Here is a 173,906-nt window from a genome sequence, read left to right on the forward strand (position 1 = left end):
GCCGAGGACAATCTTATCTTCGACTGGGAGATCGGCGATGCCAAGGCGACCGACGCGGCGATCCAGGCGGCGGCCCATGTCACCCGCATGAAGATCGTCAACAACCGGCTGGTTCCCAACGCCATGGAGCCGCGCGCGGCCCTTGGCCATTACGACAAGGCCGAGGACCATTTCACCTGCTGGACGACGTCGCAGAACCCGCATGTCGCGCGGCTGGTGATGAGCGCCTTCTACAATGTCGCGCCGGAAAACAAGCTGCGCGTCATTGCGCCCGATGTCGGCGGCGGCTTCGGCTCGAAGATCTACATCTATCCCGAAGAGATCGTCTGCCTTTGGGCGTCGAAGAAGACCGGCGTGCCGGTCAAATGGGTTGCCGACCGTACCGAAAGCTTTCTCACCGACGCGCATGGCCGCGACCATGTCTCGACAGTCGAAATGGCGTTCGACAAGAACAACCGGATCACCGGCTTCAAGGTAGACACCATCGCCAATCTCGGCGCCTACATGTCGCTGTTCTCGTCTTGCGTGCCGACCTATCTCTACGCGACGCTGCTGTCGGGCCAGTACAACATCCCGACGATCCACGCCAATGTGCGCACCGTCTACACCAACACGGCACCCGTCGACGCCTATCGCGGGGCAGGGCGGCCGGAAGCCACGTATCTGCTCGAACGGACAATGGAGACGGCCGCGCGTGAACTTGGGGTCTCGCCGGCGGAGTTGCGGCGCATCAATTTCATCACCGAGTTTCCGCACCAGACGCCGGTCATCATGAATTATGACGCCGGCGATTACGGCGCTTCGCTCGATGCGGCGACACAGGCGTCCGACTATGCCGGCTTTGCCAAGCGCAAAGCGGCGGCCGCCAGCCAGGGCAGACTGCGCGGCATCGGCATGAGCTGCTATATCGAGGCCTGCGGCATCGCGCCGTCGGCGGCGGTCGGTTCGCTCGGCGCCGGCGTCGGTCTGTGGGAATCGGCCGAAGTGCGGGTCAATGCCGTCGGCACGATCGAGGTGCTGACCGGCTCGCACAGCCATGGCCAGGGCCATGAGACGACCTTCGCGCAACTCGTCAACCAGCGTTTTGGCGTGCCACTGGACTCGGTCTCGATCGTCCATGGAGATACCGACAAGGTGCAGATGGGTATGGGCACCTACGGCTCGCGCTCGGGCGCGGTCGGCATGTCGGCAATTGCCAAGGCGCTCGACAAGGTCGAGGCCAAGGCCAAGAAAATCGCCGCCCATCTGCTCGAGGCCGACGAGGGCGACATCGTCATCGAGAATGGCGAGGTCAAGGTTGCCGGCACCGACAAGAGCCTGCCCTGGTTCCAGGTGGCGCTTGCCGCCTACACCGCTCACAATCTGCCGGCAGGCATGGAGCCGGGACTGAAGGAAACAGCCTTCTACGATCCGGCGAACTTCACTTTCCCGGCGGGCTGCTACATCTGCGAGGTCGAGATCGATCCGGAAACCGGCACGACCGAGATCGTCCAGTTCGTCGCGGCGGACGATTTCGGCAACATCATCAACCCGATGATCGTCGAGGGTCAGGTGCATGGCGGCATCGCCCAGGGTATCGGCCAGGCGCTGCTGGAAGGCGCGCACTATGACGATAGCGGGCAGCTGCTGACGGCGAGCTACATGGACTACACCATGCCGCGCGCGGACGACTTGCCGTCATTCAAGGTGTCGACCTCGAACACGCCGTGTCCGAGCAATCCGCTCGGCATCAAGGGCTGTGGCGAGGCCGGCGCCATCGGCTCGCCGCCGGCGGTCATCAACGCCATCACCGACGCTTTGGGGATTGTGGACATCGCCATGCCGGCCTCGCCGTCGACGGTGTGGGCGGCGATTAGGGCGAAGAAATGAGTGAGTAGGGAGTAGTGAGTAGGGAATGGGCATTACCGGAGATGACAGCGTCCCTATTCCCTACTCCCTACTCACTACTGCCTAACCACTTCAGGGGAGGATCCCATGTACGCAGTCAACTACCACCGCGCCGCCTCGGTCGCCGACGCCGCCAAGCTGGTGAAGAGCGGCGACGCCAGGCTTTTGTCAGGCGGCATGACGCTGATCCCGGCGATGAAGACGCGGCTCGCCGCACCCTCCGACCTGATCGACCTGTCGCGGATCAAGGAACTGCAAGGCGTCAAGGTGTCGGGCAAGACCGTCACCATCGGCGCCGCCACAACCCATTACGACGTCGCCAATGACGAGAAGCTGCGGAAGGCCTGTCCGGCGCTTGCGCACCTTGCGTCGCTGATTGGCGATCCGGCGGTGCGCCACAAGGGCACGATCGGCGGCTCGGCCGCCAACAACGACCCAGCCGCCGATTATCCGGCGGCGCTCTTGGCGCTGGGCGCCACCATCGTCACCAACAAGCGCGAGATTTCAGCCGCGAAATTCTTCACCGGCCTGTTCGAAACGGCGCTGAAAGAAGGCGAGATCATCACCGCGGTGAGTTTTACCGCGCCGGCCAAGGCTGCTTACGAAAAATTCCGCAACCCGGCCTCGCGCTATGCGATCGTCGGCGTGTTCGTGGCAAAGGGCAAGGACGGGGTCAGCGTTGCCGTTACCGGCGCCGGCGATGACGGTGTGTTCCGCTCGAAGGAGATCGAAGCAGCACTGGCGAAGAATTTTGCCGCATCGGCGCTCGACGGCGTGAAAGTGCCGGCGAAGAATTTGATGACCGACCTCCACGCTTCGGCCGAATACCGCGCCAATTTGATCGCCGTGATGGCCAAGCGCGCGGTGAACGCCGCCAACGGTTGAACAGTGCCAATTCGAGACGGGAAGGGGCCATTGCGGCCCCTTTCTTTTTTGCGATCACAAACGTTGGCGCCAACACGCGCCAATCTCAAAGCTTCGCACTTGCACAAAGTTATCCCGCACTGCAATATAAACCGGGCGGGAATACGAGGCGAATCCGTGGCGCAGCGATGCGCGCTGCATCGGTTCTTGAGTGCGAAGGACGGGCATGGCCGACATCTCCGCAGCGTCTGTTGCCCTGCCGCGGGCCACAGCCGACAAAGCAGCTAGAGCAAGACTGGCCTATCTCGATGGCTGGCGCGGGCTTTCGATCGCACTGGTGCTGATCGGCCATTTCTTCCCCGTTCCCGGGATCAATCTCGGCGTGCTCGGCGTCGAGTTCTTCTTCGTGCTCTCAGGCCGGCTGATGGGCGAGATACTGTTCATCGAACGCTTCCCGCTGAAAAAATTCTTCAAGCGCCGCTTTTCGCGCATCTATCCCGCGCTTTTGGTGTTCGTGATATCAGCCATGATCGGGCTCTCCGGCACCTTTATCGCCTTCAAATGGAAGGCGGCGCTGACCGCGCTGACATTCACCTACAACTATGCCGGAATTCTCATCACCCGCGCCGGCGCGCTCGACCACATCTGGTCGCTATGCGTGGAAGAGCATGCCTACATCATCCTGGCGCTGATCAGCGTGGTGGTGACCGGGCGGGGTAATGTCGTTCGGCTGCTGGTGACGCTGTCGCTGCTGGCGATGGCCAATGGCGCCATTTCGTACTGGGTACTCGGCATGGATTACGAGCACAGCTATTGGCGCACCGATGTGCATATCGCCTCGATCCTGCTGTCGGCATCGATCTGCCTGCTCAAGCACGATGATCGGCCGCCGGCATTCCTGAAGAGCCCCTATGTCAGCCTCGTGTCGGCGGCGGCGGCTATATTGCTGTTCCTCGATCCGGTGCCGACGCCGATCCATTACCTACTGGCGGTGCCGTTGCTGGCGCTTGCCGTGAATACGCTGGACACCAGCAACTGGCATCTTACCGGCCTGCTTTCATCCAGGCCGATGGTGATGATCGGGCTATGGTCGTACTCGCTCTATCTCTGGCAACAGCCCTTCTACAAATTCGTCGCCGAGCAGGGCAGTGCGCCGATCCCGATGCTGGCGGCTGTCTTCGCCTGTGCACTATGCAGCTACTATCTGGTCGAGAAGCCCGCGCGGGCCTGGCTGAACCGGAATTGGTGAGGGCTACGGACTCCTAATCTTATGCTGCCGCGACGATCTGCTTGCCGATCATCAGCCAGCGACCCATCAGCCGGCGATCTCCTTGAGGTAGTAGCGCACCGCCTTCTTGCCGCCATGGATCACCGCGTCGCCGACCTCGGCGAAGCCAAGCGCGGCATGGAAGGCGTCCGAAGCCGGATTGGGAGGTTCGGCATTCACCTCGCAGGTGACGATGCTGTGGCCCGCGCGGGCGACTTCCCCGAACAGATCCTCGTAGAGCCGGCGGGCATGGCCGCGGCCGCGCGCTTGCGCCGCGACGACGACGCGGTCGACATAGACGAAGCGTGGATAGCGCTCGCGGAACCAGAGGAAATTCGGGCTCTCGTAGGCCGCATTCTGGTCGAAGGTCATGATGAAGGCTTCGAGCGTGCCGATGCGCCTGACGTAAAACGCTTCGCCAAGCAGGAAGGACAGCCGTTCGGGCTCGAGCCATGACAGTTCGGCGGCGTGCTCATTGTTGAGTGCGAGGATGGCCGCTTCGTCCTGAGGCGAGACACGGCTGATCGGCGACGGCCCAGTCACGGCTTCGCTCATCATGCTCTGGCCGCCGCAATCGTCGCGGCAACCAGCGCCCCATCGGTGACTGTGGTGCGGTATTCGCGGTCGAGATCGCCGCCGCCCATGCCGACTTGCGGGTTGCGGTAGGCCATGGCGCTCGGTACATCCTTGAGCGCGGCGAAGTGCATTTCCGTCAGCCCGGTTGATGCCAGCACCCCGGCGATGTTTTCGGGGTCCAGCGCGCCGCAGCCGAGGATGATGATGCGGCCGTCGGCCTGGCGGACGAGATCCGCCAACAGGCCGGCGCCTTCCACCGCGGTGTCCCTCTGGCCGCTGGTCAGCACGCGGCCGACCTTGCAGCGGATCAGCGCTTCCAGCGCCTCGGCCGGGTCGCGGGTCATGTCGAAGGCGCGGTGGCAGGTGACGGCGAGCGGACCGGCGGCATGGACCAGCGCGCCCATGCGGGTTTCATCGATGGTGCCGTCGGCATCGAGGCAACCGACAACGACGCCGGCGACGCCGAGGTCACGAAGCGCTGCGACATCGGCGAGCATCGAGCCGTATTCGGCCTCGCTGTAGAGGAAATCGCCGCCGCGCGGCCGCACGATGACATGGAAGGGAATTGTCGCGCTCTCGAGTGCGGCGCGCACCGTGCCGAGGCTGGGCGTGATGCCGCCTTCGACCAGGCTGGCGCAGAGCTCGACCCGGTCGGCGCCGGCGGCCTGCGCAGCCAGCAGTCCATCGATGCCTTCGACGCAGATTTCGATCAGGGGGCGAGCATTTCCGACCAAGGGGCGATCCTTTATGATTGCATGACGGCCAGCCCTAGCATCGGCTCGGTTGGTGGGGAAGCCGGAACAGCCAGTCGCTGCTTGGGCCAGCCCGGCAACCCGGCCGATCCGCAATTACTGGCGCAGCACCGTGTTCTTGGCGCCTTGTTCGACCTGGTCGATGACCAGCAGCTTGACCGGGCCGTCGCCGATGTTGGTGGCCTGGTGCCACTGGCCGATCATCTCGATGATGAAATCGCCCGTCTTGTAGGTGTTGCTGTTGCCGGTCTCGACATTCGTCACTTTGAGTGTCCCGGCCTCGACATAGGCGTAGCGGGCAAACGGGTGCTTGTGCACCGGCAGAGTGGCACCGACCGCAATGTCATAGGTTGAAACCAGGACCTGGACATTTTTCTGCGGCAGCACGATCGGCTGGCCGGACGCCGTCTGGCTGCGATCGGCAAGCGGTGTGACGACAACCGGCGGGATGGTACTGTCCAGCGCCCGAGCGGGGTTTGCAGATAGCGCTGCCGCGAACAGCAGCATCGATGCCAGGATCTTTCGCATGGTTCCTCCAGGTTTTACCGCCACCGCGCGGCGCGACGCCAAAGTTCTAACTCTCGTCAGTTACTGGAGACACAACGTCATCCGCCGGTGCCGTCGTCCATCATCGTATTCGTGAGCGCTTCATAGATGTTGCTGCATACCTGAGACCGCGGACAGTGTTTTACGATGAATGCCGGCACGACAGTCAGTGCGGCGGCGATCAGGATTTGCAGGAAGAGAGGAGCAGGCTCGAAGCGTTTGCCAAACAAGGCTCGGCAAGCGAAGTAGAGACTTTGAGCCAGGCACGCCCAGACAAGGACATGCAACAGCGTGCTCGTTGCTCTTGCATAGGGCGTTATGTATCCGTCGGGAAAGCCGACCATGCCAAGGTCGACGAGCCACTGCAGAGCCAGCAGGCAGGACAGGCATGCCCACAGAAAGGGCGCTACGCGGGTAACTAAAATTCTGCTGCGGTCAACGCTCATGTGCAATCGAAGCACAACAGCGCTCGGCCTTCCAGAGCGGCTGCTGCGTGGCTTGGAGTATCGCCTATTTAAGAGTGCGCAGCGTGATGGAGTAGCGGTGACCGGCGACCGGCGGAATGCTGTGCTCCCACTCGTGGCGCGCCGGACCGTCCATGAGATAGAGGGACCTCGGTTCGACCTCGATCGTCTCGCGATCCCATTTGGAGCCGTTTTTGCGGCGCAGCCGAAAGCTGCAGGGCGCCAGCAGCGAGACGCCGGCGACGAGATCGAAATGCGGCTTGTCGCGATGCCAACCTATGCCCGCGCCCGGCGGATACTCGTTGATGAGCACTTGGGCGAATTCCGTGGCCTGCCTGCCGGCAAAATCCGCGACCTTGTCGCGAAGCGGCAGCAGGAATTTCGGGATGGGCGGCGCTTCGACGACCTGGCGCCGGTCGTAGTCATAGCGCCAGCCGAAGCCGGCGACCTGCCGGTTGGCAATATGGCCATGGAAATCGAACGGCTTGAAGGACAGTTCATTGAGGTGACGGACCAGTTCCGCCTCTTCGTCCGTTGTGATCAGGCCCGGCCGGTAGGAAAATCCTTCCGGCAGCGTGTCGGCCGCGCCGAAGAGATCGCCCTGGCTGGCATACGCTGTTGTGCTGGATTTCGTCTGTGCCATCTGACGGAGAGATAGGAAGCCTCGCCGCCTGGGCAAGATTTTCGGCGTTGTGATGCGCCTCCCTGACGGAACCTCCGCATCGTTGCGGCATTACGCATTTTCGAAGCAGGATCTGGGGCGAAGCAAGATTTTGGGACGAAGCAGGATTTTCGACATGCCGTCCACTGCCATCCGCAACACCCATTACGACCCGTCGACGAAAATCCTCTCGGTCTGGTTCGTTCCAAGCGGAGCCCGCTACGACTATGAAGAGGTCGAGCCTGAGACCTATGCGGCGTTCCGGGCCGCCTTCTCGAAAGGGCAATTTTTCAACGAGTTCGTGCGCGACCGCTACCGGTTTCACTTGATTGAAGAAGGGCGTCCGCGAGCAACCGGGTTCTGAAGGTGCGGTGATCCGTATAAGGTCGCGAACCCCAATTGCTTTTCAAATTGACTTGTTTCAACCTGCTTTGTGGGGACGGACAATGCCGTGGTCGAGATGGCCGTAACATTGGGGGAGGCAGCTTTTGAAATGCATATTGATTATACTCGGCGTGGTAGGTGTCCTGTCTTCCGCTGCGTCTGCAAAAGATAATCGACAACACATCGACCCTGCCTATCAAAAAAACATCAACTATCTGGCCGGGCTGTCCGACGCCCAGTTGAAATTGGTCGTAACATGGTCAGCTAACGTCATCGCCGTTACGACGCGATGCCCGGCGCTGCAGCTGACTCCAGACGGAAAATCCAAAATAACGGCGATATACATCTTGTACGATGTGCAAGATAAACACCTGATACCCAATCCCCCCGAATTCAAGAGAGCCATCAGGTTTTATGAAGGCGCTTACCGCACGGCGGCGCAACGCACGGACAGCTGTCGGGCGGAGAAAGCCAAGGACCCGGGAAGCTACCGGTAAATAGTTGTCGGCATGATCGACTAGAAGTGATTTGGCTCGCCGGAACCCCGGCGAAGCGCGAATTCTCTATAGCCCCTTCGCCAAATCGCCGTGAGAACTCACGGCCCGAAAACGCGACCGGACCGCGCGGACGCGCTTCGCCTTGCTGGTGACGCCCCCACCGTCACTTCGCAACCGAGCCCCCGAGAAATGGACCTGGAGGCTTCTAGCGCGGGCATCGATTGTCTGGAAAGGCAACGGCGCTCTGGCTTGGTTGAATTATCGGCCGCCACCGCGGAAATCGTGCGGACGGAAGCCAAACGGCGACTGCATAGCCGCTCATCAAAGCCCTGTTCAACTCCTCAATTCGTGGTAAGGTGATTATACCAGTTAATAACATGACGATCGGCGCGGCCGTCGTTCAAAGCGGGAGTAGGGATAGATGACGACGATTGCGCTGTTCGGTGCCGGCGGCAAAATGGGTTACCGCCTGTCGACCAATTTTCGCGGATCGCCCTACACGGTACGCCATGTCGAGGTCAGCGAGGCCGGCCGCGATCGGCTGAAGACCGGACTGGGCTTCGACGCGGTCAGTGCCGATGCGGCGCTGGACGGGGCGGATATCGTCATCCTGGCCGTTCCCGACACGCATATCGGCAAGGTGGCGGCTGATATCGAGAGCAAGCTCGCGCCTGGCACGATGGTGATAGTGCTCGACGCGGCCGCACCCTTCGCCGGCCATCTGCCCAACCGGCCGGACCTGACCTATTTCGTCACCCATCCCTGTCATCCGCCGATCTTCAACGACGAGACCGACATGGCGGCCAAGAAGGATTATTTTGGCGGCGTCAAGGCCAAGCAGCATATGGTCAGCGCGCTGATGCAGGGGCCGGAAGCGGACTACGCCAAGGGCGAGGCGGTCGCAAAAATCATCTGGGCGCCGGTCATGCGCTCGCACCGTGTCACCGTCGAACAGATGGCGCTGCTGGAGCCCGGTCTATCGGAGACGGTGTGCGCGTCACTGCTTGTCGTCATGAAGGAAGCCGTCGACGAGGTCGTCGCGCGAGGCGTCGACCAACAGGCGGCGCTCGATTTCCTGCTCGGCCACATGAACGTGCTCGGCGCCGTGATTTTCGGCGAGACCAAGGGCGTATTCTCGGATGCCTGCAACAAGGCGATCGAATTCGGCAAGCCGGTGCTGATGCGCGACGACTGGAAGCGGGTGTTCGAGCCGGAAGAGATCGCCGCGAGCATTCGGCGCATTACCTGAGACAGGCCGAGTCGGGGGGCTTGCCGGAGCGCCTCGATGGCTCGACACACCCGCCATGACGCCCAGATGTTTTTGCTCGGTGGGCACACGTCACCTCAATTCATGATTGACTCATCATACCAGTTGGCTTAGCTGTTGATGGCTTGAGCAAGGGTCCGCGGGAAGTACGAAGCCTGGGCGAGTGGAGGGACGGCGGGGGAGCAGCGATCGTTTGGGAAGCCGGCAACGGCATTTCAGCCCGAACCGATCGGCGGCCCGCGCTGCGCGACGAATTCGAATGCAGAGGCCTTGATTGATCAAGGCAATTTTTTAAACGGGAGGACATCATGAAACTCACACGCAGAATGACACTTGCGGCGTTCGCCGGCATGCTGGCGCTTGGCACGGCGGTACCCGCCTATGCGGCCGACCTCATTGCCATCATCACGCCCTCGCACGACAATCCGTTCTTCAAGGCGGAAGCCGTCGGCGCCGAAGCCAAGGCCAAGGAACTCGGCTACGAAGCGCTTGTGCTCGTCCATGACGACGATGCCAACAAGCAGTCCGAATTGATCGACACCGCGATCGGTCGCGGCGCCAAGGCGATCATCCTCGACAATGCCGGCGCCGACGCCACTGTCGCTGCCGTGCAGAAGGCCAAGGACGCGGGCGTGCCGTCGTTCCTGATCGATCGCGAGATCAACGCCACCGGCGTCGCCGTGGCTCAGATCGTCTCCAACAACTACCAGGGCGCCCAGCTCGGCGCGCAGGAGTTCGTCAAGCTGATGGGCGAGAAGGGCAATTTCGTCGAGCTGGTCGGCAAGGAATCCGACACCAATGCCGGCATTCGCTCGAAGGGCTATCATGACGTCATCGACGATTATCCGGATCTGAAGATGGTCGCCCAGCAATCGGCCAACTGGAGCCAGACGGAAGCCTATTCCAAGATGGAATCGATCCTGCAGGCCAACCCGGATATCAAGGGCGTCATCTCCGGCAACGACACCATGGCGATGGGCGCGTATGCGGCGCTGGTTGCGGCGAACCGCAAGGACGTCATCGTCGTTGGCTTCGACGGATCCAACGACGTGCGCGACTCCATCACCGCGGGCGGCATCAAGGCAACCGTCCTGCAGCCGGCCTATGCGCAGGCGCAGATGGCGGTCGAGCAGGCCAACGACTTCATCAAGAACAAGAAGTCGCCGGCCAAGGAAAAGCAGCTGATGGACTGCGTCTTGGTCAATGGTGACAATGCTGCCAAGCTGGAAACGTTTGCGCTGACCAACTGAGCCGGCGTGACATGAATAGCGAGGGGCGACCCAAGGGTCGTCCCTCGTCGCCATTTTCCGTGGGTGCCGACCACCATGCTGAACAACAAACCATCATGCTGAACAACAAGCCGAACTGGCCGATCCTTGTCGTTGCAGTCGGCATCAGCCTGACCGCCTGCAAGATCCTGCCGACGCCCTCGGGGGACAGCGGCAGCGCCGCCGCCTTCAATCCGGACAAGATGGTCGAGGAGATATGGGCGGCGAAGGTCGTGCCTTACCTCCAGCAGAAAGCCGGGCCGTTTGCCGAAGTCCACGCTCTGGCGAAAACCGATCCTGCTTCCGCCGGCGCCAAATATGGCAATCCGAAGAAGCAGGCGAATTCGCCATGGACCTTCGCGGTTCGCGTCGAGGGCAAGATCATCGCCGCCAACACGCAGTCGCGGGCAGCGACCATGGATGTCGATGTCGACGGCGACGGCAAGGCCGATGCGCGGGTACAGATCGGACCGGCGATGCGCGGAACCGCGCTGCGCGACAGCCTCGATTTCATCCAGTTCAACGATTTTACCAACCAGATCGACTTCGCCCAGTTCGGCAAGGCGTTCAACGCCTATGCCGTCAAGGCCGTGCTTGCCAAACTGCCGCGTGACGCCTTGGAGGGCCGGACCGCCAAGGTCCTCGGCGCCTATACGCTCGAAAACGGCCAGGACCTGCCGCTGGTGACGCCGGCGGAGGCAGAAATCGGGCCGAAGCCATGAGCGCTGCGGTTGCTCACGATGTCATCCTGAAACTGGAGGACGTCTGCAAGGTCTATTCCGGCACCGTCGCGGTCAAGCGCGCGAATTTCGAGGTGCGCAAGGGCGCCGTCAATGTGCTGGTCGGCGAAAACGGCGCCGGCAAATCGACGCTGATGAAGATCATCGCCGGCGTCGAACAGCCGACGCTCGGCCGGATCCTCCTGGAAGGGGAGGAGGTCTCCTTCTCGTCATCGGGCGACGCGGTGAACCGCGGCATCGGCATGGTGTTCCAGGAGTTGAACCTGTTTGGCAATATGACCGTCGCCGAGAACATCTTCGCCACGCGCGAGATCACCAACCGGTTCCGCAAGATCGACCGCAAGGAGCAGGAGCGTCGCGCGGCGCAATTTCTCGAACGCCTGCAGGCCGGGATAAGGCCCGACATGCTGGTCGAGGATCTGCGCATCGGCCAGCAGCAGCTGGTCGAGATCGCCAAGGCGGTTTCGCTCGATGCGCGCATCCTGATCATGGACGAGCCGACCTCGGCGCTCAGTGCGGCGGAAGTCGAGATCCTGTTCAAGGTGATCGCCGACCTCAAGGCGCGCGGCGTGGCGATCGTCTACATCTCGCACCGGCTGGAAGAACTGATCCGCATCGGCGACTACATCACCGTGCTGCGCGATGGGCACATCACCGGCCAGGAGGAGATGAAGAACGTCGACACCCGGTGGATCGTGCGGCAGATGATCGGCTCCGACGCCAAGGATTTCGCCAAGGCCGACGGCCATGTTCCTGGCGAAGAGATATTCCGCGCCGAGGACATCTGCCTGCCGCGCGCGACCGGCGGGCTGGCGGTCGATCACGTCTCGCTGTCGCTGCGCGCCGGCGAGATCCTCGGCATATACGGCCTGATGGGCGCCGGGCGGAGCGAGCTGTTCGACTGCATCATGGGCCGCCATGGCCAGGCGACCGGCGCGATCTTCATCGCCGGCAAAAAGGTCAAGGAGCGCGACACGACGCGGCGTATCCGGCGCGGGCTGGCGCTGATCCCCGAAGACCGCCAACGCGAAGGGCTAGTCTCGATCCTGTCCGTCGCGAGCAATCTGACACTGGCCAGCCTGTCGCGTTTTGTCCGCCTGTTTCACATTCGCGGCGGCCACGAGAAGCAGGCGGTGACGCAGATGGTGCGGGAACTGGCGATCAAGGTCGCCGACCCGGCGCAGGAGGTCTCATCGCTGTCGGGCGGCAACCAGCAAAAGGTGGTGATCGGAAAGGCGCTGCTCACCGGGCCGAAGGTGCTGCTGATGGACGAGCCGAGCCGTGGCATCGATGTCGGCGCCAAGGCCGACGTCTTCCGCACCATGCGCAAACTGTCGCGAGACGGGCTCGGCATTCTGTTCGCCACCTCGGATCTCGATGAGGTGATGGCGCTGTCCGATCGCATCGCGGTGATGAGCAATGGAAAACTGACGGGCATGTTCGATCGCGCCGAGGCGACGGAGGCAGCCCTTGTCGCCGCCTCGGCACTTGGCCACGGACCGGCCCCGCACACGGAGAACCCATGACTGACATCCCGGCCAAGGCGGCTGTCTCCTCCGTTTCGAGCGGCTCGCTGCTGCTGACGCTGATGAAGGCGAGGACCTTCATCGCGCTGATCGCCGTCTTGATCTTCTTCTCGATCGCGGCGCCGAATTTCCTGTCGACAGCCAATCTGATCCTGATGTCGAAACATGTGGCGCTGAACGCCTTCCTCGCCATGGGCATGACCTTCGTCATCATCATCGGCGGCATCGATCTCTCAGTCGGCTCGATCGTCGGCCTGTGCGGCATGGTCGCCGGCTACCTCGTGCTCAACGGCATCGACCTGCAATTCGGCTACACCGTCTATTTCAACGTCGTCGAGATCGCGCTGATCACGCTGGCGGTCGGCATATTGATCGGCGCCGTCAACGGACTGCTGATCACCAGGCTGAACGTCGCGCCGTTCATCGCCACGCTCGGCGTGCTCTATGTCGCGCGCGGCCTGGCGTTGCTGTCGTCGGACGGCCGCACCTTCCCCAACCTCGTCGGCAAGCCGGAGCTTGGCACCACCGGGTTTGGTTTCCTCGGCGCCGGGCGGCTGCTCGGCCTGCCGGTGGCGATCTGGATACTGATCGTCGTTGCGCTGGCGGCGGCCTACCTCGCCAAATACACCCCGCTCGGCCGCCACATCTTCGCCGTCGGCGGCAATGAACGGGCGTCGCGAATTTCGGGCGTTCGTGTCAACATGGTGAAAATGTTCGTCTACATGTTCTCCGGCTTCTGCGCGGCGATCGTCGGCCTGATCATCTCGTCCGAACTGATGGCCTCGCACCCGGCAACAGGCGAAAGTTTCGAGCTCAACGCCATTGCGGCGGCGGTGCTCGGCGGCACCTCGATGTCGGGTGGGCGCGGCACGATCGGCGGCACCATTGTCGGCGCCTTCGTCATCGGCATTCTTTCGGACGGGTTGGTGATGATGGGCGTGAGTTCCTTCTGGCAGATGGTGATCAAGGGCCTTGTCATCATCGTCGCCGTCGTCGTCGACCAAGCGCAGCGCCGGCTGCAGAGCCGGGTGACGCTGATGCAGATGGCAAAGGCAGGCTGAGCATGGCGGAGTTGCGGGGAGGGCTCATCGGCTGCGGCTTCTTTGCCATCAACCAGATGCATGCCTGGCGCGACATTGAAGGCGCCGCGATGGTCGCCATTTGCGACCGCGACCCGGAGCGGCTGCGCATCATCGGCGACCAGTTCGGCATTGCGAAGCGCTACACCGACGCGGCAGAGATGTTTGCAAGCGAAAGCCTCGACTTCGTCGATATCGCCACCACCGTTCCCAGCCATCGTCCGCTGGTCGAGATGGCGGCGCTGCACCGTGTGCCGGTGATTTGCCAAAAGCCGTTCGCGCCGACGCTTGCCGACGCCAAGGCGATGGTGAGGGCCTGCGTGGAAGCCGGCGTACCGCTGATGGTGCATGAGAATTTTCGCTGGCAGTCGGCGATCCAGGCGGTGCGTGCCGTGCTCGACAGCGGCGAGATCGGCACGCCGTTCTTCGGGCGCATCTCCTTCCGCTCTGCCTATGACGTGTTTTCCGGCCAGCCCTATCTCGCCAAGGGAAAGCGCTTCATCATCGAGGACCTCGGTATCCACAGTCTCGACATCGCCCGTTTTCTACTGGGCGACGTGTCGACGATCACGACGCGAACCGCGCGCATCAACCCCGGCATCGCGGGCGAAGATGTCGCGACGATGCTGATGGACCACAAGAGCGGGGCGACGTCAGTGGTCGACTGTAGCTACGCGACGAAGCTCGCCACCGAACCGTTTCCCGAAACGCTGATCGAGATCGACGGCAGCGACGGCACGATCCGCTTGGCGCAGGGATATCGGCTCACCGTCACCGGCAGGAGCGGCACGAAGATCACCGACGTTTCGCCGCCCGTACTCGCCTGGGCATCGCGCCCATGGCACAACATCCAGGAGAGCGTCGTCGCCATCCAGCAGCACTGGGTCGACTGCCTGGCAAAGGGAACCGAGCCGGCGACCTCGGGCGCCGACAACCTCAAGACATTCGCGCTGGTCGAGGCGGCCTATCTGGGCGCCGCGAGCCACGAACCTGTCCACCTGGATGGCTTGCTGACATGACAGCCGACGCCTTCCTCCTCTACGGTACGCATGCCGTCGAGGCGGAGCCGGTCAGGCTGAATGCCGGTCTGCTCAGCGCCGACTTTGTCAACGGCAACCTGCGCACCATCCGTTACGGTGGCATCGAAGTGTTGCGCGCCATCGCCTACATCGTGCGCGACCGCGACTGGGGCACCTATGAACCGGCGCTGACGGACCTTGCCGTCGATCAGGACGCCGACAGCTTCTCCGTCAGCTACTCCGCAACTTGCTTAGCGCCGGGCGGAAGCCGGCTAGACTTTCGCGCTACGATCAAGGGCTCCGCCAACGGTAACCTGGTGTTCGACGTCTGCGCGGTCCCTGAAAGCGATTTCGAGACCAACCGTTGCGGTTTCTGCATCCTGCATCCGATCGCCGGCCTCGCCGGCAGTGCGGTGACGGTCGAGCATACCGACGGCAGCGTGGTGGCGACGAAACTGCCGCTGTTGATCGATCCCTGGCAGCCTTTCAAGGATTTGCGCGCGATCACCCATGAGGTCCGGCCGGGCATCACTGCCGAATGCCGGATGGAGGGCGACACTTTCGAGATGGAGGACCAGCGTAACTGGTCGGACGCGTCCTACAAGACCTATGTGCGGCCACTGGCGCTGCCTTGGCCCTATGTGCTGCCGGCCGGCCAAACTGTAAGCCAGACGGTCAGGCTTCGCATCACCGGCGAGGGGGGAATGCCGGCCGCAGCATCTGCCGCCGAACCGGTCAGCGTCGAACTCGGCGAGACCGGGCAGAGGCTGCCGGATCTCGGCGTGATCATCTACCCGGATGAGGTCGAAGCAGCGCTCGCAAATCTTTCGACATTGACCGAGCTCGGCCCGCAGCAACTTGTCTTCCACTACGATCCGACGCGCGGCCACGGTCTCGAAGCATTGCAGTCTTATGCAAGGCTCACCGCCGCCTATCCGGTGCAGACGACGCTGGAATGCGTCGTTGCCTGCGCGGGCGACCTCGATGCCGAGCTGTCAGGCGTTGCCGACATGGTGCGTCAAGCCGGGTTGAAGCTTTCGGCCATTGCCGTCTCGCCTTCGGTTGACCGGCAGTCGACACCGCCGGGCAGTGCGTGGCCGGACTGTCCGCCGCTCGAAGACGTCTATGACGCGGCGCGGCGCGCCTTTCCCGATATCCGGCTTGGTGGCGGCATGTTCAGCTATTTCACCGAGCTCAACCGCAAGCGCGTGCCGGGGGGCCTGCTCGATTTCGTCACCCACTGCACGTGCCCGATCGTGCACGCTGCCGACGATCTCAGCGTCATGCAGTCGCTGGAGGCGCTGCCCTTCATCACCGCGTCGACGCGGGCGATCTTCGGGGCAAAGCCCTACCGCATCGGTCCGTCGACGCTCGCCATGCGCCAGAACCCCTATGGCGGCGCGACCAAGGGCAATCCCGGGGGACAGCGCATCGCCATGGCCGATCGCGACCCTCGTCATGCCGGCCTGTTCGCTGCCGCATGGACGATCGGCTATGCCGCGCGTGTCGCGCCGGCCGGGCTGGAACTGCTCACGCTGTCCGGCTTCGCCGGGCCCTTCGGCGTGCTCGCAGCATCCGGCGAACCCGTCGCGGAAGGATCGCCTCGGCCGATCTTCGATGCCATCAAGGGGCTTTGCGAACTGGCCGGCCTTACGTATGTGGCGACGAAAACGAGCGACGAGACCAAGGTGCTGGCGCTGGCCGGCCGCTCCGCTTCGGGCAAGACCGTGGCGTGGCTGGCGAACCTGACGGCGGACGACGTGACGGTCGACATCTCAGCGCTTGGCCGAGGCCAACTGGTGATGACCCCTTACGCGATCACGCGGATCAGCTGAAATCAGTTGCCGGAGTTCATCACATAAAGCGCGCGCGAGCGCTCGAGGTGCTTGATCATCGCCTTCTCGGCGCCGTCGGCATCCTTCTTCTCGATGCGGCCGATGATCTCTTCATGCTCGGTCAGCGTGAACTGTTCCTTGCCGGTCCAGATCAGCATTTCGGTGTGATATTCCTTCAGCCAACCGAGCATCGCCTCGCTGACGGCGATATAGATCGGGTTGCCTGAAATGGCCGCGATCTGGGTGTGAAACTTCATGTCGGCTGAAATGAAAGCCTCGGAATCGCCGCGAAAGCCACGCTGTTCGGCAATTGTGGCCCGCAGCTGCTCAACGTCCACGGCAGTGGCGTTTTCGGCGGCTTCCCTGACCATACCGCGCTCGAAGAAGATGCGCGCCGTTTTCAGGTGTTCCAACGTGTCCTTCGACGACGACAGGATGATCTTGGCTGCGCCATCGACCTGCTTGATGATCGACTTGGCGGTCAGCTGCAGCACCTTGGCGCGTTCCCCATGCGAGATCGCGACGAGGCCCATATTGCTCAGCGCCTGCATCGCCTCGCGGATCGCGGGACGGCCGACCTCGAAGCGCTCCATCAACTCGCGCTCCGACGGCATGTCGTCGCCCGGCGTCAATTCTCCGCTGGTGATCAGGCGCTTCAGCCGCAAAAACACTTCGTCGGAAAGTTTGCGCCGGACGATCGGCTCCGAACGGTTCATCGTCGCGAATCACTCCCTTGACCTGTGTCTATCTAGCACTGCCACCGCGATTTTCGGAACGCCTGTCTGACCGCTCGACCGTACCCCGCCAGACAGGATATCACTTGCAAAGCTTATGTACTCATTATACCAGGTTTCGACGATCAAGGAACTCTTTTCGAACCCCCTGCGGCCTCAGACAACGAACCATGATCACGTTCACCTACCGCATCGAGACATCAGGCAGCATCGAGAGGCTGGCAGCCAAGATCGCCAGCGACCAGTCGACTGGAACCTTCGTCGCGCTGCCCGGCGAGACCGAGGAACTGAAAGCCCGGGTGGCCGCGCGTGTCCTGGCCATTCGGCACCTGCCGGACGCACTTCGCCCCTCCATTCCCGAGGCCGGTAACGGGCCGTTCAAGCGCGCGGATGTCGACATCGCCTTTCCATTCGATGCCATCGGCCACGACCTGTCGGCTCTGATGACCATTGCCATCGGCGGCGCCTATTCGATCAAGGGCCTGTCCGGCATTCGCGTTGTCGACATGAAGCTGCCGGAGCAATTCCGCGGCGCGCATCCAGGTCCGCAATTCGGCGTCGCCGGCAGCCGCAGGCTGACAGGTGTCACGGATCGGCCGATCATCGGCACCATCGTCAAGCCGGCGCTGGGGCTGCGGCCCCCCGAGACCGCCGCGATGGTGGGCGAGCTGATCGCCGCCGGTGTCGATTTCATCAAGGACGATGAGAAGCTGATGAGCCCAGCCTATTCGCCGCTGGCGGAGCGGGTAAAGGCAATCATGCCGCTGATCCTCGACCACGAGCAGAGGACCGGCAAGAAGGTGATGTATGCCTTCGGCATCTCGCATGCCGACCCGGACGAGATGATGCGCAAACACGATCTGGTGGCCAAGGCCGGCGGCAATTGCGCGGTGGTCAACATCAACTCCGTCGGTTTCGGTGGCCTGGCCTTCTTGAGAAAACGCTCCAGCCTGGTGCTTCACGCTCATCGCAACGGCTGGGACATCCTCACCCGCCATCCCGGCCTCGGTATGAACTTCAAGGTCTGGCAACAGTTCTGGCGGCTGCTCGGCGTCGACCAGTTCCAGATCAACGGCATCCAATCGAAATACTGGGAGCCGGACGCGTCTTTCGTCGAGTCCTTCAAGGCGGTGACGACGCCGATTTTTGCGCCTGAGGATTGCGCCTTGCCTGTGGCGGGCTCCGGCCAATGGGGCGGGCAAGCACCCGAGACCTATGAACGGACCGGCCGGACGGTCGATCTGCTCTATCTGTGCGGCGGCGGCATCGTCAGCCATCCGGATGGACCGGGCGCCGGGGTGCGTGCCGTGCAGCAAGCCTGGCAGGCGGCGGTCGACGGCATTCCGCTGGCGGATTTCGCCTTGAGCCATCCGGAGCTGGCGCGGTCGATCGAAAAATTCGGCGACGGCAAAGCGGCCTGAAGCAATGCAAGACCTGCTTCTCAGCTATTATGGCGACGACCTCACCGGCTCGACCGACGTCATGGAAGCGCTCGAACTCGGCGGCGTGCCGACCGTGCTGTTCATGCGCCAGCCGGACGCGGCCATGCTTGCGCAGTTCAGCCACTGCCGCGCCATTGGATTGGCCGGCACCAGCCGCAGCGAGACGCCACAATGGATGGACACGCATCTGAGCGATGCCTTCGCTTGGCTGAAGACGCTGAATGCCGCGATCTGTCACTACAAGGTCTGCTCGACCTTCGATTCCAGTCCGACGATCGGCAGCATCGGTCGCGCCATCGAGATCGGCCGCTCGGTTTTCGCTCAGGACAGCGTGCCGCTGCTGGTTGGGGCGCCGCAGCTCAAGCGTTACACCGCCTTCGGTCATTTGTTCGCGGCCTATCGTGAAAAGTATTTCCGCATCGACCGCCATCCGGTGATGAGCCGCCACCCGACGACGCCGATGGATGAATCCGACCTGCTGATCCATCTGTCGCGGCAGACGGAGCTCACATCGGGGCTGGTCGATCTCGCGACGTTGCAGTCGGTGTCGCGCTCGGAAGCCTTCGACCGCTTGCTCGCTGAGGGCACCGACATCGTACTTGTCGATGTCGACAGCCTCGAGACGCAGGCGCTTGCCGGCAAGGGGATATGGCGCGCCCGCAAGCCGGGCGGTTCGTTCGTCGTCGGCTCGTCCGGGATCGAATATGCGCTGCTGGCCGAATGGGTGTCGAGTGGGACAGTCAGAGCTGAGCCAGGATTTTCGCCGCCAGGTGCCGCCGACCGGATCGCGGTCGTCTCGGGCAGTTGTTCGCCGACGACCGAACGACAGATCCGGCACGCTTTGACCGACGGCTTCGATGGCATCGAGGTCGATCCCGTCGAACTGATCTCCGAAGCTTCCGGAGATGCGATCGCACGCGCGACGGCAGCCGGTCGCGCCAGTCTGGAAGCCGGGCGCAGCGTCGTTCTCTACACGGCCCTTGGACCCGCGGCCGATAGGGGGGGCGAAATCGACCGCCAGGAAGGCGCCCGCCACAAGCTCGGGCGGGGCCTCGGCGAACTGCTTCGCGCGCTGACCATCGAGCAGAAGTTGCAGCGCGTGGTCGTTGCCGGCGGCGATACGTCGAGCCACGCGCTCGGCCAGATGGGTGTCGATGCGCTGACCGTGCGGATGCCGTTGCCGGCGTCGCCGGGCTCGCCGCTTTGCGTCGCTCACTCGCGCGTCAAGGCGATCGATGGGCTGGAGGTGGCACTCAAGGGCGGGCAGGTTGGAACCGACCGCTATTTCAGCGCCATCCGTGACGGCCTTAGCAGCTGATTACGCGTCGCCTGGCAACGGCGAGATCCATTCATGCCCTCTAACGGCGCCGTAGCGGTTTTTGTCGCGCATGTTGACGTTAAATTCACATAAAGATATGGGTGTTTTGTCCGGGCAAGGTACTTTTGCCATTTATCCGCCTTGCTCTATCGGGGTTGTCGCCATGTGTTTCGCCCTTGCATCAGACTGCAGGATCGCCCTGTAGCAATCGCCAATGCTGAAAGAGGCGGTGATCATGCCCAGCCTGCTCGGAATCGATAACGGCCTCACGGTCACCAAGGCGGTCATCTTCGATGCCGACGGCACGCAATTGTCCGTGGCGCGTCGCCGGGTGCCGCAATCGATGCCCCACGCGCGCTGGGTGGAGCGCGACATGTCAGGCCTGTGGCAAGCAACAGCCGACGCCATCAAGGAGGCGATCGCGCTCTCCGGCAGGCCGGCGGAAGACATCAAGGCGGTGGCGGCGACCGCGCATGGCGATGGTCTCTATCTGCTCGATCATGATCGTCAGCCTTTGGGACCAGGCATCCTGTCGCTCGACAGCCGCGCCGGCGACATTGTCGACAGGTGGTCCGCCGGTACCGTTTTCACCGATGCGCTGGCGACGACGGGCCAGACGCCGCATGTTTCGGCGCCGTCGGCGCTGCTGGCGTGGCTCAAGCAGAACGATCCTGATCGCTATGGCCGCATCGGCCATGTGCTGGCCTGCAAGGACTGGCTGCGCTTTTGCCTGACCGGCACGATCGGGACCGACCGCACGGAGGCCAGCACTTCATTCACGGATTTTCGCACGCAAGCCTATGCGCCTGAAGCGCTGCGCATCTTCGGGTTGGAGGATCTGTTCAACGCGCTGCCGCCGGTGGCGCATTCCGCTGACATCGCCGGTCAAGTCACAGCCGATGCCGCCGAAAGGACCGGCCTTCGCAAGGGAACACCGGTCGCCTGCGGCCTGCACGACGTGGCCGCATCGGCGCTTGGCATGGGCGGCCATGAAGACGGCGTGCTCGCCATCGTCGCCGGCACCTATTCCATCAATGAAGTCGTCTCTTCGCAACCGCGCGTCGACCGGCGTTGGTTCTGCCGCAACGCCATCGACGCGGGCCGTTGGAACAACATGTCGATCTCGCCGGCCTCGACCGCGAACTACGACTGGTTTCTCGACACGTTTTGCCGCGCGGAGCAGGACAGGACGGATGGCGGCTCCCTCCACGAATTGCTGGCGGGAGAGATCGACGCGGCGTTGAAGAAGCCTTCGACCATCCTGTTTCATCCCTATCTGTTCGGCTCTCCCTATGGCGATTTGGCCAGCGGCAGCTTTGTCGGCCTGCATGGCTGGCACAATCGCGGCGACATGCTGAAGGCGGTTCTGGAAGGCATCGCCTTCAATCACCGCACCCATGTCGAGGCTTTGCGCGAAGGCTTTGCTATCAGCGAGATCCGCCTGACCGGCGGCGGCTCGCGTAATCCTGCCTTCGTGCAGATGTTTGCCGACGTGCTGAACGCCCCGGTCACCGTCACCTCGACGGATGAGACCGCGGCCCTCGGTGCCGCGCTTTGCGCAGGTGCCGCGGTCGGGATCTTCGCGACGCCGCAACAGGGCGCCAGGCAGGTCGGGATGACGGAGCGGACGTATCAACCCGTGCCCGCCTCCAGTGCTGTGTTCAATGAGCGGTTTTCGCTCTACTGCCGCATAGCCGAGCAGCTGAAGTCGCATTGGCCTGATATCGAAAGGCTGGCGGGGGTAAACGCATGATCAAGGCCGACGAACGACGCGAAGAGATCGCCGATTATGTGATCAAGCTCGGCCAGGTGCGCATCGATGATCTGGTCGAGCATTTCGGCGTGTCGCGCATGACCATCCACCGGCATATCGACCGGCTGGCGCAGCAGGGCGTGCTGCGCAAGCTGCACGGTGCGGTGACGGTCCAGCCTTCCGGCCTCTACGAGAGCGCTTTCCGCTACCGGGTGACCGTCAATCGAGCCGAGAAGGATGCACTGGCGCGGGCGGCACTGGATTATATCGAGGCCGGCCAGGTGGTGATGCTGGACGATTCATCGACGGCAAACGCGGTCGCGACGCTGCTGCTCGACGTCAAGCCGCTGACCGTCATTTCCAACAGCGTTTCGACGGCGGGCCAATTGATCAATGTGGACGATATCGATTTCATCTGCCTCGGCGGCCAGTATCATCCCACTTACAATGCCTATATCGGCATTGTCTGCGAGAACGCCGTGGCGCAGTTGCGCGCCAATGTGCTGATCTGTTCGGCTTCGGCCGTCACCGGAACCACTGCTTTCATCCAGGATCCGAATGTCGTGCGGGTCAAGCAGGCGATGATGACCGCCTCCGTGAAGCGCATCCTTTTGGTCGACCACGCAAAATTCGACCGGATCGCGCTGCATGTCTTCGACGATCTGACCAGTTTCGACGCCGTGCTGGTGACCGAGGGCCTGGGCGATGCGCAGGCGCAGAGCCTCGAACGGGCGGGGGTGAAGTTGCGCATCGTCAAGACGAAGGCGCCATGAACCCAGCAGATGGAGCCGGGGCGGACAATCCCGCAGGGCGTCTCGCCGCGATGGCCGGGACCGGCGAAGTCGACGTCGTCATTCTTGGCGCCGGCATCAACGGGGCTGGGCTGTTTCGCGATCTGTGCGCGCAAGGTGTCAGCTGCCTGATCGTCGAAAAGGCGGATTTCGGCTCGGGCACCAGTGCCGCGCCGTCGAGGCTCATCCACGGCGGCTTGAAATATCTCGAGACCGGCGAGTTCGGGCTGGTGGCGCAGTCGACGCTCGAACGCAATCTGCTTCTTCAAAACGCGCCGCACTATGTCAGCCCGCTGCCGACCGTCATCCCGATCTTCTCGTGGAGCAAGGGCATGCTCGCGGCGTTGCGAACGCTGTTCGGCTCGACCAGCGCGCCGCGCAGCCGCGGCGCCATACTGATCAAGATCGGCTTGATGATCTACGATTTCTACGGTTCACGAAACCAGGTCATGCCGCGCCACCGCATGGTCGGGCGGCGGCAGGCGCTTGTTGAGATGCCGGCGCTCAATCCGGCGATCGTCGCCACCGGCACCTACTACGACGCCAAGATAAGTCACCCGGAAAGGCTGGTGCTGGAACTGATCCTCGACGGCTTGCAGGCTCACGCGGCGTCTGCCGGTGCCAACTACACGACACTGGCGGCTTCAGCCAATGGCGTGCTCACCTTCCAGCCGGAAAACGGCGCGGCCTTTTCGGTGCGGCCGAAGCTGGTGGTGAACGCCGCCGGTCCGTGGATCGACGACGTCAACGCGCTGCTTGGTGCTCCATCGAAGATGATCGGCGGCACCAAGGGCTCGCATATCCTTTTAAGGCATGACGAACTGGTCAAAAGCCTCGCCGGGCGCATGCTCTATTTCGAGGCCGATGACGGCCGCATCTGCCTGGTCTACGACTATCTCGGCCTGGCGCTGGTCGGCTCGACCGACATCAAGGCCGACAATCCGGACGCGGTCCGCTGCGAACCCGAAGAAGTCGACTATCTGCTCGACAGCGTGCGAACGCTGCTGCCGGGCATGGCGTTCGAGCGCGACCAGATCGTCTACGCCTATAGCGGCATCCGGCCGCTGCCGACGTCTGAAGCAGCGACGCCCGGACTGATCAGCCGCGATCATTCGGCGCCCGTTGCCGAGCCGGACGGCAACAGGCCCTTTGCAGTCATTTCGCTGGTCGGCGGCAAATGGACGACGTTCCGCGGCTTTGCCGAGGAAGTCACTGATACCGTACTCAAGCGCTTGCAGCGCAGCCGCAAGATGTCGACTCAGTCGATGCCGATCGGCGGTGGGCGGGATTTTCCGGCCAATGCCGCCGCGCGCGCGGACTGGCTGGCTGAGGCACAGCAGGCAACGGGCGCCGGGGAAGGGCGCCTTGATCAATTGCTGTCGCGCTACGGGACCAGAGCCGTTGAGATCGCCAGGCACGGGTCGGATGATGAGGGTTGCCTGCCGGACTCCGGCGGCTACGGCAAGGCGGAAATCGACTACATCGCGCGCAACGAGTTCGTCGAACATCTGGCCGATGTCGTTATGCGCCGCAGCACGTTGGCGATAGGCGGCTCGCTGACGAGCCGCGACCTGCAGGAGATTGCCGCGATCGCGGGGCGGGCGTTGGGGTGGAGCACCGAGCGCCTCACGCGGGAGGTCGAAGCCGCTGTTGTCGAGCTCGAAGGCAGGAACCTGATGCGGCTGGACTGATCGCTTGATCGCCGACGCCTAGCTTTTCCTGAGGCAATCCGATCGATTTGCCCTTGTTGCGCCCTGTGCATCAACCTTCCCATTTTGCACCCGGATTGGGATTTGCCGGCGCCTACGGGCTCATGCCGTCACTGGATCCGGTAACACAAATTGACGTTAAATTAACACTACCGTATGGTCATATTGTATGCTTACCTTCTAATAGGCTCGCGTTGGCTGCCGAACGTCGGCTGAGGCAACCATCTGCGGAGGGATTGACAGCGGTGCAAAGGTATGAAAATTTTTGCACACAAAGATAATATTATCACCCTGGGGAGGGGATGGCTTGAATTCCGGCGGAAGCGCAAACCGCGACCATGAATCCAGCCTCGCCACGCGCGCGGCCTGGCTGCACTATGCCGGTGGTCTGACCCAGGCCCAGGTGGCCAAGCGGCTTGGCCTGACCAGCCTCAAGGCGCATAGGCTGATCACCAAGGCCAACCAGGAAGGTCTGGTCAGGGTCTTCATCGACGGCGACGTCGCCGAATGCGTCGACCTGGAACAGCGCCTGATCGCCGCCTATGGGCTCCACTATTGCGAGGTGGTTCCCGATCTCGATCAGGACGAACTGCCGCTCAAGGGGCTGGGCATTGCCGGCGCCCAGTTCCTGAAGCGCGAAATCGATCGCGGCGAAGACATGCTGATCGGCGTCGGCCATGGCCGCACGCTTGCCGCCAGCGTCGAATATCTGACGCGCGCAACTGCTGCTCACATCCGTTTCGTCTCGCTGCTTGGCGGCGTGACGCGCAAATTCGCCGCCAACCCGCACGACGTCATGCATCGCCTGGCAGAGCGGACCGGCGCGCAGGCTTTCGTCATGCCGGTGCCTTTTGTCGCCAATACCGCCGAGGACCGCGAAGTGCTGCTTGGCCAGCGCGGCATCAGCGATGTGTTCGCTCTCGCCAGCCGGTCCGACCTGATGTTCGTCGGAATAGGCACGGCCGAGCGGGAGGCGTCGCTGGTCGCCACCGGCATGATCGAGCCTTCCGAAATCGACGAGGTCAAGCGTGACGGCGGCGTTGGTGAATTGCTGGCGCATTTCTTCGACGACAAGGGGCGTCCGGTCGAAACGGCGCTGTCGGAAAGAATACTGGCGCTTCCGCGCGATCAGTTGAAGGGCCGCAGGATCGTTGCCGTCGCCGGCGGCAAGGTGAAGGTGCGCGCCATCAAGGCAGTACTCGAAAGCCGTTATCTCAGCGGCCTGATCACCGACGAATGCACGGCCCGCGCGCTGGTCGAGCTCGACGATGCAGCCGGGACCGCGAAGCGCTGCGTGAACGGAGGAACTTCGAATGCGTGACAACGGACAATCCGCACCGCTGGTGGTTGCATCATGAGCGCGAAGGCCACCGCCCGGCAAGCTTCGCCCGGCCTGCGCCGGGTGCTTGCCGGCGCTGCGGTTGTGGTTCTGCTCGGCGCCATGGCGCTCGATACCAAGGTGATCAAGATCGGCTCTGCCGGCGATGTTCGCAACGCGGTGTTTTCGGCCGCCGACTACGGCAAGTCTGAATTTCCCAAGGTGCAGGCCGATGTCGAAGCGCGTGCCGCCGACGCCGCAACGGTGGCGACGGCGATCGCCAAGGACAGGGCGACGGCCGAAAAGGAATATGGCGTGCCGGCGGGAGTCGGACCGGTCATCTCGGTCAAGTTCACCGGCGTCGTCGGCGAGGGAAAATCGGGCATCTACAAGGTCGCGGTCGACGGTTTGCCGGACACGTTGACCGTCCGCGTACAGACTGGGCCGGCGATCAACGGCACCGAGCTTCGCGACGCCACCGGCAAGATCACCTTTGGTCAGTTCACCAACCAGATCGAGTATCAGGACGCCGGCTCGGCGCTGAACAACGAGATGAAGAAGGAGGTGCTGGCGAAAGTCGATACCAGTGACTTGACCGGCAAGACAATAGCGGTGGTCGGCGTCTTCAAGCTGGTCAATCCGAAGAGCTGGCTGGTCACGCCGGTGAGGCTGGACGTCAAATGACAATGGCTGCCGGCACAGAACCCGCGACTGGCGATGCCGTGCTTTCGGCGCGCAATGTCGTCATGTCGTATGGCGGCGTCCACGCGCTCAAGGGCGTCAACTTCGACATCCATCGCGGCAAGGTCACCACCCTGTTCGGAGAGAATGGCGCCGGCAAGTCGACGCTGATGAAGATCCTGTCCGGCGTGGTCACGCCGACATCCGGCGACATCGTGCTCGACGGCAATCTCGTCAGCTTTTCCTCGTCTTCGGACGCGCGCGACCGCGGCATTTCGATCATCCACCAGGAGCTCAGCCTGGCGCCGAATCTGAGCGTTCGCGACAACATCTTCATGGGCCGCGAACTGCGCACCAGAACCGGCCTCGACTTCGCCGAGGAGTCGCGCCAAGCGCGGGCGCTGATGGCCGACCTCGAAGAAGACATCGATCCGATGACCCTGGTCGAGGACCTGCGCCTGGGGCAGCAACAGATCGTCGAGATCGCACGCGCGCTGTCGGTCGATTCCCGCATCCTGATCATGGACGAGCCGACCTCCGCACTCAGTGCGACCGAGGTGGAGGTGCTGTTCAAGGTGATCCGCGATCTGACCAGCCGCGGTGTCTCCATCGTCTACATCTCGCATCACCTCGAAGAGGCGCTGCAGATCACCGACTACGCCGTCGTGCTGCGTGACGGGGCGATCACGGCGACGGCCGAGGCCAAGGACATCGACCTCGAATGGATCGTCCGCAACATGGTGGGCGAGAATTTCGATCTCGGCTCGCCGCCGACCGGCCACGAGTTCGGCGCGGTGGCGCTTTCGATCGAGGATGTCAGCGTCACCGACGCTTCGGGTTCAGGCTACGTCGTCGATCATCTGTCGCTGGATGTCAAAGCGGGCGAGATCGTCTGCATCTATGGGCTGATGGGCGCGGGCCGCACGGAATTGCTGGAGGCCGTCGCCGGCCGTGTGCCCATGGCGGGCGGGCGGGCGCTGCTGGAGGGTGAGGACGTTTCGGGGCTGACCATTGCCCAGCGCATCGCCCGAGGTCTGGTTCTGGTCCCCGAGGATCGCCAGCGCGATGGCCTGGTTCAGACCATGACCGTCGGCCGCAATCTGTCGCTTGCCAGCATCGAGGCGTTCGCGAAAGGCCTGTTCCTCTCCCGGCCGAGGGAACGCGCACTGATCGACGATTCGATCCGCAAGGTGACCATCAAGACCGCGGGCGGCAACGCCATGATCGGATCGCTGTCGGGCGGCAACCAGCAGAAGGTCGTCATCGGCAAGATGCTGACGACAGATCCCAAGGTCATCCTTCTCGACGAGCCGAGCCGCGGCATCGATGTCGGCGCCAAGGCCGAAGTCTTTCGCTTGCTCAGCGAGCGCGCCGCGCAAGGCTTGGCGGTCGTCTTCTCGACTTCGGAGGTCAATGAGTGCCTCAGCATCGCCCATCGCATCGTCGTGATGCGGCGCGGCAAGATTTCAGCCGAATTCGGCGCCAACGCCACCAAAGAGCAGATCATGGCCGCCTCCGGCGAAGCCGTGGTCGCCTGACCATAGAATTTCGGAGCCCCGACCCATGAGCGATGTCAGCCAGGCCAGCAAACAGTCCAGCCCCAATGCGGGCGGCGAGGGCTTCGACGTGGCCAAGCTGCTGCTCGAAGGCCGGGCCTTCTTTGCCCTGATCGTCATCATTGTCGTCTTCTCGATCCTGTCGCCCTATTACCTCTCGGTGGCGAATTTCCTGACCATGGCCTCGCATGTCGCCATCTTCGGGATTCTCGCCGTCGGCATGCTGCTGGTCATCCTCAATGGCGGCATCGACCTGTCGGTGGGGTCGACGCTCGGGCTTGCCGGCGTCGTCGCTGGGTTTCTGATGCAGGGCGTGACGCTGACCTGGCTGGGCGTCGTTCTCTACCCGCCGGTCTGGGTGGTCGCGGTGCTGGCCTGCATGCTGGGTGCGGCCGTCGGGCTTATCAACGGCGTGCTGATCGCGCGGTTCAAGGTTCCGGCCTTCGTCGCCACGCTCGGCGTCATGTACATGGCGCGCGGCCTGGCACTGCTGATGACCAGCGGCCTGACCTACAACAATCTCGGCGGCAAGCCGGAGTTGGGCAACACCGGTTTCGATGCTCTCGGCTTCAACCGCCTGTTCGGCGTGCCGACCGGCGTGGTGGTGCTGGCGGTTATCGCGCTGATCGGCAGCATCGTCCTGAACCGCACCGCCTTTGGACGCTGGCTCTACGCCTCGGGCGGCAATGAGCGCGCCGCCGAACTCTCCGGCGTTCCGGTCAAGACCGTGCAGATTTCGGTCTATGTGCTGTCGGGCATCTGCGCCGCCATTGCCGGCCTGATCCTGTCCTCGCAGCTGACCTCGGCCGGGCCGACCGCCGGCACCACCTACGAACTGACGGCCATCGCCGCCGTGGTCATCGGCGGCGCCGCACTCACCGGCGGGCGCGGCAACATTCGCGGCACCTTGCTCGGAGCCTTCGTCATCGGCTTCCTTTCCGATGGTCTGGTGATCATCGGCATCTCATCCTACTGGCAGACAGTGTTCACCGGCGCCGTCATCGTGCTCGCCGTGCTCCTCAATGCCGTTCAGTATCGCCGCCGTAGCAAGCTTCCAGCTTCGACGGGCGGCCAACCGACTTCTCAGAAACGGGGGAAGGCCGAACCGGCCAATCCTGCCCAAGGGAAGACTGCCAGCTGACTGGCAGCAAGACCGCGTAAAATCATTGGAGGAATGTACATGAAAATCGTGCTTAGAAGTTTGCTTGCCGCCGCGATGGTGGTCGGGTTTAGCGCAGCCGCATCGGCCGCGGGCCTGATCTCGATCATCGTCAACGATCCGGCCAACCCCTACTGGCTGACCGAAGGCAACGTCGCCAAGGCCGAAGCCGAAAAGCTTGGCTATACAGCCAACGTCGCCGCCCACAAGGGCGACACCAATACCGAAAGCAATCTGATCGACACCGCCATCACCAACAAGTCGGTGGCGATCATCCTCGACCCGGCCAATGCCGATGGTTCGGTCGGCGCGGTGAAGAAGGCGATTGCCGCCAACATCCCGGTTTTCCTCGTCAATGCCGAGATCAACCAGGAAGGTCTTGCCAAGGGACAGCTCGTCTCCAACAACGCCCAGGGTGCGGCTCTCGGCGCCCAGCAGTGGGTGCAGGCGGTCGGTGAAAAGGGCAAGTATGTCGAACTGCTCGGCGCCCCCTCGGACAACAACGCCGCCACGCGCTCGAACGGCTACGCGACTGTGCTGAGCCAGTATCCGGATCTCGAAAAGGCCGCTTCGCAGGTCGCCAACTGGGATCGTACCCAGGGACACGACAAGATGCAGAGCATGCTGCAGGCCAATCCCGACATCATCGCGGTGATCAGCGGCAACGACGAAATGGCGCTTGGCGCGGTTGCGGCGCTGAAGGAAGCCGGCAAGCTCGCCGGCATCAAGGTCGGCGGCTTTGACGGCTCCCCGGATGCGGTTGCGGCCATCAAGTCCGGCGAACTGCAGTACACCGTGCTTCAGCCGGTGGCCATCTTCTCGGCCAAGGCCGTGCAGCAGGCCGACTCGTTCATCAAGACGGGCGCTACCGGCGCCACCAGCGAGAAGCAACTGTTCGATTGCCTGCTCATCACCAAGGACAATGTGGACAAGTACACCGCACCCTTCGTGCTGTCGGAATAAAAACCTGCTCAGGGGGTGTCCTTCGCGGACACTCCCTGGCTCTTCCATGGCTTCGAGACAACAAAGACTGCTCCTTGTGACTTGCCTTCATAACCATCCGGAACTTGCGGCATGAAAGACCTGCTGATCGGGATCGACGCGGGAACTTCCGTGATCAAATCGGTCGCTTTCGATCTGTCGGGGCGGCAGCTTGCCATGGCGTCGATGACCAACAGTTTTGTCACGCTGGAAGGCGGCGGCGCCGAGCAGGACCTCGATCAGACATGGCGCGACATGGCGCTGACCGTTCGCGAGCTGGCGACGAAAGTTCCCGACCTCGCGCGGCGAACCGCGGCGATCGCGATCACCGGGCAGGGCGACGGCACCTGGCTGATCGATGGTGACGGCTTGCCGGTCGGTCGCGCCTGGCTCTGGCTCGACGCCCGCGCCGGACATCTGGTGGACGAGATGCGCGGCGATCCCCGGGATCGCGCGCGGTTCGAGATCACCGGCACCGGGCTCAACGCCTGCCAGCAGGGCGCTCAGCTCAGCTGGCTGAAGAAAAACAGCCCGGAAATCCTGGAGCGCGCCGCCACTGCCTTTCACTGCAAGGACTGGCTCTATTTCAAGATGACCGGCGAGCGCGCCACCGATCCTTCGGAGGGAACATTCACCTTCGGCGATTTCCGCGCGCGCAGCTATTCCGACGAGGTGCTCGACATTCTGGATCTGACGTCGCACCGCCGCCTGCTGCCCCCCATGCTCGAAGGCACGACCGACCATCATCCGCTTTCTGCGTCGGCAGCAGGCGAGACCGGCCTGCTTGCGGGCACGCCGGTGGTGCTGGGCTACGTCGACATGGTCAGCACCGCGCTCGGCGCCGGCCTCTATGATCCAAGCGGCAATGTCGGCTGCACGGTCATCGGCTCGACCGGCATCCACACACGCCTAGCGCGCACTCCTGATGATGTCGTCCTCAACGACAATGCCTCCGGCTACACGATCGCCATGCCGGTTCCGGGCGCCTATGCGCAGCTGCAATCCAATATGGCGGCGACGCTCAACATCGACTGGCTGCTTGGCCTGGCGCGCGACGTGCTGACCGCCAGCGGCGCAAAACCTTCGCGCGACGAGCTGCTGAAAGCGCTCGATGTCTGGGTCGAAGGATCGGAGCCGGGATCGCTGGTCTATCAGCCCTATATCTCGCTCGCCGGCGAACGCGGACCGTTCGTTGACCCCGACGCACGCGCGGGCTTCATCGGCCTCTCGGTCAAGCACGGTTTTGGCGATCTGGCGCGCGCCGTTCTCGAGGGATTGGCCTTCGCGGCCCGCGATTGCTACCAGGCCATGGGCAGCATGCCCAGCGAGATCCGCCTGTCTGGCGGCGCGGCGCGCAGTCCGTCGCTGCGCCGTATTATCGCCGCGGCAACCCGCGCGCAGGTCAGAACCAGCAGCCGCCAAGAAGCAGGTGCCGCGGGTGCGGCGATGATGGCCGCGGTCGGGCTCGGCTTTTATCGCTCGATGGATGATTGCTGCGCCGAATGGGTGACGCCGCTTCTGGGCGAATGCGACGCCTATGACGAGGCGCTTTCGCAAACCTACGATGCGCTGTTTCCGTCTTTTGTCGCGGCGCGTCAGGCGCTGCATCCGGTGTGGAAATCGATGGCGCACCGCACAGGAGCTAAGTCTTGAGCGATACAACGGATATTGTCGATCTCTTCGTGATCGGCGGTGGCGTCAACGGCGCCGGCATAGCGCGCGATGCCGCGGGTCGCGGGCTGTCGGTCATCCTGTGCGAGAAGGACGATCTGGCGCAAGGCACCAGCTCGCGTTCCGGCAAGCTGGTGCATGGCGGCCTGCGCTATCTCGAATATTACGAGTTCCGGCTGGTGCGCGAAGCGCTGATCGAGCGCGAGGTGCTGCTTGAGGCGGCGCCGCACATCATCTGGCCAATGCGTTTCGTGCTGCCGCACAGCCCCGAGGACCGGCCGGCATGGCTGGTGCGGCTCGGGCTGTTTCTCTACGACCATCTTGGCGGCCGCAAGCGGCTGCCGGGAACGAGGACGCTGAACCTGAGAACCGCGCCGGAAGGGGCGCCGATCAGGGACGAATTCAAGCGTGGCTTCGAATATTCCGACTGCTGGGTCGATGACGCCAGGCTGGTGCTGCTCAATGCGCTCGATGCCAGTCAGCGCGGCGCAAAAGTCTTCACTCGCACGGCCTGTATTGCTGCCAGGCGCGAAGGCGGCCTGTGGTCGATCGACATGCAGGACGGCCGCACCGGTGCTGTGACGAGGGTCCGCGCACGCGGGTTGGTCAACGCGGCCGGGCCATGGGTGAATGACATCGTCAGCCGCGTCGCCGGACAGAATTCCACCCGCAACGTTCGCTTGGTGAAAGGAAGCCATATCGTCGTGCCGAAATTCTGGGAGGGACGGCAGGCCTATCTCATCCAGAACAACGACAAGCGGGTGATCTTCGTCAACCCGTATGAGAACGATCTGGCGCTGATCGGCACCACCGACATTCCTTATGAAGGTCGGCCCGAAGAAGTGGCCGCCGAGGCAAGCGAGATCAATTATCTGATCAAGGTGGTCAATCGCTACTTCAAGCGGCAGCTGACCGCGCAAGACGTGGTCTACAGTTTCTCGGGCGTGCGTCCGCTCTATGACGACAATGCCGACAACCCAAGCGCGGTGACGCGCGACTATATCTTTGAACTCGATGCCCCCAACGGCGGCGCGCCGCTGCTGTCAGTGTTCGGCGGCAAGATCACCACCTTCCGCAAACTGTCCGAACATGCGCTGGAAAAGATCCAGCCGTTCTTTCCGACGATGAAGAAGGCCTGGACTGCCAAGATTCCCTTGCCGGGAGGCGATCTGGCGAATGCGGATTTCGAACAGTTCCTGGGTGATCTGCACGCCGAGTTTTCGTGGCTTAGCCCGTCGCTGGTGAAGCACTATGCCCGAAGCTACGGCACGCGCACGCGCGCCTTGCTGAAAGGGGTAAAAGGCGAAGCCGATCTCGGCCGGCGTTTCGGCCCCGATTTCTATGAGCTCGAAGCTGTCTTCCTGTTCGAGACCGAATGGGCGATGACCGCCGCCGACGTTCTCGAACGCCGGACCAAACACGGGCTGCATATCAATGCGGAAGAGCGGAAAACATTCGAAGACTGGTGCACAAAGACAATGGCGGCGGTGAACTGATGGCCTTCACGCTTTCGCTGAACACCAACCCGCTGGTCAATCGCTTCGCCGATCCCGACGATCTGATCGACGCCATTGCCTATGGCATCGGCATCCGCGACGTGCAGCTGACGCATGAATTCGTCAATCCGGGCTGGCCGGCGGCAACGATTGCCAAGTTCCTGCGCCGGTTCAAGAGCGCCCTGGCGCGGACCGGCGTGCGGATCACTTCGGGTATGACCGGTCCCTATGGTCGGCTCAATCATTTCGGCCATCCGGATGCCGATGTGCGCCGCTATTATGTCGACTGGTTCAAGACCTTTGCCGACATTTCCGCGGCGCTTGGCGCGTCGGGCATGGGCACGCAGTTTGCCATATTCACCTACAAGGATTTTGACGATCCAACCCGGCGCGCGGCGCTTCTCGACATCGCGCTCGAATGCTGGCGCGAAGTGGCCGAGCACGCCAAGGCGGCGGGCCTGACCTACCTTTTCTGGGAACCGATGTCGGTCGGCCGCGAGTTTGGCCACACGATCGAAAGCTGCGTCGAATTGCAGGGCGCCATCGATGCGGCCAAGCTGCCGATCCCGATGCAGATGATGGTCGACATCGACCATGGCGACGTGACCTCGCCCAATCCTGACGACACTGATCCCTATGCCTGGGCGAAAGCGTTCCCGTTGCAATCGCCGATCATCCACATCAAGCAATCGTCGATGAACAAGGGCGGGCACTGGCCGTTCACCGCCGCCTACAACAAGGATGGCCGGATCATCCCGCAGAAGCTGCTCGATGCCGTGCGGGCGGGTGGCGGAACCGACAATGAGATCTGCCTTGAACTTTCCTTCCGGGAGAGGGAACCGGTCGATCATCAAGTTATTGCCATGATCCGCGAGTCGGTGGATTTCTGGGCGCCTTACATCGACAGCGGCCGCAACGATCTCAAGCCTCGCGCCTGACGCAAAACGCCGGCGCACAAGTCGGGAAATACGCATCATCCGAATTCGGATCGAAGGAGAAAAGAATGACCCCATATTGGGTCGGCACCAGCTGGAAGATGAACAAGACGCTGGCGGAGGCGCTGCAGTTCGCCGAGGCATTGGCTGCCTTCGTGCCCGCCTTCGATCCGGCGATACAGCCTTTCGTCATTCCGCCCTTCACCGCGGTGCGGCAGGTCAAGGCGGCGCTCGCCAAAACCCGCGTCAAGGTTGGCGCCCAGAACATGCATTGGGCCGATGCCGGTGCCTGGACGGGCGAGATTTCGCCGGTGATGCTGAGGGATTGCGGGCTCGACCTGATCGAACTAGGCCATAGCGAACGCCGCGAGCATTTTGGTGAGACGGACAGGACCGTAGGACTGAAAACGGCGGCGGCGGTCAGGCACGGCTTTGTGCCGCTGATCTGTGTCGGCGAGACGCTGGCCGAGCGCGAGGGCGGCCGCGCTGATGAAATCCTGACCGCGCAGGTTCTGGGCGCGCTGCAGGGTCTCGCAAACAATGAGTTGTCGGCAGAGATACTCTTTGCCTATGAACCGGTGTGGGCGATCGGCGAGAAAGGCATTCCGGCCAGCGCCGACTATGCCGACAAGCAGCAGGCGCTGATCAAGCAGATCGCAGCAACCCGGTTGCCGACCGCCCCGCTTGTGCTCTACGGCGGCAGCGTCAATCCCGGCAACGCGGCCGAACTGATTGGCCAGCCGCATATCGATGGGCTGTTCATCGGCCGCTCGGCATGGCAAGCGGAAGGCTATATCGACATTCTCAAAAAGGCGGCGGCCGCCATCGCGCGCTGACCACGAAAACGAAGGAGTTAATTGCCATGAAGATCGCACTCGGAGCGGACAGCGCCGGCAAGCCGCTGCTCGATGTCATCGCCAAGCATCTCGCCACCAAGCCAGAACTGCAGGTCGTCGATCTCAGCCAGGCCGGATTCTACGCCGATATTGCCGCTGCGGTCGGCCACGAAATTGTCGACGGCAATTACGACCGCGCCATCCTGTTTTGCGGCACCGGCATCGGCGTCAGCATCTCGGCCAACAAGGTGCCCGGAATCCGTGCCGCGCTAACCCACGACACCTATTCGGCGGAACGCGCTGCGAAATCCAACAATGCCCAGATCATCACCATGGGCGCCCGCGTCATCGGCCCCGAACTGGCAAAATCGATCGCCGATGCGTGGCTGGCCTCCGAATTCGATCCGAACGGCCCTTCTGCCGCCAACGTGCAGGCTGTCGACAAGCTCGACGCGAAGCGCTGAGGATTCGCTCCCGACCTAGCCGGTCAAGGCGATCCGCATCGCCTCGATGACGGTTACGGCGGACGCCGCGCCTGGATCCATATGGCCAAGCGAGCGTTCGCCGAGGCGGGAGGCCCGGCCCTTGGTGGCGATCATCGCCTTGGTCGCCTCCGCGCCGGCCTTTGCCGCCTCGGCTGCAGCCGCGAGGCTGCCGGCCAGCCCCTTGCCGGCGGCCAGTGCCTCGCCCGCAGCCGTCGCGGCCGGCGCCCACGCATCGATCATCGTCTTTTCGCCAGGCTCGGCCTTGCCGCGATCCTGAATGCCTCTGGCCATCGCTTGGAACATAGCGACCGCGTCGGCGTCGTCGAGCGTCGCCTTGCCCTTGACGGCGGCCGCGCCGCGCATGAATGCCGTGGCATAGAGCGGGCCCGAGGAGGCGCCGACGGCGTTGAGGAACGACTTCGCCGCCGTGTTCAGCAAGATGGTCGGATCGGTGGTGCCGTCGTCCAATGCGGCCACCGCATCGCGTGCCGCGGAAAATCCAAGCTCCATCGCAATGCCGTGGTCGGCATCGCCGATCACCCCGTCAAGCGCGCACAACCGATCCCGGTCGGCTGACATAGCGTCGGCGATGGCCGCGAACATCGCGGCAAGGCGGGTGGTGTCGATTGTCGTCATCTCTTGTTCCTTGCCGTTCGCCAAGTTTACCCGGCGCGAAACATGGCGCAGTCGCAAGGGTGGTCGAGCATCGTTTGCAACTCGTCGTCGAGGTGGTGCAGCGTAATCGAAGCGCCGGCCATTTCGAGCGAGGTGCAGTAATTGCCGACCCAGCTTGCGTGAATGGATACACCGATATCGTCAAGCCTCTGCTTCACGCGCCGGTTCATGATGTAGAGTTCCATCAGCGGCGTCGAACCCAGCGAATTGACCAGCACGGCGACCTTCTCGCCGCGTGCCGGCGCCATCTCGGCGAGAATCCTGTCCAGCATTTCGTCAGTGATCTCGTCGGCCGTTTTGAGTTTTCCGCGTGCGATGCCGGGTTCGCCATGGATGCCCATGCCGATCTCCATCTCGTCGGGTCCGATTTCGAAATTCGGCCGGCGGGTTTGCGGCAACGAACAGGGCGCCAATGCGACGCCCATGGTAAAGGTGTGGTCGTTTGCTTTCCCGGCAATGCGTTCGCATTCATCGAAAGACAACATGCGGTCGCAGGCGGCGCCTGCCGCCTTGAAGATGAAGAAGTTCCCTGCGACACCGCGCCGCTTGTGCCTGTCGCCAACGGGCGCGGAAGCGACGTCGTCGGTGCTCAGCACCGTGCGCACCTCGATGTCGTCCATCGCGGCTATCTCGGCCGCCATGTCGAAATTCATGACGTCGCCGGCATAGTTGCCGTACATGAACAGCACACCGGCGCCGCCGCTCGCCGCCTTGGCGCATTCGAGGATCGGGTCGGGCGGCGGAGAGGCGAAGACATTGCCGATCGCCGCCGCGTCGGCCAGCCCCTTGCCGACGAAGCCGAGAAAACTCGGCTCGTGGCCCGAGCCGCCACCAATGACGAGGCCTACCTTGCCTTGGCGCGGTCCATCGCGGGCGATGACCGAGCGCGGGCTTCCGTCAACGGCTTTGAGATGGCGGGGATGCGCAGCCAGGATGCCTTCCAGCATCTCGTCGACGGCCCGATTGCCGTCATTGATGATCTTCTTGGTTTGCACCAACGTCCTCCCGATTTGGTATTTTCATAGATGATACCGGGCGTTATCAGGCTGCCTTCGGGCGAGGGCAGGGGCGCGATGCCCACCAAACTGCCTCGATCGGCTTCGTAGCTGTTACCAGCCGTTCTGGCAGAAGCTAAGCGGACCGAAGTGCGCGGACAATGGCGCTGTAGTGTACAAGATCGCACCACGGCTTAGAAAAGGCGGTGGCTCCCCGGGCCGGATTCGAACCAGCGACCAACCGGTTAACAGCCGGTTGCTCTACCACTGAGCTACCGGGGAATAGAGGCTCTCATGTGAGTGGCGCAGCCTATAGCAAACCCTTTTCGGCTTTGCAAAGAAGCATTTCGCATTTTTTAGCGCATTTTCACCCAATGGTTTCTGGCAATCGCCGGATGACACCACATATGAGCCGTCTTGGGCGCCGTCGGACCTTGGTCGGCGGAACCTGAAAGGCGATTGCAGCCTTTAGCGCATATGGCTTTATCGAAGGCAACCGGATCGACTTTCGACATGACTGCAGCAGACGAAAACCAGGCACCGGCGCGGAAAATCTCGGTGTTCGGGCGCGAGTTCACCATGCCGCGCTCGCGCGGGCTGAGGATCGCCATCGGTATCGTGCTGGTGTTTTTCGGCCTTCTCGGTTTCCTGCCGATTCTCGGCTTCTGGATGATTCCGCTCGGCCTTTTGGTGCTTTCCTACGAATTTGCCGCGGTGCGCCGCCTGCGGCGCCGGTTCGTCGTCTGGTGGGAACGGCGTCGCCGGCCAAATTGAAAGCGATGGCGCGCGGTCCGGTTCAGCGGACGCTTCGCTTCCAGCCCCTCGCAGACCTTCCCCTCGAATATCTCCTTGAGAACGGCAGCCCCTGGTGTCAGCCGCGCGTTTACGGTGAAAGCCAGTTTGCACCCGCTGCGTAAAGCTGCGGGTTCGAGTTTCGCCGGTCGCGCAGCCATGCTTGAGGAGCGGCCAATATGCCGGTGCGCCAAGCGCTGAAACCGCTCGGGAACCACGTTGCGGCGGCTGATGAGGAAAGCGCGCCGGAATGCCGCGCGGACGCTTGACGACCTTTCGCTGCCACCATATTGAGTTCGCTCGCCGGGAGCGATGAGGCCTCGTGGCGGAATGGTTACGCAGAGGACTGCAAATCCTCTACCGAGACTTCTCGTTAACGGAGTGAATAATCCCAGGGGCTTAGCGGCTCCTGGGTTTTTGTTTGTGCCAATTATCCTCGTAAACGGAGAGGTTCCGCTTACGGTGTGCCACCAGATAACGGAGAGAATAGTGGCTCGATCCACCTACATCTACATCCTCTACGACCCCGACAGCCTGTATCCCCACGCCTGCTTCACCGTGAAGCATGAGGCCGTCACCTTCTGGAAGCGCCACCTGTCGTCGGACCCGCGTGTGACAATGGAGCGCACCCGCGACGGACAGCCGATCTACAAATCAGACATTGTGGAGGGCTGGCAATGCACGTCCTGATAGGGGGCACCCCTCTCAAGAGCCTCGGGTGGCAGCGTGACCTGGGCCGCGTCCGCGTCCGCTACCGTCCGCTCGACGTCGAGTACCTGCTGGAGTTCCTTCACGCCCTTGAGGCTGAGACCCGCCTGGAAATCGACCGGCTGACCTATACCGCCCCAGGGCAACTCGAGCTATTTCCTGATCTCTCCGTTATCGGCGAAATCCCGCCAACCGGGAATTATGGACCCATACAGCACATCATAAGCTCCCCACGAAATGAGGCACGATGAACGACGATCTCTACCTCGAAGAACTGCAGCTGGAGGAGGACGCCCGAGGGCTGACCATCCAGAGGTTCCATAAGGAACACCTTAAGGGGACCTTAGAGGAAACCTTTAGTGAGACCTTTCTCGGTTCTCACATCATCAGGAACTATCTCATGCCGTTCACTAGCGGTATCACGAGGTTCCTTGACGACGCCAACAGTGGCCGAGCCGGTAAGAAGACCACAGCCTACAAGCTGATCGGTGAGATCGACCCTGCGCTCTGCGCCTTCCTGGCGCTCAAGGCCATCTTCAACAAGATCGGCGTCTACCACGAGGGCAAGCCCTGCGGTCTCACGTCCCTGGCGATCTACGCCGGGGGCCTGATCCATGACGAGCTTCGCCTCCGCGAGTTCGACGAGGAACACCACAAGTGGTCGCAGCGCATCCACGACGACTTCAACAAGCGCGAACTGCCCCGCCACAAGCGGGAGGAGTACATGCAGAAGGTCTTCTCCAAGGCAAACCTTGAGTGGGCCATCTGGACGAAGTCCGACATGCTCCTCGTCGGTCTGGCGCTGCTGAATGTCTTCAAGGAAGTGACCGGCGACATTGAGGTCGAGACCACCGGCAGCGGGAAGGCCAAGCGCGACGTCGTCAAGGCGTCCCCAGGGCTCCTCCTGACCGTCGAGAAGAACTCGGGCCTCTGCGAGGCGCTGTTTACGACCTACTACCCCACGGTGATCCCGCCGAAGGACTGGTCGGTCGACACGCTCAACGTCGGTGGCTACCACACGCACCACGTCAGCCCGTACCCGTTGGTCAAGGGCTCGAAGAAGGCCTACCGCGAAATCCTCAAGGAACTCGTGGCGACCAATGTCCTCGACCGCGTCCTGGGGGCCGTCAACGCCCTCCAGCGCACCCGCTGGCAGGTGAACGTCCGCGTCCTCGACGCCATCGAGCATGTCTACAACCGGAACATCCCCTGCGGCGGTCTGCCCAGGGCGAACAATCGTAAGCCCGACCCGGCCCCGAGGAACCTCGAAGGCCTGGAGGCTGATCACCCCGCCGTCAAAGAGTACCGTGCGTATTGCTTTGGCATCCACGAACACAACCGCCGAGTGGTCGGTAAGCGCGTCATGGCGGCAAGGTCGTTCCAGATCGCCAGGAAGATGTCGAAGTACGACACGATCTACTTCCCCCACGATCTCGACAGCCGGGGCCGCGCCTATCCGAAGCCATCCGGCCTGAACCCACAAGGACCCGACTATGTCAAAGGGCTGCTTCAGTTTGCGACCGGGAAGCCTCTCGGACGAGATGGTCTCAAATGGTTGGCAATCCACGGCGCTAACTGTTTCGGGAAAGACAAGCTACTTATGCACGAACGGGCTGACTGGGGAAAAGATAATCTTGACCTCGCCCGACGTGTGGCCGCTGACCCAAGGCACAATCTTGAATGGACAAAAAGCGATAACCCTTGCCAGTTTCTAGCATGGTGCTTCGACTGGGCTGAGGCTCACGCAGGGCCGTTCCCTGAGCAGCATGTCAGCAAGCTCCACGTCGACCTCGACGCCACCTGCTCGGGCCTGCAGCACTTCTCTGCAATGCTCCGGGACAAGGTGGGCGGCTTCCACGTCAACATGACCCCGAACCAGCAACGCCAGGACGTCTATGGCGCTGTCGCCAAGGTGACTGAACGCCTCATGCGTGAGGACTTCAGCAGCAACGAGGGCGTCGAGATCAAGGACAAGGAAGGCAAGGTGGTCTCCTCGATCCCCTTCGCGAACCTATCCCGCGCCTGGGTGAACTTCGGCATCGACCGCAGCATCACCAAGCGCCCGGTCATGGTGAAGCCCTACTCAGGGACCCGAACGTCCTGCGGCCAGTATGTGGTCGAGGCGGTCGACGAGAAGATCGGGGAGGGCGCAGCCATGCCGTTCCCCAAGGAAGACCTCTGGACCTTCAAGATGTACGGAGCCGACAAGGTGTGGAAGGCGATCCCCGAGGTCGTCATCGCAGCTGACGGTGCCATGAAGTGGCTGATGACCATGTCGCGGTTGGTTGGGAAGTCCCAGCCGGTCGAGAAGCGGATCGCGTGGAAGACCCCGCTCGGTTTCCCGGTCCATCAGTACAAGTTCGACACCACGTCTCGGAGGGTGAAGACCTTCTTCGACGGCAAGATCATCAAGCCCCGCCTGAGCGAGGACCTTGACACCCTTGACCCTCGGCAGATGGCCAGCAGCGTACCGCCGTCCTTCGTCCACTCTCTCGACGGTTGCCACCTCCAGGCGACCGTAAGCAAGGCTGCAGAGCAAGGCATCACAGACTTCGCCGCTGTCCACGACAGCTTCGGGGTTCACGCATGTGACGTCGAGCGTTTCAGCCTGATCATCAGGGAGGCATTCGTGGAAATGTACGAGACCCACGACGTGCTTTCCGAGTTCTACGAGACGGCTGAGCAGCTGATCTCCGACGAACTCAAGGAGGACATCCCTCCTATACCACCGATGGGCTCCCTTGATCTCAAGGGCATCCTGTCAAATCCATTCTTTTTCTCTTAATCTCTCGGATAACGGAAAGGCTTCGATAATGAAGATCACCCCACGCATGGAAACCATCCGCGCCAACTCGAACTACATCACGGGTTCGGTCCACTACAACCGCCGCGCCTTCGACAAGCACTTCGAGGTGGTCGCCCGGTTGACCGATCGCACCATGGATGACCTTGGCGTCAACATCGGCGGCGAGGTTGTCCTCGACGTCCAGAGCAACCGCCAGGACGCCCTGGCCGCTGTGCGCTTCTTCCGCCACCAGCAGGAGGCCTAATGAACCGCGCCATCCGCTGCCGCGCCTGCGGCGAACGCTTCTACGTCTCGGTCGGTGAAGAAACCGACGCCTGCCAGAACTGCGCAGGGACGCACGACCCGACAGCCCAGCTGATCGCTGACGCCCAGGGCATCGAGAAGGCCACGGCCCGACCGAAGGGCAAGCCGCAGTCGATCAATCCCCGCAACCCAGGTACCCACAAGGACCCCGCTTAATGTTGAACGCCTCCAACTTTTCTCGCAATCTCTCGGTTAACGGAGCCACTCAGTTGGCGGAATTAAAGCCCGAGGGAAACCGGAAAGCACGTCGCCACGCCATGGCTATCGCCCGGCAGGCACGGACCAGTGGCCCCCTCGACGCCTTCAATGAGCGTCAGGCCAACCGCACTCTCCACCCGACGAAGGGCTGGAGGAAGATCAACGCCAAGCGAACCGTCGCCAGCACCATCGTCTCGATGGCCGCTCAGGGCTTCCTCGGTTCCAACCTCGACATGAAGGAGGCCTTTGCCAATGCCTAAGCTGATCGGACAGGACCTCTGGTTCTCAAACATCGAGATCGACGACTACCTCGCCAACCCCAACAACGCCATCGCCCATGTGGACGACCAAGCCGACGTGCTGGCCACCCTGGGTGAGGAGTTGCGCACCGACCTCGTCGGCGCACAGGGGACCCGCGAGGCTCTCTACGACGACGTTCTGGAGGGTGAATACCCCGAGGAACTCTACAGCGAAACCATGGACCTTTGCGACATTGTCGAGGCCGTGGAAAAAGGACACATCATCTATGGCTGATGCCAAGAAAATCACCTTCCCGAAGGCCCCTCTCGTTTACCCGGCGCTCCAGCGTCCCGACACCAAGTTCGACGCCCTCGGCGCGTACAAGGCTGACATCCGGCTCTCGCTGGAGGAGGCCAAGCCGTTCATCGACCGCATCCAGGCGGTGGTAAAGGCGTGGTCGGGTAAGCCCGCCAAGCCCGGCACGAAGAACGCCTTCTACAAGAAGGAAACCGACGACGAGGGCAACGAGACCGGTTTCGTCATCTTCTCGATCCGCGTGAAGAACCGCGTGGGCAAGAAGGACGGCAAGACCTGGGATCGCCGCCCGCTGCTTATCGACGCCAAGAAGACCCCGGTCGACGTCAACCCCTGGGGTGGCACCATCGCCCGTGTCCAGGCCGAGATGTTCGAGTGGGAGTTCGGCGGCGTCAAGGCTGTCTCGCTGCAGCCGGTGGTCGTCCAGATCATCGAGTTGAAGACTGGCCAGGGCCAGGAGCCTCAGCTGGACGACTTCGACGAGGAAGACGGCTTCGCAAGCCACAACACCGACACGTCGGACTTCAACGACGAGAGCGACGGCTCGGCATCCGGTTCCTCCGACGACGAGGCCGGTGACTACTGATCTCAATCGGTACCGTTCCGGTTTAGAACGAGAAGTGGCTCGCCAGTTGAAGCTGGCGGGTCGCTCTTTCGAGTTTGAGACGGTCAAGATCGACTACCTCAAACCCGCGAAAAAGGCGAAGTACAATCCCGACTTCGTCATCAGGAAACGCGACGGCTCCCCGATGTACATCGAGAGCAAGGGTCGGTTCCTCACCGCAGATCGACAGAAACATCTCCTGATCCGCGCACAGTTTCCCGACATCGACATTCGGTTCGTCTTTCAGAGAGCGTCTGAAAAGATCGGGAAGGGCTCTGCCACGACCTACGCCAAGTGGGCCGAGGACAAGGGCTACAAGTGGGCCGACAAGGGGAAAATCCCTAAGGAATGGCTCGAAGAATGAGTGAGGAAAAAGAACGCCCGACGCTGCTCAAGCTGATGGACAAGTACGTCCCGACCGTCACCCGCGACGAGTACACGCGGATGGCGTTCCAGTACGAGAAGCAGCTGTACGACCTCCTGTGGCAGCACCATCAGCTGCACATGCAATACGAGGGGCTCCTCAAGCACCTGGACGAACTGCAGACCGAGTACGCCAAGCACGATGGTCAAGGTGTCGTATGGGCGCGTTACGAGTGACCACGAGATCAACCCGTTCCAGATGGTTCATCACTTCCGCCTCCGCTGGTCACCTGACCCCCGGCAGGCCGTGATCGCCATGCCTGACCAACCTTACGACCGAGATGAGTTCCCAAGGCTCTTTGAAGCCACCATGCGGGAGTTCGAGCGGGGGTTCGTCCAGAGCGTGACCCAGCAAATCAGGGCTGAATACGGCAAGCTCTACTCGCTTTCCCAACGCTAAAAACTCAACCGAATACCACGGTTAACGGAGACAATTCATGTTCAATTCAGTCGCTCGCATCACCAAGGCGCTCAGCAAGATGGTCAGCAAGCTCGAAGCCCACGCGGCCAAGATGCACGAGAAGGGCGAACGCCTGCTCGCTGACATCGAGATCACCACCGCCAAGCATGAGCGCCAACTCGCCGCTGCCCTGGAGGCGCACGAGGCCCACCTGACGAAGCTCGCCACCAAGCGCCTCGACGCTTTCGTGGAGCGCGACAAGGCAACTGCCGTCGCCGCCAAGGTCACCGCCCTGGTCGGATGACGTTCAACGAGTTCACGAACGACAGCCTCCCCTCAGACCTCAAGGTCACCGCGAGGGGAGGCCGGATCACCATCCACCTTCGCACCGCGACTGTCGTCCTGACCCCTGACGGGGCTCGGGCGATGGCTGACGCAATCAATGAGGTCACCGATGCTTGTTTCCCGCGAACGCTGGATAGCCCAGCTGCAGCAATCCCAAAACGTGCCACCGAATGAGTGAGGCACTGCAGACACGACAGCCGTGCGACGACTGCGGCTCTAGCGATGCACTCGCCATCTACCACGACCACACCTTCTGCTTCTCCTGCCAGAAGACGACCAAGACAGACGGGATCGACGACGAACGCCCGGTGGCGCCCAAGGGTCCATCGGACCTCCTGAGGGGCTCCTATACCGGGCTCGGCAAACGCCAGCTGACTGAGGAGACCTGCCGGTTCTGGTCCTACATCATGGCCGACAAGAACGGCACCAAGGTCCAGGCCGCTCAGTACCTCCTCGATGACCGCACGGTGGTCGCGCAGAAGCTCCGGTTCCCCGACAAGAGTTTCCCATGGGTCGGCAACCGCAAGGCCTTCAAGGGGCTCTACGGCCAGTGGCTGTGGCGCAACGGTGGCAAGCAGATCGTGATCACCGAGGGTGAACTCGACGCGCTGTCGGTCTCCCAGGCTCAGAACAACAAGTGGCCGGTGGTCTCACTGGTCGACGGTTCAGGCAGCGCCGAGAAGGGCATCAAGGAAGCCCTCGACTGGCTCAGCACCTTCGAGAAGATCATCCTGTTCTTCGACAATGACGAGCCGGGCCGCGAGGCCGTCAACGCCGTCAAGTCCCTCCTGCCACCCGGCAAGTGCTGGATCACCTGGGCACCCGAGGGCTTCAAGGACGCATCCGACCTACTCCAGGCCGGGAAGTCCGCGAAGATCATCGACTGCATTTGGGGTGCCAAGCAGTACCGCCCCGAGGGCATCGTCAGCGGCCAGAGCGTTCTGGACCGCCTCAAGAACCGGCTCACGGTCCTGGCGCTGCCCTATCCCGCCGATTGGGAGCGCATGAACTGGCGCACGGGCGGCGGCATCCGGTTCGGTGAACTCGACGTTTGGACGTCAGGCACCGGCATGGGCAAGACGACGATCATCAAGGCCCTGCAACACCACTACTTCCACACGACCCCCTACAACCAAGCTCTGATCCACCTTGAGGAGCCGCTGGAGGACACCGGGGACGACCTGATCGCCTACCACGTCGGTAAGCGGTTCCAGATCGACAACCCCGAGTTCAAGGACACACCCGAGTACGCGGCGGCAGCGGAACACCTGTTCCTCGCCACGGACGAGAAGGGCAACGCACGGCTCCAGCTGTACGACGCCTTCGGTGCCCTTGAGGACGGAAGCCTCTACTCCGTCATCCGCTATCAGGCCATCGCGTGTGGCGTGAGGATTTTCTGGCTCGACCACCTCTCGATCCTTGTCAGCGACATGGACCAGGACGGCGACGAGCGGAAGAAGATCGACAGCATCATGCACAACCTCAAGCTCCTGACGGTCGAGTTGGACATCTACATCGGTCTGATCTCGCACCTCAGGAAACCCCCAGGGCAGGGCAAGTCGTTCGAGCAGGGCGCAGTGCCCAGCCTGGACGATCTACGCGGCTCGGGCGGCATCAAGCAGCTGTCCAACGGCGTGTTCGCCATCTCCCGAAACCAGCAGGACGAGAACCCCGCCGCTGCAAACACCTCGACCGTCACGGTGCTTAAGTGCCGCAAGACGGGCCGAACAGGCACCGCGGATTTCTTGCGGTTTGAGGATGACACCGGACGCGTCGTGATCGGCGTCGACCCGGCCACACTCGAACTCAACGACTTCGAGGACGAAACCCCGAAAGACTACTGATGGACCCCTTTGAGCAGGCCGAGAGGCTCGCTCTGGAAGCCACCGACGACCCCGCACTTATCCCCCAATACATCGCAGCAACGAAACACGCCCAGGCGCTCGAAGGAGCCCCTGGCTGGAAAGGACGTACCCGCATGACACAGGCAGAGAAAATCCTCGAACACATCCAGAAGAACGGCTCGATCACCCAGCGCGAGGCCTACCTCGACCACGGCATCCAGAGCTTCCACCGCCGTCTCACCGATCTCAAGGACGCGGGCTACCGCCTCCGTGGTGAGCTTCGGCGCAACAAGGTCACCGGCCAGGAATACACCCGCTACTTCCTGGTGGCCGCGTGAGCCCCGTCGCAAAGGCACTCTTGAGCGTCTTCGACGAGGCGCACGAACGCAAGGTCGTAAGGACCCTGATCAAGGCTTTCGAGATGCAGATGGCGGACAACGTCATCGAACTCATGAATGACCTTGGGGACGCGATACAGCATCGCGACGAAGCCCGAACTGAGCGTGACTTCTACAAGGCGCAGTTCGAGCAGGTTCAGGTGCGCCTCGAAGCCCTGCAGGGCCGCGTATGAGGCGGCTCGACCACACACTGGCGATGATCATGGCGTTTGCCGTAGTCATCCTCACGCTTCTCTTGACCGCCCAGGCGCGGTCGGAGAGCAACTCCCCCGAGATCATCTACACCAAGCAGCACACTGTCGGATACATCGTGAACAGCCCCGGTGGCTACGTCGATGACTTCCTGGCCGTGCGCGAGATACTGCGCAAGCAGAACCTGACCCTCAAGATCGTGGGCGAGTGCGACTCCGCTTGCACCCTGTTCACCGATCTCCCGAAGGCCTGCGTCTACCCGACGACCAAGCTAGGCTTCCACAGGCCCTTCTACCTGGAGGACGGGAAGAAGGTCTTCAACGACGTCTACGACGTTTGGTTCACCAAGCAGTACCCCAAGAAAATCCAAAGCTGGCTCGCCTCTCGCGGCGGTCTGCAGGCTGACCTTGTCTACCTCCAGGGCAAGCAGCTGCTCGACTTGATGCCCCTGTGCGCTGGGGTCCAACTCCCCAAATAACAGGATCCATTTTGGCGATTTACACCTTCGACATTGAGGGTGATGGCCTACTCGACACCATCACCAAGCTCCACTGCCTCTGGCTCAAAGACTTCATCACTGGCGAACGCTTCGACTTCGCTGACCAACCGGGCTACCGCCCCATTGCTGACGGCCTCCGAATGCTCATGGAGGCAGACTTAATAGTCGGTCACAACATCATCAAGTTTGACATCGCAGCCATCCAGAAGCTGTACCCCTGGTTCGTCATCGACGAGACCAAGGTCGTCGACACGGTCGTCGCCTCTCGCATGATCTGGACGAACCTCGTGGACGCCGACATGGCGAACATCAGGGCCAACCGGACAACCCTCACGGCATCCCTGGCTGGCTGGCACTCGCTCGAAGCGTGGGGCCACCGGCTGGGTCTGTGGAAGGGCGACTACTCCAAGAACAAGGCGGCAGAGGTAGCTGGGGAGAGGGGCCTCGACCCCAAGAAGGACGAGAAGGAAATCATGCGTCTCGTGTGGGCCGAGTGGTCCCCTGAGATGCACGAGTATTGCGGCCAGGACGTCGAGATCACCGAGGCCTTCTACCGCAAGGTCCTCTCGAAGAAGCCAAGCCAGCAGGCCATGGAAATCGAGATGGGCGTCTGCTTCATCATCGCTCAGATGGAACGCAACGGCTTCGGCTTCAACGTCGAGAATGCCGAGAAGCTCCTCCACCAGCTGCAGGTCCTCCGCGCCGAACTGGCCGAGAGCCTGCGGTCGATCTTCAAGCCCTGGTACGTCCGCGACGGCAAGCCGTGGACACCCAAGAAGGACAACGCGAAGTTCGGCTACATGGCGGGATGCTCGATCCAAAAGATCAAGCTGAACGTCTTCAACCCGAACAGCAACGACCAGATCGCTGACCGGTTCATCAAGCTCTACGGGTGGAAGCCCATCGAGCTTACCCCGTCAGGGAAGCCCAAGCTCGACGAAACGGTTCTGGAAGACCTCCCGTACCCCGAGGCCAAGGAACTCTACCGCTACAAGATGATCCAGAAACGGATCGGACAGATAGCGGAGGGCGATCAGGCCTGGCTGTCGGCGGTCAAGCCTGACGGCAACGTCTACACCACGACGAACACGGGTGGCACGGTCTCTGGCCGCGCCTCGCACTCGAACTTCAACGTCGGTCAGGTTCCCTCCTGCGACAAGGAGTTCGGACCTGAGTGCCGCGAGTGCTTCGGGCCGACCACGAAGTACCGCAGGTTGGGCTGGAAACAGCTTGGCTGCGACGTGTCCGGTCTGGAACTGCGGATGCTCGGCCACTTCATGTACCGCCACGACGACGGCGAGTACGCGAACGAGGTGGTCAACGGCGACGTCCACACCAAGAACCAGAAGGCCGCTGGGCTCTCGTCACGTTCCATCGCGAAGCGGTGGTTCTACGCGTTCCTATACGGCTCCGGTCTGGCTCTCCTCGGCCTCATCGCAGGTGGCGACGACAAGCTCGGGCGCAAGCTCAAGCGCAACGTCATGAAGGGCCTTCCGGCTCTCAAGGCGCTGATCGAAGGCATCAAGAAGAAGGTCGAGCAGACCAAGTCCCTCAGGGGCCTGGACGGTCGCATCCTGTTCTCCCGCTCACCGCACTCGGCGCTCAACCTGCTGCTCCAATCAGCCGGTGCCGTCATGTGCAAGCTCTGGATCATCGAGTTCGTGAAGCTCCTCAAGGAACACAACCTCTACCAGACGAAGGTCCGCATCATGGCCTGGGTCCACGACGAACTCCAGATGGAGATCGCTCCCGACCTGATCCGTGAGGACGGCACCTCAATCGTCGGGGAACTCTGCGTCAAGGCAATCGAGAAGGCTGGGCAGATGCTCAACCTGCGGGTGCCCCTGACGGGCGAATACAAGATTGGCGACAACTGGAAGGACTGCCACTGATGTCTGAGTTCTACGCTTACGACAAGTTCAACCGCCGACAGCTTCTGACGGCACCGACCGCCGCCAAGGCGATCACCGAGGTTGAAGAAAACTACTACCTGCGTCGGACCACGGTCTGCATCAAGCGGGTCTCTATCAAAACCATCTGGAGTGCTGATGAAGCTGCTGATTGACGGGGACATGATCGTCCACCGGTCGACCGTGGCCGTCGAGAAGGACACACGCTTTCTCGACCGCTACCACATCTTGTTTTCCGACTTCAACGACGCCTGGGGCGTCCTGCAGGGAACCCTTGAGGACCTGACGGACATCGCAGGCACCGACGACATCGAGTTCCACTTCTCGGACCCCGAGGTCAACTGGCGCAAGGAACTCGTCGAGCCAGACTACAAGTCGAACCGCAAGTCCTCCCGCAAGCCGCTGGCCTATTGGGCAGTGGTCGAGGAGATCGAGCGGCTCTACCCGTTCGTTCGCATCCCCACGCTGGAGGCCGACGACACGCTGGGCATCACGCAGTCACGCGCTGAGCCCGGCTCGACTTGCATCTGGTCGCTCGACAAGGACCTCAAGCAGGTGCCTGGGCTCCACCTCCGCGACGACGAGATCATCACGATCTCCCTGGAGGAAGCTGACGCCTTCCACATGTTCCAGACGCTGGCCGGTGATCCGGTTGACGGCTACTCGGGATGCCCTGGCGTTGGCAAAGAGACCGCGCTTAAGGCGCTTCAGGGCGGCACCAAGCTCTGGCCCGAAGAACACACTCTCAAGCGCGGCCCCCGCAAGGGCGAGATCGAGACCCGGTGGGTCGAGGTCCCCGCTGAGAACCCATGGAAGACCGTGCTGTCCCACTACCGGAGAGCCGGGCTCAAGCCTGCTGAGGCGCTGCGCCAAGCACGTCTCGCCAAAATCCTCCGCGCCGAGGATTACGAGAATGGAGTGATCAAACTTTGGGTACCATCCAACCCGCACTCGTGAACTGTCCGGTCTGTCTGACCGACACCCGCTTCCCCTGTGACAACCCACGAGTGGCCGAGGTCACACGCTGCGCCAAGAAGTCCCTGAGGGAAAAGGCTGACGTCCCACAGCGCCAGTCGTTCAACGAGGCTCCGAAGGCACCCGCCTTGGACACTCAGGTCGGCGGCAGTCACTACAAGGACATGCCGATCCAGCCGATGACCTACTCGATGGTCAATGGTCTCGACGCCTGTCAGCACACGATCATCAAGTATGTCTCGCGGTTCCGTGAGAAGGGCGGCATTGAAGACCTGGAAAAGGCCATTCACTGCACAGAACTTCTGATCGAGTTCGAGCGGGAAAAGCTGCAGAAATAAACTAAGGGGGCCTTCGGGTCCCCTTTTTGCATTAGGGACCCATACAGAGATACGAAAGAAGTTTTCGGATGAACCAAATCTTCCAATACGATCAAGACCCTCAAGTTTCCGAGGAACTCCTAAGATTCCTCCAGACCAAGTTCCCGCTCGCGGGCTTCAAGAACGTCAAAGGGATCGAACAACTCTATCGGTACCAGGGAGCGCAAGACGTCATCGACGTCCTCACTGCTGCCGCTCTACGACAATCCCAAGGATAGCCCATGTGCTTCGCTGACACGCCCGAGGTAGCCCCTCCGGCTGCGCCCCCGGAGATGCTGACCCAGTCGGCTCCCGACAAGAAGACGGCTGCAGAGCCCACCAAATCGAACACCCTGGCCATTGGCACCAAGAAGTACCGCAACGAGACCAACATTGGCACGGCGGGACTTGGCACCAAGAAGGCCCCTAGCGGCATCGCCGTCTAACCCCGAGTTTCCCATTGTCCAACATTGACCCCACCAACAACGGTGTGGTCGCGGATGAAGACAGCATTGCCTCGATGTACTCCCGTTTGGAGAGCGAAAGGCAGAACTTTCTCGACCGAGCCAGAGAGAACGCGAAGCTAACCATTCCGTCTCTCATGCCGCCCGAAGGCTACGCCCCAGGCCAGCGGCTCTCGACCCCATTCCAGTCCATCGGTTCCCACGGCGTCAACACGCTGACGGCGAAGCTGGTGATGACCATCCTGCCTGCGAACTCCCCGATGTTTCGGGTGTCGGTCACGGATCAGGTGGTCGAGGAACTGTCCGCTTCAACCATGTTGAGGTCGGGCGTCGAGAAGAAGCTCAATGAGATCGAGCGATCCGTCATGGACGAGATCGAGGGTCTAGGCATCCGCGCCGCACTGGTCGAAGCCATCAAGCAGCTAATCGTTGCTGGCAACGTTCTCCTATACCTGCCCCCCAAGGGCAACCTGCGTGTCTACAAGCTCGACCGCTACGTGGTCCAGCGCGACTACGAAGGCAATCTGCTTCGCACCATCATCAAAGAGACGGTGGCCAAAGAGGTCCTCCCCGAGGACGTCAGGGCACTCGTGTTCAAGCCTTCCGACAACCTCCCATCTGACGCCGCCAAGGTCGAGGAGAAAGAGGTCGACATCTACACGGTGTTCGAGCGCGAAGGCGACCGGATGCACACGTTCCAGACGATCAAGGGCGTCAAGCTCCCGAAGTCTCGTGGTTCGTGGAAGGCCGACAAGACGCCGATCATGCCGCTCCGCTGGAGCTACCTGCATGACGAGCCCTATGGCCGCGCCTACATCGACGAATACATCGGTGATCTGACCGGCGTCGAGAGCCTGTCCCGCTCCATCCGTGAGGGTGCAGCAGCTGCGGCGAAGATGAACCCCATGGTCAATCCTGTGGGCCTCACCCGCGCCCAGGACATCGCCAACGCCGAGAACCTTGAGGTTATCTCGGGTCGCGCCGACGACGTCTCGATGCTCCAGTTCGACAAGCAGGCTGACTTCCAAGTCGCTCAGTCTGTCCTGCAGGACCTGATCAGCCGTCTCACCCACGCCTTCATGATGAACTCGTCCGTCCAGCGTGACGCCGAGCGGGTCACCGCCGAAGAAATTCGGGCCATGGTGTCCGACATCGACACGGTGCTGGGTGGCGTCTACTCGCTGCTCGCCCAGGAACTCCAGCTGCCGCTGGTCATCCGCATCATGGACCGCATGGTCCGCGAGAAGAAGATACCGAACCTTGAGACCATCAAGGGCGCTGACGGCAAGCCCGTCGCCAAGCCCAAGATCGTCACCGGCATTGAAGCTCTCGGTCGCGGCCAGGACTTCAACAAGTACATGACGGCCATGACGCAGATCATCGTGCCGCTCAAGAACGAGTTGGGTCCCGAGATGAACCTGAGGGACTTCGCGGAACGAGCATTCGTCTCCCTGTCCATCGACATCGACGGTCTGTTCAAGACCCCCGAGCAGAAGGCTCAGCAGGCCCAGCAAATGCAGGGCGCTCAGCAGGGCCAGATGGCTCAGCAGATGATGGTCGACGCCGTCAAGGGTGCCACTCCGCACCTCGCTAAGGCCGCTGTCGAAGGCATCGCCAATCAAGACCAAGGACCAGAATAATGTCCACATTCGGTAAAGCGTTCAGCGCTGCACGGAAGGCCGGTAAATCGACCTTCAAGTTCGGCGGTAAGAGCTACACGACCAAGATGGCTGCGGCGACCCCTAAGAAGGGTCCCGTGCCAGGGCCTCGTCCCGACACCAAGACCAAGACCGCATCCGTCGACACCCGCGCCGCTCAGGCCGGGAAGACCGTGTGTGCCCTGGTGAAGCCCAAGGCTGCTCCGAAGACGCCCAGCGTCAAGGACTACCCGGCGAACGCCAGCACCCGCAAGTCGGTCAGCAACGACACCGCTCGGTACAACATGGCCAAGGCTGGCCCTCGGGATACCCCTGGGAAAGCCTTCGCTGGCGTCAAGCCGCTGAGCATTGGCGACCGCATCAAGGGCAGCATCCGCATCGGCCAGTCCGCTGTGGACCGTGGTGCCCGTAGGGACGCCGCAGCTGCAGCCAACAAGGACGCCAAGTCCGCTGTTCAGTCCATGCTCGACGGCATGGGCAAGAAGACCAAACGCAAGTAACCCACACGAACCCCCTGAGGATAAATGACCCAACAGACTGTCACGCTCAACACCGGCGACGAGGGCAACAAAGGCCCCTCCATTGAAGACCAGTACAAGGCCCTCGTTGAGGAAGGCGTAATAGCAGACGACGGGGACATCCCCGGCCAGGAAGCCAAGGCATCGACCGAAAAGGATGCCCCGGCGAAGGACTCGAACGAAGAACGTCCGTCTTGGCTACCCGCGAAGTTTAAGACCGTCGAGGCGTTCCTCAAGTCCCACGAGGAACTCGAGAAGAAGCTCGGCTCAGGCAAGAAGGAGGAGGCTCCCGTTGAGGAAGCAGAAACCCCGAAGCCCCAGGCGAGCGTCGAGGAACGCAAGGCCGCAGAAGATGCGACCAAAAAGGCAGGCCTCGATCTCAGCACCGTGTCCCAGGAGTACCTGGACAAGGGTGGTCTGACGGACGAGACCTATACCAAGCTCGACGCGGCTGGCTATCCGAAGGAGATGGTCGACATCTACATCGAAGGCCTGACCAACCGCCTCAACGTCACGTCCAACGCGGCCTACGATGTTACGGGTGGCCAGGAAGGCTACGGCGAGATGATCGACTGGGCCATTGCCAACCTCACCGAGGACGAGCAGGGCGCATTCGACCGTGCGGTCAACTCCAACAACAAGGCGACGGTCCTCATGGCCGTCAAGGGTCTCAAGGCCACCATGGACGCTGCGGTGAAAGCCAACGCTTCCGAGGAACCGGCTGAGCAGATCAGCAAGGGCGGTAAGACGCCGACGACCACGTATGAGTCCCTGGACGACTACATGGCTGACCTGAACGACCCTCGCTACGACACGAGCGAGACCTTCCGCCGCAAGGTGATGGAGAAGCTCGACCGTTCCAGCATCATGTAAGGCTCACCATGGCGAGAGACTACGACAAAGAGTACGCGGCCTCTCGCCGCCCTGATCGCCGCAAGGACAACATCGAGCGCAAACGCGCCCGTAGGTTGATGATCAAGGAGAAGGGAGCCGCAGCCCTCAAGGGCAAAGAGGTGGATCACATCAAGATGCTCGCCACTGGCGGCTCGAACGCCAGGAGCAACCTGACGATCCTCTCGCGGAAGGCTAACCGCTCCAAGCAGCCAAAACGTAAGTAACGGATAGAACCTCCCCCGCCTCTGTAGGGCCATGGTCACCCAGCGTCTCAAGCGCACCGGGGAGGTCTTCCGGTTTCCCAAGTAGTCATAAGGCATGTCCCCGCTCCTCTTTAGGAGGGCGACCCCCCTTAGATTTCGGCATACGAACTTTGCAAAGTAGTTCCGGACCGCTTCGGCGATAATCCCAAATGAAATCCAGAGTTTCCAAGCGAAATCACCTGTCGAGCCCCGGCTCGCTTTTGACTTCTTACGGAAACATTCTCAAATGGCACAGTCCACTTCTGTTAACGCTGGCATCGTTGCTGGCCCCTCGCATAGCGACAACCTCTACCTCAAGGTCTTCTCGGGTGAAACCATGAAGGTCTTCAACACCCGCACCGTCATGAAGGGCCGTCACCGCGAGCGCACGATCTCCAGCGGCAAGTCCGCTCAGTTCGCCGCCATCGGTCGCGCCGCTGCCGAGTACCACACGCCCGGCAACGTGATCCTGGGCCAGGACATCAACCACGGTGAAAAGGTCATCAGCATCGACGACATGCTGATCTCCTCGACGTTCGTCTCGAACTTCGAAGAAGCCATGAACCACTACGAAACCCGCTCGGAATACGCGTTCCAGATGGGTGAGTCGCTGGCTCAGGCCTACGACCAGCACCTGTTCGCGATTGCCCTCAAGGCCGCGAAGGCTGGTACCGCTGGTGCCGTCGCTGAGATGGGCGTGGCGACCGAAGACAAGATTGGCGCGGCTCCGTCGCTGACCAACGTCGTCGACTCGATCTACGCGGCTGCGACCTACTTCGACGCCACCAACATCCCGGCCAACGAGCGCACCGTCTTCGTGACGCCGTCGCTGTACTGGGACCTGATCCAGGATGGCTCGTTCATCAACCGCGACTTCGGTAACGGTGGTGCGAACCAGAACTCGGGTGGCCAGCTGAAGGTTGCGACCTTTGACGTGGTCCCGACGAACAACCTCGCGAAGAACTTCGGCGTCAACACGCTGGTGGGCAAGCGCGCTGGTGCGGACGTCACCGACTACACCGTCGACGGCACGAAGGCTCTGGCCCTCGTCATGCAGAAGCAGGCCCTCGGCACTGTCAAGCTGATGAACCTCTCCACGGAGAAGGAATACCAGACGAGCCGTCAGGGCACCCTGATGGTCTCGCGTATGGCAGTCGGCCACGGCGTTCTGCGCCCCGAGTGCCTGCGTCTGATCTCGGCGCTCGCCTAATCACTACCGACCCTCGGGTCATCAAGGGAGTCTCCTTCGGGGGGGCTCCCTTTTTTCGTTTCAAAGGATTCCCACATGGTGGCCATCACCCCCAAGACAGAGCTTAGCGCTGTCAACCTCATTCTCCGCAATGCGGGTGAGACCCCAGTGAACTCGCTTTCAGGCGAGCTACCTCTGGAGGCTTCTCAGGCTCGCGAGACCCTGATCGAGGTATCCGAAGACGTCCAGTCCAAAGGCTGGTTCTTCAACACTGAGGTCTTCAAACTTTCCCCCGACAACAACGGAAACATCCTGCTGCCGCCGAACGCCCTGAGCGTTAGGTCCACTGGCGCATCCCGTTCGATCCCGGTCACCACGCGTGGCCGCAAGCTCTACAACATGACGCCCCTGGCATCCGGTGACACCTTCACTGGCGCTATGACCCTCGCCATCGTCTTCGGACTGGACTTCGAGGAACTGCCGTCCGTCGCCCGTCGCTACATCGCCCTCAGGGCCGCTCGGGTCTTTCAGGTCCGTGAGACCGGCGACGAGATGAACGCCCAGGAGGACAACCAAGACGAACAGAAGGCCATGGCCGAACTCCACGCCGAGCAATTGGCAGCGGAGCCGGTGAGCCTGCGCCAGTCCTGGGCAGTCCAAGACGTCGTGTCTCGCATCCCAAGCGGCACGGTTCTCTAAATGTCATTCGTTTCCAGCGCGATCCCCAACCTGATTGGGGGCGTATCCCAACAGCCCCCGGAAATCCGGGCTCTCAACTGCTCGACCGCGCTGACCAACACATGGTCTGATGTGGTCACCGGACTCTCGACGAGGCCCCCGGCGATGTTCCTGGGCAACATTGGTGCGGCTCCTGTACCGGGCTCCACCGTGGCCACCCACGTCATCAACAAGCCGACCGGCGACTACCACGTTGCGATCTACGACGGGTCCGTCAAGGTCGTGAAGACCACCGCCACGGGCACCGTCACGCAGACCGTGATCGTCGAGGGTGGGGCCAACGCCTACCTCGCAGGGGTCACCGACGCTGCCGCCAATTTCGGCTTCGTCACCGTGGCCGACACGACGTTCATCTACAACCGCTCGAAGACCGTCACGAAGACCGTGGGGGCCGAGAGTGGCCTCTCAGGGCGCGTCGACAGTGGCACCGCCCGGTTGAACCCGAACCGCTACGGCACCGCATGGGTGAAGCAGCGTGGTGCTGGCTGGAACAACTACTCGGTCTATTACAACGGGGTCCTCAAGGGGAACCGCAAGACCGACGCCAACACCGCATCGGAAATCGCTGATGCGATCTCGACGAACCTGACGACCAACGGGGTAACCAACAACATCGTCGCTGGCTCGATCATCTCGGTCACGCTCGCCGTCGAAGGCGACTTCATCACCACGAAGGACGACTACGGCGATCAGGCCATGACCGGCTACAACGACTACATCGACGAGTTCACCGATCTCCCGAACATCGACAAGGAGGGCCGACTGGTCCTCGTCAAGGGAGCCATGGAAGACGAGGGTGACGACTACTGGGTCTGGTACCGCAAGGGCCGCTGGGAGGAAACCTACGGGTGGAACCTCTACGAGAAGCCCGACGACACGACCATGCCGGTGATCCTCAAGGACAACAAGGACGGCACGTTCACGCTCAAGTACAACACGTACCTTGGCCGTGAGGTTGGTGACGCGGACAGCAACCCGACGCCGAGCTTCGTAGGCAGCACCATCCGCAGCATGTTCCTCTACAAGGGCCGCATGTGCGTCCTGTCCGACGAGAACTTCATCGCGTCACGCATCAGCAACTTCGAGAACTTCTACCGGCAGACCTGTACGCAGCTGCTCGACGAGGACCCGATTGACATCGCAGCGGCCAACAGCCGTGGCGCTTCCGCGAACTTCGCCAAGGAGTTTGCCGAGGGTCTGCTGATCTTCACCGCGTTCGACCAGTTCCGCATCTCCGCTGACAACGAGGGGCTCTTGTCCCCGAACACCGTCACGATCAAGAAGGTCAACTCCTACAACAACTCCCAGGATGTCGAGCCGAGCTTCATTGGCCCCAACGTCGCCTTCGTGGACGACTACGGGACCCAAGGGTTCGCTTCGATGCGGGAGTACCAGGTGGACAAGACGTTTGGCACCGAGGTTGCCCTGCCGATCACCGACGCCGTGCCCGAGTACGTCCCCACCGGGGTCTACAAGGTCATTGGCTCGTCGACCTACAACAACCTGATGGTGGTCTCCAAGACCGACCGGTCGAAGCTGTGGCTATACAACTACTACTTCAACAGCGACGGCAAGGTGCAATCGAGTTGGCAGGACTGGGCCTATACCGGCTCCGTCTACAGCATCGACTACAGCCGCGATAAGCTGGTGGTAGCGGTGGCCTACAACGGCTTCCTGAACCTCGTGCAGCACATCTTCGACGCTGGCGCGGACACCAAGCTCGACAAGCGCAGCATCCTGCTCGACATGGGCTGTGACGAGACCAAGGTTACCCGAACCCTCTCGGGGGCCGACACCCTTGTGACCCTCCCGTTCACACCAATTCCTGGGGACCTCTCCAAGTTCGCCCTGGTGGTCTCTCCGCAGAACATGGGTTCCGCTCCGAAGGCGCAGACCTACGTCCCGGCCTCCCTGGCTGGTGCCGTACTGACCTTCAAGAACGTGAACCTGACGAACAGCCAGTTCGTGGTCGGCTTCCGCTACGATTTCTCGTGGGCGCTGAGCCCGATCTATCTGCGCGACAAGAACATGGTGGCCATTCAGGACGGCAGGCTGCAGCTGCGGCGCATCTCGATCCTCTACAACTATTCCGGTCCCTTTACGACCAAGTTCACCCCCACCGCCCGACAGACCTACACCTCGACCTTCTCAGGTTTCCGTGTGGGTGCCTCAGGCGACAACATGGGCACTCTCAGCCTTGACAGCGGTGAGTTCCGCGTTGCCGTCAACGGGGCAGGGGAGCTTCTGAACCTCGTGATCACCGGAACGACGCCGTGGCGTGTCCGCTTCTCCACCCTGGAGTGGGACGGCTCGTACCGCGCCAAGAAACGCAGGACGTAACCCCAAATGAACTATGAGATACGGGGGGTCCGAGAGGGTGACCTCCCGTACCTCGCAGAAAACCTGAGGGCCGCTGATGTCCGTGAGCTTATGGCCACGTATGGACACACGCGGTTCCTCTCCGGTCTGCAAAGATCGGTTCACTTGTCGGAGGAGGCCCAGGTTGGGTGTCCTTCCGGCGAACCCCCGGCGATGCTGTGGGGTATCCGTCAATTCACGCCACGCGCAGCCCTGATTTGGGCATGTGGCACACCGGCAATCTTCAAGTTGCCCAAGGCGCTCACTGAGACCACCCGCTCGACCTTCAAAAGATGGTTCGAGGAGCGGCCCTCGGTCGAGTACCTCATGAATTTCACCCACGAGAGCAATACGGCCCACCACAGGTGGCTGAGATTGTGCGGCGCAGAGCTTCTGCCTCCGCTTCCGATGGGTCCTTTGGGCGAGAACTTCGTGCCCTTCACCATTCGGAGAACCAAATACAATGTGTGACCTCGGTCTCGTATTGGGCATCGGGTCTGGCATCGCCAGTGTCGCCGGTCAGGCCTCCGCTGCGTCCAAGAACCAAGCAATGGTGCAGCAGCAGACCAACCTGGAGTACGCCCAGCAGGAACGTGAGTTCGTTGTCGAGAACAACGCGGCTCTCAAGGACGGCTATCAGGCCCAACTGGAGGGCGACCGCGCCAAGTCCACGGCAGTCGCCTCAGGCGCTGGCATGAACGGCAACACGGCAGGCCTCAGGCTGGCCGAACAGTCCCGTCAGCAGGCCCTATCCATCGCTAACGCTCGCGACCGCGCCGACGCCGCCAAGGCCAACTACGTCATGGCAGGCAAGTCCTCGCAGATCGCCGCGCAGAACAAGATCAACACCCAGGCCGTGAACCCGATGACCGCCTTCATGGACATCGCGACATCCGGCATGAGAAACTATGGAGCCTTCCAGTAATGCCAGCTACACAGCAGAGTGCCGTTCCGACCTACAAGGAAACGGCGAACATCCAGACCAAGCAGGTCGACTGGAACACGTTCGATGACCGGTCGACGCCCGGCGCGGCCCTCGCCAGATTGCTCAACGCGGTGCCCCAGGCAGCGCAGAAGCAGGGGGAGATCGCCAACAAGCCGCAGTCCCAAGCTGAGCAGGAACAGCTGGCCTCCCTGGCCTCCATGGGGGCTGAGAAGGACCGCCTGAGGCTCGCCAAGGGCGACAGCGTGTTCGGCCTCCTGACCGGCAAGGAAGGCACCATGGACGCCTACGAGATCAATCGTGGACGCCGTGACGCCGATCTAGCCGCTGGCGCCCTCAGGGACGCCTATGCTCAATCCGGTCTGGCCGACAGCGACGATCCCAAGGCCTTCGCCAAGTTCGTTCAGGACCAGCAGAAGTCCATCTTCGGCAAGCTCCAGGGCTCCGACCAGTCCTACTACCACGGCTATGTCACCCGCATCGGTGGCGTGTTCGAGGAGATGACGAAGTCCCACGCCGGGAACCTCGACCAGTTCATCACCAGCAAGAACAAGATGGCCCTGCAGACCCGCATGGACTCCCGAGTGGCCGTCGAGATGGCGACCAACAAGGAGCGTGGCGCGTTCGGCGCGTTCATGGACAACATCTCGGGCGGCGAGGGCGCTGGCAACTACAACGCCTTCCACAACCACGCAGGCAACCAGCGGGTTCGCTTCACCGACATGACTGTTGGCGAGGTCCTCGACTGGCAGCGACGGGGTGACTGGAGGCACATGGGTGCCGGTAGCTCCGCAGTGGGCAAGTACCAGTTCATCGAAAGCACCCTGAGGGACACCGTGAGGGCCTCGGGTATGTCGCTGGACACCAAGTTCACCCCCGCCGTGCAGGATCAGCTGATCTTCAACCGGCTCGTCCAGACGCGTGGCATGAAGGACTATCTCGACGACAAGATTTCGGCCGAGCAGTTCCTCGACAGCGGTCTCGCGAAGGAGTTCGCCTCCCTCAAGAAGACCAACGGTCGCGGTGAGTACGACGGCGACGGCCTGAACAAGGGTGGCGTCTCGGCTCGTAAGACCCTGGCGGCTCTCATCGAGTTCAAGCAGGCCTACCTGCAGGACCCGGCGAAGGTCATCAAGGCCGACAGCAAGGGCGGCATCAGCCTCGGGACGATCAACGATGACGCGGACAATGACGAGAGTGCCGATGCCGAGTTTGGCGTGGACACTCCGACTGCCAGGTCTGCCCGTGCCGACAGCATCATCAGGCACCTTGAGGCGAACCCTCAGGAGGCCGAGCGCGACGACATCGAAGACTACATGGCAGCGAAGAAGCTCCCCCAGGCTGACCGTGAGCGCGTCCTGCAGACCCGTGACAAGCTCCGCAATGAGAGCCAGCAACGGGCCGACATGGACGAGCAGAAGGCCACTCAGGAGATCGTCGACTTGGCCGACAAGGCTGTTCGAGGCCGCGACACCGAGGCTCTCGCCACGCTGCGCACCAAGAACTACGACGTCTACCAGAAGCTCCTCGATCTACAGACCAAGCCGGTCGACACCGAGTCCCTCGATAACGATGGGTTCCTCAAGACGGCCAACTACGGAAATCCGCGGTTCGGTCAGGACGCCCTGAAAGCCTACGTCGGCGGTCAGATCGACCAGGAGACCTACGCCCAGGCGATGGACCAGTACACCGTCCAGGCCCAGGCCAAGCCCATCCTCTCAATGCCTGCAGTCAAGCCATCCATCGACAAGATGAAGCTGATGCTGCCGGGCGACGAGAACAAGACGATCTTCGACGCCCAGATGGCGGTTGCTATCGATGACCTGATGAAGGCCAACGACGGCAAGCGCCCCTCGCTTCAAGAAATACAAGCAGCCGCTCAGCAGGTTCAGCAGCACATCCTCGCCCTCCACGCACAGGAGGCGCAGGTGCGAACTGGCCGACCTGAGTACGCGAACATAGGAAATCAATAATGGATCAAACCTCCCCTTGGGTCCCTCAGGAAGATGGGACGCAACTCCCATCCGCCCAACTCGCCAAGGCCTACCGCGAGAACCCCGATCAGTTCCCCAACTTCATCGACGACGCAGTAGCTCTCAGCGGGAAGACCCAAGAGGAGGTGCAGGCCATTGTCGACAACCCCTACGCCGCAGGTAACACGTTCGGCGGCTCTGTCCTCGGTCCCATCGCCAAGATGGTCACCATGCCCGACATCCGTAAGGGTGCGGCAGAGGCCGGTGCGGTCGCGGCCAGCAAGCTCGGCTTCGACGGCGCTGCTCAGACCATGCAGGATTACTCCGACAGCGTGAACCCTGAGTTCTCGACTGAGAAGGAGTTCGGTGAAAACATCGCTGAGGTCGCCGGTCAGGCGGCTCCTGCAGCTGGTGGCGCTCTCGCTGCCGGTGGCGTGGTCCCTGCGGCCATCGTGGGCGCTGGCATCTCGACCCTGACGTTCTCCGACGAGGACAACATCCAGAACCTCGCCAACGACTACGTTGATGGTGCGGTGCCGGACTTCCTCGTGGTGAACCCTGAGGACACCCAGGAAGCCAAGACGGCCAAGAACTTCGCCACCAACCTGATTGTCGACCTCGCGACCGCTGGTCTCTCCCACGCCATCGGCGGGGTGTACCGGGCAGTCAAGGGTGTTCCTGACGGGTTCGTCGACATGAACTCGCTCAAGCAGATCGGTGACGCCAACGGTATCCCCCTGAGGGACACCCCAGCCTCTGCCGAGACTGCCCAGACCGTCGTGAAGGACGTGGCTCGCAAGGCCGCTGACGACATCCCGCCTCCGGTGGAGAGCGCAAGCCTTCGCAAGAAGGTCGCCAAGGACGCCATCATCGCGGACATCACGGAGAAGGACTTCGGCAAGCCGATCATCAAGACGGAAGCTGAGGCCGCTCCTATACCGCAGGACGTGGCGACTGATCTCCGTCAGCGTCTCCTGGGCCCCATCAAGGCCCTTGAGGAGCGCGTGGCGCAATACAACACCAAGACCGGTGTGCGCGAGATCGTGGGCGAGGAGCCCGGCCTGAAATACTCGGCTCACGCGGAGCAGGTGGCCTCGGCCATCCACCGCAAGGACACTGACGCGATCATCCGGCTCACCAAGGAGATCGACAAGCTGCCCGCAGCGGCGACCGTCGGTCACGAGTACAAGACCGCTGTCCTGCGCACGGCCCTGGAGGGCGTCGAAGACAACCTCGACGAGATCATCAGGCGCATCCGTGAGGACCCGTCCCTCAAGACCAAGGCAACCTGGAAGTCCCTGTCGGCTGACTACTACCAGTCCAAGAGCGTCCTGGCCGAGATGTACCGAGAGATCGGCACGTCATCGAGCTACGCCTTCCACCTCCGTCAGGGCCGCAGGTTCGACGACCGGACACTCCAGATGTTCGACGAGGCTGAGAAGGAAATGCAGGCCAAGGTCAAGGAAGGCCTGGGCGAGGGGTACCACCTGTTCTCCTCGAAGGCCGAGTTCATCGCGGCCAACGCCTACAAGCTGGAGGAGATGGGTTTCAGCACCCTCGACGTGCTGGACGATCTCTACAAGATGTTCGACGAGTTCGACGCCCAGCGTGCTGGCGTGATCGACAACCTCAACTCCAACCGGCTCGCCCGGCTGAGCAAGAGCGAACGTGAGGCCCTTGAGGGTTCCTTCCTCCGGTACCTGAACGACATGCGGGCCAGCGCCATGCTGGGCCAAGTCTCGACGGCCTCCCTGGAAGCCCTGTCAAACACCATGAACAACGCTCTCCTGCCGATCTCGCAGCACCTCCTCCGAGGTGACGTGAAGCGAGCCTGGAGGGAGTACGCCGGGTACGCCGCTGCCACCGCTCGTGGCTTCAAGGCGATGAAGGATGTCTACGTGACCGGGCGATCCCTGGATCACACCCAGGACCTGTTCGACGGTGCCAACCATGGTGGCGGTAAGGCGATCAAGAAGGACTTCAAGACCCTCGCGGACGACAAGAAGTACGTCCAGTACATGTTCTACCGCATGTGGGACTTCGCGGCGACCCTGGCTCACGCAGCCTCGGAAGGCTCGAAGGTCTGGAGGGCAGCTGGTGTTGCCTACGCGGACGGCTACGATCTCGCCCTCAAGAGCGGCGCGACCCGGCCCAACGCCAAGAAGCTGGCTCGAGACTATGCGGCCAGCATGTTCGACGAGAAGGGTGCGATCTCCAACGCGGCCCTCAAGATCGACGTGGCCTCAACAAGCTGGCAGTCAGCCTTCGACACCCGGTACGGCCTCGGCAAGCTCGCACAGTTCGCGGACAACCTCAGGAACCATCCGAACCCCATCGTCAACGCCTTCGCCCAGGGCTCAATCCCGTTCTGGCGCACCCTGGTGAACATCTCGTCCAACTCGATGCAGACGGTCCAGCCGATCCCGGCCTCGGTCCTGACGCTCCTGGGCAAGACCCGCTGGGGCGCAAAGCTCGTCGGTGGGATGATCAAGGACGAAACCGGCAAGCTGGTGCAGGCTCCTGGCCTCGTGAAGTTCATGTCGGACTTCTCGGGGATCAATGGTCTCGCGGCCAAGCAACGAGCGATCGGTCGGCAGCGCCTCGGGTACCTCACGTTGGGTGCCGGATGGGCTCTCATGGAAAGCGGTCAGATCGACATCACCGGCCCGGCTGGCTACAAAGGCTGGGACGCCAAGATGGCTCAGATGCAGGAGTACCCTGCGTCCTCGATCATCGTTGGTGGCCATGCCGTCGACCTGACACGGCTGCTCCCCTACAGCGCACCCCTGATGCTCCTCGGAGTTCTCAAGGACATGCAGCGGGAGAACGCCCTGCAGATGAAGAACGGCAACTACGTCACCGACAACGACAGCGCCTTCTCCTACGCCACCACCTACGGCTCAGCCCTTGGGTACCTCTCGCTCAACCTCATGTCCGATGCGTCGGGCCTGCGGGGCATTGGGGACCTGTGGGACACCCTGGCCAAGGTTGCGAAGGAAGGGGACCCTCGGGCTCTCCTCACGTTCGCTGAGAACTACGTCAAGGCGTTCACGCCCGGCGCGGTGCGTATGGCTGGCAAGAACCAGGGTGCCGTAACTGGCGACTGGACCCAGGACAGCGCTGAGGGCTTCCTCAACGAGGTACTGGCGTCGGCTGGCTTCCACACCGGCTACACCCGCCTGGACTTCCTGGGGAAACCTGTGGAGGACCCGCTGCGCGGTATGGACCCGCTCAACAGCAAGCCGGTGAAGACGGATGATCCGCTTCGGGCCGAGTACGTTCGCTTGAACAAGCTCGGGGACCTCGGGCTCAGCCTGGATCGACCGGATGGTGTCTTCGACGCCGCCTACTGGAAAGGCCTCGGTGTGCAGCCGAGCAAGCTGGACTGGCTCACGCGTAGTGAAGCTCCGTCCCTGACGAAGATGAAAACGGTCGACGGTGGAAACGCCTGGGACCGCTATCGTGACCTCGTCTACAAGGGCAGGGCCGACAAGGACCTCCTCAAGTCCACCGCCTCGGTTGGCGACCGCATCGACATCGGTAAGGTCCTGATCAAGAAGGGTGAGAACTTTGAGGACACCCTCCGTCGCACCATCGAGAGCCAGGGCTACAAGAGCCTAACGCCTGACGCCCAGGTGAAGGTGTTCAAGACGATCTTCGGTGCCTTCACCAAGAACGCCAAGGACTACCTCAAGCACAACCTCGTGGTCGACCCGACCATCTTCACGGACGACCGCTACGGCGTTCGCCTGCCTTCTCCAGATACCCTCGACGTGACCGAAAAGGTCGCCAAGGGCATCGGCGCTCAGGTCCAACGGACCAGGGGCTCCACGCTGGATGACATCTTCGCAATCAAATAGGGCTACATGGCCAACAGCTACGTGTTCTACCCCAGCGCTACGGGGTCGACGACGGACTATTCGGTTCCCTTCGAGTATCTGTCTCAAACGTTCGTGAAGGCTACAGTGAACGGGGCTTCGGTCCCGTTTACGTTCCTCTCGACTTACATGATCCGGTTCACCACGGCCCCCGTGGGTGCCCTCAAGATTTATCGCCAGACCTCCAAGGCTCCGGTCAACACCTACATCAACGGCTCGATCCTCGTCGACAGCCAGCTGAATGGCTCGTTCCTGCAGTCCCTCCACGTCTCGGAGGAGGTTGCCGACAACGCCATGCAGGTGGCCACTGACGGTTCCTGGGATGCGACCAACCTCAAGCTCAAGAACCTCGCGGCCCCGACCGTGGGCACCGACGCTACCAACAAAACCTACGTCGACACGCGCTTCGACGCCGACAAGGTACAAGTGGATGCCAGCAAGACCGCTGCGGCCAACTCCGCTGCTGCTGCGCTCGCCAGCCAGAACGCTGCGGCCACCTCTGCCACGAATGCAGCCACTTCGAAAACCGGAGCGGACACTGCGAAGGCTGGGGCTGACACGGCGAAGGCTGGTGCGGACACCTCGGCCACCAACGCGGCCACCTCAGCGACCCTCGCGGGTGACTGGGCCTCGAAGGCGCAAGACGTGCCGGTCACCACCGGGAAGTTCTCGGCTCTCCATTGGGCGGCAAAGGCTGCTGCTTCCGCTGCGACAGTCCTCAACGGGCTCGCCGGGTGGATACACGGGGCGACCATCAAGGCAACTCCAGCCGACGCAGACGAGATTGCGATCTCTGACAGCGCAGGAGCCTGGGCGCTCGGTAAGGTGACCGTCGCTTCCATCAGGGCGGGGACGATCCCGGCTCGCCTGGGTACCGTCGCGCAGACCATCACCGACTGGAATAACGCCCTCGACAACGGCTGGTACATGGGCAGCAACGTTGCGAACGCCCCTGACACAAGCTGGTGGCTCGGTAACGTCGAAGCTCACGGCTCTAGCGGGTGGCGCACCCAAACCGTGCATTCGTTCACGGTGGATGGCGCAGCGGACACCAAGGTCTGGCGGCGGGCACAAGACAACGGCACCTGGGGTGCCTGGTACAAGCTCTCGCTTTCACAAGCAGAGCAGGACTCCCGGTTCCTTAGGCTTGCGGCTGACAACGCTCTGTCCGCTGGCGTCACGCAGACTGCCGTCAACGATGGCACCAAGTCGAGCGGCACGTACGCGGTCACGCCGGTTGGTGGCAACTACCGCAAGATCGTCAACGGCGGGGCCTTCACCCTGAGTGCCCCCACGGCGACCGGAAGCTACAACATCGTGATCGACATCACGAACAGCGCCACCGCTGGGGCCGTCACGTTCAGTGGGTTCTCCGCTGGTTTCCCCAAGGGCGACGTCCTGACGACGACCAACGGTGTCAAGTTCAAGCTGCACATCTCGAAGACCGATGTTGGCGTGACTGCGATTCTGGAGTGGGTGCCTTGATCATCCCTCCGTACATCCATCGTGATCCTGACCACTTCGTCACGGACTTTAGCGAGTACACGGTGGGGGCCTTTCCCGCCGACTGGACGCAAAGGTATGGGGTCAACGGAACGCAATTGGTGCAGGCGGTCGCTGGCAGTTTCAGCGGCAAGGCGCTGCGGATCACCAAGGCCAGCACCGTCAAGCAGTTCATGTCGTGGGACACTGTTCCCCTCGTCGCGGACGTGGAAATTCTGCTGCGCCAGCGCAACATCACCGCACCCAGCCTTGCGTTCCCACAAGCCTACATCGGTGCGCGGGCCTTCGGTGCTGCTGGGTCGGAAAGCCTCTACGGCATGGCGATGTTCCAGCACACAAGTTCGCCTACCCTGTACCGGGCGAACATGAACAAGTGGACTGCCGGTGTCTACACCGCCGATGTCATCCCGCCTTACAACGCCCCGGCCCCTAACTGGACCACGGGTGCATGGGTATGGCAGCGGTTCCGCCTGTTGGGCACGACGCTTTCCATAAAGACGTGGCTGGACGGTAACGCGGAGCCGGTCTCTTGGGGTGGCACCGTGGTGAACAGTTCCTTCACGGCGGCTGGGTGGACCGGAATTTACTCAGACAATGTGAACCCAAATACGGAGGTCGACTTCTTCTCCGTCGCTCTCAATGGAAAGACCGCATCGTCGGCAAAAAGGTAAAAATCAATGCTCGCTCTACTGAACGACAACGTCATCAAGACGGAGGTCGCAGAAGGCTCAGGCTTTGCCATCGGCTCCGACTGGGTAATGCCTGCGTATGAGGGGTGGTCCAATGAGGACTACCGGCTCGCCACCATCGTCACCCAAGAGGCCCCCGAGGGCTCCCGTGTCGGCTCCTGGTCACTCCAGCTGCTCGACGGGGTTCCCACGCGGGTCCCTGAAATCCTGCCCCCGCTGACCGAGGCGGAGATTCGTGCGGCCCTGGCCCCGATCACCCCGAGGCAGCTCAGGCTCACCCTCCTGACCATCGGCATCACCGAGGCCCAGGTCGACGCCGCGCTCGTGAATGACCCTGCCGGTCAGATCGAGTGGAAATACGCCACCTACTTCAAGCGGTCCCATCCGCTCGTCGAAGGCCTCGGCGCGATCTTCTCCATCACCCCGGTGCAGATCGACAGTCTGTGGGCCTACGCCCAGGACCTCTAAGTCCCTTACGCCATCCCGAGTTTCCCCTCGGGGTGGCCCTTCGCCCCATCCCAGGCAATCCTGTGACCCCCTCTATCTTCTTCGCAAGTGTCCGCTCGACTGTGTTCGGCGGCTCCCTCACGACTGACCAAGTCAACGGGATCAACCTCATCCTGGCCGAGGCCGACAAGCGTGGCGTGAACACTGAGTTCCTCGCCTACATCCTCGCCACTCCCGCCTGGGAGACGGCCAAGACCATGCAGCCCATCCACGAGCTGGGCAAGCGTTCCTATTTCGACAAGTACGAGCCCGGCACCAAGATCGGCGCTCGCCTTGGCAACACCAAGAAGGGCGACGGCTTCCTATACCGTGGCCGTGGCTACGTGCAGCTGACTGGCCGTGCCAACTACCTCAGAGCCGGAAAGCGCCTGGGCATCGACCTGATCGGTAACCCTGACCTCGCGCTGGACCCTGTGGTCGCCGTTCAGATCCTTTTTGTCGGGATGCTCGACGGCTGGTTCACCGGCAAGGGCCTCAGCGACTATCTCGACGGCATCGACGAGAGTGACGCCGAAGACCTCCGCGAGTTCACCAATGGTCGGCGCATCATCAACGGCACTGACAAGCAGGTCGAGATCGGCAAGATCGCCCTCAAGTTCGAAGCGGCCCTTAGGGCTTCTGGTCGGGCCGAGGGTGGGGCGCCAGCGCCTGCCGAGGTGACCAAGGTGTTGGCTGACGCCCGCATCGTCATCACGCCTCCTGCGCCGCGTGAGGCAACGCCAGAACCCATCACGACCCCCGCTGGTATCAACCAGACCGGAGGGGTCCTCAAGATCATCGTGAAGCTCATCGTCACGCTGCTCCGCATCGTCCTCAAGAAGTAATTCAATGTTCCTCAAAATCGTAAAGTGGTGCGCCTCCCTGTTCACGGGCGGTGCCCTCGGCAACATCCTCGACACCATCGAACACCACATGGATGACGAGACCAAGAAGGAGGAGATCAAGGCAGACGTCACCAAGACCTACGTGCAGGCCCAGGCCAACCTGATGGTCGGGCGCACTTGGTGGTTCCAGCTGTTCTTCGTGATCCCCCTCGGCATGTGGTGGGCCGCTGTCTGCTTCGACAGCATCTGGCACCTCGGCCTCAACGTCGCGAAGCTCCCTGAGCCGCTCGACGACTGGGCGGCTTACATCATCTCGGCCCTGTTCCTGGTCGACGGCACCAAGGCTGTCCTCGGGAGGTGGAAGCGGTGATCAATCAAGTCAACACAGTCGGCCTCGCCGTCTCGGGCGTCACGTCTCCTGTTTGGGTGACGTGGCTCGCCACGATCAACCCGGCACTCGCCGCCATCCTGACCATCCTCGGCATCGTCCTGACGGTCCTCAAGATCATCAGCTTCGTGAACGGAGGCAAGGAATGAGCGCAGCCGCGAAAGACGTCATGGACCTCCTCCATGCCGCCGTCGCAAAGGAACTGACTGACCGCGTCAAGAGCGGTGAGGCCTCCGCAGCTGACATCTCGAACGCCATCAAGTTCCTCAAGGACAATGGCATCGAAGCAGTGATGGGGAAGGGCGGGGCACTCGACAGCCTCGCCCGGCAGTTCCCGACGTTTAATGACGACGACCATGAGGGAGCGGTGAATTGAACCTAGCTCTCCGTCTCCCCATGCACCTGCTGTCGGCGGGTGGCGTGAATGGCCCTGTGCCACTCGCGTTCCCTGCAGCCAACGCGGTCCACGACTTGGATTTCGCTGGCTTCCAGTATTTCGGTGGCGCACAGCCCGAAACCAACTCCTCCTCCGTTGATGGTCGCTTCTTCCGTGGGTACGTCACTGGCGTCAGCCCGAGCTTCTACGAGGAGACGGACGGCTCCCTCCGCACCTTCACGACCACCTCAGCCTGCCGCAGAACGTCTCGCGGTCTGGCGATCAACCACGACCACACGAACATCGTGGTGGCCCCTCGGGACCTGACGAACGTCGCCTGGGTGAAAGGCTCGGGCGTGACGGCGGCGAAGAACCAGACGGGTCGAACCAAAGTCGCCAACTCGGCCTCCCTGCTGACCTTCACGGCTGACGGGACATGCCTCCAGGCGATCTCCTCGACCTCTGTGGCGCGGCGCATGTACGTCGACATCAAGCAGATCACGGGCACCGACCCGCTCGAACTGACGATGGACGGTACCACGTTCACGGCCAAGACGATCAACGCCCCTCGCTACAACGGCATTGGACGCTACTCCCTGCCAGCGCAGACCCTCGCAACCTACTCGGTGGGCTTCAGGGGCAAGGCTGGCAACTCGTACCTGATCGACTTCGCCAACGTCGACGAGAGTGAATACGAGCAGGACCCTGTATCGACCAACGCCAGAGCGTGGCGCGACCGCGCTGCGGCTTACGTCGTGGATGGCTCGCCCCTCGCGATCTTCGCCGATAACGAGACCACCCAGGTCTACTTCTTCGAGTATGCCCAGCGCCGCGACGGTGCCCTGATTGCCTCCGATGGGGACCTCCAGATCAGCAGCAACGCGGCTGGTGTGTATGCCCTCGGCCTCGGCCCAACGGTCAACAAGCCGGGGTTCTCGGACGAGCGCCTTCTTGTCCTCAACCGCGTCATGGCGTGGCGCAGCCCAACGGCCAGTGGCCTCTGCCTCAATGGTGGTCCTGTGGTCACCGGCCCAGGCTTCACGCCAGACGGCTCGCTAACCCACTGGGACCTCGGCACCAACGGCGCAGCGAACCTCCGCATCGACGGCAGGATCACGCGCTTCTTCACGTCGCGCACCATCCCCTCAGTCGCTCAGGCGCGGCTCTGGACCACACTCCCTTAAGGAAACCTCATGATCCTCGTTACCGCTACCCCGACCGCGTTCAAGCGCGGCTATTACGCCTACCATGCGTCGATGACATCTGGCTCGACCGCAGCGACCATCAGCATCAATGGCCTGACCGCTGTCGCCCTGGCGGAACTCGCGAAGTCCGCGAGCGCCTTCGGCTACATCGCACTGCCTGCCTGCACGATCACTGTGACCCTGACCGGGGACGCCAAGCTCGCTCTTGAGCCAGTCGGTCGCGACCACCGGTAAAATCCGCGGTGCCCTGGGGGCCTAAAGCTCCCAGGCGCTCGCCTCGCGCCCACCCCCGAGTTCCCCCTTGTCAACGCAAACCCTGCTGGCTTCGACTTCGATGTCGAGCCCTGATCCTCTACGCGAGGACCTCCGCAATTTCATCTGGCTGATCTGGCAGCACCTGAGGCTCCCGAGCCCCACGCCAACTCAGTACGACATCGCCCAGTTCCTCCAGCACGGCCCGAACAAGATTTGTATCGAGGCCTTCCGTGGCGTCGGCAAGTCCTTCCTGACTGCGGCGTTCGTCCTGTGGTGCCTCTACTGCAACCCCCAGCTTAAGATCATGGTGGTCTCGGCGTCCAAGAACCGCGCCGACAACTTCGTCATCTTCTGCCAGCAGCTGATCCAGACGGTCCCTGAGCTTGCCTTCCTCAAGCCCAAGGCCAACCAGCGCTCCTCCCGCGTCGAGTTCGACGTCGGCCCGGCTGAGCCCGACCAGACCCCAAGCGTGTTCGCGAAGGGCATCGACAGCCAGCTGACCGGTGGTCGCGCCGACATCATCGTCTCGGACGACGTCGAGGTCATGAACAACTCCATGACCGTCGCGGCTCGCGATCTGCTCATCGAGAAGACCCGCGAATACTCGGCTATCTTGAAGCCCCTGGCTCACGCTCGCGTCATCTACCTCGGCACCCCGCAGACCGAGGACTCGATCTACAACAAGCTGCCTGAGACCTTCACGAAGCGCATCTGGCCTTCGCAGGTTCCCACGATCGACGAGATCGCCGGGTACGGCTTAGACTTGGCACCCCGCATCCTGCGCATGTTCCACAACAAGCAGTACGGAATGCCCACGGACCCTGAGCGGTTCGACATGGACGAACTGATCTCCCGCCGCGCCGAGTACGGGGCCGCTGGCTACCAGCTACAGTTCATGCTGAACACCAAGCTCTCCGACGAGGAGCGCTACCCGCTCAAGCTCAAGGACCTGATCATCATGCCGGTGCCCCCGCAGAAGGCACCAGTGGACGTCTTCTGGCTCCCCAATCCCGACAGGGAACTCAAGGACCTCCCGAACCACGGCATGGCTGGCGACCGCCTGTATGCCCCAGGAGGGCACTCCAACGAGTTCCTCGACTACCAGCACCGCGTCATGTCGATCGATCCCTCGGGTCGCGGCAAGGACGAGACGGGCTACGCTGTGGGCCTGCACCTCGCAGGCAACACCTGGGTCCCTGAGGCCGGTGGTCTCCAGGGTGGCTACGACGAGGACACGCTCCTCGCCCTGGTCGGCATCGCCAAGAGGCACCGCATCCAGACCATCGTCATCGAGAGCAACTTCGGTGACGGCATGTTCGCCAAGCTCCTAGAGCCCGTCCTGCTCCGCAAGGGAGTGACGGCTGAGATCGTGGAGGTCCGCTCGACCACCATGAAGGAGCAGCGCATCCTCGACATCCTGGAGCCGGTCATCGGTTCCCATAGGCTGATCGTCGACCCCGACGTGTTCGAGAAGGACGATGCCTCGATCCAGAAGTACGAGAGCCTGATACGCAGCCACAAGTCAGTGTTCCACCAGATGACACACATCTGCCGGGAGAAGGACGCGCTGCGCTTCGACGACCGCGTGGACGCCCTGGCCATGCTGATCGGACACTTCGTCGAGATGATGAACCAGGATGCTGGGAAGATCGTCGCGAGGGAGCATCAGGAATGGATGGAGGCTCAGATCGCCAAGCTCCACCACAGCCCCCTCAACCAGCACTTCGGTGGACAGAGGATGTCCTACGCTGGGAAGAGAATCGTCTAGCCGTTCTCACTCTGTTCTGCTAGCATTAGTTATGCCTACACAGACGATCTAACAGTTCATAGGCGGCGGTGACACCATGACGATCTGGTGTCACCGCAAGGGCTGCGGACACGGTCACGACATCAACTACGTCAAGCTCAGGGATAAGCTTGGGCCAGACCACGGAGCCCTTCACGACGACATCATCCACCTGCTGTTCTGCGTGGAATGCAAAGGCACCGAGATTGGGCTCGTGAGGTCCCCTAGGGGGAATGAAAATAGGAACAGCTACCGCTCTGCGAAGGGAAAGTGATTAGGTTGCTTGCTAGACCTTGCTACTTAGGGCATTCACCTGATCATTACGTTCTATTTTAAAAGCTGGGCCTCACTTAATGATCACGGACCTTTACTCCAAGCGAATGAAGCGTCAACGGGGCGAGATGCCTGACGTATACGAATACGATGTCATTCTCCCGCCGCTGAGAGTTCAAGTCGTTCAGATATTGGAGGAAGCCTACGGAGATGTGCAGGGCACGTATGGGGATGCTTCCATGGAGTGCTATTCCCTTGGAACCAATATCTTACGTAGGGAATACGGGGTGTTTCAGCTGCCCCCCGGTCCTAAACCTTACAATCGAGCGCCGAAGGAAGAATTGATCGATTTTTTCTTGACTACGCGAGACATTGATCGGGTGATCGACGTCATTGAAATCACGTTTCGAATTGTAGAAAGAATTGCTGGTGCGACCAACTATTTGGGGCGCGCCCATGCCAAGCGCTATGCCGACGGTGCCATCGACGAGCTTAATGCCCGTCTGAAAGAACACGGCGTAGGATACCAGTTTGTCGATGGGGAAATCATCCGAGTTGACTCTGAGTTGATCCACGCTGAGGCCGTCAAACCCGCTTTGCGTCTGCTGAATACGAAAAACTATAAAGGCGCGCACGAGGAGTTTGTGACCGCGTATGGGCATTATCGCCACGGAAACATAAAGGAAGCGCTGAACGAATGTAACAAGGCATTCGAAAGCACTATGAAGGCGATCTGCGATAAGCGTGGCTGGACCTTCGGGCCAAACGATACGGCGAGCAAACTAATTGGCGTCCTATACGACCACGGTTTGGTTCCGCCCTATTGGCAAGGGCAACTGCAGTCGCTTCGCTCACTGCTTGAGAGCAGCATCCCGACTGGACGCAATCGGATTAGCGGGCATGGTCAAGGGGCCACTCCGATAGAAGTGCCACCACACTTCGCAGCCTATATGCTACACATGACTGCTTCGACGCTGGTTTTCCTCACAACGTCAGAGGAAGCAATTCCTTGATCACGGTACCGCTAGGTGCGGTGCATTTGATTAGGGACCCATACAGAGGGGAGATACTTCCGTTAACAAAAGTTTCCCCATAAGTTCCCCCCTACTTGGGTTTTCTATCGAACCTTAGTTCTGATCCTCTGCGTGATCCTCGCACCACTGCTTGCACTGGTAGGCGGCCGCTTGGGAATGATCGCTCTGGTCGATGCACTGATTGGTGCAGACCATGATGTGGTTCTCGTAGGTGCCCGCCTGGGACACCTGGGTGGACGCCACGAGGGCGAGAGACAGAATGATGGACCGGATCATGGTTCCTTCCTGACAGACTTGGGTTGAAGGTCGACTGTTAGGTCCAGTCCTGCGGCCTCGTCAAGAGTCCCGGTGTTGCTCTACAACCCCAGAGGGAACCATCGAGACGCCTTTGAGTTGGGGTCTATGGGAGAACTCAGCAAAGCTCAGCAGGAGGCTATCTCGCGCCTCATCCGCAAGTGGGTTAAGTCAGAGACTGTCCGCCGTTACCTTCGCGACTTGCTGAAGCTACCTGTCGAGACAGAGCTGCCCAGTAGACATCGATCCCTGCTCGACGAGATTGATGGAAACCGCAACGGCAGATAGGCCACATTGGAAGACAGCAACCTACCGGATCGTACGAAAAAATCACACGGTGGCTTTCAGCGAAAAAGCTCTTGACAGGGAACCTAAGTAGAAGTTGATTTCCGAATCGTCGCCGGGCCTATGTTGCGGTCCTGGCGAGTAGGGCTTTAACTTCCTCCCTCATGAGGGGATGACGATGGACAGCCAATCGGCGGTGTCGGTTGTCGTTTTGGAGGACGAGGCGCTTATTGCGCTCGATGTTGAACAGTCATTGTGTGATGCCGGCTTCAATGTCTTGGCGGTCCTGTCATCATGCTCCGAGGCTCTTGAGTGGCTGCAATCAAACTCCCCCGATGTAGCCGTCCTCGATATCGAGCTGAATGATGGAAAGTGCGAGACCGTAGCCAGGGTCCTTCACGAGCGAAATATCCCGTTTGTTGTCCATTCGGGAAGCGAGTTCGATCCTAGCTACTGCGACCCCATCTTTCAAAAGGGAGCGTGGGTGTCGAAGCCAGCTGGGGAAGGTGATGTGTCTAATGCAGTGGCGGCTTGTGTCTCCACGGCTACAGGTTAATGGATCTTCCCTGTGGCCTGTTTGTGTGTGCGTTATGCACAGAAAACCTTGGGGGTCCCGCATTGACGAGGCCTACGTTTGTAGGCACATGTAACCAATCCGGTGCGGGAATTTCCGTGCAGGATAAGGGTGCCGGTGGGGAACGCTGAGGTTTGGACACCCAGTGTCCCCCTCCGACTAGCGCAGTGTCGCTACCTCCACCCGGTTGGAATCAAGGCTTCATTGGCGCGGTTTCGACTGCACTATCTCCGGTGTAGGGCTTGCAGTGACTCGCTGACAAGGGTCCTAAGTGCAACAACCACAGGTATTTTGAGTTTTCCCCAAGTTGGCCCGCAGGGCTTGGAAGTCTTTAAATTACCGGCAGGAGCATTCCCTCCTCAGCCGCCGCCTCCCTGAAGGCATCCCGAGCGACCTCGGGTTCCACCTCCAGGGCGAGGGCGTCGATGCACATGTTCACCGCATGGTTCCATAAGGGACCCCTTTGGGGCCACTTGAGTAGCTCCGCAGCTGCCCCCTGGACACTGTTGACATGCAGGGTGATCCCGACCCGCTCGGTACGGACTGGGACCGGTGGGGAGAACCAGAGGGTCACTTGAAGGTCCACAAGGGGCCTCGTGTCAGCTTCTGCTTCATGTCCTGAGACTCCAAGACCGCCATCAGGTCCTCCGCGAACGCCTTGTCCAGATTGTCTGTCTGGACACCCATTAGGTCCGCAGGTTTGCCGGTGGTGCTGTCAACAACCGACCACAGGCCTCCAGGTTCCTCTAAGAGCGTGTAGCGCATGCGGACCTTTTTGCGAAAAATGCGTTTCCCTTTACGTATACACCAGAGACCCCAGTTCCCCCCGTGGCCCCCCTAGAAGACCCGCGATCCGCCCTATACGCGCCATCGCTGGCACAGATCATGGCACAAGCACATGCTAACGCAATGATTTCGTTAGGCTACTCATGGGTCATACCATCCTAGCACCGCCAGATTGCCCGAGTTCCCTAGCGTGGAACGCTGATTCCATCTTGGAACATTCGTTCCCTTCTGTGCCCTCCCACCTTTTTTGCCCCAAGGGAAACCCGAGGGCTCCTCACGTTTACCGGCGCTGACCTGATCGGCTGGCCATACGTTCAACCCGAGACGCATTAGTTACCATTGGTGACCCTTACGTGCGCGTTCTGATCACTGATCTAAGGCGATCCTATACCGTTCGCATGGTTTCACATGGTGCAAATCAGGCTTTGACCTCGACTAACGCATTGATTTGACTCGAGATTTCTTGTGGTTTCATGGTTCTAAAAAGCCTCTCCGATAGCGGAAACGTATCGTTGACGGCAAAGAAAGATCATAACAAAATCAACAACTTATACGATTTATGACTTTTCTTGTTTACCTCCGATAACCGAGAGATTACCTTGAAATCACACCAGAGATTGGTGGCGGCGACGGGGCCTTCGGGGCCTGATGCCGGGAAGGGTGGCCAAGCCGGGCCGCATGTTCTTTGACAATCGAATAGGTCACCTAAGACCATAAACGGGGCGCGGTTGACATGCGATAGGTCAACGGGCGGCAAGCGCAACGTCCTAAGGGGTAGCACCCGATTGCGCTGATCCTTCACCACGACCATCAAGTGGTGGAGCCATACAAACTCAGGGGCTCTCTGGGTTTCTATGGCTTCACGACGGCGAAGCTATGTCTTCACCTCTCCGATAACGGGAACTCTCCGATGTTCAAGTCCAAGACCATTCGCTCAGGCGGCAACGCTAAGACCATCAAGGGCGACAAGTTCGGCCAGTATGAAACGGCCATCATGTACCTAGCGCCAGCATCACAGTCTCTCATGGGCAACGTCTGCCCAATGGCGGGGCAAGCGGGTTGCGAGATGGGTTGTCTCTCCAAGGCTGGCCGCGCTGGCATGTTCTCAAGCATCGTCGAAGCGCGGATTGCCAAGACGCAACGCTACTTCAAGAGCCGCGAGACCTTCATGGCCGATCTGGTCAAGGACATCGCCGCATTCGTTCGCTACTGCGCCAAGAAACAAGTGAAGGCTGCAGTGCGTCTTAACGGCACGAGCGACATCCAGTGGGAAGTGGCGCATCCCTGCAGCCGAGATGGGGTAACCTATACCTCGATCTTCGCGGCCTTCCCTGAGGTGCAGTTCTACGACTACACCAAGATTTACAAGCGGGCCTATCGGTCGCTGCCGAGCAACTACAGCCTGACGCTGTCCTATAGCGAGGCGAACCCGGCCTATGCATCGGCCATCATCAAGACCGCGAACGAGACCGGCGCGAATGTCGCTGTGGTCTACCGCACCAAGCATGGCCGCGATGCAATCGTCGGACAGGCACCATGGATGGCCATTGGTGACGAAGTCCTGACCAGCCGTGAAGTGATCGACGGCGACGAGACCGACATGCGCTTCACTGATCCGCGTGGTGTCATCGTCGGGCTCTACGCCAAGGGTCCCGCCAAGCGCGACAACTCGGGCTTTGTCGTCGGCTGATCTCTCCGTTAGCCGGGTGTCTCCGCTAGGGGCACCCACGTCAACCCAAACCTATACCGCGAGCAATCCCATGGCACCGCAAGACATCACCATGTTTGTCAACCGCGACCGCGCCGAGCGCATCGCCCGTCAGTCCATCAAGAGCGCTGAGCGCTTCCACATCCAGCACGGCGTCGTCCGCTGGGCCGATGGCACCGTCGACCGTGGCTACCGCGTGGCCATCAACGATCTCGAAGGCAAAACCCTGAGGTACCTCTGATGCCCGCAACCGAAACCCTAGTCGCCGCTGTCCTGTGGTCTGGCCTGATCACTGGCTGCGCCGTGTTCTTCATCGCAACCCTGAGGTCACCCAAATGAGCTTTCCAGCACACGCCAACGCCACCGAAAAGCGCATCATCAGCGCCATCATCAAGCGAGCCCTCGCGTTGGGCTTCACCGTCTCCGTCTACGACGGCGAGGAGTGGGCCTTGAAGCGCTCGACGGACTTCGAAGCGATCACCGCCGAGGTCCACGCCACCGACGAGACCACGCTGCGCATGAGGGACGAGACCGGCAACATGGTCGGCTCGATCTACCTCGTCCACGGCAACGAAGACGACGTCATCTGCGACCACACTGACAACGAGCGCACCGCCGCTCTCGTGAAGGGGCTTTAGCCATGACCAAGACCGTAACCATCAACGGATCGTGGGGTTCCCTCACGGTCGACGCCAGCACCGGCAACGTCCTGTCCTACGACGACGGGGGCACCCTGCCTGATCCCGATTGCCCACCGGAGCGGGGCTATACGGATTACGTCCGTGTCGATCTCGACGAGTGGCGCAAGACCTATACCGGCCAAGAGCCTGACTGCCTCGACGTCCTCGACGTGGGCTTCTGGTACCTCGACGACGGCGTGGAGAAATACGAGGGGCCTGAGCAGGACTGGCGCGACGAGTACGAGCGGGGAGGCAACCGATGACCGGAGGCACCCCAATCACCACCGAGGAGCGCGAGGCGCTGCTGGCCTTCAAGGCTGAGTATGGCCGCGAGTGGCGGCAGTACCTGCAGGCCGCATGGCTGTCCTACGCCTACAAGGGCGTCCACATGGCAGGCCGCGACACCGGCATCCTGCGCAGCATCCGAAACGAGCGGGGCTGTCAGTGGCTGGAGAGGGTCAAGCTATGATCGTCTACAACGTCAAGCGCCGCTGGTTCACCATGAAGAACGACGCCGAGGCCTATCGCAAGGCCGAGGGTCTTCCTCCGAGCGGAACCTATACCCTTCGCATCGAGAGCCGCGACGATCTCGCCGCGCTGCTCAACGGCTTGTGCGGCATCGACGGCATTCACCGCTACGTCGAGGTCGTCGAGGAGCCTGTGCCCGAGGAGGTGCTGGCCCGCAACGAAATCACCAATAGCCCACCAGACTGCGTCCCCTTGTTCCTCGTGAAGGAATGGGAGCAGCGAATGAAAGGCGTCTACAAATGAAGAAGTTCCTCGCTCTCGCCCTGGCCCTCACGGTCGCCACACCAGCAGCTGCAGCATTCACGAGCTTCCGGGCTCCTGTGTTCCGCGCTCCAGCTGTCCGCGTGGCACCTCGGGTGACCCCAAGCTACCGCCCGAGCTATCGCCCGGCACCGAGCCCGTCCTCGCCCATGCCCTACGTGGCACCGCTGGTCCTCGCGCCGCTCCTGTTCCACCACAACGGCCAGCAGCAGACGCACCAGAAGGTCGAGCCCAACGAGGGCACCCCGAAGGACGATAGCATCGCGCCCATTGTCGTCATCTTCATCGGCCTGATCATCTTCATGTTCCTGTGTCTCGCCATCATCGCATGACGCAGCGGCTATCGCGAGGTTCCCCCACGATGAACGTCCCAACCTACGTCTGCCAGAGGCTCAACACCTATACCGAGAGGGGCAACAACTGGCTCCTCGGGGTCGAGTACCCTGACGGCGCCAAGACGCTCCTCGGGTTCCACCGCACCCGCAAGGCCTGCAAGACCGTCGCGTCCTTCATGGCTGGCTGGCGCTGCAAGGTTGAGGTCCGCGACAACCCGATCCGTGTCGATGCCTGGAGGATCGAATAGTGCAAATTGTACGACAGCGCGGTACAAAACGTACTTGCGCGGCCAAACCAAATCACCTAGTGTTAGGAGATAATTCCTATGGCTTACAAACTCGTGGCTGCCGCCACCCTTGGGGGACCTATCGTCCTCGCCCTGTGGGCTCTGTTCACCGAATTGAAGGGGAGCAGGCCGTGACCGACACCGACCGCCAAGGCTGGCTCGACCGCTGGCTCGACGACCAATCGTAAGTGTAACCGGAGTAACCTCATGGACAAACAGAAAGTCATCCTGCTGCTCACCGACGCCATCGTGGCTGGCACGATCTCAATCGAGAAGATCGCCAGCGACAAGCCCGATGAGGCTGAGCGAGCCATCAAGAGCGCCTACTACGGGCTCGACAACGCTCTGACGCTGATCCGCCGCGAGATCGTCCGAGAGCCGATCATGATCCCACTTCACAGCGGGTAGACGCCGCACTTCCTGTACCGATTTACCCAGGAGCAGCGAGGGTGGCTCCTGACCCCCCAACAAGAATAACACTTCTCCGGGACTTACCCCAAAATGCGGATTACATTCTACGATGCAGACAACCTCTTCGTTGGCGAGCAACGGGCAGGTACCAATGACCATTGGGACGCTTGTCTGATCGGTCACGCGCTAATTGCCTCGGGGACCTTCCCCGGCGCTGAAGATTTTCAGGTCCACGAGCCCGTCGAGGCTTTCGTGGATTGCTCAAATGCATTACTTACCGCTAACGCGATCTCCCGTTTAGAGGAGGTAATAGCGGCCTAACAGGAAAAGGGGCTACCAATGACCACCGAAGTGTCCGACTTGAAAGCACTAACCGTCATCATGAACGCGCTGAGGCGCTTCAACACACTCGACAGCAAGATGCAGGTGTCCACCATCCTGGCGCTGCTCGAAGTGGCGGTGGCGAACGCTAAACACGAGGACATCTCGGTGCAGGACATCGAGAAGAACGTCGGCATTAAGTCCGGCGCCGCATCCCGCAACGCCTATTATTGGGGCGAAGGCCATCAGGAAATGACCGGTGGCTACGAAATGATCACCATCGGTTTCGGCGAAGATCGCCGGAAGCGCTCACTTGTCCTGACCAACAAGGGCCGAGCGTTCATCGCAGATTTGGTCAGAGGAGTGCAGAGCTATGGCAAGGCAACGGGGTAACCGTTGGCAGGCTGACGTGTTGATAGACGGGGCGCGGAAGCGCGTCTCGTTCAAGACCCAGGCAGAGGCCGAAGAATACGAGACAGCCGTGGCGGGTGGCTTCAAGCCTTCCGCTGCGAACACCCTCCAGGCGTATGTCGACGAGAACTTCTACGACAAGGACCTGTGGCGGGACGCGAAGTCCGCGAAGTACATCCAGGGGAACTGGCGTGTGATCTATCGCTACATCCCGCCCACGACGCCGCTCGACAAGATCGACGAGGCGATGATCGACAAGCTGGTCAACGGTCTACACCGGGACGGCAAGCAGGGTGGCACGATCAACCGCAAGGTTGCGAACATCACCAAGCTCCTCAAGTTCGCCCATCGCAAGAAGGTGATCATGTCGCTCCCGGCGTTCGAGAAGCGCCAGAAGGAGAGCAACGCGAGGGAACTCACGCTGTCCCGCGAGTGGGAGAGGGCCTCGAACCTATACTTCGACCACATCGGCAAGCCGGTAGCGAAGCATTTGTTCAACTTCCTGCTCTACACCGGGTGCCGCATTGGCGAGGCGCTGACCCTCGACCGCAAGCGCGTGACGCCGGGCCGCAGCGTGATCTTCCACCACACGCTGTCCAAGACGTCGTCGACCCGCACGGTGCCGCTCGTCCCCCAGGCTGCAGAAGCATGGGCCGAGGTGTGCAAGCTCACGAACAGCGCCACCCCGTTCGGGGAACTGATGCCCTACTGGACGTTCCGCGACCATTGGGCGGCACTCAAGGCTCACCTCAAGGTCGACGAGGACGAGTTCGTCCCGCACATGCTGCGGCACACCTGCGCCACCCGGCTGGTCATCGCGGGGGTTCCTCTGCCCATGGTCATGAAGTGGCTCGGGCATAAGAGCATCCAGGTCACCATGCGCTACACGAACCTCGTCCCTGACGATCTTGACGTAGCCGCTAAAGCTCTGGCGATGGCAGCGTAATGCCGCAGAAGAAGACAGCTAAGGCCATCCGCCGCCGCATCGATAAGTGGCGAAAGGTCAAGGATAAGGTGGTCGGCACGGTCACAAGCCCAGCCGGTCGCATCGACGGACACGGTGTCAACAAGGATGCCAAGAAGGGCGTATCCTGACCTGTGTCACACTGTGCCACGCTGTGCCAAATCTGTGCCAGCTGTGACAATGCCGCTTGACGTTCCTATACCCTGAACCTATTGGGTTTGCGCGGAACGCAGCGATGGGGCCTCGTGCCAGAGTGGTCATGGAGAGGACTGCAAATCCTTGCACCCCGGTTCGATTCCGGGCGAGGCCTCCAATCGCTTCAACTCCCGCATGCCGGGGGCTTGAGTTCCGGTCGAATGCGCCGCAGTGTCGGCGCGACAAGCGCATTTCAGCGCATTGGCTTTGACGGATTGGTTGGGACATGAGCGCTGATTTCTCCGAACTTCGCGTCAAGATGGTCGACGGCCAGGTCCGCACCACCGATGTGACCGACGCAGCATTGCTCGATGCCATGCTTGCCGTGCCGCGCGAGGCCTTTGTCGGGGCCGGCCAACAGGCTCTCGCCTATATCGACGAGGATATCCGCATCTCCGACGGCGCCGATGGCAGCGGTGCGCGCTACCTCATGGAGCCGTCGCCACTGGCCAAGCTTTTGCAGTTGGCCGAGATCCACGCCGGCGATTCGGTGCTCGATGTCGGCTGCGGCACCGGTTATTCCGCGGCGCTGCTGTCCAGGCTGGCCAAATCCGTCGTGGCGCTGGAAAGCGATACCACACTGGCGGAAGCAGCCAAAGCGGCGCTTTCGGCGCAGGGCTGCGATAACGTCACCGTGGTCACCGGCCCACTGCCGCAAGGTCATGCCGCCAAGGCGCCCTACAATGTGATTCTCATCGGCGGCAGCGTCGAGAAAGTGCCTGCGGCGCTGCTTGACCAGCTTGCCGAAGGCGGCCGGCTGGTGGCTGTGGAAGGGCAGGGCAATGCGGGCGTAGCCCGGCTCTTTTTCAATGCAGGGGGGGTTGTAACCGGAAGACGGGCATTTAATGCGGCAATTAAGCCACTACCCGGATTTGAACGCATTCATGCCTTCGAGTTCTAAGTGATTTTGCCTTGCAGCAAAGACTCTGTCATGTTGGCTTGCGATTGAACAATCGTTGCTGATTGGTTAACCGGGGTTTCGGGAGGCTGTCAGCGGGGGAACGATACATCGACGCGGCGCTGGCCGATCCCTAGGGATGGGCTGGCGTGGCGTGGTTCCCGTGCAAAACGAATGAGGGATATAAAGTGCCGTCCTTAGCCAAGAGTTTGTTTGTTACTGTCCTCATTTCCGCGACAGCGCTTTCGCCGATAGCCGCCTCGGCGGAAACCATTCTCGGCGCGCTTTCCAAGGCCTACCAGAACAATTCCTCGCTGAATTCGGCCCGTGCCGGCGTGCGCGTCACCGATGAGGGCGTGGCGATCGCCAAGTCGGGCTATCGCCCGGTGATCACTGGTTCGGCTGATATCGATTACACCTCCAGGCACCTAAACGGCAGGAACGCGAGCCTGGCATTGACCACCGGCAGCTTCGGCGTTCGGATTGATCAGACGCTGTTCGACGGCTTCCAGACCAAGAACAGGGTCGCGTCGGCCGCTGCACAGGTGAGGGCCTCGGTCGAGGGCCTGCGCAACACCGAAGAGAACACGCTGTTCAACGCGGCGAGCGCCTATATGGACGTGATTCGCGACCGCCAGGTGGCGGTGCTGACCGAACAGAATCTGCAGTTCCTGACCGAGCAGGCGCGCGCGGCACGCTCGCGCTTCGAGGTCGGCGAGGGCACGCGCACCGATGTGGCGCAGGCCGACGCGTCGCGTTCGGCCGCGGTGGCGCAATTGAGTGCTGCCCGTGCGCAGGCTCTGGCCAGTGCGGCAACCTATCATCAGATCGTCGGTGACGAGCCGGGCAAGCTCAAGGCCGCGTCGCCGTTGGCGAAGCTGTTGCCGAGGAGTCTCGAGGCGGCGATCGGCATTGCATCGAACGAGCATCCGGCCATCCTGGCCGCCCTACATTCCGTCGATGCAGCCGGATTTGATGTAAAGACGCAGGAGGGTGCGTTGCTGCCGCAGTTGACTGCCAGTGCCGGCCTTTCCCATGTCTATCAAAATACCGTACCTGGCGCGGGGGATTCGGACGGCGATTCCAATGCCGCCACCGTCGGCGCGACGCTGACCGTTCCGATCTATTCGGGCGGCCGTACCTCCGCACTCGTTCGTCAGTCGAAGGAATCGCTCAGCCAGGCTCGCATCGAGGTGGATGTCAGCCGTGACTCGGTGCGCCAGGCCGTGACCTCGGCATGGACGCAATACATCGCAGCGCGTGAAAGCGTCGACGCTAATCGGCAGGTGATCGCGGCCGCACAGTTGGCGCTCAACGGCGTCATCGAGGAGCGCAATGTCGGACAGCGCACCACGCTCGACGTGTTGAATGCCCAGAACGCCGTCATCTCGGCAAAGATCGACCTCGCCAGCTCCGAGCGCGATGTGGTTGTAGCGAGCTACGCCATCCTGTCGGCCATGGGCCGCCTGTCGGCCGATCGCCTGGCGTTGAATGTGGTGAAGTACAAGCCTGAAGAGCACTACAGAGCCGTCAAGGACAAATGGATCGGGCTGCGTACGCCGGACGGTCGTTGATCGCGACTGAGCGGTTCAAATCCCGCCAAGATTGAAAGTATCGTAGCGCCGCGCTTCCCAAGGATGCGCGGCGTTTGTCTTTTGTAGCCTAAATTGTTGAAATCCGGCGTCTTCCGAGATTGGGGATTCTCGGATGGCGATCCGTCGGCTACGCTGTCGCCATGATTCGTATCCGGCTTTGCCGGACAGGAATCCAGGAACGGGTCACTACAGCGCCGCGCGTCCGATGGATGCGCAAAGGAGGCTGTAGAACTTTGATTTTGCGCCTGATCCTCTTCGAAAATCGAGATCGATTTTCGGGATCATGCGCGGGGGCGGCGGATGTGACGATGGCGACGGCAAGCAGCGCACAGCGCGAACCTTCCATGGAAGAAATACTGGCTTCCATCAGGAGGATCATCGAAGACAGCGACACCGGCCGCAAGGGCGACACCGATGAGTTGCGACAGGACCTTGTGCCGGCCGCCGGGCCTGTTTCGGATGTCGAGGCCTTCCGCAGCGAATTGCACAGCTCGACCGAAAGCAAGAAGCCGGTGACGCTGGCCGAGGTGCAGGCCCAACTGGCCGAGCCGGTGGTTGCGCGGCTGGAGCCGCGCTCCGACCCGTCGCCAGTGAAGCCGGCCATTGCGGCAAATGCCACGACCGCCGCGCCACCCGCGCATGCTCCGATGACATTGGCGGAAGTAAGCGCCAGGATAGCCAGTGAGCCAGCTCCCGCCGTCAGGGCAGAAGCTGCAGTGCGGGCAAAGGCGGAAACCACCGACTCGATCGTCACGGATTGGCGCCGCGAAATCGCGGCCGTTGGCAATCAGGCAAAACCGGCTGACACAGTACGGCGGCCCGAGATCAGGCAGCCGGAGATCAGGCAGCCAGAGACTGAAAATCGGCAGGCAGCAATCGCGGAGGTCGAGGCTTTCGAAGACGATCTCGCTGCCGAGCCGGCTTTCGAGCCTCATCCTTCGCGCAGCGAGCACGCGCGCACGGCCGATACAACTCCGGTTCGGCCGGCGATCGTTTCGGAACATACGGGACGGCAGGTCGCTGCGGCCTTCGGCGAGCTCTCCGACGCCTTTGCCAGCCGCAGCAAGAAGACCTTCGACGAGATGGCCGAGGAGATGCTGCGGCCGATGTTGCAGGACTGGCTGGACAACAACCTGCCGACGCTGGTCGAGCGGCTGGTGCGCGAGGAAATCGAGCGCGTCGCGCGCGGCGCGCAGTAGGCACTACCACAGCCCGTTCCGGATTAAAGCGCCGCCTTCGGGCGGAGCTTTCGCTGCAGGCCAGCTTCCGGCCGATGTCGCGAACACGATCAGGTTACCGTCGGGATCGCTGACGATGAAGGTGCAGGCATGGCCTTCCCGTTGAAATGACCAGGGCCCCGCCTATTTGCGTTGAAGGACTGAGGCAGCCCTCGCGGTTGACTTGGCCAAAACCTTCCGATTTACACCGGGTCAGCAAAACTCCCGACCGCGCGGACCACTTTCCCATGCTTGAAAAGACCTACGACGCCAAGACCGTCGAGCCCAGGATCGCCAAAATCTGGGAAGAGGCGGACGCATTTCGCGCCGGCGCCGGCGCCGAGGAGGGGGCGGAGGCCTTCACCATCGTCATCCCGCCGCCCAACGTCACCGGCTCGCTGCATATGGGCCACGCACTCAACAACACGCTACAGGACATACTCGTGCGCTTCGAGCGCATGCGCGGCAAGAACGTGCTGTGGCAGCCGGGCATGGACCATGCCGGCATCGCCACCCAGATGGTGGTCGAGCGCCAGCTGATGGAGGAGCAGATCCATCGCCGCGATCTCACCCGCGAGCAGTTCATCGAGAAGGTCTGGGAGTGGAAGGCCGAGTCCGGCGGCGCCATCTTCAACCAGCTGAAGCGGCTCGGCGCCTCGGCGGACTGGTCGCGCGAACGTTTTACCATGGATGAAGGCCTGTCCAAGGCCGTGCTCGAAGTATTCGTCAGCCTCTACAAGGAAGGGCTGATCTACAAGGACAAGCGCCTTGTGAACTGGGACCCGAAGCTGTTGACGGCGATCTCCGACCTGGAGGTCGAGCCCCAGGAGATCAACGGCAATCTCTGGCACTTCCGCTATCCGATCGAAGGCGAGACTTTCGATCCGGAAAATTCGGCGACCTTCATTACCGTGGCGACGACACGGCCCGAGACGATGCTTGGCGATACGGCGGTCGCCGTGCACCCGGACGACGAGCGCTACCGGCATCTGGTCGGGAAAAATGTCGTGCTGCCGATCATCGGCCGGAAAATCCCGGTTGTGGCTGACGAGTATTCCGACCCGGAAAAGGGTTCCGGCGCGGTCAAGATCACGCCGGCGCACGACTTCAACGATTTCGAGGTCGGCAAGCGCCACAAGCTGCCGGCGATCAACATCCTGACCATCGAGGCGGCAATAACGCTCAGGGATAATGAGGATTTTCTCGCCGGGCTCGACGTGACGCCGGAGCGTCAGGCTGTCTGGGACGAGCTCGACGGTCTCGACCGTTTCGTCGCGCGCAAGAAAATCGTCGAGCTGATGGAGACCGGCGGCTTCCTCGACAAGATCGAGCCGCACCGCCACGCCGTGCCGCATGGCGACCGCGGCGGCGTGCCGATCGAGCCGTTTCTGACCGAGCAGTGGTATGCAAACGCCGCCGAGCTCGCCAAGCCGGCGATCGCATCGGTGCGTGAAGGCCGTACCAACTTCGTGCCGAAGAACTGGGAAAAGACCTATTTTGACTGGATGGAGAACATTCAGCCCTGGTGTATTTCACGCCAGCTGTGGTGGGGTCATCAGATCCCGGCCTGGTACGGGCCGGACGGCCGCGTCTTCGTCGAGAAGACCGAGGAAGAGGCGCTGGGCGCCGCGATTGAATATTATCTGGCGCTGGAAGGCCCGTGGAAGGCCTGGGTCGAGGACAAGATCGAGACCTTCAAGCCGGGCGAAATCCTGAGCCGCGACGAGGATGTGCTCGACACCTGGTTCTCGTCCGCACTGTGGCCGTTCTCGACACTGGGCTGGCCGGATCACACGCCGGAGCTGAAGACCTATTACCAGACCGACGTGCTGGTGACCGGTTTCGACATCATCTTCTTCTGGGTCGCCCGGATGATGATGATGGGCCTGCATTTCATGCACGAGGAGCCGTTCCACACCGTCTATGTGCATGCGCTGGTGCGCGACAAGAACGGGCAGAAGATGTCGAAGTCGAAAGGCAACGTCATCGATCCGCTCGACCTCATCGACGAGTTTGGCGCCGATGCACTGCGCTTCACGCTGACGGTGATGGCGGCGCAGGGGCGCGACGTGAAGCTCGATCCGGCGCGCATCGCCGGCTACCGCAATTTCGGCACCAAGCTGTGGAACGCGACACGCTTTGCCGAGATGAACGAGGTCGCGCGCAATGACGATTTCTGGCTGAACGACGCCAAGTTGCCGGTCAACCGCTGGATCCTGACCGAATTGACCCGGGCGTCGCACGCGATCACCGAGGGCATCACCTCATACCGCTTCAACGAGGCGGCAGGGGCTGCCTACCGCTTCGTCTGGAACCTGTTTTGCGACTGGTATCTCGAACTGCTCAAGCCGGTTTTCATGGGCACTGACGAGGCGGCCAAAGCCGAAAGCCGCGCCTGCGTCGCCTTCGTGCTCGACGAGATCTACAAGCTGCTTCACCCCATGATGCCGTTCATGACGGAGGAGCTGTGGGCGCAGACGGCAGGTGAGGGCAGGACGCGCGCAACGCTGCTGTGCCACGCCGCCTGGCCGTCGCCCGACTTCGAGGACGCCGATGCAGCCGCCGACATCAACTGGCTGGTCGATCTGGTCTCCGGTATTCGCTCCGTGCGCTCTGAAATGAACGTGCCGCCGGCGGCGATCGCGCCGCTGGTGGTGGTCGGCGCCAGCGCCGAGACTCACCAGAGGCTGGAACGCCATGCGTCCGCCATCAAGCGGCTGGCGCGGGTCGGCGACATCTCGCAGCAGGACGCCGCACCCAAGGGCTCGGCCCAGATCGTGCTCAACGAGGCGACGATCTGCCTGCCGCTCGGCAGCCTGATCGATCTGTCCGCCGAGGCGGCGCGGCTGCAGAAGGAACTGGCCAAGGTGACCGAGGAAATCGCGCGGCTGCACAAGAAGCTGTCGAACGAACGGTTCGTCGCCAGCGCGCCGGAAGAGATCGTCGCGGCCGAGCGCGAAAAACTCGCGGAATACCGTGATCAGCAGGAGAAGCTTTCGGTGGCGTTGACCCGGGTGCGCGACGCCGGTTGACGGCCGGATTCGCGAGACGCTTGCAGCGCTTCGCGAAGGTTCTTTTGCTCGAAAAATAGGCGTTCCGTTGCGTTAATATTGACGTAAACGGAAAGTTTCGACCCCATTGTTGCCATAATGTAACAATGGGGCCGAATGCCAGCAAAATAGCCGGTTTTGGTGCCGTTTTGAGCGGTTTTTTCTGATTTGTTCCCCAGTCTGCCGCCCAAATGGTCATTTTCGAACCTACCGGCCAGGCCGCCACTGTGTTCGAAATGCGGTCCGCAAGAGTGTACATGTACGCTATGTGAATTCATTGTTGCGCCGTTAACCCGAATTGGTTCTAGCTTGACGCACTAGTATTTCGGGGAGGACATCCATGAACAATTTGCGTTTGAAAACACTGCTGGGGGCGGGGTGTTTTTCGCTGGCTTTGATCGGTTCCGCGATGCATCCGGCGCGTGCCGGCGGCCTGGAGCGCGGCGGCTACGATATCGATCTGCTGTTCGATGCCTCGCCGTTCGCGACGGAAGCCGAAGCGACTTATGTGATGCCGGATCGCAAGTACAAGAATGCCCTCGGTCCAGCGAAGCAAGACCTTGGCCTGGGCACTTCGGCCGATGGTGCCGAGGGCTATTGGGTGCCGCGTATCGGAATGAAAGTTCAGGTTGTGCAGGGTGTCGACTGCATGGTCGACTATTCGCAGCCTTGGGGTGCCCACACTGCGCCGGGTGCCGCTTGGAACGGTGCGTTTTCCAATACAGAAACCGATATCAAGAGCAACAACTACGCCGGCACCTGCTCATACAAGTTTGATGCCGGTAAGGGTCAGCTCCGTTTTATCGGTGGCGTGTTCTATCAGGATATCTCGGGCTTCAAGGAAAGCCTAGTGAACCTCCTTCCGGCGTTGACAGGTCGTGTCGACCTGGAGACCAGCGGTTGGGGCTGGCGCGCTGGCGTTGCTTACGAAATCCCCGACATCGCGCTGCGCGCGAGTCTGGTCTACAATTCACAGGTTAAGCTCGACAATATCTCTGGCTCGCTGACTTTGCCGGATGGCTTGGGAGGGACCATCGTCAGGCCCATCTACGGCTCCACGCAGTACATGCCTGATTCCTTGGAGTTGAAATTGCAGTCGGGTATCGCTCCAGGCTGGCTAGCCTTCGGTTCGATCAAGTGGGTGAACTGGAGTGTGCTGCAAAGTGTTCCAATCTGCCCGACCGGCCTCGCTCCCCCAGCGGTGTGTTTCACGAACGGTCCGGGTCAAGTGACGTCGCTCGATCTGATGTATCGTGATGGCTGGACTGTTTCGGGCGGTATTGGTCACAAGTTCAACGATCAGTGGAGTGCTGCCGGTCAGCTAGCTTGGGATAGGGGAACTTCGCATGGCTACGGTGCGCAGACCGACACTTGGACGTTGGGTGGCGGCGTCGCCTATACACCGACCCCAAACGTTGAAGTTCGCTTGGGCGGTGCGGTCGGCGTGCTGACCAGCGGCCATTCCGGCACATTGGCCGGAGAGAATGGTTATGTTGCTGGCGAAGACTCCAGCTATGATTTCGGCAACGATCTGGTCACCGCTATTTCTGGTGGCGTTAAAATTAAGTTCTAAGTCTTTGGAAATAAAAACAAAAGGCCGGGTAGCGCTCGGCCTTTTTGTTTGCGCGGTTAGCGTCAGATCGGATCGGCAAGGGCCAGCGTTGCAAATCCGTCGCATCACTTTCACCTCTCGTAATTGTGACGTTTTGGCAACAGTTCCCGACCAACCCCCGCGCTACAGCCCCGCCCGAAGAAATTGCCCATTTCCCGCCATAAACCCGGCGCACCTCGAATTCGTCTCGGGACACGCGTCAGAAGGCTCGGCGATGAGGCAGGCCGCACCGCCCGCGGCAAGGAAGAGTATGGACGCCAAAGTCATTTCCAAGGCCAAGCTGCCTAGCCGCCATGTGACCGTTGGTCCGGCGCGTGCGCCGCATCGTTCGTATCTCTATGCGATGGGGTTGTCGGCAGCCGAGATCGCGCAGCCGCTGGTCGGCGTTGCTTCCTGCTGGAACGAGGCGGCGCCTTGCAACATCTCGCTGATGCGCCAGGCGCAAGTGGTCAAGAAAGGTGTCGCGGCCGGCAACGGCACGCCGCGCGAATTCTGCACCATCACCGTCACCGACGGCATCGCCATGGGCCACCACGGCATGAAGTCGTCGCTGGTGTCGCGCGATGTCATCGCCGATTCGGTCGAACTCACCATGCGCGGCCATTGCTACGATGCGCTGGTCGGCCTTGCCGGCTGCGACAAGTCGCTGCCCGGCATGATGATGGCCATGGTGCGGCTCAACGTGCCGTCGATCTTCATCTATGGCGGCTCGATCCTGCCGGGCTCCTATCGCGGCCGCCAGATCACTGTGCAGGACGTGTTCGAGGCGGTCGGCCAGCATTCGGTCGGCACGGTCAGCGATGCCGAACTGCTCGAGATCGAGCAGGCGGCGTGTCCGTCCGCCGGCTCCTGCGGGGCCCAGTTCACAGCCAACACCATGGCCACCGTCGCCGAGGCGATCGGCCTGGCGCTGCCGTACTCCTGCGGCGCGCCGGCGCCTTACGAGATGCGCGACCGCTTCAATTTCGCCTCCGGCGAAAAGATCATGGAGCTGATCGCCAAGAACATCCGGCCGCGCGACATCGTCACGCTGAAGGCGCTGGAGAATGCGGCGACCGTGGTCTCGGCCACCGGCGGCTCGACGAATGCGGCTTTGCACCTGCCGGCGATCGCGCATGAGGCAGGCATCAAGTTCGACCTGTTCGACGTTGCCGCGATTTTCGAGAAGACGCCTTACATCGCCGACCTCAAGCCGGGCGGCAAATATGTCGCCAAGGACATGTTCGAGGCCGGCGGCATTCCGCTGTTGATGAAGACGCTGCTCGACCATGGCTATCTGCATGGCGACTGCATGACCGTGACTGGCCGTACTTTGGCCGAAAACATGGAGCATGTTGCCTGGAATGATAGCCAGGATGTGGTCCGTCCCGCCAACCGACCAATCACCCAAACCGGCGGTGTCGTGGGCTTGAAGGGCAACCTTGCCCCCGAAGGCGCGATCGTGAAGGTCGCGGGCATGACGGAGCTGAAATTCTCAGGTCCGGCACGCTGTTTCGATTCGGAAGAGGAATGTTTCGAGGCGGTCACGCACCGCAACTACCGGGAAGGCGAGGTTCTCGTCATCCGTTACGAAGGTCCGCGCGGCGGCCCGGGCATGCGCGAGATGCTGTCGACGACGGCGGCGCTCTACGGCCAGGGCATGGGCGGCAAGGTCGCCCTCATCACCGACGGTCGTTTTTCGGGCGCGACGCGCGGTTTCTGCATCGGCCATGTCGGGCCCGAAGCTGCCGTTGGCGGCCCGATCGGGCTCTTGAAAGACGGCGATGTGATCTCGATCGATGCAACCAAAGGCACGATCGCGGTCGATTTGTCCGAGGCCGAACTGGCAACGCGGGCGAAGGCCTGGAAGGCGCGCACGACCGACTATCAGTCGGGCGCGATCTGGAAATACGCACAGACGGTAGGGCCTGCCCGCGACGGCGCGGTCACCCATCCGGGCGGTGCCAAAGAAACACATTGCTATGCGGATATCTGAGTTGTTGAGGTCGTCTGTCCTTCCGGCACTGGTCGCTGTTGCGATCTTTGGCGCCGTGGGCCAGGCCATGGCCTTCGACGACAAGGTGTTCGACGACAAGACCGGCGTGAAGCCGCAATCGAGCCCATGGGCCGTGTTCCAGTTCGGCTTCTCCGCTTACAAGAGCGGCCACAAGGAACAGGCGGTCGAGGCCTATAAATACGCCGCCGAGAACGGCCAGATCGGCGCCACCTGGAAGCTCGCGCGCATGTACGCCGAAGGCGACGGCGTGACGCGCGACGACTATGCGGCCTTCAAATTCTTCTCCGAGATCGTCGATCAGGATGTCGAGCCTGGATCGCCGGAGGAAAGCTATGTCTCCGACGCGCTGGTGGCGCTGGGCGACTATCTCCGGACAGGTATCCCCGGCAGCCCGGTCGAGGAAAACGAGGTCGCGGCGCAGGAATATTACATGCGCGCGGCCGCCAATTACCGCAACCCGAACGCCCAGTTCGAGATGGGCCAGATGTTTTTGAAGGGCGAGGGCGGCGTCAAGGCCAGCGTCAAGCAGGCCGGCCGCTGGTTCCAACTCGCTGCCGAAAAGGGCCATGCCGGCGCCCAGGCGACGCTCGGCAATCTTCTGTTCCAGAGCGGCAAGATCGTGCGCGGTCTGGCCATGATGACCGCCGCGCTCGAACGCGCCTCGCCGAGCGACCAGCCGTGGATCCGCGGCATGCAGGAAGAGGCATTTGCCGCCGCCGGCGAAGCCGACCGTCGCACTGCCATTTCGCTTGCCGACGACATCCTGACCAAGGGCGGCGGCGACCAGTGAAATTGCCAATCTCCCCCCTTGAGGGGGAGATGCCCGGCAGGACAGAGGGGGGCGCTGTCCCGCTGGCATTTCAGTTGACTAAAGTTTGCCCGGGTTGGACTGAGAGGGTGAGCTTGTTTGACCGAAAGGTCGCGTTTCTTCGCGCCCCCCTCTGGCTTGCCGGCCATCTCCCCCTCAAGGGGGGAGATTAGCTCACATCCATCAGTTCTCGGTGAGTTCCGCCGGCGCCGCTCTGTGTACCGGCATCGAGATCGGCGTGACGTGCAGATGCGGCTTCATCGTGCTGTCGGGGCAGCTGTCGCCGATCTTGGTCCATGAGGTGTTGTTGAGCACCAGGTCGCAGCGGGCCATATGGCTCTTGTCTGAAACCGTCAGGCAGGTGACCTGGCCGACCTGGTAGGACTTGCCATTGGCCAGGCACTGCTGGTCGGCAAGTGCCGCTGCAGGGGAGGCCATGGCAAATGCCAGGCCGATCGGGCAAAAGAGGAATCGTAGTGCCATGGAACCCCAGCCGCCATGCTGATCTCTGACTGAATGGCGCGATTGTGGCGATATCAGGGTTTCGGCTGATATCAGGCCGGCAGCAGCGCCAGATCGATCGCCACCGGCACATGATCGGAAGGCTTTTCCCAGGCGCGCACATGCTTTTCGATCGAGGCCGAGGAAAAGCGGTTGGCCGCTTCGGGCGACAACAGCAGATGGTCGATGCGGATGCCGTTGTTCTTCTGCCAGGCGCCGGCCTGGTAGTCCCAGAAGGTGTAGACGTCGGCCGCATCGGTGACGGCGCGCACCGCCTCGGTAAAGCCGAGATTCTTCAGTCGCCGGAAGGCTTGCCGGGTCTGCGGCTGGAACAGCGCATCGCCAAGCCAGTTCTCGGGGAAGCGCGCATCGATCGGCTCGGGGATGACATTGTAGTCGCCGGCCAGCACCAGCGCCTCCTCCAGAAGCAGCCGCTGCTCGGCCCAGCGATGCAGCCGCTCCATCCAGGCCAGCTTGTAGGGAAATTTCTTCTCGTCATCGATTTGATTGCCGTTGGGCAGATAGAGCGAGGCGACGCGCAGCGCGCCCTGGTCGGTCGAGAACACGCCCTCGATGAAGCGCGCCTGCTCGTCGGTGTCATCACCGGGCAGGCCCCTGATAACCTCGTCGAAGGGAAGCTTCGACAGCAGGGCGACGCCGTTAAAGCCCTTCTGGCCATGGGTTTCCACGTTGTAGCCAAGCGCCTCGATCTCGGCGCGCGGGAACTGCTCGTCGACCGACTTGATCTCCTGCAGGCAGACGATGTCGGGCTGGCTTTCGCTCAGCCAGTGGGTGAGGTTGCCGATGCGGGCGCGAATGCCGTTTATGTTCCAGGTGACGATTTTCATGGGCGGCCTCAGGGATGTTCGGGCGAAAGACGTTCGACAAGCCCGATCGTATTGCCTGCCGGGTCCTTTAGAAAGGCCATCCACTCGCTTTCCCCCGCCGTTCCGAACGTGCCTTCGGTGTCGTTGTGGACGAGCGCCGGCGGTGCGGTGAAGGGAACGCCGGACGCTTTCGCCTCGGCGTGGAAGGCTTCGAGCCCGGCTATATCGAGATAGACGGTGCCGGCCGGAACGCCATCGGTGAACAGCAACCTGATATCACCGGCCATGATGAAGGCGATGCCCGGCGGATCGTAGCGGGCGTGAACGTTGAGGCCGAGCACATCGCGCCAGAAGGCCAGCGTCACGTCGAGATCGCGCCCGGCCGACAGTGCGACCTGACGGACCGGGCCGACGCCGGACATCTGCCTAGATGGAGAAACTGGTGCCGCAGCCGCAGGAGGCGACTGCATTGGGGTTGCGGATCTGGAACGATTGGCCCATCAGATCGTCGACGAAGTCGATCACCGAGCCGCCCATATAGACCAGCGACAAATCGTCGATCAGCACGGTGGCGCCGTCCTTTTCGATGGCGACGTCGTCGTCGTTGCGCGTATCGACCAGGTCGAACTTGTAGGAAAAGCCGGAGCAGCCGCCGCCTTCGACGGAGACGCGCAGCGCCGTCTTGCCGACCTCGCCCGAGACGATTTTCGCGATCCGCCTGGCGGCGGACTCGGTCATCTCGACTTTCATGGCAGTCTTGGCATCAGCGCCCATGGGCGTCACCTTGCTTTCGGTTTCACATGATAGGTATGAAGCGGGAAGGGGCAAGTCAACTGCGGCGGCATCAGCCATGACAAATGAGCTTGGCGACATTGGGTTCGGCTATCGGCCGCGCGCGGCCTATGCCAGCGACCCAGCCAGGTCGCGCGGGCGGCTCTATGACGAGGTCGAGAGCCCGACTCGCACGCCATTCCAGCGCGACCGCGACCGTATCATTCATTCGACTGCCTTCCGCCGCCTGAAGCACAAGACGCAGGTGTTCGTCGCCCATGAAGGCGACCACTATCGCACCCGGCTGACGCATTCGATCGAGGTGGCGCAGATTGCGCGGGCTCTGGCGCGAGCGCTGCGCGGCGACGAGGATCTGGCCGAGGCGGTCGCCTTGGTGCACGATTTCGGTCACACGCCGTTCGGCCATACCGGCGAGGACGCGCTGAACGAGCGGATGGCCCAATGGGGCGGCTTCGACCACAATGCGCAGTCGCTGCGCGTGGTGACGCGGCTGGAGCGGCGTTATGCCGAGTTCGACGGGCTGAACCTGACCTGGGAAACGCTGGAAGGCCTGGTGAAGCACAATGGCCCGCTGACCGACGCCAAGGGAAAAGGGCTCAAAGGCCCGGTGCCGCAGGCGATCCGCGACTATTCCGAGTTGCACAACCTCGAACTCGACCATTTCGCCGGCATCGAGGCGCAATGTGCTGCGATCGCCGACGATATCGCCTACAACACCCATGACATCGACGACGGCCTGCGCTCCGGCTTCCTGACCTTGGACATGCTGGAAACGGTGGCGCTGCCGGGATCGATCCTGGCAAGCGTGCGCGCGCGCTATCCGGGCCTGGACGATGTGCGCACCGGCCATGAGCTGATGCGCCGGCAGATCACGATGATGGTCGAGGACGTCATTGTTTCCACCACCGCCAATCTGGAGCGCATCAAGCCTGACAGCGCCGAAGCGGTGCGGGCGGCGGGCGAGACGATGGTGACCTTTTCCGCAGACATGGCGGCGACCGAGAAGGATTTGAAGACCTTTCTTTACAAGCATCTCTACCGGCATGACGAGGTGATGCGCGTTCGCACTGAGGCCGAGCAGATCGTGCGCGACCTGTTCGATGTCTATTTCGCCGATCCGCGCGCCATGCCGGACGGCTGGCGGGAGGGGCTCGACCGGGCGGAGGACCGCATCAAGGCGCGCAGCGTCGCCGATTTCCTGGCGGGGATGACGGATACCTACGCCTTGAAGGAACACCGCCGTCTGTTTGACCATACGCCCGATTTAAGCTAGGGCGGGCGCGATTTGCCGGCCAATGAGCCGGTTCCCCTGCACAGTCCGCCAGAGCAAGACCCATGAACATCTTCGCCGATTTCAGCGCGCGAATCACAAAAGCCGTCGAAGCGCTTGATTTGAAAGACAGTAATGGCGTTTCGCCCGACCTGTCGCGCATCGCCGTCGAGCCGCCGCGCGACGCCAGCCATGGCGATCTCGCCACCAATGCGGCGATGGTACTGGCCAAGCCGACAGGGCACAACCCGCGGGCGCTGGCCGAGCGGCTGGTGGAAGTGCTGCGCAGCGACGCCGATGTTGCCGAAGCCGACGTCGCCGGTCCCGGCTTCGTCAATCTCCGGCTCAAGGACGCTTTCTGGCAGGCACATCTGACCGCGGTGCTCGGCGAGGGGCAAAACTACGGCCGCTCGACCATTGGTGGCGGCAAGAAGACCAATGTCGAATATGTCTCGGCCAATCCGACCGGGCCGATGCATGTCGGCCATTGCCGGGGCGCGGTTGTCGGCGACACGCTCGCCAATCTGATGGCCTTCGCCGGCTATGACGTCACCAAGGAATACATCATCAACGACGCCGGCGCGCAGATCGACGTGCTCGGGCGTTCGGCCTTCCTGCGCTACCGCGAAGCGCTGGGCGACGACGTTGGCGAGATACCGGCCGGCCTCTATCCCGGCGATTACCTTGTGCCGGTCGGTCAGGCGCTGGCTGCCGAATTTGGCCGCAAGCTCTTGCAGATGCCCGACGATGAGTCGCTGGCAATCGTCAAGGACCGCACGATCGACGCCATGATGGTGATGATCCGCGAGGATCTGGCGTTGCTCAATGTGCATCACGACGTTTTCTTCTCCGAGCGCACGCTGCATGCCGACAATGCCAAAAAAATCCGCTCGGCGATCAACGATCTGACGCTGAAAGGCCATATCTACAAGGGCAAGCTACCGCCGCCCAAGGGCGAGAAGCCGGACGACTGGGAAGACCGCGAGCAGACGCTGTTTCGCTCGACGGCGGTCGGCGACGACATGGACCGGGCGCTGGTCAAGTCCGACGGCTCGTTCACCTATTTCGCCGCCGACGTCGCCTATCTCAAGGACAAGGTCGACCGCGGTTTCGTCGGCCTGATCTATGTGCTGGGCGCCGACCATGGCGGCTACGTCAAGCGGCTGGAAGCGCTGGCGCGGGCGATTGCAGGCGATGATCTGAAGCTGCAACTCACGGTGCTGCTGTGCAATCTGGTGAAGCTGTTTCGCGATGGCGAACCGATTCGGATGTCGAAGCGGTCGGGCGACTTCGTGACCTTGCGCGAAGCGGTGGAGGAGGTGGGCCGCGATGCGATCCGCTTCATGATGCTCTACCGCAAGAGCGATGCGCCGCTCGACTTCGATTTCGCCAAGGTCACCGAACAGTCCAAGGACAATCCCGTGTTCTACGTGCAGTACGCTTCGGCGCGCTGTCATTCGGTGTTCCGGCAGGCGAGCGAGCAACTGGGCGAGGCCAATTTCGACCGCAACAGCCTGGCCGCGGCCTCGGCGTCGCTCACCGATGAGGGCGAGATCGGCCTGATCCGGAAGCTGGCTGAATATCCCCGGCTGGTCGAATCTGCGGCCCTTGCGCTGGAGCCGCACCGGCTGGCATTCTACCTCTACGATCTGGCTTCCAGCTTCCATGGACACTGGAATCGGGGCACCGAGAATGCCGACTTACGTTTTGTTAAGGTTAACGACCGACAATTGACTCATGCCAGACTAGGGCTGGTGCAGGCTGTTTCGGATGTTTTGACCTCCGGCCTGACGCTGATTGGGGCTGATGCGCCCACTGAGATGCGTTAGGTTTAACTAAAACACCTGTCACCATTTGCCCACATTGCGCTGGTAAGGGCCAACCCTACGCGACGTCCATGGCGTCCGAATGAGTGCGAGTTCGGGAACAATAATGGCAGACAGAACCCAGCTGAGAGTAGCCGACAACAACGACATCGCCGAAGATGATCCGTTCGCTGAACTGACCAGGATCATGGGTTTCGATCCGCGCCAGCCGGTCAAGCCGCAGGCGCCAGCCGTCGAGACGGCTGCGGACGAGGGCGATTTCGACATCGACCTCGAGAAGGAGTTGATGGGCGAATTCGGCGATGAAGTCGGTTCCATGGAGGCCAGCCAGCCAGCTCCCGAGGTTCACCAGCCTGCCGCTGAGCCCTACGAACCTGCTGCCGAGATTCGCGAGCCGGCTTTCGAAACCACCGATGCCGCGATGGACGATGCGCTGGCTGCTTCGCTGGAATATGATTTCGTCTTCGACGATGCCGCCGATCTGGATTTCGGCGCTGCCCCGCAGGCTGCGGCTGCTCCCGTTGAACCCTCGTTTGCCGAACCTTCGTTTGCCGAGCCCGCATTCGACGAAGCTGCATTCGACGATGATTTCGACAATGCCGTGGCCAGCTCGCTGGAAAACGTATCGCCGCTCGAAGACGACCTGCCGATGGACGACGACCTTGCCGCTTCGCTCGAGCAGGGGTTGCTGCTCGATGACGATGCGACCGTCGCCCATGCCGCAGATGTCGCCCAGGTTGCTGCTGCGCCCGCCGACGATGTCGCGTTCGACGATGATTTCGACAATGCCGTCTCGATGTCGCTGGAAGACGAGCTGACGCTGGACGGTCCTGCGCCGGCGCAGGACCAGTATGCCGCGCCAGTAGCCGAGGCGCCGGTCGTCGGAGTCGCCGACCACACTGTTGCCGACGAGGATTTTGCGGGTCATTTCGATGACGCGATGGCCGATGTCGACATGGACTTTGCGGCCCAGGATTTTGCAGCCCAGGATTTTGCGGCCGAGCATTTCGAGCCGCAGGCTTTCGAGGCTCAGCCTGTTGAGGCCGAGGATCCGGAAGAGAGCGATCTGCAGGTCAGCGCGCCGGTTGAGATGGATGCGCCGGAAGTGGACGAGACGCCGGCCTGGACCGTGGAGGCCAGCCCCTCTCATGAGACTGCGCACGAAGCATTCGACGATTTCGATCTGAGCATCGATGATGCGCTTGCCGATCACGAGCCGGTAGCCGAGACCGCACCCGCTCCGGTTCAGCTAGCTCCGGTCGCACCAGCCTATGTGGCGCCTACCAATATGGCGACCCCGGCCGCTCCGGTCGCTGACGAACGGACGCTGGAAGATGAACTCAACGCGCTGCTTGGCGCCATGACCACACCACGCCCGGCGCCAGTCGCGCCGATTCCGCTCGTCACCGAGCCCACCAGGGCTGCCGCCATCGAGCCCACCAGGACTTATGAGTCGGTTGCCCCGGTGCAGCGGTCCGTCGCAACGCCGGTCGCTCCGGTCGATAATCTCGACTGGGACCTGGACGAACACGCGCCGGCTCCTCAGGAGGCCCAGGCGGACGATGCCGATTTCGACGATCTGCTTGCCGGCGAACTCGAGGGCCATGAGCCCGAGATCGAGTTCGATGATCATGCCTTCGATGCGGCGCTCGCCAAGGGCATCGATCTCGGTAAGGACACGGCAGCACCGGTCGCTGGCGATTGGCGCTCGACGCCGCCGGAGCCGGCGCGTTCGTGGAGCCGCGTGACTCCCACCCCGGCCCAGCCTTCCTTTGCAGCGCAGCCGCAACCTTCTTTTGCAGCGCAGCCGCAAGCTTCTTTTGCAGAAAAGCCGTCCATGCCGCCAGCGGCAGCGCCAAGCTATCGCGACCAGCCGGTTGCCGCTGCTGCCTATGTGGCGCCGACGCCATCGCGCCAGGCGCCGCCTCAGGCCTATGACGAGATGCCGGATGTCGAGACGGTCGATGTGCCGGAGCGTGTCGTGGCGATTGCCGACGACCTCGACATTCCAGAACTCAGCTTCGAGCAAGACGAGCCCGCCGCCTATGACGACATCGACGCCGAATTCGCCGGCATGCTCAACGAGATGAACGCGGTGGAAGTGGCGCCGCCCACTGCCGCACGCAGTGCCGGCTATGATGACGATTCCTACAGTTCCGGCTTCGGTTCGGGCCACGAGCTCGACCAGCGCGCCTATGCGGCGCGGCCAGCCGAAGTGCTTGCAGCCACGCAAGCTCACCACGCCGATGCCGCCGGCGGCTTCGACATGGACGATCTGCCCGGCAGCCAGCCGGTTTCGCAGGCCGACGATTTCGCGGTCGACGAACTCGACTACGATCCGGATCTGGACGAGGCAATGGCGGTGCCGGGCCTCGCCGAGCAGGAAGCCGCACGGCCGCGCAGGAGCGGCCTGCTGGTCGCGGGCGTCGTTGCTGCGGTTGCGATTGCCGGCGGCCTTGGCGCCTTCGCCTTGTCGTTCGGCGGCAAGGGCGGCAGCGATGCGCCGGTCATTGTCAAAGCCGACAACAGGCCGATCAAGGTCAAGCCCGAAAATCCGGGCGGCGCCGTGGTGCCGAACCAGGACAACAAGGTTTATGATGCGGTCGCCAAGGGCACCAAGCCGGCCGAGCCGGTTCAGGAGAAGCTGGTCACCAACACCGAAGAGCCGGTCGATGTGAAGGCGCAGGAGCCTGAAAGCCGCGTCGTCGATCTGTCGCCCGACGATACTGCCCCAGGCCCGGACGCTGCCGGCAACCCCGAAGCTGCCGTCAACCCCGACGCTGCCGGCAACCCCGACGCGGCTGTCGCGCCGGCGCCAAAATCCGAGGACCGCATTGCGCAGGTGCTGCAGGAAGCCGAGAAGAACCCCGATACGGTCGCCGTTGCCCCGCGCAAGGTGCGGACCATGGTGGTCAAGCCCGACGGCTCGTTGGTGGCACGCGAGGACTCGACGCCGGCCGCGCCGCAGGTTGCGGCGACTGAGCCGCTTGACCCGGCGCCGCAGCACGTCGCCCCTTCGGCCGATGCCGAGCAGACCGGCACCGTGGCGCCTGCCGATCAGGCAAATAGCGACCAGGCAAGTGCCGAGACCGCCAAGCCGGTCAAGCCGGTAAAGCCGGCGGCTGCGCCGAAGGCTGAGACCCAGTCCGCCAACACGCCGCAGACGGTTGCCGTAGCGCCGCAGCGCCCGTCCGACCAGCCGGTCGACGTGGTCGGCGAGGTCAAGCCCGACCAGGTTGCCTCCATCCCGGCGACGGCTTCGACATCGGGCGGTTCGTGGTCGATGCAGATCGCTTCGCAGCCGACGGTCGAAAGCGCCCAGGCCAACTACGCCGACCTGCAGCGCCGCTATGGAAATGTGCTCGCCGGTCGCACCGCCAACATCGTCAAGGCGGAGATCGCCGGCAAGGGCACCTTCTACCGTGTCCGGGTGCCTGCGCAATCGCGCAACGATGCGATCAATCTGTGCACCAGCTACAAGGCTGCCGGCGGCAACTGCTTCGTGTCGCGGTAAGGCCGGATCCAATTATCAGAGCCGGTGCGTTCCCAAGGGTCGCGCCGGCTTTTTCATGTGGATGGGCGAGAGGTTGAGGCGCTTGCCGTCCGGGGAGATTCCCTTTGGCGGCGCGAAGCCCTAAACTGGTGGAATGACCGAATCAAAATCCATGATCCTCGGCTGTGCCGGGAAATCGCTGACCCGCGAAGAAATCCGTTTCTATCGCAATGAATGCCCGTGGGGCTTCATCCTGTTTGCGCGCAATATCGGCGAAACGGAGCAGATCCGCGATCTGGTCGCCGAAATGCGCGACTGTATCGGGCGCCCCGATGCGCCGGTGTTCATCGATCAGGAAGGTGGCCGGGTGCAGCGCCTGCGGCCGCCGCTGGCGCCGAACTATCCCGCCGGCGGCGCGCTCGGTGCATTGTGGCGCAAGGACCATGATGCCGGCACCCGCGCTGCCTGGCTGATGGCGCGGCTGCACGCCTTCGACCTGTTGCGCTTCGGTATCTCGGCCGATTGCCTGCCGGTGCTGGACGTGCCGATCGAGGGCGCCAGCGACGTCATCGGCGCGCGCGCCTATGGCAAGGAGCCGCGCCCGGTCATCGAACTTGGCCGCGCCGCCGCGGAAGGGCTGATGTCCGGCGGCGTGTTGCCGGTCATGAAGCATATTCCGGGCCATGGACGCGCCTTCGCCGACACGCATTTCGAGCTGCCTGTGGTCGACGCCTCGCTGAGCGACCTGCAGCGGCATGATTTCGCCCCTTTCCGCGAGCTTAGCCATCTGCCGATGGCGATGACGGCGCATGTCGTCTACAGCGCCATCGATCCGAACAACCCAGCGACCACCTCAGGCAAGGTCATCGACGAGATCATCCGCCGCGAGATCGGCTTCGACGGGCTGTTGATGAGCGACGACACCTCGATGAAGGCGCTTTCTGGGGATTTCCCGACAAAGGCGGCCTCGATCCTTGCGGCGGGCTGCGATCTGGTCCTTCACTGCAATGGCGTTTTCGAGGAGATGGCAGGCATCGCATCGCGAACCACGGGACTTGAAGGGACGTCGCTGGAGCGCGCCAAGCGGGCGCTGACCTATATAAGGGATCGCGACCGGGCCGACGAAACCGAGATACGCGCCGAGTTTGCCACCTATTTCGATGCGGTGGCCTAGAGACGGATGATTTCAGGTCTGTTCGACCTGAAATCTGAATCCGTCTCTAAATTAGATAGAGAGAGCATGATGTCGTCCGAAAACCGCTTCACACTTTCGGCATCGTGCTCTAACCAGAGGTAAAGGAACAAGTGGCGGAGACATTGGACAGCAAGGCTGCGAAGGCCGCACCGATGGACCGTCTGTGGGCCGAGAACGACGATTCACGGGTCACCGGCGACCCGTCGCTTGTCGTCGACGTCGCCGGGTTCGAAGGTCCGCTCGACCTCTTGCTGCATCTCGCCCGCAACCAAAAGGTCGATCTGTCGCGGATTTCCATCTTGGCGCTGGTCGAGCAGTATCTGACCTTCGTCGAGACGGCGAGGGCGCTAAGGCTTGAGCTTGCCGCCGACTACCTGGTGATGGCGGCGTGGCTGGCCTTCCTGAAGTCGAAGCTCCTCATCCCCAAGCAGCCCGGCGAAGAAGGCGAAAGCGGCGAGGAACTGGCCGCGGTGCTGCAGTTCCGGCTGAAGCGTCTGGAGGCCATGCGCGACGCCTCGGCAAGGCTGGTCAACCGCAACCGGCTCGGCCGCGACGTGTTTGCACGCGGCATGCCTGAAATGGTCATCGTCGAGAAGCGTAACGCCTATTCGGCCTCGCTCTACGATTTGCTCACCGCCTATGCGCAGCAGCGCCAGAAACAGGCGATCACCAATGTGACAATTGCCCGGCGTGGCGTGTGGTCGCTCAAGGATGCGCGCGATATCCTGACCCGGCTGATCGGCTCGCTGCGCGACTGGACGGCGCTGGACAGCTATCTGATCAATTACCTGACCAGCCCGGACGAACGGCGTACCGCGATTGCCAGCTCGTTTGCGGCGTCGCTGGAACTGGTGCGCGAAGGCAGCATCGAGATGCGGCAGGACCAGGTGTTCGCGCCGCTCTATCTGCGCGGCCGAGCGCAGCCAATCAAGGCAGTCGAGGTGGCATCATGAGCGAACGCGCCAACGCTTCGGTCATTCCGTTCATGGTTGAAGAAGAGACCGAGGAGGGCATTATCGCCCAGGACCCGACTGATACCCTGCTTCTGAATCCTGGCGAACGGCTGCACATGGCCGAAGCCATACGCATGGCCGAGGCGATCGTGTTCGCCAGCGCCGAGCCGGTCAGCGAAAAGCAGCTCGCAGCCAGATTGCCCGACGGCATCAGCATTGCCGCTGCCATGGCTGAGCTGCAGCAGATCTATGCGCGGCGCGGCGTCAATCTGGTCCGGGTCGGCGATGCCTGGGCTTTCCGTACCGCCGGCGATCTCGCCTTCCTGATGAGCCGCGATACGGTGCAGCAGCGCAAGCTGTCGCGCGCGGCGCTCGAAGTGCTGGCGATCATCGCCTACCACCAGCCGGTGACGCGCGCCGAGATCGAGGACATCAGAGGCGTCGAGACCTCGAAGGGCACGCTGGATACGCTGCTCGAAACGGAATGGGTGCGCATGCGCGGCCGCCGCCGCACGCCCGGCCGTCCCGTCACCTACGGCACGACAGACACTTTCCTCGACCATTTCGCACTGGAGGAGATCCGCGATCTTCCCGGGATGGACGAACTGAAGGGGGCAGGGCTGCTCTCCGGCCGCATGCCGTCGAATTTCGCCATCCCGTTGCCGCCGGCCGATCCGGACGCGCTGACCGAGGACGAGGATGCGTTGACCGACATCGATCTCGAGGAACTCGGCCTGCTGACGCCGCGCGTCACGGAAGATTGACCGCAAGCCGCTGTCAAAAAGCTGCATTGCTGCGGTAGATGCGCCGATTGGTAGCGGGCAGCTTTGCCGAAAATGCGTGACATAAGCCACGCCTTCATAAACTTTGTCGCTGTTGTGTTTGAATCCCAACGCGAAAACGCATAGATCATCGCCAGGGAAAACATTCGAGAGAGAGTTACAATGGGTTCATTTTCGATTTGGCACTGGATGATCGTGCTGGTGATCGTGCTGCTGGTGTTCGGCCGCGGCAAGATACCCGAGCTGATGGGCGACATGGCCAAGGGCATCAAGAGCTTCAAGAAGGGCATGGCCGACGACGATACCGCCGAAGACAAGCGCACCGTCGAGCACCGCCCGGACGAGACCGTTTCGGCAGTGAAGGAAAAGGCCAGCAAGAGCTGAGCCGAAGGTTGTTGCTTTTGTGCAAGTCGTTGTCCCAAAACCGCTTCGCACTTTTGGGCGACAAGCACTAGTCGGAACTGATTGCCATGTTTGAAGTCGGCTGGACCGAAATGCTGGTGATCGCGATCGTCATGATCGTGGTCGTCGGACCCAAGGATTTGCCCAATATGCTGCGCACCTTCGGCCGCACGACGGCGAAGCTGCGTGCCATGGCCTCCGACTTCCAGAAGCAGTTCAACGAGGCGTTGAAGGAAGCCGAGCTCGACGACGTCAAGAAGTCTGTCGATACGCTGCGCGGCCTCAATCCGGCGGCCGAAATCCGCAAGCAGCTCAATCCGTTCGAACAGGCGGCAGCCGAGGTTCGCTCCGGCGTCGATGCGGTGATGAAGCCGAAGCCCGCCGTCGACCCCTCAACGCCCGCGGCAGAAACACCACACCCGGCCGAGCCGCTCAAGAACGGCGCGACGGTGATGCCGGGTGTCAACGGACCGGAAACAGCGCCGGCGGCGCCGATCCTTCCGGCGATGACCGATCAGGCGGTGGTGACACCGGCTGCAGCAACAGCAGCGCCACGAAACGCGCGCGCCAAGGGGGCTGCGATATCAAAGGCCCCGGCAACCAAAACAGCGGCAGCCAAGGCAGCACCGGCAAAGCCGGCGCCTGCGGCGAAGGTTGCGGCCAAGCCGTCAGCGGCGCCCGCCAAGGCTGCACCTGGAAAAGCCGCCACCAAGCCCGCTGCTGCACCGAAGGCGGTCGCAAAGGCTGAGCCGAAGCCTGCGCCGGCCACGAAGCCCGCGTCCAAGAAGACGGCGGGGGCCGCCAAGTGAGCATTACGGACAGCGAAAAGGACGAGATCGAGAAGTCGTCGGCTCCGCTGATGGAGCATCTGATCGAACTGCGCCGGCGGCTGATCTGGTCGATCGGCGGTTTCTTCGTCGCCTTCCTCGTCTGCTTCTTCTTTGCCAAGAAGCTGTTCAATCTTTTGGTCGTTCCGTTCAAATGGGCCACGCAATGGGCCGGGCTCGATCCGCACAAGGTCGAGCTGATCTATACGGCGCCGCAGGAATTCTTCTTCACCCAGGTCAAGCTCGCCATGTTCGGCGGCATGGTCATCGCCTTTCCGCTGATCGCCACGCAGATCTACAAATTCATTGCGCCTGGCCTCTACAAGAACGAGCGCAACGCCTTCCTGCCGTTCCTGATCGCATCGCCGATCCTGTTCCTGATGGGCGCGTCGCTGGTCTATTTCTTCTTCACGCCGATGGTGATGTGGTTCTTCCTCGCCATGCAGCAGGCCGGCACCGACGACCAGGTGCAGATTTCGCTGCTGCCGAAAGTGTCGGAATATCTCAGCCTGATCATGACGCTGATCTTCTCCTTCGGCCTGGTGTTCCAGCTGCCGGTGGTGACCAGCCTGATGACGCGCGTCGGCATGCTGTCGTCGAAGGCGCTGGCCGAGAAGCGCAAATGGGCGATCGTCATCGCCTTCGTCGTCGCGGCGGTCCTGACGCCGCCTGATCCGATGAGCCAGATCGGTTTGGCCATCCCGACCATCCTGCTCTACGAGGTGTCGATCTGGGCGGCCCGGCTGATCGAGCGCGACCAGGTCAAGCAGAAGCTGGCGCGCGAGAAGCAGGAAGCCGCCGAAGCCGTGGCCGAAAAGGCGGCGGACGCGTCCTCAAAGCAGGCTCCTTCATAGGCCGTCGCGTTCGGGTATCCGCGTTAGCGGAAAAACGCGACAGCCGCCATCTTGCATCGATGAAGGATGCGGTTTACGCCCTCAGGCCTTAGCTCGAGGACGACCAACCATGCTTGATATCAAATGGATTCGCGACAACCCGAAGGCCCTTGTCGAAGCACTGGCCAAGCGCTCGTGGTCGGCTGACGAGGCGCAGTCCACGGTCGATGAGCTGATCAAGAAGGACGAAGCGCGGCGCGAGCACGTCACCGAGCTGCAGACCAAGCAGGAACGCCGCAACGCCGCCTCGAAGGAGATCGGCAACGCCATGCGTTCGGGCGACACGGCACTTGCCGAAAAGCTCAAGGCCGAAGTCGGCGATATCAAGACCTTCATCCAGAATGGCGAGGCGCGCGAGCGCGAGCTCGACAAGACGCTGAACGATGCGCTGGCGGTGCTGCCGAATGTGCCGCTCGACGACGTGCCGGTCGGCAAGGACGAGCACGACAATGTCGTCAAGCATATCGTCGGCGAGGTGCCGACCCGGCCGAACTGGGTGAAGGAGCATTTCGAGATCGGCGAAGCGCTCGGCATGATGGATTTCCAGCGGGCGGCAAAGCTGTCGGGATCACGCTTCACCGTGCTGAAGAGCGGGCTGGCGCGGATGGAGCGCGCCATCGGCCAGTTCATGCTCGATCTGCACACGACCGAGCATGGCTATGAAGAAGTCATCCCGCCACTGATGGTGCGCGACGAAGTGCTTTTCGGGACCAACCAGCTGCCGAAATTCGAGGACGACCTGTTCTTCGTGCAGCATGGCGATGGCCGGCTCGGGTTGATTCCAACCGCCGAGGTCCCGCTCACCAACCTGGTGCGCGAAGAAATCACGGCCCATGAAAAGCTGCCGCTGCGCTATACGGCGCTGACGCCGTGCTTCCGCTCGGAAGCGGGCTCCGCCGGCCGCGACACGCGCGGCATGTTGCGCCAGCACCAGTTCTACAAGGTCGAGCTGGTCTCGGTCACCGACCAGGAGTCTTCGCTCGCCGAGCACGAGCGGATGACGCAGTGCGCCGAAGAGGTGCTGAAGCGACTGGAGCTGCCGTTCCGCACCATGGTCCTGTGCACGGGCGACATGGGGTTTGGCGCGCGCAAGACCTACGACATCGAGGTCTGGCTGCCTGGACAGAACGCCTATCGCGAGATCTCGTCCTGTTCAGTGTGCGGCGACTTCCAGGCCAGGCGCATGGATGCCCGCTACAAGGACAGGGACGGCAAGGGCAACCGCTTTGTGCACACGCTGAACGGTTCGGGCACCGCTGTCGGCCGTGCGCTGATTGCCGTCATCGAAAACTACCAGAATGAGGATGGCAGCGTAACCATTCCTGAAGTGCTGCGGCCTTATATGGGCGGTCTGGCGAAGATCGAATCGAAATAATGCGCATTCTTCTGACCAATGATGACGGCATCCATGCCGAGGGCCTGGCGTCGCTCGAACGCATCGCCCGCACGCTGTCGGACGATGTCTGGGTGGTGGCGCCGGAGCAGGACCAGTCCGGCTACGCGCATTCGCTGTCGATCTCGGAGCCGCTCCGGTTGCGCAAGATCGGCGAGAAACACTACGCCGTGCGCGGCACGCCGACCGACTGCGTCATCATGGGCGTCAAGAAGATCCTGCCTGGCGCGCCGGACCTGATCCTGTCCGGTGTCAATTCCGGCGCCAACATCGCCGACGACGTCACCTATTCCGGCACCGTCGCCGGCGCCATGGAAGGCGCGCTGCTCGGCATCCGCTCGATCGCACTCAGCCAGGGTTATTCCTATGTCGGCGAGGACCGCGTCGTTCCCTACGAGACCACCGAAGCGCTGGCGCCGGCGCTGCTGAAAAAGCTCGTCGCCATGCCGCTGCCGGACGGTGTGCTGCTCAACGTCAACTTTCCCAACTGTCTGCCTGACGAGGTCGCCGGCACCGTCGTGACGTCGCAAGGCAAGCTGGTGCACAGCCTGTGGGTCGACGAGCGCCGCGACGGGCGCGGCCTGCCTTATTACTGGCTGCGCTTCGGCCGCGAGCCGGTCGAGGGCAAGCAGGGCACCGATCTCCATGCTCTGCGCAACCGGCTCGTGTCTGTGACGCCGCTGCAGCTTGACCTCACCGCGCATGAAATCCGTGACCAACTGACCAAGGCGCTGTCTGAATAAGGTGTTCGCATGAAGAAGGTTCTGGCATGAACTTGCCGCTCGACGATCGCGAGGGTTTTGCCGCTTTCCTGCTGCGCCTGCGCGGCCAAGGCGCGGTGCCGAAGGCGCTGATCGCAGCCTTCGAGGCGACGCCGCGGCGCGGCTTCCTCAACGGCCAGTTCCATTCCATCGCCTGGTCGGACGGCATGCTGCCGATCGAATGCGGCGAGGCGATCGAGGGCGCCGATCTGCAGGCGGCGGTGATTGCGGCCCTGGCAATAGAGCCCGGCAACCGGGTGCTCGAGATCGGCACCGGCTCGGGCTACACGGCAGCGGTGATGTCGCGGCTCGCGGCTCGGATCGTCAGCGTCGACCGCTACAAGACGCTGGCCGAGCAGGCCAGGCAACGCTTCGAGGCGCTCGGCATCGGCAATGTCATCGTGCGCCAGGCCGATGGTTCCACCGGCCTTGCCAACGAAGCGCCGTTCGACCGCATCGTAGCCTGGGCGGCTTTCGACAGCCTGCCGCGCTTCCTGCTCGACCAATTGTCGAGCGGCGGCATCGTCATTGCCCCGATCGGGCCGGAGGAGGGCGAGCAGGTGCTGGCCAAGCTGACCAAGGTCGGCAGCCGCTTCGAGCGCGAGGATATCGGCACCGTGCGCCTGCAGCCGATCCTGCGCAGCGTTGCGGCGGTTATCTGAATTCTGCCTGTCACGCGCTTCGAAGGTAAGCCGAAGCCGATCGTTTCGTCATCCACGGGCGAAGCAAGGAGCGTAGCGACGCAGCGCAGACCCGAGGATCCATGCCGCGCCATCAAGGCGTAGCTACGGCGCAGAATTCTGCTCTGCTGCATTCTTCGGCCAATGTCACGGAATGGATCCCAGGGTCTCCGCGACGGCGCTTCGCGCCTGCTTCGCCCAGGGATGACGACGTTGGTGAAGGCGCCTTACAAAATGTTTTAAGAAAATTCGCGTCTGATTCTATGGGGTTAACCCGCCAGTAACATTAACGCGCTTTAATCATGACCAGTGTGTACCGGGTCTGCGGGTTAGTGCGATGCAATTCAGTGTTATGAAGGCAAACGGGCGTACTCTGTCGCGGGGCTGCGCTGTCCTCATGCTAGCCGGAATGGCAGCGGGGTGTAGCTCCCAGGTCTCGCGGTTCAACGGTGTCGACGACGTCTTCACCTCCTCGACCAACAATCAGCGCGCCATCATCGACAAGCAGAGCACCGCGCAGCCCTATCCGGGCGATGTGGCGCCCGAGCCGATCGCTGCAGCACCTGTCAATGGCAGCCATAACCAGTCGGTCAGCCGCTCCAGCCTGGAGCCGGTCACCGTCCAGCAGCTGCCGCCGCCAAGCGCGCCCAAAGCCGCTCCGATGCGCACCGCTTCCGCGCCTGCACTTGCGCCGGCACCGCATGTCGACAGGACGACCACCGGCACCGTGCAGCCGGCAAGGCCGTTCAAGAATGCCGGTGACTCCGATCCGAAACCAGTTGCCGCCGGCACGCCGCACGCCACGGAGATCGTCGTCAGGGACGGCGAGACCATTTCCGGCATCGCCCATCGCTATCACGTGCCGGCCGACGTCATCATGAAGGTCAACGGCTTGAGCGCCACCAAGGGGCTGAAGACCGGCCAGAAGCTGGTCATCCCGGCCTATGCCTATTCGAGCAAGGGGACCGAGCCGAAAGTTGCCGACGGCAAGCCGGCAAACAGCCCCAAGGCGCCGGCGCCGGAGAAGATCGCCGTACTGCCGCAGCAGCCGAAACTCAAGGACGGCAAGTCCGCCGCGCAGGTTGACGCTTCGGCAGCGAACAAGCCGAAGACCGACAAGCCGGCGCAGACTGCCTCGGCCGCGCCAAAAGCCGGCGCGGGCACCTACACGGTCCAGTCGGGCGATAGCCTGTCCTCCATCGCCAGGAAGACCGGCGTTGGCATCGTGGCGCTGAAGCAGGCCAACGGCATGCAGGACGGTCTGCTCAAGATCGGCCAGACGCTGAAGGTTCCCGCCGGTGGCACCGCAACGGTTGCAAGCGCCAAGCCGGCCAAAGTTGATCCGGTGACGACGGCCGCAACCCAGCCTGCGGCAAAGCCGACGGAGACGCTCGCCACCTACACGCCGCCGAAGAAGGATGCCAAGGTCATCCAGCAGGCCGAGGACGACGATGCTGTCGCGCCCGATGCCACCGGCATCGGCAAGATGCGTTGGCCGGTGCGTGGCCGCGTCATCTCCAATTTTGGTGGCGGCAAGGATGGTGTCGACATCGCCGTGCCCGAGGGGACGCCGGTCAAGGCGGCCGAAAACGGCGTGGTCATCTATGCCGGCGACGGCCTCAAGGAATTCGGCAATACGGTTCTGGTGCGCCACGAAAACGGGCTGGTCACCGTCTATGGTCACGCCAGGTCGATCGAGGTGCAGCGCGGCCAGAAGGTCAAGCGCGGCCAGGAAATCGCGCTGTCGGGCATGAGCGGGACCACCGACTCGCCGAAACTGCACTTCGAAGTGCGCAAGAACTCGGCCCCGGTCGACCCCTCTGGCTATCTCGAATAGAACAATAAACGTTTTGCAGGCCGTCTGACCTCCAGTCCGGCCCGCCGGCTCAGCCCGCTCCGCAAGGGGCGGGCTTTTTCAGTGACCTGACGGAAATCAATCAGTCGTTCAGCGGCTTGCCGAGCCGGCCGGCCAGATCCTGGGTGAACTGCCAGGCGACGCGGCCCGAGCGGCTGCCGCGCGTCGTTGCCCATTCCAGCGCCTCGGCGCGCAGCTGCTCCGGGTCGATAGTGAGCCCGTGATGGCTGGCATAGCTGTTGACCATGTCGAGATATTCGTCCTGCGAACATTTGTGGAAGCCGAGCCACAGGCCGAAACGGTCGGACAGCGAAACCTTTTCCTCGACCGCCTCGGACGGGTTGATGGCGGTCGAGCGCTCATTGTCGATCATGTCGCGCGGCAACAGGTGCCGGCGGTTCGACGTGGCGTAGAAGATGACATTGGCCGGGCGGCCCTCGACGCCGCCTTCAAGGGCTGCCTTCAGCGACTTGTAGGAGGTGTCGTCATGGTCGAAGGAGAGGTCGTCGCAAAACAGGATGAAGCGAAACGGCGCCGCCTTCAGCAGGCCCATCAGCCTGGGCAGCGTGTCGATATCCTCGCGATGGATCTCGATCAGCTTGAGCGGCAGGTCGGATTTGGCCTGGGCGTTGATCTGCGCATGCACGGCCTTGACCAGCGAGGATTTGCCCATGCCGCGCGCACCCCACAACAACACATTGTTGGCGGCATGGCCGGCGGCGAAGCGTTCCGTGTTTTCGACCAGAATGTCGCGCACGCGGTCGACGCCGCGGATCAGGCCGATGTCGACGCGGTTGACCTTGCGCACCGGCTCGAGATAGCCGGGGTCGGCCTGCCAGACGAAGCAATCGGCAACCGCAAGATCGGTTTGCGGCACCGGCGGCGGGGCGAGGCGGGTGACCGCCTCGATCAGGCGGTCGAGCTTTTGGTTCAGGGCCTCGATGGTGCTGTCGGTCATGTCTCGTCTTTTATGTTTCCGCACGAACGTGCGTAGGGGCCGAAATCGTCTTGATCCGGGCGAGATAGAAACTGGTTCCAAGCTTTTGTTTGGGCATGATCTTTTGCGAAAACCACGCCCGTATTCCGGGAGCATGCTCTAACACGGGTCAACCGGCCGGAAAAGCAGCTGAAAGCCCGGCCGCGCAGTTGCATTGGTAACTTTACCCACTATATTCCGGCCAAATTTGGCGAGGCCGCCCTACGGCCTTCTTCGTAACCAGGAGTTCTTGATGTTCGTCACACCGGCATACGCCCAAGCTACCGGAACTCCGCTTGGTCCGTTCGGGGATATCGGCATGATACTCCCGTTCGTTCTGATCTTCGTGATCATGTATTTCCTCATCATCCGGCCGCAGCGCGCCCAGTTGAAGAAGCGCCAGGAGATGATCTCGGCCGTGCGCCGTGGCGACACGGTCATCACCGGCGGCGGCTTCGTCGGCAAGGTGACCAAGGTGATCGACGACAATGAGCTTGAGATCGACCTTGGCGGCGGCACCAAGGTGACGGCGCTGCGCTCGACGATCGCCGATGTTCGGGTCAAGGGCGAGCCGGTGGCCAACCAGAACGCCAAGAAGTAAGCCAGTTTCCCAAGCGGAGCGATCCGCGGGCAGAGCTCTGACAAAAGACGGCGTATGGTCCATTTTTCGCGCCTGAAAATGATCCTGATCTGGCTTGCTATGGCCACAATGCTCGTCGACGCGCCCAGTCTTCACGCTGCCGGCGCGGACGTGCTGCTTCGATTGGACGCGACCGATGTGATCGATCGCCGGTTGGAGGCGACGCGTGACGAAATCAGGACGCTGCTGCGCGATGCAAGGATCGGCTATACTGGTCTTGCTAAGTCGGGTCGGGCCGTTCAGGTGCATATCACCGACGCCGCTCAGGTCGGCGCGGCCAAGATGGCATTGGAGGCGGTGACTGATCCTGTCCTTGGCAGCGCTGGTCCGGTCCAGGAAGTGATCCTGGATGATACCGGAGCAGCGTTGCTCAAGTTCACGGTAACAGACACAGGTATCAAGTATCGGATGTCGATCGCGCTTGCGCAGTCGATCGTGGTCATTAAGAATCGCCTGCGTGATCTTGGTGTAGCCGACCCAGTAGTGCGGCCAGAGGGCGAAGACGGTATGCTGGTCCGGACCTCGGGCGTTGCGGATTTGCAAAGGCTGAGGAGAATTCTCACCCGAACCGGAATGCTGACTTTTCAGTGGGTTGATGAGTCGATGCCGGTCGCTGATGCGATCAATGGCCGGACGCCCGCTGGCTCGGTGGTGGTTTATTCGAAGGACGATCCACCGGTTCCCTATCTGGTTGAGAGCCGAACGATCGTTTCCAGTGACGACATTGTCAATGCTCAGGCGACTCCCAACTCCGTCACAAATGAGCCGGCGGTTTCGTTCACCTTCGATTCCAGGGCAACGGCACGCGTTGCGCAGGCGACCTCGCAGAATGTCGGCAAGCTATTTGCGATGATCCTCGACAACCAAGTGCTTTCGGTGCCAGTCGTCCGCGAGCCAATTCTTAACGGCCGCGGCCAGATATCGGGCAACCTTACAAAGGAGAACGCCGATGATCTGGCCTTGCTTTTGCGTTCCGGACCGATGCCTGCACAATTGAAAATAGTCGAGTAGCGCACGATAGCGCCCGGCGGTGATCAGAATTAGAATGGAACCGACAGAGGCGATTGACGCCGAAACCGCTGCCGGCGGCAGCGCCAAATTGACCTCAGCGCGCTCGACAATCGGCGAAGTGCGGGTTAAGGGCGAGCCGGTGGCAAATAAGAACGCCAAGAAATAACCGAATTGTCGGCGGAACGATCCGCCAGTACGCCCTGACGGACAACGCCATATGCTGTATTTTTCGCGCCTGAAGATGATCCTGATCTGGATCGCCGTGGCCGTCACATTCATCCTTGCCGCGCCAAATCTCTTCCCGGCCAGCACATTGGCGCAATTGCCCAACTGGGTGCCGAAGCGGCAGATGACGCTTGGTCTCGATCTGCAGGGCGGTTCGCACATCCTCTTGCAGATGGACCAGAACGACCTGGTCAAGGCGCAGCTGGAAACGACGCGCGACGAGATCCGCACGCTGCTGCGCGATGCCAAGGTGGGCTATACCGGCCTTGGCGGCACCGGCAGGACCGTACAAGTGCGCATCACCGATCCAACCCAGATCGATGCCGCCAAGGCGGCGCTTAAGCCGCTGACCGATCCGGTCGCCGCCGGCCTGTTCACCGGTGGCTCCATCCAGGAGATGTCCCTGGATGATTCCGAAGCCGGGCTGCTCAAATTCACCGTCACCGACGCCGGCATCAAATACCGCACCTCGGCCGCATTGGCGCAGTCGATCGAAGTCGTCGAGCGTCGCGTCAACGAACTCGGCACCACCGAGCCGATCGTGCAGCGGCAGGGCGACGACCGTGTACTCGTCCAGGTGCCGGGCCTGCAGGATCCGCAAAGGCTGAAGGAGATCATCGGCCAGACCGCCAAGATGACCTTCCAGATGGTCGATACCTCGATGTCGGTGCAGGATGCGCTGAACGGCCGCCCGCCGGCAGGCTCCTCGGTGCTTTATTCGCAGGACGATCCGCCGGTTCCGTATCTGGTGGAAAATCGCGTCATCGTGTCCGGTGAAGATCTTGCCAAGGCGACGGCAACCTATGATTCCCGAAACAACGAGCCGGTGGTTTCGTTCGTCTTCAACTCGCGCGGTGCGACACGATTCGGCCAGGCGACGCAGCAGAATGTCGGCAAGCCGTTCGCCATCATCCTCGACAATCAGGTGATTTCGGCGCCGGTGATCCGCGAACCGATCCTCGGCGGCAGCGGCCAGATCTCAGGCAATTTCACCGCCGAAAGCGCCAACGACCTCGCCGTGCTGCTGCGCGCCGGCGCGCTGCCGGCAAAGCTGACCGTGATCGAAGAACGCACCGTCGGCCCGGGCCTCGGCCAGGATTCGATCCATGCCGGCAAGGTCGCCGGCATCATCGGCTCCATTCTCGTCGTCGCCTTCATGTTCGTCGCCTACGGACTTCTCGGCTTCCTCGCCAACATTGCGCTCGCCGTGCACGTGGCGATGATCGTCGGGGTCTTGTCGCTGCTTGGCGCGACACTGACCTTGCCCGGCATTGCCGGTATCGTGCTGACCATCGGCATGGCGGTCGATTCCAACGTGCTGATCTATGAGCGTATCCGAGAGGAGCGACGGGCCGGCCGTTCGGTCATCCAGTCGATCGACACAGGCTTCACCAAGGCGTTGGCGACCATCGTGGATTCCAACGTGACGTCGCTGATTGCCACGGTCGTGCTGTTCTATCTCGGCACCGGACCGGTCAAGGGCTTCGCCATCACCTATGCCATCGGCATTTTGACCACGGTGTTCACCGCCTTCACCTTCACCCGTCTGCTGGTGTCGATCTGGCTGCGCCGTGCGCGTCCGAAGGAATTGCCGCGTGCGCCGGTGACCTTCGTTCCGGCCGGCACGAAAATCCCGTTCATGGGCATCCGCCGCTGGACGTTCGCACTGTCCAGCCTGCTGTCGATCGCGTCGGTTATCGGATTCCTGACCATCGACATCAACTACGGCATCGACTTCAAGGGCGGCTCGATCATCGAGGTGCAGTCCAAGCAAGGCGACGCCGATATTGGCGATATCAGAAGCCGGCTGTCGGAGCTCAATATCGGTGAAGTGCAGGTCCAGCAATTCGGCGCGCCGAATGACGTGCTGATCCGCGTTGGCACCCAGGATGGCGGTGAGAACGCCGAGCAGACCGTCATCGACAAGGTGCGCGGCGAGCTGCAGGACAATTACGATTTCCGCCGCGTCGAGGTGGTGGGTCCCACCGTTTCGGGCGAACTGGCCAAGCAAGGCACGATTGCGATGATCATCGCGCTGATCGGCATCCTGGTCTATGTCTGGTTCCGCTTCGAATGGCAGTTCGCGGTCGGCGCAATCGTGGCGACGGTGCACGATGTGGTGATGACGCTGGGCTTCTTCGTCATCACCGGGCTCGAGTTCAACCAGTCTTCGCTGGCGGCGATCCTGACCATTATCGGCTATTCGCTCAACGACACGATCGTCGTCTATGACCGTGTTCGAGAAGATTTGCGAAAATACAAACGAATGCCGCTCCCACAATTGTTGAACAACGCCATCAACGAGACGCTGTCGAGAACGACGCTGACTTCGGTGACGACCATCCTGGCGCTGCTGGCGCTCGTGTTGTTCGGCGGCGAGGTGATCCGCTCGTTCACCATGGCGATGCTGTTCGGCGTCGTCTTCGGCACCTATTCGTCGATCTTCATCGCAGCGCCCTTGCTGATCCTGTTCAGGCTCAGGCCGCAGGGAGCGAGCGCCGATGAGGAGAAGCCGGTTGGTGGCGGCAAGGCCATGGCGACCTGACGGCTGCGCTGGTGGCAAAAGGCATCGTCATCCGCGAGGCGCATTTCCCCGGACGGGCGCCGATCGAAGCCTACGGCAATGGCGGCTTCCGCTTCGCCGACATGTCGCATCGCGGCTCGCTTCTTTGCCTGCCCTCCGGCATCCATGGCTGGGAGCCGGCCGATCCGCTGGCCCTGACGGCGGCGGATTTCGACCTGCTGCTGGCTGAGGCCGGCAAGGTCGAGATCCTGCTGGTCGGCACAGGCAAGGATTTGCGGCCCTTGCCGACAGCACTTCGGGCGGCGCTGAAAGCGGCTGGCATTGGCTCCGACCCGATGTCGACGGGGGCAGCGGTGCGGACCTACAATGTTCTGCTTGCCGAAGACCGCGCCGTGGCCGCGGCGCTGATCGCCGTCGACTGACGTGACCGATACAGCTGACATCGTCATGGAGACGGTGCGCGCCGGCGACCATGACCGCTATGTCAGCGCACTCTATGCACCGGCCAACAAGCGCGCGGCGCTGTTTTCGCTTTACGCCTTCAATGCCGAGATTGCGTCTGTCCGAGACCGCATCCACGAGGCATTGCCGGGCGAAGTGAGGCTGCAATGGTGGCGCGATGTCATCGCTGCTGAAGCCGCAGCCACAGGCAACCCGCTCGCCGATGCGCTGAAGGCGACGATTTCTGCCCATGGCCTGCCCAAAACTGCCTTCGACAACATGCTCGAGGCCCGCATCTTCGACCTCTATGACGATCCGATGCCGTCGCGCACCGATCTCGAGGGATATTGCGGCGAGACGGCGGCCGCGCTGATCCAGCTGGCGGCGATGGTGCTCGATCCCAATCAGGCGCCGCGCTTTGCCGAACTGGCGGGCAGGGCCGGCTGCGCCCAGGCGATGACCGGCCTGTTGCTGCTGTTGCCGCTGCATCGCCGACGCGGGCAATGCTTCGTGCCGGCGGATATCCTTGCAGCGGCCGGCTCGCCGGAGGAGTTCGTCAGCGGCGACGGCGGCCCCGGCGCTCAGCGCGCGGTGGCTGCGATGATTGCATTGGCGCAGGAGCATCTCCGCGCTTTCGAGCAAGGGGCGTCCGCACTTCCGGAAACGCTGCGTCCGGCGTTCCTGCCGCTGGCGCTGACCAGCGCCTATCTCGGCAAGATGGCCAATGGCCGCTCGCCGCTTGGTGGCGCAGCCCGGCTTTCGGCTCTGCGCCGGCATTGGCTGTTGCTCAGGCGCGCAACGCGGGGATGGCCAGCGAGTTGACGTAAACGTCAATCGCGTTAGGACTCTGAGACTTGGCTATTCAGCAGCTTCCGCTGTTTGCGCCGGCAGCCCTAGCCACTCCCGACAATCTGCCCGCGCGCGTGAGGTGATCGCGTGGCGCTTGGCCACCGTCTTGTCCTTGCCGCGCAGGCGTTTGCCTTCGGTCTTCGGTGCTTCCACCGGCGGGAAAAGGCCGAAATTGACGTTCATCGGCTGGAACGAGCGTTTGCCCGGCTCGTCGTCTGAGACGATGTGGCCGCCGGTGATGTGGTTGAGCAGCGCGCCGAAGGCGGTGGTGAGCGGTGGCAGCGATGGCGCGTGGCCGAGCCGCTCGGCGGCGGCGAAGCGGCCGGCGAGCAGGCCGATCGCCGCGCTCTCGACATAGCCCTCGCAGCCGGTGATCTGGCCGGCAAAGCGCAGGCCCGGCCGCGACTTCAGCTGCAGCGAGGCGTCGAGCAAGGTCGGCGAGTTGATGTAGGTGTTGCGGTGCAGGCCGCCGAGACGGGCGAACTCGGCGTTTTCCAGACCCGGAATGGTGCGGAACACGCGCACCTGCTCGGCATGCTTCAGCTTGGTCTGGAAACCGACCATGTTGTAGAGCGTGCCCAGCGCATTGTCCTGACGCAGCTGCACCACGGCATAGGCTTTGACCGTCGGGTTGTGCTCATTGGTCAGCCCCATCGGCTTCATCGGTCCGTAGCGAAGCGTCTCGACACCGCGCTCGGCCATGATCTCGATCGGCAGGCAGCCGTCGAAATAGGGCGTGCCTTCCCACTGCTTGAATTCGGTCTTGTGGCCGTCGACCAGCGCCTGTACGAAGGCGAGATACTGGTCCTTGTCCATCGGGCAGTTGATGTAATCCTTGCCGGTGCCGCCGGGCCCAACCTTGTCGTAGCGCGACTGGAACCAGCAGGTGTCCATGTCGATCGTGTCGAAATGGATGATCGGGGCAATCGCGTCGAAGAAGGCCAGCGCATCGGCGCCGGTTGCCTCGGCGATCGACTGGGCGAGCGACGGCGCGGTCAGCGGTCCCGTGGCGATGATCGCCTGGTCCCACTCCGCCGGCGGCAGGCCCGGCACTTCCTCGCGCTCGATGGTGATCAGCGGGTGCGCTTCAAGCTTTTTCGTCACCGCGTCGGAGAAACCGTCGCGATCGACGGCCAGCGCGCCGCCTGCCGGCACCTGGTTGGCGTCGCCGGCACTCATGATCAGCGAGCCGGCCAGCCGCATTTCGGCGTGCAGCAGGCCGACCGCGTTGTTTTCGGCATCGTCGGAGCGGAAGGAGTTGGAGCAGACGAGCTCGGCCAGGCCATCGGTCTTATGCGCATCGGTGCCGCGCACCGGGCGCATCTCATGCAAAATGACGGGAACACCGGCTTGCGCTGCCTGCCATGCGGCTTCGGAGCCGGCGAGGCCGCCGCCGACGATATGGATTGGATTTTTGCTCATGAGCGCCGGAATAATCGCTTGGCGCGCTGTTTGCAATTGGCCGGTGCGAGCGTGGGTCATTGTCGTGCAACGACGGAGCTCGACTTTCTTATGTCCGCAGCGACGGTCTGATGGCGGCGTAAAGCGCCTCGATCGACTGCATGCGCAATTGAAAAGCCTGCCCAAAAACAACAACACCCGCCGCGGGAGGAGGTGCGGCGGGTGTCGTTTTTGGGGCCGATCCTCGGGAGGAGGTGGGGATCGGCCGTATTCGCCATCGCCGGGGAGGAGGTCGGCTTTGACGAAATTCTTTTCGCCAGATCGAGGGAGGCGAAATCCCTGGAAGACGAACTGCGTTCACTTTGAAGACGAACTGCGTTCGCTTCGGAAAGACGAACTGCGTTCGCTTTGGAAAGACGAACTGCGTTCGCTTTGGAAACAGCGCCCGCCGCGGGAGGAGGTGCGGCGGGCGCCGTTTTGGTGGTCAACCCTCGGGAGGAGGTGAAGGCTGACCGTATCCGTCAGGGTCGGGGAGGAGGTCGACCCTGGCGAAATTCTGGCTAGATCGTCGCCCTGCGGGCGATGATCTTGATCTCGTCACGGACGATGCCGAGATCATGGAGCTGACGGTTCGAAAGGCGACCCAGCTCGGTAACGGTGTCGCGGTAAACGCGCCAGTTACGATAGTTGCGGATCAGGTTCATTGTCGTTCTCTTTTTCAAAACTGGTTCGGATCATTTGCGATCCGAAGAGGATTAGACCGCCTTGCGGGCGACGTAGTGGATGTCGCTGCGGCTGATGCCGAGGTCGGTCAGTTCACGGTTCGACAGGCGGCTCAGCTCGGAGACGGTGTCCCGGTAGCGGCGCCAGTTGCGGTAGTTGCGGATCAGGTTCATGGTAGTGCTCGTTTCGTCTTTCTTCGGATCATTCCGTTTGTGTACGAACAGTAAATAGGCTGGGTAATATCGATTTAAAAGTGCTGTTGGCGCATGGCAGCAATGCAAATTGTGCAATGCAACATTAACGCGCGTTCACGGCTTCGTCATGAAGAAACCCGAATCGGAAAATGACGTTGCGTCAACGATTTGGGCGGATCGGCTGTCAGAAAGACCAAGCTGGGGGAGAAGCGGCATGGCGAGTTATTCGTCACGGGCGAGGGCCGATATCGGGCGGTGGCTGCAGGCCGGCCTGATCGACGCCAAGACGGCCGATGCGCTTAAGTGCGACATCGACGCAAACGAGCGCAAATCGCTGAGCTTCGGCACTATATTGGCCATGATGGCAGCGCTGCTGTTCGGCGCCGCGATCCTGCTCTTCGTCGCCGCCAACTGGGACGCGATCCCGCGGCTGGTGCGGGTCGCGGCGCTGTTTGCCGTCATTCTCGCCGGCTATGTCGGCGGCGCGGTGTTGAAGATGCGCGACCATGCGGCGATCGGCGAGGCGCTGTGGATCGTGGCCGCCGCGGCCTTCGGCGGATCGATCGCGCTGATCGGCCAGATGTACCATCTCACGGGTGACGAAGCCTCGGCCATCGTCACCTGGGGCATCGGCACGGCATTAGCCGCGGTGGCGTTGCGCTCGAACCCGCTGACGGTCGCTGCCGTCGGCATATCCGTTGCCTGGCTGTTCGTGCGCGCGTTCGACTTTTATGACCGCCCCGTATTTTCGGATTTCTTCGTTATCATGGCGCCGGTGCTTTTTGTCGTCTCGTTGTGGACGCGCAGCCAGCCGGCACGCCACCTGATCATTCTCTCGGTCATTTTCTATATCGCGGTGCGCGGCCTGGACCAGAACACGCTCGCCCTGGCTATTCCTCTCGTCGTGGTGTCGGCGCTGCTGTTTGCGGTTTCGATCTTCGCCGCTGGGCCGGCCGACCGGATCTTGCAGCTCGGCGGGCGGTTGCCTTTGCACGCCTTGATCGGCTTTCTCACCGGGCTGGCGATGATGCAGATCGAACTGGGCGATGACAACGCCTTCAGCAACGGCTTTGCCATTGCGTCGGTCATCGCACTGGCCGGCATTGCCGCGGCGATCATGCTGGGCGGGCGCGAGAGCAGGGGGCTGCGCTGGGTTGCCTATGCCGGCTTTGCCTTCGAGCTCGCCATTATCTATGTCGTGACCTTGCAGACGATGCTCGGCACGGCCGGCTTCTTCCTGGCTGCCGCAGTGCTGTTCGGCATCCTGGCTCTCGTCATCATCCGTGTGGAAAAACGCATGAAGGCCCCGGAAGGAGCGGCAGCATGATGTCGGGAAAGAAACTTGTCATCTCGGCGCTGGTCCTGGCGCTCGTCCAGATCGGCTTCCTGAGCTGGATCATCGCCGGCCGCGCGGCGATCCTGCGCAACGGCAAGGAGGTCTTGCTGAAAGTCGAGCCGGTCGATCCGCGCGATCTGCTGCGCGGCGACTATATTATCCTCGGCTATGAAATATCGCGCTTGCCGGTGAAGCTGATCGCCAACATCCCGGCCGGCCAGCTCGTGAGCGAGAACACGCCGATCGTGGTCCGGCTGAAGCCGGGTGCCGACGGCTATTGGCATGCGACCACGGCCTGGTTCGGCAAGGCTCCGACGCCGGCGACCGCCGACGAAGCCGATATTGTCGGCCAGGTCGCGCCGGGCTGGACGCTTGATCCTGAATCCACGATCGCACCGCAATACGGCATCGACCGCTTCTACCTACCTGAGGGCCAGGGCATGGCGATCCAGAACGACATGCGGGTGCGGCCATTCGGCGTGCGCATCGCGCTCGCCGCCAGTGGCCAGGCACAGATCAAGGCGTTGATGGACGGCGACAAGACATTGTTTGAGGAACCGCTCTACTAGAAGACATTACCCAGGGCATGGACTTCGGCAACGATCGATCGCTTCGCCCTCATGCAAACCAGACGGGCGAAGACAATGCCGATTACGGTGACGACGCGCGAAGATATCAATCTCGATGCCGTTTTGCGCGTCGCCTGGAGAATCGACACGGTCGAAATCGGCGACAAGGCCTTGCAACGCATTGCCGAATGCCGCGCCTCGTTCCTGAAACTCATTGAGTCCGATCCGCCGCCGGTCATCTACGGCGTCACCACCGCCATGGGCGAGCTGGCAAGCCGCAAGCTCGAACTTGACGAGCGCGACCGCCATGCGCGCATCAAGGCGTATGCCGCCGCCACATCGTTCGGTGAGCCATTGCCTGAGCGCGTCGTCAGGGCGATCGTGCTGGCACGGCTGACCAATTTCATCGAAGGCAATGCCGCCACCACGCCGCGCATCGCGCTAGCCGTTGCGGCGATGCTCGACGGTGGACCGATGCCGGTGGTGTCGTCGCAGGGGCAGGGCGGCGCCGGCGAGATCCTGGCGCTCTATCCGCTGTTTGCCGCGCTTACCGCTGGCCTGGAGCTCGAAGTGAAGGAGCGGGGCTCGCTGATCAACGGCTCGCCCTGCGCTGCCGCCCTTGTGGCGGACGCAGCACTTGCCGCACGCCGTCGCGTCGCGATGGCGCACAAGGTGTTTGCGCTGTCGATCGAAGCCTTTCGTGCGCCGCTCGAGCATTATGATGCCGCGCTCGACGGGCTGTGGGGCGACGCGCACGAAGCGGCCGCCTTGCAAGGGTTGCGGCAATACCTGGTTGGCGCCGGCGACGGCCGGCGCAACTATCAGGCGCCGGTCAGCTACCGCATCGTGCCGCGCGTGCTCGGCCATGCGCATCGGGCGCTGGCGGGCGCCGAGCAGGCGGCGACCGTGTCGCTGGCCTCGATCTCGGACAATCCGGTCTATATCCCGCCCGACGATGCGCATCCGCTGGGACGCTGCATCTCCACCGGCGGCTACCACAATGCCATGGCGACACCGGCATTGGACGATCTGGCGGCGATCTGGGCCGATCTCTGCCTGCTTTGCGACCGGCACGCCTCAAAGCTGCTGAACGGCAAGGTGTCGCTGCTGCCCGACCTGTTGATGACCGGGCGGCATTGGGCCGACAGCGATGGCCATGGCAATGTCGGCTATGTCCCGATGGCGATCACCGGCTATCTCGAACAGGCCAAGGTTGCGGCGCAGCGCACCTTCATCCCGGGAACCGAATCGGCCGGCGCCGGCCAGGACGACGTCGCCACCACCGCATTCTTCGCCTGGACCAAGGAGGCGACGGCCGGCCGCTGCCTCGACGCGGCGATGGCCATGCTGGCCATGATCGCCTCGCAGGCCCTGTACGTGACTGAACGCGCCGCGCCGCCGGCATTGCAGGATTTTGTCGCGGATATCAGGAAGATCGTGCCGCCGGTCGACGCCGACCGGGTGCTGGGGCCGGAGCTGGCGAAATTGGCGGAGTGGTTTACCGGTCAAGTGTTTGAAGTGTAGGCCGTCGCCGCCAGTCCTCCTACGCCACGGCTTCGGAGGACACCCTTCGCTATATCAAGCTCTCAGGTGGCCTGCCACCCGAAGCTCGATAGAGTGAAGGGTGGTGCGGATGAAGGGACTCGAACCCCCACGCCTTTCGGCACTGGAACCTAAATCCAGGGCGTCTACCAGTTCCGCCACATCCGCATTTGTCGGCAATCCCATGTAGCCATCATTCTGTCAATGTCGGGGCGAAAATGTCTGCCGTTGGGGCGGTCATTCGCTGCAACGCGAAGATGGTTGAAAATTGGCCTCGCCTGTGACAAAAGGCGTGTCAAATGTGACGGGACGCGCCGATCCGCTTCTGCAGAATGTGATAAGAAGTAGGAAAAACAAGAACTTATTCACATCTTGGAACGCAGTTTGGAAGAATTTGAGCCGTAATTTCGGTCAAATCGCCAGGTTCCGTGCCAAAAGCCATTCCCGGCAAGATTGTACCGGCAGGCTGTGAACGGCAAGACGCCGTGGCAGCCTCTTTGGTGAAGATAAAGGTTTTACGATGCAGGTCACCGAAACGCTCAACTCCGGTCTCAAGCGCGAGATCAAGATCACCGTGCCGGCCGGTGATATGGAAGCCAAGCTGATGGCGCGGCTGTCCGACGCCAGGAACAAGGTCCGCATCAACGGCTTCCGTCCCGGCAAGGTGCCTGTGCAGCATTTGCGCAAGGTCTACGGCAAGTCGTTCATGGCCGAAGTGGTCAACGAGATCCTCAACGATTCGACCCGTTCGATCATCACGGGGCGCGGCGAAAAGGCCGCCATGCAGCCTGAAGTGATCATGACGGAAGACGAGAAGGAGGCCGAGAAGATCCTGGCCGGCGGCGCCGACTTCGAATTCCGCCTCAACTACGAGGTCATCCCGGCGATCGAGATCAAGGATTTCTCCGACATCAAGGTGACGCGCCAGGTATTCGAAGTGCCGGACAGCGAGATCGACGAACAGGTCCAGCGCGTTGCCGAATCGGCGCGAAGCTTCGAGCCGAAGACCGGCAAGGCCGCCGAAGGCGACCGCGTTTCGATCGACTATGTCGGCAAGATCGACGGCGAGGCCTTTTCCGGCGGCGCCGGCACCGACCAGCCGCTGGTTCTGGGGTCCAAGGAATTCATTCCGGGCTTCGAGGACCAACTGATCGGCGCCAAGGCCGGCGACGAGAAGCAGGTCACCGTCACTTTCCCGGAAAACTACCAGGCAGCGCATCTGGCCGGCAAGGAAGCCACCTTCGACGTCACCGTCAAGGAAGTGTCCAAGCCCGGCGCGCTGGAAATCAACGACGAGATGGCCAAGAACCTCGGCCTGGAATCGCTGGAGCGCCTGCGCGACGTGGTGCGCGGCCAGATCGAGAACCAGTTCGGTTCGATGACCCGCCAGAAGGTCAAGCGCCAGCTGCTCGACCAGCTTGACGCGGCCTATTCGTTCGAGGCGCCGTCGAAGCTCGTCGATGCCGAGTTCAACAACATCTGGACCCAGGTCAACCGCGATCTCGAAGCCGCCGGCCGTACCTTCGCCGACGAGGAGACGACGGAAGAAGAGGCACGCGCCGAATATCTGCGGCTTGCCGAGCGCCGCGTGCGTCTCGGCCTGGTTTTGGCCGAGATCGGCGAGAAGGCCGGCGTCACCGTTTCCGACGAGGAACTGCAGCGCGGCCTGTTCGAGCAGGTGCGCCGCTACCCGGCCAACCAGCAGCAGGAAGCCTTCGAGTTCTATCGCAGCAATCCGGAAGCCCTGAACACGCTGCGCGCGCCGATGTTCGAGGAGAAGGTCGTCGACCATCTGCTCAGCCAGATCTCGGTCACCGACGTCAAGGTCAGCAAGGAAGAGCTGATGGCTGACGACGAAGAGGGCGATACCGCCAAGGCCAAGCCGGCGAAGAAGGCCGCTGCCAAGAAGGCCGACAAGGCTGAAAAGGCCGACGACGCGGAAGAGCCGAAGAAGAAGGCAGCCCCGAAGAAGAAGGCCGCCAAGGACGCCGAATAAGCGTCTGACGACAAGATCAGAAAAGGCCGCCCTCGAGGCGGCCTTTTTCGTTGTGGCGGATGTGCCTTGAGCCACCGCAGCCCACCTGAACCTTTGTACGGTCGACCTGTTCTACCTACCGGCCAGATTCTGTGGTACACAGGTGGCGCAATTCCATCTGGGGAGGAGCGGAGAATCTATTCTGCCGTGCAGGGCGCATGCTGGTGCTACCGGCATGTGCAGACCGTCTGAGGAAAATTTGACGATCAGGGAGGAATGCCATGCGCTTGGTTGCGTTTTTCGCCGTCGTTTCCGTTGCAACTTTCATCGCCAATCCATCGCGGGCACAGGACGCCGCGGCGGGCGAGAAGGTCTTCACCAAATGCAAGGTCTGCCACGTCGCAGACCAAGACACCAACAAGATAGGCCCTTCGTTGCATGGCGTTATCGGCCGGACGGCCGGTACGCATCCGGATTTTAAATATTCCGAAGCCATGATCGCGGCCGGCACATCCGGCGTCAAATGGGATGAGCCGACACTGACGACGTATCTTCACGACCCCAAGGCAATGGTCAAAGGGACGAAGATGGCGTTTCCCGGCCTCAAGAAGGACGAGGACGTCGCCAACGTCATCGCCTATCTGAAGCAATTTTCCCCGTAACCTGGCTCTTCGGCCGGCCAGAGCGTTTCACCGTTTCACGGAAACGGCGATCCGCTCGATCTCTTTGTTCTTACGCAATTCCGGGCGGAAAACCCCATACACTTTCCTGGAATTGCTCTAGGCTGCCCGGTTTCCATCGATGGTCGTCTCAAATGTCGGTCAAGGAAAGCCTCAAGGATACCGGCGTCCGCCTCTCGGAAGCGACGGCCAGTGATTTCTTTGCGCTCTTGAAGCCTCGGGTCATGGCCCTTGCCGTGTTTACCGCCTTCGTCGGTCTGATGGTGGCGCCCGGCGCGATGAACCCGGTCATCGCCGTGATCGCCATAGGTGCGATTGCGGTTGGAGCGGGAGCGGCCGGCGCGCTCAACATGTGGTACGACGCCGACATCGACGCGCTGATGTCGCGCACGTCAAAGCGGCCGGTTCCGTCGGGCCGCGTCACGGCCGGCGAAGCCCTCGGCTTCGGCCTGGTGCTTTCCGCACTTTCGGTCATGACGCTCGGCGTGCTGGTGGGCTGGCTTGCCGCGTCACTGCTGGCCTTCACCATCTTTTTCTACGTCGTCATCTATACGATGTGGCTGAAGCGCTCGACACCGCAGAACATCGTCATCGGCGGCGCGGCGGGTGCCCTTCCTCCGATGATCGGCTGGGCGGCGGCCACCGGCGCCATCGGCATTGAAAGCCTCATCCTGTTCCTGATCATTTTCCTGTGGACGCCGCCGCATTTCTGGGCGCTCGCACTGTTCAAGGCCGGCGACTATGCCGCTGCCGGCATCCCGATGATGCCGAACGTGGCCGGCCAGGCCTCGACCAGAAGGCAGATCTTCGCCTATTCACTGCTCCTGGCACCAATCGGCGTGCTGCCCTGGGCGTTCGGATTCACGAGCGGGGCTATGGGATTGTTTCGGCTGCATTGGGCTCGGGTTTCATCTGGCATGCCTGGAACGCCCTGGTCGTCCTCGACAAGGAGATGAAGCCGGCCAAGGCGCTGTTTGCCTATTCGATCTTCTATCTTTTCGCGATCTTTGCCGTGCTGCTTGCCGATACCATCGCGATACGCGCGTTCATGTCAGCCGGAGGGTGACGGCATGACGCTGTGTTCGGAAACCTCGCCTTCCGGGAGCCTTTTGTAAGAACGGGCGACAAGCTCCAGTCAATGGAGTATATTGATTGCGGTGCAGGTCGCGGTTCGCGTGGCCAGTCATGCAGAACGGCAGCACCGTGAAACCGCGACCTTGCCGGACCTGGTCTGGAGGAACGGGCATGACAAGTTTTCACGTGATTGCAGGCGCCAGCGAAACGCTGGAACACACCAAAATCCGAAAAATCAGCGTTTCCGATCTATTCGATGCGCTCAAGCGCGGTGTTGACGATTTTATGGTCAAACCGTCGCACATCGTCTTTCTCTGCCTGATCTATCCGCTTGTCGGCGTGGTGCTCGCTGCCTGGACTTCGGGCGCCAATGCGTTGCCGATGTTGTTTCCGCTGGTGTCCGGCTTTGCGCTGATAGGTCCATTCGCGGCGATCGGCCTCTATGAGATCAGCCGCAGACGAGAAGCCGGGCTCGACACCTCCTGGACGCACGCTTTCGAGGTCAGGAATTCTCCGGCCCTGCCAGCCATCGCCGCAGTCGGGATCATGCTGGTTGCAATCTTCATCGCCTGGCTTTTGGCGGCGCAGGTGTTCTACGAATATCTCTTCGGCCCGGCTCCGCCTGCATCGATTTCGGGCTTCATCAATGAAATATTTGCCACCGGACGCGGCTGGTCTCTGATTGTCCTGGGGCACGCCATCGGCTTCGTCTTCGCCGCGGTGGTGTTGTGCACGACGGTTGTCGCCTTCCCATTGCTGCTCGACCGCGATGTCGGCGCCTACGAAGCCATCCACACGTCGGTGCGAGCGGTGCTGGCGAACCCGATCCCCATGGCTGTCTGGGGACTGATTGTCGCCGTCGCCCTGATCATAGGCTCGCTGCCGGTGTTTGCCGGGCTGGCGGTCGTGCTGCCGATCCTGGGTCACGCCACCTGGCATGTCTACCGCAAGGTTGTGGAGCCGCCATCGTCCCCGACGCGGGTAGGCCTCTGACCCTGCAGATCAGCTGATGGGAAGCTTCATCTCCGGTCTTTGACCGGAGATGAAGACTGTGCGTCAGGGCCCCGGTCCGAAGAAGGACAACCGGGTGAGAAGCGTGTAGTCCGCTTCGAAGAGCATCATCGCCACGAACACCAATATCAGAAGTGGCGGCAGGATGATCGCATAGGTCAGCGCCAGCCGCTCCCAGGCCATGTGCATGAACACGGCGACGATCAGCCCGGCCTTGAGGATCATGAAGATCAGGATCAGAGACCATCTGAGATAGCCGTGGATGCCGAGATAATCGACCATGTAGGAGCAGGCGCTGAGGATGAACAGCCATGCCCAGACCACCAGATAGAGCTTGATCGGATGTTCCTGATGAACCTCCGCGACGCCGGTCGATGGCCCTTCATGCGCATGATCAGAGTGCAGCGCGTGTTGCCCGAGGCCGTTTGCGGTTGCTTCAGCCATGTCAGCCTCTCACCAAAGATAGAAGAATGCGAAAATGAACACCCAGACCAGGTCGACGAAATGCCAGTAGAGCCCCATGATTTCGACGTTCTCGTAGCGACCCCTGCGGCTGGTGAAGAAGCCGGGACGACCGACGTCATAGTCTCCACGCCAGACCTTTCGCGCCACGATGATGAGGAAGATCACCCCGATCGTCACATGCGTGCCGTGGAAGCCGGTGATCATGAAGAAAGTCGAGCCGAATTGTGCCGCGCCCCAGGGATTGCCCCACGGCCGTACGCCTTCGGTAATCAACTTGGTCCATTCGAAGGCTTGCATGCCGACGAAGGTGGCTCCTAGCGCTGCCGTCAGAAGCATGAGGATTGCGGTTTTGCGGCGGTCGCGGCGATAGCCGAAATTGACCGCCATGGCCATCGTTCCGCTGCTCGATATCAGCACGAAGGTCATGATGGCAATCAGGATCAGTGGAATGTCCGAACCGCCGATGCGAAGCGCAAAGACCTCGCTCGGATTGGGCCACGGCACACGTGTGGAGACGCGCGCGGTCATGTAGGAGAGCAGGAAGCAGCCGAAGATGAAGGTGTCGCTGAGCAGGAAGATCCACATCATGGCCTTGCCCCAGGACACGTTCTTGAACGCGCGCTGATCCGAGGACCAATCGGCGGCGATGCCTTGCCAGCCTGCGGGCCGCGTCTCCGTTTGGCCGGTATGCGTCAGTGTCGTTTCTGCCATGCTCCTCGACCTCCTAGGTCAGCAACTGCCGGCAAATATCGATGAACGTCGCGGCCCAGCCGGCTAAAAGAGCGAAGATGGCGAGCCAGACGAAAAGCAGGAAATGCCAGTACATGGCGCATAATTCGACGCTGAGGCGAAGCCGTTCCGGCCGTGCCCCGTTCCAGGCGCCGGCGGTTGTCCTGCCCAGGCCCACCAGCCCTCCCACTATATGCAGGCCGTGCATCCCGGTTATCAGGTAGAAAAAACTGTTGGCCGGATTGGAGGCCAGAAAATAGCCATCGGCGGTCAGGTCCCGCCATGCCATGAGCTGCCCGATGAGGAAGGCGATCGCGGTGAGCCCAGCCGCGGCAAGGCCGAGCCTGACCGTGTCCATCTGGCGCTTGCGCGCCGCGATCGAGGCGCATTGCAGCGCGATGCTGCTCAGCACCAGCATGCCGGTGTTGAGCCAGAGCAGGCGTGGGATGGGCAGCGGCTGCCAGTCCGACAGCGCCATACGCATGAAGTAGGCGCTGGTGAACAGCGCAAACAGGCAGCCGACCACGGCGAGGAAGACACCGAGGCCGATCTTGGCGGTCGGCAGGCTCGATCGGTCGAAGGCGACAAAATCTCCTGCCACACCTTGCTCGAGCCATGGTTTCGCCATCAGCCGCTGATGCGAGAGCCACCAGCCGGCAAAGCCGGCGATCACGAGAAGGAAGACCAGGATGACGCTCATGCTGGCTCCCTGGAGGGGCCGAACGTGCCCGGCATGTTTTGCGGAATGAAGTCCTCCTTGGCGCCCGGCACGCTGTAGTCATAGGCCCAGCGATAGACGATCGGCAGATCCTTGCCGAAATTGCCATGCGCGGGTGGTGTCTGCGGCGTTTGCCATTCGAGTGTCGTGGCCCGCCATGGATTGCCACCGGCCTCGCGCCCATGGCGGATGCTCCAGATAAGATTGAACAGGAAAACGATCTGGGCGAAGCCGACGATAAACGCCATGATGCTGATGAACGAGTTCAGGTGATGCGCCGACTCCGTCATGACCGTCACGTCGGTCAGTTCGGCATAGCGCCGCGGCACGCCCATCAGGCCGATGTAATGCATGGGAAAGAAGATCAGGTAGGCGCCGAGAAATGTGACCCAGAAATGGAACCGGCCGAGCGTCTCGTTCAGCATCCGGCCGGTGACCTTCGGGTACCAGTGGTAGATCGCGCCGAAGATGACGACGATCGGAGCAACACCCATGACCATATGGAAGTGAGCGACGACGAACATCGTGTCCGACAGCGGGACGTCGACGACGACGTTGCCGAGAAACAGCCCGGTCAACCCGCCATTGACGAAGGTGACGATGAAAGCCATGGCAAACAGCATCGGTATGGTGAGGTGGATGTCGCCCCGCCACAGCGTCAGCACCCAATTGTAGACCTTGATCGCTGTCGGGATGGCAATGATCAATGTCGTGGTGGCGAAGAAGAAGCCGAAATAGGGGTGCATGCCGCTGACATACATGTGGTGCGCCCAGACCACGAAGCTCAGCGCGCCGATGCCAACGATGGCCCAGACCATCATCCGGTAGCCAAAAATGTTCTTGCGCGCATGCGTGCTGATCAGATCGGAGACGATGCCGAAGGCCGGCAGCGCCACGATGTAGACTTCCGGGTGGCCGAAGAACCAGAACAGATGCTGGAACAGGATCGGGCTGCCGCCATTGTGCTGTAGCTGTTCCCCCATCTCGACGACCGCGGGCATGAAAAAGGAGGTTCCAAGCGCGCGGTCAAGCAGCATCATCACGCAGGCGACGAACAGCGCCGGAAAGGCGAGCAGCGCCATGACGGTGGCGGTGAAGATGCCCCAGACGGTCAGCGGCAGGCGCATCATCGTCATGCCGCGCGTGCGGGCCTGCAGCACCGTCACGACATAGTTCAGACCGCCCATGGTGAAGCCGATGATGAACAGGATCAGCGAGACGAGCATCAGGATGATGCCCCATTCCTGGCCGCCAGGTGTGCCGGTCATGATGGCTTGCGGCGGATAGAGCGTCCAGCCGGCGCCGGTCGGTCCGCCGGGCGCAAAGAAGCTCGACACCAGCACCAGCACGGCAAGGAGGTAGATCCAGTAGCTCAGCATGTTGACATAGGGAAAGACCATGTCGCGGGCGCCGACCATCAGCGGGATCAGGTAGTTGCCGAAGCCGCCGAGGAAGAGTGCCGTGAGCAGGTAGATCACCATGATCATGCCGTGCATGGTGATGAACTGGTAGTAGGCCTCGGGGGTGATGAAATCGAACGTGCCGGGGAAGCCGAGCTGCAGCCGCATCAGCCAGGACAGCACCAGCGCGACCAGGCCGATTGCCGTTGCGGTCGCCGAATACTGGATGGCGATGACCTTGGCGTCCTGCGAGAAGACATACTTCGTCCACCAGCTGTGCGGATGGTAAAGCTCCATTTCCGCGACTTCGGCGGGCGGGACGGCATCTGCAGGCGTGATATCGACCATAGGCGGAGCACCTCCGTGCCCTTCAGCGGGACCCGACAGTTTCGAGTTTTGCCGCAACTTCTAGAGCTGACGCCGTCGCGTTGCCCGGCGCCTGTTCCACCGAGCCCGTCTGCTGCGGCGCCGACAACTGCGCGAACGTCTGCTGCTGGTCGAGCCAGGCCACATAGTCCTGCTCGGTATCGACCATGACGATGCCATGCATCATCGGGTGCCCCTGGCCGCACAGTTCGGCGCACAGAACCTGGAAGGTCCCGGTCTTGGTGGGGGTGAACCAGAAATAGGTGACCGAGCCCGGTATCATGTCCATCTTGGCGCGGAATTCCGGAACGTAGAAATCGTGCAACACATCGATCGAGCGCAGCAGCATCTTGACCGGCTTGCCGACCGGCAGATGCAGGTCGGCCGCTTCGACCACGACGTCGTCCTGGCCGCTGGGATCCTTGGCGATCACGCCCAGCGGATTTTCAGCGGTGACGTCGCGGGTGTCGGATGTGCCGAGTTTGCCGTCCTTGCCGGGCAAGCGGAAGCTCCACTGCCATTGCTGGCCGACGACTTCGACCACGGTTGCGTCGCTTGGAACGTTGACGAACCGGCTCCAGACAAACAGGCCGGGAACCAGCATGGCGGTAACACCCACTCCGGTGACGATCGTCAGCCACCATTCGAGCCGCTTGTTCTCCGGTTCGTAGGCCGCCTGGTTGCCTTCGCGGTGACGGAAGCGGAAAACGCAATAGGCCATGAATAGGACGACTGCGGCGAAGACGACGCCGGTAATCCAAAAGGTGATGATGATGGTGTTGTCGATATAGTCCCAATTCGAGGCAATCGGAGTCCACCACCATGGGCTCAGGAAGTGGAACAACACCGAGCCCACGACGATCAAAACGAGTACAACCACTATGGGCATGTCCCGTTCCTCCCGGTATTTCAGGGGGCGCGAAGCCGTCCCGGGAAAATACCAAGTGCATCATGCGTGATTTGCGATCGAAATTCTAGAGCCGGTTGTGGAAGGAGCGAAAAATTGCTTCTGCGGCGCCCGGACCTTGCTTCGTTGGTGACGCCGGAGCGACACCTGACCCCCCAAATCAGGGAGGGCAGGGGCTGGTTTGATTCGGCTTGCCTTGTTCCAGCGGGATCAAAGCGCCTTGATGATGATGCAGCCGGCCAAAAGCAGCACGACGCCGGCGAGCCGCATGCCGGAGACAAGCCGCTGCGGCAGGCGGAACCAGCCGAAGGTGTCGACGAAGATGCCGGCGACCTGCTGGCCGGCCACCGTCAGGCTGACGGCAGCTGCCGCTCCGATGACGGGGATGGCGGTGAACACGGTCGTGACATAGGTGGCGCCGGCAAAACCTCCGAGCCAGCCCCACCAGGGCATCGACGACAAGCCGGCGAGGCGAGGGCGGGGCGTCTTCGTCAGGGCAAGCGCGATCAGAAGCACCGCGGCCATGGCCAGCATCGCCACCAGGAACGAGATGGTGCCGACCGCAAACGGCGCGCCGCCAAGGTCGTGCCGAAGCAAGGCGTTTACAGCGCCTTGCACCGGAAGCACGGCGCCTGCCAGCAGCGCCAGTCCGATCCACCCTGGTCTTGAGGATGCGGTATTGTCGGCCGCGCCCTTCTGTCCCAGAACGATGAGGGCAGCCCCGGCAAGCAAGACGAGCATGCCGAAGGCAGGCCCGGCTCGCAGTCCGGCTTCGGGGATCCCGAGCCAGCCGAACGTGTCGAGGGCGAAGGATGCAAGCATCTGCCCAGCGATGAAGAGCCCGACGGACACGACGGCGCCAAGGCGAGGGAACAGAAGAATGGTCGAAACAACGTAGAAGGCCGAAGCCATGCCGCCGATCGCATGCCACCATTCGGCTTGCCGAACGGCAAGCAGAGCCGGTGTCGTTCCGGTGAGGGCCGTGATCGACAACAGCACGATGGCGCCGACCGCGAGCTGAAGCGTGGTCGCGGCAAAGGGTGAGCCGACCGCCTTTGAAAGTTGGGCATTGGCGCCGGCTTGCACCGCAAGCAGGCCACCGGCGACAAGCGCCAGAGGGACGAAGAGGATTTCCACGATCGTATTCCTTGAATGCGGGGTGCGGCGGCTAGGGCATGATCCCAAAAAGTGGGTGCCGGTTTTTGGAAAAGATCATGCTCCAACAAAGGGTTAGGTCATGATGAGATTTCAACCAAATCTCATCATGATCTAAGCGGCAGCCGATGCTTCGGGCAGGGCGGGAACGGCAATGCCTCTGACAACTGCGGAGCGTCGGCCTATGGCGGCATACCAACGCGCCAGGTCTGGCGCGTCATCGAGGCTGAGGCCGAGCCTGGTGACGGCCGCGTTGATCCATGGCCATGTCATCACATCGGCGATGCCGTAGCTTTTGCCGACGATGTGCTCATGGTGCTTTAGCCGGCTATCGAGAACTCGGAAGACACGTCCGGTTTCGCGCTCAAAACGCTCGATCACGTAAGGGATTTTTTCCGGCGCGAAAATTTTGTAATTCCACAATTGGCCAAGCGTCGGGCCGACATGGGCCGCCTGGAACAAGGTCCAGGTCAGCGTATCGTCCGCTTCCTGCGCGCCCACCGGCTGAAGCTTGCCCGACCGTCGCGCCAGGTAGTGTAGGATGGCGCCGGATTCGAAGACCGTGCGGCCGGCGTCCCGGTCGACGATCACCGGGATCTTGTTGTTGGGATTGAGCGCCAGGAAATCAGGCTTGGTCTGGTCGCCCCTTTCGATGTCGACCAAGCGGACCGAGTAGGGCAGGCCGACCTCTTCCAGCATGATCGAGGCCTTGTGCCCGTTGGGTGTCTGGCAGGTGTAGAGTTCTATCGGCGTCATGGCTCTTCTCCGCGACTTTTGTCGTCGGACTCCATATGGCGTGCGTGCATGCGCAGATCGACATGCCGATTCGCCCGCTTGCTCTGCGTTTTTGCACAGCGAAGCGTCATTTTGACTCGCAGAGCGCAGCGCTTTCTTTTATCTTTCTGCAAGAATGCACAGCTCACGCGATATCGACTGGGAAGATCTGCGCATGGTGCTGGCCGTCGGCGATGGCGCTTCGCTGGCGGCGGCGGCTCGGATCCTGGGCGTGAACCACACGACTGTGCTGCGGCGCGTCAACGCCTTCGAGGCGCGGCTGGGTATCCGCCTTTTCGATCGGCTGCCGACTGGCTATGCCCTCACCGCGGGCGGCGAGGAACTGCTGGGCGCGGCACGCACAATGGCCGAGACGGTCAATGAACTGGCGCGCAAACTGTCGGGGCAGGATCTCAGGTTCGAAGGCAGGTTGCGGGTCACCACCACCGATACGCTGATGGCATCGGTGCTGCCGCCGATCCTTGCGGCGTTTCATAAGCTCCATCCCGGCATACGGGTCGAGGCGATGACGCAGAATTCCATCGCCAACCTGACGCAAAGGGATGCAGACGTGGCGATCAGGCCGGTATCGCAACCGCAGGAAATCCTGGTCGGCCGGCGCATTTCGGGCGTCGCCTTCGCCGCCTACGCGACACGTTCCTATGCCGAAACGCTACCCCCGGAGCCGAGACTGGGTGCGCTGCGCTGGATCGCGCCCGACGACAGCCTGGCCAACACCGGCGTCGCCCGCTGGATGCGGTCGTCGCTGCCCGATGTCGAGATCGCCATGCGCGCCGATTCCCTGGTGACGATGTCGCATGCGGCGGGCGCCGGAATCGGGGTTGCGGCGCTGCCCTGTTATCTCGGCGACAGCCTGCCCGGGCTTGTAAGGGTCGGAGGGCTGATCGAGGAGATCGGCTCGGCGCTGTGGGTGCTGGTGCACGACGATTTGCGCCGCACGGCGCGCGTCCACGCCTTCACCAAATTCGTCTCCGGCGAATTGCAGCAGCGGCGCGACCTTCTTGAGGGCAGGCTCGGCGCCGGAGCTTGAGACGCACGCCAGCTGACGCTGGGGTTCAACTCCGCAACAGGTTCCCAAGCTCGGCAACCGTCATCACGCGCCCGAACACCTTGCCTATGATGTCGAGGGTTGCATTGTGCGATGCCTCGTCCAGTCCGCCATTGGCGTCGCTGATGAAAGCCACCTTGTAGTCGCGCATGAAGGCGCTCCGCGCGGTGGATTCGCAGCAGATGCTGGTCACGGTGCCGATGATGATCACCGTGTCGACCCGGCCTGCGCCACGGATGTTGCGCAACACGGTCTCGAGCTGCGTGTTGTGGAAGGCATCGTAGCGGTGCTTCTTGATGACGACATCCCCAGGCAAGGGCGCAAGCGCGGCGACGATTTCGGCGCCGGCGCTGCCTTCCCGCATGCCTTTGGTTTTCAGCTTCGGCTGATAGCCGGTTTCCAGCGGCGAGATATCGAAATGGTCGCTGAGCACATGCTGGGTGTAGATAACCGGGACGCCTTGCGCGCGGCAAAGCTCGACCACCTGCCGCATCGCCGGAATGCGATGGCGGGCCATGGCCACTTCCATGACGGCGCCCTCATCGACAAAGTCGCTTTGCATGTCGATGACCAGGAGGGCTGCGCGTTGCTTGTCGAACGGCCATGGTTCGTCGCCGGGCTGGGGCATTGCGTGTTTCCTGTTTCCGACGTTGATCAGGTGAGCAGCAGGCTCTTCATCGAGACATCGCAATTCCTGCCGATGACGATGTGATCGTGGATGGATGGAGAGATCAAGGTCGTGGCAATCTCGCAGCGAGCTCCGGGATTGGTTTGGGCGACTTGACGCGTCCTCGCTTGGCCTACGGGTCGATGACCGCGATCGCATCGATCTCTATCAGGTAGCCGGGAGACATCACCGCTATCCCGACCACCACGTTTGCTGGCTTGTGATCGCCGAACAGCTCGATCTGGGCCGCTTCGATGATCGGCACGTGTTCGTCGCGTTTGTAATCGACGATGTAGATCGTGATCTTGCAGACTTGCTCGGGCCGAGCGCCGGCGGCAGCAAGCGCTCGGCCGAGATTCCCGAACGCCAGGCGCGCCTGGACTGCGAAATCACCATGGCCAACGAGCTTGCCGTGTATGTCTTCTGGCTGCTGGCCCGAGACGAACACCAGCTTGCTTCCTGTCGCAACGACGACCTGGGAGTACATTTCCGGAATCGGCAGATCATTTGGATTTATGCATTCGAGCGTCATTGAATAGATCTCCTGCAATGGCTGACGGGAACTGGCTGCTTCGTATTCGCGAGTCTACGACATTGTCGCCGAAGCGGGCGCTTCCGTCGCAATATCACTTCTACACCGCAAGCGTGGGCGTTTGAGCCAAGCCGGAATGTTGCTGATTGGCTCGCGAGCGGTGGCGTTTGGGATGACGGCACCGGCGCCCATCAGGCTCAGATCAGCAGCAGGCCCTTCATCGAGGCGTTGCCTTTCTTGCCGATGATGATGTGGTCGTGGACGGCGATGCCGAGCGGCTTGGCGCTGTCGATGATCTGCTTGGTCATTTCGATGTCCGCACGCGATGGTGTCGGATCACCTGATGGGTGATTATGCACCAGGCGATGTTATCGCATAAAGTATTGTAATTAAACGATTTTTTCTGTTATTGGTCGCAAGTGGTGCATGATAGTGGGGCATGTCCATGGTGTCCAAATATGATGGTCACGTTTGGTCATTAGCGAGGTCGACGAGTCGCTTTGACGCACGGCACGACACCATATTTTCTTGATCCCACACCGCAAGTTGCTCGATGGGATAGAGCACCGCCTTTCCGAGTTTGATGTAGGCCGGGCCAACCCTCATAGACCGCCAGTTCCGAAGCGTTCCGACAGAGATGCTGCCACGATAACGCCCCGAGACTTCCTCGGCCGTCAAGAATTTTTTGTCGTCCATTGAGATCTCCAAAAGTTTGCGGGCGGATACGCTCTGGTCGGCATCGCAATCGAATCCCGCGAGAAGGATCAGGCACGCCCTGGAATGCTCGATCATCCAGACGCACTACTATGAGTTAGGGCCTAGCGATCTGGAATTGGACGAAGTTTAGGACGAAGTCGTAGTACCGGATACGGCCGGATAAATATCGGATAAGGTGACCGTCCCGAGGGCTGCTCGCAAAGATCGCTTCTGGCCGCCGAGCACCTGAATACAGGCCGGCACTGCAGTGAAGCCGCGGCCTCACCGCGGCGCTTGTACTAAACCTGCGCCGTAGTCCGTGGCCGGCACTCCTGGTGCAAATTTCGGATCTGCGGCCGACAGCATCGCTGCCGTCACCATCGGTCCGGTCGCCTTGTCGCCCACGGTGTTACGCAGATGCTCCCACCACAGAGCGGCGACACCGGCGGCGAATCCGCAGGCCATGGAAGTACCACTCATCGCCATGAGGCCGCCACCGGCCCGAGCGGAGACGATTTCTGCACCGGGCGCGCTCAATGTCGGGCGGCTATTCGAAAAGACCGCAACACGGTAGGGGGGACCACTCGGCAATACAGCGCCGACAGAAATCCCACCCTCCGCCAAGCTGAGTGGAGATGTTACCGGGACGCGCATTTGCGCAGTGCTTTCATTGCCTGCCGCAGTCACGATGACGACGCCCTTTCCTGTCGCAGCCGCCATCCTGGCGATCGTCTCATAAAGTCGGACATACTGAGTATATTGCAGGAAGGCCTCGGCGATGGCTGCGTGCCGCGAAGGCACGTCCAGAAGTCGCATCACCAGTTGTGGAAAGTCGAACCCCATGGGAATGCAGATGACGTCAGCGCCTTCCGCGAGGACCCATTGAATGGCGTATAGAATCTCCGATTGCTTGCCGATGCCTGAATCGTCCAATGTCTTTGCCACTAAGACACGCGTCACCCCTGGCGCAACGCCGATCCGTTGACCATCGACATCCCTGCCGAACAACGAACCTGCGACATGCGTGGAATGACCGTTGCGGTCGCCATTGCCGGAGCCGCTGAAATCCCGTTGGCGTATGTCGATGCCGGCGAATGCAGGATGGTCCGAGTCGATGCCGGTGCCCAGCAGAGCTACGACACAGCCTTCTCCGCGGCACGGCGAAGCGAGAGCGCCGACGGCCTCTAGGCCCCAGGTCGGCCCTTTAGGTTCGGCCTTTCCAGCCGACACGTGTTGTCGCGTCGGTGCTGCTGGTTCGACCGGGCGATCGTTTGCCACCGGCGAATCTTGGATAAACGCGATAGGAGGGCGCCGCGCCGCATCTACCTCCAAGACGGCAATCCCGCGCTGCACGGTGACAACTTTCTCAGAGGTGCCTAAGGCGCCTGTTTTGCTGGTATGGCGCAGAGAGCCGGCTTCGCTTTTGGGAGCCGAGGACGAGGACGCCTGGGTTTCCCGCGCTCCTGCACTGTCCGAACTTGATTGCAACTCGGCAAGCCTCGCACGCAGGCCCTGAATCCGCGCTGCGTCCGGTCGGTCGGCCTCGATCGCCTTGAGAAGTTGCGAGCCGAACCCCTGCTTTTGGCTTTCTACGACGACTCCGAACACTCGCTCCGGCCAAATACTTGGCCCCGCAAGATCAGAAAGGTTTCTGCCCAACTCCGTGCGCAGCAGCATGCCTAGTTGTATGTCATCGTAACTCTTCTGGATCGCTTCCACAAAGGTCTTGAATTGAGCGTCGTTGAGATTTTCCAGATCTTCCTTAGTCATTCCCATTTACTAGGCTCCGCGCTCGAGCACATTGCGCCATTCTTCGTAACCGTAGGGTTGGAACGCTCCATCGCTGTCGGCTCCCCCCCCGTTTCGCCCGTCGCTGTTGCCCATCAGTGATGAGGCCGATCGGAATGACTTGGCACCATTCTATTCCTGTTGAAGCAATGGAGCGTCATCGTAATGAACCCTCCTAGGTTCAGTTAAGCGTGTAGTTGCTAACCTTCCGCAGTTTCAACCACAATAAAACTACGTCCCGCTCACAGGGCGGGAATATATCGCGTTAATAAGCAATATGTCGCCGGCGCTCAGATGCCCAGTCGGACCGATTCTGGCAGTCGACAGCAAGGGTTCAATCGTGGGCTTTCCATTTACGGAGAAGGCTGTGGGTTGAAAATGCATTATGGACTCATAGTCGTACGGTCGCCGCTGATTGACGCTGGACTGAACGATGTTGAAATCCCTTGTGGCTCCAGGCGCCACATTTTCCAAGTTCAATTTGACATAATTATCGCGATCTGGTCGAGATTGCTCGTGGTACATCCCAAGCGTATGACCTATCTCATGCAAAACAGACCCCAAATCGCAAAGGCTTCCTATGCCGAGCTTCTGCTCTCCACCTTGGACACCAACCCAAGAGTAACAAGCTCCGCTGTCAACGAACAGCACATAGTCTGGATAATTGCTCGCGTTCTGCGGCGTGCGCTCTATAAAGCGTACATTTGTTTTTTGTTGATATTCAGCAACTGCTGCCAGAGCGTTTTCTCTATCTAAAAATGTATCCGACAAAGCATATGGCACTGTGCTATTAGGCCAAAATTTAGTAGTGATTGATACGCGTCCCTGCTCATTTTCTACCTTCTCTTTTGCCCTTTCTTCTACAACAATTTCATCCTCTTTTGGGAGATTTCGGTTTAGCTCATCGCGAGCTTTGTCCAGCAGTTTGTCGTATTCCTCGATGGTTAACTCCCGCGGCATGGCCCGCTCGTAAGCGACCACCGCGACGACACCCAACATCAGGACAAGCAAAGGACCGGTCATAGCGTTTAGAAACGTTCGCGATTTCTCTGCCCAATGACGAGCCCAACCACTCTTTGCATCCGCTTCCAAGTTAGCAGAGCGTGTCCCCGAGACTTTGGTTGCCGAACTCCCGCCTTCCTGTGTGTTTTCATTTTTGTCAGAGGCCAGTGAAGGCTCCTGAAGCTCTGCAAGACGCTGGCGCAGGGCTGTGATCCGTTTCGTATCGGGCCTCTCGATCTCAAGGGCATCGATGAGTTGTCCGCCAAACCCTTCCTTTTGGCTCTCCGCAACCGTCCTAAAGACACGTTCAGGCCATGTACCTGGCTCAGCCAAATCCCCGAGTTCCTTGTTAAGGCGCATGAGGAGCAGCATTGCGAACTGGGCTTCGTCGAAACTCAGCCGTATCGCTTCAACGACGGCAGCGATTTGAGATCCATTCAGATTTTCGAAGTCTATAGCCGTCATTGCCCAACGTCCGCGCCAATCGTCAGATTCTTCGCCCTGGTTCCCGGAATTCCCAAGGCGCTCCGGCACTTCAAAAGCAGCTGACCCTCAAAGCTAACCTAGTGGTAGGAGGGCGCCCACACCAGCTAACGAAATATTTCTGACCATAATGGCGCTATAGCAGGTCGTCGACTTTGGTCGCGGATGGCTTTAGCTTGAACTAGGGCACCCACACAGAACTCCTGTCGGCCAGAGGGAGGATGCTGCCTTGATGCTACGGCCAGCGGTCACAGACATCACAAATGGTCAGGGCGATCTCAAATGTCGCCGAGCCGCCATAATTTGAGAAAATGGGTGGGGCGAGGGTGGTTAGAAGCGAAAGCCCGTGGTGACGTTCCGAGCGAGCTATATGGTCGGGCAAACGGTCAAGCAACCCAGATATCAATTCGGGCGTCAAACTTCCAACAACAGAGTTGAGTATTTGCACCATTGTTCGAGCGTCTTGGGTCTCGGCTAACTCAAGAACTCGAGTGAGCAGCGGATCGCGTTGATTGGCAGGCAGGTAGGCGGAAATTTTGGCAAGCGCTGGGGCCCGCGATTCTGCGAATTCCAACCCGTTCGCAACGTCTAATGCCTTCGGTATTATGGCCGCGGCGTCTTCCTGAGCCATGCCTTGCAATACTTTCGACAGTCCTTTTACGGTATCCCATCCATCGTAGGCCTGCTGCGATGCCGAGAGCGCCAGCAACATGGTGTGCACGCGTTCGGTTTGGGGCAAACAGACTGCAACGGACGCAAGTGCCAATGCCCTGTAGGGTTTCCAGTCCATCGCTTCTGCGGCACGAAGCGCTTTCGCGACCAATCGGTCGCCATGCTCCGAGGTGACAAGGCCGATGATGTCAGGCAACAGCGCATCCCGGGAAGCGTCTGATCCGATGTTTGCCGCAACTTCCAGCGCGAGTGAGATAAATCTTGTGCTGTCACCGGCGGTGGCACGGGCTAAAGCTGCATAGGCCTTCGCTTTCGGCGTCTCATCCTTGATATTGACAAGCAGCCGATCAATACGCTCGACCAGCGCCGCAGGGCAGGGCTTCGCGCAAAACGATGCAGCGACCAGAATGAGTGTCTCCCGGGAATAATCCATGGGCAATTGAGGCGCTTCAGCAATGTCGAGTAGGCGGCTCAACGGTTTTTCCCGCTGGTCCCCGGGGAGGTTGCGGAGATTTTCCGAAAGTACCTGAAGCTCGTTATCGCTGTCTATCGATGGCATTTGGAATGTCGGGATTTCCGCGAGAATGCTTGCGTCACGCATGGGATCGAGGTGGCTGTGAATCTCGGCCAGATTGTCTCGCCTTCTCCAAGCGTCCGCTGCCGACTTTGCCAAGTTCACCGACTTGAGAACTACTTGGGCACGCTCATCTCCTTCCAGGCAACCGCCAAGTGCAGCAAGTGACTCAGCAGCTGAACGCTGCCATCCGACGAACTCGGCAACGGCAAGAGCACGTGTTTCTAAAGTTTCATTCGGTTCTATCGACAATTTTTCGGCGATTGCCGCTATAATTTGAGTCTTGTCAGACTCATCTGCTGCGGCGAAACTCAACATACGTTGTACAAGCTCAGGTTGATCTCGTGGAGAAAGGCACCTTGCAAGGTCTGACAAGCCTGACCGTACTGCGCCATTGATCTCGTCAACGTCTTCAGGGTCCGGCACGTGAATGGAAAGCAATCGTGTCGTTTTCTGAGCTGAAAAATGCTCGGCAATGGCTGCAATCTGGGAGCCGGACAGGGTCAGCCGGCTGAATCCTTCGGCCGTCTCTATTACCTCGGAGGCCAATTCGACTTGATCTGGAGACAATCGTTTGGCGATAGCGGCCAGCACGGTGGCTCTATCCTGCTCGGCCTCGATTGTCCGCGCAACAGCCAGCACTTGAAACATAAGCGCTTCGTCACTGATTGGGTCCAAGTTCCTTACTAATTCTACAAGCGCAGAGTCTTTGCCCCTCTGCAGCTGCGCAATGGCGCTAACAGCGTCGGCAAAAACCCGCGATCGATGATCGGCCTCAAGATTCTGGGCTATCGCAACGATCGCCTCCACCTTAGCGTGCGCCTTGTCGTTCCACGGGATAGAGTCCGCCGCACTGAGCAGCGTGAGGGCAAACGCAGCGTCTGATCCCCCTCGCAACAATCGAGCAACGGTTTGTATGATTTGAACTCTGAACCAGGGATCGCCAATGCCGTTGCCTGAACCGATAGCGTCCGAAAGAATGTCGGCTCGCCTGTCCGGCGGGAGCCGGTCCCCAATCGCCGCAAGCGCACAAATCTTTGCGGCTAGCGAATTGTCGTCTTCCGGTGAGATTTCGTCCACTGCCTGGAGTACGATGGCCCACAAAGCATGGCCTGGCTCGAGCAGCCGAGCAATAGCCTGGAATGCGGTTGCCCGGTCCTGGCCGCCGTCCAAGCCACCTGCGATTGTAACCATGCGCCTGACTAGCTCAGCACCGTGTCTCAGTGAGATGCGCTCGACGATTGAGACCAGCGCCTCGGATCGCCAGTAGCTCTTGCTAATTTTTTCCACCACGGAAAGCGCACGAGACCAGTGTTCAAGAGGACACTCTGGCGAGAAGCGTTCGGTAATTTTTCGTAGCAAGTTTTTTTGGTCAGAGCTGCTTTCAAGCGCTTCCGTCAGAGACAGGCATCGCATCAGAAGTTCGACATCGCTCTCATCAGTCAGGACATGGAGGATTTCGCCGATATAGAGATCGGCGTATCTGGCATCATCCCCCGCAAGCTCCGCAATCTCGGACAGCATTCGCTCTAAAACCGCCGACCGTTCAGCGGGCGCCAGCTCCGCTGCAATCTCCGCAAATGCCTGCGCGTAGCGGGCAACGCTGCCATACGATTCGACTTCGCCCAGGATCAATACTCTTGTGGCCGGATCCGCCAGTGCAAAGAGAGTAGGCAGACCATATAGCGGTTGGTTGCCGTTCTGGTGCAGAGCCTGGCGAATTGACATCCGGCCGTTACGCACCAGCAGTGTGAGCAATTGCCAGGGAATATTTGCGCCGACGCTCTGAAGTGAACTTAGGATAAGCGCCGCGCGCAGGAGCATCGCGAAACGCGTTCCTTTCTCGAAGTGTCTGGAGCTTTGAAAATAGTCCTTAACAGTTTCGACATCGGCAAAGTAGCGGATTGAGCCTGCGTCCTGCGCCAGCCAGATCTGTTGCCAGCGAAGCCCCAAGATTGGGTCGAACTTGTCAGGTGCCGCCCTGGCCGAGACAAGGTGGCTCACATAGTGATTGCGAATGTAGTCGGAAACATCACCGGGGCGAACATCGGCCTCAATGATGCTGCGGCACCATGTGAGGATGCCAGCCGAGGCGTTGTGCATGGAACCGCCCTTGAAATACTCCGTCTTGAAGTATTCAGCGAACCTGGGATGCTGGAAAGAATAGCCGGTTGAGACACCGTCACCGATCAGGAAGCGGCGCAGCGGCTGGAGTGAAAGAACCGACAGGTGAAAGGCGTCGTTTTTGGTGGCTATCGCGCAAATACGCTCGAGATCGCGGTGCAGCAACGGACCTTGAGCCGCAGTTAGGACGGCAAGGACGACCTCCACCGCATTAACCCACTCCCCATCTGTAGACGGGGAGATCTGCTTCTCGAACCAGTGGCGAAAGAACCCTGCGTAGCCTGACTCAAGTCCCGCTAGGTCCGCTGCTTCGGTCCGGCCAAGTCCGGTGCCTCGCGACCAAAGCATTTGCGCATACTGGCGGACCAGCAAAGGCTCCCCTTGCGTTAGACGCACAAGCTCCGCGAGAATGGTGGCATTGGCGGCAATTGGCTCGGCCGAGTGCCCCATCGACGCGATCGCTTGGCCAACCCCTTCCTGACTCAAAGGCTCAACCGTGAGGATCTTCGTCTTGCCCGTGGAATGTGGCCACTCGATCCGGTCGAGCCAATCGCGGCCGTCAGCCGAGTCTCCCATCAACCGCCGGGCCGAAACGACGATGCGCAGCATGCGGCCGCTTGCCGCCAAGATATTCGGACTGAAGGACCAGCCTGCCGTCTCGTCAAGACCGTCGATTATCATCAGCGTCGGCACGTTGCCGGCATTGACTTTGTCGAGGAGTTCAAGGCAGCGAGCACGATGAGATCGATCAACGTCGTGGGTGAAATGCACTGCCTTTTCGCCAGCGATCCGGGCGAGCTGATGCGCCAGCGCCTCGTAGACGATTGCAGGCTGGCTGGTTTCAAACCGATTGCTGATCGGTACGAACACGACGCGCCATTGGTTTGCCGGTATGGCTTTGATCCAATGCGCCAGCAATGAGGTCTTCCCTCGCCCCGCGACGGCGGTGATAAGCAAACGCGATGGCGCGTCGGGCTGTTGTAGCCATGCGGCAAGCTGCATGAGCTCGTTATCCCTGCCGCCAAATGGTACCGGGTCCTCCGCGTCTCCAATATAGTAACGCCAGAAACGCCTTACTGATTGATCGTAGTCAGGGTTCGTTGCCGAATGGGCGTAACCGGGCAGCTGCGGCTCCGCTTCCTCACTGGCCAATTTGATGGCGCTGCTGCCAGTGCCGTACAGACCCTTTCGCTTGTTTGCTCTCGCCAGAATGGCCTTGGCACGATCTCGTTGCGCATCCGAAGACACTAATGCGACGAGTTCGTCGAGCCAGCCTTGCCGTTCAGCGACAAGGATCAGCTCAACGAATTCGGACGTTGAAGTGCCCACTGGAACGAGAGATTCGTAGCTGCGCCCGGAAAGGGTCAAGGCTTCCGTCATGGCCTGTCGGTTGAACGACCGACTTAAGACCTCCAACAGATCGCTCCTGTCAGATGCATCCAGCAGCAAGTCCGACCCCATTAGACTGATCCAATTGAACGAAATTCGCGTAACATCAATTTTGAATGCCGCAGATGCCGCCTTCAAACCACAGCGACTACCGGGATTCGACGCCCAAAGTGATCGCGTCCAATTCCGTCCGGTAGACACGCACGCACCACTTTATGATCGCCGGGTTCGCATTTCGGCGCAGTCTGTCCGCCAGATGAATTCCAAGCTGCGTCAGCGTCAGACTGCTTTCGCCGGATGGACCGACGCCGGCAATCATCGTGCGCAGGAGGTCTATCGTCAGCATAACGGACGCCTCCCCAAGCAGCTTTGCCCCCAGCCACCCGACGATCCGGGCGAGCAGTCGAGCCAACCATGCCGGCAGCCGGAACGGCGCCCATGATGACGGGAGGTAGACCTGACCGATGCCGAGGATGCGAAGCGCCTGAATGACTATCTCCGGTCGCTCGTTGCCAAGCTCAGCCACCGCTTCGCGCAGCAGTGCCGGCCGACGCTCCAGCAAACGTTGCGTGGCAGGTCGATCCAGGATGGCGAGCGCTGCCGCTTCCGAATCGGCATCATATCGTCGTAGCTTGCGCGACATCCGCAGTTCGGCCAGCAGACAGCGCAAGTGCTCGATCGCGTCGACCCCGGCGCTCACTTTTCCGGCCCGCCCCAGCGTCTTCAAAGCCATTTCGAATTTGTGCTGGCGGCCCTGCACATCCGCAAGTAGCAGCAGGAAAGAGTAACACTGGCCCGGTTCGCCTTGTTCGATGGCCATTTCAGCTGCCTTCGACAGAAATGCTTCGGCCTCGATGTGCATTCCGCCTTGCACTAGGGCCTGCGCCTCAAGCAGCCAAAGCGGACTGGTCGGACCCCGCCCCGGACGCTGACGTATCAGGCGAAGCGCCTCGGCCGATGCGCGGTTGCCCAGATAGATGCGAGCCTGTTCAGCAGTATCGCGCTCCCAGGCTTCGAAGTCGGCTGCGGCCCTGGTTACCTCGTCAAGAGATTGGCCAAGCCGCTGCAGCAACCAGGCGCGGCCTCGCGCCGGTAGCTCCGGCATGCTGCCCGGACGCAGCCAGCGCGCCATTTCCGGCGTCCAGAGATCGTCGGGCGGAATATCACCGCTAGCCAGGCGATGATAGATACCTTCCGCCCGCCCGCGCGGCGCCGTCTCGTCCCCGCAGTATACGATGGCGGCGGCATGGATCGCCGCGACTTGCTCGGGCATGGCGCGCCGCAGATCCTGAAGCGCCATCTGGCGAAGATCGGCCCGGTAGCGCAGCGGCCACCGTCTGCTGCCGGCGACGTCGATCTGCTCGTCGTCTTCGTCGGTCTCGACCAGCGCCGTCTCGTCGACGAGCTTGAGGAACAGCGTGTCCGCCCTCTTGTCATCTGGCACGTCGACCTCGCAGGGGCCGGCCAGCACGTGCCGGATGACGTCAGGGGTGATCCGGCGCACGACAAGACCGGGCTGCGCCAGTTTCTGCAGGTCCGCATCGTGGATATGGCCGAGAAGCCTCGTGAAGAGCTGGCCTTGGACCTGTTCCGACTTAACCTTGGCGACGAGCAACGCGAGGTCGGTGGTCGCGTCTATTCCTTCGCGCTCGATGACGCGCGCGGCGAGAGCGAGACTGAGTGGCGCGGTGCCAACCGCCTTAATGACCGGCTCGACCGCCTGTGCAGGCAGGCGCGCGACTCCCTCGAGATAGGCCCTTGCGGTCGGCTCGTCGAAGGAATCGATGCTGATCTGCCGGTATTCGTCGAAGCCCCAGCGCGACACGCGAGCTCGGCTGGCGGGGATTCCGTTCGCGCCAGGCATGCGTGGCGGAGCGCGGCCGGCACAGATAACCCTGACGGACGGATTGGCGGCAAGATCGAACAGCAGATCAAGGATGGCTTCCTCGCTGCTGGCACCTGCGGCCTGGACCTCTTCCCAAGTGTCGACGATGAAAAGAACCGGACGGCCGCTTCGCGTGAACAGAGCGTTGACCAACGGCAGCAGCAATTGGCCGACGGCCGGAGCGCCGTCAAACCCGGCGCTTTCCAAATTTACCGTTTCCGCGCGGCTGGCGATGTTCACAAGTCCGCGCTGAACTCCCTCCGCCAAATCGCGTATGTCCTTGTCTTGCGCGGCGAGTTGGCGCACGGCCTCTCTAGCGAAGCTCGCAGGATCTTTCGGGTCAACAACGGTCCGGTCTGCGTCCAGATAGACGAACGAAAACGGCTGGCTCGCCCGCCGCCCGAGCAATTCGGGCGCGACGACCTCCAACACGAAGCGGGCCATCAGCGTCGACTTGCCGACGCCGCCGGGTCCGTGCAGGCAGAGAATGCTCGAAGTTTTTTTACTGCGAACATAATCGTGCAGAGCCGCCAACTCGTCCGCACGCCCGACAAAACCACGTTCGAGCAGCCGTTGGAACGGCTTGAGCAGCCGCTTCATTTCGATGCGGCGCAACAGATCATCGCGCGCTGGAAGGGCGAAAACAGCTCCCTGAAGCCAGTCGACAGCGCGCGCTAGCGCCAGCAGCTCTTCGAGCGAACGCTGATTGAGGTGGCCGATCTCGCCTTCGCCCAGAATAAGCTCGTCCATGGCCCGTTGCACCGGGTCGTCGGGACGGTCGGGATTGGCTGCAAGCGCCTGGCGGAGCCCATCCGGATGCCGGCCAAGCTGGAACAGAACCTGACGACGTGCAACCTCAGCGAGCTGCCAGCGCTGCGCTGTTGAAAACTTGTCCGCCGGTTCGCAATCGATCAGCAGGTCGACCAGCGCATCGTCGCGGTCCTCGACGTACTGAGCCGGGTGCAATGCCGCGAGGTCGAAGCTGGTCAGCACGGCGGCGGCGGCCTTGAACGGCGGTATTTGTGGCAGTGGTTGGGTGAGGGCCGCTTCCATCATGGCACCAACTGAAGTTTGGCCCGCACGGCGGCAAGTGCGGCGAGCAGCGATGGCCAGAATTGTTGCACTGGTTGGCTTTTGGCGAAGGTTTGTCTGAGACTGTCGCGCGCTTCGGCCAGATCCGGATCGGCGGGTTGACTCTTGTGCTCTTGAACCAGCCTCAGCAGCCATTCCTCTACATGATCGGGCAACGGAAGGCTGCTACGGTCGACGCGGACCAGCTGCGGCAGAGCTCCAGTCAGCCGTTCGGGTTTCAGGCCAATCAGCACCAGCCAGACATTGTTGCATTCGCCCTGATCAATCGCCTGAACCAACCGCAGAACCAAGTCGATTATGCCGGGGCCGACGCGCGGCAGGTTCAGACCATCGACCAGAATCCACCACGGTTCCGGCACGGTGCCGGCCTGCGCAGACTGTTCTCGTTCCTGTAACGCCGCCACCAGCCGTTCGCCCGCCCGCAACACATCGCGCGCTTCCTGCGCCAAGTCGTCGAACTTTTGCTTCAGGGCGAGTTCCAGGCGCACTGCCAGCGGCGCAGTCAACTCGCCGAGTCCGGCCTCGGGCGCCGTGCTTCTCGCCAAGTCGATGGGGATGTAGCGCGCTCGTGTGTGCGAGGACGATTGGCTGACCAGTTGCGCCGAGTAGCTCTTGCCGGTTCCGGGATCGCCGTCCACGAGGAGGATGCGTTGGGCGCCTTGGCTGGCTGGAAACGCGGCAATCGCACCCCACAAAGAGTCCCGGTTGATGAAAAGCCGGCCATTGACGAAGCACGGCCTGTGCGCTTCCTGCGGCGGCAGCGCGGCGGCGAGCAACGCCGCCGCCATGTCTCGCAGCGGCTGATTCGGACCGGGAAGCGGATCCACCGGCCCGGCATGCCCGGCCAACAGGCTCAGAAATTCGGCATCGCGTTCGCGGTTGACAAGTTTTATGATGAACACAACCGCCCGCACCGGCCAGGCCTCGCCCGAAGGTGCGTAGTCGGCAAGATGCAAGCCATTGAAATCGGTGATCAGAAATCTGTCGAACTCACTTTCAGAAAACGAGCCGACAATTTTTTCGCTGAGGGGTTTGATGTCACGAGGCGCCAGCATTTACCGCGCCCCATTCAAACCGGCAGCACGCCGTTCACGGCCAGCCGCGCCGCGACCCGCTCGATCGGCACGCACTGGTTGCCGGTGCCGTCGCCGCCGGCCTGATGCAGCGCCACGATGGCGAGATCGATGTTGACCACGGGCGATCCAGAAGAACCTTTCAGTGTGTTGGCGGTGTGCTGTAAGCGCAGGTCCTCGGGTTTGAGGGAATCTTTGGCGTTGCCGAATGCAAAACGCTGCGGCAATCCCTCCGGGTGCTGAACGACCAGCAGCACATCGTTCTGACCGGGTGCGGCGCCGTGCGTCCCTAAATCGACCTGTCCGCGTGCCATCTTCTGCTCGACCTCATCGTCGCCGACGGCCTCGGCCAGCCGAATGACCGCGTAGTCGAGTTCGGCCTCCGTAGGCGCCGCCGTGCCCTCTTCTCGCTCCGCAGCGCCTGGGGGGCTACCGTCGACCAACCAATCGGCGGCGAATTTGCATTCCCGACCCTTGCCAGTGGTCGGCGGTTCGGTCACGTCGAAGCGACAGGTGACGCCGGCGACATCGGCGCCATTACCGGCGGCAGGCTTGAAAGTGTGGATCACGTGATAATTGGTGATCAAAAGGTCGGGACCGATAAGCCAGCCGGTCCCAAAACCGGGTTTGTCGGCAGGTCTGTTCACATGCTCGATGCGACAGACCCGCCGCCGCAGCATGGCGAGCTTTGTCAGCCATCCATCGGGTTTCAGAAAATCCTGCTTGGGATTCAACAGATCCTGCAGCTTCCAGCCTGCTGGTGCCGGCTTGGCGATGTCGGCGGTCAATCCCACCGTTTCCTGGAAGCGGCGCAGCCGCGGTGCGCCCGGGTTAGCGGCGACGAGACCGTCGATGAGTTCGCGCGTCCATCCCTGCATCTTGGCCTTTTGGATGAGCTCAAACGCCTGTGCAGGGTAGTCCGCCATCGGCGGTGCATAGTTGGCTAAAGGCTGCCTCCCCAGATCGGCCACGAGCGCAGCGTTCAGGGTGACGAAAGTGAAATCGTCGATGATCGCCTTCCAGAGCAGCTTGAATTGAAATCCCGTGAGCGCATCCCAATCGACGGAGCCGTTCATTTTACTTCCTGACCTTGATCTCGATGGTCGAATCATCCTCGCCATCGGCCTGCGCCTGTCCGCTCTCACCCGTGGCTGTCTCGGCCTGCAGTGTGAAGCTGCCGGGGGGCAGATGCAGCCATAGGCGCCCTTCGGCATCGGTCACGCGTCCAACCTCGGGAACCGGTGCGGTGCCGCGCGCCACCTCGACGAGGGCTCCGGCGACCGGCCGACCGCCGGCATCGCGCACCACCACCTGATGTTGCCTGCCGATACGTCCACCGCCTGACATGCCGCCCTTTCCACCCGCCCTCGCGCTATTGCTCCACCCAACCCTTGATCAGGGTGAGAACGTCGGCGGTGATGCGCGGCGCGGAATTCGCTTCGATCTGCAGGTTCGACGGTGTCCCGCCGACGCCATAGGCATGAATCGCGACGACCAGCGGCGTATCGCTGCCGTCAGGACAAATCCAGACCGGCGCGCCGCTTTGCCCGCCGGTGGTGTCGACGTCGTAGAAGATGCGCCGCTGCGTGGTGCGCAAAACGCCGTTGGAATGAAACCACTGCTCTTTGCCAAATCCGGGCTTCAGTGGATAGCCGCTGATGTTGACCATGCGCCGCGCCAGCGCCGCATCGCCCAGCGCGTCGATGGCGAACCAACCTAGTTCGCTACCTAAATCGGTGTCGAGATGGATGACGCCGTAGTCGAAATCGGGATCCTGGCTGCCAGTCCAGGCATCGATGGCCGAAACCCTCGTCGCGACCGCGCCTTTGAACGGCAAAGTGTCACCGTTGCGACCGGGATTGACTGTGATGCGCTCGGCCCAGCCGCCGAGATCGGGGTGGTGGACACAGTGGCCGGCCGTGATCAGCGTGCGCGGGCCTGCGAACCATCCGGTGCCTATAAAACGTTGACCGTCCTTGCCTTCAATTTCGAGCGCGCAGATCTGACGCCATGGAGTCAGCGTCGTTTCGAGGATGCGGGTTCGGTCATCGGTGTCGCCTAAAATGCTTTCGAGAGCGGAGCGACGGCCATGGGCCACCACATGCTTCTCAGCCAGGCTTTTGTTGCCGCCGAGGCTGCCGGCGGCCCCCGGAAGCTGCGGTTCTGGCGGCACCGCCGCAAGTTCAATCGATTCTAGTGGACGCGCCGGTTTCGAAACAGATTTAACCTTGACCATTTCCACCCCCATGTCGAGCCTGGCGACATTTCTCGCTAAGTGCGTTGCGACGTCTGCACCAAGTCTGTTCCCCTACGCAAACAAGTTTCGCGCAGAATGACCCTCGCGTCCAGATGAGTTGTGTAGAAAGACTTAGTCAAACGAGGATTTCTTGAAACGGCGCGTCGACATCGTCGACAAGCGCTTGGGTCTGCACTTTCGTTGTCGAACCGGAGAGATCTGAGGGATTGAGATCATCACACCTTGAGCGTGCCGCATTTCTGCTCTGACTTGACCGCCGCACTGGCACATATTGTTATTGATGGACCGTTTCGTGCCTCCGAGGGGTAGTTCGAGCATTGCCCGGGCTTGATCGTGGCGATGAGATGTCAGACCTGTCCCACGTGACCTCAATGGATCACCCCTGGGCTTGACACATCAAGTGCTCGATCTTGGCAGAGCCTGATGCGTGGGGTTGAGATCTGCGAGTTGGGGACAGCAGCAATCAAAGCCTTGCTCCAAACTTGAATCCCTCCCCACAGCTTGCTGTCAGTGACATCGAAGCTGTCCGTGACCACGCCATCGTTCTCCCGCCAGCTAAACTTTGCCGACGGCGAGCGTAGCTTGTCGCCGGCCGCGTTCGGCTTTGGAGGCGCGAGGCTGAGAAAATCTCCGAGAGCCACATTGGGGTTGCTTTCGGACCATGCTACGCTGACCCATACGTCGTCTTCCCCAGCGCGACCGGTAACACACTGATGGCTCGCAGGGGCCGCGGATTTTTGCGATCACAATCAAGCCGCTGCCATTGTAAAGCACCGCTTACAGGTAATTGCGCTTCTCCCTTTGTGGCGAAGATATTTGGTGCCCGCAGTAGCACCACTCCAACACAAAGTTGCTTCCCCTTCGATGTCGCAACATTGCGAATGGGGCAACAGAGTCGGGTGCAAAATCGAAAGACTTTGCGGCCGTCGAACAGAGGAGGCATAGAACAGGCGGGGACCTTATTGCGAAAATTAAGAAGGCGACCTGCCATCAAGTCCGCTTTCCCCGCCTGTTGAGGTGGTTATCGCAACGATCGCTGTTACCCGCGCGTATCTAATGTTAGCATGCAGAGGCAAAACGTGGCGATGATGTGATCAGTCGCTCGAAGCGAATTTCTATGTGATCGTCATGAGGATAAAATGAGTGCCGACCTTGACGAATTGACGAATTTGCGACGACAGATAGAGGAATTAAAGGCGCAACTAGCCTCACCATCTGCGTTGACAGCAAACTATAACGCGCTAAAGGCAGCGGCCGACGCAAAGGCTGCATCGATCACGGCCGAATCGATTGCGCAAAAAGCACTTTTCCAGACTGTTGCCGGATCCACTGCGGCCACCGGCACCATCAGCCCGGGACAAGGCTCGGGTGCCGGCGAAGCGACCTTACTTGCGGCCCGCATCTTGCAAGAGATTGCCGAGAAAATTGCCGCTCAGGTCAGCGCTACACCACTCGAAACAGATGGCCGATTTATTGTATTTGCAGGAACCCAGCGTCCTACCTTTGGCCGATGGCGTGCGTTTCAGGCATTGATTGACGAAATCATAATCGCTTTTTCTCGCTCCGATGAAGAGATTGCCCTAGCTCAAGACCTGGAAAAAAATGCCGAGGTATTGGAGAATGCGAGGCAGCCAGACGACAATAAAGAGTCAGCTGTTCCATTTACTGCAGCCGGCGCAATTTTCGATTTTGGTGTGAAGCTTGGAAGTTATTTCCTGACTGATTACACCACCAGTGCAGTAACATTGACGGGCGTTACGGATGATTTTCTCGCAGTGGCGGTGGTTGGTAAATTGATTAATGCATGGTATCCGGCCAGATGGGCACCGCCTACTCCAGATGGCGAGTTGGCCACCCTCCTTGAGAAAGTGAACGGGCCGCAGCGGGCCTCGGTGGAGAAGCTTAAGTTGGCGCAAAGGAGCACCATAGCTTACGCGGATTTGTCCGCACGCGAACAAGACATAGGGCGAAAAGAGCGCTTTCAGAAGATTTCCGAAGCATATGAAAAGGCCGGCCTCGCGGTCACGGCGGCTCAAAAACTTGTCACCGATTTAATAGCCGCCGTTATGGTTGCAGACGCCCAAGGCTTCCCCTTGCTGACGTACATCATTGAGGAAAAAACAATATCCGATCGCTTCAAGGCAGGGGACAAGGCGTTGATCCTGCAGGTCAACACGACAGTAGGCACTGTCTACACAAAAAAGAACATCTGGACTTTTCTCGGGGAGATGCCGTTTTACGTGCGCGGTGGCGTGCTAGTAAGCTACCTTCTCGTCGACCCAAAAACGGGCAATATTCTGAAAAGTGCGCAGTTCTCAGAACAGAGTCATTTTTGCAAGCTCAGCAAGATCGTTTAAACTCCACCGGTGGCGAATCCAGACACGGGCAATCAATCTGTTGCAAATAGTGGGGTGACGACCCGCACGCCCCCCACCACCGCTAAGACAGCCAAACTAGCCGACCAGAGTTCCTGGAAGTGTCCATGGCGTCTCGCTATCGTAGCTCGCCTTTTCGGGTTTGACCGATATATGAATATGATGCGTATGGCCGTTGGTACCGTGGTAGTCGCGCCAACCCCAAGCCGCTGCGCCACCGACCGCTGAAGAGTTAGCTATTCTCCGATTCCAAATGATGTACTTGACGCGCGTATCTTTGGTATTGCGGATTGCGGTAGCAATCATTTCGGCCCCACAGCCATGCTCTGGATCGTTTGTGATGTCCATGGCTGTCACCACCCCAATGTTCCCGTCATTAACCCACGGATTGTGGTCAGATGCGCGCGATTGATGGCTCGGATCCCCGATCGTCCCATCGCTTGCTTTGCTTCGAGCCGGGGCCAACGCATTCACCTGCGCTCGCAATGTCAAAAGGCTCTTGGCAACCCGCCAGTCCGACATTGCGGCAGCCTCACCCGGTGGTGGAACCGGGCTGGGGTCGTCGGGGTCGCCGTGTAGGTCCGCGTCGCTCGCATCGCCGATTTCATGAGCAAGTTCAGAATCCGGAATGTCCGTTGCCGGCCGTGGCACAGCCTCAGTTTCAGGAAAAAGATCAGATCCCTCATTCATAGTTCGCGCCTCCTTGTTCAATCGACGTCCCCGGACGACGATCACTCCAGAACTTCAATCTCAAAGGTTATTATGTCGGGCCACTCAGCCGCCAGGCCTTCCATTTTGATGGCAACTGACATGGAGGCTGATGTCAACTTGATAGCCATTGCGGGGCCCTAGACCCAAAAGCTGCAGAAAGATAACCTGTCTGACTGAGATGAATGCATAATTTCCGATCGAAGTGAATGCTGTTACAAAATTTATTAAGTGTTCCAAAAGGTCAATTTGTCCCAGTTGCGGACGGAAGTCATGCCTTGCATGCATTTGGGCTTCTGGCCGAATTGGTTGGTGATTTCGCCCCGGAGCTTAATTCTGATCCCGTTGGATATGACAAGAAGGTTTTTGAACTGCTTAGAGAGGTGATCATGCAAGAGGGAGAGGGGATTTTAACGCAGGAGGAGAAACGGAATGCCGTGGAGATGATGAAGTCCCTAATGGACGATGGGGCCATCACAGGGGAGTCCGCGATTTTCCAGTCATTTGCAAAACGCCGAGATTTAAAATGAGCGTGATTTGATGAGAGCTTCGTGTCGTCGAAGGCGCGCCGAGAATTTTCTCGCTTACAGACCCAAAGTCGCCCAGCAGCGCAACAAGCCGAGCAAGACCGCGTGACCTTCGACGACAGCCTTGCTGATGCAGCGTAAAAAGCAGGCGGATGGAAATGAACCCTGACAAGCCTAGTCGGAAGTAGACGCATGCGCTTTACGAGAGTTCTAATTTCCTGAAATTGGTGACGGTCAAACAGGAGATCGCGCGCCCGACGTCTGCCCTTATCGTGAGGCTTGCGTGATATCGCCACCGCGCTTTATGCCTGCTTACTTTATTTCTCAAACCAGGAGCTACGCGATTTGCCTATCCCTCAATATGCACGACACGTTCCGTCGCATCTCTTGGTAAAATGCATTTGCCGGCGAGGGTGCGGCAGAGGGGGGCTAGTGTACGCTAAAGTGTCAAAATATCCGTGGCATGAAACGGGATCCGCCCCGGACCCGGAGTTGTTTGCCACATGCCTACGGTGTGGATACAAAGCAACGGACGAATACAACTGGATTAGGATGTAGACACTGGCTATGCCTCCTCCGCGCGCAGAGTACATGCCATGCTAGTCGTCGACACCGCCGAGCAAATCCTGTATCTGCTTGATCCAGCCATCCCTGGGCGGTGGGGCCACCCTGCGGGCGCCAAACATTCCGAAGGTTGGAACGCCAGGGAACCGCGCCGAGAGCTTGATTTGGATTGCCCGGTAATGCGTGCCGGCCGTCAGGGCGTCGTCGAAAATCGCAATTGACCTGACAGGTTTGATATTAGCCAATGGCTGGTCGATTTCATAGATCGCGAGCAATCCGCTGAGGGTAGCCCGGATGTTCGATTCGTGCGCGGCGGCGTGTGGACTGGTGACGGCTACCATAATATCCGGTGAAGAAAAGACAGAGGAAGGTGGATCAGACGTGACTAGCGGTCGCGAAGCTGGCCTTGCTCATGCGCCCCAGATTTTCTAGGCCAGCGCTATTAGCATGCCCGACGGGTATCGAGCGGGCTCGTTGTGGAACTTTCTCTCGGCGCCCACTATCTCATTCAAAGATATTGGAAAGATCCTTATTGCCAAGAGAGTGAGGAGCGGCTTGTGGGGTCGGGATTGGATGCTCGTCCTCCATCAATCTCGCTCATTCACCGCCGTTCAGGCTGACTCGCGATGACGGCGGCACGCCACTGTTTGCTTTCGATTCCGCATCTCAAGTTCCTCAATTGGCTGTAATGCCGCTTTGCCAAGCTTGACGTACGCCGATCCAATCCTCTTGGCTCTCGAATTTCGCTGCGTTCCAAGAAAGATGCTGCCGCGATATCGCAGATCGCAGGCGGCTGTTAATCGTGTATTTTGGATAACTGTCATACCGGCAGCGCTCCAATGGCCCTGTTGAGGCTGCGCTAGAAGGTGTACACTTCTCGGTACTGCAGCTTCGTGAGAGAGTGCAGTCCCCGTGAGAAACATGACGTTTGTTCCTGCCAATTGAGAGGGCCGTTTAGGGGTCAGGCGCTTTCAAATTCCATTCGTGCCAACTGCGCTGTCGGGTCTGAGATCACAACACGCGGAGAGTTGTTTTCGCGATAGTGACCCCAGGCCAATTGCCCGCAGTTCATATTGTCGTTGCGGCTGCTGAAGAACGCGTAGGCGTTGAAGCCGGCGCCGCGAAATAGTTCCGCGGCTGCAAGAACATCGGCGTCAGAACCTGGCAAAAGTCCGTTGCTGCGACTGGTGTCGGTTTCGTTCAGACGAGATATGCGAAGCGAAATTCGATTAGCCAGAGGCGAGAGCAGCGTTCGCAAGTGCTCTAAATGGGCCGGCGAATCGTTGTCACCCTTTAGAAGTACGTAGTTGAAGCGCACGTGAATCGATGTGGCTGCTTCGACCGCCCGCAGCACCTCACCAATGTCGTAATGCCGGAACGCTTGGCCATGGATTTGGCGTGTACGGGCGTTGTCGGGGTGGAATAACGAGACCTGTAGAAACTTCAGGTTGAGGTCCGTAGCGGCTTCATTCGCTCTGGTGATGAAAGCCGGGCGAATTCCGACGGTAGTCATTGTGATCGACCGCTCCGGCCAGTTAGCCTTGAGAGCTTTTGCGAAGGCAAGGACATTTGCGGCGTTCAGCGAGCTCTCGCCGATACCTGCCAGGCTCACCAAGCCATGTTCAGGATTTCCAGTGGAAGCCAAGGTAGCTGAATAGATGCTTAGGAGATCCGCAGCGCTCAAGGCTACGGCGCCGCGGATTGCTCCTGACGCACAATGAGCACAGGCCATCTGACAGCCGTAGCCGGTCGGGAGCTCGACAACAGTTTTGACCTTGTTCGTCCCGAGATAATGCTCAAAAACACTCGCTTCGAGGACCTGTCCTCGCAAGGCCAGCAAAATCCTGTGTCCTTTTTCGTAATCCCAGCTTCGCGACTTGTAGGCTTGCTCACTGTGCAGGATTTGTAGCACGTGCGGCGTAGCGTTAGCAGACATTTCGGAGGCTTTAGCGTGGGCCATGGTCAACCTATCGCCCGAACAGTTGAGCAGGTTTGACCTGATGGGCTTCCCACAACCGGCGAAAATCGTTGACTATTACAGCGGCGAGGGGAGTGTTGGGCTCGAGTGATATTGCAAGGTTCCCCGAAGTGTCGGCCAATGAAAGATAAGGAGAAGTCCATAAAATAGTATCCGACTTAAACATTGTAAAAGTCAATTGAATGTCATCGACGCGACGTGTTTCGAGGCGTTCACGTCTTTTTGCGTCCTTTACCTTCGGAAGAACTCGGGTCTCGATAAATTCATCCAACATTTTAGCGCCCCGGGTGACATCACGATCGGAATGCTTGCGAGTCGCCTCTGCTACCCGCCCGGTGGGGCTTAGGGTAATCAGCTTGGCCGACCCGCCCTTATTTAGCACCCTTATTAGTGCTTCTGCAAAGTCCTGCGCGAACGCTTCACCGGTCCATTTTTCAAGCGTTCTGCCGACCATGATAAGCTCCGTTCGCTGGGACGCGGTGTCCCTCACGGCCCTGATGGTGCTTTTCCAAAACTCGTCATTGTACTCTGCGCGGCTCGAGATGTCTCTAATCCCAAGACGCCGAATCGATTGCACGTGGGCGCTGATTTCACCCAATTTCGAGTAGACCTGTTCGAGGTTAAGCCTTGATTTACCAAGGTACTTATCGGTCATCAAAAAAATTGAACTCGTCGCCAACGATGCGAGAACACCGCTCAATATCGCCGCTTCCAGTGGCCGATTGACGACGGCCGCAAAAGCCCAAACGACCACGGCCGTTATCACGATACATACTGCCGTCCACAGTGCTCGGAACCGGTACTCGTTTACAAAGAACTTGAAACGCCACATTTGTCCCTCCCCAAAAACTGAGCATACACTGAAAAATAAAAGCCTGACTGCAAACCGAGGCTCCCCTATGCCCGATTTGATCGTCAGTTCAGCAAATAAGCAATTGCTGATCATCGCCCCCTGTCAGCGTAGATCGGCGCGACTTTTCATGCAACATGTAGCTGGTGCTGCGGGGATCATGACTTTTCGCATGCTGTGAACAAGCCGGATATGACGAAACGAGGAGAGTATTCGTCGATAGCGGCGGGGATTTGAAATGGGGGTAGCAGATGAAGTTGCTTTTTATACACGGGCGGTCTCAACAAGGGCGGAGTTCGGATGAACTCCGCATCGAATGGGTAGAAGCGCTAAATTTGGCACTGAAAAGGCTGAAGATTCCAACTATCGAGACGGAGGTAGTGAGCGTCCCGTTTTACGGCGACCTACTTGAAACTTTGTCGAAGACGAGCGCAGTGCCCGTTACGGCACCTGATCTAAGCAAGCGATCTAATGACAGCTACGATAGCTTCCTCAAGGAATTTGCGAGTGAGATCGGCGAACGTCATCCAGACCTCTTGCCGGACCAGTTACAGCCCGCCGCGCCGCCATCACCGTCGCCTGGGGGAGCTCATCACCTCGATATGCAGGCGCGCTCGGCGGGAGATTTCAACACACGCGGTCCGCAGAATTGGTGGTGGGTTATAGAAGTTGTTCGCGCGCTAGATCGGAAGTTCCCTGCGGTTTCGTCGCTGACGATCGAAAACCTGCTGCACGACGTGAATCGCGGGATACGCGACAAAATCGATGCCGTCGTGAGGAAGGAGCTCTCCAATCAGCCAACCGTCGTGGTAGCCCACTCATTGGGTACGGTGGTCGCTTTTAATGTGCTCCGAGACCATGGGGGAAAGGTGCCGTTGCTGGTGACAGTGGGTTCGCCGCTCGCCATGCGCGCAGTCGCCAATCGACTGCCTACGCCGAAAACCATCCCTGGCGCTGTTGAAAATTGGTTCAACGCATATGATGTCCATGACATCGTCGCTCTCAATCGTCTTGCGCCCGACGATTTCACGACGGACCGGCCAATCGAAAACCACGGTGAGGTCAAAAACTTTACCGAAAACCACCACAGCATTGCCGGCTACCTTACCGACCTCGCGGTTGCCCAGAAGATTGTCTCGGCGTTCCGGGAGGACCCGAAATGAAGGTCCTTTTTATCGCCTCCAATCCGGAAAATGAAAAGTCACTGCGGCTGGAGCAGGAAATCACTGAACTGCAGCGCATCACAGTGCCGGGAAGCGATCGCACGATAGAGTTCGCCTTCCTTCCTGCGCTTCCGTTTGAGGAGCTTGAGAACCAAATACTGATGCATAAGGCGGAGGTCGTGCATATCGTGGCTCACGGTGAGCCAGGGCATGTGTTCTTGGCGACCTCTTATGAGACGAAAGTCGCCCTAACCGTACAGGCGGTCAAGACGCTCCTCCAAGCATTTCCGCCAAAGTTAGTTTACATCAACTCCTGCAATTCGCACGAGATTGCCCGAGGCATCACTGACATTGTCCCGTTCGCGATTGGGACGATCGCGGAGATCTCGAACTTCGGAGCTCGCAAGGGCGCGGTCAATTTCTACAGGGCAATTTCACTAGGGCGCTCTCTGGTTGCCGCATTCAGGTCGGCCGCCGAGACGGTTGCAATCATGCACGGCCCAGACAGCGTACAGATGGTCCTTGAGCCCACTGAAAGGCTTGATAGCGCCGAGTATGTTGTTCTTTTCGAACCGACCCGGCTGGTGGCACGGTTTCTCAACCATCAGTTTCGGCCGGATGAGAAGGGAAACTGGGCGTTCGAACTTGGCGTAGCCGGCTGCCCAGCTACCACAGTCCAGGCAGTCATCTGCACCGATGAGGAGACATTCGTTCCGGACCACAACGAACCCGACCCGGTCGAGCATCTCTGCTCAGTCGTTATCACAACATCCCGTCGTGGTGAGGTTTGGCTCAACGAACCTTGGTCAGGCATCTACGGGGACATTAGACTCTACGCGGTTGTGATTGGAGCCGGCGGCCGACATGTCACGGCTAGAGCTACGCTTGCCGAAGCATTGGAGAACTACTATGGGGCGACGAAGGGTCTGGATGCTGCGATCGAGACGGCGCTTCACAGCCTGCGGGACGCTGATGGTTCAATTATCAGGGCGAGTCTGCCGGGACGGCGGGGTAAGCGCACTTAAAGCGTAGGGCCTGGCCACGGTGTTAAGCTGATGGCCTTACGGCGTACCGCGGCGGCCAAAACAATTGCGCCCATTCGCCCCTATGTCCCCAATCAACACCGACTAAGGGTCTAATATTGATACGTCAGTTGCAGCTGGAGCTTTTTCCGTTTTTCCCGCGTGTCCTTGTCGGTCCCGTCATCATAGGTCAGAGCCACTGCGGTCGTGCCGACAGTTCCCGACGCGTTGGCCGGGCTGTCCGGACAAAGTCGCGTTGCATAGTTTTTCTTTCCGCCCAGGTTGTAGTCGACTTCGCCGTGCAGATTGTGCAAATTGTCCCCGGAGACCGCGTCCCAGAAATACTGATATTGAGCGTTAAAGCTGATGCGCCCGCACAAGGCAGCGCCAACCTGAGGCATGTTCTGAAAAAGGACACCATTCAGAGAAACGGTGCCGCCCAAGAGGGCGATATTGGTGTCATCTGTGTAAGACGTCTCTCCAGCTTTGGCCACGCGGAACACGTCGGTCTCTGCAATCGCCCGCCAGTACATGCTGACCAGGCTTTCACCATTGTCGCGAGTGCCTCCAAGACTCCATTGAGGCTTGTAGGGCTCCCACAGGGCTGTCAGACCGTAGATTGAAGCCTCACCGCGAAAATCGGTCTGGTAGTAGGGTGATATCCCCAGCGTTTGTAGGTTGAATACGCCACCGCCGATGATTTCGAACTGGTTGTCGAGGCCGACCTGCAGCGCGCTTTTTTCGCCAACTTTTCTGGGCGAACCTATCGTCCCGGCTCCGTAGACATAAGGACCCGCTGCATAGCGCGAGAATTGGAGCGGAACGACAACTTGGCTTAGCGATGGGTCGCCATCAACTCCTGCATGGAAGCTGTAGGGCGCATAAGGGACATAGCTGACGAACCCTTGGATAGCCAAAGATTGGGTATCTTTAAGATAGTCGTTTGACCAGGTGACCGAGGCGCCTTTCGCGTCAAAAGGGGCCTGCGGATACAAATAGTAGAGCGCATTGAGCTTATCCTTGCGCACATAAATCTTCTGCTTCGGCTTCTTTGCAAGCTCGGCGGGGTCCAGCGGTGGAAAGTCGTCTGCCGCAGCCGCGGCAGCTTTTTGCGGCTGGCTCTGTGTCTTGAGTATCCCGTTGACGCGCGCGAGTTCGGCCTTCAGCCGCTGATTTTCAGCTTTCAAACGGCTCAGCTCAGCCTGACCGTTTTGCTGAGAAGGCGCTGCAAACCCGTCCCCGAGCCCGTTGAAGCTCAAGACGCCTGTGAGGCAAGCCACACTGGCGAGATGCTTCAGCTGTCGCCAGCTTTCTGTGCGTGCGCCAATCCCCATAAAATGACCCCCACCAGTTGCTTTACCGTGACAACGTTCGCAATGTCTTCCGCAGTGAGGCTGAGCCCGCGACTGCGAAACGGCGGGAGGTTGTCGAGATCCTCGTACCCCGATACGAAAAACGCCGGCCCACCCCTATTGAGATCAGCAACCTTATCGTCGCCGTTCAGCTTGTCGTCTGGACTCATATTGAAGAAGCCACGCAGTGCGGCAAGAATTTGGGCTACGGTCAACGGCGGGAGATTGTGAAAAGTAAAGCTTACCTCACTGAGTGGGTGGGTTCCGCCTTTTGCGGCGATTGCTGACGCGAGCCCATCGATCGCTGCCGCGTGTATCTTGATGGCTTCGGCAGTCGTGAGTATTGCCTTCTTAGGGCCACGCTTTGGTACTGCACGACCGCTGCCGGCAGGCTTGCTTGGCGGTGCCATTGATATCCCCCGAAGAACGCTTCAGAATTAATATTCTGTGGGTTTCAAGGAAATTATATTTCACAAGACAAGTTGTTGCAACTATCGAAACCGTGGTCAGATAAGAAATTTAATGGTCGGATTCCACGCTCAACCTCGAAGTTAGGCCAGCCGCGAGCTGGCTGGTCTGAGCTGGCGGATATTTCTATTAGGCCCCTGTTTGCTTTGGCCGGGAGAGAGGTGTGCGGTTCACTGCGCATGCCGAGCCCGATATCATTGACTACCGCTACGCAAAGGTCACGGACAGTCCGGGTATCCGAAGCGGTTGGTTGCTGCGGTTCTATGAGCGGACAGTGTTCATTGGGATGGTTTTTGAGAGTGCCCAGAAGAGGCAACGACAAGAGGCGATCAGCGTACTCAGCCGGTTCGAAACTCGCCTACAGACGGTGATTGATGGAGACGCCGCATTCCGTCCGATCGTGGTTAAACTTACATGGGCCGCTCGGCCACCGTGACGTTGCGGGTCGCAAAGCGCTTCGCCGGCGGGGCGTCAATTACCATAGTGCGCCCTTCGTCGGGGGCGGCCGGGCCGCATCCCGCCTTGTGGCGGCACTATGCTGATGCTCCACGCCATCCTGTGAAACTAGCCTCAGGGCGACGTGAGGAGCGACTTCTGGGGGCGGTATTGGATGCTCCTCCGTCACTAGTCACGCTCACTCCCCACCGTTCATGCTGATCCGCTTTGACCCACGGCACGCCACTGTATTCTTTTGATCCCACGTCTCTAGTTCCTCAATTGGGTACAACACGGCTTTGCCAAGCTTGACGTACGCCGGTCCAATCCTCTTGGCTCGCCAATTTCGCAGCGTTCCAAGAGAGATGCTGCCGCGATAGCGTTCCGACACTTCCTCAGCTGTCAAAAACTTCCTGTTGTCCATCAAGCTCTCCAAAATGTCCGACGTCGGGAAACATGTGAGCAGGCTCAAGCACGCTCCCAAACCCTGGATCATGCAGTTGCGCGGCAATGAGTGGGTATGCGCATCGAAAATAAAAGCCGCTGAGCGAGTGAGTAGAAGCAGAGGATATGCCTGGATAGAATCGGATCAACTGCCAACAAAGAGTGCAAGGTCGGTCGACCCGGGCCAACCGGAAAATGAGGAGTGCGATCTCCGTTCCCATCGCCTCGACCCGTTAGTGCTTGGGTTGATGTCGGAGACGAATTGGACGAGGCGACGCCTTTCGGCGAGTTTGAGCCAGCCAAGAAGGCTGGGCGGGGCGAGCGCAAGAAACACGAGACGAACTACTCTCGAAATCTCATCCCCATATCGCAATCTATAAGTGACGGAGTAGTCAGAGGATGAACGCTCGGTTACTACGGCACGAGTTGGGAGCCGAGGCCGTCGTCGATGATCGCCAAGCGCCCGATGACAGTATCGGTTGCCGCCCCGCTAGGAAAAAGGCCGGCGCCCTCGCTGGGAGGTTGCCCGAATGGCGCCGGCCAGACGGTCCTTTTCAGGTCCGCCGCTCTCCGAACGTAGCTGAGTCTTTCCGTCACGTCAGGTGGTGGCGGATTGCGCTTTGGCTTTCCGCTTCCCAGGTGCCTTCTTGACTGGTGCGACGGGTTCAGCCTTACGGCCAAGTCCGATGGACTTGGCTAGTTGCGAGCGCTGAGCGGCGTAATTCGGAGCTGTCATAGGGTAGTCGTGCGGCAAGTTCCATTTGGCCCGATACGCGTCCGGTGTCAGGCCGAAGTCCGTGCTAAGATGCCGCTTCAGTGATTTGAACTTCTTGCCGTCTTCGAGGCAGATAATGAAGTCCGGCGTCACCGACTTCTTCGGGTTGACCGCGGGAGTTTGCGGCTCAGCGACCAGCAGGGCGACAACCTCGTCGTCTCGGTGCTGGGAACAACCGACAAGGTGACGGTAAACGGCTGGTTCGCCGGGCCGGGCAATGTCGTCGAGACGATCAAATCGGGCGACGGCAAGGTGCTAAACCATTCCGACGTGGCAACCCTGGTCGCCGCCATGGCCGGGTTCGATCCGGCCACGTCTCCGACTGGATCGGGCATCCAGCCAAACGACCCCAGGCTCGGCGATCCGAACCAGATCGGCACCATCGCAAGGACCATGCAGTCATCCTGGATGGCAGCTTGACCTAACAGTGACGCGCCGGCGAATCCGGTTCAATGAGCCCGGTTCGTCCTTACCGGCCACAAGGTGCCAGGCGCGCACGACCGGTGCCCGGCATAAGCCTCCAGGCCCCAGCTCTCAGAGCCAACCCTGGACGTATCGCACAAAGTTCCCGCCGCACCGCAGAGTGACCCGACAAACACGAAGCCCCGCCGCAAGGCGGGGCTTCGCCATGTTCAGGTCAGGCGCAGCCCAGGCCTCTGTCACATTCAGCAGGTTACGCTTTGGCCCGCGCCTTGCGTGCCTTCTTCACCGGCGACTTGATTGCAGCCACAGTTGTTCTCGCTGCTGCCGCCCGCATGGCCGGTTTCCGCTTTTCTGCCACGGCAGGTGTGGCCGCAGTCGCTTTGCGCCCGAGGCCCGATGCCTTAGCCAATGCCGAGCGGGTGGCCGCGTAGTTCGGTGCGACCATCGGGTAATCGGCCGGCAGGTTCCATTTCTGGCGGTATCCCTCGGGGCTCAGATTGTAGCGAACACTGATATGGCGCTTCAGCGACTTGAATTTCTTTCCGTCTTCCAGGCAGATGATAAAGTCAGGCGCTACCGATTTCTTGATCGAAACTGCCGGCTCCTGTTTTACCACAGGTTCTACCGCCGGCGTGTCGATGCCATTCAGGGCGGCATGGATGTCGCCGATTAGTTTCGGCAACTCGCTAACCGGTACTGGATTGTTCGACACATAAGCCGCGACAATGTCAGCCGTTATCGACACGGTATCCAGTTTGTTGCCTTGCTCGAGAGCAGTGGTCATATAATTTCCCTCTTTTGTATCGGATGAATTGAGCGACGTTTCATTTTTTGCCGTGCCCACGACGCAAATAGTACCTTTCTTCGTAAAATCCACCTCTCTTGTGCAACATGACAAGAGTAAGTTTCGCTTCTCTCGTCCCATCAGCTGGGATGATCGCATCTGTGGAGCGTGGGGGGCTTCGCGGGGAACACGATCTGGCGTTTGAAGTTGCTCATAGGGCAGCGTGTGCTTTGACGAGTTTCGCCAACTCAAGCCTTGCGCCCTTCACCATCTGATCAAGGCTCGCGAGAGAAGATTGTCGCCGGTCGCGAGGAAGATCGCGAAAGCCTCCTCCGCCAGCGCTTGACTGCGGCGTCGGCGCTGGCGCACCGGCGGAAGTCTGCTGTTCGGGCTTCATGCCGGCCGCTGCTCGCGCCAACTGTGGCTAAGTTCGCCGTCCCATCCGCTCTTCACGCCGTTCACCACCGAACGCCTGCCTTCCCTTCGCGGCCCAGAAGTCCCGCGCGTGCTCGCCTTCATCGCTCTGCAGTTTGGCGGCGATCCAAAGCAGCGCGCCGTAGATAGTAGCGCGATCGTCATTGGTTAGCTCGACGATGCCTGCCTTGACGACGAGACCGCCAAGTTCGATGAGCTGCCGGGTGCGCTTGCGGCGCTCGACGTGCCACGTGCGCATGTCATTGCGAGCCCGTGCCGCTTGCCGGCGATTGTGAGCCGCCCGGTTGTGCTGGAGCGCCGCGACGGTTGCGCTCAGATGCCGAAGCAGCTCGCCGGGACCTGCTGTCGAAAAACATCACTCCACGCTTGGCCCATGCCTCACGCTTTGCCGTGTCTTTCGTCTCAGTGATTGCGACCAATGCACCCGCCAGTTCGTCGGTGCTGAACTGATCGGCACCGGTGGCGATCACCAGTTCGCCAAGCTGCTGCACCTTGCGCGTTTTGAGCTCGCGCGCTTTGTCTTCCAGCGCCTTCAGTTCCGCGTCGAAGTCCCGTGGTTTACGCATGGTTGTCTCCATTGATTGTCGATCTCTGGATGATATTTGAGCGTCCGCCGGAAGGCTTCAGGGTTGCCGAGACAGCCCGGGACGGGCTGGTCCATCCCGAGAATTTTTCGAGGGAGGGCGCGCTTATACGTCGTGCCGATGTGCGGTTTGACGTGCAAATGATCTGGTCGCGATGGCGATCTATCATCTTCACGTCAAGGTCATTGGCCGCAAGGCAGGCTCGAGCGCTGTGGCATCGGCCGCCTACCGCTCGGCTTCGCGGCTGCGCGACGAGCGCATCGAACGCAGCCATGATTTTTCGGCCAAGCGCGGTGTTGTCCATTCCGAGGTGATGCTGCCGGAGGATGCACCGGCGGCCTGGCGCGACCGCGAACGGCTGTGGAACGATGTCGAGGCGTTCGAGGTCAGGAAGGACGCGCAGCTCGCGCGCGAGGTGGAGTTTGCGCTCCCGCGCGAACTCAGCCAGACGCAAGGCATCGAACTGGCGCGGGACTTCGTGCAGGATGAGTTTGTGAGCAAGGGCATGGTCGCCGATCTCAATGTGCATTGGGATCGGGCGGAGGATGGCAGCCCCAAGCCGCATGCCCACGTCATGCTCACCATGCGGTCCGTGGACGAGAACGGCTTTGGATCAAAGGTTCGAGACTGGAATGCTACCCAGTTGGTCGAGCGCTGGCGCGAGCGGTGGGCGGAACTGGCCAATGAACGCCTGGCCGAACTCGACATCGACGCCCGCATCGATCATCGCAGTCTGGAAGCGCAGGGCATTTCCCTGGAACCGCAAACCCAGATTGGTGCGCCAGCCCAGCGCATCGAGGACAGTGGTCTTGCTGCCGGCGATAGTGAAGCAGACCGCGCCGAACTGCATCGCGAGATCGCGCGCAACAATGGCGCGCGGATCATTGCGGATCCTAACCTGGCGCTCGATGCCATCACCCATCAGCAATCGACCTTCACCCGAAAAGACATTGCGAAGTTCTCTCATCGCCACAGCGATGGAATGGAGCAGTTCAATGAGGTGGTGGCAGCCATCAGCAACGCACCCGATCTGGTCGAGCTCGGCAAAGACGGACGCGGCGAAGACCGTTTCACCACCAAGCAGATGATCGAGACCGAACAGCGCCTTCACCGCGCGGCGGAGCGTATCGATTTGGACGAGCGACACGCGGTGAGTGACGCACATCGCGAGGCAGCCTTGGCGCGGGCTGCGCAACGCGGGCTTGTTCTCTCAGGCGAGCAGAGTGATGCACTGGATCACATCACGAATAGCCGCGGTCTTGGTGTCGTTGTCGGCTTTGCCGGAACGGGCAAGAGCGCCATGCTGGGCGTTGCGCGCCAGGCATGGGCAGCGGCGGGCTACGAGGTTCTAGGTGCCGCACTCTCCGGCATTGCCGCCGAGAACCTGGAAGGCGGTTCAGGCATCTCGTCACGCACACTTGCCAGTATGGAGCATAGCTGGGGACAGGGCAGGGATCTGCTCACCACGCGCGATATCCTGGTGATCGATGAGGCCGGCATGGTCGGCACGCGCCAGTTGGAGCGCGTGCTCTCCCATGCGGCGGACGTCGGCGCGAAAGTCGTGCTGGTCGGCGATCCGCAGCAGTTGCAGGCGATCGAGGCCGGCGCTGCATTCCGCTCGATTCACGAACGCTACGGCGGCGTTGAAATCGGTCAGGTGCGTCGGCAGCGCGAGGACTGGCAGCGCGATGCCACGCGCGATCTGGCGACCGGCAGGATCGGCGCCGCGATCAGCGCCTACGACGCGCAAGGCATGGTGCATCAGACAGCGACTCGGGACGACGCGCGCAGCGATCTGGTTGCGCGCTGGGATCGCGACAGGCAGGCAGACCCCGAAGCGAGCCGGATCATTCTCACCCACACAAACGACGAGGTGCGCGCACTCAACCAGGCAGCGCGCGAGCGCATGCGCGCTGCCGGCGATCTCGGCCACGATGTTCAGCTGGATGTAGAACGCGGTGCAAGAAACTTCGCCAGTGGCGACCGGGTCATGTTCCTGCGCAACGAGCGCGGGCTCGGCGTCAAGAATGGCACCATTGGTGTGATCGAAGAGGTCAGCACGCAGAGCATGACCGTGCGCACTGACGACCACAGGTCGGTGCGCTTTGAGCTGAAAGACTACGCGCACATCGACCACGGCTATGCCGCGACCATTCACAAGGCGCAGGGCATGACCGTCGTCCGCACCCATGTGCTCGCCACGCCGGGCATGGATGCGCATGGCAGCTACGTCGCACTGTCGCGGCATCGAGACAGCATGGACCTGCATTATGGCGGCGACGACTTCAGTACGCGGGAGCGGCTCGTCCGTACGCTGTCACGCGACCGCGCCAAGGACATGGCGTCGGACTACGAGCAGATCGACCCGGCGCAGAGCTATGCCGAGCGGCGCGGCATCACGTTCCGCGAGCGCGTGGTCGAGATCGTGCGCCGGATCGTTCCGGAGAAGCTGCGCGACAGGATCGGTGGACCGCTGGATGGGTTGCGCTCACCCGGAGACGGTGAGTCCATCCAGGGACGTGGACCTGGGCCGAGAAGGGAAGGTGTCGGAGCGGAGATCGGGGATGCAGGCCGGACGCCCGGCAGAGGAAATCTTGCCGCCGGAGTGCCGCGCGACACGAATGTGCCGGTGGACGCGGAAGCGGCGTTGCGCAGCGCTCGCACGAAGGCGCTTGTGCGTCATGCGCACGCTCTCGACGCGATGTTGCACAACGCAAATGCGGACGGGCAGGGCAGTCCCGAGCAGATGCGCGAACTGAGGGATGCGCGCAACGCTTTCGAGAAGGTGCGGCCTCATGGCTGGCGCGATGCCGAAGCGGCCTATGTGAAAAATCCCGAACTTGTCCGGGAGGCGGGCGCCGGCCGCGTCAGCCGCATCGTGCTTGCTCTCCAGCTTGAAACGGAAATCCGCACCGGGATGGACATCGATCCCGGCCGCCGCGCCGACCGTTTCGTGGAACGTTGGCAAAAGCTCGACCGTACCGGACGGGAGCAATATCAGTCCGGCGACATGTCCGGCTACAAGTCAACGCGCTCGGCCATGTCCGATATGGCCAAGAGCCTTGAACGCGACCCTCAACTTGAATCCCTACTGGCAAACCGCAAACGCGAGCTTGGCATCAACGGGGATTCGGGTCGTCGCCTGGGCGCCGAACTCGCCTTCAGCCATGGCATCGGTAAGGGGCGGGGCATTGGGATCTAAGGCATGCCGATTTGCCGCCGTTTCCACTCCGCAACCGGCTGGGGCGACAAACCTGATTGCCTCCGGCATGAGTTCGTCTTGTCTGTCCCAGCAGAAATCAGCAACTACCACTGAGGTGCAGGCAAGCTATGTCCGAGCCCGATCGTATCGTACGCCTCAAAACCGTCCTTGCCCGGACCGGCCTGTCCCGCTCGACCATCTATCGCAAGATCGCCGAAGGCACGTTCCCGCCTCAGATCAAGATAAGCATCAACGGGGCGGGCTGGCGCGAATCCGATGTAAATCGATGGGTTGACGATCCAGCTGCATGGCGAAGCGAGCGTTAGCTCTGATTGCGAGACAAACGAACGCCAGGGCCGCCGCCGTTCTCTGGGATGAACTCGATTCCCGCTGCTTCGAGTGACAGCTTCAGCGCTTGAAGGATTGATTCCGACGCGGTTTTCGAACCTCGTTCAAACTGCACGATGGTTCTCACACTAACTTTGGATAAATCCGCCAGTTCCTGTTGAGAAATGTCGAGTAGCCCACGAGCCGCACGAATCTGGGCCGCACTTACCTTCATTGTTCAAATGCCCTGTTGCACAAAAAGTGCAAATATGCTTGTTTTAGGAAACGATCGTTGGAAGTGGTGCGCCCACGTCCAGCGTCTGACCACGCCTAAGCTTATCGGAGCTCGGATCATGGCTGATTCCGACCATAGCACGACTACGCCTTCCGTCATCCATGGCCGAGGCCCCAAAGACTCAGTCAGGTCATGCGATCCAGACCCCGCGATTTTACTTCTGCGAGACTGGCTGCGGGCACAACATGTTTCGCAGGTCCTTTGTCGACTTCAACAGCGTCTAGAGAGGCGCATTCTCGACTCTGCAGGCCCGGAAATAACGGACGGCAGGGTCGGATACTCGATCGCCTGCCAGGCAGAAGTCGAGGCCACGACAGCGGCCTTGAAGCTTCAAGACAAGCTCCCCCACATAGTGGCACGAACGCTTCTGGGCGTTGTTGCCAAACTGGAAATCATCGCCGGTGCAGATCGTGACATCGACGATCCGACAGATTTTCCCTGGCCGCACATTGCTTCGGTACTTGACGACTTGAAGAAAATCGCCGGGAGCCCGCCGCTTGAAAGACCTGAGCGATCCGTCGTTCAGGCGTACTGTCGGCGATATCAAGCGATTGCGACCGAAATGATCGATCTTGAAAAGCAGGCAGGCAACCATCGTTTGGGGCGTGGCTCCGCGTTGTCCATTAACACGGAGAAGAGAAACAAACTCACCCCGTAATATACGGGGATTTGGCGCTGAGCGATTTCGAAGACTCTATCCCGATGCAGATATGGTCGGGACGGAAATGGTGAGGGGAGCGCAGCGCTTTGTGGAACGCGGGGTTGAGCGCAACGTCGAGAGCGATCTGTTTTCGCGTCAGAAAACCGCGTTGCACTCCCTTAGTGCGCCGTGCCCTCGTTTGCTCTGAAGGTGTCGGAGCCGAGACCCTTAGCACCCGGGCGTACAATCGGATTCTGCTACGAAAAAGTCATCCGTCAGCCGCATGTCCGCTATGAAAGCCGCAGCTCTCCATAAACGTCCAGGCGCGCATCCAGTTATTGATCTCTTCAATTTTGACGACAGAGACATCCTCCCCGAGATCCTTACCTACTGCTTTGCAGGCGTAGATTCTATTAAGATAGCCCACATAGGCCTCGCGCATCATCCCAGTCGGCCGAAATGCAAAGTTGTGAGTGAAGACCACCTCTTGCGAAGATTCGACTATGCCCCCCCAATAAGGGGTTTCCACCTCGCCACGATAGTTGTGCGTCAGACAGTCCTTTAGGGCGCGCTGCGCGATGCGGATGAGCCGTCCGTCGAACCCCAGCTGTGGGTATTCCAGGAAATTTGAACGATGTCGCTCGTCGATCTTTTCGAGAAACGCGCTTGTACGGGTGGGTTCGGCGAGGTTGAAAGGATTTAGGGCACAGATAAAAAGACTGTTGCGGTAGTAGCGCGGGATCTCTTTCCACGGCTTTCGGATAAAGCAAAAACCATGAAGGCGCTCGGCTTCCATGAGTTGGGCGGTATAGCCGCTCAGGCCTGCGAGATTTTTCCTTGTCCAATCGTTCAGGCTTCCATCTTCTTCCTCGCTGTCGAACCATCCGGGCAAATCATCGAACGATATGACGACACAGCCCATGGCATCGTGCGAGAGAAGCTGGTTAGTGAAGTGCCGGAAATCACCATCGCTCGGGATGTGAATTTCCAGCTGCATGCTCGACAGCTCCCCGGTCGGGAACACGGGACGATAAACGATAATGTCGCGCTCGCTGATCAGCAGATCATAGAGGAAGGCCTGCCCGGTGATTTTGTTATCGAGATTGGCTACCAGAATGTTCGCAATGTCCTGCGGACCGGACAGGGCGAACATACCCGCAATGTAGTTGCTATAGGCAAAGAGCTCGGAGAACGCGTTGCGCTCGGCCGAGCGCTCGACTTTCAGCTCCAGAACGAAGAGGCCATCTTCATGGACACCCAGTAAATCGAGCTCCATGGGCCGCGTATGATCGGTTGGAAGTTCGAGATTACTGCCTATGAACTCTCCATAGCGGACTGACTGATGTAGCCGCCGCAGCCTACCCAGCGCACGATCCTTGATGATGCGCCAGAGCTGAAAGCCCTCTCCATCCTCATCGCAATCAGGTTCGGCAGGGGACTGGTCGAGCTCGACGCTGTCCTGGATAAGTGCTTCAAGGCCGGTTTTGTATAGATGCTCATGAACCTGCTTTTCACTGAACTTTGCCATGATCTATTCGGCCTGTTTCCGGTGCCGCCTGTCAACGCGGTTCATTGGGCTAGTTGCACTATGCTCAATCTGGCTAGACATAACCTACGCAATCGACTGGTGATCGAATGACCTGAGACCCTGAAGCTCCTCCAGTTTTTGGTAGAGTCTGTCCCACTCAAGGAGACGGACGAATGAAGCGTTCACGGTTCACGGAAGAACAA

The 173,906-nt window shown here is 61.1% G+C and carries 171 protein-coding genes, 3 tRNA genes and 3 pseudogenes (1 of these 177 running past the window's edge); 124 read left to right on the plus strand and 53 right to left on the minus strand.

Features of this window, described 5'->3' with window-relative positions; all coding sequences use genetic code 11:
* From NKI05_RS04590 to NKI05_RS04600, 3 genes are all read left to right on the plus strand, one after another.
* Positions 1 to 1,869 carry the 3' portion of a xanthine dehydrogenase family protein molybdopterin-binding subunit gene (locus tag NKI05_RS04590; protein ID WP_023672623.1) on the plus strand. It extends 477 nt beyond the left edge of the window, so the window shows 1,869 of its 2,346 coding nt (coding positions 478-2,346); the start codon falls outside the window, past its left edge; the stop codon is at positions 1,867 to 1,869.
* Between the two features lie 105 nt (positions 1,870 to 1,974).
* Positions 1,975 to 2,772 carry an FAD binding domain-containing protein gene (locus NKI05_RS04595; RefSeq protein WP_023697650.1) on the plus strand — a complete coding sequence of 266 codons (798 nt, stop codon included), beginning with the start codon at positions 1,975 to 1,977 and terminating at the stop codon, positions 2,770 to 2,772.
* 205 nt (positions 2,773 to 2,977) lie between these two features.
* Positions 2,978 to 4,000: an acyltransferase family protein gene (locus NKI05_RS04600; protein ID WP_352792198.1), complete on the plus strand. Its 1,023-nt coding sequence runs from the start codon at positions 2,978 to 2,980 to the stop codon at positions 3,998 to 4,000.
* Positions 4,001 to 4,066: 66 nt separating this feature from the next.
* Here NKI05_RS04600 and NKI05_RS04605 read toward each other — a convergent pair whose 3' ends face one another.
* The 5 genes from NKI05_RS04605 to NKI05_RS04625 all read right to left on the minus strand — a co-directional run bounded on the left by NKI05_RS04605 (position 4,067) and on the right by NKI05_RS04625 (position 6,999).
* A complete protein-coding gene (locus tag NKI05_RS04605; protein ID WP_023815460.1) occupies positions 4,067 to 4,573 on the minus strand; it encodes a GNAT family N-acetyltransferase in 507 nt (168 codons plus the stop codon).
* Positions 4,573 to 5,328, minus strand: a complete 756-nt coding sequence (locus tag NKI05_RS04610) for a copper homeostasis protein CutC (RefSeq protein WP_023725657.1) — start codon at positions 5,326 to 5,328, stop codon at positions 4,573 to 4,575. The genes NKI05_RS04605 and NKI05_RS04610 overlap by 1 nt, the downstream gene beginning before the upstream one ends.
* A 114-nt stretch (positions 5,329 to 5,442) precedes the next feature.
* Positions 5,443 to 5,874, minus strand: a complete 432-nt coding sequence (locus NKI05_RS04615; RefSeq protein WP_023681708.1) for a cupin domain-containing protein — start codon at positions 5,872 to 5,874, stop codon at positions 5,443 to 5,445.
* Between the two features lie 77 nt (positions 5,875 to 5,951).
* Entirely contained in the window at positions 5,952 to 6,338 is a 387-nt protein-coding gene (locus NKI05_RS04620; protein ID WP_023697647.1) for a hypothetical protein, read from the minus strand.
* 64 nt (positions 6,339 to 6,402) lie between these two features.
* Positions 6,403 to 6,999 (minus strand): alpha-ketoglutarate-dependent dioxygenase AlkB, encoded by a 597-nt coding sequence (locus tag NKI05_RS04625; RefSeq protein WP_023701700.1) that lies wholly within the window; start codon positions 6,997 to 6,999, stop codon positions 6,403 to 6,405.
* A 154-nt stretch (positions 7,000 to 7,153) separates the two neighbouring features.
* Here NKI05_RS04625 and NKI05_RS04630 point away from each other — a divergent pair, with 154 nt between their 5' ends.
* The 9 genes from NKI05_RS04630 (at position 7,154) to apnL (ending at position 16,632) form a co-directional block, all read left to right on the plus strand.
* A complete protein-coding gene (locus NKI05_RS04630) occupies positions 7,154 to 7,381 on the plus strand; it encodes a KTSC domain-containing protein (protein ID WP_352792199.1) in 228 nt (75 codons plus the stop codon).
* A 136-nt stretch (positions 7,382 to 7,517) separates the two neighbouring features.
* Positions 7,518 to 7,898, plus strand: a complete 381-nt coding sequence (locus tag NKI05_RS04635; RefSeq protein ID WP_023697645.1) for a hypothetical protein — start codon at positions 7,518 to 7,520, stop codon at positions 7,896 to 7,898.
* Positions 7,899 to 8,319: 421 nt separating this feature from the next.
* The gene (locus NKI05_RS04640) at positions 8,320 to 9,147 is read left to right on the plus strand and encodes a phosphogluconate dehydrogenase C-terminal domain-containing protein (RefSeq protein WP_023697644.1); all 828 of its coding nucleotides are present in this window, start codon (positions 8,320 to 8,322) and stop codon (positions 9,145 to 9,147) included.
* A gap of 326 nt (positions 9,148 to 9,473) precedes the next feature.
* Positions 9,474 to 10,415: a D-ribose ABC transporter substrate-binding protein gene (locus NKI05_RS04645; RefSeq protein ID WP_023681704.1), complete on the plus strand. Its 942-nt coding sequence runs from the start codon at positions 9,474 to 9,476 to the stop codon at positions 10,413 to 10,415.
* Between the two features lie 95 nt (positions 10,416 to 10,510).
* Positions 10,511 to 11,155, plus strand: coding sequence for a DUF2291 family protein (locus NKI05_RS04650; protein WP_023688188.1), 645 nt, complete (start codon positions 10,511 to 10,513; stop codon positions 11,153 to 11,155).
* The gene (locus NKI05_RS04655) at positions 11,152 to 12,699 is read left to right on the plus strand and encodes a sugar ABC transporter ATP-binding protein (protein ID WP_023688189.1); all 1,548 of its coding nucleotides are present in this window, start codon (positions 11,152 to 11,154) and stop codon (positions 12,697 to 12,699) included. Before NKI05_RS04650 ends, NKI05_RS04655 begins: the two co-directional genes overlap by 4 nt.
* A complete protein-coding gene (locus NKI05_RS04660) occupies positions 12,696 to 13,760 on the plus strand; it encodes an ABC transporter permease (protein ID WP_352792200.1) in 1,065 nt (354 codons plus the stop codon). Before NKI05_RS04655 ends, NKI05_RS04660 begins: the two co-directional genes overlap by 4 nt.
* A 2-nt stretch (positions 13,761 to 13,762) precedes the next feature.
* The gene (locus NKI05_RS04665; protein WP_023681700.1) at positions 13,763 to 14,797 is read left to right on the plus strand and encodes a Gfo/Idh/MocA family protein; all 1,035 of its coding nucleotides are present in this window, start codon (positions 13,763 to 13,765) and stop codon (positions 14,795 to 14,797) included.
* On the plus strand, positions 14,794 to 16,632 hold the full coding sequence (apnL, locus tag NKI05_RS04670; protein WP_023725662.1) for a D-apionate lactonase: 1,839 nt from the start codon (positions 14,794 to 14,796) through the stop codon (positions 16,630 to 16,632). The genes NKI05_RS04665 and apnL overlap by 4 nt, the downstream gene beginning before the upstream one ends.
* Before the next feature lie 2 nt (positions 16,633 to 16,634).
* Here the strand turns inward: apnL and NKI05_RS04675 are convergent, their stop codons facing one another.
* Entirely contained in the window at positions 16,635 to 17,348 is a 714-nt protein-coding gene (locus tag NKI05_RS04675; protein ID WP_023815459.1) for a transcriptional regulator NanR, read from the minus strand.
* A gap of 188 nt (positions 17,349 to 17,536) precedes the next feature.
* Between NKI05_RS04675 and oiaX the strand changes: the two genes are divergently transcribed.
* The 15 genes from oiaX to derI all read left to right on the plus strand — a co-directional run bounded on the left by oiaX (position 17,537) and on the right by derI (position 35,476).
* Positions 17,537 to 18,787 carry a 3-oxo-isoapionate-4-phosphate decarboxylase OiaX gene (oiaX, locus tag NKI05_RS04680; RefSeq protein ID WP_023688192.1) on the plus strand — a complete coding sequence of 417 codons (1,251 nt, stop codon included), beginning with the start codon at positions 17,537 to 17,539 and terminating at the stop codon, positions 18,785 to 18,787.
* Between the two features lie 4 nt (positions 18,788 to 18,791).
* Complete coding sequence (locus NKI05_RS04685; RefSeq protein WP_023815457.1) at positions 18,792 to 20,126, plus strand: four-carbon acid sugar kinase family protein; 1,335 nt, start codon at positions 18,792 to 18,794, stop codon at positions 20,124 to 20,126.
* Between the two features lie 235 nt (positions 20,127 to 20,361).
* The gene (locus NKI05_RS04690) at positions 20,362 to 21,879 is read left to right on the plus strand and encodes an FGGY-family carbohydrate kinase (RefSeq protein ID WP_023688194.1); all 1,518 of its coding nucleotides are present in this window, start codon (positions 20,362 to 20,364) and stop codon (positions 21,877 to 21,879) included.
* Complete coding sequence (locus NKI05_RS04695) at positions 21,876 to 22,652, plus strand: DeoR/GlpR family DNA-binding transcription regulator (RefSeq protein ID WP_023672603.1); 777 nt, start codon at positions 21,876 to 21,878, stop codon at positions 22,650 to 22,652. The genes NKI05_RS04690 and NKI05_RS04695 overlap by 4 nt, the downstream gene beginning before the upstream one ends.
* Entirely contained in the window at positions 22,649 to 24,361 is a 1,713-nt protein-coding gene (locus NKI05_RS04700; protein WP_023815456.1) for a glycerol-3-phosphate dehydrogenase/oxidase, read from the plus strand. Before NKI05_RS04695 ends, NKI05_RS04700 begins: the two co-directional genes overlap by 4 nt.
* 325 nt (positions 24,362 to 24,686) lie before the next feature.
* Complete coding sequence (locus tag NKI05_RS04705) at positions 24,687 to 25,700, plus strand: sugar-binding transcriptional regulator (protein ID WP_023672601.1); 1,014 nt, start codon at positions 24,687 to 24,689, stop codon at positions 25,698 to 25,700.
* A gap of 33 nt (positions 25,701 to 25,733) precedes the next feature.
* Positions 25,734 to 26,381: a DUF2291 family protein gene (locus tag NKI05_RS04710; RefSeq protein ID WP_023672600.1), complete on the plus strand. Its 648-nt coding sequence runs from the start codon at positions 25,734 to 25,736 to the stop codon at positions 26,379 to 26,381.
* The gene (locus tag NKI05_RS04715; RefSeq protein WP_023815455.1) at positions 26,378 to 27,916 is read left to right on the plus strand and encodes a sugar ABC transporter ATP-binding protein; all 1,539 of its coding nucleotides are present in this window, start codon (positions 26,378 to 26,380) and stop codon (positions 27,914 to 27,916) included. Before NKI05_RS04710 ends, NKI05_RS04715 begins: the two co-directional genes overlap by 4 nt.
* Before the next feature lie 25 nt (positions 27,917 to 27,941).
* Positions 27,942 to 29,075 (plus strand): ABC transporter permease, encoded by a 1,134-nt coding sequence (locus NKI05_RS04720; protein WP_023688198.1) that lies wholly within the window; start codon positions 27,942 to 27,944, stop codon positions 29,073 to 29,075.
* 39 nt (positions 29,076 to 29,114) lie between these two features.
* The gene (locus tag NKI05_RS04725) at positions 29,115 to 30,056 is read left to right on the plus strand and encodes a D-ribose ABC transporter substrate-binding protein (RefSeq protein ID WP_081726801.1); all 942 of its coding nucleotides are present in this window, start codon (positions 29,115 to 29,117) and stop codon (positions 30,054 to 30,056) included.
* A 111-nt stretch (positions 30,057 to 30,167) separates the two neighbouring features.
* A complete protein-coding gene (locus NKI05_RS04730) occupies positions 30,168 to 31,727 on the plus strand; it encodes an FGGY-family carbohydrate kinase (RefSeq protein WP_352792201.1) in 1,560 nt (519 codons plus the stop codon).
* Complete coding sequence (locus NKI05_RS04735; RefSeq protein WP_023815453.1) at positions 31,724 to 33,241, plus strand: glycerol-3-phosphate dehydrogenase; 1,518 nt, start codon at positions 31,724 to 31,726, stop codon at positions 33,239 to 33,241. Before NKI05_RS04730 ends, NKI05_RS04735 begins: the two co-directional genes overlap by 4 nt.
* Positions 33,241 to 34,179, plus strand: a complete 939-nt coding sequence (locus NKI05_RS04740) for a sugar phosphate isomerase/epimerase family protein (protein ID WP_023815452.1) — start codon at positions 33,241 to 33,243, stop codon at positions 34,177 to 34,179. Before NKI05_RS04735 ends, NKI05_RS04740 begins: the two co-directional genes overlap by 1 nt.
* A 65-nt stretch (positions 34,180 to 34,244) precedes the next feature.
* Entirely contained in the window at positions 34,245 to 35,012 is a 768-nt protein-coding gene (locus tag NKI05_RS04745) for a triose-phosphate isomerase (protein ID WP_023815451.1), read from the plus strand.
* Positions 35,013 to 35,038: 26 nt separating this feature from the next.
* The gene (derI, locus tag NKI05_RS04750) at positions 35,039 to 35,476 is read left to right on the plus strand and encodes a D-erythrulose-4-phosphate isomerase (protein WP_023672592.1); all 438 of its coding nucleotides are present in this window, start codon (positions 35,039 to 35,041) and stop codon (positions 35,474 to 35,476) included.
* Positions 35,477 to 35,491: 15 nt separating this feature from the next.
* Here derI and dhaL read toward each other — a convergent pair whose 3' ends face one another.
* The 3 genes from dhaL to NKI05_RS04765 form a co-directional block, all read right to left on the minus strand.
* Positions 35,492 to 36,133, minus strand: coding sequence for a dihydroxyacetone kinase subunit DhaL (gene dhaL / locus NKI05_RS04755; RefSeq protein ID WP_023746778.1), 642 nt, complete (start codon positions 36,131 to 36,133; stop codon positions 35,492 to 35,494).
* Positions 36,134 to 36,159: 26 nt separating this feature from the next.
* A complete protein-coding gene (locus NKI05_RS04760; RefSeq protein ID WP_023815450.1) occupies positions 36,160 to 37,167 on the minus strand; it encodes a dihydroxyacetone kinase subunit DhaK in 1,008 nt (335 codons plus the stop codon).
* Positions 37,168 to 37,374: 207 nt separating this feature from the next.
* A tRNA-Asn gene (locus NKI05_RS04765) sits at positions 37,375 to 37,449 on the minus strand.
* 231 nt (positions 37,450 to 37,680) lie between these two features.
* Between NKI05_RS04765 and NKI05_RS04770 the strand changes: the two genes are divergently transcribed.
* The 42 genes from NKI05_RS04770 to NKI05_RS04975 all read left to right on the plus strand — a co-directional run bounded on the left by NKI05_RS04770 (position 37,681) and on the right by NKI05_RS04975 (position 74,149).
* A complete protein-coding gene (locus tag NKI05_RS04770; RefSeq protein WP_027050334.1) occupies positions 37,681 to 37,941 on the plus strand; it encodes a PGPGW domain-containing protein in 261 nt (86 codons plus the stop codon).
* A 507-nt stretch (positions 37,942 to 38,448) separates the two neighbouring features.
* Entirely contained in the window at positions 38,449 to 38,649 is a 201-nt protein-coding gene (locus tag NKI05_RS04775; RefSeq protein ID WP_156941008.1) for a hypothetical protein, read from the plus strand.
* Positions 38,637 to 38,918, plus strand: coding sequence for a hypothetical protein (locus tag NKI05_RS04780; RefSeq protein WP_352792202.1), 282 nt, complete (start codon positions 38,637 to 38,639; stop codon positions 38,916 to 38,918). Before NKI05_RS04775 ends, NKI05_RS04780 begins: the two co-directional genes overlap by 13 nt.
* Positions 38,915 to 41,452, plus strand: coding sequence for a DNA-directed RNA polymerase (locus NKI05_RS04785; RefSeq protein WP_352792203.1), 2,538 nt, complete (start codon positions 38,915 to 38,917; stop codon positions 41,450 to 41,452). The genes NKI05_RS04780 and NKI05_RS04785 overlap by 4 nt, the downstream gene beginning before the upstream one ends.
* 28 nt (positions 41,453 to 41,480) lie before the next feature.
* Positions 41,481 to 41,717, plus strand: a complete 237-nt coding sequence (locus NKI05_RS04790) for a hypothetical protein (protein ID WP_023805408.1) — start codon at positions 41,481 to 41,483, stop codon at positions 41,715 to 41,717.
* Positions 41,717 to 41,932 (plus strand): hypothetical protein, encoded by a 216-nt coding sequence (locus NKI05_RS04795; protein WP_023805407.1) that lies wholly within the window; start codon positions 41,717 to 41,719, stop codon positions 41,930 to 41,932. The genes NKI05_RS04790 and NKI05_RS04795 overlap by 1 nt, the downstream gene beginning before the upstream one ends.
* Positions 41,932 to 42,234, plus strand: coding sequence for a hypothetical protein (locus NKI05_RS04800; protein ID WP_352792204.1), 303 nt, complete (start codon positions 41,932 to 41,934; stop codon positions 42,232 to 42,234). Before NKI05_RS04795 ends, NKI05_RS04800 begins: the two co-directional genes overlap by 1 nt.
* The gene (locus tag NKI05_RS04805; protein WP_023805405.1) at positions 42,227 to 42,508 is read left to right on the plus strand and encodes a hypothetical protein; all 282 of its coding nucleotides are present in this window, start codon (positions 42,227 to 42,229) and stop codon (positions 42,506 to 42,508) included. The genes NKI05_RS04800 and NKI05_RS04805 overlap by 8 nt, the downstream gene beginning before the upstream one ends.
* Complete coding sequence (locus NKI05_RS04810) at positions 42,501 to 43,115, plus strand: hypothetical protein (RefSeq protein WP_023805404.1); 615 nt, start codon at positions 42,501 to 42,503, stop codon at positions 43,113 to 43,115. Before NKI05_RS04805 ends, NKI05_RS04810 begins: the two co-directional genes overlap by 8 nt.
* Positions 43,116 to 43,149: 34 nt before the next feature.
* On the plus strand, positions 43,150 to 43,497 hold the full coding sequence (locus NKI05_RS04815; RefSeq protein WP_198028979.1) for a PDDEXK family nuclease: 348 nt from the start codon (positions 43,150 to 43,152) through the stop codon (positions 43,495 to 43,497).
* A complete protein-coding gene (locus tag NKI05_RS04820) occupies positions 43,494 to 43,733 on the plus strand; it encodes a hypothetical protein (RefSeq protein WP_352792205.1) in 240 nt (79 codons plus the stop codon). The genes NKI05_RS04815 and NKI05_RS04820 overlap by 4 nt, the downstream gene beginning before the upstream one ends.
* A 260-nt stretch (positions 43,734 to 43,993) precedes the next feature.
* Entirely contained in the window at positions 43,994 to 44,260 is a 267-nt protein-coding gene (locus NKI05_RS04825) for a hypothetical protein (protein ID WP_023805401.1), read from the plus strand.
* Positions 44,261 to 44,471: 211 nt separating this feature from the next.
* On the plus strand, positions 44,472 to 46,145 hold the full coding sequence (locus NKI05_RS04830; protein WP_023805399.1) for a DnaB-like helicase C-terminal domain-containing protein: 1,674 nt from the start codon (positions 44,472 to 44,474) through the stop codon (positions 46,143 to 46,145).
* A complete protein-coding gene (locus tag NKI05_RS04835) occupies positions 46,145 to 46,483 on the plus strand; it encodes a helix-turn-helix domain-containing protein (protein WP_023805398.1) in 339 nt (112 codons plus the stop codon). The genes NKI05_RS04830 and NKI05_RS04835 overlap by 1 nt, the downstream gene beginning before the upstream one ends.
* Positions 46,484 to 46,503: 20 nt before the next feature.
* Positions 46,504 to 46,716 carry a hypothetical protein gene (locus NKI05_RS04840; RefSeq protein WP_352792206.1) on the plus strand — a complete coding sequence of 71 codons (213 nt, stop codon included), beginning with the start codon at positions 46,504 to 46,506 and terminating at the stop codon, positions 46,714 to 46,716.
* Entirely contained in the window at positions 46,713 to 47,213 is a 501-nt protein-coding gene (locus NKI05_RS04845) for a hypothetical protein (RefSeq protein ID WP_352792207.1), read from the plus strand. Before NKI05_RS04840 ends, NKI05_RS04845 begins: the two co-directional genes overlap by 4 nt.
* Positions 47,214 to 47,224: 11 nt before the next feature.
* On the plus strand, positions 47,225 to 49,126 hold the full coding sequence (locus NKI05_RS04850) for a DNA polymerase (RefSeq protein WP_352792208.1): 1,902 nt from the start codon (positions 47,225 to 47,227) through the stop codon (positions 49,124 to 49,126).
* Entirely contained in the window at positions 49,126 to 49,299 is a 174-nt protein-coding gene (locus tag NKI05_RS04855) for a hypothetical protein (protein WP_023805395.1), read from the plus strand. Before NKI05_RS04850 ends, NKI05_RS04855 begins: the two co-directional genes overlap by 1 nt.
* A complete protein-coding gene (locus NKI05_RS04860; protein WP_352792209.1) occupies positions 49,283 to 50,101 on the plus strand; it encodes a hypothetical protein in 819 nt (272 codons plus the stop codon). The genes NKI05_RS04855 and NKI05_RS04860 overlap by 17 nt, the downstream gene beginning before the upstream one ends.
* Positions 50,102 to 50,151: 50 nt before the next feature.
* Positions 50,152 to 50,457 (plus strand): DUF3310 domain-containing protein, encoded by a 306-nt coding sequence (locus NKI05_RS04865; protein WP_050588901.1) that lies wholly within the window; start codon positions 50,152 to 50,154, stop codon positions 50,455 to 50,457.
* Between the two features lie 260 nt (positions 50,458 to 50,717).
* A complete protein-coding gene (locus NKI05_RS04870) occupies positions 50,718 to 50,921 on the plus strand; it encodes a hypothetical protein (RefSeq protein WP_156941006.1) in 204 nt (67 codons plus the stop codon).
* A 14-nt stretch (positions 50,922 to 50,935) separates the two neighbouring features.
* Complete coding sequence (locus tag NKI05_RS04875; protein ID WP_023805390.1) at positions 50,936 to 52,579, plus strand: portal protein; 1,644 nt, start codon at positions 50,936 to 50,938, stop codon at positions 52,577 to 52,579.
* On the plus strand, positions 52,579 to 53,097 hold the full coding sequence (locus tag NKI05_RS04880) for a hypothetical protein (RefSeq protein ID WP_352792210.1): 519 nt from the start codon (positions 52,579 to 52,581) through the stop codon (positions 53,095 to 53,097). Before NKI05_RS04875 ends, NKI05_RS04880 begins: the two co-directional genes overlap by 1 nt.
* A 24-nt stretch (positions 53,098 to 53,121) precedes the next feature.
* Positions 53,122 to 53,988, plus strand: coding sequence for a capsid assembly protein (locus NKI05_RS04885; protein WP_352792211.1), 867 nt, complete (start codon positions 53,122 to 53,124; stop codon positions 53,986 to 53,988).
* Between the two features lie 8 nt (positions 53,989 to 53,996).
* Positions 53,997 to 54,233 carry an HNH endonuclease signature motif containing protein gene (locus NKI05_RS04890; RefSeq protein WP_023805387.1) on the plus strand — a complete coding sequence of 79 codons (237 nt, stop codon included), beginning with the start codon at positions 53,997 to 53,999 and terminating at the stop codon, positions 54,231 to 54,233.
* A 265-nt stretch (positions 54,234 to 54,498) separates the two neighbouring features.
* A complete protein-coding gene (locus NKI05_RS04895; protein ID WP_023805386.1) occupies positions 54,499 to 55,461 on the plus strand; it encodes a major capsid protein in 963 nt (320 codons plus the stop codon).
* Positions 55,462 to 55,536: 75 nt separating this feature from the next.
* Positions 55,537 to 56,139, plus strand: coding sequence for a phage tail tubular protein A (locus NKI05_RS04900; protein ID WP_023805385.1), 603 nt, complete (start codon positions 55,537 to 55,539; stop codon positions 56,137 to 56,139).
* A complete protein-coding gene (locus NKI05_RS04905) occupies positions 56,140 to 58,518 on the plus strand; it encodes a phage nozzle protein (RefSeq protein ID WP_352792212.1) in 2,379 nt (792 codons plus the stop codon).
* Positions 58,519 to 58,999: 481 nt separating this feature from the next.
* Positions 59,000 to 59,461 (plus strand): hypothetical protein, encoded by a 462-nt coding sequence (locus NKI05_RS04910; RefSeq protein WP_352792213.1) that lies wholly within the window; start codon positions 59,000 to 59,002, stop codon positions 59,459 to 59,461.
* Positions 59,461 to 61,452: a hypothetical protein gene (locus NKI05_RS04915; RefSeq protein WP_352792214.1), complete on the plus strand. Its 1,992-nt coding sequence runs from the start codon at positions 59,461 to 59,463 to the stop codon at positions 61,450 to 61,452. Before NKI05_RS04910 ends, NKI05_RS04915 begins: the two co-directional genes overlap by 1 nt.
* Complete coding sequence (locus NKI05_RS04920) at positions 61,452 to 65,312, plus strand: hypothetical protein (protein WP_352792215.1); 3,861 nt, start codon at positions 61,452 to 61,454, stop codon at positions 65,310 to 65,312. Before NKI05_RS04915 ends, NKI05_RS04920 begins: the two co-directional genes overlap by 1 nt.
* Before the next feature lie 6 nt (positions 65,313 to 65,318).
* Positions 65,319 to 66,815 (plus strand): phage tail fiber domain-containing protein, encoded by a 1,497-nt coding sequence (locus NKI05_RS04925; RefSeq protein ID WP_352792216.1) that lies wholly within the window; start codon positions 65,319 to 65,321, stop codon positions 66,813 to 66,815.
* Entirely contained in the window at positions 66,812 to 67,504 is a 693-nt protein-coding gene (locus tag NKI05_RS04930; protein ID WP_352792217.1) for a hypothetical protein, read from the plus strand. Before NKI05_RS04925 ends, NKI05_RS04930 begins: the two co-directional genes overlap by 4 nt.
* A gap of 6 nt (positions 67,505 to 67,510) precedes the next feature.
* On the plus strand, positions 67,511 to 67,990 hold the full coding sequence (locus NKI05_RS04935) for a hypothetical protein (RefSeq protein WP_023805376.1): 480 nt from the start codon (positions 67,511 to 67,513) through the stop codon (positions 67,988 to 67,990).
* A 62-nt stretch (positions 67,991 to 68,052) separates the two neighbouring features.
* A complete protein-coding gene (locus NKI05_RS04940; RefSeq protein WP_352792218.1) occupies positions 68,053 to 68,853 on the plus strand; it encodes a glycoside hydrolase family 19 protein in 801 nt (266 codons plus the stop codon).
* Between the two features lie 4 nt (positions 68,854 to 68,857).
* A complete protein-coding gene (locus NKI05_RS04945; RefSeq protein ID WP_023805374.1) occupies positions 68,858 to 69,223 on the plus strand; it encodes a hypothetical protein in 366 nt (121 codons plus the stop codon).
* Positions 69,220 to 69,390 carry a hypothetical protein gene (locus tag NKI05_RS04950; protein WP_156941002.1) on the plus strand — a complete coding sequence of 57 codons (171 nt, stop codon included), beginning with the start codon at positions 69,220 to 69,222 and terminating at the stop codon, positions 69,388 to 69,390. Before NKI05_RS04945 ends, NKI05_RS04950 begins: the two co-directional genes overlap by 4 nt.
* Positions 69,387 to 69,617, plus strand: a complete 231-nt coding sequence (locus NKI05_RS04955; protein ID WP_023805372.1) for a DNA packaging protein — start codon at positions 69,387 to 69,389, stop codon at positions 69,615 to 69,617. Before NKI05_RS04950 ends, NKI05_RS04955 begins: the two co-directional genes overlap by 4 nt.
* A complete protein-coding gene (locus tag NKI05_RS04960; protein ID WP_352792219.1) occupies positions 69,614 to 70,801 on the plus strand; it encodes a hypothetical protein in 1,188 nt (395 codons plus the stop codon). The genes NKI05_RS04955 and NKI05_RS04960 overlap by 4 nt, the downstream gene beginning before the upstream one ends.
* Before the next feature lie 9 nt (positions 70,802 to 70,810).
* Positions 70,811 to 71,056 carry a hypothetical protein gene (locus tag NKI05_RS04965; protein ID WP_023815423.1) on the plus strand — a complete coding sequence of 82 codons (246 nt, stop codon included), beginning with the start codon at positions 70,811 to 70,813 and terminating at the stop codon, positions 71,054 to 71,056.
* A 100-nt stretch (positions 71,057 to 71,156) separates the two neighbouring features.
* A complete protein-coding gene (gene terL / locus NKI05_RS04970; RefSeq protein ID WP_352792220.1) occupies positions 71,157 to 72,845 on the plus strand; it encodes a phage terminase large subunit in 1,689 nt (562 codons plus the stop codon).
* 371 nt (positions 72,846 to 73,216) lie between these two features.
* Positions 73,217 to 74,149 carry an abortive infection family protein gene (locus tag NKI05_RS04975; RefSeq protein ID WP_352792221.1) on the plus strand — a complete coding sequence of 311 codons (933 nt, stop codon included), beginning with the start codon at positions 73,217 to 73,219 and terminating at the stop codon, positions 74,147 to 74,149.
* A 114-nt stretch (positions 74,150 to 74,263) separates the two neighbouring features.
* On the opposite strand, the gene NKI05_RS04980 is transcribed toward NKI05_RS04975, so the two are convergent.
* Positions 74,264 to 74,446: a hypothetical protein gene (locus NKI05_RS04980; protein ID WP_352792222.1), complete on the minus strand. Its 183-nt coding sequence runs from the start codon at positions 74,444 to 74,446 to the stop codon at positions 74,264 to 74,266.
* 481 nt (positions 74,447 to 74,927) lie between these two features.
* Between NKI05_RS04980 and NKI05_RS04985 the strand changes: the two genes are divergently transcribed.
* Positions 74,928 to 75,305 carry a response regulator gene (locus NKI05_RS04985; protein WP_352792223.1) on the plus strand — a complete coding sequence of 126 codons (378 nt, stop codon included), beginning with the start codon at positions 74,928 to 74,930 and terminating at the stop codon, positions 75,303 to 75,305.
* A 349-nt stretch (positions 75,306 to 75,654) separates the two neighbouring features.
* Here the strand turns inward: NKI05_RS04985 and NKI05_RS04990 are convergent, their stop codons facing one another.
* Positions 75,655 to 75,909 carry a DUF982 domain-containing protein gene (locus tag NKI05_RS04990; RefSeq protein ID WP_352792224.1) on the minus strand — a complete coding sequence of 85 codons (255 nt, stop codon included), beginning with the start codon at positions 75,907 to 75,909 and terminating at the stop codon, positions 75,655 to 75,657.
* Positions 75,894 to 76,088 (minus strand): hypothetical protein, encoded by a 195-nt coding sequence (locus tag NKI05_RS04995; RefSeq protein WP_352792225.1) that lies wholly within the window; start codon positions 76,086 to 76,088, stop codon positions 75,894 to 75,896. Before NKI05_RS04995 ends, NKI05_RS04990 begins: the two co-directional genes overlap by 16 nt.
* Positions 76,089 to 77,019: 931 nt before the next feature.
* Between NKI05_RS04995 and NKI05_RS05000 the strand changes: the two genes are divergently transcribed.
* The 20 genes from NKI05_RS05000 to NKI05_RS05095 all read left to right on the plus strand — a co-directional run bounded on the left by NKI05_RS05000 (position 77,020) and on the right by NKI05_RS05095 (position 93,368).
* Positions 77,020 to 77,799: a GP88 family protein gene (locus NKI05_RS05000; RefSeq protein WP_352792226.1), complete on the plus strand. Its 780-nt coding sequence runs from the start codon at positions 77,020 to 77,022 to the stop codon at positions 77,797 to 77,799.
* A gap of 70 nt (positions 77,800 to 77,869) precedes the next feature.
* Positions 77,870 to 78,058 carry a hypothetical protein gene (locus NKI05_RS05005; protein ID WP_023805362.1) on the plus strand — a complete coding sequence of 63 codons (189 nt, stop codon included), beginning with the start codon at positions 77,870 to 77,872 and terminating at the stop codon, positions 78,056 to 78,058.
* A gap of 94 nt (positions 78,059 to 78,152) precedes the next feature.
* Positions 78,153 to 78,455 (plus strand): hypothetical protein, encoded by a 303-nt coding sequence (locus tag NKI05_RS05010; protein WP_352792227.1) that lies wholly within the window; start codon positions 78,153 to 78,155, stop codon positions 78,453 to 78,455.
* Positions 78,456 to 78,457: 2 nt separating this feature from the next.
* A complete protein-coding gene (locus tag NKI05_RS05015; protein WP_023805360.1) occupies positions 78,458 to 78,760 on the plus strand; it encodes a hypothetical protein in 303 nt (100 codons plus the stop codon).
* On the plus strand, positions 78,757 to 78,966 hold the full coding sequence (locus tag NKI05_RS05020; RefSeq protein ID WP_023805359.1) for a hypothetical protein: 210 nt from the start codon (positions 78,757 to 78,759) through the stop codon (positions 78,964 to 78,966). The genes NKI05_RS05015 and NKI05_RS05020 overlap by 4 nt, the downstream gene beginning before the upstream one ends.
* The gene (locus NKI05_RS05025; RefSeq protein WP_352792228.1) at positions 78,963 to 79,268 is read left to right on the plus strand and encodes a hypothetical protein; all 306 of its coding nucleotides are present in this window, start codon (positions 78,963 to 78,965) and stop codon (positions 79,266 to 79,268) included. Before NKI05_RS05020 ends, NKI05_RS05025 begins: the two co-directional genes overlap by 4 nt.
* A complete protein-coding gene (locus NKI05_RS05030; RefSeq protein ID WP_352792229.1) occupies positions 79,265 to 79,618 on the plus strand; it encodes a hypothetical protein in 354 nt (117 codons plus the stop codon). The genes NKI05_RS05025 and NKI05_RS05030 overlap by 4 nt, the downstream gene beginning before the upstream one ends.
* Before the next feature lie 29 nt (positions 79,619 to 79,647).
* Positions 79,648 to 79,869 carry a hypothetical protein gene (locus NKI05_RS05035; RefSeq protein ID WP_023805356.1) on the plus strand — a complete coding sequence of 74 codons (222 nt, stop codon included), beginning with the start codon at positions 79,648 to 79,650 and terminating at the stop codon, positions 79,867 to 79,869.
* A 246-nt stretch (positions 79,870 to 80,115) separates the two neighbouring features.
* Entirely contained in the window at positions 80,116 to 80,316 is a 201-nt protein-coding gene (locus NKI05_RS05040) for a hypothetical protein (protein ID WP_023805354.1), read from the plus strand.
* Positions 80,317 to 80,658: 342 nt separating this feature from the next.
* Complete coding sequence (locus NKI05_RS05045; protein ID WP_023805352.1) at positions 80,659 to 81,033, plus strand: hypothetical protein; 375 nt, start codon at positions 80,659 to 80,661, stop codon at positions 81,031 to 81,033.
* Positions 81,014 to 81,997 carry a tyrosine-type recombinase/integrase gene (locus NKI05_RS05050; RefSeq protein ID WP_084012996.1) on the plus strand — a complete coding sequence of 328 codons (984 nt, stop codon included), beginning with the start codon at positions 81,014 to 81,016 and terminating at the stop codon, positions 81,995 to 81,997. The genes NKI05_RS05045 and NKI05_RS05050 overlap by 20 nt, the downstream gene beginning before the upstream one ends.
* Positions 81,997 to 82,146 carry a hypothetical protein gene (locus tag NKI05_RS05055; protein ID WP_023805350.1) on the plus strand — a complete coding sequence of 50 codons (150 nt, stop codon included), beginning with the start codon at positions 81,997 to 81,999 and terminating at the stop codon, positions 82,144 to 82,146. The genes NKI05_RS05050 and NKI05_RS05055 overlap by 1 nt, the downstream gene beginning before the upstream one ends.
* 108 nt (positions 82,147 to 82,254) lie before the next feature.
* Positions 82,255 to 82,328, plus strand: a tRNA-Cys gene (locus NKI05_RS05060).
* A 108-nt stretch (positions 82,329 to 82,436) separates the two neighbouring features.
* Positions 82,437 to 83,111, plus strand: a complete 675-nt coding sequence (locus NKI05_RS05065; RefSeq protein WP_352792230.1) for a protein-L-isoaspartate O-methyltransferase family protein — start codon at positions 82,437 to 82,439, stop codon at positions 83,109 to 83,111.
* A 185-nt stretch (positions 83,112 to 83,296) separates the two neighbouring features.
* Complete coding sequence (locus NKI05_RS05070) at positions 83,297 to 84,682, plus strand: TolC family outer membrane protein (protein ID WP_023691095.1); 1,386 nt, start codon at positions 83,297 to 83,299, stop codon at positions 84,680 to 84,682.
* Positions 84,683 to 85,011: 329 nt separating this feature from the next.
* Complete coding sequence (locus NKI05_RS05075) at positions 85,012 to 85,902, plus strand: PopZ family protein (protein ID WP_023815405.1); 891 nt, start codon at positions 85,012 to 85,014, stop codon at positions 85,900 to 85,902.
* Between the two features lie 266 nt (positions 85,903 to 86,168).
* Entirely contained in the window at positions 86,169 to 88,952 is a 2,784-nt protein-coding gene (locus NKI05_RS05080) for a valine--tRNA ligase (protein WP_352792231.1), read from the plus strand.
* A gap of 358 nt (positions 88,953 to 89,310) precedes the next feature.
* Positions 89,311 to 90,543: an OmpP1/FadL family transporter gene (locus tag NKI05_RS05085; protein WP_023815403.1), complete on the plus strand. Its 1,233-nt coding sequence runs from the start codon at positions 89,311 to 89,313 to the stop codon at positions 90,541 to 90,543.
* 289 nt (positions 90,544 to 90,832) lie between these two features.
* Positions 90,833 to 92,557 carry a dihydroxy-acid dehydratase gene (gene ilvD / locus NKI05_RS05090; RefSeq protein WP_023815402.1) on the plus strand — a complete coding sequence of 575 codons (1,725 nt, stop codon included), beginning with the start codon at positions 90,833 to 90,835 and terminating at the stop codon, positions 92,555 to 92,557.
* A complete protein-coding gene (locus tag NKI05_RS05095; protein WP_023667701.1) occupies positions 92,544 to 93,368 on the plus strand; it encodes a tetratricopeptide repeat protein in 825 nt (274 codons plus the stop codon). The genes ilvD and NKI05_RS05095 overlap by 14 nt, the downstream gene beginning before the upstream one ends.
* A 201-nt stretch (positions 93,369 to 93,569) precedes the next feature.
* On the opposite strand, the gene NKI05_RS05100 is transcribed toward NKI05_RS05095, so the two are convergent.
* From NKI05_RS05100 to erpA, 4 genes are all read right to left on the minus strand, one after another.
* Complete coding sequence (locus tag NKI05_RS05100) at positions 93,570 to 93,869, minus strand: hypothetical protein (protein ID WP_031203699.1); 300 nt, start codon at positions 93,867 to 93,869, stop codon at positions 93,570 to 93,572.
* 71 nt (positions 93,870 to 93,940) lie between these two features.
* Complete coding sequence (gene xth / locus NKI05_RS05105; protein WP_352792232.1) at positions 93,941 to 94,735, minus strand: exodeoxyribonuclease III; 795 nt, start codon at positions 94,733 to 94,735, stop codon at positions 93,941 to 93,943.
* 8 nt (positions 94,736 to 94,743) lie between these two features.
* Positions 94,744 to 95,136 (minus strand): VOC family protein, encoded by a 393-nt coding sequence (locus NKI05_RS05110; protein WP_023667697.1) that lies wholly within the window; start codon positions 95,134 to 95,136, stop codon positions 94,744 to 94,746.
* A 4-nt stretch (positions 95,137 to 95,140) separates the two neighbouring features.
* Complete coding sequence (gene erpA, locus NKI05_RS05115) at positions 95,141 to 95,488, minus strand: iron-sulfur cluster insertion protein ErpA (protein WP_031205383.1); 348 nt, start codon at positions 95,486 to 95,488, stop codon at positions 95,141 to 95,143.
* 76 nt (positions 95,489 to 95,564) lie between these two features.
* Here erpA and NKI05_RS05120 point away from each other — a divergent pair, with 76 nt between their 5' ends.
* From NKI05_RS05120 to NKI05_RS05180, 13 genes are all read left to right on the plus strand, one after another.
* On the plus strand, positions 95,565 to 96,779 hold the full coding sequence (locus tag NKI05_RS05120) for a deoxyguanosinetriphosphate triphosphohydrolase (RefSeq protein WP_023681656.1): 1,215 nt from the start codon (positions 95,565 to 95,567) through the stop codon (positions 96,777 to 96,779).
* Between the two features lie 62 nt (positions 96,780 to 96,841).
* Positions 96,842 to 98,605, plus strand: coding sequence for an arginine--tRNA ligase (argS, locus tag NKI05_RS05125; protein WP_023697623.1), 1,764 nt, complete (start codon positions 96,842 to 96,844; stop codon positions 98,603 to 98,605).
* 103 nt (positions 98,606 to 98,708) lie between these two features.
* The gene (locus tag NKI05_RS05130; RefSeq protein ID WP_023815401.1) at positions 98,709 to 102,116 is read left to right on the plus strand and encodes an SPOR domain-containing protein; all 3,408 of its coding nucleotides are present in this window, start codon (positions 98,709 to 98,711) and stop codon (positions 102,114 to 102,116) included.
* A 133-nt stretch (positions 102,117 to 102,249) separates the two neighbouring features.
* A complete protein-coding gene (gene nagZ, locus NKI05_RS05135) occupies positions 102,250 to 103,269 on the plus strand; it encodes a beta-N-acetylhexosaminidase (RefSeq protein ID WP_023697621.1) in 1,020 nt (339 codons plus the stop codon).
* A 173-nt stretch (positions 103,270 to 103,442) separates the two neighbouring features.
* On the plus strand, positions 103,443 to 104,243 hold the full coding sequence (locus tag NKI05_RS05140; RefSeq protein WP_023667690.1) for a segregation and condensation protein A: 801 nt from the start codon (positions 103,443 to 103,445) through the stop codon (positions 104,241 to 104,243).
* A complete protein-coding gene (gene scpB, locus NKI05_RS05145) occupies positions 104,240 to 105,007 on the plus strand; it encodes an SMC-Scp complex subunit ScpB (RefSeq protein ID WP_023681651.1) in 768 nt (255 codons plus the stop codon). Before NKI05_RS05140 ends, scpB begins: the two co-directional genes overlap by 4 nt.
* Before the next feature lie 180 nt (positions 105,008 to 105,187).
* The gene (locus NKI05_RS05150) at positions 105,188 to 105,409 is read left to right on the plus strand and encodes a twin-arginine translocase TatA/TatE family subunit (protein ID WP_023681650.1); all 222 of its coding nucleotides are present in this window, start codon (positions 105,188 to 105,190) and stop codon (positions 105,407 to 105,409) included.
* A gap of 86 nt (positions 105,410 to 105,495) precedes the next feature.
* The gene (gene tatB, locus NKI05_RS05155; RefSeq protein ID WP_023697619.1) at positions 105,496 to 106,236 is read left to right on the plus strand and encodes a Sec-independent protein translocase protein TatB; all 741 of its coding nucleotides are present in this window, start codon (positions 105,496 to 105,498) and stop codon (positions 106,234 to 106,236) included.
* The gene (gene tatC / locus NKI05_RS05160) at positions 106,233 to 107,108 is read left to right on the plus strand and encodes a twin-arginine translocase subunit TatC (RefSeq protein WP_023688219.1); all 876 of its coding nucleotides are present in this window, start codon (positions 106,233 to 106,235) and stop codon (positions 107,106 to 107,108) included. The genes tatB and tatC overlap by 4 nt, the downstream gene beginning before the upstream one ends.
* Before the next feature lie 109 nt (positions 107,109 to 107,217).
* Entirely contained in the window at positions 107,218 to 108,522 is a 1,305-nt protein-coding gene (gene serS, locus NKI05_RS05165) for a serine--tRNA ligase (RefSeq protein ID WP_352511708.1), read from the plus strand.
* On the plus strand, positions 108,522 to 109,283 hold the full coding sequence (surE, locus tag NKI05_RS05170; protein WP_023710683.1) for a 5'/3'-nucleotidase SurE: 762 nt from the start codon (positions 108,522 to 108,524) through the stop codon (positions 109,281 to 109,283). The genes serS and surE overlap by 1 nt, the downstream gene beginning before the upstream one ends.
* Before the next feature lie 26 nt (positions 109,284 to 109,309).
* Entirely contained in the window at positions 109,310 to 109,963 is a 654-nt protein-coding gene (locus NKI05_RS05175; RefSeq protein ID WP_023681647.1) for a protein-L-isoaspartate(D-aspartate) O-methyltransferase, read from the plus strand.
* Between the two features lie 355 nt (positions 109,964 to 110,318).
* Positions 110,319 to 111,818 (plus strand): peptidoglycan DD-metalloendopeptidase family protein, encoded by a 1,500-nt coding sequence (locus NKI05_RS05180; protein WP_023815400.1) that lies wholly within the window; start codon positions 110,319 to 110,321, stop codon positions 111,816 to 111,818.
* 100 nt (positions 111,819 to 111,918) lie between these two features.
* Here NKI05_RS05180 and NKI05_RS05185 read toward each other — a convergent pair whose 3' ends face one another.
* On the minus strand, positions 111,919 to 112,794 hold the full coding sequence (locus tag NKI05_RS05185; protein WP_023688224.1) for an ATP-binding protein: 876 nt from the start codon (positions 112,792 to 112,794) through the stop codon (positions 111,919 to 111,921).
* Between the two features lie 271 nt (positions 112,795 to 113,065).
* On the opposite strand from NKI05_RS05185, the gene yajC reads away from it, so the two are divergent.
* The 5 genes from yajC to NKI05_RS05210 all read left to right on the plus strand — a co-directional run bounded on the left by yajC (position 113,066) and on the right by NKI05_RS05210 (position 118,475).
* Positions 113,066 to 113,413: a preprotein translocase subunit YajC gene (gene yajC / locus NKI05_RS05190; RefSeq protein WP_023667680.1), complete on the plus strand. Its 348-nt coding sequence runs from the start codon at positions 113,066 to 113,068 to the stop codon at positions 113,411 to 113,413.
* Positions 113,414 to 113,467: 54 nt separating this feature from the next.
* Positions 113,468 to 114,463 (plus strand): SecDF P1 head subdomain-containing protein, encoded by a 996-nt coding sequence (locus NKI05_RS05195; RefSeq protein ID WP_023688225.1) that lies wholly within the window; start codon positions 113,468 to 113,470, stop codon positions 114,461 to 114,463.
* A gap of 217 nt (positions 114,464 to 114,680) precedes the next feature.
* Positions 114,681 to 117,233, plus strand: coding sequence for a protein translocase subunit SecDF (gene secDF / locus NKI05_RS05200; protein WP_023667677.1), 2,553 nt, complete (start codon positions 114,681 to 114,683; stop codon positions 117,231 to 117,233).
* Positions 117,234 to 117,244: 11 nt separating this feature from the next.
* A complete protein-coding gene (locus NKI05_RS05205) occupies positions 117,245 to 117,634 on the plus strand; it encodes an Mth938-like domain-containing protein (protein WP_023688226.1) in 390 nt (129 codons plus the stop codon).
* Positions 117,635 to 117,659: 25 nt separating this feature from the next.
* Complete coding sequence (locus NKI05_RS05210) at positions 117,660 to 118,475, plus strand: phytoene/squalene synthase family protein (RefSeq protein ID WP_502898756.1); 816 nt, start codon at positions 117,660 to 117,662, stop codon at positions 118,473 to 118,475.
* Between the two features lie 36 nt (positions 118,476 to 118,511).
* Here the strand turns inward: NKI05_RS05210 and trmFO are convergent, their stop codons facing one another.
* From trmFO to NKI05_RS05225, 3 genes are all read right to left on the minus strand, one after another.
* The gene (trmFO, locus tag NKI05_RS05215; protein WP_023815399.1) at positions 118,512 to 119,924 is read right to left on the minus strand and encodes a methylenetetrahydrofolate--tRNA-(uracil(54)-C(5))-methyltransferase (FADH(2)-oxidizing) TrmFO; all 1,413 of its coding nucleotides are present in this window, start codon (positions 119,922 to 119,924) and stop codon (positions 118,512 to 118,514) included.
* A 539-nt stretch (positions 119,925 to 120,463) separates the two neighbouring features.
* Entirely contained in the window at positions 120,464 to 120,607 is a 144-nt protein-coding gene (locus NKI05_RS05220; protein ID WP_023667673.1) for a DUF1127 domain-containing protein, read from the minus strand.
* A 51-nt stretch (positions 120,608 to 120,658) separates the two neighbouring features.
* On the minus strand, positions 120,659 to 120,799 hold the full coding sequence (locus tag NKI05_RS05225) for a DUF1127 domain-containing protein (protein ID WP_006335194.1): 141 nt from the start codon (positions 120,797 to 120,799) through the stop codon (positions 120,659 to 120,661).
* A gap of 235 nt (positions 120,800 to 121,034) precedes the next feature.
* On the opposite strand from NKI05_RS05225, the gene NKI05_RS05230 reads away from it, so the two are divergent.
* From NKI05_RS05230 to NKI05_RS05240, 3 genes are all read left to right on the plus strand, one after another.
* The gene (locus NKI05_RS05230; protein WP_023815398.1) at positions 121,035 to 122,147 is read left to right on the plus strand and encodes a DUF2157 domain-containing protein; all 1,113 of its coding nucleotides are present in this window, start codon (positions 121,035 to 121,037) and stop codon (positions 122,145 to 122,147) included.
* Complete coding sequence (locus tag NKI05_RS05235) at positions 122,144 to 122,725, plus strand: GDYXXLXY domain-containing protein (RefSeq protein ID WP_023697610.1); 582 nt, start codon at positions 122,144 to 122,146, stop codon at positions 122,723 to 122,725. Before NKI05_RS05230 ends, NKI05_RS05235 begins: the two co-directional genes overlap by 4 nt.
* Before the next feature lie 75 nt (positions 122,726 to 122,800).
* Positions 122,801 to 124,249, plus strand: coding sequence for an aromatic amino acid lyase (locus tag NKI05_RS05240; RefSeq protein ID WP_023815397.1), 1,449 nt, complete (start codon positions 122,801 to 122,803; stop codon positions 124,247 to 124,249).
* A gap of 101 nt (positions 124,250 to 124,350) precedes the next feature.
* Here NKI05_RS05240 and NKI05_RS05245 read toward each other — a convergent pair.
* A tRNA-Leu gene (locus NKI05_RS05245) sits at positions 124,351 to 124,435 on the minus strand.
* 352 nt (positions 124,436 to 124,787) lie between these two features.
* Between NKI05_RS05245 and tig the strand changes: the two genes are divergently transcribed.
* The 4 genes and pseudogenes from tig (at position 124,788) to NKI05_RS05265 (ending at position 128,989) form a co-directional block, all read left to right on the plus strand.
* Entirely contained in the window at positions 124,788 to 126,263 is a 1,476-nt protein-coding gene (gene tig, locus NKI05_RS05250) for a trigger factor (RefSeq protein ID WP_023681635.1), read from the plus strand.
* A 260-nt stretch (positions 126,264 to 126,523) separates the two neighbouring features.
* Positions 126,524 to 126,904 carry a c-type cytochrome gene (locus NKI05_RS05255; RefSeq protein ID WP_023667668.1) on the plus strand — a complete coding sequence of 127 codons (381 nt, stop codon included), beginning with the start codon at positions 126,524 to 126,526 and terminating at the stop codon, positions 126,902 to 126,904.
* 152 nt (positions 126,905 to 127,056) lie between these two features.
* Positions 127,057 to 127,988 (plus strand): annotated as a pseudogene (locus NKI05_RS05260) (heme o synthase).
* A 179-nt stretch (positions 127,989 to 128,167) separates the two neighbouring features.
* Entirely contained in the window at positions 128,168 to 128,989 is an 822-nt protein-coding gene (locus tag NKI05_RS05265; RefSeq protein WP_023691119.1) for a DUF2189 domain-containing protein, read from the plus strand.
* A 63-nt stretch (positions 128,990 to 129,052) separates the two neighbouring features.
* Here the strand turns inward: NKI05_RS05265 and NKI05_RS05270 are convergent, their stop codons facing one another.
* From NKI05_RS05270 to NKI05_RS05300, 7 genes are all read right to left on the minus strand, one after another.
* Complete coding sequence (locus NKI05_RS05270; protein ID WP_023667665.1) at positions 129,053 to 129,451, minus strand: cytochrome C oxidase subunit IV family protein; 399 nt, start codon at positions 129,449 to 129,451, stop codon at positions 129,053 to 129,055.
* A gap of 9 nt (positions 129,452 to 129,460) precedes the next feature.
* Positions 129,461 to 130,183 (minus strand): heme-copper oxidase subunit III family protein, encoded by a 723-nt coding sequence (locus NKI05_RS05275; protein ID WP_023667664.1) that lies wholly within the window; start codon positions 130,181 to 130,183, stop codon positions 129,461 to 129,463.
* Between the two features lie 13 nt (positions 130,184 to 130,196).
* Positions 130,197 to 130,901: a cytochrome c oxidase subunit 3 gene (locus NKI05_RS05280; protein ID WP_023681632.1), complete on the minus strand. Its 705-nt coding sequence runs from the start codon at positions 130,899 to 130,901 to the stop codon at positions 130,197 to 130,199.
* Positions 130,898 to 132,667: a cytochrome c oxidase subunit I gene (ctaD, locus tag NKI05_RS05285; RefSeq protein ID WP_023681631.1), complete on the minus strand. Its 1,770-nt coding sequence runs from the start codon at positions 132,665 to 132,667 to the stop codon at positions 130,898 to 130,900. The genes NKI05_RS05280 and ctaD overlap by 4 nt, the downstream gene beginning before the upstream one ends.
* A 22-nt stretch (positions 132,668 to 132,689) precedes the next feature.
* On the minus strand, positions 132,690 to 133,574 hold the full coding sequence (locus tag NKI05_RS05290; protein ID WP_023667661.1) for a cytochrome c oxidase subunit II: 885 nt from the start codon (positions 133,572 to 133,574) through the stop codon (positions 132,690 to 132,692).
* 228 nt (positions 133,575 to 133,802) lie between these two features.
* On the minus strand, positions 133,803 to 134,729 hold the full coding sequence (locus tag NKI05_RS05295) for a DMT family transporter (RefSeq protein ID WP_023667660.1): 927 nt from the start codon (positions 134,727 to 134,729) through the stop codon (positions 133,803 to 133,805).
* 132 nt (positions 134,730 to 134,861) lie between these two features.
* Positions 134,862 to 135,503: a glutathione S-transferase family protein gene (locus NKI05_RS05300; RefSeq protein WP_031194779.1), complete on the minus strand. Its 642-nt coding sequence runs from the start codon at positions 135,501 to 135,503 to the stop codon at positions 134,862 to 134,864.
* Positions 135,504 to 135,657: 154 nt separating this feature from the next.
* Between NKI05_RS05300 and NKI05_RS05305 the strand changes: the two genes are divergently transcribed.
* Positions 135,658 to 136,572: a LysR family transcriptional regulator gene (locus NKI05_RS05305; RefSeq protein ID WP_352792234.1), complete on the plus strand. Its 915-nt coding sequence runs from the start codon at positions 135,658 to 135,660 to the stop codon at positions 136,570 to 136,572.
* A gap of 25 nt (positions 136,573 to 136,597) precedes the next feature.
* Here NKI05_RS05305 and NKI05_RS05310 read toward each other — a convergent pair whose 3' ends face one another.
* The 12 genes and pseudogenes from NKI05_RS05310 to NKI05_RS05365 form a co-directional block, all read right to left on the minus strand.
* Positions 136,598 to 137,218 (minus strand): isochorismatase family protein, encoded by a 621-nt coding sequence (locus NKI05_RS05310; RefSeq protein WP_023667657.1) that lies wholly within the window; start codon positions 137,216 to 137,218, stop codon positions 136,598 to 136,600.
* 172 nt (positions 137,219 to 137,390) lie between these two features.
* A complete protein-coding gene (locus NKI05_RS05315; protein ID WP_023681625.1) occupies positions 137,391 to 137,789 on the minus strand; it encodes a RidA family protein in 399 nt (132 codons plus the stop codon).
* Positions 137,790 to 137,986: 197 nt separating this feature from the next.
* A pseudogene (locus NKI05_RS05320) lies at positions 137,987 to 138,151 on the minus strand (JAB domain-containing protein); the annotation flags it as partial.
* Between the two features lie 103 nt (positions 138,152 to 138,254).
* Positions 138,255 to 138,485 carry a DNA-binding protein gene (locus NKI05_RS05325; protein ID WP_352792235.1) on the minus strand — a complete coding sequence of 77 codons (231 nt, stop codon included), beginning with the start codon at positions 138,483 to 138,485 and terminating at the stop codon, positions 138,255 to 138,257.
* 282 nt (positions 138,486 to 138,767) lie between these two features.
* The gene (locus NKI05_RS05330) at positions 138,768 to 140,255 is read right to left on the minus strand and encodes a S8 family serine peptidase (RefSeq protein WP_352792236.1); all 1,488 of its coding nucleotides are present in this window, start codon (positions 140,253 to 140,255) and stop codon (positions 138,768 to 138,770) included.
* A gap of 249 nt (positions 140,256 to 140,504) precedes the next feature.
* Positions 140,505 to 141,740 (minus strand): M12 family metallopeptidase, encoded by a 1,236-nt coding sequence (locus tag NKI05_RS05335; protein WP_352792237.1) that lies wholly within the window; start codon positions 141,738 to 141,740, stop codon positions 140,505 to 140,507.
* Positions 141,741 to 141,993: 253 nt separating this feature from the next.
* Complete coding sequence (locus NKI05_RS05340) at positions 141,994 to 146,577, minus strand: P-loop domain-containing protein (RefSeq protein ID WP_352792238.1); 4,584 nt, start codon at positions 146,575 to 146,577, stop codon at positions 141,994 to 141,996.
* A gap of 88 nt (positions 146,578 to 146,665) precedes the next feature.
* On the minus strand, positions 146,666 to 149,458 hold the full coding sequence (locus NKI05_RS05345) for an ATP-binding protein (RefSeq protein ID WP_352792239.1): 2,793 nt from the start codon (positions 149,456 to 149,458) through the stop codon (positions 146,666 to 146,668).
* Entirely contained in the window at positions 149,455 to 150,549 is a 1,095-nt protein-coding gene (locus tag NKI05_RS05350) for a P-loop NTPase family protein (RefSeq protein WP_352792240.1), read from the minus strand. The genes NKI05_RS05345 and NKI05_RS05350 overlap by 4 nt, the downstream gene beginning before the upstream one ends.
* A gap of 14 nt (positions 150,550 to 150,563) precedes the next feature.
* Positions 150,564 to 151,643 (minus strand): trypsin-like peptidase domain-containing protein, encoded by a 1,080-nt coding sequence (locus tag NKI05_RS05355; RefSeq protein ID WP_352792241.1) that lies wholly within the window; start codon positions 151,641 to 151,643, stop codon positions 150,564 to 150,566.
* Between the two features lies 1 nt (position 151,644).
* The gene (locus NKI05_RS05360; RefSeq protein ID WP_352792242.1) at positions 151,645 to 151,914 is read right to left on the minus strand and encodes a carboxypeptidase-like regulatory domain-containing protein; all 270 of its coding nucleotides are present in this window, start codon (positions 151,912 to 151,914) and stop codon (positions 151,645 to 151,647) included.
* A 25-nt stretch (positions 151,915 to 151,939) separates the two neighbouring features.
* A complete protein-coding gene (locus NKI05_RS05365) occupies positions 151,940 to 152,803 on the minus strand; it encodes a trypsin-like serine peptidase (RefSeq protein ID WP_352792243.1) in 864 nt (287 codons plus the stop codon).
* Positions 152,804 to 153,963: 1,160 nt separating this feature from the next.
* Here NKI05_RS05365 and NKI05_RS05370 point away from each other — a divergent pair.
* Positions 153,964 to 155,181: a hypothetical protein gene (locus NKI05_RS05370; protein WP_352792244.1), complete on the plus strand. Its 1,218-nt coding sequence runs from the start codon at positions 153,964 to 153,966 to the stop codon at positions 155,179 to 155,181.
* A 96-nt stretch (positions 155,182 to 155,277) separates the two neighbouring features.
* On the opposite strand, the gene NKI05_RS05375 is transcribed toward NKI05_RS05370, so the two are convergent.
* On the minus strand, positions 155,278 to 155,889 hold the full coding sequence (locus tag NKI05_RS05375; RefSeq protein WP_352792245.1) for a VldE C-terminal domain-containing protein: 612 nt from the start codon (positions 155,887 to 155,889) through the stop codon (positions 155,278 to 155,280).
* A 227-nt stretch (positions 155,890 to 156,116) separates the two neighbouring features.
* Between NKI05_RS05375 and NKI05_RS05380 the strand changes: the two genes are divergently transcribed.
* Complete coding sequence (locus NKI05_RS05380) at positions 156,117 to 156,437, plus strand: hypothetical protein (RefSeq protein WP_352792246.1); 321 nt, start codon at positions 156,117 to 156,119, stop codon at positions 156,435 to 156,437.
* Between the two features lie 596 nt (positions 156,438 to 157,033).
* On the opposite strand, the gene NKI05_RS05385 is transcribed toward NKI05_RS05380, so the two are convergent.
* From NKI05_RS05385 to NKI05_RS05395, 3 genes are all read right to left on the minus strand, one after another.
* Complete coding sequence (locus NKI05_RS05385) at positions 157,034 to 157,339, minus strand: hypothetical protein (protein ID WP_352792247.1); 306 nt, start codon at positions 157,337 to 157,339, stop codon at positions 157,034 to 157,036.
* A gap of 620 nt (positions 157,340 to 157,959) precedes the next feature.
* On the minus strand, positions 157,960 to 158,958 hold the full coding sequence (locus NKI05_RS05390; RefSeq protein WP_352792248.1) for a radical SAM protein: 999 nt from the start codon (positions 158,956 to 158,958) through the stop codon (positions 157,960 to 157,962).
* A gap of 7 nt (positions 158,959 to 158,965) precedes the next feature.
* Entirely contained in the window at positions 158,966 to 159,808 is an 843-nt protein-coding gene (locus tag NKI05_RS05395) for a hypothetical protein (RefSeq protein ID WP_352792249.1), read from the minus strand.
* Positions 159,809 to 160,077: 269 nt separating this feature from the next.
* Between NKI05_RS05395 and NKI05_RS05400 the strand changes: the two genes are divergently transcribed.
* Both NKI05_RS05400 and NKI05_RS05405 read left to right on the plus strand, forming a co-directional pair.
* Complete coding sequence (locus NKI05_RS05400; protein WP_352792250.1) at positions 160,078 to 160,989, plus strand: alpha/beta hydrolase; 912 nt, start codon at positions 160,078 to 160,080, stop codon at positions 160,987 to 160,989.
* Positions 160,986 to 162,014, plus strand: coding sequence for a hypothetical protein (locus NKI05_RS05405; protein WP_352792251.1), 1,029 nt, complete (start codon positions 160,986 to 160,988; stop codon positions 162,012 to 162,014). Before NKI05_RS05400 ends, NKI05_RS05405 begins: the two co-directional genes overlap by 4 nt.
* 110 nt (positions 162,015 to 162,124) lie before the next feature.
* Here NKI05_RS05405 and NKI05_RS05410 read toward each other — a convergent pair whose 3' ends face one another.
* From NKI05_RS05410 to NKI05_RS05425, 4 genes and pseudogenes are all read right to left on the minus strand, one after another.
* Positions 162,125 to 163,345, minus strand: coding sequence for a hypothetical protein (locus NKI05_RS05410; protein WP_352792252.1), 1,221 nt, complete (start codon positions 163,343 to 163,345; stop codon positions 162,125 to 162,127).
* The gene (locus NKI05_RS05415) at positions 163,306 to 163,773 is read right to left on the minus strand and encodes a hypothetical protein (RefSeq protein ID WP_352792253.1); all 468 of its coding nucleotides are present in this window, start codon (positions 163,771 to 163,773) and stop codon (positions 163,306 to 163,308) included. The genes NKI05_RS05410 and NKI05_RS05415 overlap by 40 nt, the downstream gene beginning before the upstream one ends.
* 692 nt (positions 163,774 to 164,465) lie before the next feature.
* On the minus strand, positions 164,466 to 164,690 hold the full coding sequence (locus NKI05_RS05420; protein ID WP_352792254.1) for a helix-turn-helix domain-containing protein: 225 nt from the start codon (positions 164,688 to 164,690) through the stop codon (positions 164,466 to 164,468).
* A gap of 618 nt (positions 164,691 to 165,308) precedes the next feature.
* Positions 165,309 to 165,620: pseudogene (locus NKI05_RS05425) on the minus strand (Ros/MucR family transcriptional regulator); the annotation flags it as partial.
* Positions 165,621 to 165,668: 48 nt separating this feature from the next.
* Between NKI05_RS05425 and NKI05_RS05430 the strand changes: the two are divergent.
* The gene (locus tag NKI05_RS05430; RefSeq protein ID WP_502898757.1) at positions 165,669 to 165,905 is read left to right on the plus strand and encodes a hypothetical protein; all 237 of its coding nucleotides are present in this window, start codon (positions 165,669 to 165,671) and stop codon (positions 165,903 to 165,905) included.
* A gap of 253 nt (positions 165,906 to 166,158) precedes the next feature.
* On the opposite strand, the gene NKI05_RS05435 is transcribed toward NKI05_RS05430, so the two are convergent.
* The 3 genes from NKI05_RS05435 to NKI05_RS05445 form a co-directional block, all read right to left on the minus strand.
* Positions 166,159 to 166,785 carry a Ros/MucR family transcriptional regulator gene (locus NKI05_RS05435; protein ID WP_502898755.1) on the minus strand — a complete coding sequence of 209 codons (627 nt, stop codon included), beginning with the start codon at positions 166,783 to 166,785 and terminating at the stop codon, positions 166,159 to 166,161.
* 331 nt (positions 166,786 to 167,116) lie between these two features.
* Positions 167,117 to 167,365 carry a conjugal transfer protein TraD gene (locus NKI05_RS05440; RefSeq protein ID WP_352792256.1) on the minus strand — a complete coding sequence of 83 codons (249 nt, stop codon included), beginning with the start codon at positions 167,363 to 167,365 and terminating at the stop codon, positions 167,117 to 167,119.
* A gap of 1 nt (position 167,366) precedes the next feature.
* Complete coding sequence (locus NKI05_RS05445; protein WP_352792263.1) at positions 167,367 to 167,693, minus strand: conjugal transfer protein TraD; 327 nt, start codon at positions 167,691 to 167,693, stop codon at positions 167,367 to 167,369.
* 172 nt (positions 167,694 to 167,865) lie between these two features.
* Between NKI05_RS05445 and traA the strand changes: the two genes are divergently transcribed.
* Entirely contained in the window at positions 167,866 to 170,913 is a 3,048-nt protein-coding gene (traA, locus tag NKI05_RS05450) for a Ti-type conjugative transfer relaxase TraA (RefSeq protein WP_352792257.1), read from the plus strand.
* A 128-nt stretch (positions 170,914 to 171,041) separates the two neighbouring features.
* Positions 171,042 to 171,239, plus strand: coding sequence for a helix-turn-helix transcriptional regulator (locus NKI05_RS05455; protein WP_352792258.1), 198 nt, complete (start codon positions 171,042 to 171,044; stop codon positions 171,237 to 171,239).
* On the opposite strand, the gene NKI05_RS05460 is transcribed toward NKI05_RS05455, so the two are convergent.
* Positions 171,236 to 171,475, minus strand: coding sequence for a helix-turn-helix domain-containing protein (locus tag NKI05_RS05460; protein ID WP_352792259.1), 240 nt, complete (start codon positions 171,473 to 171,475; stop codon positions 171,236 to 171,238). The genes NKI05_RS05455 and NKI05_RS05460 overlap by 4 nt on opposite strands.
* A gap of 118 nt (positions 171,476 to 171,593) precedes the next feature.
* Between NKI05_RS05460 and NKI05_RS05465 the strand changes: the two genes are divergently transcribed.
* Complete coding sequence (locus NKI05_RS05465) at positions 171,594 to 172,193, plus strand: hypothetical protein (RefSeq protein ID WP_352792260.1); 600 nt, start codon at positions 171,594 to 171,596, stop codon at positions 172,191 to 172,193.
* Between the two features lie 250 nt (positions 172,194 to 172,443).
* Here the strand turns inward: NKI05_RS05465 and NKI05_RS05470 are convergent, their stop codons facing one another.
* The gene (locus NKI05_RS05470) at positions 172,444 to 173,703 is read right to left on the minus strand and encodes a hypothetical protein (RefSeq protein ID WP_352792261.1); all 1,260 of its coding nucleotides are present in this window, start codon (positions 173,701 to 173,703) and stop codon (positions 172,444 to 172,446) included.
* Between the last annotated feature and the right edge of the window lie 203 nt (positions 173,704 to 173,906).

Source organism: Mesorhizobium sp. M0771 (genome assembly GCF_040320155.1).
Classification (GTDB): Bacteria; Pseudomonadota; Alphaproteobacteria; order Rhizobiales; family Rhizobiaceae; genus Mesorhizobium.

What these genes read in the sequence shown, in the direction of transcription:
- serS (WP_352511708.1), top strand. Translation starts at nt 107,218, where the DNA reads ATGCTTGATATCAAATGGATTCGCGACAACCCGAAGGCCCTTGTCGAA.
- NKI05_RS04675 (WP_023815459.1), bottom strand. Translation starts at nt 17,348, where the DNA reads ATGAACCGTTCGGAGCCGATCGTCCGGCGCAAACTTTCCGACGAAGTG.
- NKI05_RS04905 (WP_352792212.1), top strand. Translation starts at nt 56,140, where the DNA reads ATGTCATTCGTTTCCAGCGCGATCCCCAACCTGATTGGGGGCGTATCC.
- NKI05_RS04595 (WP_023697650.1), top strand. Translation starts at nt 1,975, where the DNA reads ATGTACGCAGTCAACTACCACCGCGCCGCCTCGGTCGCCGACGCCGCC.
- NKI05_RS04820 (WP_352792205.1), top strand. Translation starts at nt 43,494, where the DNA reads ATGAGTGAGGAAAAAGAACGCCCGACGCTGCTCAAGCTGATGGACAAG.
- NKI05_RS05080 (WP_352792231.1), top strand. Translation starts at nt 86,169, where the DNA reads ATGCTTGAAAAGACCTACGACGCCAAGACCGTCGAGCCCAGGATCGCC.
- argS (WP_023697623.1), top strand. Translation starts at nt 96,842, where the DNA reads ATGAACATCTTCGCCGATTTCAGCGCGCGAATCACAAAAGCCGTCGAA.
- secDF (WP_023667677.1), top strand. Translation starts at nt 114,681, where the DNA reads ATGCTGTATTTTTCGCGCCTGAAGATGATCCTGATCTGGATCGCCGTG.
- NKI05_RS05270 (WP_023667665.1), bottom strand. Translation starts at nt 129,451, where the DNA reads ATGGCTGAAGCAACCGCAAACGGCCTCGGGCAACACGCGCTGCACTCT.
- NKI05_RS04895 (WP_023805386.1), top strand. Translation starts at nt 54,499, where the DNA reads ATGGCACAGTCCACTTCTGTTAACGCTGGCATCGTTGCTGGCCCCTCG.
- NKI05_RS05075 (WP_023815405.1), top strand. Translation starts at nt 85,012, where the DNA reads ATGGCGACGGCAAGCAGCGCACAGCGCGAACCTTCCATGGAAGAAATA.
- NKI05_RS05370 (WP_352792244.1), top strand. Translation starts at nt 153,964, where the DNA reads ATGAGTGCCGACCTTGACGAATTGACGAATTTGCGACGACAGATAGAG.
- NKI05_RS05400 (WP_352792250.1), top strand. Translation starts at nt 160,078, where the DNA reads ATGAAGTTGCTTTTTATACACGGGCGGTCTCAACAAGGGCGGAGTTCG.
- NKI05_RS05220 (WP_023667673.1), bottom strand. Translation starts at nt 120,607, where the DNA reads ATGAACCTGATCCGCAACTATCGTAACTGGCGCGTTTACCGCGACACC.
- NKI05_RS04780 (WP_352792202.1), top strand. Translation starts at nt 38,637, where the DNA reads ATGCACGTCCTGATAGGGGGCACCCCTCTCAAGAGCCTCGGGTGGCAG.
- NKI05_RS05225 (WP_006335194.1), bottom strand. Translation starts at nt 120,799, where the DNA reads ATGAACCTGATCCGCAACTACCGCAACTGGCGCCGCTACCGGGACACC.
- NKI05_RS04890 (WP_023805387.1), top strand. Translation starts at nt 53,997, where the DNA reads ATGGCGAGAGACTACGACAAAGAGTACGCGGCCTCTCGCCGCCCTGAT.
- NKI05_RS04720 (WP_023688198.1), top strand. Translation starts at nt 27,942, where the DNA reads ATGAGCGATGTCAGCCAGGCCAGCAAACAGTCCAGCCCCAATGCGGGC.
- NKI05_RS05305 (WP_352792234.1), top strand. Translation starts at nt 135,658, where the DNA reads ATGCACAGCTCACGCGATATCGACTGGGAAGATCTGCGCATGGTGCTG.
- NKI05_RS05110 (WP_023667697.1), bottom strand. Translation starts at nt 95,136, where the DNA reads ATGTCCGGCGTCGGCCCGGTCCGTCAGGTCGCACTGTCGGCCGGGCGC.
- NKI05_RS04830 (WP_023805399.1), top strand. Translation starts at nt 44,472, where the DNA reads ATGAGTGAGGCACTGCAGACACGACAGCCGTGCGACGACTGCGGCTCT.
- NKI05_RS04665 (WP_023681700.1), top strand. Translation starts at nt 13,763, where the DNA reads ATGGCGGAGTTGCGGGGAGGGCTCATCGGCTGCGGCTTCTTTGCCATC.
- NKI05_RS05045 (WP_023805352.1), top strand. Translation starts at nt 80,659, where the DNA reads ATGACCACCGAAGTGTCCGACTTGAAAGCACTAACCGTCATCATGAAC.
- NKI05_RS05415 (WP_352792253.1), bottom strand. Translation starts at nt 163,773, where the DNA reads ATGGCACCGCCAAGCAAGCCTGCCGGCAGCGGTCGTGCAGTACCAAAG.
- NKI05_RS04805 (WP_023805405.1), top strand. Translation starts at nt 42,227, where the DNA reads ATGCCTAAGCTGATCGGACAGGACCTCTGGTTCTCAAACATCGAGATC.
- NKI05_RS05350 (WP_352792240.1), bottom strand. Translation starts at nt 150,549, where the DNA reads ATGCTGGCGCCTCGTGACATCAAACCCCTCAGCGAAAAAATTGTCGGC.
- erpA (WP_031205383.1), bottom strand. Translation starts at nt 95,488, where the DNA reads ATGGGCGCTGATGCCAAGACTGCCATGAAAGTCGAGATGACCGAGTCC.
- NKI05_RS05175 (WP_023681647.1), top strand. Translation starts at nt 109,310, where the DNA reads ATGAACTTGCCGCTCGACGATCGCGAGGGTTTTGCCGCTTTCCTGCTG.
- NKI05_RS05010 (WP_352792227.1), top strand. Translation starts at nt 78,153, where the DNA reads ATGAGCTTTCCAGCACACGCCAACGCCACCGAAAAGCGCATCATCAGC.
- NKI05_RS05440 (WP_352792256.1), bottom strand. Translation starts at nt 167,365, where the DNA reads ATGCGCACGTGGCACGTCGAGCGCCGCAAGCGCACCCGGCAGCTCATC.
- NKI05_RS05030 (WP_352792229.1), top strand. Translation starts at nt 79,265, where the DNA reads ATGAAGAAGTTCCTCGCTCTCGCCCTGGCCCTCACGGTCGCCACACCA.
- NKI05_RS05020 (WP_023805359.1), top strand. Translation starts at nt 78,757, where the DNA reads ATGACCGGAGGCACCCCAATCACCACCGAGGAGCGCGAGGCGCTGCTG.
- NKI05_RS04800 (WP_352792204.1), top strand. Translation starts at nt 41,932, where the DNA reads ATGTTGAACGCCTCCAACTTTTCTCGCAATCTCTCGGTTAACGGAGCC.
- NKI05_RS04740 (WP_023815452.1), top strand. Translation starts at nt 33,241, where the DNA reads ATGGCCTTCACGCTTTCGCTGAACACCAACCCGCTGGTCAATCGCTTC.
- NKI05_RS04810 (WP_023805404.1), top strand. Translation starts at nt 42,501, where the DNA reads ATGGCTGATGCCAAGAAAATCACCTTCCCGAAGGCCCCTCTCGTTTAC.
- NKI05_RS04835 (WP_023805398.1), top strand. Translation starts at nt 46,145, where the DNA reads ATGGACCCCTTTGAGCAGGCCGAGAGGCTCGCTCTGGAAGCCACCGAC.
- NKI05_RS05130 (WP_023815401.1), top strand. Translation starts at nt 98,709, where the DNA reads ATGGCAGACAGAACCCAGCTGAGAGTAGCCGACAACAACGACATCGCC.
- NKI05_RS05275 (WP_023667664.1), bottom strand. Translation starts at nt 130,183, where the DNA reads ATGGCAGAAACGACACTGACGCATACCGGCCAAACGGAGACGCGGCCC.
- NKI05_RS05255 (WP_023667668.1), top strand. Translation starts at nt 126,524, where the DNA reads ATGCGCTTGGTTGCGTTTTTCGCCGTCGTTTCCGTTGCAACTTTCATC.
- NKI05_RS05355 (WP_352792241.1), bottom strand. Translation starts at nt 151,643, where the DNA reads ATGAACGGCTCCGTCGATTGGGATGCGCTCACGGGATTTCAATTCAAG.
- NKI05_RS04900 (WP_023805385.1), top strand. Translation starts at nt 55,537, where the DNA reads ATGGTGGCCATCACCCCCAAGACAGAGCTTAGCGCTGTCAACCTCATT.
- NKI05_RS05000 (WP_352792226.1), top strand. Translation starts at nt 77,020, where the DNA reads ATGTTCAAGTCCAAGACCATTCGCTCAGGCGGCAACGCTAAGACCATC.
- apnL (WP_023725662.1), top strand. Translation starts at nt 14,794, where the DNA reads ATGACAGCCGACGCCTTCCTCCTCTACGGTACGCATGCCGTCGAGGCG.
- nagZ (WP_023697621.1), top strand. Translation starts at nt 102,250, where the DNA reads ATGACCGAATCAAAATCCATGATCCTCGGCTGTGCCGGGAAATCGCTG.
- NKI05_RS05325 (WP_352792235.1), bottom strand. Translation starts at nt 138,485, where the DNA reads ATGGACGACAAAAAATTCTTGACGGCCGAGGAAGTCTCGGGGCGTTAT.
- NKI05_RS05405 (WP_352792251.1), top strand. Translation starts at nt 160,986, where the DNA reads ATGAAGGTCCTTTTTATCGCCTCCAATCCGGAAAATGAAAAGTCACTG.
- NKI05_RS04980 (WP_352792222.1), bottom strand. Translation starts at nt 74,446, where the DNA reads ATGATCCGGTCCATCATTCTGTCTCTCGCCCTCGTGGCGTCCACCCAG.
- NKI05_RS05375 (WP_352792245.1), bottom strand. Translation starts at nt 155,889, where the DNA reads ATGAATGAGGGATCTGATCTTTTTCCTGAAACTGAGGCTGTGCCACGG.
- NKI05_RS04945 (WP_023805374.1), top strand. Translation starts at nt 68,858, where the DNA reads ATGTTCCTCAAAATCGTAAAGTGGTGCGCCTCCCTGTTCACGGGCGGT.
- NKI05_RS05240 (WP_023815397.1), top strand. Translation starts at nt 122,801, where the DNA reads ATGCCGATTACGGTGACGACGCGCGAAGATATCAATCTCGATGCCGTT.
- scpB (WP_023681651.1), top strand. Translation starts at nt 104,240, where the DNA reads ATGAGCGAACGCGCCAACGCTTCGGTCATTCCGTTCATGGTTGAAGAA.
- NKI05_RS05100 (WP_031203699.1), bottom strand. Translation starts at nt 93,869, where the DNA reads ATGGCACTACGATTCCTCTTTTGCCCGATCGGCCTGGCATTTGCCATG.
- NKI05_RS05465 (WP_352792260.1), top strand. Translation starts at nt 171,594, where the DNA reads ATGGCTGATTCCGACCATAGCACGACTACGCCTTCCGTCATCCATGGC.
- NKI05_RS04915 (WP_352792214.1), top strand. Translation starts at nt 59,461, where the DNA reads ATGCCAGCTACACAGCAGAGTGCCGTTCCGACCTACAAGGAAACGGCG.
- NKI05_RS05055 (WP_023805350.1), top strand. Translation starts at nt 81,997, where the DNA reads ATGCCGCAGAAGAAGACAGCTAAGGCCATCCGCCGCCGCATCGATAAG.
- NKI05_RS05025 (WP_352792228.1), top strand. Translation starts at nt 78,963, where the DNA reads ATGATCGTCTACAACGTCAAGCGCCGCTGGTTCACCATGAAGAACGAC.
- tatB (WP_023697619.1), top strand. Translation starts at nt 105,496, where the DNA reads ATGTTTGAAGTCGGCTGGACCGAAATGCTGGTGATCGCGATCGTCATG.
- NKI05_RS05290 (WP_023667661.1), bottom strand. Translation starts at nt 133,574, where the DNA reads ATGCCCATAGTGGTTGTACTCGTTTTGATCGTCGTGGGCTCGGTGTTG.
- NKI05_RS04710 (WP_023672600.1), top strand. Translation starts at nt 25,734, where the DNA reads ATGAGCGCGAAGGCCACCGCCCGGCAAGCTTCGCCCGGCCTGCGCCGG.
- NKI05_RS04685 (WP_023815457.1), top strand. Translation starts at nt 18,792, where the DNA reads ATGCAAGACCTGCTTCTCAGCTATTATGGCGACGACCTCACCGGCTCG.
- dhaL (WP_023746778.1), bottom strand. Translation starts at nt 36,133, where the DNA reads ATGACGACAATCGACACCACCCGCCTTGCCGCGATGTTCGCGGCCATC.
- oiaX (WP_023688192.1), top strand. Translation starts at nt 17,537, where the DNA reads ATGATCACGTTCACCTACCGCATCGAGACATCAGGCAGCATCGAGAGG.
- NKI05_RS04650 (WP_023688188.1), top strand. Translation starts at nt 10,511, where the DNA reads ATGCTGAACAACAAGCCGAACTGGCCGATCCTTGTCGTTGCAGTCGGC.
- NKI05_RS04625 (WP_023701700.1), bottom strand. Translation starts at nt 6,999, where the DNA reads ATGGCACAGACGAAATCCAGCACAACAGCGTATGCCAGCCAGGGCGAT.
- NKI05_RS04955 (WP_023805372.1), top strand. Translation starts at nt 69,387, where the DNA reads ATGAGCGCAGCCGCGAAAGACGTCATGGACCTCCTCCATGCCGCCGTC.
- NKI05_RS04870 (WP_156941006.1), top strand. Translation starts at nt 50,718, where the DNA reads ATGTGCTTCGCTGACACGCCCGAGGTAGCCCCTCCGGCTGCGCCCCCG.
- NKI05_RS05150 (WP_023681650.1), top strand. Translation starts at nt 105,188, where the DNA reads ATGGGTTCATTTTCGATTTGGCACTGGATGATCGTGCTGGTGATCGTG.
- NKI05_RS05445 (WP_352792263.1), bottom strand. Translation starts at nt 167,693, where the DNA reads ATGCGTAAACCACGGGACTTCGACGCGGAACTGAAGGCGCTGGAAGAC.
- NKI05_RS04605 (WP_023815460.1), bottom strand. Translation starts at nt 4,573, where the DNA reads ATGAGCGAAGCCGTGACTGGGCCGTCGCCGATCAGCCGTGTCTCGCCT.
- terL (WP_352792220.1), top strand. Translation starts at nt 71,157, where the DNA reads ATGTCGAGCCCTGATCCTCTACGCGAGGACCTCCGCAATTTCATCTGG.
- NKI05_RS05310 (WP_023667657.1), bottom strand. Translation starts at nt 137,218, where the DNA reads ATGCCCCAGCCCGGCGACGAACCATGGCCGTTCGACAAGCAACGCGCA.
- NKI05_RS04690 (WP_023688194.1), top strand. Translation starts at nt 20,362, where the DNA reads ATGCCCAGCCTGCTCGGAATCGATAACGGCCTCACGGTCACCAAGGCG.
- NKI05_RS04785 (WP_352792203.1), top strand. Translation starts at nt 38,915, where the DNA reads ATGAACGACGATCTCTACCTCGAAGAACTGCAGCTGGAGGAGGACGCC.
- surE (WP_023710683.1), top strand. Translation starts at nt 108,522, where the DNA reads ATGCGCATTCTTCTGACCAATGATGACGGCATCCATGCCGAGGGCCTG.
- NKI05_RS05120 (WP_023681656.1), top strand. Translation starts at nt 95,565, where the DNA reads ATGACAAATGAGCTTGGCGACATTGGGTTCGGCTATCGGCCGCGCGCG.
- NKI05_RS04630 (WP_352792199.1), top strand. Translation starts at nt 7,154, where the DNA reads ATGCCGTCCACTGCCATCCGCAACACCCATTACGACCCGTCGACGAAA.
- NKI05_RS05365 (WP_352792243.1), bottom strand. Translation starts at nt 152,803, where the DNA reads ATGGTCAAGGTTAAATCTGTTTCGAAACCGGCGCGTCCACTAGAATCG.
- NKI05_RS05065 (WP_352792230.1), top strand. Translation starts at nt 82,437, where the DNA reads ATGAGCGCTGATTTCTCCGAACTTCGCGTCAAGATGGTCGACGGCCAG.
- NKI05_RS05390 (WP_352792248.1), bottom strand. Translation starts at nt 158,958, where the DNA reads ATGGCCCACGCTAAAGCCTCCGAAATGTCTGCTAACGCTACGCCGCAC.
- traA (WP_352792257.1), top strand. Translation starts at nt 167,866, where the DNA reads ATGGCGATCTATCATCTTCACGTCAAGGTCATTGGCCGCAAGGCAGGC.
- NKI05_RS05235 (WP_023697610.1), top strand. Translation starts at nt 122,144, where the DNA reads ATGATGTCGGGAAAGAAACTTGTCATCTCGGCGCTGGTCCTGGCGCTC.
- ctaD (WP_023681631.1), bottom strand. Translation starts at nt 132,667, where the DNA reads ATGGTCGATATCACGCCTGCAGATGCCGTCCCGCCCGCCGAAGTCGCG.
- NKI05_RS04795 (WP_023805407.1), top strand. Translation starts at nt 41,717, where the DNA reads ATGAACCGCGCCATCCGCTGCCGCGCCTGCGGCGAACGCTTCTACGTC.
- NKI05_RS04660 (WP_352792200.1), top strand. Translation starts at nt 12,696, where the DNA reads ATGACTGACATCCCGGCCAAGGCGGCTGTCTCCTCCGTTTCGAGCGGC.
- NKI05_RS05050 (WP_084012996.1), top strand. Translation starts at nt 81,014, where the DNA reads ATGGCAAGGCAACGGGGTAACCGTTGGCAGGCTGACGTGTTGATAGAC.
- NKI05_RS05460 (WP_352792259.1), bottom strand. Translation starts at nt 171,475, where the DNA reads ATGAAGGTAAGTGCGGCCCAGATTCGTGCGGCTCGTGGGCTACTCGAC.
- NKI05_RS04935 (WP_023805376.1), top strand. Translation starts at nt 67,511, where the DNA reads ATGCTCGCTCTACTGAACGACAACGTCATCAAGACGGAGGTCGCAGAA.
- NKI05_RS04855 (WP_023805395.1), top strand. Translation starts at nt 49,126, where the DNA reads ATGTCTGAGTTCTACGCTTACGACAAGTTCAACCGCCGACAGCTTCTG.
- NKI05_RS04715 (WP_023815455.1), top strand. Translation starts at nt 26,378, where the DNA reads ATGACAATGGCTGCCGGCACAGAACCCGCGACTGGCGATGCCGTGCTT.
- NKI05_RS05040 (WP_023805354.1), top strand. Translation starts at nt 80,116, where the DNA reads ATGGACAAACAGAAAGTCATCCTGCTGCTCACCGACGCCATCGTGGCT.
- NKI05_RS04975 (WP_352792221.1), top strand. Translation starts at nt 73,217, where the DNA reads ATGATCACGGACCTTTACTCCAAGCGAATGAAGCGTCAACGGGGCGAG.
- NKI05_RS05140 (WP_023667690.1), top strand. Translation starts at nt 103,443, where the DNA reads ATGGACCGTCTGTGGGCCGAGAACGACGATTCACGGGTCACCGGCGAC.
- NKI05_RS04655 (WP_023688189.1), top strand. Translation starts at nt 11,152, where the DNA reads ATGAGCGCTGCGGTTGCTCACGATGTCATCCTGAAACTGGAGGACGTC.
- NKI05_RS05195 (WP_023688225.1), top strand. Translation starts at nt 113,468, where the DNA reads ATGGTCCATTTTTCGCGCCTGAAAATGATCCTGATCTGGCTTGCTATG.
- NKI05_RS05280 (WP_023681632.1), bottom strand. Translation starts at nt 130,901, where the DNA reads ATGAGCGTCATCCTGGTCTTCCTTCTCGTGATCGCCGGCTTTGCCGGC.
- yajC (WP_023667680.1), top strand. Translation starts at nt 113,066, where the DNA reads ATGTTCGTCACACCGGCATACGCCCAAGCTACCGGAACTCCGCTTGGT.
- derI (WP_023672592.1), top strand. Translation starts at nt 35,039, where the DNA reads ATGAAGATCGCACTCGGAGCGGACAGCGCCGGCAAGCCGCTGCTCGAT.
- NKI05_RS05385 (WP_352792247.1), bottom strand. Translation starts at nt 157,339, where the DNA reads ATGGTAGCCGTCACCAGTCCACACGCCGCCGCGCACGAATCGAACATC.
- tig (WP_023681635.1), top strand. Translation starts at nt 124,788, where the DNA reads ATGCAGGTCACCGAAACGCTCAACTCCGGTCTCAAGCGCGAGATCAAG.
- NKI05_RS04600 (WP_352792198.1), top strand. Translation starts at nt 2,978, where the DNA reads ATGGCCGACATCTCCGCAGCGTCTGTTGCCCTGCCGCGGGCCACAGCC.
- NKI05_RS05470 (WP_352792261.1), bottom strand. Translation starts at nt 173,703, where the DNA reads ATGGCAAAGTTCAGTGAAAAGCAGGTTCATGAGCATCTATACAAAACC.
- NKI05_RS04860 (WP_352792209.1), top strand. Translation starts at nt 49,283, where the DNA reads ATGAAGCTGCTGATTGACGGGGACATGATCGTCCACCGGTCGACCGTG.
- NKI05_RS05380 (WP_352792246.1), top strand. Translation starts at nt 156,117, where the DNA reads ATGCTGTTACAAAATTTATTAAGTGTTCCAAAAGGTCAATTTGTCCCA.
- NKI05_RS05095 (WP_023667701.1), top strand. Translation starts at nt 92,544, where the DNA reads ATGCGGATATCTGAGTTGTTGAGGTCGTCTGTCCTTCCGGCACTGGTC.
- NKI05_RS05300 (WP_031194779.1), bottom strand. Translation starts at nt 135,503, where the DNA reads ATGACGCCGATAGAACTCTACACCTGCCAGACACCCAACGGGCACAAG.
- NKI05_RS04965 (WP_023815423.1), top strand. Translation starts at nt 70,811, where the DNA reads ATGATCCTCGTTACCGCTACCCCGACCGCGTTCAAGCGCGGCTATTAC.
- NKI05_RS05420 (WP_352792254.1), bottom strand. Translation starts at nt 164,690, where the DNA reads ATGGACAACAGGAAGTTTTTGACAGCTGAGGAAGTGTCGGAACGCTAT.
- NKI05_RS05455 (WP_352792258.1), top strand. Translation starts at nt 171,042, where the DNA reads ATGTCCGAGCCCGATCGTATCGTACGCCTCAAAACCGTCCTTGCCCGG.
- NKI05_RS05035 (WP_023805356.1), top strand. Translation starts at nt 79,648, where the DNA reads ATGAACGTCCCAACCTACGTCTGCCAGAGGCTCAACACCTATACCGAG.
- NKI05_RS04695 (WP_023672603.1), top strand. Translation starts at nt 21,876, where the DNA reads ATGATCAAGGCCGACGAACGACGCGAAGAGATCGCCGATTATGTGATC.
- NKI05_RS04985 (WP_352792223.1), top strand. Translation starts at nt 74,928, where the DNA reads ATGGACAGCCAATCGGCGGTGTCGGTTGTCGTTTTGGAGGACGAGGCG.
- NKI05_RS04925 (WP_352792216.1), top strand. Translation starts at nt 65,319, where the DNA reads ATGGCCAACAGCTACGTGTTCTACCCCAGCGCTACGGGGTCGACGACG.
- NKI05_RS05315 (WP_023681625.1), bottom strand. Translation starts at nt 137,789, where the DNA reads ATGACGCTCGAATGCATAAATCCAAATGATCTGCCGATTCCGGAAATG.
- NKI05_RS05185 (WP_023688224.1), bottom strand. Translation starts at nt 112,794, where the DNA reads ATGACCGACAGCACCATCGAGGCCCTGAACCAAAAGCTCGACCGCCTG.
- NKI05_RS04620 (WP_023697647.1), bottom strand. Translation starts at nt 6,338, where the DNA reads ATGAGCGTTGACCGCAGCAGAATTTTAGTTACCCGCGTAGCGCCCTTT.
- NKI05_RS05230 (WP_023815398.1), top strand. Translation starts at nt 121,035, where the DNA reads ATGGCGAGTTATTCGTCACGGGCGAGGGCCGATATCGGGCGGTGGCTG.
- NKI05_RS04825 (WP_023805401.1), top strand. Translation starts at nt 43,994, where the DNA reads ATGTTCAATTCAGTCGCTCGCATCACCAAGGCGCTCAGCAAGATGGTC.
- NKI05_RS05005 (WP_023805362.1), top strand. Translation starts at nt 77,870, where the DNA reads ATGGCACCGCAAGACATCACCATGTTTGTCAACCGCGACCGCGCCGAG.
- NKI05_RS05335 (WP_352792237.1), bottom strand. Translation starts at nt 141,740, where the DNA reads ATGACGGCTATAGACTTCGAAAATCTGAATGGATCTCAAATCGCTGCC.
- ilvD (WP_023815402.1), top strand. Translation starts at nt 90,833, where the DNA reads ATGGACGCCAAAGTCATTTCCAAGGCCAAGCTGCCTAGCCGCCATGTG.
- NKI05_RS04640 (WP_023697644.1), top strand. Translation starts at nt 8,320, where the DNA reads ATGACGACGATTGCGCTGTTCGGTGCCGGCGGCAAAATGGGTTACCGC.
- NKI05_RS05180 (WP_023815400.1), top strand. Translation starts at nt 110,319, where the DNA reads ATGCAATTCAGTGTTATGAAGGCAAACGGGCGTACTCTGTCGCGGGGC.
- NKI05_RS05015 (WP_023805360.1), top strand. Translation starts at nt 78,458, where the DNA reads ATGACCAAGACCGTAACCATCAACGGATCGTGGGGTTCCCTCACGGTC.
- trmFO (WP_023815399.1), bottom strand. Translation starts at nt 119,924, where the DNA reads ATGAGCAAAAATCCAATCCATATCGTCGGCGGCGGCCTCGCCGGCTCC.
- NKI05_RS04790 (WP_023805408.1), top strand. Translation starts at nt 41,481, where the DNA reads ATGAAGATCACCCCACGCATGGAAACCATCCGCGCCAACTCGAACTAC.
- xth (WP_352792232.1), bottom strand. Translation starts at nt 94,735, where the DNA reads ATGAAAATCGTCACCTGGAACATAAACGGCATTCGCGCCCGCATCGGC.
- NKI05_RS04700 (WP_023815456.1), top strand. Translation starts at nt 22,649, where the DNA reads ATGAACCCAGCAGATGGAGCCGGGGCGGACAATCCCGCAGGGCGTCTC.
- NKI05_RS04770 (WP_027050334.1), top strand. Translation starts at nt 37,681, where the DNA reads ATGACTGCAGCAGACGAAAACCAGGCACCGGCGCGGAAAATCTCGGTG.
- NKI05_RS04920 (WP_352792215.1), top strand. Translation starts at nt 61,452, where the DNA reads ATGGATCAAACCTCCCCTTGGGTCCCTCAGGAAGATGGGACGCAACTC.
- NKI05_RS05330 (WP_352792236.1), bottom strand. Translation starts at nt 140,255, where the DNA reads ATGACTAAGGAAGATCTGGAAAATCTCAACGACGCTCAATTCAAGACC.
- NKI05_RS04995 (WP_352792225.1), bottom strand. Translation starts at nt 76,088, where the DNA reads ATGCGCTACACGCTCTTAGAGGAACCTGGAGGCCTGTGGTCGGTTGTT.
- NKI05_RS05360 (WP_352792242.1), bottom strand. Translation starts at nt 151,914, where the DNA reads ATGTCAGGCGGTGGACGTATCGGCAGGCAACATCAGGTGGTGGTGCGC.
- NKI05_RS04745 (WP_023815451.1), top strand. Translation starts at nt 34,245, where the DNA reads ATGACCCCATATTGGGTCGGCACCAGCTGGAAGATGAACAAGACGCTG.
- NKI05_RS04645 (WP_023681704.1), top strand. Translation starts at nt 9,474, where the DNA reads ATGAAACTCACACGCAGAATGACACTTGCGGCGTTCGCCGGCATGCTG.
- NKI05_RS04615 (WP_023681708.1), bottom strand. Translation starts at nt 5,874, where the DNA reads ATGCGAAAGATCCTGGCATCGATGCTGCTGTTCGCGGCAGCGCTATCT.
- NKI05_RS05410 (WP_352792252.1), bottom strand. Translation starts at nt 163,345, where the DNA reads ATGGGGATTGGCGCACGCACAGAAAGCTGGCGACAGCTGAAGCATCTC.
- NKI05_RS04880 (WP_352792210.1), top strand. Translation starts at nt 52,579, where the DNA reads ATGTCCACATTCGGTAAAGCGTTCAGCGCTGCACGGAAGGCCGGTAAA.
- NKI05_RS05345 (WP_352792239.1), bottom strand. Translation starts at nt 149,458, where the DNA reads ATGATGGAAGCGGCCCTCACCCAACCACTGCCACAAATACCGCCGTTC.
- NKI05_RS05210 (WP_502898756.1), top strand. Translation starts at nt 117,660, where the DNA reads ATGGAGACGGTGCGCGCCGGCGACCATGACCGCTATGTCAGCGCACTC.
- NKI05_RS04730 (WP_352792201.1), top strand. Translation starts at nt 30,168, where the DNA reads ATGAAAGACCTGCTGATCGGGATCGACGCGGGAACTTCCGTGATCAAA.
- NKI05_RS04845 (WP_352792207.1), top strand. Translation starts at nt 46,713, where the DNA reads ATGAGGCGGCTCGACCACACACTGGCGATGATCATGGCGTTTGCCGTA.
- NKI05_RS04725 (WP_081726801.1), top strand. Translation starts at nt 29,115, where the DNA reads ATGAAAATCGTGCTTAGAAGTTTGCTTGCCGCCGCGATGGTGGTCGGG.
- NKI05_RS05395 (WP_352792249.1), bottom strand. Translation starts at nt 159,808, where the DNA reads ATGTGGCGTTTCAAGTTCTTTGTAAACGAGTACCGGTTCCGAGCACTG.
- NKI05_RS04885 (WP_352792211.1), top strand. Translation starts at nt 53,122, where the DNA reads ATGACCCAACAGACTGTCACGCTCAACACCGGCGACGAGGGCAACAAA.
- NKI05_RS05085 (WP_023815403.1), top strand. Translation starts at nt 89,311, where the DNA reads ATGAACAATTTGCGTTTGAAAACACTGCTGGGGGCGGGGTGTTTTTCG.
- NKI05_RS05265 (WP_023691119.1), top strand. Translation starts at nt 128,168, where the DNA reads ATGACAAGTTTTCACGTGATTGCAGGCGCCAGCGAAACGCTGGAACAC.
- NKI05_RS04910 (WP_352792213.1), top strand. Translation starts at nt 59,000, where the DNA reads ATGTGTGACCTCGGTCTCGTATTGGGCATCGGGTCTGGCATCGCCAGT.